This window comes from Acidithiobacillus thiooxidans ATCC 19377 (assembly GCF_009662475.1).
GTDB classification, from domain to species: Bacteria; Pseudomonadota; Gammaproteobacteria; order Acidithiobacillales; family Acidithiobacillaceae; genus Acidithiobacillus; species Acidithiobacillus thiooxidans.
The window spans coordinates 2,992,573-3,220,865 of the sequence record NZ_CP045571.1 but is presented as its reverse complement, the minus strand read 5'-3'; the positions used below and the strand labels follow the sequence as shown (position 1 = coordinate 3,220,865).

Below are 228,293 nucleotides of genomic sequence, written 5' to 3'. Positions count from 1 at the left end.
CTTCCACACCAATATCCAGGCTGACCAGGTCGGGTATGCTGATCACAGCCACGGCACCGGCGATGATGATGGCGGTATAGATTCCGTAAAACCAGGGCGCGTCTTTGGGGTGGTGTTCGAGGGAGTGGCGGAATCCGGTGACTTCTCCCCAGCCCCAGGCTCCGGCCAGTGAGGCAACAATGGCTGCGACCATGCCGGCCCCCAGAATACCCAGGGAAAACACCAGGCGTCCCCAGGTGTCTCCCAGGTACGGGGTGATGGCCTCGGAGAGTTGATGGACGGTATTCAGGGGCGCGTTGGGATTGAGGCGGCCGATAGTGGCCGCTGTGGCAATAAGCACGGCGGCCATGATGGCCTGGGTAAGGACGGCACCAATGGCTGTATCCCAACGGGCATGCCGATAGTTCTCAGGATGGAGCCCCTTATCGGCAACGGCGGACTGCTGATAAAATACCATCCAGGGCATGATGACAGCACCGATGTTGGCGGCTACCAGCATCATGTAATTCTTATCAGTAATGGGTGCATGGGTCAGGCCGTGGAGAATATCCTGAAGATCGGGGTGAGAGACCCAGGCGATCCCGAAAAAGACCAGTTCAAACAGGCCCATGATCAGGGCAATGCGCTCTACGCGCCGGTAGGAGCCGGTCCAGACAATGGTCAGCAAGGTGGCTGCGGCGAGAATGACACCCACGGCACGCGGTAATCCATATAGATGACTCACCCCTGCAACCCCCGAAAACTCGGTCAGCAGAGCACCGGTAGTGGCGATGCTCAGTCCGGCTACCGACAAATAAGCCCAGCCGGTGCCAAAGGTTTCACGAATCAGTTCACCGTGCCCCTTGCCGGTGAAAATTCCCAGGCGTACGGTGAGTTCCTGCACGATGTAGAGAATCGGCATGAGAATAAATTGCAGCAGCAGCAGTTTGAAGCCCCACTGCGCGCCACTTTGGGCGGCGGTGATAATGCTGCCGACATCAGTATCGGCGAGCATGACGACCAGGCCGGGGCCAAGTACAATCAGAAAAACAGACCAGCGGGAGTGGCGCTGAGGCATTGTGGAGTTGTTTGCAGTCATTATTAAGAATAATCCGTATTTACGTTTTTGATTTGCGAATGATTCCTGTTTAACGGGTACTTGTCAAGTCCTGAGAGGCGCAATGACTGGAAATTGTAGTCTGACCATCAGCCCTCCCTCTGCGGCATTCTCAAAATGTATGGTCCCGCCGTGCAAGTCAATGATGCGCTTGCAGATGCGTATTCCAATACCCGCACCGTGGCCGGTTTGGCGCGGAAGTGTGCCCTGATTCATGGCCAGGAGATGCGCTGCAGAAACTCCGGGGCCGTAATCCCGCAGTTGTATTTCCGTGTGCCCGGGATGACTGAGAACCCGAATCTGCAGGCTGCCGTCGCCGTAACGGCGCGTATTGTCGAAAATAATCCGAAACACCCGCTCCAGTGCCAAGGGGCGGCATTGAAAAGAGTTTGCGGTATCAGCAGAATGATTTTTCGCAACGCTGATGTCCAGTCCATAACGTTCCCTGGCAATTTCCTGCATTTCCTCCAGCCAGTCCCGCACGTTGACGGTTATGGCTTTTTCCTGATCCCCGCTGCGCACGAGAGTCAGAAACTTGTCGATGGTTTCGTCCATCTCGTTGACATCCACACACATGGCGGATTTCTGTTCCAGAAAATCTGAATCGGGCAAGTGCAGGGTCAAAAGCAGTCGGGACAGCGGCGTCCGAAGCTCGTGGGAAATGCCCGTGAGCAGCAGGGTGCGCTCTTCATGAAGACGATGCAGATCATTGGCCATACCGGTAATGGCCTGAGTCAGGTGCTGTACTTCCAGGGGACCACCGATGGGTTGCAGGGTGTCGGGGGTATCACCAAGGCCAATGCGTGGAGCTTCGGCGGCCAGGCGGGCCAGGGGGCGGTTAATCTGGCGGACAATCAGCCAGGCCCCCAGCAAGGTCACCAGCGCAATGACTCCAAGACGCATGAACATGAATCCCTGCCCACCAAAGTTCATAGGCGATACCGGCATGCCCAGCCAGGGCTGGTGAGGGCCGCCGCGTATCCACATCCAGGTAGTAGTACCCTCATCCAAACCTACGCGGAGTCTGGCCCCCGGTACCTGCTGCTCGACATAGTGAGCGGTCTTGTCCATGAAGTACTTATCTGGAATTTTGCCCGGTTTGGCACTGGCAGGTCGCCATTGCAGGTTTCCGTTGGGGGCATATTGTGCCCCGCTACTGATCAGTGCGTGGTCGGTTTGCAGCAGAAACTCGGCAAAGCGTTCGGCGGCTGGATTCATCACATACTGATGAAAAAGAACGTAAACAGCGGCTTGGGTGCCAAGCAGCAGCAGGCCGAGTAGCAGCAGGGTCCGCCCCAGTGTACTGCGGGGCCAAAATGTACGGATGTTCAGGGTTCGGCCACGAAGAGGTAGCCGTGTCCCCAGACCGTACGAATGTGCCGGGGGCGACCAGGGCCTTTGTCGAGCAGGCGGCGGAGCCGCGATATCTGCATATCGATACTGCGGTCATCGGCTTCCAGCTGGCGGCCACGTGTCAACCACATCAGTTTTTCACGGGTCAGTGCCTGTCCTTCATGCTGAATGAGGGTGGCCAGGGTTAAAAATTCGGCGCTGGTCAGGGAGATGAGCTGGTCATGAAGATGAATTTCCTGACGACTCATGTCCACCCGAAACGGACCCTTTTCAAAACTGGCGGTGACCCCTGAGGTTCTGGGCGCACTGCCCCGGACCCGGCGCAAAATGGCCTGGATGCGGGCAACCAGCTCACGGGGATGAAAGGGTTTGGCCAGATAATCGTCGGCACCCATTTCCAGGCCTAAAATCCGGTCGACTTCGTCACCCCGAGCGGTGAGCATGAGAATCGGCACGTCGTGCTGCTGGCGCAGGCGTCGGCATATCTGCAGGCCATCTTCATGGGGAAGACCCAGGTCGAGAATAATGAGATCTACCGGGTTTTCTGCAAGGCTGGCTTCAATCTGGCGACCATCACCCATGCCCTGAACCATAAAACCATAGCCCTTAAGATGCGATTCCACCAGGCTGCGCAGTCGCAAGTCATCATCTATCACTAAAATTCGCGCTTTGTTTTCCATGCATTGTACTGTACTCCCCGGATGCGGATAGACCAAACGTAAATGTAACAAGCAGGGTACTCCGGAAATAAACAGACACTTTGTTACATATTGGAGCGGTGTCTGCGCACGATTGTTACAGGCCACCCCGTTATGCTTTTCCTGAACTTCCATTGGACCTGAACAAGGATAATGCATGGCACAGGAAAATGCGGCAGCCCGGCGCTGGCCGGGACCCCGAAGACACAGGCGGGGCATCGCCATATTGTTGGGCTCGGGTTTGATGATCGGTTTGGCGGGTTGTGCGGTGGGCCCCCATTGGTCCGTACCGAAGATGCGTACGCCGCCATCTTATAATGCCCGTCCCGCTGCTTTGCCGGCAGACGAGCAAAAAGTCCAGTGGACGCAGCAGCAGGCGCGTTCCTGGTGGTTGTTGTTTCACTCAAAACCGCTCAACAACTATATCCAGCAGGCCATGCAGGCTAATCCGGATTTGCAGGCAGCCCATGCGGCTTTGGCAAGGCAGCAGGCGCTGATGGTGGCTGCGCAGGGGGGCTTGGCTCCACAGGTTTCGGCAAACGCGGGAATCAGTCGCGCGCGGGCCTTGCGGACAGGTGCCGACGGCGGACAAAGTTACCGTATTCCGGGCAATCTCTACAGCCTTTTTCTGGGCACCATTGACGTCAGCTATAACCCGGATGTGTTTGGCCGGCAGAAAGATCTGGTCCATGCAGCCCGGGCACAGGCGGCGGTGACCAAGGCCAATCTGCATCAGAGTGAAGTGTTTCTCGCCGCAGACGTCAGTCGGGCTGTCATCAGTGGTGCCGCCGCCCGCGCCCAGTTGCATGCAGCCCGGCAGATTGCCACAGCGGATGCTCATTTGCTGAAACTGTTGCAGCAGGAATATAAGCTGGGTGATCAGAATCTGCAGAATGTAGAACAGCAGGCGGCCATGACGGCCGCTGCGCGTGCCCGCATTGCCCCTCTTGCGGCAGATCTGGCGGCCGCCCGCCACGCCCTGGCGGCGTTGCTGGGGCAAACGCCAAATGTGGCCCTCAGCATTCCCGCTCTGCAAAGCCTGCATTTACCAGCCCGCTTGCCCACGACCATTCCCTCGGCACTGGCTGAAAATCGTCCGGATATCCAGGCGGCCACAGCGGAGATCAAGGTTGCTGCTGCCCAGGCGGATGTGGCGACAGCCAATTTATATCCCCAATTCAACATTTCTGCGGAGATTGGCAAGGCAGCCATGACCGGTGGCCTGTTTTTCAACCCGGTTTCCACCCTCTGGTCACTGGGCGCTGGCTTGGCAGCGCCCATTTATAATGGTGGCAGCCTGCATGCAGAGCGGCGTGCGGCGTTGGATCAGTATCAGGTAGCCAGTGACCAGTATCGCAGCACGGTATTGAATGCCTTTAAACAGGTGGCAGATGCCTTGCGCACCCTGCAGGGTGCTGATACGGCTTACATTCAGCAAAAACAGGCACAGCAAGCTTCTGCCAGGGCCCTGCACCTGGCCGAGGCCCGATATCGGGATGGTGCTACGGACTATGCCACCGTATTGAATGCCGAAATTGCCTATCAACAGGATTCTGTCGCCGCTATTCAAGGCCGCAGTCAGCGCTATCTGGATAGCGTCGCGCTGTTTGTGGCGCTGGGTGATGGCTGGCAACCGGATCAACCAGCACCCAAAGCGCATTCTGTGCCCTCTGAAACCCCCATGGTAAACACTGCAGGAGCCCCCGCATGAAAAAGGCGTTTCTTCTATTAGGATTGGTTGTTGTGCTGCTTTTTGGAGCCGTGTATGGCTGGTATGCATGGCGGCAGCAACGCCTGCATACCCAATTGCTTGCTGCTGCCAATCCGGCGGTGACGGTTTCTGCTGTAAAAGTCAAAACCCGCAATATAGCGGGTGAATTGACCGCCGTTGGCGAGGTGGTGGCGCAGCAGGGCGCCGCCCTTGGCCCGCAAGTCGGTGGGGTTATTCAGAAACTGTATTTTCACTCGGGACAAACGGTGCGCAAGGGGCAGTTGCTCCTCGCCCTGGATCCGGGTGCCTTGCCGGGGCAGTTGCAGGCAGCTCAGGCTCATGCCCGGCTGGCTTTGGTGGATTATCGACGCGCCCAAAAGGTTTATGCCATTCACGGTATATCTACCGCCGCACTGGACAAGGCGCAATACGATGCCGAGGCCGCTCAGGGAGAAGTTTCAGCATTGCAGGAGTCGCTGGCCGACACTCAACTCCGCGCGCCATTTTCGGGAGTGCTCAGTCTGCGCACCGTCAATACCGGTGAATTTATTCATGCGGGAACCGCTGTGGTGCATCTGGAGAATCTGCAACATTTGTATGTTGATTTCACCGTTCCGCAACGCGATGCCCAGATCCTGCACAAAGGTGCGCCGGTGCAGGTAGATATTCACAATGGCGACGCAGTTCGGCACTATAGCGCTTCTGTACAGGCGATTTCCAGTCATGTGCATGCGGATAATCGTGCCCTCAGTGTAAGAGCCTTGCTCCAGACCGAACCGGGGTTGAAGCCGGGTATGTTTGTGCGTGTGATTCTGGAGAAAGAGGCGCCCAAAGCAGCGCTGCTGATTCCCACTGTTGCGGTGAGCTTCAATACCTATGGTGATTTTGTTTATGTGCTGAGTCCCGGGCCGGACCATCGGCTGATCGCCCGCGAACAAAAAGTGCTCACCGGCATGCAGAAGGGCCAGGATACGGTGATTCGTTCCGGACTCAAAGTCGGGGATACGGTGGTCACCGCCGGGCAGGTGAAGCTGCACAGTGGCGACTCCGTGCAGATCAATAATGCTGTGCATCTATAGGGACGAAGACCAACATGCATTTTACCGAACCATTTATCCGTCGCCCGATTTTGGCCATTTCCCTGAGCCTGGTACTGTTTTTCTTTGGCCTGCGCTCCCTGGGGCTGATGCCCATCACCGAATATCCGCCTACTGATAGTTCGATGATCACGGTCACGACCCACTATTTCGGGGCCACCCCCAAAACCGTCAACGCCTTTATCACCGCCCCTCTGGAAAAGGCGGTGGGTCAGGCCCCGGGCATAAACTATATGACGGCGGTCAGTGAAGACGGTATTTCCATTCTGACCCTGTATATGCGGATGGGGGAAAACCCCAATGCCGCCCTGTCGCAGGTGCAAAGCAAGGTCAATACGGTCCTGAATCAGCTGCCCAAGGGGGTCATGCAACCGGTGGTTCAGGAAATGTCTGGTTCAGGGGCTTATCTGATGCTGTTGAGTTACCACGGTAAGGGCTTTAATCAGCAGCAGATTACCGATTATCTGACCCGCGTCGTGCAGCCCGCCATTCAATCGGTTCCAGGCGTGGGTCTGACTGCCATTCTGCCTCCGGGTACCGGGCCTAACGGTAATACTTACGCCATGCGGGTCTGGCTGAATCCGCAGGAAATGGCGGTATTGGGAGTGACCCCGGCGCAGGTCAGCGATGCGCTCAAGAAAAATGACTTTGTCGCGGCGGTAGGGCGGTTGCGCGGCGAATATACGGCAGTATCCCTCAGTGCCAATACCGCCCTGCATAGTGCGGCAGAATTCCGCAATCTGGTAGCGGCGACGGTGCACGGCGTACCCATCCATCTGGAGCAGGTCGCCAAGGTCTCTTTGGGCGCTCAGACTTATGATTCATCCGTCATGGTGGATGGACAGCCGGCTGTCAATATCGGTATTCAGCAGGCCCCCGGCAGTAACGCCCTGCAGGTCGCCCAGGGTATTCACAAAGTCATGACCCAGTTGAAGGCGACCATGCCTCCGGGAATGCAGGGGTACACCATTTATAATGGGGCCCAGTTTGTCAAAAGCTCCCTGCAGGAAGTAGAAATCAATATTGGCCTGGCACTACTGGTGGTCATTCTGGTCATCTATTTGTTCATGGGTTCCTGGCGCGCGCTGATTGTTCCGGCACTGGCGATTCCTGTGGCCATGGTGGGAGCCCTCACCATACTGCATGCTCTGGGATATACCCTTAATTTGCTGACCCTGTTGGCGATGGTGCTGGCTATTGGGCTGGTGGTGGACGACGCGATTATTGTGGTGGAAAACGTCCATCGTCATATTGAACATGGGGCAACCCCTTTACATGCGGCACTGCTCAGTGCCAAAGAACTGGCCAGCCCGATTCTGGTGATGGCCACGACGCTGGTGGCGGTATTTGCCCCCATGGCCTTTATTGGCGGGTTGGTGGGCCACTTATTCAGCGAATTTGCTTTTACCATTGTGGCCACGGTGCTGTTGTCCATGATTGCCGCGCTGACCCTGGCACCCATGTTGGCTTCACGAGTTTTGAAAGCGGGACAGGAGGGCCGGGTCGCCCATTTGGTGGATCATGTATTTGGACGCTTGAAGGCCTTTTACGGACGCCTTCTTTTCGCGAGTTTGCGGGTTTGGCCGGCCACCGTGGCTTTGGCGCTGGTATTGACGGGAGGCATCTATTTTCTTTTCAGCATCAGCCAGAGTGAGCTGGCACCGCCGGCGAATCAGGGCATTGTTTATGTGAACGGCGTTGCCCAGCCCACGGCGACGCTGGAATACATGAATGCTTATGATCACTATCTGACGAATACGGTTTTCGACAAAATTGCCAGCCGCAGTCATAGCTTTGCGGTCAACGGGGTGGGTATTGGCGGCATGCTGTTAAATAATGAAGTGATGGCGGGTGTGGTTCTGAAGCCCGAGCGCGGCACTGTGACTACGCAACAGGTCAAAACCAAGGTGCAGAAGCTGGCCGAGCAGGTACCCGGTATGAAACTGTCCGCTTTTGGCTTGCCGCCACTCCCCGGGGCAGCGGTCGGCTTGCCGGTGCAGTTCGTATTGACCAGTACGGGAGGCTCCTATCATCAACTGGATGGCATTTCTGCCAAACTGGTTCAGGAAGCCAAAGCCAGCGGCCTTTTTTCTTTTGTCTGCAAAAATCTGAAGTACAACAATCAGATTCAGCAGGTAGTCATCAATCGGCAAATGGCTGCATCGTTTGGGCTCAGCATGGCCGATATCGGACAAAATCTGGAGACACTATTGGGTGGCAACTACGTCAACTACTTCGATATGGACGGTTTGAGCTATCGGGTAGTGCCACAAGTACCACCTGCGTTGCGGGCCAACCCCGATTTTCTCAAGGCCTATACCATTAAAACGCCTTCCGGCGCCGAGATTCCTCTATCCACTTTTGTGTCCCTGAAGTCGGAATCGGCACCGACTTTTTTACCGCAGTTTCAGCAGTTGCCGGCGGTATTTATTCAGGCCAACCCGGCCCCCGGCGTGTCATTGGGACAAGCGCTGCAGTTTTTGCAATCTCATGCGCAAAAAATTCTTCCCGGTGGTGATCAGATCCATTATGCCGGTGTATCCCGCCAGTATGTGCATCAGGGTAATGCGCTGGCGATCACTTTTGCCTTTGCCCTGCTGATGGTGCTGCTCCTGCTCGCGGCACAGTTCAACAGTTTCCGGGATGCTCTGGTGGTGCTCACGGCTGTTCCGGTGGCTCTGTTTGGGGCGTTATTGCCCATCAGTCTCGGCGCTTCCAGTGTCAATATTTACTCGGAAGTAGGAATGGTCATGCTGATTGGTCTGATTGCCAAGCAGGGGATTCTGATTGTGCAATTTGCCCGGGTCATGCAGGAAGAAAAGCAACTGGACAAACGCCATGCCGTCGTGGAAGCAGCCACTTTACGGCTACGTCCCATTTTGATGACGGTGGCCGCCATGATTGCCGGAGCCGTGCCCCTGCTTTTTGCCAGTGGGGGTAATGCCGATGCCCGATTCTCCATGGGTCTGGTCATTGTCAGTGGTCTGGGCTTTGGGTCCCTGGTGTCCCTGTTTGTGATTCCGGCCTTTTATCTGTGGTTTGGGCGATCGGTGCATCACCATGCGTTAAAGGCGGGGTCTTGAGTCATGGCAGTCGTCAACCCAGCACCAATGAAATGGCTATTGTCCGGTTTCAGGGGCAGCACGTAGCGGCTATTACAGCCAAGTTAATACTTGAAACGTCTGTAATTAACTGCCAGGTCATGAATGGGCAAATTCAAGCAATATTTTTTGGCGTAATTTTCTGGCTGTCATGGGTGTTACGAGATTGCTTTTGTGATTTTCGTAATGTCCCATGACCGAAACAATATCCCCATAGTGTAACAGGGAGTAAACCTTGCGTGCGTTTTTGTAGGGCTCCTCCACGCAACCCGCACTTTGAGGCCAGTCGTAGCCTTTGCGCGGATAAAAGTGAATGGCGCGGCCATCGTAAAAGTAATTTACGAAATGCACATTGGGCGCGGTATAGTGTTGCCAGCGGACGTGATATCCATGATAAATACTTCGGTCTGAGGCAGGGATTAAATGGTATTCCTGGGGGCTGACCGCAATAGGGAATTTACCGGTCATGGTAGTTTTGGCAAGGCGCTGATAAATTGGCCAGCTACCATCCGGGGTGGAGTGCATGACCCCGGTGTTGACGACTGTCCGGTAAATCCATTGTCCTTTTCCCTGGGGTTCGGGTGGCACCTGCCAGATCTGCAAGTGCTCCGGGTGCGTGCTCTTGTCCACCTTAATCCATTGAAATGGAAAACGATTTTTTGGGATTGGCGCGCGCAGGGCTGAGAGGACTTCCGGAGTGACCCGCCCGCGTGAAATGCCCCGGCGATTGAGCAAGTGATCTGCGCGTTCAAACTGGATCAGGCCGCTACGAAAAGCGGGATTATAGGGCGAATAACCCCAGTTGTTGGAAATTTTTTGCAGGGCCCGGGGCACGGGAATATTCCATGCGGCGACTGTATGCATGCCCCCATAACGACCCATATACGTGCCATAAACCAGGTGTACGTATCCAGTTAGGGCGAGAATTTGCCAGACTTGTTGCCAATCTTGCGGGTTTTGTGTGCGGATAATGGTGTTGGTGCTGGAATCAAAAGTGTTGGCGAAGGCCGGTACATTTACTGTTAATGCGCCTGTTATGCTGGCGGCAGTTAGGATAACCCCTATTTTTGCAATAAGAAGCCGGGAACGTGATTTTTGATGGTGATGGCGTATTTTCATATGGATATTCGACACGTCTGGATGATTTTAGTTCTCTGACTCCGGTTCAAGCATGGTATTTTTGATGATTTTTAATAACTTTTGGCAACGATTAATTTCGGCATCCATAATGGCAATTTGATCGTCCACTTCCGTGCGTGTACGAATATTGATGGAGTGGAGCACTTCCGCACATTGCTCTTCGACAATATCCAGCCGCTTTTCCAGTATATTCAGTACATCAAGCAGTGTGGGGTGATAATCTTTTTCTGACTTCCCACGGGTTCTTAAAGGTCTATGTTGAAACCGTTTAATCAAAATATGCTCGTGTCATAATAAGTGAACCAAACCAATGTCTTGTCTGCTAATCGCTAGCTTTTTTACTGAAGAGAAGTAGTGTTTGTAACGCATGATCTCGACAGAGAGCTCAAAGCATTGGTCCGCTATGGTTTCGACATTTTCCGACGGCATGGATTTGCGGACTTCGCCGAGGCGGTCTGCAAGCCGTCCATAACGGGACTCAATATTTTCAATAATATCCAGCGCCGTACTTAAAGAATTTTCATCATATTCCGTAGACATTTTTCACCCCGTTTGAAAAAGGCGATGTTCTGTTTCAGAACATCGCCGATACGCTTTTAGTGCGCTCCGTAGGCCATCTTTTTACTGAAGCGGCCACGGAACACCCAAATCTGATACCAGTTGTACATGATCATGATGGGGAAGAAGCCCGTCATGAACAGGGTGAATACGGCAATGGAATCTGCCGGATTGGCCGCCTGCACAATGGTCCAGGTATCGGGTACCACGTAGGGGAAAATGGTCGCCCACATGGCCGCCCACAACAAGGCAACCACGCCAATACCCCACATCATTGCGCTGAAGTCCTTGCGTACGGAGTGATTGGTGGAGGACTTGAAGGCGAAAACGAGCACGATAATGAACCAGATCAACCAGATCCACCAATCCGAACCGGTCCACTTGGCTGCTGCCCAGGGGAAGAGTGCGTAAGACCAGACCAGTGTAATGACAATAGCAGCCAGAGCCAGTAAGGAAACAACATTCGTCCATTTACGAGCCCGTTCATGAATGGGATCACCGGGAATGAAGCGGGCACACAAATACAGCCCTCCGGCAAGACTGGCGGCAATGACTGCACCAACCCCCGTCCAGATGGAAAAAGGCGTCAAAAAGTCGAGGATGCCACCCGAAAAATGCATGATAGGGGTGGTATAATCTTGCATAGCAACACCATGGGCCGTTAACGCACCTTGCATTGCCAAACCGGACTTCATGGGAAAGCCCTGCAATGTAGCGCCCAGGGCAACACCCGCAAAGAAGGTGGGAAACAAACTGCCGACAGCAAAGGCCCAACCCCAAAAGCGTTTGCTTTTCTTGGCATGAATATGAAATTCAAAGGCCACTGCCCGGGCAATAATGCCCCAGAGCGCAAACATCAAAGGAATCATCAGGTAGTTGAAAGCCGAACCGTAAACCAGTGGAAAGGCGCCGAAAAGCACGCCACCCGCCACGACCAGCCAACTTTCATTGCCGTCCCACATGCCGGCCATGGATGCCATAATGGCGCCACGTTCTTCTTCGTCTTTTGAAAACAGAGCGAAAATGCCAGAACCAAGGTCCGTACCGTCCGTGGCAATGTACAGAAAAAAAGCGAGAGAAAGGAGCAGCCACCACCAGGTCGTCAATGTCCCGGCGATGCGTCCTATTGATAAAAGATCCATAAATGACTCCAGTAGCTTGTGCGGGGAGCTCTGCTCCCCGTCATGATTTTGAGAACGTCAGAAAGCGCTGATCAGCGATCCGAACGCAACATGGGCTTGCTGGCGAAGGTCGGTGTCACATGGCCACCACCGGCTTTAACATCCGTAGCATCCGCATGATCATGATCAAACAGCGTGCTGGAGTCTGGGATCCCGTCCACCCCTTTTTTGATAACGCGGGTAAAGAAGTACCAGGAACCTGCCCACACAGTGAGTTCGAAAATGATGTAACCCACCCACCAGATGATTTCCATGGCGACCGGCATATGGCTGGTTCCCTGATAAGTCCGCATCAGACCGTTTACTACCCAGGGTTGCCGACCGACTTCACGCGTCCACCAACCACACCAAATGGCCAGATAAGGCAGGAATGCAGAAAACACCAGAGCCCGCAGAAACCACGGACGCTTCCGCAATTCTGTAGCGTTGAGCTTGCCACGCAGGCGCAACCAGTTACCCCAGATGGCGACAAAGAAGAGGAAGAAGCCGATGGCTACCATGACCCGGAATGAGTAGAACGGTACCCAGACATCGGGGCGATCTTTGGCCGGGAAGCTGTCCATGCCGGTAACCTTACCATTCAAGGTGTGCGTTTCGAGCAGACTCAGTACATGCGGGATAGTGATGGCAAAGACGTTGCCGTCATTTTTGGCGTTGGGAATGACAATCAGATGCCAGCCGGTGTTTACCTTGCCGTTGGGCAAATAGGTGTGATAGTGGCCTTCCATAGCCGCCAATGAGGTCGGCTGTGTTTGTGCGACTACACGACCCACGCTGTCACCAATGAATATCTGCAAAGGCGTCACAATGATCAGCGCCAACAGTGCGGGTTTGAGCAGTTTGGTAAACAGGTCCGCATTACGGTTTTTCAGGATGAAAAATCCGCTGAGTCCAACCAGTACAAATAATGCCAATTCCACAGTGGCCACCCACATGTGAGGAAAGCCCCACTGGAAATTGTCATTGAGAATGGCATTCCACCAGTTGGTCACCTGGAACAGTCCATTTTTCAGGACAACACCGTTAGGTGTCTGCATCCAGGAGTTGGCCACCAGAATCCACATAGCCGACAAGCTGGAAGAAAGGCCCACATTGAAGGTTGAAAACAAATGCATACCTTTGCTGACTTTGCCCCAACCAAACACCATCAGGCCGATGAAGCCGGCCTCATACATAAAGGCGGTAATGGTTTCAAAGCCAAGGATGTTCCCGAAGAAGGGGCCGACGGCCTGAGAGAAAGGGCCATAAAGAATACCAAAGGCCATTTCCATGGTAACGCCGGTGGCGACACCGGCGCCGAAATTGATGATGAAGATTTTTTCGACAAAGCGATTGAGTTTGTACCACCGCTCATTGCCGGTACGAAGCCAGGCGACTTCCATGATGAAGAGCAGCCAGGACATGCCGATCGTCAGAGGCGTCCAGAGAATATGCATGGAAGTAATCCAGGCGAAATCCAGACGGCTGAGCAAGATCGGGAGAGAGTTTTCAATGATCATAACTTCCGTCCCCCATAAATTTTGTGAATAAGAAAGGTTTTGTTGCACCTCTACTCTTGCAAGGCTTATGCCAATATTACTAATTACTGTAATGCTTTGATTTGTTTTCGGCCGGTCGAATGTTTGCAGCATTTGCGGTTGATATGCACCGCTATAAAGTGGTTTAAAACCACCAGTGGTGAAAATTAAATAAAACAAAAAAGTGTTAATACTTGTTTATATTATATATTTAGTCTATCAGGAGAGTCTGATAAATGGCTTTCCGCAGAATCAGGCAGCGCATGTGCTATATTCTGTGTTTTGAATGGTTCTGAAGACAGGTGCGTTGGCATGATGAATGTCACTGAAGAAAAGCAGCATCGGGATTTTGCTACAGAGGTGTTGAGCGCGCTGTTAGCCACAGACCCAACCGAAAAAGTGACACAGGTTCGGGCGCTGCACTGTACGGGTGCAGTCCGGGCGGCACTGTTGCCTTGTCCCGGTGTCCCGGGGCGACCTGCCCGTCCTGAGCTGGTCGCGCCCAAACAATTACCCAGACGCCGGGCGCTGAGCACCCAGGCCGGTCGTTTTGCCCTGCTCCATGCCTTGGCTCACATTGAATTTAATGCCATTAACCTGGCTTTGGATGCGCTGTGCCGTTTTGTCGATCTGCCCGTAGCCTATTATCACGATTGGCTGCAGGTTGCCCAGGAAGAGGCGGAACATTTTGTTCTGCTGCGCGGACTGCTTCAGGCTATGGGCGGTGATTACGGTGATCTACCTGCCCACGATGGTCTCTGGGAAATGGCTATGGATACAGCGACTGATCCTCTGGAACGTATGGCGCTGGTACCGCGTGTGCTTGAAGCGCGAGGTCTGGATGTGACCCCGGCTATCCGCGAGCGATTGCAGGAAGTCGGGGATAGCGCCGCCGCCGCTGTGCTGGAACGCATTGAAACGGATGAGCGTGGTCATGTGGCCATTGGTAGTCACTGGTTTCGTTATTTGTGTGAACAGCGTGGATTGGATGCAGAGCAGACTTTTCGTCAATTGCTGCAGGAACGCTACCGGGGCCGTATTCAGGGTCCGTTAGCCCTGGAAGCGCGCCGCGCCGGAGGTTTTTCCGAACAGGAGTTGCTGTGGTTACAAAAATGCGTCGTCCAAAATCAGCACCCGGTGATGGGTTCTGCGGCTGAGGAGAAAGCGGCGCATGTCTGAATCGGTCGCCACCCGTATTCTGGGTATTGAAAGCTCCTGTGATGAGACCGGCCTGGCTGTGTATGACAGCCGCCAAGGCTTGTTGGGTGAAGTCCTGTTCAGTCAGATTGCTCTGCATGCGCCTTACGGCGGGGTGGTTCCAGAGCTGGCCTCCCGGGATCATGTGCGCCGGTTACCGCTGCTGCTGGAACAACTCATGCTGCAAACCGGGGGGCAACGCCCCGATGCCGTAGCCGTCACGGCGGGGCCGGGACTGATTGGCGCCTTGCTGGTGGGTGTGAATTTTGCTAGGGCCCTGGCCTTTGCCTGGGATATTCCGGTTATTCCCGTTCATCATCTGGAAGGACATCTGCTTGCCCCCCTGCTCAATGGCGTGGCACCCTTTCCGGCGGTGGCTTTGCTGGTTTCCGGTGGGCATACCATGCTCATTGAAGTGCGGGGGCTGGGTGATTATGTATTGCTGGGTGAAACCCTGGATGACGCAGCCGGTGAGGCTTTCGATAAAGCGGCTAAAATGCTGGGACTGGGCTACCCCGGGGGGCCGGCTTTGGCGGCTCTAGCAGAAGGTGGTGACCCCGAGGCCTTTCGTTTGCCAAGACCGCTTTTGGATCGCCCCGGCATGGACTTCAGCTTCAGCGGATTGAAAACAGCCTTTCGTCTCGCTTCCATGAAAGTTCCTGAAGAGGATATGACCCAGAGAAAAAATCTGGCTGCCAGTTTTCAGCAGGCGGTAGTCGACACCCTGTTTCGAAAATGCCAGCGTGCCTTGCAACACACCGGTCTGAAGCGTTTGATTGTGGCGGGTGGGGTGGGTGCCAATCGCGCCTTGCGCAGTGCCTTGCAAACCCTGGCTGCAGAGGGCGTAGAATTATGTATCGCCGATTTGGCCCATTGTACGGATAATGCTGCAATGATTGCCCTGGCGGGTGCCCTGCATCCTGAAATGGCCCAGTCTGCCAGTGCTGAGTTCCCGGTACGGGCGCGTTGGTCGCTGGTCAAGGAGGAAGCATGACGAGTGAATCTTTTTCTCTGGATACGGTGGTTGAAGAACGGGCCGCCGTCGATCCGGATTTCCAGCAAGGCCTGGATTGGCAGCAGACCGGTCATCCCGAAGAAGCAGCAGAAGCCTTCAGGCGATCACTGGATGCGGATCCTGGCAGCGCATTGATCTGGACGTTTTATGCCTGGGCACTGGCAGCATCGGGTGACAGTCATGGTGCAATTGCCGCCTGCCGACGGGCCATCGCCTGTGACGCCGAGTGGGGGCAGGCCTGGAATGATCTTGGCGAATACCTCATGGATACCGGACGGGAAAATGAAGCCCTTTTTGTGATTCGGCGGGCGCTCAAATCCCGGCATTTTGATGCGCCGCATCTGGCGCAAATGAATCTGGCGCGCTATTACCTGCATCAGGGCAGCATGCGCCGTGCCCTGGCCGCTGCCCAGGAAGCACAGCATTTGGCGCCCGGATTTCGTCCTGCCGAAAAGCTCGCGCAATGGATAGACGAACGCATGCAGGAATGGAATATCCGCGATTAGGATTTTTTGAAGGGTGTTTCGCGGCCATCGAGCAGGCGCTGAATATTACTGCGATGTCGCCAGAGGATCAGGATGACCAGCACGATAATCAGGGCACGCAGACTGCTGCTGGCAGACAAAGCAAAAACAAGGGGTATCGCGCTGGTGGCGGCCAGCAGCGCGGCGAGGGAGGACACCCGCATGACGGCAAAAACCACTATCCAGACACCCAGCACCGATAATCCCAGTAACGGCATCAGCGCCAGCAGGATACCCATGGCCGTAGCCACTCCCTTACCCCCCCGAAATCCAAAATAAACGGGATACAAATGGCCGAGAAAAGTCGCCAGTGCGACGGCGGCCAGGATCCAGCCTTCCGCACCCAGCCATCGGGCGACCACAACGGGAATGACGCCTTTGATCAGATCGCCGCAAAGCGTCAGGGCTGCGGCCTTTTTGCCGCCGATGCGCAGAATGTTGGTTGCCCCCGGATTCCCAGATCCGGATTGCCGGGGATCACCCAGGCCCATGGCGCGACCTACCAGAATGGCGGTCGCGACAGAGCCGATCAGGTAGGCACCCACTATGAAAACAATATCAATAATGACAGACATGCAGTGCGTTGGCCCGGAAAAGCGCTATTATAGGCCCAGACGCGACGCCTTGTCGCATTTTTCGGGATGCCTATGGATATTCTTTTTGTGCGGGAGCTGAAAGTAGATACCCGCATCGGTATTTATGACTGGGAACGGCAGGTTAAGCAGACCGTTTTGATTGATCTGGAAATTGCCGCCGACACCCATGCTGCCGCCCAATCGGACAAGGTGGAGCAAACCATTAATTATCAGACGGTCTGTCAACGCCTGGTCAGTCACATCAGTGCTTCTGAAGTGGAGTTGGTGGAAACCCTGGCCGAGCAGATTGCGGATATTATCCGGGGTGAATTTGCTGCGCGTTGGGTACAGGTGACGGTGCATAAACCGGCGGCGGTGCGGGGCACCCGGGATGTGGGGGTGCGTATAGAAAGAGGCAAGGATTAACCCAGACTGAAACAGTCTGCGTACAGGTCGTGGTCGTCCGCCCGAGTGATCTGCACGGCCAGGCGGTCACCGACCTTGAGGCCGCCGGCATTACTCAGGTGGACCACACCGTCTATTTCCGGCGCATCGCTGACCGAGCGGGCTATGGCCCGGCCCCCGCGTTCCAGGGCATCTACCAGCACCTCACGACGCTGACCCACATGCCGCTGGAGCCGTGCACGGCTGATGCTTTCCTGCACCCGCATGAATTCGGCGCGACGTTCTTCCCTGACTGCTTCCGGAACGGCACCGGGCAAGGCGTTGGCGGGTGCGCCTTCGACTGGAGAGTAGGCAAAACAGCCCACCCGGTCCAGTTCGGCAACGCGCAGAAAATCCAGCAGTTCTGAAAATTCGGCTTCGGTTTCTCCGGGAAAGCCGACAATAAAAGTGCTGCGGATGGTCAAATCGGGCACTTGTTGCCGCCAATGGGCAATACGCTCCAGCGTTTTTTCGGCAGCAGCAGGGCGGCGCATGGCCTTGAGAATCCGGGGGCTACCATGCTGCAGGGGCGCATCCAGATAAGGCAGGATTTTTCCCTCTGCCATGAGCGGCAGCAATTCATCAATATGGGGGTAGGGATACACATAGTGCAAACGCACCCAGACACCCAAAGCTCCCAACGCCGCACAAAGATCAGTGATCCGGGTTTTGATGGGGCGCCCATCGTGAAAGGCCGTGCGATATTTGCGATCGACGCCATAAGCTCCGGTGTCCTGGGAGATCACCAGCAATTCCTGGACGCCTCCAGAAACCAGGGCTTCGGCTTCCCGCAAAATATCACCGGGTTCGCGACTGACCAGTTTGCCACGCATGCTGGGAATAATGCAGAAGCTGCAGGTCTGGTTGCAGCCTTCGGAAATTTTCAGGTAAGCGTAGTGCGCCGGAGTCAGGCGCAGACCCTGGGGGGGAACCAGATCGGTATAGGGGTCATGGAGGGGCGGCAGTGCGCTGTGTATGGCCTCCAGTACCGCGCCAGACTGCTGGGGACCCGTAACGGCCAGCACCTTGGGGTGCACATTGCGGATAAAGTCCCCGTTATCCTTGGCCCCCAGACAACCGGTGACGACCACCTTGCCATTTTCATCGAGGGCTTCGCCAATGGCTTCCAGCGATTCTGTCACCGCTGCGTCAATAAAACCGCAGGTGTTGACTACCACCACATCGGCATCGGCGTAATCGCCTACCAGCAGGTAGCCCTCAGCCCGCAACCGGGTAAGGATACGCTCGCTGTCCACAGTGGCTTTGGGACAGCCCAGACTGACGAAGCCGACTTTCGGGGTTTTGCTGGGAGGATTGTTCAAAAGGTATTACTCACGCTGACGACTCCGGGGACGGCACCGACAATGCGTTCCACCACCTGTTTGAGATCTATGACCGCGTTGGGACAGCCCGCGCAGGCGCCCTTCATGCGCACCCGGACATCGCGCTGGATAATGTCTACCAGTTCAATATCGCCGCCGTCGCGCATGAGAATGCGGCGCACGGTGTGCACGGCTTCGGCGACCGCCTCGGGGTCGGGCAGGGGATCATCCGGACCATAACGCTTCTGACGGTCCAGTCCACGGGCGGCCATGGCCTGGGCATGGGCAATTTTGGCTGCGGTCAGTGGGTCCTGCTCTTCCAGAGCATCCAGTTCTTCTTCGCTGTAAAAGCGGATGGGGGCTTTGCTGTTCATGGAATCAATATAACATGCGCCCGCCATCGACGACGAGGTTATGGCCGGTGGTATATTGGGCGTCAAAAAGCAGATAAGCCACCGCCGAGGCAATATCCTGAGGATTCCCGACCCGCTTCAGGGCGTTGCGCTCCAGCAGTGCCTGTTTATCTCCATCCGGAGGATCCTGATTTTCTGCCCAGAGCACTACGCCTGGAGAAACACTGTTGACGCGAATATCCGGACCGAGTTCTTTGGCAAGGGAGCGGGTCAGCGCCAGTAGACCCGCTTTAGTGACGCTGTAAGGCAAATAAGATCGCAGGGGAATCTCGCCATGAATGTCACCGATGTTGACTACGGCTCCGTGACTGCGGCGTAAATGGGGGGCTGCTGCCTGGGTCAGGAACAGGGGCGCACGCAAATGAATGGCCTCCATTCTCTGCCAGTCCTCAGGCGTGATTTGCGCAAAAGAGCTGGACTGATAAATGGAGGCGTTATTGACGAGGCCATCCAGGCGGCCGAAATGCGCCATGCTGGCGGCAATGAGCTGGGCGGGGAAATTCACGGCGGCCAGATCCCCGGCGATCAGCAGACACTCTGTACGGTATTGATGGCGCAGTTCGGCGGCCAGGGCTTCGGCATCACTGCGGGATCGCCTATAATGCAGGACCAACTGGCAGCCTTCGGCGGCCAGATGTCGGGCGATGGCGGCCCCCACCCTGCGGGCGGCGCCAGTGATCAGAACAACTTTTTCGGTAGCTTTCAAGAGGATTCCATGCGCCCAGAGCGTCCCGATTTTTTAACCCATTCCCAAGGAGGGCGCAAGGCCAGCCTGCCGGTTCCGGATGCTGCCGCGCAAGCCCATTCGGCGCTTTTGCTGGAGCGGATTCGTGCCGAAATCCAGGCGGCTGGGGGCGTCATTTCCTTTCGCCGCTACATGGAGATGGCTTTATATACTCCGAGTTTGGGATATTACATGGCGGGGCAAAACCGTCTGGGTGCCGACGGCGATTTTGTGACCGCTCCGGAGATGGGTTCGCTGCTGGGCAGGGTGTTGGCACGGGTGCTGGCCCCGTTGCTACAAACGGATGCGCGCAGTGACGGTATCCTTGAATTTGGCGCAGGCCGTGGCTTTCTGGCGCAACAAATTCAGCAATGCCTGCCGATGATTCCTTACACGGTGCTGGAACTCAGCCCCGATCTGCAGGCACAGCAACGGGCAATGCTTCCCTCAGTCAATCATGTGCAGCAGCTACCCGTGCACTGGCGCGGCGTCATGCTGGCCAATGAGGTGCTGGATGCCATGCCGGTAGTGGTCGTCGAAACAGATGATCAGGATGTGTTGCGGGAACGCGCGGTGCGCTGGAATGGAGAAGGGCTGGAATGGGCCTGGATGCCGGAGCCTTATGGCATTGGGGCACTCGACCCCGGCCTGCTGCCGCTGATGGCGCAGTGGCCTGAACATTACCGTACTGAATTACACCCTCTGGCCACCGCCTGGATGCGGGAAGTGGCGGATTCCCTGCAGTCCGGGGCGTTGATCCTGATTGATTACGGCCATGAGGCGGGCGAGTATTATCATCCTCAACGTCAGACGGGCAGTTTGCGCGCCTATTATCGCCAACACTGGCTGGATGACCCGTTTTATTGGCCGGGATTATGCGATCTGACGGCCCATGTGAATTTCAGCGCACTGTTACGTGCTGCGCCAAGGCTCGGTCTGGAAGTGGATTTTTATGGAAATCTCGCCCGTTTTCTGGTGGAGCATGGTCTCGCTGACGTTTATGCAGAGATGGCCGCTGGGCAGGAGGTCGCAGCCCTTTTTGCATTGAATAATGAAATCAAACGCCTGACCATGCCCCAGGAAATGGGTGAAAGCTTCAAGGTGTTGATTCTGAAAAAGAGAGAAAAAATATGACGATAAGCATTTACGGTATTCGCAATTGCGATACGATGAAAAAAGCTTTTGCCTGGTTGAACGCGCAAGGCTTGCCTTACGATTTTCATGATTACAAAAAAGCCGGAGTGGCCCTGACAGACCTGCAGCATTGGGCGACGCTGTGGGGCTGGGAAGCGCTGATGAATCGCAAGGGAACGACCTGGCGGCGTTTACCCGAAGCCGCGCGTGACTGCCAGGATGCAGACACGGCTTTTGCCTTGATGATGGCGCATCCCAGCCTGATCCGTCGCCCCATTCTCATCAGCGGTGATCAGGGCGTGTTGGGCTTTGATCCGGAACGCTGGCTTCAGATCACCCGAGAGTAACGGACCGACTTTTGTGGCAGGTACGCATCAAAAACCATACAGACATGACGGATCAGGAGGCGGCCTTGGGGCGTTACCTGCAACTTTTCTGCATCCATCTGAATCAGTCCGTCCTCTTCCAGTTGCTTCAGGGCGGGCAGACAATCGCTAAAATGGGCCCTGAAATAGATGCCGTATTGCTGCTGTAATGCCGCAAAATCCAGGCGAAAATCGCAGGTCAGCCGGTTGATGATATGCCGGCGCAGCAGGTCTTCTTCATTCAGGCGTATGCCCTTTTCCACGGGAAGATGACCATGATCCAGCCGCTCTCCCCAGGCATCCAGCTCTTTGATGTTCTGGCTGTAATTGGGGCCGACCATGGCAATGGCACTCATGCCGAAGGCGAGCAGGTCACTTCCCGCATGGGTGGAATAACCCTGGAAATTGCGATAGAGGCTTCCTTCTTTTTGGGCCAGGGTCAGCTCGTCGTCGGGTAAGGCGAAATGATCCATGCCAATGTATACATATCCGGCTTGCTGCAGTGTTGAGATACTTTCCGCGAGAATGCGCAGCTTGTTTTCGGGAGAGGGAATATCCGTTTCCAGGATGCGCCGCTGTGCCGGAAAGCGTTCGGGGAGATGGGCGTAATTGAATACCGATAATCGATTGGGGCGGAGGGTAATCACTGCTTCCAGGGTGCGGGCAAAACTTTCCGGAGTTTGTAACGGCAAGCCATAAATCAAATCCAGACTGATGGAGCGAAAACCCAGGGACCTTGCCTCAGCCATCACTTCAGCTAACAGTTCCAGACTTTGTTCCCGATGTACGGCTTTTTGCACGGCAACATCCAGATCCTGCACGCCAATACTGATGCGGTTAAATCCGAATTCCCGGAGGCGCTTGAGGGTGCCCGGTTCCAGAGCGCGGGGATCAATTTCAATACCATATTCTCCCTGATCATCGGGGAGGAGCTGAAAATGCCGATGAATACTGTTCAGCAGAGTGGTCAGGTCATTCTGACGCAAAAAGGTGGGGGTGCCACCGCCAAAATGCAGCTGTTCTACCGGACGGCTGGCATCCAGATGCTTGAGATACAACGCCATTTCTTTTTCCAGGCGCGCGACATAAGGGCCGCCCCATTCGTGATGGCGGGTGACTACCTTGGTGCAGGCGCAATAAAAACAGAGGTGTTCACAAAAGGGAATATGAAAATACAGGGACAGTGGCCGAGCTTGATGGTTGGACGTCTGTAGCGCGCTGATCAGGTCGGTCTCGTCAAAATCGGTGTGAAAGTGCGGCGCTGTCGGATAAGAGGTATAGCGCGGCCCCGCCTGATCGTAACGCCGGATGAGATCGGAATCGACAATCACGCTTTGTTCGGAATCAATGTGCACGGGGACGACCTCTGTCAGACAGGGAATTAGCTCAGATCATACGCCCTGAATATCTTTTACTCCAAGTAGATTTGCAGCCACACTGGCTCGGATTTCATCCAGAAAGGCGCGCATGTGCTCTTGTTCCGACTGCTCAGCCGTGGTGGCTGCCTGCAAAGTCTGCCAAAGACCTTGGGAACCCAGTGGCAGGGCGCGCACATAACCCTTTTCACCGTAGCTCCCCACCGCCCAGGAAGGGAGGGCGGCAATACCCTGACCGGAGGCGACCAGTTGCAGGATGATGACCGTCAGTTCGGCGTGACGCCGGCGCCAGGGCTGGATACCAGCGGGTTGCAGAAACTCCCGGAATAAATCCAGACGTCGGTCTTCTACCGGATAGGTGATGAGGGTTTCCTCCAGAAAATCGGCGGGCTCCAGATAAGGCTTGCTGGCCAGGGTGTGGCGAGGATTGACCAGAGCGACCACTTCGTAGGCAAACAGGGGATGCAGGACAATGTCCGCAGCCATGGCATCAGGAGCAGTCAGTACGGTCAGATCAGCCTGATGACTTTGCAGGAGGGGCAGAGGGTCCTGTTGAAAACCGGACACCAGGTCCATCTCGACGTCCGGCCAGTTTTCCCGGAAACGATCCATGGCCGGGGTCAGCCAGTCAAAGCAGGTATGACATTCCACGGCAATACGCAGACGTCCACTGTTGCCCAGTGCCCGGCGTTTAAGTTCTTCCTGCAACTGCCGCACGCGGGGCAGAACTTCCCGCGCCGCCGCCAGCAATTCTTCGCCGGCAGGGCTGAGGCGTAGTTGGCTGCCCCGTTCGCGGTCCAGAATATTGACACCAAATTCCGCTTCCAGACCCCGGAGCTGATGGGACAGGGCGGACTGGGTCAGATGCAGGCGCTGGGCTGCGGCAGCCAGACTTCCAAACTGGGCGACAGCTTCGATGGTGCGCAGGTGGCGGATTTCAATGGGCATGGCAGACTCGAATCAGGAGGTTTCCAGAATGCATTGTCCCACGATCATCGCGTCCTGCAACATGCTTTAATCCTCGAAACGGCAGTCGGAGCGGGCCAAAGTCGCTACAAAGCCCCAGGCCCACCGCCGTTTTTAGAATGATGGATTCCTCTTTCAACCTGTTTCTGTCATAATCGTTATATTTATATGGAAATAACGTCACAAAAGGTTCATAAAACTGTCATCATCTTGTCACATAGCCTCGTTATTATGCCCACAGTGTTGCAAAGAACCCTAAATCGAGGAGGTCACATGTTGAAGAAAAACCGCGTTGCTGTTGCACTGTTTGCTGCCCTGAGCGGATTTGCTGCCGTCGCTCATGCCGACAGCAGTTCCACAGGAAATACCCTGGCTGACTTTTTTATGCACAGCAAGGTAGATGGACAGATTCGTTCTTACTACTTTGATCGCTTTTTTGGAAAGAATGCCACAAATCTCAGCGCCTTCTCGCTGGGTGGCTACATTAACGTGCATACTCCTTCTGCGGCGGGTTTCAGTGCTGACGTAGGTTTTTATACAGCCAACAGTCTGGGCGCCAATCGCGTTAATCCTGATGTGACCTTGATGGGCAAGGCCGATTCCATCAATGCCTTGGGTCAGGCTTATCTGCAATATGCCATTCCCGATGTGGTGATGATTCGTGCCGGTAACCAGGAAGTGAACACGCCTTTTGTCAACGGTTCTGATTCCCGCATGATTCCGGCTACCTATCAGGGTATTTTTGCGCAGGTGACCCCTTACTGCGGCTGGAATATTTACGGCATGCGGATGTTCCGCTGGAAGAGTCGCACCTCCGGTGACTATTACCGCGATAACCTGTATTACAACACCGGTTTCGACGGTGACCCCATTTATGGTGGCGCCGCTGACCTGCCCGCAACTACGCCAGCTTCTAATGGTATTTTGGCGTTTGGTACAAGTTACAAGAGGTACGGTATCAACGCTCAGGCCTGGTATTACAACTTCTATAATTTTACCAATATGTTTTACGGTGATGCCAGCTATACCCTGAAAACTGGCATGGGGCTGGATCCATTCCTGGGCGGTCAGGTGGTACGCGAGTGGGATGCCAATAGTCGTCTTAATGGTGCCTACGGAGCAGGTAAAGTAGATGGTTTCCAGGGCAACGGCGTCAACAGCACTGCCTGGGGTATAAAAGGTGGTGTCAAATATAACCTGGATAACGCTATTTTCGGCAAAGGGGCACTGACAGCCGCTTACAACGAAATCGAATATCATCCTGGAGCCATCGGTGGTGGTGCCATTGTTTCGCCCTATACCGTCGGTTATGCGACAGATCCCCTCTATACCACTTCCATGATTCGTGGTCTGGTGGAAATGGGTCCCGGTCATGGCTTTAAAATTGGCCTGAGCCAGCATTTTCTTAACAACAGCTTTTTGTTCCAGACGGCTTACGCCCAGTACCATCTCCAGGCGGCAGGTTATGCCAACGATATCTATGGTGATCTGACTTACTTCCCCAAGGGCTTCCTCAAGGGTTTGTCCATTCGTGACCGGGTGGAAGTGGCCCATGGTGATCTTTCGACCGGCTACTTCATCTACAACCGCGTGATGTTGACCTACGCATTCTAAGCTGACGCATACTGCGAACCTCAGGGAGAACAATGATGATTGCCAAAAAACATGTATTACTCGCGGTAATGGTGATGGCGGCGGCGGGTTGTGCGGAAGCCCCCTTTCAGGGCTGTCCTGCCAACAAGGCACCGGTAGCGGCACCTGTGCCGGCCCCGGCTCCTGCGCCCGTTCCTGTTCCGGCCCCCATTGCACCGGTGCAGCGTAAGGTTCTGCAGAGCAAACCCATTACCATCACGGGTATCAACTTCAAGCTGAATTCTGCCAAGCTTATGAGTCATGACATCCAGGTTCTGGATCAAGTGGCGGATTTTGCCCAAAAGCACAGCAGCGCGGTACTGGATGTCAATGGTTACTGCAGTAAGGTAGGCAGCTACGCCTACAACCAGCGTTTGTCAGAACAGCGCGCTGACAGTGTTGCTCGGTATCTGGAAGCGCACGGTGTGTCCCGTTCGCGGATGGTGCTGAAGGGCCATTCCTATAATGATCCGGTCGCCAGCAATGCAACGCCGCAGGGTCGTTTTGCCAACCAGCGGGTGGAAATCAATTCGACCATTCAGGTGGAAAAAACCGTCAACTAACGGTCAAGGTATCGCCTGAACATGTAACGATTTTACCTCTGCAATGCTCATGGCATTGCTCCTCCTCTCCTCGCCCCGCTCTGCGGGGCTTTTTTATTCCGGGTATTTCGGATTATCGAGAGGAGAGCTGCTGGAGAACCTGTTCGGGAAGCAGATCTTCCATGCAGCGGTGGTGCTTGAGAGGGCATTCTCTTTTGCCGCAGGGGCTGCAGGAAAGTCCCAGACGCAGGGCCACGGCGCCGGGTGATAAGGGCGGAGTCATTTGCAGGGGGGTTGATCCATAGAGGGCTATGACCCGGCTGCCGACGGCCCCGGCAATATGCATCAGACCCGAGTCATTACTGACGGTGATTTCTGCCAGAGAGAGCAGGTCGATGACTTCTGTGAGGCTGGTACGCCCACCCAGATCAAGCACTGTCGGGACAGCTTGCGCGATGGCCTGGGTGATTTCGGTGTCTTTCGGACTGCCGAAAAGCCACACCGGTCGTCCTGCCTGAGTCAGTTGCCGGGCCAGACTGATCCAATGGCGTACAGGCCAGCGTTTGGCCGGGCCATATTCTGCCCCGGGTGCGAGTGCCACCAGTCCTGCACCGGGATTTTGGATATTCAGACGTTGCAGCGTGACGGCAAGTGCAGCATGATCCACCATCAGACGCGGTGCGGGTAAATGCTTGGGTTGCGGCAAACGTCGTGGTAACCCCAGGGCCACAAAACGATCTACTGTCCGTGGCAGGCGTTTTTTATCCAGGTGGTGGCGGTCATTGAGCAGCATTTTTCGGGCATTGCCGCCAAAGCCGCTGCGGTTGGGAATCTGGGCCCAGTAAGGAACCAGTGCGGATTTCAGGCTGTTGGGCAAACAGATAGACCAGTCATAATCTTCTTTCTGGAGGGTTTCGGCGATACGGCGGCGTTCTTTCCAGCCCAGTTTGCCGTGGGGAATATCCAGAGGAATGCCGCGCCGCACTTCTGCTATGCGCGAGGCAACCGGCAGGCTGGCCAGCGGGGCAAGGACATCAATCTGCAGCTTGGGCCAGCGCCGGCGCATGACCTGCAATAATACTTGCGCCATGACCATGTCGCCTACCCAGGCAGGACCCACCAGCAGCAGGCGGGCCGGATCATAAGCCCGGGCCAGGCGGGTATTATGGGCGGCAAAGGCGTCTTCTTCGGCGTAAGGCGGTTCGATGGTTTCCGGTAAAGCCTCTGACATGTTCATTTGCCCAGAAGCATGATCAGCGCTTCCGCCGTAATCAGGATGATGATGATCCATTCCAGAACGGTCTCACGATTATGGCGACTGGCAACAATCATGATTTCCAGTCCTTCATGAATGGCATCGAGTTTTTCATCCAGGGCGCGGAAACGGCTGGTGAGTTCCAGATCGGCGGAAAGCTCCCGGGAGAGTATTTCCAGCCCTGGTGTTTCCCAGACAATGTCCGGATTATCCAGCACCGCAAGACGCGACAGGATTTCGGTGCGGGTCGCCGAGGTGGAGGCCAGAAAACGCAGATGACTACCCCGGCGTCCCGGAAGGCGACCGGTACGGGTGACCTCGGAGAGTAAGTTCAAGGTGGTTTCCAGAAGAGTTTCGACGGCTTCCTCGTGGAGTTCGAGGGCGAGGCTTTGGGCCAGGCGCAAAGCCACCAGGAGGATGCGCTCTTCATCCAGATGCTTGAGGGTTACGCCATCCCGGCCGACGGCATCCCGCTCACCGGTTTTGATGAATAATTCTTCGACTTTCGGATTGCTGATGGCGGTGAACTGAGCCTGGACGCTGGCAATAATCCGCGCCTGCAGGGCCGGTCCTGCCCCAAAAAAACAAAGCACCCCGGAACGGAACATGGCTACCCAGGCATCTCCGTCGCGGAGCAGGCGGTGGGCGGGATTATTATCTACCAGATCCATGTCGAAGGTTTCGTCCCAGTTTTTCAGGGCAATATGGCGCACGGGTTGAATGGCGTGAAGAATACTACTCATACATTTATCCTTCGGGGAGTAATTTGCCAGGATTCAAAATGCCATCTGGATCAAACAGTTTTTTGATGGCACGCTGAATACTGAGATTTTCGGGGCTGAGTTCCAGCGGTAAAAATTCCCGTTTGGTAGAGCCGATGCCGTGCTCGCCGGAAAGCGTGCCGCCCAGGCGGAGGACCGTCTGAAAGAGTTTTTGCAGACCCTGACGGGCATGGCGCATTTCCTCATGGTTTTCGGGGTGCACCAGAAAATTGACATGAAGATTGCCGTTCCCGGCATGGCCAAAGCTGACAATGTGCAGGGATTGTTCTTGGGCAATGGCTTCAATGGCTTCCAGTAAATCGCGCAGACGACTGACCGGGACGACCACATCTTCGTTGATTTTCAGAGGGGCCATGGCTTTGGTGGCTGGAGACAGGGATTTGCGCGCCGCCCAGAGTGCTGCCGTGGCCTGGGCATCTGTGGCCTCCAGGATTTCCAGATTACCGTCTCCAGCAAGGGCCTGGCGCACGGCTTCCAACTGGGCGGGGATGGTTTCGCTTTCGCCGTCGACTTCGACCATCAACAGCGCCTGACTGGCAGCGGGCAGGTCTGTTGCGGCGCCCATACTGCGTACGGCCGCCAGGGCATGAGGATCCATGAGTTCCAGGGCGCTGGGTGTACGTCTTTGTGCCATGACCCGCTGGACCGCCGCGCAGGCGCTGGCGGTATTGGCATAGGCCGCGCGAAGCGTGGCTTTGGCCATGGGCAGGGGCAGCAGGCGCAGGGTGACTTCGGTAATCAACGCCAGCGTACCTTCACTCCCCACCAGTAAACGGGTCAGATCATAACCGACCACGCCTTTGCTGGTACGCACTCCACAGCAGAGGGTTTCCCCGCAGCCGGTGACGGCGCGCAAACCGAGCACATAATCCCGGGTCACCCCGTATTTGACAGCATGCGGCCCCCCGGCATTCATGGCGAGATTACCACCAATCCGGCAATAGGGACTGCTGCCCGGATCAGGAGGATAAAAAAGCCCGTCCTGAACAACATGGTCATTGATGGCGGCGGTAATCATGCCTGCTTCTACCGTGATGGTCCGGTCTGCCGGGCTGTAATCACAAACTTCCTGCATGCACTCAAAACTGATGACGGCGCTGCCGGGTACCGGTTGCGCGCCGCCGACATTGCCCGACCCGGCCCCTCTGGGGATCAGCGGTAAATGATGGCGACGGGCGATGTGGACAATAGCCTGCACTTCTTCATGACTCCGGGGAAAAAGCACCAGGGCTGGGAGACAGCTTCCCGGGGTGTCATCACGGCTGTAAATGGACAGGGTATCGCTGTCATCCCGAACTCTCTCGGTGTCGAGAGCTGCACGCAGTGCCGGAAGAATGACGGCGATGCTCATGGTCGGGAATTCCGGATTTTCTGTAAGAGGGCGGAGGTGCTGCGTTCGTGCCGGAAAGGAATGCTGAGCACGCGACCGCCGCGCGCCTGGACCTCGCGGGCACCGACGATGCGTTCCACCGGCCAGTCGCCGCCCTTGATCAGGACGTCAGGCTGCAGTTTTTCGATGAGTTGCAAGGGGGTGTCTTCATCAAAAGTGGTGACGAAATCCACAGACTGCAGGGCCGCGAGTACCGCCATCCGATCGTCTTCCGGATTGATCGGGCGATCAGCACCCTTGCCGAGTCGACGCACGGAGGCATCACTGTTCACGGCGACAACCAGACAGGCGCCTTCCGCGCGGGCTTCGGCGAGATATTGGACATGACCACGATGCAGGACATCAAAAACCCCATTGGTGAACACCAGTGGACGACGATAATTGCAGGCCTGCCTGAGCAGCTCCCGGTCGTGCAGAATCCGTCCGGAAAATGACGCGACGCTATGGGGCGGAATTGGATTTTCGGCAAAGGCTGCGTCCACATCGCTGCAAAGGGCATGAATGATGACCAGATGGACTTCCTGGATGCGCGCTGTACTGGTTTCGGGGACGCGCAGTTCAATATCCGCCGCCCCCAGCAGGCCGGCAAGTTGTCCGCCATCCTTGCCGGTCATGGCCAAGGTCCACATGCCCCGAGCCCGGGCTGTACGGATGGCCTGCAGAACATTTTCGGAATTGCCGGAGGTACTGAAAGCTACCAGACAATCGCCGGGTCGGCCCAGGGCCTCCACCTGACGGGCGAATACCTGTGGGTAGGCAGAATCATTGGCAATGGCGGTCAAGACGCTGCTATCCGTGCTGAGGGCAACGGCGGGAAGGGCCATGCGATTACTTTCAAAGCGGTTGACCAGTTCGGAGGCCAGATGCTGGGCATCTCCCGATGAACCACCGTTGCCGCAACTTAATACCTGGCCGCCGTTCTGCAGTGTGGCTATCAGTCTTGCACTGGCGTTGGCGAAAGGTGCGGCGAGACTCTGTGCAGCATGTTCCTTGGTGGCGATGCTGGCGCGCAAGGCGGTATTTATCCGGTTAGGCATGGTCATGGGCTGGGCACTCTGAAAGCATCGCGAATCCACTCCGGCGCTGCGTCACCGTCAATGGCAATCACGTCAAACCGGCAAGGACGCAGACCATGCCGGGGATTACGCAATAAAAAATATTCGGCAGCGCGAATCAAACGCTGCTGCTTCCGATGGTTGACGCTGGCGGCGGCAGATCCTTGCCGATTATGGGTGCGCTGGCGCACTTCCACGAACACCAGCGCCTCATTATCGAGTACGATCAGGTCGATTTCCCCGGAACGGCAACGAAAATTGCGCAACAGCAATTTTAGTCCGGCCCTCAGCAGCAAAGCTAAAGCGCGATCCTCACCTTGCTGACCGAAATTTTGGCGCGGCGAAGGCATGCGTTAATTTAGCTGCCGGGTTTGGGAATGGCTGGTAAAGGCACAATAGCGCCATTCTCTACTTCCATCCATTCCATGTCACGCACGATGCGGCCCTCTTTACCAAAATGTAAGGTTCCGGTGGCGCCTTTGAGAGGCTGGCTAAATTGTTTGGCGAGGATTTTATCGGCAAGCTGGTAGGCATCCAGACCAAAAGCGGCCATCCGCCACTGCGCATCACTGGCATTGGGCAGGCTCGTGTGGAGGAGCGCGGCGGCCTGTGGCTTGGTCGTAGCCGGTTGAATAACCCAGGGCATATCCACGGACTCGATTCCGGAGAGATTTTGCGCATCGCTCGGGAGGGTGGCCCCATGTAAAAGCGCCGGACTGAAAATCGGGATATGACTGTTGATGGAACGGATAGCAGAGACCGCAGCGTTGGCATTTTTGCTGTCTGCGACCAGGAAAACAAAATCATGCGTTGAGCTGGTCCCGCTTAGCAGTTGCTGCGCCTGACCATTCAGAGAATGACCAGGTAGATAGGTGGCGACTCCTGCGACACTGCCACCCAGTTTTTTCCAGGTATCAATAAAATCGGCCTGAATGGCAGCGCCACTGGAATCCTGCGGATACAACACGTAGACCCGTCGATAGCCTGCTGCATAGCCCTGATTGGCAATTTGACGCGCCGCAACATCCCGACTCAGACTGAAAGTATATAACCCCGGTTGTTGTACCCCGGCATCGGAACCCAGAGCAATAACCGGAGGATCTGAAGGTTTGCGTACACTGGCCACGGCATTGATGTCCTGCGGTAACAATGGCCCGACAAATATCTGGCAACCTTCCTTGACTCCGCGCTCAAAGAGTACGGCGGTATAACTGGGATTCCCGGTACTTTGCAGCAGCTTGACGGCCGGCCCGGAGGTCAGCTGTGCCGCCGTTTCCATGCCGGCACTGAGGGCCTGGGAAAGTCTCGCATAACTACCGGTGGAGGGCAGCAGTGCACAAATACTGCCCTCCTGACTGCTGGTAGTGTCGGCGACGTTCAGTTCGTCATGGCTGGTAAAATTGATGGGTGGGTGGCCAGGATGCGCGGCCATCCAGGCATTGATAGCGGCTTTGCGTTGATCCGGATCAGGATTATGGCGACTGATCAGGGCAATGGCGAGCCATTCCTGTACCAAAGGATTACCACTGCGTCCCTGCCAGTTTTGAATGCGCGCCGAGGAAACAGAGTCCAGAAGAGCATGAATACGCTGATGGTTTTTGTGGATGGCAGCGCCGCTGAGCAGGCTGTCCCGTTCTATCAGAAAATTCAGGGCAGTCAGTTCATGCCCCTCTTGCGTGTATAACGTGGCAAGGGTTCCCATGGCCTCGGCCCGCACGTTCTGCGGCGTGCTGGCGATGGTCAGAAGTTCTTCGAGATTGCCTTTGGCCCTGGGTGTCTGTCCCTGATCCATCAATCCCTGGGCGCGGACCCACAAGGCTTGTCCACGTAAACCGTTATCGTCATGTTCCAGGCGCAGGACTTCATCGGCGAGGAGTACCGCTACTGGAGCCCTGTTGCCCTGCAGGGAGGCTTGTGCAGCCTTCAGCAAATACTGGAGTTGTGTCTTGCCTTGAACGGCCGCCGCCGCCTTAATGTAGTCTTTGGCGGCTTCCAGGTCATGCCCCTCTGCGAGTAACGCATCTGCCTGCCGGGCACTTGCCGCTTCAGGAGGATTTGCCGCAGTGGCTACAGGAGCCGGAGCGGTACTGAGCACGGGCGCAGGCTTATGTGGCATACTCGCGCAGGCGCTCAAGGCGGCGGCGACAGCCAGGGTGGCGGTCAAACGTGGCAAATGGAATAAACTGGTCGGCAGTTTCATGAGCAGAGTGTATGGAGAATGGAGCAGTGGTTCAATGACTGAAATGCATTCCGGGCTGTTGACGATTATCGCCACCCCCATCGGCAATCTGGAGGATCTTTCGCCACGGGCCGGGCAGGCCATTGCGGGTGCCAGCCTGATCCTGGTGGAAGATCGCCGTCATGCCCAGCGCTTGTTCCAGCATCTTGGTGTACAGCCCAAAACTATGGCCCTGCACGAACATAACGAGCGGGCACTGGCCCCGCAAATTGCCCAGCGCATAGCCGCCGGTGAGCAGATTGCCCTGCTTTCTGATGCCGGGATGCCGTTAATTTCCGATCCTGGTTTTCCATTACTGGCGTTGCTGCGCGAACAGCAGTTACCGGTCACCATTATCCCCGGACCCAATGCTGCTGTAGCGGCGTTATCCTTGTCCGGCTTGCCGAGTGATCGCTTCAGTTTTGAAGGATTCTTACCCGCCAAAGCGGGCGCCCGTCGGGCGCGTCTTGCGGTGTTGCAGTCGGAATCACGAACCATGATTTTTTATGAGGCCCCCCATCGCATTGTGGCAACCATAACGGACATGGCCGAACTTTGGGGCCGGAATCGACCTGCAGCGCTTTGCCGGGAGCTGACCAAAATCTACGAAGAATGTTTGCGCGACTCTCTGGGCGGGCTGCTGGAGCAACTGTCTCAGCACCCCGATAAGGTGCGCGGCGAAATGACCCTGATACTCGGCGGGGCACCTGAACAAGACCCCGGTGAACAGGAAGCAGATCGCTGGCTCGCCCCTTTGCTCGATGAGTTGCCACTGACTCAGGCGGTGCGAATTGCTGAAGCGCAAAGCGGAATGGCCCACCGTCTTTTATATCGTCGCGCCCTGGCCTTGACTTCCGGGCGTGAGCCCGCTTAAATACGCGCTCTTGGCCCAGGTAGCTCAGTCGGTAGAGCAGAGGACTGAAAATCCTCGTGTCGGCGGTTCGATTCCGTCCCTGGGCACCATATAAATCAAACGATTAGCGATAACTGGTTCGACTACATCTAATCTACGGCTGTATCTTTTGATGGAAGCGATTCCGGCGAATGTGATCCTGGAGATGGTGCTTACACGCCACCCTGCTATAACCATCATAGCCCTCTGTACATAAGCTACATGCTAGTGCCCATCTGGCTTGGGCATGTCTTGGGCAATGCGCCATTTTCCCAGGATTTTCCCATGTGGGACCCTTGTGTTTACTGGCTTATAAATTGACAGAAAATCGGTTTGTCAATCTGGGGGGGGCTGTTAAATAACCGTTACCGTAACAATTTCATGGTGTTTTTCGCGTCTGCTGAGTCCCCACGTTACACTGAAAGCCAATCCTTGGGTTCATCCTAACAAAGGTACCAAAAGTCCCAGGGTTTAGCCCCCCCCCAGTTAAGCTTCTGCTGAACGCTCATTCCTGAGCGCCTTTCCGGATCTGTTGGAAAATGGCGTTAGAAGGCCGTCCTGCCGATCCCCTGTTGGTCAATCACGTCACCAATGAAATGAGATCTGTTTTCTATATCTTTATGTTCTTTAATGGGTTTGACGAAAACGTAAGGGGTTTTAAGTTTCGGGACAAGGAAAACGGATATTCTTTGGCACCCATACGCCCATTTGGGGGAGTGGCACGACGCATTCTCAAAACGACCGTTTTAAGAACATACAGAGTGTTTCCCCGAAACCCATGGTCCGAGACAGGAGAAATCACGGGGGATGCCAGAATGCTTGTGGCCCTTGTGAATTCAGGCTATTGCAGAGTTTCTTGTGGGACCTTTTGTACCTTTGTTGGGATCCACCCTCTGTTATGGCTAACGAGTTAAAAGCGTACCTGTGCGATCAGTCAGCAAAATTCTTTTCCTTCTTCACCCAGAACCTCGCTTATCCAGAAGTAAAACGGGACTATCCATAAGATCATCACAAGAGACTAACCATTCGAATGCGGGTGGGCCGTAATATTGGGGCAGTGATATCTGCAAGCTAAACCATATGACAACTGCCCGTATGCCAATGTAAAACGAATAAGGTAAGAATTAATCAAATATAAGATATAACGGTACGTCAAATCGCTCTCTAATTTTTTCAATTAATGATGGCTCTTTTACGTCACCCAGTATACGCTCTAAACGCATACGCGAAAGTTCAGCACGTTGAGCTTCATTAAATTCACACTCGTCTATTTCAAACGGGTCGATCCCGGCGAATTCATTTGATTCGGTAGTTTTATTAATTTCTTTCTTTTTCCAAAATATTCCCTTCATTTAAGTATCCTAGTCGACCATATCAGCTTATGATACAACTGCCTCAACTACAGTTAAAGGGGGCTGAAGTTAAAATGGAACGAAAACGTAATTTAAAGTACGTTAAGGTCGCTGCATAGCCTATATTTGCTAGTTTTTGCATGTCCCATCACCAGATGAATCGGTTACAGGGACCTCGGTCCACATATTGCAGATTTCAGGATGATCAAAACCGATGTGCGAATTTCAGCGCATGTCCATCATGCTTTTTATATTGCTTTTGTACACAAGATTAGCTTTTATCCGAAACTGATCTTTTTTGGACAGATTCACACAGAACTAGGCTCCAGATGCTTAACGTGCTTTAAATTCAGAGTTCTGAAGGGCCCCCAATTACACCGGAAAGCGACGAACAAGTTCCTCCTCGATTCCCTTGGAGAATTGTTGGATAACGTCGCGTACGCGAGACAAATTGTTAAAGCTGCTCTGGATTTCGTCATCAGGGTCGTATGGACCACCCCAGACAAATACATATTCTTTGCCTTCGCCGTCCCATGGCGTTTCGTTCGCAGGGTCCTCGTAGCGATCAAGAAACCACCGCCGCATAGCAGCGATTTGAAGTTCCTTTGGGGCAGAAGCGATCCAATCATCATCCGGCTCAAAGAGACCACTATTGAAGCCGCCTGCTTCGGGTGGTAGCTGTGTCATGGTTTACGTATCTTATGAATGTGCATCGCGGACGGGATTGGGACGTCTAACGTAAATTCGACTGCACTGTCAGTGCAGTAAAAAACTGAATGACCTCCTTGCGGACTTACCGGACATAATGCACCGTTCTGTCTCGTGGGCCAAAAATCCTGAAGGGCAGATCGCCCGGTTTTTGCTCGGTTCTTCTGCTACCCAGAAGTGCCAATTATGGGACATTACGCTGAGCCTATTCATTTTGTCACTCCAAAATGGCCTGTATCCTGGTTATCACTTCGTTGACTATGGACTCTGGGACCATCTCGACAAACTTGCCGTCCCTTGCCATAAGATCAACGGTGCGAGATTGGTTGCTCATCACTATCCCCTGTGTTTTTGTTCCAGACCCCATCAAAGAGACTGCAAATCCCGCGAATCTAGCTTGATTGCCACCTTGAGTGATGGGGCAGACCCAAACCAGGCCAGAGCGATTGAAGGCTTCTCTCGATACGATTAGCACGGGACGATGACCTTGCTGTTCACGGCCTGATGTCGGGCTGAGGTTTGCCTGCCAAATCTCCCCTCGCCGTGGCCACCGCATCAAATTTCTTCGATTCCTGCTGACGGCGCATCTATCCACTCACGCTCTTCGGCGCTTATGGGCTGAGTAAAGTCACACTGCGATAGTAATTCGTCCAAGGTGTAACGCTTTTGTGCTGGTCGTGCTACCAGTGCGCCGTTTTCGATCTCCAATGAGACTGCTTGACCTTCGCCGACGCCCCAACTCCGTATGGTCGTGGCAGGTATGCGTAGGGCCATGCTGTGCCCCCACTTCTGAATTTTGGTCTGATTCATGCGCATCCCCTGTGCTTGACGAATAAACATTGTAGATTCAAATTAACCATTGCGCAATCTAAGGGAGGCCACTTGAAGGGGGTTGAACCACAAACCGCCGAAATTTCCGTCACTCCATATCCAGTCCATTGCAGGTTTAGTCTCGCAATAGCAGTGAGATGGTAATGTGTTTCGGCTTCCTGACGAAATGAGGGATAGCCGTGAAGAGCACTGTGCATGATTCTTTAAGTGTCGCTTGTCTGCATCCCCTGCAGGGTTTCGACCAGTAACTGATCCGCCGAGTCGACACGGATGAAGCCGAGGCGTGGATATTCCAGATCACGAATCACGAAAATGGTGACGGTCAGCGCGGCGGAAAAAATGATGACCTGTAGCCAGGGGATGCGCTTGTGTTCGGTCATGCCATAGCCTGCCAGCAGGGCAGAAATCCAGGATAGTGCGAAAAGCAGGAAGTCAATAATCTTTGGTGGATGACTTCGGGTGGCGGCAATGCGGGTGGTGGTAATATCAAACATGGCATTCAGTGCACGACTGACCAGGCTTAATATGGCTGTATTGCCGGTGTGTTGGGCCGCGAGGATCGCTTCTGTCCAGATTTGGTGCTGTAATTGAACGCTACGTTGATAGGCGTCCAGAGCTGCAGGGGTGTTGTTACCTATATGCTGATATGTTTCCAGGCGGGCTTGTAGGTATTTTTGCATTTTTTGGCGGAGAGCCATCTGTTGTGCTGCTGGCAATAAATCCAGCCGCAGATAGGCGGTGCCGACCGCATTGGCTTCTTCGGTAATCAAATCGCGGCGGTGTTGAAAGCGTTCGGCGGCACCTGAAAAGGAAAACGCCAACAGTAATCCCAAAAGCCCGAATACGGCTCCGTTCAGTGCCCCGGAACCCCCGTCGGCCCGACTACTTTTGCCGAGTTGGAAGCCTACAAAAACACATAAAATCAAACCAATAAACAATGCTGCAGAGTACACCCAGGGATTAAAAGTTGACGGATTCATAAAGTCCTTTGGAAACATATGGAGAGGCCTGATTAACTTGGGAATAGTTTGCCCCATGCGGTGCTTTTTCGCTAGAATCCAGACAGCAAAAATGAACAGTTGGTCCGAAAGCTCCGAAAGGTTACTTGTTCAATAAACGCATTATCTGACAGAGGCAGGCAATTCATGAAAATTCTGGTAGTGGGTGGTGCGGGTTATATTGGCAGCCATATGGTAAAACGCCTGCTTCAGAGTGGGGCAGAGGTGGTGACTCTGGATAATCTTTCCGGTGGTTATCGTGATGCAGTTTGTGGTGGCGTTTTTGTTTATGGAGATATTGCGGATACCCGGTTGCTGAATCGGATTTTCTCAACGCATTCATTTGCTGCAGTCATGCACTTTGCTTCTCATATTCAGGTGGGAGAATCCGTGCAGGAGCCTTCCAAATATTATCAGAACAATGTCAGTAATACACTGAATCTTCTGGATGTGATGGTTGCATTTGATGTCAAAAAATTTATTTTTTCTTCTACAGCAGCGATTTTTGGTGAACCTCAATATACGCCCATTGATGAAAATCATCCCAAAGATCCCATCAATCCCTATGGACGGAGTAAGTGGATGGTGGAGCAGGCGCTGTCTGACTACGATCGCGCTTATGGCCTCAAAGCTGCTTGTTTGCGCTATTTCAATGCGGCAGGGGCGGACCCTGATGGGGAGCTGGGTGAGCGCCATGATCCGGAGACGCATCTGATTCCGCTGGTATTACAGGCCGCTTCCGGGCGACGGACCCAGATCCGCGTGTTCGGGCGTGATTATGAGACACCCGATGGGACCTGTATTCGTGACTATATTCATGTGACTGATCTGGCTGAAGCACATTGGCTGGCACTGGAACATCTTCTCGCCGGAGGCGATAGTTGCGCTTTTAATCTTGGCAATGGTAATGGTTTTTCGGTTCAGGAAGTCATTGATGTTGCCCGGCAGGTGACGGGCAAGCCCATTGCTTGTGAAGATGAAGCTCGACGTGCAGGGGACCCCGCCCGCCTGGTGGCGGACTCACGCAAAATCCGTGAACAGTTGGGGTGGCAGCCCCGCTATGCGGATCTGGCCACCATCATCGCCGATGCCTGGCGTTGGGAGACCCGCTAAGGGTTCGTTCCGTGCCAAGGCAATCAGGCGCGAGGCACTCATGTGCATGGCACTCAGGCAGCAGGGATGCAGCCTCGGGCGCCGACACTGCCCGCCAGTTTTTGGATGAACTCCGGCGTGTGGTGCACGTCAATTCCGTGCTTCATCTCCATTTCCAGCCCTTTGGCCGTTTTAATGCAGTACAACAGGGCGGGGGTGGCCGTTTCTCCGGTCTGATGCAGCAGTTGGGTATTGGTCTTGACCGCCGCCTCGTCGACCGCAGGAATATGACTCAGGGGTTTGGTGCTGCCTTCTTCGGTATGCAAATCAAAGCCTTTTTCGTTATTGGCCCAGGCTTCGGCAGGATTTTTTGCAGCGAGAATGGTTGCCGCCTTGGCCGGGCTGGAAGGCTTGAGGAAGCCGACAGGAACCACTTTTACCCGGACTTTGCCTTCGGCTACCGGTTGTTGCAGCGATTCCCAGAGCAGATGACAGAAAATACAGTTGGGATCCATGAACACGACCATCAGCGGTCCCGAATGTCCTATGGTAAAACCCGGTGCTGCCAAGGCTGCGGGCGCAATTTTTTCGGCAGGTACTTTGGCGGGTTGAGGCAGGTACTTGTCTGCATAATGTCCGGTGATGTTTTCCTGCTGGGCATTTACTACCGGACCCAATAACAGATATTTGTCGGACAGCATCCATAGTATGCCCTGTTGGTGCTGGTCAGTTTCAACGACAATACCCGTCAGGCTGTGGACGGGGCCGGGAAAGACTTTGGTGACATGGATTTTATCGTGGAAATTTTGCTGGACCAGGTGTTCCGCCGGTTTCAGATTGGAGGTGTTGACGCTGGCGCAGCCTGCAAGCAAAAAGCCTCCTGTGAGTAATGCCAGGTTGCGAAACTGTCTGTTTAACGTCATTTCTTATCATCCTCAGGCTGATTTGTTGAACATAATGTCACCATCCTAGCAAATACCCTTATCTGTCGCATCCCGATCCGTCAGAACTGATCAATCAGCGTTACTAAGGCAGAGTGCGTTGTTGCAGGGTATGAAATGGCTACCGGGGACCGGATCAAAATAAAAAAATGGCACTCATCCACAGACCAATGCCTCCGGCAGCACTGATCCCTGCTATGGCAAACAACCACTTACGTCTGGTCAGCGCGGTTATGGAAGCCAATGATATGGCAATTTGCAGAAAAATCATGGCAATTTCCAGATCATTATGGGGGCGGTTGAGATGCGCCGACTCCCGGTTGGCCGCTTCAGATTTTTGCTCCATTTCCGTGGCGCTTTGCTGAATGCTGACTTTCTGTTGTTCATATTTTGCAATTTTTTCTTTAAAGCCGACGGCTTTGTCAGGGGCAAGAATAATGGCCAGCTCCATCATGTGCAGCTTGGTGCTGACGGCCTGATAGTAATTCCACTGGTCAGCAGCCTTGGCCTTTTCCAAAACGGCTTCATTTTTTTGGAGTAGTACTTCATTCATCAAGTGGGTCCCCTGATAACTGACAATGGCGCCAAATGCCGCGAGGATAGCGGTAAATATGGCGACCCACTGACTCAGGCTGTGGCGTTCTCCGCCATGGCCTCCGGCAGCATGATGAACCATTTCTTCGTGGGGTGGGTGGCTATGCAGTCCATGTCCGCTCATGACGTCTCCAGCTTGGTCAATCGTTGATTTGCGGCTATGCTCATGAGATTGCCGGTTTAGGTCAAGTGCTTTGTGGTCTTTCCCGAATACGAATCCAGGAGGTTAGTGATGGTCATGCAAATACCAGCTCCCCAGGGAGAGCAACCAGACGCCACTACGCCCGGAATGGCCGTGCTTGCAGGTGGTTGTTTCTGGTGTACCGAAGCTGTTTATCTTGCTCTGGAAGGCGTCACCCGGGTGGTTTCGGGTTATACCGGAGGAGCCCGGGAAACAGCCAATTATCGGGCGGTCTGTAGTGGTACAAGCGGTCATGCCGAGGCGGTGCAGATTCATTTTGATCCGGCGCGCCTGTCATTCGGCCGCCTGTTGCAGGTCTTTTTCGCCGTGGCCCATGATCCCACCCAACGCAATCGTCAGGGGAATGATGTGGGGACACAATACCGCTCGGCTATTTTTGCCGTAAATGCTGCACAACGGCAGATGGCTAACGATTATATTGCAGAACTCAATGCGACGGGAATGTTCGGACAACCCATAGTGACTGAAGTATCCCTTCTGGAAAACTTTTATTCTGCGGAGGACTATCATCAGGATTATGCTCGCCGTAATCCTGATCAACCTTATATCTGCGCGGTTGCTTTGCCCAAGGTGGAAAAATTGCGGCATACTTTTCCACAGTATTTACAGACCAAGGAGTCTTAGGAAATGCCCACTTCATCTGCAGGATATGACTTGACCCCCATTGATGCCAATACTCGCGCCGAAATGGCTAAAGATTTACCCGCAGAGGTGCGCCACGTATTATTTGAGCATGGTACGGAACCGCCGTTTTGTGGAGGCCTGCTCCATGAAAAGGAGGCCGGTAACTACGTGTGTGCGCTTTGTAGTCTGCCCTTGTTTCGCTCGGCCAACAAATTTGAGTCAGGAACCGGCTGGCCCAGCTTTTGGGAGCCTTTCGCCCCAGATCATATCCGTGAATTGACTGACACCAGCTATGGCCGGGTGCGTACGGAAATCCGCTGCGCCCGCTGCGACAGCCATCTGGGGCATGTGTTTCCGGATGGGCCTGAACCCACTGGCCTGCGTTATTGCCTCAATTCCGCTGCCCTCCGGTTCGAACCCGAGGCAGGATGAGTCCGAGAACAACAGGCAAGGGATATTGGAGCAAAAAGCTTCCTGTCTAACTGTCGTTTTCAGGATGAATGAGTGCCTGGTTTTCGGGAAGTTTGTCGTGCGTGGCCGCAAAGTTGTCGGCCATTTTCTTTCTGAGTCGGGTGATTTCTTCGGGGCTATGTTCGCGAGAAATGCAGGCATGGTAGGCGTGATGTGCCGTTGCGAGCGCGGAGTCCGCGAGACCGTGGGTATCCAGATATTTTCCCAAACGGCAACGATGAGAATCATCCAGGCTGGGAAGCTGACCAAGAATCGCGGGCGCAATCTGATATAAGCTGTCGAATTGCAAATGCGAGGCGTAAGCACCCAACAGGGTTTTAGGCTGATTGTTTTGTGGCTCTGGCGTCCAGGCCTGAAGCCAGGGTAGCAATGATTCTTCGGGCATGGGCCGCGCAATGGCGTAGCCCTGAACGCAGTCCACACCGAGAACGGCCAGAGCGTCCAGGGTTTCCGGCGTTTCCGCCCCCTCGACCACATAACGCGAACCCATGGACAAGGCCAATGCGGCAACACTGCCGACAAAAATCAGATCTCCGGGTTGCTCGGGAATCCCCCGGACCAGACACTGGTCGAGTTTGACTTCATCAACGGCAATTTCTTTCAGGCGCAACAGCGAGGCGTAGGCGCTACCCACATCATCCAGGGCAACACGAACCCCCAGTGAACGAATGGTGGCGATTTTTTCCTGAGCCAGTTGCAGGGACAGAAAATCGCCATTTTCGAGAATCTCCAGGGTTAATTGTTCCGGTGCCAGCGTACAGTCGGCCAGAACCGCCTGTAGTTCTGGCAGAAAATTGTCTGCAAAGAGGGCGTCCGGAGGGATGTTAACGGCTACTTCCAAAGGAAATCCGGCAATATGAAGCTGTTGTGCTGTCCGCGTGGCAATACGCAGTATTCTGCTGGTGAGCATTTGCGCTGCTCTGCTGTCCAGATGGGGAATAAACGTGTCGGGAAGAATAATCTCAGTGCCTTGCCGCAGGCGGGCGAGGGCTTCAATGCCAATGATGCGACCTGTTGCCAGATGCAGAATCGGTTGGTAATAGGCAATCAGGCCCTCATCCTGCTGAAGCAGCGTCAAATACGGCAGATTGCTTTCTCCAGAAAACACTTCTTCTCCCTGGAAACTGGCCCAAAAATGGCTACGTTCTGCTTTATTGGCTTTGGCGACATAAAGCGCCTGATCAGCATGACGCAGCAGTATTTCGCTATCGCCTTCATCAAAGGGAAAAATGGTGATGCCCAGGCTTCCGCCAATTTTGACGGTGATATTGCCGGGAAGAACATAGGGTCTTTCCAGGGCTTCAGAAATCCGGACCATCAGCTTTTCTACATCTTCCATGTTCTGGATGTTTTCCAGAACCAGGGCAAATTCATCGCCCCCCACTCGGGCCACAAAATCTGTCTGTCGAAGTGCCTGACCCAGCCGATTGGCGACTTTTTGCAATAATACATCGCCGGCGGCATGACCATGCTGATCGTTGACGGGCTTGAAATCATCCAGGTCGAGCATGCAGATGCCGAGTAATTTTTCTTCACGCCGGGTGCGCTGGATGGCCTCGGGAATTCTGTCTAAAAGGGCCACCCGATTGGGCAATCGGGTGAGCGCATCATGACGCGCCATCCAGCTCTGGGTGATGCGTTCCTGATCAATGCGTTTTTTGAGATCCATTTCATCGAGGCCATAACCAATCAGTTTGCCTACCCGGGCAAGCGTGCCGAGGATTTCCTGGTCAAAAATGTTCTTTTCGCTGCTGGTCACACCGAGAATCGCCCAGATTTGCCCGTTACGCCGAATCGGGATGATAGCAACGCTGGCCCAGTTTTGTTGTTCCATCAGATTATGTTGGGCACTGAAAGCCAGATCGTTGCGGTAATCATTACGGTATTGCAGGCGTTCAGATTGCCAGGTATCGCGCAAGAGGCTGGGACGATCTGAAAACAGCTGGATACCCAGATTACCGAGAATTCCGCTCCCGGTACCGGCACCAGCAAGGGCCTTGAAACAGTCATCCTGATCGGGCTTCATGACATAAGCGGTTTTGAAGAGGGTCCCTTCCACGATGTGCTGACAGGTTTTGCGGAGGATCTCAGTTTCGGAGCGGGCCCGGATCAGAATGTCGCCTTCGGCGAGAAAAGCCCGATAGAGGCTATTTAAGCGATCGATGCGTATTTGTTGTTGATGACGACCAATGGCGATGCCCAACATGATGGCAAGGTGTCGTATGAGGTTCTGGCGATTGGGGACACGAAAAAACCCTGGAATTTTGCTGTACAGACCAATAGTGGCATAAGGCTTGCCATTGACCTTGACGGGAATGGTCACATTGGAGCGCCAGCCATATTTTTGGGAGGGTTCCTGCCAGGGGGCTGTGATCGGATCGCTTAGCCAGTCGTCGACATACACAATTTCGCCGCTGCGCCAGGCTTTTCCGGCGGGTCCCTGGCCGTAAGGACTGTCGTCCAGACGAATCTCAACACTGTTCAGGTATTCCTCCAACGCTTCACCACTGACCTGATCGCGGAGCAGGTGAATGCCATCTTCAGAATGGCCGATCCATGCACCATCCAGCCCGGAAATGGTCATCAACTTGTTGATCATCTGCCGCACACTTTCTTCCGGAGTGACCTCGCTGATCAGCAATTGATCAATGTCCTCAAGAATTTTGCGCTCTTCCAGAGCTACGGTTTCCATGCCTTGTAATTGACGGGCCAGATCGGTGGCGAGTCTTTGCAGCAGATATCCGCGTAATTCGGGGGTGTCTTTAAAAAAGGGATTGAGCAGATCGAGCAGGCTGTCACTGTAAAGGGCCATGCTGTTGATCAGCCACTCACTTTGAATACCCATTAAGGCATGGATCTTGCCGATTTCCTGTGAGCGCAGCGCAAAATCATCATCATCGTCTGGTAACAGCAGCGACAAGGAATGTTTGCATTGCTCTGCTTTCAGTCGGGAGACTCGTTCATTACCCAGACGCTTTAGTACAATCTCCAATTCGGGGTATTCCGCTACTTTTGCATAAAACTGCTCTACCGCCTGGGCAATGGCAGCCGAAAAATCGGCCTGCCGGTTCTGAAGCAGTGAACTGAGTAACTTACGGGATTTAAGGGGGAATGGACTGGACATGCTTTCCTGTGGGTTTTTCTAGAGTGGGTAGTGGGCCATGAGCAGTCTGTGCGTATTTTAATTTGTTGTGTTAATTAGCTGAATTTTGCAAAGCTGACAAGAGGCCGCTCATCCGCAGGGTTCTGCGGGTGATGGCTTGTTCCAGGCCAGCCTTCGGGGCAAACAAGCTGAATTTCTCGCGAGCCCGGGTAATGGCTGTATATAACAGTTCCCGGCGGATCACCGCGCTATCCTGCGGCGGCAGAATCAGCGCCGTGTGCTGGAACTCTGAACCTTGGGATTTGTGTACAGTCATGGCCCAGGCGCTTTCGCTGTATTTGAGGCGGCTTGGGAGAATGGCGCGAGGCAGTGGGTCGTTGCCGGGAAAGTAAACCCGTAACTTGCCTTGAGGATCGGGGAGAGCAATACCGATGTCACCGTTGCTCAGCCCTAGCTGAGGATCATTGCGGGTAATCAGGGCGGGGCGTCCGGCATACCAGAGCCCTTGGGTTTTGAGGAGGCCGGTTTCCTGGAGATGGTTTTCGATGGCCTGGTTGATTCCGGCAACGCCCCAGGGCCCCTGACGCAGGGCGCACAGCAGGCGGAACGCGCCATATTGTTCGAGAATCTGCTGTACCCAAAGGGCGTGTTCCTCAATATTTTTGCCGCTCCCCCGGCGGATATTTTCCCAGAGTGGCCGGTAGCATGAGTGGCTGTCCGCCAGTTGTAGGATCTGCGCAATTTCCGGAGCTTCATACCATTGGAGCACTGCTTCCTGGTGGAGTGTCTGGATAGCAAGAGACGTTTGTCCCTGTTGCACGGCGTCAGCGAGCGCGCCAATTCCGGCGTTAAAGCGATGACTGCGTTGCAGTCGCACCACTCCGCTGGCAAGTGGATTGGTAGAGCGGCGGTCTGCATCCAGCGTGCAGTTGCAAGTCTCTTCCAGCCAGGTGCAGGTTGCACTGTCGTAGGACCCAGTATGATTGCAAAGATCGGCAAGTACCGCGCCCGCCTCGACGGAAGCCAACTGATCCTGATCTCCCAGCAAAATCAGTTGGGCATGTTCGGGTAGTGCACGCAACAGAGCGGCCATCATTTCCTGATGAATCATGGAGGCTTCATCGACGATCAGCACATCCAGATCCAGGGGGTGCTGACGGTCATGGCGAAACCGTCGGGTTCCGGGACGTGCGCCGAGCAGGTTGTGCAGGGTGCGTGCCGGACCGATGCGCGCAAAGGCGGTCGCCAGATCCTGTTGACCCAGTGGCGGCAACTGGGCAATAGCGTTGTGCAGGGATTCATTAATGCGTACAGCGGCCTTACCGGTAGGTGCGGCGAGCACGATCCGCAATGAACTACTGTTGTGCTGCGCCATGAGCAGGGCCATCAGGCGCGCTGCTGTGTAGGTTTTGCCCGTACCCGGGCCACCCGTGATGATGGTGAAGCGGCCACGCATGGCCAGCGCACAGGCAATTTTCTGCCAGGGAAGATTTTCCGGCGAACCTGAAGTGTCTGCGGGGAAAAGCTGTGCCAGCAGCGGTTTGAGTGTGTCTGCCGGGACGGGATTGAGCGCCCTGCGACTGACCTGTTCTGTTAGTGTCCGGGCGATGCACTGGGCATCGCGCCAGTAGCGCCGCAAATACAGACAGCCCTGATCCAGCACCAGGGGCGTTTCGCTGTCGTCGTCCTGAGGTTTTGGTTGAGTGCGGTCGATCTGCTCCACCACCCGGCAAGTGCTGAGAATATCCATCCATTGTTGCGGCTGGGACCATGCGGCGAGGATATGGCGAATTTCCGTGATCAGTTCTGGTGCTCCGCTGAGAAAGCGATCGGGCTCATGCAGAAAAAGTTCGAGCTGCAAACAGGTATGTCCTTCGCCTTCCAGGCGGGCGAGCAGGGCTGCCGCCAGCGGCAAGAGGGCCGGTGCCTGGGGTTCCAGGCTGAGCAGAAACCGCGCAAAACTCAGATCGAGGGCTCTCAACCATTGCGCTTCCGTCCAGTCTTGCAAAAGCTGGAGAATGGCTTCGGGATTGGTATGACAAGTAGCCTGACTCATGATGCGCGTTCTCCAGACGCAAACAACTGGTCCATCTCTTCAATCAGTGCCAGATTGGCGGGCAGATGAAGGATTCCGCGTTGCGGTCCTTCCAGTCCGCGCAAATAGAACAGGAGGGTACCCCCCAAATGTGCTTGCGGATCATAATTCCGGCCCAGACGCTGCTGCAGCAAACGGTGCAGGGCCAGTTGATAGAGACTGGCCTGCAGTTCATAACGATGTTGCAGGGTCTGCTGCTGCATGGCCTGCTCATGATAATCCCGGTCCTCGCTGCCGAGGACATTGGATTTGTAATCCATGACAAAATATTGACCGGCATCAGCAAATACCAGATCCATGAAGCCGCGCATCATCCCGTGCAGAACGCGATCCGGCAGACGCGGCCGCTGCATTCCGGGAAGCATCTGGTCGGTGCAGAGTTGGTCCAGTTCCCGGCTGCGCAGGGCGGCGCTGGGAAACCAGAAAGCCATTTCACTCTGATAGTGCTGCAGGTTTTCCAGGCTCAGGCCGGATGCCATGAGGGGCGTCCGGACGATGGCTTGCAGCCATTCCAGGGTGCCTTCTGCCCAGCCGGACAGACCCGCCTGTTCACAGGCCCGGGTGATGCGTGCTGCGCTGCCCTTTTGCAAAACAGTGGCGAACCCTTGCCCCGCGAGCGCTTGCAGTTGGTCATGGAGGAAAGTCCCCGCACGCATTCCCTGTGGGTATTGGTGCCAGATGGCCCCTTGGCGGGCACGTCGCGCACTGAGCGGGGCAGATGGGGACAGATCACGCACCAGCAGGGAAAAACTGCCTATTCCCCAGGTTTTATCGAAGTGACCATGATAATCGGGAATCCGGCTTTGCGTGTTGCTGGTGCTGGCGACCAAGGGGGTAACTGGGGTTTCTGTAGGCAGGGGTTGGATCTGAAGGTTTTCCCTGAGTGCGGCATTTTGCTGGAGGCGCTTGAGCAGCTCGGGCAAGGCCATATTATGGTGCTGATACCCCAACAGATAGGCGATGGCACTGTGGTCAAAAATGGGCGATTTAGCCGAGCTGGGTGCTGCCAGTCCCAGGAAGAGGGCATATTCCGCACGGGTCAGCGCCACGTACAGCAGGCGTAAATCTTCCTGCAGGCGGGCGCGTTCCGTCGCTTTTGAGTCGCCCCGCTCCCAAATAATGCGCGCTGCACCATCCTCTTCGACCTGGACCTGATAATCCTCAGCCTTGTCTTTCCGGTAAGTGGCAATAAATGGCAGAAAAACCAGAGGGTATTGCAAGCCTTTGGCGGCGTGGATGGTGACGACCCGAATCAGCTCGGCATCACTTTCCAGGCGGAGAATGTGGGCATCACTCTGATCATGGCCAGCGGCGATGGCCTCGCGCAGAAAATGAATCAGTGCCTCAGGTCCCTCACGGGTGGCGCTGGCGCTTTGCAGGAGTTCGCCAAGCTGAAGGAGATTGGTCAGGCGCCGTTCTCCATCAGGGTGGCGCAACAGCTTACGGGCTATGGCAAAGTGGTGGATGCTGTGATGCAACATGGCCAAAACACCCTGACGCCGCCATCTGCGCGACAAGTCCTGAAAACTGCCCCGTTGTTCTTCCCAGGCATTTCCATCCCGATTAAAGGCGTCCAGATCCTGATGGGACAAGTCGAGCAGCGGCAGGGCCAGAGCGACGCGCAGGCGTAGGGTGTTTTCCGGATCGGCAACGGCTTCCAGCCAGAGCAGCAGTTGTTGTGCTTCGGGACTGTCATATACAGATTGTTTTTCCGCGAGGAAAACACTGCGTACGTGCCGCCGTTGCAAGGCTTCACGGATACAGGCAGCCTCATGACGGTCACGCACGAGAATGGCGATGTCTCTCCCGCTTACCCGGCGTATTTGCTCAGCGTTTTCCTGGCGAAAACCGGTTTCAGGATCAGTGAGTATCTGGACAATGCATTCTGCTGCCTGTTCGGCGGCATGGTACAAATAATCCGCTTTGTTGAGGGTTTCTGCAGCGGCCCAGATGGTCAGGGCGGGTCCGGGTTGTTTGCCGAGTTGCCAATCGGCGTTTTTGCCATTGGCCCGGACGGGCCAGTAGGGCAAGGGATTGTCCGTACCCGCTTTGGCATAGGCAAATGCGCCTTCGGATAGTTCTGCTTCGGCTTCGTCATAGAGCGCATTGAGCGCAGCTACCAGTGGCTTGCTGGAGCGGAAATTGGTGTCGAGCTGATAGTGCCGGCCTGCGGTCAGGCGTCGTGCCTGCAGATAACTCTGGATGTCGGCGCCGCGAAATCGATAAATGGACTGCTTGGGATCGCCAATGAGCAGCAGGAGGCGCTCGGGGGTGTTGCTTGCTGTGGCGTAAATGGCGTCGAAAATCCGGTATTGCAGGCTGGAGGTATCCTGAAATTCATCGACCATGGCCACCGGATACTGATTTTGCAGACGGCTTTTGAGTTGTTCGGCCCGGGCCGGATCACCCAGCGCGTCGGCGAGGCGACGTTGATAATCGTGAAAGCTGACCTGATGATGCATGGCTTTGAGGGTTTCCAGGCGTTGCTGAATCCAGGCGGCAGCATGGCTTTGAATATCATGATGAATTTTTTGGAATTGCGCTTTGGGGGTCTCCAGTTCGTCAAGAACGGCTTCCAGTATCCGGGCCGAAGACGGTACTTCGATAGTTCGACCTTTGTTGCAGTTTTTCTGGAGGCTGCTGGCGCGGAGTAACTGACATTTCTCCAGATTGGCGGGCAGGATTTGTTCGGGGCTATCCAGCCAGTCCTGCAAGGCTTCGAAAACCGCTTCCATGGCTTCGGGTTTGTATTTTCCGCCATTGAGCGGGTTGTCTGCCTTCGGACCATTCAGAATCTGGAGGATGTAGCTACGCAAGTCTGCCTGCTGATCAGACCAACGTTGTTTTAACATTTTAATCTGCTGTTGCAGCGCCTTTATGGATTGCGACAGCAGTGCCTGCAGAGGCCGGGAAGGCTGGCCAAAAGTCGCACCATTACCAAGCAACGGAACGATTTTACTCTGGACCTGATCGGGATCAGCAAACACCGCCAGCACCGGCTCCAGCAGGTGTTCCGGGAGTGGATATATTTCCTGCCGCCAGAAGTCGCGGATGGCATCGGCGCGGAGATCATTGTCGTCCTGCAGCAGGCTTTCGCGCAGATCACTGCCGGTCAGAAAGGCGTGTTCGCGCAGGCTGCGTTGGCACCAGGCATCAATGGTGAAAATGGCACTTTGGTCCATGGCATCGGCGGCCAGAGACAGTCGCCAGGCGGCATGCTGACGTGCGGCTGGTTCTGCATAGTCCTCCAGCAATTTCTGCAAAAATGCATCAGCTGGCTGCTGCTCCGGCTCACGAAAATACGCGGCCGCTTCCTGCAGACGCTGGCGGATCCGTTCCTTCAGTTCCTGGGTGGCGGCCCGGGTGAAGGTCATCACCAGTATGTTTTCGGGGAGTAGCGGCATCAGCACGGGCTGGCCAGCCTGCCCATGACCGAGAATCAGGCGCAGGTACAATGCCGCAATGGTCCAGGTTTTTCCGGTGCCGGCACTGGCTTCGATGAGACGACTGCCCCAGAGTGGCATCTCCAGGGGATTCAGCGCCGTACTCATGCGTGTGGCTCCACTTCCAGTTTTTCCAGCCAGTCGGCAAAGGGCCGGTACAGGGCTTCGGCATATTCCTGAAAGCCCCACTGGCGAGGCCCGCAGCGCTGGCTGCTCAGGCGGGCAAAATCCGGATAGTCCCGAGCCAGACCGGGATAACGCTGTACTTCTCCGTCGCTATGCTGATTCCCTTCATAAATGACAGCGGGGTTGGCGTTGTGTAACGCGGCCACTGCTGTTTTCAGGGTGACAGGCAGGGGCTGGAGGAGGCCTTCTCCCCAGAAATCCAGCAGATCATTAAGCGTGTCGGAAGCATTTTCACAGGGCTGGGTGCTGTGGATCACGGCATCCTTGCCCAGCACAATGGCGCGGCTGGCAATACCCAAATCTGCGGCCAATAATTGCTGTATCCAAATATCCGCCATTTTGTCAGCCTGAATCTGGTTTTTATCATGGAGCAGGCGACTGGCACGGCACTGCAGAAAAGCCCGATGCTGGTCGGCATCTAGATACAAAGGCGGCAGCCAGTCATCCAGCAACACATGCCCAGCTTCATGACAAAGCGCATGGCGTTGATGCTCGGGCTGCCAGCTTTGCATCAGGGTTTGCCAGACGCTGAGAATAGGCGCGGCGCTGCTACGCAAGGTTTCCGCCTGCCGCTGTCCCAGAATCCCGAAGGCATAATGACCGCTGCGCAATTGTGCGGCAATTTTTTGCGCAATAACATGCGGATGTTGGGTGTTTTCTGTTCCTGCCTCCAGGATGGCGTTGAGCAGGCCATATTGATCCAGACCATTCAGGACAAAAGTTTCATTATCTGTGCTGCCGGAGGGGTCATCCTGAAAAAATGTATCCAGACGTTGCCGATAAAACGCCCGTGAGGGACAGCGGAAAAACTCAATCAAATCTTTCAGCCTTCTGCTGACTGTTTCGGGAATCACCAGTGCCTGTTCGGGTGGGGGATTTTCTTCCGGATCAGGGAACCATTCGCGCGCCCAGGTATGGTGTTTTTGTGGATGCTCCAGATAACTGCTGCTGAACGCCTGCAGCGGGTGTTCTAGGGTGATGCGGCGGAGCAGTTGGTTTTTTTCGGGCGCGGGGTCGTCGATGGGATATTTATCCGGCCAGCCCCTGGCGATGGCATCGCGTAACTGGCTGATCATTAAGGCCGGTTGACGCGGCTGATTATTGCGCGGGTCCCGACCCGTCCAGCTGATATACAGGATTTGCCGTGCCGCCAGCAGGGCTTCCAGCATCAGGTAATGATCATCATCCCGGCGTGAGCGGTCACCCGGACGACTCATGCCCGCCAGGGCCATCAAATCATAATCCGGGCGCGGATTGCGACGCGGATAGTCTTCCTCGTTCATGCCCAACAGGCAGATCATGGCGTAGGGAACCGCCCGCATGGGTAGCAAGGTGCAGAAGGTGACTCCACCACCGAGAAAATGGCGATGTAATTCCGGCAGGTTGAGCATGTCCAGCCAGTTGGCGCGAAATACTGCCAGGGGCAGGTCTTCGGCAAAATCCGCCAGGGCACAATCTTCCAGCCACTGCTGCAGGGCGGCGTCCAGTTGTTGCATGATTTCAGTGTCATCTGCGTCTTCGGCACTGAAAAAATCGGCGAGCAACTGCCGGGCCGCTTCAGCCCAGGCCTGCGGACTCCGCGCCGTGCTCAGAGCGTGTTGCCAGTTTTCCAGACTTTCCAGCATCTGATTGAGAGGACCCAGCAGTGCTGCGTCGAGCCCCCCGGCCTCGCCGTAGGCCTCGATATGGGCGAAGTGACTGTCATGGCCATTGGCATAACCGAGATTCAGCCGCTGCAGGGCAAAAGCACCAGTATTTTGCGCGCCGCAGTAGGACATACCCAATGCGTGGCGATGTTCTGCCGATAAACCCCAGCGCCATCCCGATTCTTCCAGCCAGGATTCGAGCAGGGGCAGGTCCTCGGTTTCCATGCCGAAGCGTCGACGGAAGGCCGGGCAATGCAGCAGATCACGGATTTCACTTTGCTGACAGCGCTGTTCCGGTAATTGCAGCAACCAGTCCAGTGCCTGCAGCAGGGGAGATTCTTCGCGCGCCTGCAAATCCACAATATGGTAGGGAATATAGCGTGCATCTTCGCGGTCGTACTGATCAAAAGTGGCGCGAATCAGCGGCGCAAAGCGGCTGATTTCCGGGACCATCACAATGATATCCCGAGGCTGCATGGAACCGGTGGCGAGATGGTCCAGTAGCTGGTCATGGAGAACCTGCAACTCGCGCAGGGCGCTGTGGGCGACGTGAAAAACAATGGAACGGTCGGTTTCGCAGACTGGCTGACAGTGTTCCGGAGTAATGACTTCCTGCTCGCGGATCAGTACCTGCAGTTGTCTGAGCAGGGTCTCGCCCCAGTCTTCGCTAAACAGGTCAATACGCGGGATGGCCAGCGCGCTTTGTCTGGCCTGGGTATCATCCCATTGCTCCAGCATGTTCAGAAAATCCCGACCCTGGCGACCCCATTGGGCGAGTAACACATTACATTCACTATGCAGGTTTTCGGGAGCTATTTGGCTCAGGTCCCGATCCTGGCGCAGGGGCTGGCGACGGCGTTCGCGGCGGAGCAGTTCCCGCCCTAAAATGATGTCTCCCCAATAAAAACGGCAGGGATTGGGTACTGCGAGAATTACCTGCATGCTTTTCCCCAGTGCCGCCAGAGCGCTCAGGCTCTGTTCGGGCAGGGTGGCCGCCCCGAACAGGATGACCCGGCGGGGCAGGGCCGGACGCGGTGTTACTCCGTTTGTCATGACCTTTATGAAAGCCTGGTGCACTTCGGCCCGGCCCATGACGGCGCTTTGATTCTGTAGCAGCAGATCCTGCTGGACAGCCTGCCAGAGTCGAGACTGCCAACGCTGATCTGCCGGTATGCTGGCGGTTTGTCCCTGCGCGCTGCGCAACGTATCCCGGCCCTCCGCCCAGTCCTGCAGCCAGTCACTGCGATAAACCTGATATTGATCGAAAAGATCGGCAATTTGCGCGGCCATCTGCCAGCGGCGTTCCATGGCAGTGCTGCCGTTGCCGTTGAGATAATGCTGCAGGGGGGCAAAATCATGGGTGGATAGCAGCTGCGGAAGCAGCCGTATCAGTCGCCAGGTAAGTGCCTGCTTATCAAGAGGAGAACGACTGGCGACCTGCTCCCGGCCCAGTACCCTGGCGTAACTGTCCCAGAGAAAACGTCCCGGCAGCATGACCTTGACGGCTGCACAAATCCCTTCGTGCTCTGCCAGGGTCCACTGCAGCCATTCGGCAATGCCGTTACTCTGGACCAGAAAAATTTCTTCTTCGAGAGGCTGCAGCGGGTGATTGCGCAGCCATTCGAGGACGGCATCACGAAGCCATTCCAGGCGGTCGCCCTGGAGGACAATAAAACCGGGCTCCAGGGAGCCGGCCAATGTTTCAGTCATGTAAGGTCCGGCAGTCATTGCTGTTCACAAAGTCTATCATCTGCAGATCCAGCATCTGGCGCAGGAGCCCCTGCATTTGCTCGGCAACTGTTTGGGCATTCCCGTCAATCTTCCCGTGGTCTTGCCAATGCTGGAAGATGGCGCTTCCAGATTGCGGGTCTGCATCCAGACTGACCAGTATTTGCAGGCTCAAGGCATCAGGCTCAAGCATCTGGACAGCGTCGTCCCGATCCCGATAAAGGTACAGGGAAACCGGATTCGGGTCGAGAACGGGGGCTGCGGAGAATGTTGGCCGCAATATCAGTTGCTGTACAGGATAGGCATACTGAACCAGCGCATGAACCGCGTTCAGCCGTAGCGGGGTGGTCCAGGGATCCTGCGCTTCTGATCCGCTGTGCTCGGGGAGTGTGTCGGTCTGGGCAACACCCAGAGCCAGTTCCAGCCATTCCAGGTGCGCCAGTTCCAGAGCATAAGGCAGATCCTGCTGAAGACGTTGCGGATTTTGGCTCAGATAGGCCATAAACTCATCGGGAATCTGGCGAAAAAACGGACTGCGACAGGCATGTTCAGCAATGAACTCATCTCGCCAGAGCAGATATCGGGCTTCACCCAGGCAGCGAATCCACAGAGGAAAACAGGCACGCAGGGCGGCATCAAAATTACCCACCAGCAGTTCCCGGTAAAGATCTACCGCCTGGGCATCCATAAATCCTGGACAGGGTTGCTGGACCGGGTTGCGCAGATGGGCAGTCAGTATCCTGAGCCGGTCCTGTTCATTGGGCGTATCAGAAATCTGCATGAGCTGCTGTTTGCGGTGCAATTTTTCGGGCCTCGCGCAATAAATCCTCAAGGGGTGGGATTTGGTTATCCCATTCCAGCAGAGTGGGCTTGGGGCCAAATTGCTCCCGACTGTGTTGCAGCAGTTTCCATACGGCAGGGTCCACAGCAGCATCGTGGGTATCAATCAGCCAGCCGTTCACATGCTGCTGGTGTCCGGCGATGTGTTGATAAACGATGCGTTCTGCGGGCAAAAACTGCATAAATTCCAAAGCATCGTAGTGATGATTGCAACTGTTCACATACAGGTTGTTGAGGTCCAATAACAGCTTGCAGCCAGATTTTGCCAGCAGCCCCAAAAGAAAGTCCTGCTCGCTCATGGTGCTGTGTGCATAATCACCATAGTAGGCCGTGTTTTCGATAATCAAGGGCATTTTCAGGAAATCCTGGACCTGCATCACCCGCTGCGCGACATATTCCAGCATTTCTTCCGTCAGCGGCAGGGGCAATAAATCGTAAAGTTGACCCCGGTCGGAGCAAAAAGCCAGATGCTCGCTGTAGTGCTGAATGCCGTGCTCTTGCATGAAGTCGCCCACGGCTTCCAGGAGATTCATGTCAAGCGGTTCCGGCCCGCCGATGGATAGGGAAAGACCATGACAAATAAAAGGATAGATATCCGTCAACTGACGGAGCTGCTGTTCCGGGCGGCCACCAAAGCCAATCCAGTTTTCCGGAGCCAGTTCAAAAAAATGGATATCACTCTGGGTATGGGCCAGTAAGTCGTCCAGAAACTCCCTGCGCAGGCCAAGGCCAATGGCATTTTCAGGCAGGTTGGCGGCGGCATGTGCTCCCGTCATTTATGCGGCTTCAGGCAGCGCTGAGTGGGCTGACGTGGGCTTCATAAACGACGGAGGCACTACAATCAGGAATGCGTGATCGGCATGTGCATTTTTTCCATTGTTTTTTTGCCGCATTTTCCGTCATGGGCCTTGATAGCAGATTTGCTGACGCAATTTGCCTCCTTCGCCTTGGCGTTATTTGCAGTTTTGGGGGCCATCTTGTTCATATATTTTGAGCAATTGCCTTCCTGTTGACCCTTGCCCATCATCTGCGAGCAATTTCCTTCATTTTTGGCGCTACTGCCCATCATGGCAACTGGCTGCAGAGTTGCCGTGCCCGTGGTAGCGGCAATGGCGGTTGCCGGCAATGCCGCCATGGACAAAGCAAAAGCGGAACCGAGCGCAACAGAAACATAGGTTTTTTTCATGACAAATCCTCAGCAAAGTGGGTTTTCAGGGAGCAGGCCATGATGACGCCCGCCCCCCAGCTTGAATAAGAGCAATCTCTCACAGCACATGAAATCCTGCAACTTTATGGTGAATAAAGGTAATCTGAATCAGAACCTGCTGGCCGTTAGCCATGGTCAGGCGCCATATTCCGCTCCGGTATTTTTCTTCGTTCAGGGTGGTCACATAATTCGCCGTCCAGTGTTTTTGCAGGTCCAATTTTTCATCAAGCCGGGCCGCCATTTCCTTAAAGCTTTGTGCTGAGGCTGCTGTCGTGAACTGGGTATCTGCATTTTCTGTCCAAAGGTTGAAATCCTTGTGAACCAGGGCTGTCATCAGACGATCAAATTGTTTCTGGCTATGGTCCGGCGCTGAAATGCTGCAGTCGCCGGAGCTGGCCGCCCATGCACTTTGAAAGATAAACGGCGAGCTGCTGCACAACACTATCAGTAAAGCTCTTTTCAGCATCCTGTTTTCCTTTATGTTACAAAGAAGAGGCTTACCAGCGACCCCGAGGCCAATATCCCCAACCGGGTCCGTACCAACCAGGAAAGAAACCAAAGCCGGTGCCGACAAAAACCTGTTGCTCCACCTGTGCACGGGGCGGTTCTATAGGCCACAAATACACGGTATTCGCTGCCAGTTTGGGATAAGTATAACTGAACTGACCTACATCATGGTGCTCAGTGCCGGTAATCATTCCGATAAAAGTGACCTCACGGTCGGGACGATAAAGCATGGGATCATAAAAACCGGGTGCGCAGGCCACAAAGCGACCAATATGCGCCTCACCTTCTTCCGACCGGGGTCTGCCATCATTGCGCAGGGGTTCACCCAGTACGGTAAAGCAGGTTTGCTGCGTTTCGGGTCGGGTTTCAATGATTTTGCCACCCCAGCGAACTTGATGACCATTGAAATTGCCGCTTTGTGCGGCGACAGGGGTGATGTTTGGGAAAGTACCGCTGACCGGGGTGACCGTGGCGCAACCGGAAAGGCAGGCGGCACTGATCAGGGTGGTCCAGAAAGCCAGGCGTTGTTTCGTCATGATTTTGCTCCGCAAAAATGAGACTGACCCGCATATTGACCGAAATAAGCTCGGACTGGTTCCAAGCCTGCCCAAGCTCTTGAATTTTAGCTTAACGGGAAGTTCCCGGTCTACCGCCGGTGCTTTTGCTTCGACTCCCCCAGTAGCTCACAACAAACAGAATGACGGCCATGACCAGTTCCTGCGCAGCCGGGATCAGCCAACCTCTGGGCCAGGACTGAAACAAAACCATGGCAATGGTCAGCACACCGAGGAGAATCATGACTCCGGCAAGTCGTGACAACACCATAAACACATTTTTAGCGGTGAATACGCCGATGCCGCGATGAACGCCGATTCCGCGCAGAAAGCCGTCCAGTTTTTGCGGTGAAATCAGATAAACCAGTGCCAGGATCAGAAAGGCAAGGATGCCCAGTGCAATGATGACCCCAATGATACTCATGATATTGACCATGGGCATGACAACACCTCCATGTGGATTGTTCCTGAACAGTATAAACCATCTGACCATATCCCGAGCCAAAAGTTGGCTCCAATTGCAATGGCGTCGACTAAAAATGTGGACTGTCTTCCTGCAGTTCGGCAAAACGCGCTGCGAGAAAATCTATCAGGGCGCGTACGGCAGGGAGCAGCCCCCGTCGCGAAGGAAATACGGCGTGGATAAGCTCCGGATGTGGGGCCCACGCAGGCAATATGCGCATCAAAGTGCCTGTAGTCAAAGCTTCGCGCACCATCAGTAGCGGCAGCTGGACAACTCCCACCCCGGCTATGGCTGCATCCCGCAGGGCAATCATGTCTGTAGTGACGAAGCGGGGCTGATGCGTCCGGATGACGACGGCATTTTGCGGTCCGAACAACTCCCAATGATGATTTTGCTGGAGGCTTCCCAGACCCATGCTCGGTAATTTTACCAGATCGTCGGGTTGCTGGATGCGTCTTGCCTGAAGCCCCAGGGTGGGGCTGACCACCAGGCATTGACTGCGCTCGGCCAGAATACGTTGGATGAGTTCACTATCAGGCAATGGCGGTGGCCTGACCCGGATGGCGACATCCACACCTTCACCCAGTAAATCTACCCGCCGGTTGCTGGCTTCGAGCAGTAAGGTGACCCGAGGATACTGCGCCATGAAATCCGCGAGCATGGTGCTGACCTGCAAATGCAGCAGGGCTACCGGACAGGTGAGCCGCAATACGCCGGCGGGTTCCGCCTTGACGGAATCAATGGCCTCTTGAGCCCCTTCGGCTTCCACCAGCATGGCCTTACAGTGGGTATAGTAGATTTGCCCGATTTCCGTCACGGTGAAATGGCGCGTAGAGCGTTGGATCAGGCGCACACCCAGGCGCTCTTCCAGCCCGGCGACGCGACGGCTGAGTTTGGATTTCGGCAGGTTGATGGCACGTGCCGCCGGAGCGAAACCCCCATGCTCTACTGCCTGGACGTAATAATAGAGGTCGTTCAGGTCTTCCATGGATGCATTGTCCTATATATGAGACTCTGATAAGCGAATTTAGCCACTACTCATGTTTTGGGTCAATATCTATATTAATAGCGTAGCCAGTATGGACGCTTTTCGAGGAGATCAGCATGAAAAAAATATTGGGTATTTATGATGCACCGCCTTCCCATTGGGTCGGAGATGGCTTTCCGGTCAGTTCGCTGCTTTCTTATCATCAACACGGCAAAATGTTGAGTCCTTTTCTGCTGCTGGATCATGCCGGGCCTATGCATTTTACTCCCAGTAAACAGCCGCGTGGCGTAGGTACCCATCCCCATCGGGGTTTTGAGACGGTCACCATTGTGTATAAGGGCGAGGTCGCCCACAAGGATTCAACCGGTCGTGGTGGAATAATTGGCCCCGGCGATGTGCAATGGATGACTGCTGGCTCAGGAATTTTGCATGAGGAGTTCCATTCGCCAGCATTCACGGCAGCCGGGGGCGAACTGGAGATGGTGCAGCTCTGGGTGAATCTTCCGGCGCGAAACAAAATGACGACGCCTGCTTATCAGGCCATTATGGATGGAGATATTCCCCAAGTGCGTTTGCCGGAACAGGCTGGATCATTACGGGTGATTGCGGGTGAATATGCCGGAGAAAAAGGCCCGGCCCATACTTTTTCGCCGCTACAGGTCTGGGATATTCGTCTGCAGGCCGGGGGGCGCAGTCAATGGACGCTGCCCGAAGGATGGAATGTGGCGCTGGTGCTGTTGCAAGGAGAATTGACGGTGAACGGTGAAAATGTGCTACGGGCCGCGCAGATGCTGGTGCTGGATGCTGCGGCTCAGGATTTTTCCATCGAAGCCCACAGTGATGCGGTACTTTTACTGCTCAGTGGCGAACCGCTTGATGAGCCTATTGTCGGATATGGCCCGTTTGTCATGAACACGGAAGCGGAAATTCAACAGGCCATTGCAGATTTCAGAAGTGGCCGTTTCGGGCAGATGGAACAATGATGATCATTCTTTGCTATCGATAAGCAGGCTTTCGATGCGGCGATCTGGAATCAACCATAAAAAAGCGAGTCCCAGATAAATAAGTTTGGCGCCTGTGGGTGACCATTGAGCGGAAATAATGCCTATGAAATAGAAGATGGGCGAGACCTTTCCTTTCCAGTCCCGACCAATGGCACGCCGCAGGGTCGGTGCTCCGGGTGCGATAATGCGCTGCTGAAGGATGAAATAGGCAATGGCAGCCATGAAAAGGACCACGCCGTATAATTCTGTAGGTGCTGTGGCGAAATGGTTTTCACCCATCCAACTGGTGACGAAGGGAAAAAGTGATAACCAGAACAGCAGATGCAAATTGGCCCAGAGAATGCTGCCGGTGATTTTCCCACTGGCTTGCAGCATGTTGTGATGGTTGTTCCAGTAAATACCGACGTAAATAAAGCTCATTATGTAGCTGAGAAATACGGGCAGCACGGGTAACAGTGCTGCCATATTTTCCCCGTGAGGGACCTTCATTTCGATGACCATGATGGTGATGATGATGGCAATGACACCATCACTGAAGGCTTCCAAACGGTTTCTGCCCATGCTTCCTCCCTGACTGCCTGTAGTTAATCAGGGCATGTTAAGCATGATTATTCTGTCAGGGAATATTTCGGGCTTACAAATCCCCCCAATCCGGTTCAGCCAGACGGTATTGATCATTTTCATATTGATAGCGCCGTTCCCAGGGGCGCGGAGTGAGTTCCTCCCCGGTCTGCTTGATAGCCAGCACCTGATGCAATGCCGACCAGTTGCGCCAGAAGGCATAAGCGCAACCTGCCATATAAATGGCCCAGATCCGATAGCGCTTGTCTCCGACCATGTTCATAGCTTCGTCCTTATGGGCTTCCAGGCGGTCCACCCAATGAATCAAAGTCTGGGCATAGTGTGGACGCAGGTTTTCGACATCAATCACCTCAAGATTCTGTCCGGCCATATCCCGGACGACGCGCCAGAGGTGAGGAATTTCACCATCGGGAAACACGTATTTATCCATGAAATCGCTGCCGGAATGATGCCCCGCCTCATCGTCCTGCTGGCTGGCGGTAATGCCATGATTCATGACCCAACCGCCTTCCTTGAGTACCCGGTTGATGACCTCAAAATACTCGGGTAACTTGGCCCGACCCACGTGCTCGAACATGCCCACGGATGACACCTTGTCAAAATAATCGCGTTCGGGAATATCGCGGTAGTCCTGCAGGCGAATTTCTACCCGATCGGCGAGGCCTTCCCTTTCAATGCGCTCTTTGGCAAAGGCAAACTGTTCTTCACTGAGGGTAACGCCCACCCCCTGAATGCCATAGTGTTTGGCGGCCCAGGTCAGCAGGCCGCCCCAGCCACAGCCAATATCCAGGAGTTTTTCACCTGGCTGCAGATGGAGTTTGCGGCAGATGTGATCCAGTTTCTGCTCCTGGGCAACATCAATATCTTCTTTGCCGGTTTTGAAATAGCCACAGGAGTACACCATGTTGCGATCCAGCCAAAGCTTGTAGAAGTCGTTGGAAACATCGTAATGATAGTGAATGGCTTCCCTGTCCTTGGCTTTGCTGTGTAAGGCCTTGTGGAGAATGCCGGTTTTGGGTTTTTTGGCCGGAAATGCGTCGCTGAGACCTTCGGCAACAGCAAGAATGTCCTGGTAGCGTCCTTCAATGCCGATAGTGCCTTCCACATAGCCTTCGCCCAGTACATCCAGAGCGCTGCCGGTGAGGATCTGGGTAATGACGCTCGCTGATTTGAGCTGCATGGTGACCAGTGTGGGTTCATCGAAAGCATATTCGTGACCATCCCAAAAAATGACCCGTAAGGGCAGCGCCTTGCCATTGAGGCCTTTTTTGACATGGTCCAGAAAGTTACTTCGTAAGTCTTTCACGTGAATTTTCCTCCCGTATCTGGAGATGAATGATGACGATCAATGTGGCTGTATACACAACCCTCAACCATTTCTTGATTGTAGAACAAATTCCTCTGTTCTGATTTTGGAGATGAATCCAAACCCTTGGTGCTGACTGCTGTGTTATTGTTATGCAAGGCGCAATGATGTTGATGTATTCAACGCTTCTTCTGCGGCGACCCTGACGGCATGTGCTGCGTGATGGCTTAATCCCTGCAGCGCGGAAACTTTTTCCGGGCTATCCGGGACATTTTTTATGGCGCGGATGACGGCCAGCCCCTGGATAACATCTACGGGATAAGACATTGCGCATTCAGCAAGAGGGCCTGCCGCTTCCGCATGGTTCTGATTGGCGAGACTGAGTATGGCTCCCATTCTTACTTCCGAATGGGGATTTTTGAGTGCCCAGATCAAACGATCATAATAAGGGGTTTGCCGTTCCCAGGCCTCAATGTTGCGCCCACAAGCCGGACAATTCTCTACTCCGATCGGAATTTCAGCGAAGCAGAGCGGGCAGTAATGATGATTCATGCGCAGCCGCAGTCAGCTTCCCAGCGCAGAATATGATTGCCGGGTACCAGTTCGAGCAGGTGGGGCATGACCGCATCGACGGTCTCCGGTTCGTCGAAGAACTCCAGTACCAGGGGTAGATGCACGTTCAGGCGCAATACATCATCGGCGTGAACCACGCCCTTGCTGCCAAAGCCGGCAATACCCCGGAAGGCGGTGACCCCATGCACTTTGTACTGATCGTGGAGCATACGAAATATCTCCTCCATCAAATTGTGGCCATCGTGTTTATCGCCTTCTTTGATGTAAATACGGACTACGGAAACGCTGGTCATGATTTTCACCTCTCTTAAATACTGCGGGATACCCAGGCACCGGCAAATGCCGCTGCCACACACAGGAACAGTGAAGAAAACATATAGAGCAAACCTTTCAGTGCTTCGCCGTTTTCAAAAAGAACGAGAGTCTCCAGGGAGAAGGTCGAGAAGGTGGTGTAAGCGCCAAGGCCCCCGGTAAGCATGCCTGTACGTAATTCCGGACTGAGAGAAATACGTTCGAGAGTTTCAAAAAAAAGAAAACCCATGATGAAACAGCCCATGACGTTGATACTCAGGGTTGCCCAGGGAAAACCCCGCCCGAATACCGTTTGGACCAGCAGACTCTGTCCGTATCGTGCCCAGGCACCCAAAACGGCAAATATGGCGATGAAGCCGAAAGTGGCAAACATTTTTACTCCTTGACTGAATTAAATATAAAAAACACTCGCAAAAATAATGATGAGCAGTACTCCGATATAGGCCAGATAGGCATTCAGCGAACCATTTTGCAAGGCTAGTCCTAGGCGATCACTCATGATTTGCACAAAGCGCACTACAGGACGGAATAACCAGGGACCGAATACCGGGGCCTGACTGTAATCAAAATGCAGTTCACGAACGAAATAACTTCTTTCACTGTGGCTTTTCCGGGTATTGGTGCTGGGGCGGTAGACAAAGCTATAGAATTCACGCAAAGCATTGGAAAAAGCCAAAGCCGTGACCGCATTATTGGCCGGTATCTGGCGTAATCCGTGACCCCAGACCGGCACCCGTTTGCGCCCCTGACGAAGATGACTCCAGCCCAGCATGGCTAATGGAATCAGGGATAGTAGCAGTCCCATCAGCAGCAGCAGCGGAGGTGAAATAAACGCAAAATGAAAACGCAGAGGGATCAGGATTGGTCCTTTCACCATGCTGGCCAGGGCGGCGGGAACAGCGGGCCAGTTATCGTCGGCGAGAAAGCCGAGGGTCCAGGGCAGTGCTGCAGCATACCCCAGAACCAGCAGGCCTAAAGCGAGAATGGGCCAGCGTCCGGTAATGCTGTGTTGATTTTCCTCGCGACCCAGTAAACCCAGACCGAAGACCTTGATCATGGTGGCCAGGGCGATGGCGGCGGTCAGTGCCAATCCCGCTCCACCCAAAGCCAGGGTGACTCTGGCGGCAGAGCTGGTCAGATGAAAATCCTGAAAGACCGTCTGAAATAAATACCATTCGCCCGCAAACCCGGCAGTAGGCGGCATCGCAGCCAGACTCATTGCGCCCAGCAGTGCGCCGATGCCAAGGGTCCAGGGCGCGAGTGCCAGCACCCGGCTCTGGGCTATGTTGTAATCGCCGCGCACACTGGCGACCCGGTCGGCACTCAGCATCATGCTGCCTTTGGCCAGGCTGTGACCGCCCAGATGAATGAGACCTACGGTCCAGGCCAGGGTACTGAGCATATTCAGACCGTCAGCCCGGAACAGGGAGGCGGCACCCAGCGCGACGACCGCTAATCCGGCGTTTTCAGCCGTGGAAAAAGCCAGCAGACGGCGCCAGTCTTCCTGCTGAAAGGCATATAAAATGGCCAGAATAGCGGTGATGGTGCCCAATGCAACCAGTAAAATACCGGTGCCGGTAGCGCTACTCCGGGGTAACCAGTCAAGCATGGCCCGGCCCAGGGCAAAATAGGCCACATTGAGGATGATGCCGGATAATAATGCCCCCGATGCGCCACTGCCACTACTGTAGGCACCGGGATACCACTCGTAAAAGGGCAAAATACCCAGCTTGGCACCGAAGCCAATGATGAACAGAATGGCAATGCCAAAGGCCGCTGATCCATAAGTTGCCCAGGACCCCGCCCAGGCAGTAAATTCAGTATTCTCGGCTCCCAGTAAGAGCAGGCACAGCAACAAAGCGACGGCGCCAATCTCGAGCAGAGCCAGCATATACAAATTGGATTGACCGCTTTTTTCACGATTCTGCAGCCCATCGGCAAGCAGCATGACGGCACCGCCAAAACTCAAAAATTCCCAGGCAATCAGAAAGGCGATCCCTTCCTGTAAACCGGCAACGCCGAGACTTCCCAGTAAAGCCAGCCCTGCCCCGGACATCCAGATGCCGGGATTTTTGGCGCGGCTGGGGGAAAGGAAGGCGGCCAACGCGGCGAGCCCGCCCCAGAAGACCAGCCAGGCGGCAGCCGCCTGCAGGTGCCAGGTCACGGGAATGCTGCCCAGGGACCAAAGCTGTCCAGTGTCAGGGCCAGATCCTGCTAGCAGACTGAGGACGCTGCCCACCAGTATCGCCACGGTGCCGAAAATGAGGGCAATCCGTGCGCCGGAACTCAGACGCAGCAGACCGAGAATAATGGCGAGAACAAAAAGCAGTGCGCCCAGCAGGAAACTATTGAGCATATTGGCCTCCTGTTACTTTTTGCGGCATGCGTTCTACCAGAAGCAGCAGGGCATGAATGAGTGCTGCCGGATTGGGTGGACAGCCCGGCAGCCAGATGTCCACCGGGAGAATGCCTTCCAGTCCGGATCCACCGGCATAACCCTCATCCATGGGCGCGCCTGAGACGGCACAGGTGCCGGTAGCCATGACACTACGTGGTTCGGGCATGGCTTCCCAGGTGGCCAGCAGTACGTCGTGCATGGGTGCGGTTACGGGTCCCGTGACCATCAGCAGGTCGGCAAAACGCGGTGAGGGCGTAAAGAAAATGCCCAGTCGGTGCAAATTATAAAAGGGATTGTCCAGCGCACTGATTTCGGACTCGCAGGCATTACAGGAACCGGCGTCCACATGGCGAATGTGCAGACTGCGGCGCTGGCTGGCCGCAATGCGTTTGCGAAGGTCTGCGGCCTCAGCACTTTCCAGTGCCGCTGACCAGATGAGATCACTGCGCTGACGCACGCCAAAAGCCCAGTCGTAGGAACTTTGCATGGCCCCCTCCGGGCATTTCTCCACGCAACGCTGGCAGACAATACAACGCCCGTAATCGATCACCGGTTCGCCATCCACCTGATGAATAGCCTGAGTGGGGCAGCTCTCCACACAAAGATCACAACCGCTGCGGCAGGCCGCGATATCCAGGCGCGGCATTCCCAATACCCCTTCCTGACCATCGGGTCCACTTTGGGGCCAGCGGGTAGCGGCTTTACCGGCTTTAAGTCCTGTCCAGGTCCATAATGGCATAATTTTCTCCTAGCGGTCGCAACCGGCAATGGTGAGGCCGAAGCTCGCTTCGTTAATGGCGTAATCCATCATGTTGGTACCGTGTACCGTCAGTGGAAACACCCGCCAGTTGGAAAACGAGGGTGATTTGATCTTGACTCGTTGCAGGCGTCCATCCTCAATGCTGACGGCGTAAATCAGCGTGCCTCGCGGGGTTTCGGCCCAGCCCAGGCCCTGCTGTGCTCCGCCTGGCACGTCGAATTCCGCATGCACAGGACCGGCTTTGAGACGACCCGAAGCCTGTACCAGCAGGGCAATGGCTTCCCGCAGAGCTTCCCCACGAACATCACTGCGGGCCATGGCATCACCTTTCTGGCGCACTGGTACGTTGAAACGTAATTTGTGGTAAGCCGCATAAGGATGGTCCCGGCGCAAATCACGATCGAGCCCGGAAGCGCGGGCGACGGGACCGGTAGCCCCCTGATCAAAAGCGGCACTTTGCGAAAGTACGCCGGTGCCCATCAGACGATCCAGGTGGGTCGCCGTTTGCTGCAACCGATTCAGATAAGCCTCGCCTTCATCAATGATGGGCTCCAGAGCATGGGCCAAATGCTCGGCCTGCAAGTCCCGGCGGAGCCCACCTACCCGCAGCAGGCTACGTAAATAGCGGGAACCCGTTAATTCTCCGGCCAGTTGTTTGACTTTTTCTTCCATCAGGAAGCCGGTGGCGGCGCCGACTTTGAGGGTCGTGGTTTTGGAAAGCTGGCCAAAATAGTGGAAATGGTTATAGAGACGCTCCAGTTCCACGATTATCACCCGCAGCAGTTGCGCCCGGGGCGGGACTTCAATGCCCCAGGCATTTTCTACGGCCTGACAATAGGCAAGAGCATGGCAGGCACTGCCCACTCCGGAAACCCGCTCGGCCAGGTAAACACTGCGCTGCGCGTCCTGGCCGGCAAAACGGGCTTCCATGCCCCGGTGCTTGAAAAACAAGCGCGGATGGTAGTGAAGAATGGCCTCACCAATATAGGAATAGTGAAATTCAGCGGTTTCCACCACATCAGCACGCACCGGCCCCCAGTACAAATCCTGCACCTGATCCCCCTGCACTTCGGGCATGGTGGGGGGCTGGTAAAGGCCGCTCAGGTGACCTGAACGGCCGTTTATGCCGAGTGGCGGCTGGGAGATGCTGAAACCTTCGTGAATAATCAGGGGGAAGGGTTCGGGGTGCCCGGTAAAATGCAGACCGCCCAGGTCCTGCATTTCCCGCTCATACCAGCCCAGGAGCGGAACAAGCGCCGCGAGCGAAGGAATGGTATCCGTGCCGCGTAATTCCAGCAGGACAAATTCGGGATTGTCCTTCTGGCTCAACAAATAACGCACGACGCATTGCTGCCCTTCCCAGTCATGCCAGGCCATGAGGAAACGCATCTGCTGATCCAGGCATTCCTGAGCTACTGCTGCAAGCTGCCCCGCAGTGACAGAGCGAATGCTGCAATTATTCATGGGACTTTGCATATTCATGGCTGCACCATAAAGGCCTGTTGGAAAAATCCCCACAAGCCACTGGGCCACCAAAGTCCCAGTACCAGCACAGGAATCAGGGCCAGCCACATGGGTAGGCTATTCCACAGGGATAACTTGAGCGTGGGCACTTCATCGGGTTCCGGTTCCGGGCCCCAGATCATGCGCCGAAAATGATTCATGAAGGCAATAAATATGAGAATGAGCAGAATGGCCATCACCCAGACTGCCCAAGGGTTGGGGCTGAGAATGCCACCCCGCAAAATGGTCAGCTCCGATAAAAACAAGCCGAAGGGCGGGGCTCCGGTAATAGCCACAGCACCCAGTAACCAGAGGGCGCCCGTCACCGGATAGTAGCGCAGTACCTGACGCATTTTACTCATGGACTTGGTGCCGTAAGCACGCATCATGTTGCCCGCCCCGAAAAACATCAGGGATTTATTCATGGAGTGGTTGATCATGTGATACATGGCCCCGGCAAAGGCAATGGGGCCACCAAAGCCGAAACCAATGGCCAGTACCCCCATATGTTCCAGGGAGGAATAGGCCAGCATGCGCTTGGCGCCATCCTGACGAACGATAAACAGGCCTGCCACAAAAAGGGATATTACGCCCAGTACCAGTAGTGCAGTGTGCCCCATGAGGCTGTAACCGCCACTGTCGACAATGGATAAAAACCGATAAATCCCCAGCAGGGCAATGTTGAGCAAAGCACCGGAAAGCATGGCGGACACCGGGGCCGGGCCTTCGCTATGGGCATCAGGTAGCCAGGTATGCATGGGGGCGAGACCCACCTTGGTGCCAAAACCCACTAGAGTCAGGAGAAAAGCCAAAAACAAAAGGGTTTCGGGAACCTTGGGGGCGACTTCACGGAGATTGGCCCAGGTCAGCGCATAAGTCGGGCCAAGCACGAAGGTGCCACCCCAGTAAAAAAGGATAATACCCAACAGGGCCAGGGCCAGCCCCGCAGAAACGACGATCAGATACTTCCAGGCCGCTTCGATGCATTCGGCTTCTTTCTCGAAACCCACCAGAAAAGCGCTGACAATGGTCGTGAAATCAATGGCAATCCAGAAAATGCCGGGATTGTTCATCAACGGCGCAATGAGCATGGTCAAGGCAAAACCCGCCTGCAGGGCATAGTATTTGTGCAGTCGGGGTTTTTCTTCGGGCAGCAGGCGCATGTAGCCAATGGCGTAAATGGACGCCAGCAGATAAACCAGGCCCACGCAAAACAGCACCCAGGCCCCCAGAGGGGTCAATAAAATGTATTGCTCTCCGGTGACCAGAGCCTTATCGGGAACGGCCACGAGAATTGCTAGAGTCAGGCCGAAAACTGCTATGGAAGTCAGCAGGTTGAGATATTCGGCCAGATGCGGCCGACGCAGGGCGAGCATCAGAATGATGGCGACGGCGGGGATGATCCAGAGTGCGGCAATCAGTGCATCAAAATTCACCATGGCTTAACCCACCAGCTTTTGCAGGCCACGACTGCTGGTTGTACCGGCATGGGTCTGGAGGAATCGGACCAGCATGCCGAAGGCCATGACGATTGTCAGCAAATCAAAGATGATCACCAGCTCAAGCAGGGCGGGCATACCCGGAACCAGAATCTGTGAGCCCAGAAATATTCCGTTTTCGATGACCAGCAGGCCAAGAATGTGGCTGATAGCCTCCGAACGCAAAATCATCATCAAAAAGCCGATGAGTTTCAGGCTGAACATGCAGGTCAGGGCCAGCACGGCAATATTGTCAGTCAGATGCAGGGCAACACCGAGTTGCCGGGATACCTCATAGGAAAAAATCACCAGTGCGGCACCGAGAATCATGCTGGAAGAAGGCTTCAGCAGGGGGGTGAATTCGCGCTGAATATCCAGTCGTTTGACCAGTCGGAGGACCAGATAGGGTAAAAAGGTGCCCCGAAACAAGGCCGTCAATGCCGCAATAATATACAGCTCGGGATAATGTCCATAGTAGCCAATGGATGCAGAAATGGCCGCAATGGTCCAGGATTCCGCCGCAAAAGCATAAACATGATTTTTCAGCCAGTGTGAAGCGAGCATGACAAAAGATAAAACCAGCGCGAGGATCGCCAGCAGGCTGAATAATGAGGTGGCCAGCGGACCGAGATGAAATATCAGCATGGGTCGCTCCTATAGTTGGTCGGCAACAATGGCCAATACGGCAAAAAGAAAAGACAGCGCCAGGGGCTCCTGATAGCGATAAAAGCGCAGACGGGACTGCATGGTATCGACGCCCACCATAAGCAGGCCGATCACGCCGTATTTGGCCAGGATGATCAGCAGGGCCAGGAGGACTGACGGAAAGCTGCCAGTGGTGGACAAACCCCAGGGAAACAGAAATACATTGAGAAAAATCGTGTAAAAAATGAACTGTTTCATCCAGCTTGCCCATTTCAGCAGAGCCAGCAGGGGGCCGGAATATTCCAGGATGCGCGCCTCATCAATCATGTAGATTTCATAGGGGATCGTGGAATGAATGGGCAAGCGGTCAGTTTCTACGGTAAGTAGAATGAAAAAAGCCAGAATCAGGAAAATATGGGCGGGACTCCAGTAGGCTACCGGATTTTTGGCCAATAGATGATTGGCGACAAAAGGCAGCATGGAATGGTCCAGAAAAGTGATGCCTACAAATACCAGGATCAGCGTCGGTTCGGCGAGAATGCCGAGCATGACGGCGCGGCTGGAACCTAAACCACCGAAGGGTTGGCCGGTATCCAGGCCGGCCAGCAGGATAAAAAAGCTGCCCAGGGTCAGAATCAGCCCGCCACCCAGTATGTCGCCCATGTCCGAAAGCGGCAGGGGAAAGTTGGTCAGCACCGGAATGAGCATCGGCACGATGAGCATGGCGGTGAACGCAACTACGGGTGCCCAGAAGAAAACCCAGGTGGCAGATTCGGGTACCAGCAACGACTTGTTGAACAGTTTCCAGAGATCGCGATAGGGCTGGAAAATGGAAGGCCCTTGACCGCGCTGAACACGCTCCTCCACGGTGGTGATGAAGCCATGCAACAGTGGTGCTAGAAACATCACGGTGAGAACTTGCCCACACTGCAGGACGATGTCGTCGAGCATACCTTCCCCTTATAAGTTTGACTTATGACCTAAAGACCCGACTTTTCAGTCGGGATCAGTAGGAGTCATTAGCCTATAAAGGCGGTTATTGGGCGGAATCCATCGCCATAATTTGTGTTGATGATAAGCAGAGACTGAAATCGGGTCAAGAGCATTTTATCCTAAAAACGGCAGTTGCCGTGGGTGCTTTTTGCTGTTCCTTGCCTGTTGTTCTAACGTCCATTGCGACTCGCGCCACCCCGGAGAATGAAAGAGAATGGGAGCGGGTGGCGGCGGATTGAGATCGCACGAAATTTTGGTGACTTGATCCCGTTTCTAACGTGACCCGCCGGGCCGACTCGTACCCCGGATTGCCTCCATGAGAGCGCACATTAATAGGACCGCCTGTGGCTTGCTGCAGGCAGGTTGATTCGGCATCGGCATCCGTCGCCCCCCACGTTTTCAGTATAGATGGAGAGGAAAGCCAATGGAACTGAAACCCATTTTTCAACGTGTGATTGGCCTGGATATTCATCAGGCACAAGTGACTGTTAAACAGCATGCACTGGCGTTGCTGCAGACCTTGCCGGGGGTGGATACTACAGGTGCTGCCTTATTGCTGGTGGAAATCGGGGACGATATGAAGGTCTTCGGGAGTGCCGATCGCCTGGCGTCGTGGGCCGGTCTGTGCCCGGGCAACAACGAATCGGCCGGTAAGCGCAAAAGTGGTCGCACCCGGAAAGGGAATCCTTACGTGCGCCGCGTCTTGTGCGAATGCGCCCATGCCGCCAGTCGCACCCAATGCGCTCTGCCCACCAAATTCCAGAACCTGGTCGTGCGCCGAGGTCATAAACGATCCATTATCGCCTTGGCCCACAAAATGCTGCGCATCATCTACTTCATGCTCTCTCGCGGCACATATTACCGGGACGCCGCCACCGATTATGAAGCCTTGAGCGTACAACGTAATGCCGCACGCTGGATTAAAAAGCTGATCAAGTTCGGATTCCTGCCCGATCCGGCATAACCGCTTTCAGATCCCGTCAAATGGTCCTCACAGGCCAGGGACTTCTGTGCCCGTAATCCCATCTCTTTCACATTAAGGCTCATCCTGCTGTCAGGAAAGAACTCGCCCTACGGGCTCAGACAGCTTTCCTGACGGGCGCTGGATTTCGCCAAGAACAACAACGGCTCGAAACAAAAGTCGCTGCAAAGCACCCACGGCAACTGCCGTTTTTAGATTTATGCAAGACGCCATCATTCAGGGCTGTCCGTCGGACTGATAAATGGCATGAGGACTGATGAAGCGGCTCAGGCGCTGTGCGAGACTGGCGGCAAGCGGGACGCCCTTATCCAGCGCCTCGGAGTTCAACAGGATAACAATGGTATCTTTAGTTTTGGGAGCGTAGATGGCTATGGATTCGAATCCGGCCTGATAACTGGCATTGCCAACCCAACCATGATTGACAAACGATCCCCAGCGATACTCTACGGAAGTCGTTGTTTGGCCAGATGCCGGGGACTGCGGATACGCTGCCAGTATGTGATTATATTCAGTCAGGTTCGCATTGATTCTTGCCCAGTCGCGCAGATCAGAGGCGGTTGCGGTCATTGCCCCGGCTGCCCAGAACTGCGAAGGATTCCAGGCGACGGGTTGCAGGTTTTGGGTAGTACTATTGCGGGCATATCCACGAACCTGCAGAAAAGGATCTGCGAAGCTGGTGGAAAAAGTCGTGCTGTTTAAGCGGTTAGGCTGCAGGACTTGTTCGGTGATGACCCGGGACAAGGGCTTGCCGGTGACCTTCTCAATAATCAGACCCAATAAAATCGTGTTGGTGCTGGAATAGTCAAAACGACTACCCGGCTTGAACAACAGTGGATGGGTGAAGCTGTAATGCAGGAGCTGATCGGGCAGCAGGCGGGCTTCCGGATTTTTCTGAATGGCGTCCAGATAGGCGGCCTGTTTGCTGAAATCCACCAGGCCGCTGCGCATTTGGGCAAGGTCTGCGACAGTCATGTGCTCGCCATCAGGGACACCACTTACGTATCGGGAAACGGGCGCGCTGAGTTGAATTTTATCGGCCTTGGCAAGATCCAGAACCGCTCTCACTGTGAAGGCAGTGCTGAGTTGACCAATAGGCATATTCATGCGTACGCTCATAGCAGTTTTTTCGGCTGAATTTGCTGTCCCGAAAGCTTGCAGATAGGCAGGTCGCCCTGATTGCCAGATGCCGACGATAGCACCCGGAACTTCTGCCTTTTGGAGATGTTCGGCGATAAATTAGGTATACATGCTGGCGGTGTTGTGAAAACCGGAAACACCGGATAAACCGGAAAGCGCTGAAGCCTGAGCCGAAACACCAGCTGCCACACAGGAAAGTACAAGGGTAGACAAGAGAATGTGCTTTGGAGAAATCATGCTGTTCTGGTCCTTATGCAAGATGAATTGCCATTTCCATGCCTGCTGGTGAAAGCTGCAGTTTCATGGGGCAAGGCGCGGGCTTAGGATAACGCTCCCGGATATTTCAAACAAATCCTGACTCCAGATGAGCATTAAGAACTGAACCTGCTATTATCACGGTAAAATCTTGGGTTCTTCAGGTTGTTGAGAACAGATTAAATGACACATTCAGTTATAAAAAGGTGGAAATGATGAAGCTAAAGAGACAATGGGTCCTGTTGGGTGTGGTCGCGGCGGTATTTGCGGCGGGTTCTGCAGATGCCTGCACCCGGGTGGTTTATCACGGCAAGGATGGTCTGGTTATCACCGGACGGACCATGGATTGGAAAGATCCCATGCATTCGCGCTTGTGGATTTTTCCAAAGGGTCTTGAACATGAAGGCGGTGCAGGACGCAATTCTGTGCATTGGGTATCGCGTTATGGCAGCGTGGTGGTGACTTCATTGAATGCCGCAGTCAGCGATGGCATGAACCAGAAGGGTCTGGTTGCCAATATGCTCTGGTTGGCGGGCAGCAAGTATCCTGATGATTGCGGCAAGGAACCCCGTTTGAGTATTGCCGCCTGGGCCCAGTATTTCCTGGATAATTTTTCTTCGGTCAAGGAAGCTGTGGCCTCCATCAAGGCACATCCTCTGTGTGTGGTATCTGACAAGATTCCCGGCACAGATCGTTATACAACCTTGCACCTGTCTATTTCCGATGCCAATGGGAACAGTGCCATTTTTGAGTATATCGACGGTAAGCTGGTGATTCATGAAGGCCGTGAATACCAGGTCATGACCAATGATCCCGAATATTCCCAGCAATTGGCTATTGAAAAGTACTGGAACCAGATTGGCGGAACCACTTTCCTGCCGGGAACCAATCGTGCCGCTGATCGTTTTGCACGGGCAGCATTTTACATTCATGCCATTCCCAAAACGGCGAACCAGTCCGTGGGCGCGGCTGAAGTGATGAGTGTTTTGCAGAATGTATCTGTGCCCATGGGTATTTCAACACCCGGACAACCCAATATTTCCTCAACGCGCTGGCGGGTGGTCGCGGATCAGACGGGCCTCAAATATTACTATAACTCCGTCAGCAGCATGGATACCTTCTGGGTTAATCTGCATCAGGCTGATCTCAAAAAGGGCGCTCCCATTTTGCAGTTGCCCATGGGCCAAGGCCAGGTTTATTCCGGAGATGTCACAGCGGATTTCAAGCCGGTCGGCAAACCTTTTGAATTTGTGACGGTATCCCCGGAAAAAACGCAACCATGATACCTTGCAACAACGGATAAAACCGGATTTAGAATGCCCAGTGCCCGGAAATGAAAAAGGCTGCCTGCAAGACAAGGGCAGCCATTTCCGCGCCCAGAAACGGAAGCACCCAGGTTTTACGGACGGAGCTTTGATATATCCAGCCAGCCGCCAGAAACAAGGGCAGATTGACATAAAGCAGGCGGTAAGTGGAAACCGGTCCCTGTGCCGCTCCCTGAAACCATAAGTAAGCAAAAACCAGAGGAATGCTGATGACGAGTAAGGCCCATTGACGTTTCCACCATAAAATCCCCAGAGCAAAAAAATTACCCAGCAAGATCAGAGCATTCATGAAAAAGTATACACTGCGGGCAGGGTTCAGCACTGTCGGTTCTAGCAGTAATGCATGGACTAGCGGCGTATAGTCTCCTCCCCACAAGGGAAATAGTTCGACAATATTTCTCAGTTTGTCCAGAGGCGATAAATGGCCAATATAGGGACCATGGGCCACTACAAAAGCAAAAGGGGTCTGGAATAAATACCATTGGTAGGCCATGAATACACCCAGCCCGCTGCAGGCGATTATTCCCAGGCTTAACCCCTTGAATAGGGAGATGAGCACAAGGTTTTGCCTGTCCGCCCAAACGCGCCCCAGTAAAACCAGCCATATTCCGAAAGCGAAAAAAACCATCAAAGGTCCGGAAGCCGTGCCGATTCCCGCCCAGAAAGCGGCCTGAAATGGACGTTGTTGACGAAGCGCAATCAGTGTGGCGATGGCCAGACAATTCATCAAGGATGTCGGATAGGCGCTGATAAAAAAAGCGGCAGCAGGATACAGTGCGTAACTCAGCGTGGCAAAAGCGGCGCTATCGGGTTCCAGCCAGTCCTTGGCAAGGCGCTGAAATAACAGCACCGAGAGTAGTCCAAAAAAGATGGCCAGCCCTATGCCAATGGCGGGAATAGGGAAAGGCAGGATGAAACTGAGGCCTTTGCAGAGAGCCGGATATAAGGGGAAAAAGATGATGTTTTGACCAAAATCGGCATGCGGTATGTAGCTGTACCCGTGCGTGGCAATGTCCACATACCATTTGGCATCCCAGTTGATCAAAGCCTTGGCAATGGTCCCGGAAACGGGATCCAGACCACGGCTGAACAAATAATAACCCAACCAGGTTCCGCCATAGATGGCCAGGGCACTGAGAAAAATGCTGCGGAGCAGCCAGAGCCTGTGCTTATCGGTCTTGTGTGCAGAAGGGGATGATTCCGGCATACGCTTTATTCTGTTTTTACAGGATCAGGCAGCAGGGGATCAGGCCGGGTGCCCTTGGCGTGCGGGAGGTGTTTGATTTGTAACAGGCTGATATTTTCGTGACTATATATTTCATAAGCGGTTGTGAGGTTTTGTGCTTGATAACCCTTTGGAATAGCGGCCGTTACGGCAGAAACATCGCGAGAGGGACAAACCAGATAAAGCGGGTTTTCACCCAGAACAGTCCGTAGTTCTGTTAATGACGACAGATGACGAATGGGCATGTCTCCGCGCCCGGCATAAAACAGGAAGCTCGGCTGAAACCAGTCCCAGGAGCCCAGATGATAAGGATGCTTGCCCTGAATGGCAGCAATTTCCTGTCCCATTGCTCTGGAGGGTTTGAGCGCATTGATCGGTGGAAGAATGACAAATACCAGAAGACCACTGAGGACAATACTGCCCACTCCCAGACTAGCCCATGCGGCTGACCAATGCTTTTTCCAAATCAGGAGCATGGCGAAAACTGCTGCAAGCATGTAGGGAAACCCGACTTCAACCATTCCAGGAAGATGCGGTTCGCGCAGGGGTAAAACCCAGGCAGCAAAAATGCTCAGCGCGAGCCCTACCAGAAACAATGTTCCGAAGGATAGAGCCAACCCCCGGGTTTGCGGTAACCGGGACTGGGCGCGGATTTTTTCAAACCAGAAGGCAAGAAGGATAAATAAAGGTGGATAGGCCTCCCAGACATAATTGGGAAGTTTGGTCGCAGAGAGGGTAAAAAAGGCGATCCAGGTGCCTGCCCATATCAGTAGAAACAGTGGTATGGCCTGGTTTTGCAAAAAGTGGCGTCGCTTCAGCCAAAGATCATGCAGCACTTGCGGTAAAAATATGGACCAGGGCAGCATGCCCAGAAAAGTACTGATGAGATAATAAAACCAGGGACCCCGGTGGCCTTGCATACTGTCATCAAAGCGCCCGATATTCTGCTCAAAAATAAAAAGGCGATCCCAATTCCAGTGGGTTTCAATACCTACCGCCAGATACCAGGGCAGCATGATTATCAAAAAAAGTGGAATGCCGGTTGTCAGTCGCCCCTCTTTCCATAGTAGGGGTAACTGCTGACGCAATAACAGAAACAAGACAATAATGAGTCCCGGCAATAGAAACCCGACGGGTCCTTTATCCAGGGTGGCCAGGGCCATGGCGGCATAGGCCCAATGGAATTCGCGGGTACGAATTTCTGGATAAATATATCCACGCAGATAACTCAATAACGCAATGGTGACCAATAATATCAGCAGTGGATCGGGGGTGGCACTGCGAAAAATAATGGTACTGTGCAGTGCGGTGGCAGTCAGTAACCCACTGAGCAGGGCGATGGACTCCCCGTAGAGGCGGCGCAGGGCGATAATCAAATACAGAACCAATAACGCCCCGACCAGGGCTGAGCCAATCCGTAATCCCCAGGAATTCATACCCAGTAAACGGACTCCCGACCACATCAACCAGTAATTCAGGGCAGGCTTGTCCGGCATCAAGCGGTCATTATAAGTCGGGACGACGAGGTTGTCGGCGGCAATCTGATCTTTCAGACTTTGCGCGTAAATGGGTTCATCAATATCCCAGAGGCTGGTGTTGCCAGTACCCCAGGCAAAAAAGAGGAACGCCAGGAAGAAAAGAGCGATGGCCTTGATCCTGAAGCCGCGCTGAAGATTCTGCTGCGCTGCAGTCATCTCGATTTTCTGCCGGGACAGTGCCCGGTCAAAGCGTTTGCAATCAAGGAAAGAAGTTCCGGAAGGGACAATCCCCGATTATACCCTCAGCATCGGGGTAAACCAAAGTGAACAACCAATGATTTTCAGGAGGCGTCCAACAGATCGGGCGCGCAATGACGCAGGGTTTCCTTGAGCATGACAAAATAGCGCTGGTAGCGCGTGAGTTCATGATCCATCAGCAGCATCTGATCCATCATGGCATCGGGCCTTTCTTCAGGCAGGCGCTGCATGATTTCCTGCCATTGACTGTTGATGAACTGGTGGCGCTCCTCCAGAGCATTCAGTAAATCATCCAGATCAGGATTTTTTACGGAATGCGTGGAGGGATGAAGTTCGGCGGCGAGTCCGAGTAATTGCGTTGATTTTATGGGGACTGTTCTCAAGGAGCGTGCTTTCATGAGGTTGACCTTGTTGAATTAAAATTTTTTCGTTTAACTGCAGCTTTTAAGACTGTTGTAGAGCGGAAAAAGTTGCGCTTGGTTACAAAAAAACCGGCCGCGCCGAAGCAGCGACCGGTTTTTCAGCAAGCCACTATCAGTGGGCGCCGTAGACGCTTTTTTTAGTGAAGCGACCCCGGAAGACCCAGATTTGATACCAGTTGTACATGATCATGACCGGCACAAAACCGGTCATGAACAAGGTAAACACCGCCATAGAATTGGCGGGGTTGGAGGCCGCCTGTACAGTCCATGTACCCGGGACAATATAGGGAAACATGGTTGCCCACATGGCCGCCCAGAGTAGAACTACCACCCCTTCGCCCCAAAGCAGGGCAATAAAATCATGTTGCATGGAGTGGTTGGTCATGGATTTGAAAGCGAAGAACAGGACGATGACAAACCAGATGGCCCAGATCCACCAATTGGGACCGGTCCACTTGGCAGCGGCCCAAGGGAAAATGGCATAAGACCAAACCAGGGTGATAACAATCGCTATTAACGCCAGATAGGAGAACAGGTTGGTCCAGGACTTGGCGCGTTCATGAATCACGTCGCCCGGTAAAAAGCGGGCACAGAGAAACAATCCTCCCGCCAGACCGGCGGCAATTACCGCACCAAAACCCGTCCAGATGGAGAATGGGGTCAGGAAGTCCATGGCCCCTCCCGCATAGTGCATCACGGGGGTTGTGAAACCCCGATCAGCGATGCCACTCATGGCAATGCCGGATTTCATGGGGAAACCCTGTAATACGGCACCTAGCGAGACACCAGCGAAAAATGGCGCGACCAGGCTGCCGATGGCGAAAGCCCAGCCCCACAAACGTTTGCTACTGCGGGCATGAATGTGAAATTCAAAAGCCACAGCGCGGGAGATGATACCCCACAGTGCCAACATCAGGGGAATCATCAAGAAGTTGAAGGCGGACCCGTAAACCAGAGGGAAAGCACCAAACAAGACACCGCCAGCGACTACCAGCCAGGTCTCGTTGCCATCCCAGAAGCCCGCCATGGATGCCATGATGGCGCCACGCTCTTCTTCGTCCTTGGAGAACAAGGCAAAAATACCGGCGCCGAGATCAGCCCCGTCCAAAGCGATATACAGCAAAAACATCAGCCCAAGTATCATCCACCACCAGGTGGAGAGGGCAGATACGATACGAACAATATCTGAACTAAGTTCCATACTCATTACTCCGGTGACTTAATTAATTGAGGAGGGAGGAATAGATTCCTCCCTCTGATCCGGGTCTGTTAACGATCCGAGTGCATCATGGGCTTGTGGGCGAAAGTCGGTGCAACATGCCCGCCCCCCGCTTGCGCAGCATCATGATCTTCACTGTGATGCTGAAACAAGGTATCTGAGTGTGGAATGTCATTGACACCCTTCTGGATGACGCGTGTGAAGAAGTACCAAGCGCCGGACCAGACCACCAGCTCAAAAATGATATAACCGACAAACCAGACGATTTCCTGAGTAACACCCATGTTGCTGACCCCTTCGTAAGTCCGCATCATGCCGAATACCACCCAGGGCTGGCGACCGATTTCCCGAACCCACCAACCACCCCAAATAGCGAGGAAAGGCAGGAATCCAGAGAAAACCACTGCACGCAAGAACCACGGATGTTTGCGTAATTCAGAGGCATTCATTTTGCCCCGCATGCGCAACCAGTTACCCCAAATAGCGACGAAGAACAAAGCGAAACCAATGGCTACCATCACCCGGAAGGCATAGAAGGGTACCCAAACATCAGGGCGCTCATTTACCGGATATTGGTCCATACCCTTAACAACACCATTCCAAGTATGAGTTTCCAGCAAGCTGAGAACGTGTGGAATCTGAATGGAGAACAGATTTTTACCCGCTTCTACATCAGGAATTGCAATAAGATTCCATGAGGTATTTGGCTTGCCATCGGGCAGGTAAGTGTGAAAATGTCCCTCCATAGCCGCCAGGGAAGTAGGTTGGGTATCCGCTACGTCTTTACCGGCACTGTCCCCGATGTAAATCTGCAGAGGAGCCACAATCAACAGAGCCAATAAAGTAGGTTTCAAAAGTTTAATGAAGAGGTCCGCATTACGATTCTTGAGGACGAACCATGCACTCACCGATGCGAATACAAACAACGCCAACTCTACAGTGGCCACCCACATGTGAGGAAAACCCCAGACGAAGTTGTCATTGATAATGGCGTGCCACCAGTTGGTCACCTGGAACAATCCATCTTTCAGTACAACGCCATCCGGTGTCTGCATCCATGAGTTGGCTACCAGAATCCACATAGCAGACAAGCTGGAAGAAATGCCGACGTTGAAAGTGGCAAACAAATGCATGCCCTTGCTGATTTTACCCCAGCCAAACACCATCAGGCCGATGAAGCCAGCTTCATACATGAAGGCAGTGATGGTTTCGAAGCCAAGGATATTGCCGAAGAAGGGTCCGACGGCCTGAGAGAACGGGCCATAAAGAATACCAAAGGCCATTTCCATGGTGACGCCGGTAGCGACCCCTGCGCCAAAATTGATGATGAAGATTTTTTCAAAAAAACGATTAAGCTTGTACCAACGCTCGTCACCGCTTTTCAGCCAGGCAAGCTCCATGAAAAAGAGCAGCCAGGACATGCCGATGGTCATCGGCGTCCAGAGAATGTGCATGGAGGTGATCCAGGCAAAATCCAGACGGCTCAAAAGCACCGGTAATGAATTTTCGATAATCATGATGATACTCCCTTAGCTTTTTATGCTATTGCTGACTACTGGTTCATCATGAGCAAATGACGTGCCATGCTTCAGGTATCTATGAACACCAGCTTTATCAGCGTCTTGTAATATAGCGGATGACCATTGTGTGCATAACAACCATAACTGGGTGGTTTAAATGAACCGAGTGCTATAAAATAACCCGGTATAAAAATACCTGCTTAAATTATTATTGCGGGAAATTACTGGCATGACCTAATCTTTAAGCGGATATATTCGATCGGTTTATCCTGTTTGCTTTGACCAAGGAGTCGCCTCATGTCTGCAGCCCCTCTGACCGCTTCACCCGCATGGCAACATTTACAGGCACACCGCAAGAGCTGGGAAGATGTCACCCTGCGTCAACTTTTTCGGGAAGACCCTCATCGCGCCGGGCATTTTTCGGCAGAAGCCTGCGGGATTTATCTGGATTACTCCAAACATTTGCTGCGTCGGGAAACCTTGAATCTGCTTTTTGATCTTGCCCGCAGTCGTGATCTGGAAGCGCGCCGAGACGCCATGTTTGCCGGGGAAAAAATCAACCATACCGAGGGTAGGGCCGCATTTCATGCTGCTTTGCGGGCACCCAGGGGTACGATCATGCGCACCGGGGGGGTGGACGTTGTCCCTGAAGTGCATCAGGTGCTGGAGCATATGGCCCGTTTTACCCGGGCCATTCATGAACAGTCCTGGCGGGGGGCCACTGGCCAGCCGATTCGGCAGATTGTGAATATTGGCATTGGCGGTTCTTACCTGGGCCCGGAAATGGCCTGGAAAGCCCTGCGTGCCTACCGGCATCCCGATGTTCATCTGCATTTTGTGGCTAACGTGGATGGCGCGACGCTCAGCGATGTGACGGCGCATCTGGATCCTGCAGAAACTCTGTTCATTATTTCATCCAAGACGTTTACCACGCTGGAAACCATGACCAATGCCCATGCCGCCCGGCACTGGATTACCTCTGCTTTGGGCGAAGACGCAGTTTCCCGGCATTTTGTGGCGGTTTCCACCAATGCGGAAGCCGTCAAGGCCTTTGGTATGGATACTGAACATATGTTCGGCTTCTGGGACTGGGTGGGGGGCCGCTATTCCATGGATTCGGCTATTGGCTTGTCCACCATGCTCGGCGTGGGGGTGCAGCATTTTCAGGAAATGCTCGCCGGTTTTCATGCCATGGATACGCATTTCCGGAATGCGCCGCTGGAACAGAATCTGCCGGTGTTACTGGGCCTTATGTCCATCTGGTACAACAATTTCTGGGGAGCGCAAACCCAGGCTATTTTACCCTATGCTTATGATCTGGCGCGTTTTCCGGCCTATTTACAGCAGCTACAAATGGAAAGTAATGGTAAAAGTGTCGATGAAGCCGGGCAACTGCTGTCCGTAGATAGTGGTCCCATTATCTGGGGCGAGCCGGGAACCGATGGACAACATTCTTTTTATCAGCTGATTCATCAGGGTACGCGATTGATTCCCTGCGATTTCATTGGTTTTTGTCATCCCCTCAGTGCTTCAGCAGAACCGCATGAATTGTTGATGGCGAATCTGATTGCCCAGGCAGAGGCTTTGGCTTTTGGCAAAACGGCGGAGGAATTGCGTGCTGAGGGTATTTCCGAAGCGCAAGTTCCCTTCCGCACGTTTGCCGGAAACCGTCCGAGTAGTGTGCTTCTCGTGGATGCCCTGAGTCCGTATAGTCTGGGTACACTGGTTGCTTTGTATGAACACAGCGTATTCACTCAGGGGATCATCTGGGGCATTGACTCTTTTGATCAGTGGGGTGTGGAATTGGGTAAGGTGCTGGCTCAGCGCATTGTTTCTGATATGCAGGGTAAAACCCAACATCCCCATGATGGGTCCACATCGACCCTGCTGGAACGCTATTTGCGGCGACGTGGCCACTAGATTTTTCGGGAATGACCGGGTCCCGTGCAACGGGGCGGGAACTTTTACCCGGCTATGGTTTTCCAATGAGGAATTATTAGCCGGATTGAAGAGCCGCCCAACAACATGAAACTGCCCATTGTTCTGGCCATTACGGCCGTATTTTCCTGGGGGAGCGTCGCCTGTGCGGCTGTTCCGCCTCTACCTCCCATGCCTACTTTGCCGCCGCCACCACCCATGCCGGCGCCCCAATTGACGGGGATTCAGTCTGCCGTTTTGCTGGACATCAACAGTGGTCAGATTCTGATGGCCGAAAATGATGAAAAGCCGGTTAATCCTTCGGGCCTGGTCAAGCTGATGACCGCCTACCTGATGTATCAGGCGGAAAAGCAGGGTTTGGTCCAGCCCGGCGAAAATGTGCACGTGTCCAATGACGCCTGGCATGCCCAGGGTTCCCGCATGTTTATTCAACCGGGAATGCCAGTGACCATGACGCAGCTCACCCATGGACTCCTGATTGACGGCGGCAATGATGCCGCCATTGCCATTGCCGAGACGGTGGCCGGCAGTGTTGGTGGTTTTGTGGATTTGATGAACCATGACGCAGCGGCCATGGGATTGCAGCACACCCATTTCACCAATCCAGATGGTCTTCCACAGCCGGGACAAACCAGCACCGCGCTGGATCTTGCCCGCTTGTCAGCGCGTTTGATTCAAAGTTATCCGCAAGTGATGCAGGTTGCCGGTAAGGTTTCCTATACCTATAACCACATCACCCAGTACAACTATAATCCCTTGGCCGGGCAGAATGGTGTGAATGGCCTGGGAGTGGGTTTGGCGGGTAAAAACAGCTGGAATCTGGCGGTCAGCGCAACTCGGAATGGTCGTACATTGGTGGCCGTGGTTTTGGGTGCGCCTTCGCGCAGTGCTGCGGGCAGTGATGCCAGCGCCTTGCTCCACTATGGCTGGAACGGTTGGCAGAATGTGTCTCTCTACAAGGCGGGGGCAACCGTTGCCCAAATCCATAACGGCGACTGGAGCCCGGCAACAGTGCAGGGGGTGACGGCAGGACCGGTCGTGGTTTCCGAACCCAAGCAGCAGAAAACCCGGTTGCAAACCCGCTTCGTACCGACTCCCAACCTGAAGACCCCTCTCGCAGCGGGGGCTGAAATTGGTACCCTGCAAATTTCCTGGCACGGTCATGTCCTGAAAACGGTTCCTGTTCAAACCCGAAGTGCGGTGAAGCCGGCGGGCTGGTTTACCCGCCTGATTCACGAGGGCGAGTCATGGTTATGACTGGTAACAAGAGCACCTGCTTTATAGCCCTTCGGATCTGGGGCTGATTTTGGCTGCGCGTGGAATTTCTTCCCGGCGCCGCTGGGTGTTCTGGACGCTTGTCGTGCTCCTGCTGGTTGCCCTGAATATTGTGGTGGGGATCGGGGTTTGGACCTGGCGGATATGGCAGGAATTACCACCCGTCGTGCAACTCGAAAACTGGCACCCTCAGGAGCCGTTACGTATTTATGCGGACAATGACCACCTGCTGCAGGTGGTCGGGCCGCAACTGCGCTATGCCCTGCCTCTGAAGCAAATTCCCAAGACGCTGCAAGATGCTTTTATTTCTGCCGAAAATTCAAAATTCTATAGTCATAATCCGATTTATTATCCGGTCAGCTTTCCGGGCATTATCCGCGCGGCATTTGTGGATCTGGTGCATATGGCTCCCGTGCAGGGGGCCAGCACCATCACCGAACAGGTGGCCCGCAACTTTTATTTGACCCCCAAAAAAACCATTACCCGTAAGGTCGCGGAAATTCTGCTGGCTTATAAACTGGGCGCGCGTCTGCATCGTCCGCAAATTCTGGATTTGTACCTCAACAAGATTTATCTGGGCGAGGGGGCCTACGGGGTACAGGCAGCGGCGAAAACTTACTACGGCAAAACCGTCAATCAGCTGACTGTTGGCGAGATGGCGACCCTGGCGGGCCTGCCGGCGGCACCCTCGGATTTCAATCCGATTGCCTCACCCGCTTCGGCAAAAACCCGTCGCGATTATGTATTGCGGCATATGGCGCATTACGGATATATCACCAAGGCACAGGAAGAAGCGGCTCTGGCAGAACCCATCAAAGCCCGTTATCACGCTCCGGCCAGCAACATAGCTCCCTATGCCACCGACTGGATTCGTAACTGGCTGGAAAAACATTTTGGGGCTGATTTTACCTACCGCACCGGTCTGCGGGTTTACACCAGCATCAACCCCACTGACCAGCGTGCTGCTGATCGGGATATTGCCGTGGGTCTGGAAAACTACGGGATGGGTCTGGACAGCATGGACCCCAAGGCCTGGCATGGTCCAATTGCCCAGTTATCGACGGCAGCCATGGAAGCCGCGCTACAGGGACAGCGGCCCAGCCAGTTACCCAACCATAATCCGGCCAATTTGCACTGGGGAGTCGTAGTCAAATCTACGCCGGAAATGGCGACGGTTTCCTTCGAAGGCCGTCATCTGGTACATCTGAGCTTGCGCGACGTCGCCTGGGCACGGTCTGCTCCCAAGGGTAATCCCCCCACCGCCGTCAATCAGGTGCTGCAACCCGGTGATTTGATCTGGCTGCGGCGTTATGTGGTCGCCGCCACTTCAGGAACAGGCAATCCGGTCTGGGGCACCAAGGTTTGGCACAATATTCCTCACAGTGGTTGGCAGTTGGCGCAGATTCCCCATGTGCAGGGTGCCCTGGTGTCGCTTGCCAGCCGCTCAGGGGCCATCCTGGCTTTATCGGGGGGCTTTAGCTATGAACTCAGCCATTTTGACCGGGCTCTATACGCCTTCCGGCAGCCGGGATCGGGGTTCAAACCTTTTGTGTATTCTTCGGCCATGGACGCGCCGACCTATCTGGCCAGCGGGCGCAAACATTATCTTACCCCGGTTTCCCTCATTGCCGACACGCCGCTGGTGATTCATCTCGGTAACGGACAGGTTTATGCGCCGACCAACTACAGTCGGACTTTTTCGAATATTCCCTTTCCTGTTTGGGAAGATCTGGCGGACTCTCATAATGTGCCGAGTGTTCGCCTGTTGATGCATGTCGGCATTCCTTACGCCAAGCGCTATGTGGAGCGTTTTGGTATTCCGGCAAAACAGATACCCGCTTCCCCATCCATGGTATTGGGGTCCGGAGACTTTACCCCCCTGCAAATCGCGCGCGGCTATGCCGTGTTTTCCAGCGGCGGTTTTCTGCCGCATCCCTATTTGATTCGGAAAATTGTCACTGCGCACGGCACCACGGTTTCACTGATGGATTGTCCCCTGGGGTATCGTCCGCCACCCAAACAGACGGTCATTCCGCCGGGGGTGGCTTTTCTGATGACGCGAATGATGGAGCGGGTTATCCGGGTCGGTACAGGGGTCGCCGCGCAGATCTTGCACCGTCATGATCTCGCCGGGAAAACCGGTACCACCAATCATGAGGATAATGCCTGGTTCAATGGCTTTAATCCCGATATTACGACATCCGTTTGGGTGGGCTATGACAATAATCAGTCCATGGGGACCTGGGCGGCGGGGGCTCGCGAAGCCTTGCCTATCTGGATTCGCTATATGCATACGGCGCTGACGCAGTATCCGGATGTGGGTTTCTTCCAACCACCGGATGTTGTGACGGCACGTTATAACCCCAAAACGGGTGACCTTGCGCCTCAGGGCGATCCAGGGCATCAGTATCCCATGGGATATTTTTTGTCCGGTTACCTGCCACCCAAGCCCAAACCCAAGATCAGTGCGGAAACCCGGAGTTTTATTCACGCATTGATGCATATTTTCTAGGAGACGGAGAATGAAGCAGTGGTTGGCCCTGATAATTATCGCCCTGTGTTTCTGGGGAGCTTTTGAAGTCAGTCACCACTGGCTGGTGCAGCATCCCGACCATCCTGACCAGCGCACCTTAAAGGTCATTTCTCATTAGGTAAAGGCTGTTACGCAGAGGTGTTTTTAATATCGTAGCCACGCATATTTGTGTTACATTTCTGGCCGTCCAGAAAATTTTTTGAGTCTGCAGATATTATCAAGGGAAGCCTTATGCGCCGTTTAGGAATCGCCATTTTATTACTGGCTGGAGCCAGTTCCGTTTCTGCCTTGGCTGCCGATGCGCCCATGCAGCCGGGGCTCTGGATGATGCATGTTTCTGGTACAACGAAAGTCTCTTCGCCGCCAGTCAGTACGCCCATGGAACGCAGTATGCAAATTTGTGTGAAAGCCCATCAAAAACCGGAATCCGTTTTTCTGCCTGCGGGAAGTGATCGCTGTACCGGCAGTCATAAAGTTTTGCCCGATGGCAAAACCCAATGGACTTTTCACTGTCAGGCACCGGGGGCCTCCATGACCCAGGTAGGTTGGTTTCAGACCAGCGCCCGTCATCTGAATTCGCACTGGGTCATTACTGCTATTGTGCATAGCGAGGCTCATTACGAAACAGTGACTGATATGCAAATGCAGGGCACTTACCTCAGTGCCCACTGTGGAAAAGTCAAATAAGTCGCTAGTTAAACAGAAGGCTGGCGCAGCAACTCCAGAAAAGCTCTGCTGCTGTGGCTGGCTTCCTTGCGATATAGCACCGAGAGGCGATGACGAATTTGCGGTTCCGTATTCAGGGTGATCAGCCCCGGACGCTGCCCACCACTGTCATTCAGTGCTGAAACAAAACTTACCCCCAAACCGCAACGTACAGCATCACGAATAGCCGCGAGACCACTCAACTCATAACGGATTTCCGGATAAATTCCGGCATCTTTGAGGGCTTGCAGAGCATGCTCGCGAATGCCTGACCCTTCTTCTCTCCATACCAGTGCGGTGGACCCCAATTCCTGCAAAGGTAATGGTTTTTGCGCCATCTGCAGCCAGTGCGGGTTTTCCGGTGCCAGCAGGACAATAGTGGTTTCCCGGAGGGTTTCCTGAACCCACTCGCTCTGTGCAGGCGAGGCCAGATCATCTTCTACAAAAACCAGATCAGCCTGATCGCGCATGGCCCTGGCGGCGCGGCTGTTGGTGGCTATGAGGCGCAGAGACACCCCTGGATATTGTTGCTGGAACCGGGCAATGGCTTGAGGTAGCAGGGTTTCCGCATTGCTGTGGCTGGCGAGAATGGATAGCGAGCCACGCAGCATTTTTTCGGTGTCCTGACAGAGATGGCGGGCGTCTTCCAGGGCATTTTCGATTTGTTCGGCAATGCGTAACAGCGCCATCCCCATGGCCGTAGGGGTGATACCGTGGCGATTTCGCTGATAGAGCGGTTCTCCGACAATTTCCTGGAGGTTTTTGAGACGGTGAGAGACTGCGGGCTGGGTCATGAACAGACTTTCTGCCGCCGCATGGAGATTGCCATGGCGCGCCGCCTGGGCCCAGACCAGCAACAAAACAGGATCAATACGCTGATGCAGCATAAAAGGGCTCCAGTATTTTAGAAATTACCTGTGATTATTATAACTATGAAAAATTAGCATTAGATGAATATCCTGTCCAGGTGCAAGCTAGCTACAAATTCATTGCATCGGAAAAATCGTCATGAAAATCCTTGCTGAAGTTCCAGGAAATGATCCCAGGGAAATCATCCGTCATTTCACACCCAACTGGTTCGCCGCCAATATGGGTACGGGCATTTTGGCGCTCATGATCGCCGAGTTTCCTTATGGCGACTGGGGTCAGAAAATCTTTGCACAGGGTTTATGGACCATTAACGTATTATTTTTCGCACTGTTTGCCCTGCTGTTTCTTGGGCGGGCGGCGTTTTATCCCGCCAGCTTTCGCCGCCTCTTTCATCATCCGGTGCAGTCCCTTTTCATTGGTGCCATCCCCATGGGTTTCGCCACCATCGTCAATGGCATGCTGATTATCTGGCCGGTCACGGCGTTGTCCCTGCAAATCACCAATGTCATGTGGTGGGTGGATGTGGCTTTGGCGCTGTTTTCGGTGCTCCTGGTGCCGTACTTCATGTTTACCGCCCAGGAACACAGCGTTGAAAAAATGACGGCTGCCTGGCTGTTGCCCATTGTTCCCCCGGAAGTCGCAGCGGCCAGTGGCGGGTTATTGGCGCAGCATTTGTCCCCCGCGTTGGGAAGCACCGTCATTTATGTGAGTTATCTGCTCTGGGCCGTTTCGGTGCTGCTGGCCATGGGGATTCTAGCTATCCTGCTTTTACGCCTGACCCTGCACAAGCTCCCCCATCAGGACATGGCGGTGTCCGCCTGGCTGCCTTTGGGACCCTTGGGAACCGGTGCCATGGCGATGATTACTCTGGGTTTGGCCGATCAGAAAGTCTTTGCGGGAACGACCCTTGCGGGAATGGGTGATTTTGGTTTCATGGCAGGCCTCTTTGTCGCCCTGATTCTCTGGGGATTCGGGCTGTGGTGGATGCTGATGGCGGTATTTTTTACCCTGCGTTATCTGGGCGAAGGTCTGCCTTTCAATATGGGCTGGTGGGGTTTTACCTTTCCCCTGGGCGTCTTTAACGCAGCCACCTACCTGCTCGCCAGGGAGACCAACTGGAGCGTGTTTTTACCCTTGGGAGCGCTGTTCACCATTGCTTTGGCCTTTTTCTGGGTCATTGTGACCCAACGCAGCTTTAAGGGCATGTGGAGTGGGCGCCTGTTTCGTGCGCCCTGCCTTTCCGCCGAAACAGGATTGCCGGAAGCCTGTGCTATCCAAAGTACGCCGCTTCTGACGGAAAACGACCTCAGTGAAATGAGGGATTAGAAGGATCTGAAAAAATCATTCAGAACTTTGTCGTAATAAAAGGAGATATCAATCATGAAATATCCAATGATCGCTGCTGCTGTAGGCGCTTTGCTCATGGGACCTCTAGTGGCCCAGGCCGATACTATGCCCCATGCGGAGCATTACCAGACGATTCAACAGTTTCTGGAAGCCGGCAAGGTCACCGGGAATATCCGTTCCTACTACTTCAATCAGCTTTATGGCGGCAGCCCATTACCCAATAAGTATGCCTATTCACTGGGCGGCATGTTGAAAGTGCAAACGGCGCCGCTCTATGGCTTGAGCGCCGGTGTGGCTTTTTATACGGCCAATAGTCTGGGTGCCAATGATCTGAATGCTCCCGGTTATACCCATCTGGATGCGCTCTTGATGGGGGAAAAAGACAGTCTGAATGTGCTGGGACAAGCCTATTTGCAGTATCAGGATCGCTGGTTGAAAGTGAAAGCCGGAGACCTATTGCTACATACCCCCTGGATGAATCCGTCGGATGCTTTCATGATTCCAAGCACCTTCCAGGCGGTCACCGTGCAGGCCAATACTATTCACAACCTGCAACTGATCGGGATTCGCGAGTTTCGCTTCAAAAACCGGATACAGGAAAATTACTACCGAGAAACCCTGCTGAATCAAAATCCCATTTATCCCGACATGCCGGATCATATGGATGGCACACTGGCTTTCGGGGTGAAGGCGCATTGGCAGGGCTTGAAATCCAGCGCCTGGTTCTACAAGTTTTATGATTTGGCGAATCTGTTTTACGGTACTGTCCATTATGGAGTGTCCGGCTTGCCCTATGGCTTGAAGCCCTTCGCCGACTTTCAGTATGCGCGGGAATGGGCGGACGGCGCGCAATACGCGGGTCCCGTCAACGCGACCGTGTTTGGTGGCATGGTAGGTCTGCAAACGCCTTTGGGCCAGGTTTTTGCGGCTTATGATGATATTCCCGGTCGCAGTCCGTTTTCCATGGGTGGCCGGACTTTGTATAACGGCGGATTTGTTTCTCCCTATACCCAACAGTACAGTGCCGATCCACTGTACACCAGCATCATGGATTATGGGCTGGTCTCATCTTCTGCGGCGGGACATGCCTGGAAGTTTGGCTTTTTGATCCATCCCCTACGGCAATTGCGGATCAAGTATTCCTACAGCATGTATTGTACCCATCCCTACCTGCCGAACGTAGACGCCAACTATCTGGATGTGACCTATACCCCGGGAGGATTCTGGAAGGGATTATCTCTGCGTAACCGTCTGGCTGTAGATCATAGCAATCCCTATGCGAACTATCACGGAACCTTTATTGATGATCGTTTGATGTTGCAGTACGCCTTTTAAGGGCGTTTAAGCAAAGTGATGTGGTATTGATTTGCGGTGGTAAGGCGACCTCCTCCGTCTTAAACTCAAAGAGGGTGACGAAGTTTTCGCTGCTATCAAAGCCAGTGAAGTCAGTATCGAAAAACCCTGAAGCGACCTTTCCTGGCGATCCACCGTAACGCAGAGCAGGGCGTGTCGCTGTTCGATTACCCTGCAACTGCTGCCACGGATTCTCGGCAATGGCGAGTGTTTTACTCACTGCTATTGCCTTGGTCATTCCCAAGCGGTGACTATATCGCCGTTAAAATTTATAGGTAAACATCACCCGATTATAAACGAAGGAGTGCTGAGGGGAGCCGGGGAATAAGCCCTGCACGCCGCCATTGCCGACCTCCACCTGATCCCGCAAGCACAGCCCTTTGAACATGCCCTGCGGAAAATAGCTGACGTTGAAGTGGGTCCAGTTGCTGTTGCCGGAAAAGTAAGTGGTGAACTGCGAATAGCCGGCGGTGAGTTGTACCTCTTTGGGCAAAACCCAGTAAGCGGCGCGGACCCGCCAGCCATGTCCGGGGCCGACACCCACCAGACCCTGAATCATGCTGTCCACATACAGTGGGTCCGCCGTATAGCCGACGGTGTAGGGAGAGATAATGGCTCCACCACCGAGGGCGTGAGCGTGTAATTCGGTAGCATCATAGCCCCACCATAAACTTCCGTGGGGAAAGCTGACGCCGGTTTTGATTCCCCAGTTGGTACTGTTGACGCCTTGTCCGGATTGACCAAACAGAGTGGTTCCAGTGCTGGCAAAGGCTTCTCCGGCACCCCATTCCCGTGTGAACTGGGCGTCTACAAAGGGTTTGAGGACGAAGGATGTCGGCAGGGCGTAGTGGCCGCTCCAGTAGAACATGTTGGCAAATTGATCAAACTGATAAAACCAGGCATCAGTTTTGGCTGTGAGCCAGTGGTATCCGGCACCAAAGGCGAGTACCCCGTTGCTGGCCGGAGTGTCGGCGGGCAGGACGTTGGGTCCACCATAGAGAGAGTCACCATCATAGTGGCCAGGGTAATAGAGATTGTCCCGGTAGAACTGGTCAGTAGTACGGTCCTTCCAGCGGAAAATCCGCAGGGCGCTCAGGGTCAGCCCACTGACGGGATGAGCCTCCAGGGTAACACCCTGATAGGTGACGGGAATGACGCGGCCACCCACCCGATTCAGCCAGGGAGTATCGACCAGTTGATTGCCGACCTTGGCGGTGATCCAGTGATCCTGATATTCCAGGTAGGCTTGTCCAAGCGCGTTGACGGAGGGACTATCGCCCATCAGGGTCTTATCGACCCGGTCAGGATTGCTGGCGAGGGTACCCATGGCGTTGGCCGTATAAAAACTGACTCCTACCCGGAATCCCGATAAAAAAGGAGCGGTTAAAACATTGATGCGTCCTGCCAGAGAGTAAGCATAGGCGTTGGGCGTATCCGCTGTGCCGTACAGACGGCTGAAGTAGTAAGAGCGAATTTGTCCGTCGATTTTGCTTTTTGCAAAAAACTGGCCCAGGGTTTCAGCCTGAGCATGGACGCAGCTCAGTATGCTGGCGGCAGTCATGGCCGTTACGAGCATTTTTTTCATGAAAGAACTCCAAATAGAACGATGGTTAAATGCGATAGGTTTTTTGATATATAGCGAATGGCACTCAAGAGCAGCGAAAGCGGTGACGAAACAGACAATCAATCCATGAGCTGTTGGTAATGCAGCAAGCCGGACATGAACTATGTCCGGCCCGCATCAGGAAACGAACAGGCGCAGAAAAAACTTACTTCAGGACGGGGCCTTTGGGTTCGCTGTATCCGGTTTCCTTGAACATGGCCTGGCCCTGGGGGCTGGTCATGAAATGGATGAACGCCATGCCCAGTTTGGGATCAGGTGCGTCGCTGGGCACTGCCGCATAAAACACCAGCGGCTGGGTGTGGACGGTTTTGGTTTTGCCATCCACATTCAGGGTGAAATGGACCTTGCTGTACCAGTCCTTGGACATGGCCGGATCGCTGAGATTGATTTGATCGGGCAGGGTAATGTAGGGCAGATGCAGGGATTTTACGGCGCTTAAGTAACCCGAAGAAGCCGCCATCTGACCACTTTTGAGTCGCGCCAGCAGGGAGGCTTCGGTGAAAATCTGCTGCTGGTTCTCGACCGGGCCGAGAATGTTTTTGACCAGATCCGGCTGGTGATAATACTTTTCTGCCAGCATGAAGGTGAAAACAATGTTCTGTCCCTGCGGGTCGGTTTTGGGGTCGGTACGGCCAAAACGCACGCCCGGCATTTGCAATACCTTGTACCAGGGCATTTTACCCGCAGCCGCCTTTTCAAAATCCTTGGCATAGGGGCTGTTGGGACTATATGCAATGCACATGGCGGTGCTGGCTACGGGATAGGCTTCCTTGACCAGACCGGCTCTCATGAGGACTTCAATGGGTCCGGGAGTGATGGAGACAAACACATCGGTGCGCAGTTTGTGTCCGGCGATGAGATGTGCCAGACCATAGGCCCCTTGTCCTTCTCCTTGATAATTGACCTTGTGCGCTTTGGCAAAGGCCGGCCCCAGGTGCAAATCCATGACGGCACCCATGGAGCCGGCATAGGCGACGCGAAAGTCCTGAGCACTGGCGATGACCGGCAGGGTCATCAGGGTAGTGGCAGCGATGAGGTAAACAGCGGTGTTGCGTGGTTTCATTGTGGGTGTTCTCCTTTTTGGATATATACGATCATATATAACGATACCCAAGACATCGGTCAAGTACTTCATCAAAAATTCCTCCGCCGCGCTTTCTGCTGCAGGTACAGGGACTTTTCGAGATCCGAAAGTTTGTTGGTTTGCTGGCAGTCAGCCTGCGCTGCTACGCGGGTCCCGTGTGCTGCCGTCCGGGACTCTGAACGTGCTGATCAATCCGCAGCATTACGAAGCGGCGCAGTGCGTGATTACTGCCATCTACCATTGGCCTCTGGAACCGCGCGTGAAGCCGCAGGGGCTCAGCGCGGAGCCCAGGCCGGTTCATTAGTCTGCCCGGCAATAGGCAAAAAATGCAGGCCTTTGCCGTTGATGGCTACTTCACCCAATACCTTCTGACCACCACGATGGGTGGCAAAAACAATCATGCGACCATCACGGGCAAAGCTGGGATGCTCGCAGTTGCCACCGTCATACAGCATCTGCACGCCACTGCCATCGGGCCGCATTTCCGCCAGGGAAAGCACGCCACGATAGGCATGCACAAAAGCAATCCAACGACCATCCGGGGCGTAAGAGGGCGAGACATTGTAGCCTCCGGAATAGCTCAGGCGCTGAATGTGGCTGCCATTCGTCCGCATCTGATAAATCTGGGCGCTGCCCTGACGGTTGGACACAAAAACCAGATGATGGCCACCGGGTGACCAGCTGGGGCTGGTGTTGACGGTTCCGGTGCGGGTCAGTACCTGTTCATGACCAGTTTGCAGATTTTCCCGCACCAATTCGGTGCGGCCGCGCTCCCAGACCTTGGCGAAGGCCAGATACTGACCATTGGGCGAAAAGGCCGGGGCGCTGAGCGCCGTGCCCTGATCGGGAACCTGATGACGCTGACCACTGGCGAGATTCTGAATGTAGATCACCGAGTGCCGATGCCGGTAGGTCACATAGGCCAGTTGTCGACCCCGGGGGGACCATGCCGGAGAAATAATCGGAATTTTACCCCGTAAAATGCTGTGCGGATTCCAGCCATCGGACTGGGCAACGTCCAGATCGTAGTGGCTTCCCTGCTGATTCACATAGGCAATATGGCTGGCAAAAGGACCTGGTTCACCGGTGATCTGCTGATAAAGCAGATCGGCTACTTCCTGACCGACCATGTGATAGCCTTCTGCATCACTGACGTAGCGCCGTCCGGCCAACATTTTGTGGGTGATCAGACTGACGGCATCTGCATCGACCACATAGCCGCTGCTGGTTGGATGCACTTTACCGACTACCATGGCCAATGCCCCGGTTTTTTCCCATTGGGCGACGTTGATGGTGGCGGCGGAATGCGGGTCGTCCGGATAAAGCGCGGGGTTGATGACCGAAAAATAGCCACTGTGTTGCAAGTCGTAGCGCACAATGCTGGCAATATCCGGCTGACCTGCTGGTCCGGAACCAAAAGATGGAACCGCCACGGGCGCCGAACTGCTGACGGCCTTGCTGATGTTGACGGTGAGGGCGCTGGCGCTCAGTGGTAGGGCGCTTAGTGCCATGAGCAGGGCGATACGACGAATAGGCCATTGCATGGAAGGCTCCTGGTTTGTTCTATAAGGATTGTTTGACGCGGTTCCACAAACTGCCAAAGGTGCCTGCCGGTTTGGCGGCATCGGCCGCAACCAGATCGGTTTTTCCCAGGACTTTGCCGTTCAATGACACGGTCATCTCACCAAGCTTCTGGCCTTTGGCAATACCCATGCTGCCAATTTTCTGGTAAGTCACCTGGGTTTTCAGATCTTTTTCAGCACCGGTGGGAATCATGACGTTCAGGCTTCGGGCGACGGTGACGGGGAGTTTGTCGGGGTCGAGGCTGGTGTCACTGTAGGTGCCCACCATGCTTCCGGCTTTGGTCACGGTGTGATCGGTGGTGAAGCGGTAACCATAATCCAGCAGGGCTACGACATCGTTGACCCCGCTGGGCCAGTTGGGAGCGCCCATGACTACGGCAATCAGGCGACGGCCATTGCGTACTGCAGTGGTATCCATGCAGTGTCCGGCAGCGTTGGTGTGTCCGGTTTTCAGGCCGTCAATGTCGGGATGTCCGAAAAGGGCCGGATTCCAGCTGCGTTGCTTGATGTTGTTGTAGCGATAATATTTTATTTTGGAAATGTTGATGACCTGGGGGTATTTGGCAATCAGGTCCCGGGAAATCATCGCAATATCCAGGGCGGAAAGATGCAGATCCGGGGTCGGAAGCCCATCCACGTCACCATAATGTGCACCGGGTAAGCCCAGTTTGGTCGCCGTGGCATTCATTTCATCTACAAAACTGGCGCGACTGCCTGCCACGGCCTGGGCCAGTGCCACCGCCGCGTCGTTGCCGGAGTCAATAATCAGTCCGTGCATCAGTTGATCAACGGTAACGGGGAGGTTGGGCTGAATGAACATGCTCGACCCGCCCGTGTGCCAGGCTACCCGGCTGACATGAATGCGCTGATGCCAGTGCAGGGTTCCGTTGGCCAGAGCGCCGTAAGTCAGATAAGCCGTCATCAATTTGGTCAGGCTGGCGGGGGGTAACTGCAGGTTGGCATCTTTTTCCGCAATAATCTGGCCTGTTTGGAAATCCATCAGCACATAGCTTTTGGCATCTGGTATGGGTGGTGGGGGGGGCATCAACAGGTTGGTACCCGCAAAGGCGGTGCCACCCGTCATCAGGGTGGCGAAGGCAGCAAGCAAAATGAAACGGGATTTGTGCTGCAGGTACTTTTTGTGGCGCATGCGACTTCCTTATACGATGGTTAATTTTTAGTGTGCAGGGAGTGTGATCACCACGTAGAGGCTTTGATGACCCTGGCGAACCAGCAATGGAATCGGGGTGTGAGCCGGCAATTTCCGGACAATTTGCTGCAGTTGTTCCGGGCTGTTCACTTCCTGCTGGTCAATTTGCTGAATGACCATCCCATCGGTCAATCCCATTTGCGCGGCGGGGCCGGGATAAATGCTTTCAATTTCCACTCCGTGATGAATGCCCAGACGCTTTTGTGCGGCCTGACCGAGGGTGGTGACGCGCAGCCCGAGACGGCGGATATCTGCCGTTTTTTCGGCTTCAACATGGCGCATTTTGGCGGGCATGGTGCCAATGGTAACCTGCAGGGTTTCCGGTTTACCGTTATGCAAAATACCCATGGGTACCGTGGTTCCCGGAGGGGTGTCACCGACGAGGGGGGGCAGTTGTCCGACGCTATAAACGGCCTCGTGGTTGTAGGTCACAATAACGTCACCCGGCTTCAGGCCTGCCCTGGCGGCTGCTTCATGGGGGCTGACCGAGGCAACCAGTGCCCCGACCGGTTCTTTCAGATGGAGGGCCTTGGCCATTTGCGGATTCACTTCCTGAACGTCCACTCCAAGCCAGCCAAAGCGAAGCTTTTTGTGTTCTTCGAAAGCATGTACTGCACGCATCGCCGTATTGATGGGAATGCTGAAGGAAAGACCCATGTAGCCACCATCGTTGGTATATATCTGATCATTAATACCGACGACCTGGCCTTCCATGTTGAAAATAGGCCCACCCGAGTTGCCGGGGTTGATGGGCACATCACTCTGAATGAAAGGAATATATTCATCATCATGGGGCAGCGGGCGATTCAAGGCACTGACTACACCCTGGGTGACCGTATTGTAAAAGCCAAAAGGCATGCCAATCGCCAGCAACCACTGGCCTACTTTAAGGTTACGGGAATTGCCCAGTTCTACCGTGGGCAGGTTGTGGGCATTGATTTTCAGCAGCGCCGTATCATAGCGAACGGATAAACCCACCACCTTGGCCGGGTAAGCATGATGGTTGGTCAATGTCACAATAATATGATGCATACCTCGCACCACATGCCCTGCCGTCACAATATAACCATTGTGGGAAATAATAAATCCTGAGCCGAGGGCCTCCATTTTTTCTTTCTGGGGCGGGTTGGCTCCGGAAAAGCCTTGGAAGAACTGGTAGAAAGGCGAGTTTCTGGGGAACGGATCGGTAGCATTTCCTGCCCCTCCCCGAACGATTTTAGTGTCGGAGTCATCAATTTTAACGATGGCATTCCCATATTTATTGACAATGGGTGTGAAATCGGGAAGATCCACCAGTTTTTGCGGCATGGTGTTTGTTGTTGCCGGGGCAGGTTTAGCCATTGTGGCGGGTGAGCTAGTCTGACTATCTGCAGCAAAAGCCCATCCTGCCGCACCGAGTCCAAAACCCGCCGTTGCGGCTATTACGGCGACAAGTATCTGTCGTGGCTGAAAACTGAATGAACGTAAAGGCATAAACGTAGGCTCCTAATTTTTTTCAGGATGATTTTTGTCCCAATGACGCAATATCTTCTCCACCAGAATGCTGGCTGGATAAGTGAAGAGGGCGATGCCTGCCAAAATAAGCAGTATTTCCAGGACGTCAGTCATCAGCATGGAACAGAGCTGAGTTCCAACGAACAACTACAGGAATGATTACGGGTCATTAGCGGCATCTTCAAGTCATGGTCACGGTGCTGTACACGCGTCTTAAGACGTCTGCTTTTCGCGGGAAGTTCCCGGCAGCTCAACAGTAATGTGTGAGGCTTGGGGAACTTTACCCGCTATCATGACCTCTCAGCATAGCCATAAACTTTGTTAGCAGAGGCCTTTACGCCGTTGTTGTTCCCTCATTTCATAGTTATTACAGGCAGGTTTTTATGAGTCCGAACGCCGTAAGAGCCGGTCGCTTCCGGGGTCGTTTGGCTTTGGCTATTACCTTGCTGCTGCTGGCGTTTGTGTATCTGGTCTGGCGTCTGGTCGATCTGGAGGTGCTGCATTATCAACGCTTCCGGCAAATGGCTCAGGCCAATCATACGGCCATTGTCCCGGTTGCTCCGGCGCGAGGACTGATTCTTGCCAGTCATGGCCAGATTTTAGCTGCCAATCATCCGCGTTATGTGCTGGAAATTATTCCGGACGAAACAGAACATCTGCATGCGACCCTGAAGCACATTGATCAACTGCTTCCTGTTCCGAAAAAAAATATTGCGCATTTACTGCGGACCCTGGATGACAAACCACCTTATATCCCCAGAATTCTTCTGCACCGCATGAATGCCCAACAAATAGCTGCATTTTCGGTGCGCGATATGCAGTTTCCAGGGGTGCAAGTGGCCGCACAGTGGCACCGCTATTATCCCTACAAAACCCTGTTTACCTCGGTAGTCGGTTATGTCGGACCGGTCAGTGCCCGAAATCTGAAAGGTTTTGATCCGCAAAAATACATTTATCGCCGGTTTATTGGAGAAAACGGTCTGGAGTATGCGTTTGAACGTGAATTGCGTGGAAAATTCGGATATCAGATCAAGGATGTAAATGCTTTGGGCGTACCTGTGGCCAATTTGCGGAATATTGCGCCGACGCCGGGTGATAATCTCCTGACCAGTTTGCGCCTGCGGGTGCAGCGTGCCGTCGCAAGGGTAATGCGCCGCAATCATTTTCGTGGTGCGCTGGTGGCCGTTAATCCCAATAATGGTGCAGTGATCGCCAGCTACAGTAATCCCAGCTTCAATGCCAACTGGTTTGTAAATGGCATCAGCGAGGTCCACTGGCAGAGTCTGCTGCAGGACAAGGGGCGCCCCCTGTTGAATCGGGTAGCGCAAGGGCTTTATCCTCCTGGCTCCTGCATCAAGCCCTTTTATTCCATTGAGGCGCTGCAGGATCATGTTATTTCGCCCCATTTCCACACCTACTGCCCCGGTTATATCCGTCTGGGTGGTCATGTTTACTGGGACTGGTATCGCTCGGGCTTCGGTGAAACCGGTTTGACCAAGGCGCTGGCCTGGTCGGTAGACGTATTTTTTTATAAGCTGGCTATCAAAATGGGTATTCAGCGTCAGGATGCGGCTCTCTGGCGTTTTGGCTTTGGTCACCCTGCGCCCATTGATACTCCCGGTAGCGCCAACGGTTTTGTGCCGACGCCACGTTGGAAAGAAGCGCATTTTCATCAGCCCTGGTACACCGGTGATTCGGTGATTCTGGGTATTGGACAAGGCTACTTGCTGGTGACGCCACTGCAATTGGTGCGTGCCGTGTCAGCCATCGCCAATGGCGGATATTTACCCTCTTTGCATGTGGTGAGCGCACTCATTAATCCGGAAACCGGAGTGCGGCAGCCTTTAGCGACACCGCCCGCCAAGAATCTGCATATTCCTGCCTTTGCTCTACGGGCCGTGCGCAAGGGGGTGGCAGCCTGTGTAACCCGGGGAACCTGCAAAAGTATGGCAACACCGGGTTTGTCCATGGCCGGTAAAACCGGAACAGCCGAAGTGCCCATCGGTTATCACGAGGGCCGCACGATTTATAATGATGACTCACTTTTCATCGGTTGGGCGCCGCTCCATCATCCGCAAATTGCGGTGGCAGCAGTGGTAGAAGACGGTGGGAACAATGCCTGGCAGGCGCTGCCGGTAGCCAAGGCGGCTATTTTGAGTGACTTGCGTCCCAAAATGAAATTGCGGGATTTCACCAATATTGTCGTGAACCCCGCCCAGACCTTTGGTTGATCTCTTTGAACTGTTCCCGATGATTACGGTCTACTGATATACTTGACTACCAGCTTATCCAAGAAGGAATCACTATCATGTTTTATGCTACTTTTATTGTTCTGGGCGCTTTGTGGGTTGTTGCCATGTATGCGGGTATGCGGACTACTTTTGGCCCAGCTGATCCAGATGAAAACGAGCACAGTGCCTGATCAAGCAATATTTGCGGCTTTGCGTCACCCTGTGCGTAAAGCCGGTTCAACGCCTCATCTATTCGTTCACTAATTAAAGACCTGTCGGGCTTTTTATTGCGTTGATTATGTCTGTAGGGTTAGTGTTGCTGCAACGCCATTAACTGAATAAGTAAGAATAGAGCCTGAGGAACTGCCATGATTCGAATTCCTGATGTAATGCGCCTGTCTTTGCGCCAGAGGTTATTTCGATTTGCGGCCAAGGCGCGTGCGGTTTTATATCTGGATCACTGGTTTCCCCATATTCCCATGGCATTGGCTGTGGGTTTGCTGGGGGCTCTCGCTATTCTCAACGCGCTTCCCGATATGCTGCACATTTTCCCGGAGCTTGCTGAATTAGCACCTTCTACCAGCCTGACTCAGGCTCCTTTGCTTTCAGCGCTTGGCACCGTGCCCGAAGCCGTACTCGGCATCGTCCTCTTGTTAATGGCTTTTGGTTTGCTGTTCCGCTCACGTTTTTCCTGGGCGATTACGCTGATATTGGCGGGGGCCATGTTGGCCATGCTGCTCCACCATTACGGGTTGGATTGGAGCGGATTCACCATTTTCAATGCCGTCATTCTCATTGCTTTGCTGTTGTTCCGCCGACATTTTGCACACTCCAGTGTGGCGGCAGGTACACTTTTCGCAGTCATCTCCATCTTGTTGTTGATGAGTTATGCGGTATTGGGCAGTTATGTTCTTGGTGCCGGTTTTTCACCACCCATTACCAATCTGATCAGTGCCCTGTATTTTGCCGTGGTCACCATGTCGACAGTGGGTTATGGCGATATTGTTCCCAAAAGTACTGATGCCCGCTTTTTTGTAATTTCCATTATCATTCTGGGTATTACGGTTTTTGCCACCTCTATATCTGCAGTGATTGTGCCGTTACTTAATGGTCGGATGCAGCGCCTGCTCATGGGTGGTGAGAAACGCCATTATCGTAATCATTATTTGATTATTGGCGACAATATGCTTGCTCAAAATACCTATCGGGCGTTGCGCGCCCGCCATTTACGGACGCTGGTTCTGGTCCCTGCTCCCCCTGAAAACCAATGGATGGCCAATGAAGATTTAATGGTGGGTGATGCGACAGATCTGGAGGTTTTGCGGCGGGCGGGTGCTGAGTGTGCCCTGGGTATTCTGGCCCTGCGGGTGATTGATAGTGAAAATGCTTTTATCATTCTGGCCGCCAAGGAATTGAATGCTCCCGGAAAAACCGTTGCGGCTGTTCAGGATGCCAAAAATCTTGAACGATTACGTCAGATTGGTGCAGATCTGATTATTTCGCCCGATGTGCTGGGCGGAGAACTGCTGGCCATGACCTTAAGTGGCGAGGAAATGCAGGGAGACATCATTATCAACAAATTGTTTGCCGCGAAAACGGAAGGAGCAGAAGCATGAGCGCATTTCTGGGTATCGGCATTGTGCTGCTGGCGCTGATTGGTCTGGGCATCGCCGCCTTGTTTATTCATTTTGTGGTCTGGTTACTGGCGGCGGTTCTCGGTTTGCTGATTTACTTCGTGCCGAGCGTAATTGCCGCTGCTCGTCATCATGAGCATTTCCTCTGGGTGTTGGTCCTCAATATCGTCTTGGGCTGGTCCGGCATTGCCTGGGTGGTACTGATCGTTTGGGCTATTCTGGGGGAGCGCCGCTTGCCGCCCCTGAACCGGGTACGGGCTGACGCCTCTAACCCGCCTGTTCGCTGACCACAAAAGTGCCTAGCCGCAAGCGCTCCAGGCTGGATGCGTAATCTTCGGGAGCAGCTGTCGGTGCCATGGGTCCGATTTTGATTTTGTAAAGACCGGCTGGGCTGCTGGATGCTGCGCGGACCAGCTTGGCGGTGCTGATGCCAAAGTCCTGAAGTTTGCTGCGCTCACGTAGTGCACTTTGCATACCCATCGCCTGGGCCGTTTCCAGATATACCTGCTCGACTTGCGGGCTTCTGTGCCAGCTGCGCAGAACATGGGCCGTCGGCGGCGCAGAGGGCAGTGGCGCAGACTGCGCTGGCATTGGCGGTACTACCTGCGTGGGCATTGTCTGGACTGCCGGGTTGTTGCTGGCGAAAGCCTGATTGACGACTGCCGTCAGATTTTTCCGGGCATTTGCGGGAGGCGTGTAAGCGGGCAAGGGTATAGCCTGGGGAGTAGCCCGAGGAATCACCCGTTCTGGCGCTACAGATTGTGGTACTGGAGCTTGCGGCGTTGGCCTTTGCGCGACCTGGACAATCTGCGGGGTCGGGACATTGGGACTGAGAGCGCTGGGGACTACCTGGATATGTACCCGGGAAGTCCCCTGATTGAGCATTCCCAGAGCATTGGCGGCACCCGCCGACAAATCCATAATACGACTGTCTACGAAGGGTCCTCGATCATCTACCAGTACCACGATGCTGCGACCATTTTCAAGATTGGTCACCCGCACGCAGGAAGGCAGGGGTAAGGTGCGACTCGCGGCGGACAGTTGCCGGGCATGGAAGGCCGTGCCCATGGCGGTTGTGTCGCTGGAAGATTGACGATCATACCAAGAGGCGACACCGTTTTCAGAAAATCCCGAGGCGTTGTGCATCGGGTGATACCACTGTCCGTCAATTTCATAGGGCTGATTATAGGCAGCATTCAGGTCAGGAGACGGAGCGTAACAGGACTGCCCGGTTGAATAGGCGGAACTGGCCAAGGCGGATCCATAGCCGTTGCCTGAAGAAGCATGCATCTGGCCGGGCATGCTGGCACAGCCAGCCAGGGCCGCAACAGCTAGGGTAAAAGTCCCCAATCGGAAAAACGGGAATGCCTGTTTCAAGCGCATGAAAATGCATGACCTCAATAGTGTCGTTTCCGCCATTCTAGGGCAGAGTCTTCAGAAAGTTCAAGTTTGGCATTGGGTTGCCAAGCTTTTCTCATGTTCATATAGAACAGTATTTCAAATCCTGCCGTATTCCCGGAACTTTTTATCGGTACCGCCGTCTGATTCATGTTAAAACTCCATCAGAGTTCACTATGAATACTTTTACCAGCAGACAGTGCCCCGGTCATGGCTGAGACTTCCGTTAAAATATTACCCTCTGGTCGGGCGCGCTGGTTGATTATTATTCTTCTGCTCGGTTTTGCAGCCGTACTTGCCCGGGATTTGCGTTTGCAGCTATTGGAGCACCAAACCTTAAGATCTCAGGGGCGCATGCGTTATTTGCGGACCTTACCGCTGCCCAGTGAGCGTGGCGTAATCACCGCCCGAAATGGTGAACCGTTAGCGGTCAATGTCAAAGCCGTCACCATCTGGGCTGACCCGGCCATTCTGGATAAACATCAAAACCATTGGGGCGCCATTGCTCAGGTATTACATCTGAGTCCTGCCAGTTTTGCCGAAAGGGTTGCCGGGGGTGGGGCAGATTATGCCTATATTCTCCGGCAGATTCCCCCCGCATTGGGAAAAAAGCTGGATGCACTGCAGGTTCCGGGTATTTATGTGCAAAACACCAGCCGCAGTTATTATCCGCTGGGTGCCGTCACTGCCCCCCTGTTAGGTATGGTCAACCTCCAGCATCAGGGAGGGACCGGACTGGAGCTGGGCTACAATCAGTGGTTGGCGGCTTACCCCGGCAAAGAAAAGGTTCTGGAAGATGGTCACGGACAGATTGTCCATGTCGATAAAATTTTGCGCCTTCCTCGCGCCGGACATGCCCTGCAGCTCACCATCAATCCACAAATCCAGTATTGGGCCTATATGACTTTGCTGGCTGCCCAGCGTCATTTCGGGGCAAGTAACGGTTCGGCGGTAGTCATGGATGTGCGTACCGGACAGGTGCTCGCGATGGCCAGTGTTCCCAGTTGCAATCCCAATAATATCGGGAGTTGCAGCAATCCCATGGATTATGTGGATAACGCCGTCCATCAGGCTTTTGAGCCGGGATCGGTCATTAAACCTTTTGCCATTGCCGCCGCACTGGCTACGCATAGTGTGCGCCCAACGGCCCGTTTCAACGTGTCTCATCCCCTCTGGGTGGGGGGGTATCCGATTACCGATGACGTTACCCATCACATTTTGAATATTGAGCACATTCTCAAGTATTCCAGTTGTATTGGCACCGCCAAAATAGCCCTGAAGACGCCGCGTCGAGATATATATGCCATGTATCGGGCGGTGGGTTTTGGCGATGTTCCCCAAGTCGCTTTACCAGGGACGACTTCAGGCGTTTTGCCCGCCTGGGAAGGTTGGGGAAAAGCACGTCACGCGACAATTTCCATTGGTTATGGAATATCTGTGACTACCCTGCAATTGGCAGATGCTTATGCGGCCATCGCCAACGGGGGCTATCATATTCGTCCCGTGCTGGTAAAAGGGGAGCCGTTAGTCAAACGTCGGGTCATGCCTTTTTGGGTAGCCAACGACTTGCGACGCTGGTTACGCAGTGTGGCAGAGCCCAATGGCACTGGTATTCTTGCGGCGATTCCCGGTTATGCAGTAGCAGGCAAAACCGGTACGGCAGATTTAGCCAACGGCAAGGATGGTTTTTTTCATCATCGCACCAACGCGACTTTTGTGGGCTTTGCCCCGGGACGTGATCCGCAACTGGTGATGGCGGTAACTCTGCGCGACAGCGATAAATTCTGGAATTTCGGGGGGGTCGAGGCGGCCCCGGTATTCCGGGTAACCATGGAGCATGCGTTGGAACAACTGGATATTGGTCCGGAATGGTGCGGCAAATCGGTGTGCCGTCTGCGGGCGCCGGATATTACCACAGCACAGGCGGAAATCTGGTCGGAGGGCGGTGGAAACTAAGTGCCCTGCTCTTTGGCTAGCTTATGTAATTCGTCCACCCAGTTTTGCAATTTACGTAAATCGTTTCTGATCAGAATTCCCATGATCAGACAGGAAAATATCAGGACCCCCAACGCTGTCCACCATAAAAATGTGGGCATCCCAAAAATCAGGTTGACCAGAAACACTCCGGCAACTGGACCAAAAAGAAATACCGAAAGTAGCCATTCGCGCTGCAATACTTCGCGAATGGCCGATTTCCGCAAAATTTCCGGATGCAAGGCAATATTGGCATCAGCCAGACGTACCGCCACAATGTGTCCCTGCCGGACCAGCAAATCTGCATCGGTTCCGCTCGGTAGCGGCTCCATGCTTTGGCAAATGAGTGGCGTGACAGGAACGCCCTCTTCCTGCGGATGAAACTGATAACTGCGAATGCTGCCCTCGCCCGAACTGAGAATGATGCCCGGCAGGGCGAGAGGGTACTTGTCGAGGGTTTTTCCACCCTCAAGATGCCCGCCGATATGTTCTATGGCGGGCATTGCGGACGGATTATTCATCGGTGCTACAGACATAAGTCTAGCGCGGTGTGCAGGTGTAACCCGCTGGGCAGGCCGGAGGCTGTTGATACTGGGGTGCTGTTGGATTGCACACATAACCTGCCGGACAGGGGACACTGCCCTGGGGAGCTGCGTAATACCCGGGTTGCGGGGCCGGGGCTTGTTCCTGCTGCTTGGAAAGGCCATAACCTGCCAATCCCCCCAGACCTGCGCCGATCGCAGCACCCGCCAGAGGTGAACCGGTCTGGTTGCCAATGACCGCGCCAGCTACGGCACCGAGCAGGGAACCACCGGCTGTATTGGCCGTCGTACCATTGCTGGCATAAGGATTATTTGCACAGCCCGCCAGTATCAACGGGAAAGCAGCAGCTATCAACCATTTAGCAGTTTTCATGAGTGTTCAGCTCCTCTAAGCGTTTAATCATAATAGGCCAAGCCAGCATTATGGGACAAAATTACAGGGTTATGCCACTGTAGCCAAGTGCCTACAGCAGAAGTGTGGTGAAAAGCGAGGCATGGCAGATAGAGCATTGTTCCCCGGAAATTTCGGGTATATTGTACATCAAACGATCATTCTGATTAATGTCTGCTGTTTTTGGAGGAAATTTATGTCTTTTTCGTCACGCCTTGCGACGGTGTCTGTGGTCTTGGCTCTGGGGCTGAGCGGTTGTACGGCCAATTGGGCCCCGCAAGTCAATCCGGTGCCTTATTATACGTATTATCCGGCTTCACTGGCGGTGGTCACGGCGGCTGCAGAAAAGGCCTTGCCCCAGGCAGGCATGCAATTTACCGGAGCTAAACAAATCAGCCCGACCACCGTGGAAGTCCATGGCTATGATTCTGAGGGTAATGCTGTTCTTATTAATCTCACATCCAAGGGTGCTGCAGTGACCAAATTTTCAGCACGCATTGGCCTCTATGGGCATCTTCAGGAAGTTCAGCAAATAGAACACTGGATGGGGCGTTATGTAGGGCAGGCTATTAGCAAGCCATAATATACGGTTAACGGACAAATTTACCGAGATAAAGCAGGTAAAAAGCAAAGTTGCCACTAAGGCGCTGATTAACGCCAGGCCTTGGTAGGCTATACGAATGATTATGCTTGTAGTATATTGCAAAAAAATTAGTTTTAACTGATTGATGTCGCGAATGGAATCATGAATTTATGAATGACGCTCCCATAGAAAAAAAGGTTATTATTGCGGGGCATGTTGGTTCTGGTAAAACGACCGCCCTACAATCCATTTTCGGTGAAAACATGCTGAGTACGGATGCCAAGTACTCAGATGCGCTGCCTTCGGAAAAGAAAAAAACTACCACGGTGGCTATGGATTATGGGGTGATTACCTGCCCAAAAACTGATTATCGCTTGCATATATACGCCATTCCCGGGCAGGAACGGTTTCAGTTTATGTGGGAAATTCTAGGCAAAAATACCGACGGGCTGGTTGTCCTGGTGGACGCCAAACGTCCTAATCCCATCGCTGTAATTCACCTCTATCTGGACAAGATCCTGCCTTATCTGAATCGGGCCGTTGTCGTCGTAGCCCTTAATAAGCTGTCTTTGGATGAGCGAGACATTCTTAAAATGCCGCCCTACTTGCGACATGGTGATCTTCGCTTGCGCCTGACGACTACGGATGCGCAAGACCCTGATGAGGTTTTTGCACTTTTGCGTATGCTGCTGGATGAAATGGTGTTGGCAGCCACCCGAGCTATAGTCAAATCTGGTGTATGAGCATTTTCTGACATAGATCAGGCGGCGGTCTGTTGATCATCCGGCAGGGTGAGGTTAGCCGGTAAGCCATCGATAAATTTCACCCCTGCAAAAAGCTGCAGGACTTTCTCTGGAGCATAAATCCCAATCCAGCGTTTTTCAGCCTGCTGCAGCATCTTGAAACCCAATCCCAGAAAGCTGCTGCGTGATACACAGTTCTTCGTCCGGGTAGTCCGGTGGCGTACCGTAGCGAAGGTGGACTCAATGGCATTGGTGGTCCGGATATGCCGCCAGTGTTCGGCTGGAAAATCATAGAAAGCGAGCAATTCAGCCCGATCTTTTTCCAGTTTAGCCACGGCCTTGGGATACTTTGCCTGGTAATTGCGCACAAACACGTCCAGTGCTTTTTCCGCAGCCTGGCGATTGGCGGCCATCCAGATTTCCTGCAACGCTGCCTTGGCTTTGCTCTGTTGGGCTTTGGGAAGTTCGTTGAGAATGTTGGCGGTCTTATGCACCCAGCAGCGTTGCTGACCAGTTTCGGGATAGGCTTCATCCAGTGCGGCCCAAAACCCCATGGCACCATCCCCAATGGCGAGCAAAGGGGCCGCCTCCAGACCGCGCGCCTGCAGGTCACGCAGAATCTCCAGCCAGGAAGCTTTGGATTCGCGCAGGCCGTCACTGACACTGACCAGCTCTTTCTTGCCCTCTGCCGTCACGCCGATAATCACCAGCAGGCAGATACGCGGATCCTCCTCCGCACGGAGGTTCGTATAAATACCGTCTACCCACCAGTAAGCATAGCGCTTTCCCTGTAGGGAGCGGTGTTGCCAATGGGCATACTCTTGCGCCCACTCCGCCTTGAGACGTCCCAACACCGCAGGTGAAAGTCCCTTGGCCTCATCACCCAGCAAAATGGAAAGGGCTTCCTGCATGTGGCCGGAAGACACCCCATGCAGATAGAGCCAAGGTACTGTAGCGGCTACTGTTCGTGATTTGCGTACATACGGAGGCGCCAGTACCGAATTGAATTTGATCCCCGATCCTGAGCGGTCCCGCACCTTGGGTACTTTGACGGGTACCGGACCCAGAGCGGTCATGATCTCGCGCTCCGGCAGATGCCCATTACGCACGACCGCCTGACGCCCATCAACCATCCGCACCGTCGCAAATTCTTCCAGCAATACCGCCACCTCTGCCTCTATGGCCTGCTCAATCAGAGAGCGTGCCGCGCGTCGAAGTATCCCTTCAATGCCCAGACCCAACTCTCCCATCCCACCTGCTATTACGGTATTCTTTTCCACGGCGTACTCCTTATGTTGCTCTTTGAGTCGGAAACCCTTTGTAGCAACAGTACGCCACCTCATTCAAGCCAGTTGTAACGCGCCCGTACACCACTTTCGAGCATAGCTCCAGCCACCCTGCAAAGCTGAATTTTTATAGTCCGTTATTCTACTTTTGTATATAAGCGACCGTTTCCTGTGCAGGCATTGGTCGGGCAATGTGGTAACCCTGACCACGATCCGCTCCGCTGGTCTGCAAAAGTTGCAGGGTGATTTCATCTTCAATCCCCTCGGCGGTCACGGAAACACCCAAGGCATGCGCCATTTGTATCATGGCGCGGACCATATCCTGATGACGCTGGCTGCGTGTCATGGGAATAACAAAAGTATGGTCAATCTTGATCTGGTTACATCCAAGTTCAAGCAGATATTGCAGGGCCGCAGGACCAGTCCCGAAGTCGTCCAGTGCAAATCTCACCCCCAGGCTCTGACAGTCCTGGATTAATCGTGAGGTTTTGCCAATGTCCCGTAAGGCAATTCTTTCGACGAGTTCCAGGCAGACCCGTTCTGGAAGTAGTGCCGGGCACGTGTTCAGATTCGCGCGCAGTTCTTCGCAAAGTCGATGATTCTCAATCTGGCGGGCGGACAGGTTGATTTGAATGTCGAGCAGGAAACCCTGTTCTGCCCATTGATTTCCCTGTCGGCAAGCTTCCTGAGTGACCCAGGCACCAATCCGCTGCATGGCCGGAGAGTTTTCGGCAATATCCATGAAACTGGCGGGCAGTAGCAGGCCCCTTTCGGGATGCTGCCAACGAATCAGTGCTTCTGCAGCGACACACTGACCCGTATGCAAGTCGATGATGGGTTGCCAGTATAAAACAAACTCTTTCTGTTTTAATGCGCGCTCCAGCTCGCCGCGCAAGCGTTGTGCGCTGCGGCGGCGTTCGTCATCGTCATGATCATAATAAACCCAGCAGTTGCCTCCCTGGCTCTTGGCTCGGTAGACCGCCTGATCGGCGTGATGAATAAGCTCCAGGACGGGAACTTCATCATGTGGATAAGTAGTGACTCCGGCACTGGCAGTGATGCGGATCTGCTGGTGATCAACACCCATACGAATATTCAGGGCAATCAGCACGCGTTGTAAAATATCTTCCAGATCCCGACGACTATGCAGATTTTCGAGGAGTAATAGAAATTCATCCCCGGCCAGGCGAACAATAGTGTCACTGGCGCGCAATACGTCTTGAAGACGCGTCACGATTTCGCGCAAGAGCCGGTCTCCAGCCTGGTGCCCCAGGTTGTCATTAACTTCCTTGAAGCCGTCAATATCCAGCAGGACCAGGGCCAAAGTGCGCTGGTCACGTTGTGCACGGGCACAGGCGGTTTGGAGTCTTTCCTCCAGTTGATAGCGGTTGGGGACGCCCGTGAGCGCATCCCGAGTGGCAATATGCTCCAGGTGCAGCTCCATGCCCATGCGGTACCATGCTGCGCCAAGCATGTCGGCAAGCAGTTGGGCGAGCTGCAACTGCGCTTCGGTGATTACTGGAATATTGGCGGTAAACCAGGAAATGGCAAGAATGCCATTGCTTCCTTCGGGACCATGCACCGGGATGACCAGACTGGCTTTTAATCCAGTAGCGATATATTCAGGCATGGCCGAGGAGTCTGCAGGATAATTGTCTACAAATACTGCCTGATCCAGTTGAATGGCCCGGCCACTGATGCCCTGATTATCGGGAAAAACATGGCTGGCTAACTCCGCATAAGCGGACGGCAAGCCATGAAAAAATAAATAACGTAAATTATTTCCTTCACGAACAATGAAGGCGGCCCCTTCGGCCTGCAATTGTTCCGCAGCCAGTGCTGCAGTTTCTTCAAAGAAAGCGCCGAAATCGTAAATCCGCGTGAGATGTTGCAGGCGACTGATGATAGATTCCTGATTCATGGCGTCCGTTTTAAGGCTGTTCATTTGGATAATCTCACTTAATTTAATTAGTCTAATTTTGTTTTTTTGCATGAGCACAAAAAAACGGCGGTTTCCCGCCGTATAGTACTTATTCCTAAAGTTTTACCAGATAGCTTCAGTCACCCGTCACCGGACGCCGTTCACCATCACCATAGAAAGCATAGGCTTCTTCACCATGAATGGCATCATCACCAATCATCAGCTCTTCTTCAGACATGCGCAGCGGTACCACCAGGCTGATCAGCTTCAGAAGAATATAAGTGACGACGATATTCAGGGCGATGATAAATGCTGCGCCAATAATCTGCAGCCAGACCTGATGCCAGTTACCGTCAGTAAGGGCACCTCCTGGGTTGCTGAGTCCGTATGCTTTACAGCCTTCCTTGGTGGCGAGCAAGCCCACCATAATGCCGCCCAGTACCCCGGCTACAGCGTGGGTGTGGAATACGCCGAGCGTGTCATCCACTTTACGGAACAGTGCGGTTTTACCGACAATATTCATACTGATCCAGGGGATAATGCCGGAAGCGATGCCAATGGCAATAGCACCATATCCGTCTACCACACCAGCGGCCGGGGTAATTGCGACCAGTCCGGTAATCATCCCTTGAACGGCGCCAATTACTGCTGGTTTTTTGAAGTAAAAAATATCCATGACCGTCCATGTCAACACACTCATGGCAGTAGCTACGTTGGTATTGAGGACGGCAGCACCGGCATCGCGGCTGGCAGCATAAGGATCGCCGCCGTTAAAGCCGTTCCAGCCGAGCCAGAGAATACCGGCACCAACCAGCATCAACAGCACGTTGTTGGGCTGGAAGTTTTCACGATCCCGGGCAAGACGGGGACCAATCACTGCCGCACCGACAAATCCGGCAATACCTGCAGACAAATGGATGACGTATCCACCGGAATAGTCGATAACACCCATCGTTGAGAGGAAGCCGCCACCCCAAAGACTGAAGGCGCCAACCGTGTAGGAGAAAGTCAGCCACAGGGGCACAAAAATCATCCAGGCCTTGAAACTCATGCGGCCCAAAAAGGCCCCCGCCATGATGACCAAGGTAATTGCAGCGAAGACAAACTGAAAATACACCATCGTCGCCATCGGCATGGCCGCAGTAGAGCCGCTGGTCGGGAAGACCGTTTGCATGAGTTCATCATTCATACTGGCTATGGGCCCCGGAATACCGACAAACGAGAACCATTGGTGGCCGAAGGCCATATTGTAGCCCCAGAGGAGCCAGGCGATCATTACCGCAGCAAAAGCATAAAAGGCCATGAAAGCAGAGTTGACAGCCCATTTCTTTTTGACAATGCCCGCGTAAAGTACCACGAGCCCCGGAACACTTTGCATTCCGACGATAGTTGCGGCAGTGAGCTGCCACGCATTATCGCCCGTATTCAGCCAAGCTACTGACATGAGGTGATTCCCCCTTTTAACAATTTAAGAGCGGTTGTAGGACGGTTTAAATTTAAAGTGCGTCGTTACCGGTTTCACCGGTACGGATACGGATGGCATCCAGAACTTCCGAAACAAAGATTTTGCCGTCACCGATTTTTCCGGTTCGGGCGCCTTTTTCGATGGCTTCGATGGCCTGATCGACGGCATCATCACTGATGACCGTTTCGATTTTGACCTTGGGAAGAAAATCCACGACGTATTCAGCACCACGGTAGAGTTCAGTGTGACCTTTCTGGCGCCCGAAGCCTTTGACTTCGGTGACGGTCAGGCCCTGAATCCCCACCGCCGATAAGGCCTCGCGGACATCATCGAGTTTGAAGGGTTTAACAATGGCAGTAATCAATTTCATGACGTTACCTCTTGCACAGGGTTGGAACATCCTGGGGGGTAATCCCCCCCCAGGGGTTAGAACATAAAGCCGGTCTCGACCATGCCACGGATCTGGCTTTTGGCGAGCCCGGAGGTACCCGCGAAACCAGTACCGCTGGCCATGCTGGCCTTGACATAAGAAAGTTCAGCGCGGGCAAAAAAGCCGCCATCCTGATAGGTGGGTGTGGCCGTCAGAGACCAGGCGTGAGATCCTGCCCCAAAGCCTGTCAGATTGGCCGATCCATCCGTGGCGCTTCCCGAGTTGCTGATATATTCGACGCGACCAGCCAGGGAAATTTTGTCCGTCAGGCTGTAGTTTGCGAGGATGGCGCCCCCCAGGGTGCTGGTGGTTTTGCTGCCTGCACCCAAGGCCTGGATGGCACTGGCAGGAACGCTGGTGTATTGCATATACGGGGTAACGACAAGATTACCTCCGCTGTAGGTGTATCCGGCATCAACAATGGCCTCATTATTTTGCAAAGGCGTGGTGGCAATGCTGGAGTAGGCGTAATCCGTATGGCCCAGATTCCCGCCACCCTGGACGAAGAGCGTGTTCTGCTTGTCCAGCGCCCAGCTGACCATGCCGCTCATCCAGTTGAAACGATTGGAGTAGAATCCGTCATTCCAGGAAACGGCAGCGGTAATGGGTCCCGCACTATAGTTGAGTTGAATACCCTTATTGACGGCATTTTCCTGGCCCCAGAGCAGGCCCCGCGCAATATTCCAGTTCTGATAGCTGAAGGTATATTCCGCACCAATCAAGGTGAAAAGTTTGCCGATTTGGACGTTAAAATGATCATTCGGGGCAATTTCAATATAACCCGTGGGCAGAGCGCCAAAAGTATCCTGGGTAAACGTCCCGGTAGAAGCATAATTGGCACCAAGGGTCATGACGTTATAGGCGCCGGCCTGGACGGCAAATTGCACGAGGCCGGAATTTTTGGAGATCATGACCATACCATTGCTGATATCGGCAGAGGCGGATTTGCTGCCCGGATTACTGGAACTGGGAAACTTGTTGTCCTGCCATACCCCATAGCCACTGGCTACACCTTGAACATTCAGGGTACCCAAAGGACCGGCATTGAAGGTCAGCGGGCTGGGCAGAGCCAGGGGGTCTGCCTCGGCGTTGTCCATGGCGAAGGGCGAAACAGCCAGCATCGCCAGGAAAATGGGGTGATATCGACTGCTTAATGTTTTTTTGCTGTTTTTCATTGAAGTAACGCTCCCTGTCAGTGTAGTTGCAGAAAGCGTTTAGCAAATTCAATGCCATGAAAAAAACATTTAAAAAACAAATAGATTATTAAATTTAACGACGGAGTAAGTTGTCATGCGCACCAATATGGTGCGCATTGCATCAAAATGATGCGCTACGGTTCGTCATCCGGTCGGGGTTGTGGCACCGTCAAGGTCTGATCTTCAATATCCAGATGGACGTCATAACCCCAAAGCTCCTGTATATATCCCAGAGTCTTTTGGGCTTCTTCAAGATCCAGGGCTTGCTGGTCCATTTGTTTCAGACGTAACTGCCGATCTCCCCAGCGGTCTACAGAGATGACCTGAATGTCCGGAGGGCGGCTACTGTCGGCAATTTGCTGGGCGAGTGCTTCGCGCAGGTGTTGGTAGCCCGCATCATCATGGATGGCGCTGACCCGGTAGGTCGCTTCATCTACCGCATTGTGCAGGGAGAACAGATGTAAATCCCGCATTACCTTGGGAGAAAGGTATTGCAGAACAAAGCTCTCATCCCGAAATTCGCGCATGGCAAAGTGAATGTGTTTCAGCCAGTCCGGGTCGCCGGCAAAACTGAACCAGCGCCGATCTTCCTCTGTAGGCGCCACGCAGATCCGTTTGATGTCCTGAAATATGGCAAAACCCAGCGCATAGGGATTAAGACCACTATAACGGCGGTCATCAAAATCGGGCTGCATGACTACCGCCGTATGGCTGGCGTAAAATTCCAGCAGCGTGCCATCCGTCAGTAACCCTTTGGCGTGGAGGCTGTGCATGATGTGATAGTGGACAAAGCAGGCAAAGCCCTCATTCATGATTTTGGTCTGGCCCTGCGGGTAAAGATACTGGGTGATTTTGCGGACAATGCGCAAAATTTCCCGTTTCCAGCCTTCCAGATGCGGTGCATTTTTTTCAATGAAATAGAGCAGGTTTTCTTGTGGTTCAGAGGGGAAAATGTCCGGGGAATGGGTGCTGGGAGTGTGTGCAGGGGGCAGGGTTCGCCATATTTCCAGAACCTGCTGCTCCAGATAACGTTCGCGTTCCTGCCAGCGCTGTTCTTCTTCCCGCGCCGAAAGCTGTCGCGGGCGGCGCGCCCGGTCAATGCCGTTGCGACTGATGGCATGGGCAGCGTCGAGGACATCGGTCACCGCATCCATCCCGAAGCGTTCTTCGCATTGGGCAATATAGCGTTGGGCGAAAGCCAGATAATCGATAATCCCTTCGGCGTCTGTCCATTGCCGGAAAAAGGCATTGTTTTTGAAAAAGGCGTTATGTCCAAAAGCGGCATGGGCAATGACCAGAGTCTGCATGGTCATGGTGTTTTCTTCCATGAGATAACTGATGCAGGGATCACTGTTGATGACCAGTTCATAGGCCAGACCCATTTCACCGCGCCGGTACTGACCCGACTCAATGGCGCGCTGTTTGCCAAAAGACCAGTGCGCGTAATAGACCGGCAGGCCGATGGAGGCGTAGGCATCGAGCATCTGCTCGGCGCTGATGACTTCCAACTGATTGGGATAGGTGTCCAGATGGAGTTCTTCTGCAGCTATGACGGCAATGGCTTCCGTGACCGCATCCAGGCGTGGAAAAGTCCAATCATTATCCGTAAACAGGAACTTAGACATGGCTGGGGATCTCCTCGCTGGAAAACAGGGTGCGGAAGAGGGGGTAAATATCTTCCCGGGCGCTGGCTCTGGCGGTAATCAGCTCGGGATAATCTTCCGCAATGCCATCATAAAGTTGCAAAAGATCACTTTCGTTTTCGCGGTTGACCTCCAGGTAAAAGAGATTGCGCAGGCGCGGTAAAAGCTGATGCAGGTGTTCAGCCACGACCGTATTATCGGCAAAATAGTTGTCACCATCGGAAACCTGCGCGACGTAGACATTCCAGCGGTCAGGCGGAAAACGTTTGGTCATGATGTCTTCAGTGAGCATAATGGCCGGAGAAACCAGGGTGCCACCACCCTCACGGGCACCAAAAAAGGCCTGTTCAGTACATTCTGTTGCCGTACTGTGATGTTTGATGAAAACAATTTGTACGGCCTGATAATGGCGATGCAGAAAAAGGTAGAGCAGCAGGAAAAAACGCTTGGCCAGATCTTTTTCCTTTTCTCCCATACTGCCCGAAACATCCATGACACAAAACATGACCGCATTGGTGATGGGATGGGGTTGCTGGTCAATATGGGCAAAGCGCAGGTCGGCTTCATCGATAAAAGGAATCGCCTTGATTTTGCGCGCCAGGATGGAAATCTGCTCGTCCAGAATTTTCAGACGTTCCTGCTCCAGGGAAACATCTTCCTTGCGGGCAATGCGTGTGCTGATTTCCTCCTGCAGTTTGCTGCGGGCTTCTTCAAGCTCCTGAAGCTCGCGGCGTTTGCCAGCCCGCAGAGCCAGACGGCGTGCCCGGGCAGCGCGCATGGTGCGACCGACATGCATGCGTGAGGGGCTGCCGTCCTTGATAAATCCGGCACGACGCCATTGTTCCGCCTGGACATCGCCCTGCGCGGTTTTGCGTAAATTGGGTAAAGCCAGCCCATCAAAAAGCAAATCCAGAAACTCATCGGCGGACAGGACGATGGCGACTTCGTCATCGCCCAGACCATCGGGAGAACCTTCACGGCCCTGACCGGCACCACCGCCTTCGGGTTTGTTGATTTCGTCGCCACGCTGATATTCCTTGTTACCAGGCAAGACTCTTTCCCAGGAGGAATCGCTGAAATCCCGGCGGAAGTTGGGTTCGTGCAAATCGCGGGTAGGGATGGAAATGGGTTGATCGGCATTTGCCAGATCTTCAATGGAGCCGGAGCGCGCCATTTTTTCCACAGCGCTCTTCAGGCGGGCGCGCACTCTTCTCTGGAGGCGCTCCTGATTACTGGTGGATCGGGTTCCGGAACTACGCCGGTCGATAATCGTACTCATGGCAGGCTCCTCGGAAAACCAGGTCTTTTCCGGATGATGACGCAAGAGAATGATTGCGGGATGCTCCCGTTACAGGTTGAGCAGAGCACGCTCGATGTTTCCAGTTTACGCGCGTAGGTCGTTCTGGAAAACAGGCAGCAGCCTGCAAATCGTGTTCTGATCAGCCCGCCCGGGGACCTGCTCCGGGCCTTGCAGCGGCCCGACACAGGTCCATTTTCGGGTTACTCGTAAACCTGTTCACCATGCTGGGTGATGTCCAGCCCTTCCCTTTCCTGCTCTTCTTTCACGCGCAAGCCGAGGGTCCAGTCGATGGCTTTCAGAATGATGAAGCTGACGATGGCGTCATAGACAATTGTGACGCCCACTCCGGTAGCCTGGATCAGCAACTGTCCGGTATTGCCTTCCAGCACGCCCGCAGTGCCGCCGATAGCTTTGACGGCAAACACCCCGGTGAGCAGCGCGCCGACAATACCACCCATAGCGTGGACCCCGAAGGCATCCAGGGAGTCATCGTAACCCATCCAGTTTTTCAGGTAGACAGAGGCCCAGAAACAAATGACGCCCGCCGCAATACCTATCCACAATGCGCCCATGGGACCCACAAAACCCGAAGCCGGGGTAATGGCTACCAGCCCTGCGACAGCTCCCGAAGTCATGCCCAATACCGTAGGTTTACCCCGTGCCACCCACTCTGCAAACATCCAGGCCAGAGCTGCGACCGCAGTAGCAATCTGTGTAACCGCCAGCGCCATGCCTGCCCGATCACTGGCCGCGACCGCAGACCCGGCATTGAATCCAAACCAGCCTACCCAAAGCAATGAAGCACCTATCAGGGTGTACATGAGATTATTGGGGTGCATAGCATCATGCTTGTAGCCGACCCGCTTGCCCATGACCAGCGCCGCTACGAGGCCCGCTACCCCGGCATTGATGTGCACCACGGTACCGCCCGCGTAGTCGAGGACGCCATCGGCGCCCAGCCAGCCGCCGGGTCCCCAGACCATGTGGGCGATGGGTGCATAGACCAGCAGGGACCACAGACCGGTAAACCAGAGCAGAGCCGAAAATTTCATGCGCTCTGCGAAAGCTCCCACAATCAGTGCCGGGGTGATGATGGCAAAAGTCATCTGGAAGGTCATGTACACCGATTCCGGAATGGTGGGCGCCAGACTGCTTACCGAATCCAGCCCCAGGCCATTGAGGAACAAGCGACTCATGCCCCCCATAAAGGCATTACCGGTGGTGAAAGACAGGCTGTATCCCAGCATCATCCACAATACCGAAATTAGCGCCGTGACCGCGAAACTCTGGGCAGCTGTGGCCAGCACATTTTTTTTGCGGACCATGCCTGCATAAAACAACGCCAGACCCGGCACGGTCATGAGCAGCACCAGTGCCGTAGAGGTCAGCATCCAGGCAGTATCCCCACTATTGAAACTGGGCGTGCTGGTGCCTGCCTCTGCCAGCGGACTCCCCAGGAGGGTGAGGGCACCCATCCATGCCGTTCCTCGAAATACGTATTGCCTTGCTCCCTTCTTCATCATATCGCTCCTTGTTTTCCATCGTTTCTGAGGCTGAATGCCCCGTGTGTGCAATTTGGTTTAGCAAAAACCATGCAAGCCATTAAAAACAACGAATAGAGGTATTTTGAGCCGGGAGAGAGAGCGAATCATCGAAACCATGCACCAATATGGTGCATAGTTTTCAGGGTAAAATAATGCCCGCATACGCGGGCAAAGATCAGAACTGGATAGAACCCGAATTTCAGTGGTGTTTACGATAGCGCATATACCAGTCCACCAGCAGGCGGACCTGTTTTTCCGTGTAGCCTTTTCGGGTCATGCGCGCGACAAAATCCTGATGTTTCCGCTCGTCTTCGGAAGAACTTTTTTTACCGAAGGAAATCACCGGCAAGAGGTCTTCGGTATTGGCAAACATTTTCTTCTCGATAACCGCACGCAGTTTTTCATAGCTGGTCCAGGAGGGGCTGATCCCATCATTGGAAGCCTTTACCCGCAGGACAAAATTGACCACTTCATTGCGGAAGTCCTTGGGATTGGCAATACCCGCCGGTTTCTCGATTTTTTCCAGTTCTTCATTCAGAAGGCCGCGATCCATGAGTTGGCCGGTGTCGGGATCACGGAATTCGGTATCCTGGAGCCAGAAGTCAGCATATTGAATGTAACGGTCAAAAAGATTCTGACCGTAATCCCCATAACTTTCGAGATAGGCTTTCTGGATTTCCAGACCCAGAAACTCGGCATAGCGGGGCGCCAGTTCGGTTTTCAGAAAAGCCAGATAATGGGATTCGGTGTCCGCCGGGAACTGTTCGGCACGAATCTGTGTTTCCAGCACGTGCAGCAGATGTACAGGATTGGCAGCCACTTCATCACTGTCAAAATTGAAGGTGCGCGACATGATTTTGTAGGCAAAACGGGTAGAAATGCCATCCATGCCTTCATCCACGCCGGCAGCATCCCGGTATTCCTGCAGGCTTTTGGCCTTGGGATCCTTGTCTTTCAAGGATTTGCCGTCGTAGATTTCCATTTTGGACCAGAGACTGCTGTTGCCCGGCTCCTTGAGACGGCTGAGCACTGAAAAACGCGCCAGCATGTCCATGGTGTCGGGTGCGCAAGGCGCGTCACTGAGGGCGCTGCTTTCCAGCAGTTTATGGTAGATGCGGGTTTCTTCCGTGACTCGCAGACAGTAGGGCACCTTGACAATATATACCCGGTCGAGAAAGGCCTCATTCCGCTTGTTGTTGCGGAAAGCGGACCATTCCGATTCGTTGCTGTGGGCCAGGATGATACCCTGAAAAGGCATGGCACCAAATCCCTCGGTACCATTATAGGTGCCCTCCTGGGTGGCCGTCAGCAGCGGATGCAGCATCTTGATCGGTGCCTTGAACATTTCCACGAATTCGAGAACACCCTGGGTGGCGACATTCAGGCCACCCGCGTAGGAGTAGGCATCGGGATCATCCTGGGAAAAATCTTCCAGTTTGCGAATGTCCACTTTGCCCACCAGGCTGGATATATCCTGATTATTCTCGTCACCGGGCTCCACCTTGGTAATGCCGATTTGATGCAACTGCGATGGCATCAGGCGCTGCACCTTGAATTTACGGATGTCTCCGCCAAATTCGCGCAAGCGTTTGGCCGCCCAGGGGGACATCACGCCATTCAGGGCACGACGGGGAATACCAAAACGATCCTCCAGTATGGGGCCATCTTCATCACGATCAAACAAACCCAAAGGCGATTCGAAAAGCGGCGAAACTTTGCCGTTGGCGGCCAGACAGTAAATGGGATGCTGCTCCATCAGGGTCTTCAAACGCTCGGCCAAAGAAGATTTGGCAGCCCCAACCGGACCCAGCAGGTAGAGAATCTGCTTGCGTTCTTCCAGTCCCTGCGCGGCATGACGGAAATAGGCCACCAGATTTTCGACGACATCTTCAATGCCGTAAAAATCCTTGAAAGCCGGGTAGGTGAGCAACTTTCGATTCATGAATATCCGCGACAGTCGGGGATCAGCCTGAGTATCAATCATCTGCGGCTCGCCGATGGCGGCCAGCATCCGTTCTGCAGCGCTGGCATAGGCTATGGGTTCACGGGCACAAAGATCCAGATAAGCATCCAAGGAAAGGGTGACTTCCTGCTGTTGCAGAAAACGCTCCTGATAACGGTCGAATAACGCCATTTGCCACTCCTTGCGGCAAAGCCGCGATTGTTTACAGCCTGAATCTTTTGGACATGGACGCAGCCCTGGGGTTCAGGTGTTGAAGAATGTTTTTTATTAAGCATTTCCTGTGCCAACATGCGGATAGTTCTGGTCTTTCCCCCCGATGAGGCCTGCTGTGTATTCCTGCACTGTGTACTAACAAATTGTTCGTAGGTGGTGCGCTCTGTGCACGATTATGGTGCATGGCGGCGGGTTGCGCCAGTCCGCATCCCGACCAGAAAATTTCTGTCCAGAAATGCTTCACAAAATATTAACTAGCTGTTTATCAGTGGATTATATGGATATTTGGCGATGAACCTAGGCTTTGAATAAAAAAAAGGGCGGGAGGACCGCCCTAGAAGCCACTTGAGGAGGAGTGATCAGATGACCATGATCAGGATATGTTAAGCAGGAAGCGTGCCATCTTTTTTGCGAAATGCCGATCCCCGCTTTTAGGTGAGTAGATTCTTTGAACAATAAAAGGTGTTGAGGCTATGGCACGCCCCTTGCTGCACTATCCATAGGTCATGATCTAATCAATTTGCACACAAACGCCACGAGCGACCTGTTGGGGGTGAGTCATGAATCGCTTCGAGCATTTTCGCGAGGTACGCAAGGATCTTGCCGCACTGCTTGGGGGCGTCGTTGACGCTCTCGCCAGTCCGGCATTGTTGCAGCAGCATGCGGATGAACAACGAAAAAAGCTGACTTGCCTCATTAACCGCCACCCTTTTCTGGATTTGTGCTATCTCCTGGATGCGGAGGGTCGGCAAATTGGGGATAATGTGGCTGCTTCCCGGCGCCGTACCGCTGGTAAAGAAGATGGAGATGGCGTGGATCGCAGCCATAGACCTTATTACCGTCTGGCCCTCAATGCCTTGTCTCCAATCCTGACCGAACCCTATTTATCTTCGGCCAATGGTCATATTTGTGTGACGGCTGCAGCACCTATTCGTGATGAAAAGGGGCGACTGCTGGGCATGCTTGTGGCGGATAGCGAGCTGGATAGAGCCCTCGCCCTGCTTGAAGAAGATGATATCCGGCGGGGCTTCGAACCCTATTTCAAGGCCATTTATACCCTGTTTTCGACTGGCCTGCTGGCGGTCAGCGCCGCTCTGGGTTTTCATGCAGTTGTCACCCTGAAACAGGTCTGGTCTGCGGTGGCCGCGCCAGAAGATTTTGCGGCACCTTTTCAGGCAACTATTTTGTTCACCCTGGCGCTGGCCGTATTTGATCTGTCCAAAACCATTTTTGAAGAGGAAGTCCTGCTGCGCAAAGACATTCGTCGTCATAGTACTACGCGACGCACTTTGACCCGATTTATTGCGGCCATCCTGATTGCGGTGTCCATCGAAGGCCTGATGCTGGTGTTCAAATTTGCTCTGGATGCCCCCCAGAATCTCTGGTTGGCCGTACTGCTGCTGGTCGCCGCTGCATTGCTGCTGGTGGCCCTGGGCGTATATGTATATTTGGGCGGCCAGGCAGAAGTGCTCCTGTCACAGCATCGTGACCAGCGCCACGATGCAGGTTAGGACCTTGGTTTTGGGGATCTGGCCATGCGCAGATCCAGGGTATGTGGATAATCCGGTTGTTCTTCATCATAAGGTGCTTGCCAGGGGTATTCACCGCTGCCTCTGGCAACGAAACGCCCCTCACCCGGAGCTACCGGAACCCCGATGATGGAGGGGGGTGTAGGAGGGGTTGATTCGGGTTGGCTGTGACCGGTCGTGGTAAAGCGGGATTGGCGCCGCGCCTCGGCTTCCCAGGCGTTGACGGGGAATACTTCCGAATTGCGTCCACCCGGATGCATGACATGGTAGGTACAGCCGCCGATGCTACGTCCATTCCAGGTGTCGATCAGATCAAATGTCAGTGGGGAATGCACCGGAATGGTCGGGTGCAGGGCAGATGGCGGCTGCCAGGCACGATAACGCACCCCTGCCACCTGGGTATCCGGGGCTCGGGTTGTCTGCAGCGGGACACGCCGCCCATTACAGGCCAGTATATGTCGTCCGGGAGTCATGCCCGTGACCTTGACCTGCAGGCGTTCAATGGACGAATCCACGTAGCGGGCGGTGCCACTTCCGGTGACTTCCTCACCGAGAACATGCCAGGGCTCAATGGCGGCACGCAGTTCTATTTGTACATCACCAATCTGCACATGACCATGCTCTGGAAAGCGAAATTCTGAAAAGGGTGTCAGCCATTCCAGTTGAAAGAGGATCCCGTGGTTTTGCAGGTCCGTACAGACCTCGCGCAAATCTTCCCAAACATAGTGGGGCAGCATGAAGCGATCATGAAGCGTCGTTCCCCAACGAATCAGAGCATGACGATAAGGATCTTCCCAAAAGCGTAAAATCAGACTGCGGACCAGCAACTGCTGGACCAGGCTCATGCGCGCATGAGGCGGCATTTCAAAGGCACGCAGTTCTACCAGTCCTTGGCGTCCGGCGGAACCGGTCGGTGAGTAGAGTTTGTCAATGCAGATTTCTGCGCGATGAGTATTTCCGGTAATGTCGACCAGAAGATTACGAAACAGGCGATCTACCAGCCAGGGTTGCACGACATTGCCTGGAGGTACCTGGGTAAAGGCAATTTCCAGTTCATAAAGTGCTTCATGACGGGCTTCGTCCACCCGGGGTGACTGGCTGGTCGGGCCAATAAACATCCCGCTGAAAAAATAGGAAAGAGCCGGATGATGCTGCCAATAGGTAATGAGACTTTGCAACAAATCCGGACGGCGCAGGAAAGGGCTGTCGCCGGGGGTAGCGCCGCCCAGCGTCATGTGATTGCCTCCGCCGGTGCCGGTGTGGCGGCCATCCAGCATGAATTTTTCGGCGGTCAGGCGGCAGGCATGGGCTTCTTCGTAAAGCAGGGTGGTTTTTTCGACCATTTCCGGCCAGCTCGAAGAAGGGTGAATGTTCACCTCAATAACGCCGGGGTCCGGTGTGACCAGCAGTTTTTCCAGGCGCGGATCACTGGGCGGCGGGTAACCTTCAATGACGACCGGCATTTTCAGGGCAGCCGCAGTGGCTTCAATGGCGCTGAGTAGTCGCAGATAATGTTCAGTCACCTGCAGGGGTGGGAAAAAGCAATACAGACAGCCTTGGCGAATTTCCAGGGTGACTGCTGTGTGGGGAATTTCCTCCCAGCTGGGGGCTTTGTTGCTGGCTGGGCTTTTCGCTGTTTGGGATTTAGCGGTGCTCCCCGGCGTCGGCTTGGCATGCATATCTGGTAAGGGCGGTAAGGGCGCAAAGGGGTCCGTTTCCGGTTGCCATTTTTTGTGCGGGTCGACCATCCACGGCAGGCTATCGAGGGGCAGACGCATCCCCAGAGCTGAGTCGCCGGGAATAAGAATCAGGCGTCCGCTGCGAAATACCCAGGTCGCGGAGTACCAGCATTGTTGATTCCATTCCCAGGCCAAAGGCAGAACCCAACCCACGGGGTGGTCCAGACCGGCCTGAAGCTTTTCGATGAGGGCCTGCCGCTCCAGAGGGTCATCAAGGCGATGGGTACTGAGGTCAATGTTGACTGGAACCCGGCCCTCTTGATGAAGGACATGCCAGGCATCTTCGTAGGCAGGAATGAGCCGGGTGCTGTCTACCTGCAATTGTTCGCAGAGCTGACAGGCGAAATGATGGAGATCTTCCGGTTTCCAGCTGTAATCCTTAAGTGGATCCGCCAGCAATGCCGGATTTTGCCACACCGGCAGGCCATCTTTGCGCCAGTATAAGCCTAAGGCCCATCTGGGCAGGGGTTCGCCCGGATACCATTTGCCTTCACCCGTATGCCGTAAAGCCCCTTGTGCAAAATGCTTGCGCAGGCGTTCCGAAAGGATTTCAGCACGTTCGCGTTTGTGTTTGCCCAGTGCCTCCAGATTCCATTGTGGATCATCCACAGCTTCCGTAGCCACAAAAGTGGGCTCCCCGCCCATGGTCAGGCGGACATCTGCTGCCTGCAGGCGGTCATCGACAATCTGTCCAAGCACCATGACTTCTTCCCACTGGCTCTCGGTATAGGGTTTGGTGACCCGGGGTGTTTCCGGCAAGCGGGTGACCTGATTGGAAAAATGAAAGGTAACCTCACATTTTCCGGTGGCACCGCTGATCGGCGCGGCACTTTGGTAGTGCGGCGTACAGGCCAGGGGGATATGCCCTTCACTGGCAAACAGACCGGAAGTTGGATCCATACCAATCCAGCCTGCTCCGGGGATGTACACTTCCACCCAGGCGTGCAGGTCAGTGAAATCCTGGGCGGGGCCGGAGGGACCTTCGAGGGGCGCCTGATCGGCCACCAACTGAACCAGATATCCGGAAACAAAGCGGGCAGCCAGACCCAGATGTCGTAAAAGCTGTACCAGCAGCCAGGCGCTGTCCCGACAGGAACCGCTGGCTTTTTTCAGGGTTTCTTCAGGAGTCTGGACGCCGACTTCCATGCGCAGGTTGTAAGCGATGGCAGTTTGTAACTGCTGATTGATGCCGACTAGAAAATCAATGGTCCGCTGTTTGCGTTTCATGATACCCAGCAACATTTGTTGCAGTAGGCGTCCGGCTTTTTCTTTTTCCAGGAAGGGAGCCAGCTCTTTATATAATGCCGGTTCGTAACGGAACGGCCAGCGTTCTGCCTGCTCTTCAATAAAAAAATCGAAAGGGTCAATCACGCTCAGATCGGCGATGACTTCGATGCTGAATTTGAGGGACTTGGCGCGTTCAGGAAAAACCAGACGGGCCTGATAATTCCCGAAGGGATCCTGCTGCCAGTTGAGGAAATGTTTTTCGGGGCTGACTTCCAGTGAATACGCAAGAATCGGAGTACGACAGTGCGGCGCCGGCCGCAGACGCAGTACGTGAGGATGGATTTCCACCAAACGATCAAAGTCATACTCGGTCTGATGACGCAGAACGACATGAATACCCATAAATTATCCTCGGTGGTGAAATGCTGTGGGACTTAAGCTTGAGCAACCTGCAAGTGGAGTCCATTCAGAGCATTTTCCGAACCACTATCTTCCCTGGCGAAATAAGTACCCTGAATGGTCCGATGGACCATGGCGAGATCTCTCTGGGCCTGATCCAGATATTCATGGAGCAGGTCCGGGCGGAGGTCACTCAATTTCAGTTGATCGAGGCGCCGTCGGGCCCTACGAACGGCTTCTGCAGGGGTTCCGGCATTGGGCAGATAGGCTAATGCCACTTCCATTTCTCCCAGGCAATATTTCATGCTGCGCGGGAACTTGCCGTCCTTGAGCAGATAGTCTACTACCTGATTGCTGCGCACTTGCACGGAAATATGGCGACGATACATTTCAAAGGCACTGAGTGATTTCAGAACCCCAATCCACAAGCTGCTGCCCGCTGTTTTCTGCAGGCCCTGATCCTGGGGTAAAATCACAGCGCTGGTGACATCGACAATGCGCGTGGTCATATCCGCCCGTTCCATATTGCGTCCCAGCTTGATGAACTGGTAAACGTTATCCTGACTCATGCTGCTGATCAGCAAACCTACCAGGGCGTGGCGTCGGGCAATGACTTCGTTGAGAAAAGCGTAACGGGCATGGCGGCTATCTGCTCCGGAAACGGCCTGATCGCGGACGTACAGAAACAGAGTGTTGAGGCGCTCCCAGAACTCGCCAGGCAGCAAGTCACGAAATGTCCGGCAGTTTTCCCGAGCCTGATGAATGGCAGCCATGACCGAATTCGGATTGCGCTCGTCGGCAATCAAAAAACGCATGATGCGGTTTTCTTCGGGGGCACCATAAAGCTCTGTATAAAGCGTGGCATCACCGGTGACCTGCAACAGGATATCCCAGCCAAAATAAGCTCCAGGGGGCAGATCCAGCAGCATCAGGGTGGTGGCATTAATCAGACGGGCTACGTCTTCCGTGCGCTCCAGGTAGCGCGCCATCCAGTACAGATTTTCAGCTACTCGGGAAAGCATGGTGCCTCCTCATCAACAATCCAGGTGTCTTTGCTGCCGCCACCCTGGGAGCTATTCACTACCAGTGATCCGGGCTGCATCGCCACCCGGGTCAATCCCCCAGTGGTTACATACAATTTATCCGCCTGCAAAATAAAGGGACGCAGGTCGAGGTGCCGTGCCTCCAGATGATCATCTACCAGTGTGGGTGCGGTGGAAATATTCAGGGTTGGCTGGGCAATGTAGTTGCGCGGGTTGGCTTGGATCAGTTCGGCAAAACGGTCGCGTTCAGCCTGACTGGCGCGGGGGCCGATCAGCATGCCATAACCACCGGACTCATTGGCCGGTTTAACCACCAGTTCGGCAAGATGGCTGAGGACATAATCCCGATCTGCATCGCGCATGCACAAATAAGTCGGAACATTGGGAATAATGGGTTCGGCATCCAGATAGTAGCGAATGATTTCCGGAACAAAGGCGTAGACGACCTTGTCATCGGCTACCCCGGCACCGGGTGCGTTGGCAATGGCCACATTCCCGCGTCGCCAGGCGCGGAGTAGTCCGGGGATGCCAAGTACGGAATCCGGAAAAAATACTTCCGGGTCCAGGTAATCATCATCAATGCGGCGGTAAATGACATCGACCCGTTGTAATCCGGAAATGGTGCGTAAATAAACAATATCTTCCTTGCTGACATAAAAATCCGGCCCTTCAGCAAGATAAGCGCCCATCTGCTGGGCTAAATAACTATGTTCGAAATAAGCGGAATTGTAGATGCCGGGGGTAAGTACAGCGAGCACGGGCTTTTCTTCCGGGCGCGGAGACAAGGCCGCCAGGGTCTCGTACAGGCGATTGGGGTAGTCGTCCACGGGTCGGATAATGGATGATTTGAATAATTCCGGGAAAAGCCGCTTCATGATCTGGCGGTTTTCGAGCATGTAAGAGACGCCGGAGGGCACGCGAAGATTATCTTCGAGCACATAAATGGTCCCGTCGGCATCGCGCACTAGATCACTTCCGCAGATGTGTGCCCAGACCCCGAAGGGGGGATGAACGCCCCGACAAGCATCCCGAAAATTGCGCGAACCCTCCAGTACTTCGGCCGGAAAAACGCCATCAGCGACAATACGTTGATCATTGTAAAGGTCATCAATGAACAGGTTGAGGGCCTGCAGGCGCTGTTTGAGTCCCTCTTCAATGCGCGTCCATTCACTGCTGGAAAGGATTCTCGGGATAATGTCAAAGGGCCAGGCACGATCAATATTGCCAGCTTCACTATATACGGTAAAAGTGATTCCCATGGCGAGAATGGAGGCATCTGCAGCCTGACGACGCGCCTGCAACTCGCTGCTGTCCAGAGTGTTCAGATAATTGAACAGGGGGGCAGCCGCCCGGCGCGGTCGGGCATTTTCATCCACCAGTTCGTCATGGGTAATCTGCTGTTGATAATGGGTTCTGAGCCAGTCCATCTGCTTTGTCTCCTCGTCGCAAGATTCTCGCCCATGCTTCTGTGTTGAAGCTGCTTGGGTATTATCGCGTTCAACTCAAATAACGAAGCAAAGCTCGTGCCAGTCAGGTTGATTACCTATATGAAAGATGAGTGGAATTTGCTCCAGTAGCTTGGTTGCACGAAGGCTTTATCTAAAGCGGCTTGCCAAAATGTCGGTGAACCGATTGTACCATATTGGTGCGATATGCACCAATATGGTGCGTTACGACTGGCTTTTCCTTCATAGCGGCGGCAGAGCCGTCGGAGTTTCCCAGTCAAAAGGTGGAAGACCGTCCAATGCCTGCAAGAGTCCCTGACTCCAGCGTTCACCAAGATTCCGATAAAAACGATCTTCTTCGGTCAGCGAAAGATAGCGGCCCATCTGCAGTGAATTGGTTTCATAGATGAGTAACTCAACCGGCGGGCCGACCGTAACATTGCTACGCATGGTGGAATTCATAGAAACCAGCGCGCAGCGGGCGGTGGCTTCCAGGGACAGTTCCGGTTTGATCACGCGGTCGAGTATGGGTTTGCCATATTTGATTTCGCCGATTTGTAAAAAGGGGTGATCAGCTGATTCGTGAATGTAGTTTCCCTGAGGATAAATCATGTAGGTGACAGGCACTTCGCTGCCGATCTGACCACCCAAAATGAAAGTGGCTTCAAAATTGGTGTTGGCCGTATCACGACAGACCTGATTACGCTGGATTTCGGCGTTAATCAGGCCAATGTAATCTGCAGCTTCTGCCATGCTGGAAAGGTTCAGCAGATGGATTTCGGCATTTTGGTCCATATCCTGCTGCAGGCGTTTGACGACTCCCTGAGTGGTGGCCAGATTGCCGGCTGAAAGCAGACAGAGAAAGCGATCACCGGGCCAGCAAAAATTATGCATTTTTGAGTAAATACTGACATTGTCCGTGCCTGCATTGGTGCGAGAATCAGAACAGAAAACCAGCCCCCCGGAAACGTGGGCAGTGAGGCAGTAAGTCATGAATTATCCCTGTAGGCATGCAGCATTGTGTAGTTATAGTCGCTGATATTTTGGTGTTTTGGAAGCCTGTTCACCATGAGCATGATTTACCGGCGTTGTGGTGGTCAGAGGTTGTGCACTATTATGGTGCGGTCGTTGCACTATCCGGGTTGCGTCCGTTGCTCTGGATGATGTGCGGTCATTTTGATTGAAGACTTCGCTGTTACTGACTAGAGCTGGTACCCATCTGAAGGGTTGTATGCGTACGCAGGGCAATTTCCAGGCTGCCAGAGACTGGTTTGGTGTGCTTTTTGCTTGGTTAAATTTATGAAGGCGCCTCCAGAGGCGGTTACCCACTTGGAGCTTGCATGGTGCAGCGCAAAATCACAAAAACAGCATTGACGGAATACGCAGTACTGGATGCCCTGGAGTCAGCGGTAATGACTCTGGACGCCCAAAGCAAGCTGCGTTTCATGAATCCGGCGGCAGAAAATCTCCTGCGCATCAGTCAGCATCAGGCACGCGGCCAAACCGTTGCAGCCTTATGCAGTATTGTCGGAGAAGATCGTTTTGCGGCGCTGTTTGCCGATGCCACCGATTTGAATGGGACCATACTGCGTCGCGCCTTGCCATTGCAGCTCCATGATGGCAGCCATGCGGTGGTGGATCTGGTGGTGACGCCTTTGGCCGATGGTCATTTGATTATCGAAATGCGACCGATGGAACTACCCGCACGGCATGCAGAAGAAGAAATGCAGGATCGGATTTACGGAGCAGCTCAGGAAATGTTGCGCGGCCTGGCTCATGAAATCAAAAATCCTCTGGGGGGATTGCGCGGCGCCACCCAACTTCTTGAGAGAGAATTGCAACGTCCTGAATTGAAGGATTATACCCGGGTCATACTCCATGAAGTTGACCGTCTGCATCATCTGGTGGATCGTTTACAGGGACCACGCAGTCGCCCGATTTTTGCCAGCGTAAATATTCATCAGGTGCTGGAGCATGTGCGACGTCTCCTCCAGACTGAGCTGCCCACAGGTATTGCGTTGCGTTTCGATTATGACCTTTCCATTCCGGAAGTTTACGCGGATCAGGAGCAGCTGGTACAGGTTTTCCTCAATTTGCTGCGTAATGCCCAGCAGGCGCTGGATCGCCATGGCACCATCCTGATTCGGACCCGGGTGGATCGCTATGTCACCTTGCTCCATCAGAAATTTCGTCTCGCCCTGCGGGTAGATGTTGTCGATAGCGGCCCCGGGATTCCTGAGGACCTTTTGCCCCGCATTTTTCTGCCGCTGGTGACCAGTCGTGCGGCAGGCATGGGTATGGGTCTGGCTATTGCCCAGGGTCTGGTGCGCGGACATGGTGGCGTTGTGCACTGTCATTCCCGACCGGGGGAAACTATTTTTTCGGTCTCCCTGCCTCTTGGCCAACATCGTGAGGAGCCGCAATGAAACAGGTCTGGATTATTGACGATGATCCGTCTATTCGCTGGGTACTGGAAAAAGCTCTGGCCCAGGCGGAAATTCCTTCCCGGAGTTTTGCCGATGCAGATAGTGCCTTGCGGGCGCTTGGCCGTGATCAACCCAATGCCATTGTCACGGACTTACGCATGCCCGGTCTGGACGGTCTGGCTTTTCTGAGGGAAGTGCAGGCGCGTTGGCCCAAGCTCCCGGTTATTGTCATGACTGCCCATTCGGACCTCGATAATGCCGTTTCGGCTTTCCAAAGTGGGGCTTTTGAGTATTTACCCAAACCTTTTGATATGGACGAGGCCATCAATCTGGTTCGCCGTGCTTTGGGCAGTCAGGAAGAACCGACAGCCAGTAGCCAGACGGAGGATGCGGACCCGGCGGAAATGATTGGTGAAGCGCCAGCGATGCAGGAGGTGTTTCGAGCGATCGGACGCTTGTCCCGATCACAGATCAATGTGCTTATTACCGGTGAATCAGGAGCCGGTAAAGAGCTGGTGGCCAGCGCCCTGCATCGTCACAGTCCACGAGCCAGAGGGCCTTTTATTGCTATTAATACCGCCGCTATTCCCGCCGAACTGCTTGAATCCGAACTGTTCGGGCATGAAAAGGGCGCATTTACCGGAGCGGTACAAACCCGCCAGGGGCGTTTTGAGCAAGCCTCCGGGGGTACCCTGTTTCTGGATGAAATAGGAGATATGCCGGCTGCTTTGCAAACCCGCCTGCTGCGGGTACTCTCGGACGGTACTTTTTACCGGGTGGGGGGGCATGCCCCTTTGCGTGCTGATGTGCGGGTGCTTGCAGCCACCCACCAGAATCTGGAAGCCAAGGTCCGCGACGGCAGTTTTCGCGAAGATCTCTACCATCGTCTGAATGTCATCCATATTCACTTGCCGCCGCTGCGCGAGCGCCGCGAAGATATTCCGAGGCTGGCGCGGCATTTCCTGCGTCGCAGTGCAGATCAGCTGGATGTCGAGCGCAAGCTGCTGAGCCCGGCTGCCGAAATGGCTTTCACCGAATGGCACTGGCCGGGCAATGTCCGGCAACTTGAGAATGTTTGTCGCTGGGTTACGGTCATGGCTCCTACCAGTGAGGTGCAGATCACTGATTTGCCTCCGGAGATGAGCGTAGCGGCGCCGCTAGCGGAACTGACAGAGGCACCGATCCTCCAGGATTGGCGGCTGCAACTGGGGACACTGGTGCGCCAACGCCTGGCCAGCGGAGAAGAATCCCTGCTCGATAAAATTCAGCCCCAGTTTGAGCGTTGTATGCTGGAAGCAGCACTCCAGCATACCCGTGGTCACAAGCAGGATGCCGCCCAGAAATTGGGTTGGGGACGTAATACCCTGACCCGCAAGCTGAAAGAACTGGGTATTGAAGATCACTAAAAATATTCTTGCAAATTCTGGCCGTTAGACTAATTGCACTGGAACATGCGGGGTAAGAGCATGTTTGAAAGCACGGTCGTGGGGTTGAGGTGTTTATGCAAGGCTTGATGATATTCCTGGAAGTGGTTGTTGTACTGCTATTGTTGGTAGAAGTGTTTATTCGCTTGCGCGCCCGGCGGCGACGTTTGCAGAATCGCGCTGCGACGGCTTCGCCAGATCTTTCCAGGGATTCCTCTGCTCTACCAGTCAAGACTGTTCCCGCTCCCCCGCGTGAAGTCACAGCCATTCCTGAAGCTGAAAAAGTGACAGCGACCACGCAGGAAGCGCTCAGCATCGATGACTTACTCAATGAGGCGAATATTTATCTGGAATACGGGCATCATGCGCAGGCGGCAACGGTATTACGTTGGTATGTCGATCTGAATCCTCATGAATCCCGGGTGATTAATCAGCTACTGGACACCTATATTGCCATGGCTGATATGGACAGTTATGCGGATTTGCTGGAAAGTCTGGGCGAAAAATCTGCCAAGGTTCCCATGGATGAAACCTGGTGGCGGGAGCGGGTGGAACACGGCTTGCAGCAGGATCCCGGCAATCTCGAACTTCTGGTGCTGGCCGAAAAGGTGGGAATGACTGTTCCCATGCCGCAGGAACAAGGCGGTGAGGCCGCGATGACCGCAGAAATGGCCCTTGCGCTGGTTGCCCGCAATCGTGACCCGCATTATGGCATGGCCATATTGTGGCGAGCGATTGCCCATGAGCCACTGCGTTTGCCGCTCTATGCCGAGTTACTGCGTATTACCCACCAGCAGCATCTTCTTGAGGAATACATCAACGCTTTGATTTTGCTCTTCCTGACGGTAGGTAGTGGCGGGAAAACGCTGCGAGAACGGATGTTGCGGGCGGGTCAGGATCTTGGACCGCACCCCTTATGGGATGTGCTGGCAGAGTGGGAGGGTGATCCTGAAGAATTGCGACAGCTGGCCCGTTCCCGACAGCTGGAAATTCCCAAGTCTCTCCCGGATGCCTGAGCCGTTGGGCAGGAATCGTGCTTGACAAGCCATTGTCGCCCTCACCACAATCCCCTGCGGCCGCAAGCTTGGCACTTTCTGGTGTAAAGTGGTGCCGATGCCAATAAACAGGGAGCAGCAAGGTATGGATCTGGAGTCGGTTAACCAACTGGTGCGGTCGGATATGTTGGCTGTAAATCAGGTGATTCAGGAGCAACTGCGTTCCGGAGTGCCGACCATCCCCGCGATGGGCACCTATTTGATTAACGCTGGTGGAAAACGACTGCGTCCTATCGTCCTGCTCCTGGCCGCGCGCATGGGTGGAGAACACAGCGCGCGACCAATTCCCCTGGCGGCAGTGGTGGAATTTATTCATACGGCGACGCTCTTGCATGATGACGTGGTGGATGGATCTGAGTTGCGCCGCAATAATGCCACTGCCAATCAGCTGTGGGGCAATGCGGCGGCGGTTTTGGTGGGTGATTTTCTCTATGCCCGCTCCTTTGAAATGATGGTGGCAGACGGAGATATGCGTATTTTGGCGACCATGGCCGAGGCAACCAGTGTCATTGCCCAGGGAGAAGTAGCACAACTGGAAAACGCTCACGACCCGGATTTGAGTGTAGCGTCTTATTTTTCGGTCATTGAAGCCAAAACCGCCAAATTGTTTGAGGCTGCCATGCGTATTGGTGCCTTGATCAACCATCTGGATCAGCAGGCTGAAACAGCACTGGCAAAATACGGTTCGTTACTCGGGATTGCTTTTCAGTTGATGGATGATGCCCTGGATTATTCCACCTCTGCCGAAAAAATGGGTAAAAACCGGGGAGATGATCTGGCTGATGGCAAGGCGACCTTACCCTACATTCACGCCATGCAGCATGCTACTCCGTCTGAGCAGGCCATTTTACGTGCGGCTTTGGATGGCGAAAACCCGGCCGATTTTGCAGCGGTCTGGGAAATCATTGCCAGAACAGAAGCTATTGATTACACTTTGCGCGTCGCGGCAGAAAAGGCTGAACAAGCCATTGCTTGTTTATCCAGCTTTCCCGATGGTCCGGAAAAGTCAGCTTTGACATTTCTGGCCGGGTTCGCGGTGCAGCGTGACTTTTAGGTAGTAGCATCGGGGCGTGGCTCAGCCTGGTAGAGCGCCGCCTTCGGGAGGCGGATGTCGGAGGTTCGAATCCTCTCGCCCCGACCAAATTGTGGAAAAGGCCCGCTTCGTCGGGCCTTTTTGGTGTTTTTATGGCGTTCCAAAAAATTGCGGCTCGAAGCAGGCAGGGATTTTGTGGATGTTTAAATGGTTGTTACTGGCAGGGTTTCTGGGTCTGTTGTTTTATTTCTGGCGACAAAAACAGCGAATACCCAAAAAACATCCTGAAGTGGAGTCCCTGGTTCGCTGCTCCGTTTGCGGCCGCCATATATCCGTCCACTCCGCCATGATAAGTGCTAAAGGCCATTATCGTTGTACCCTACATGCGGGAGATCCGGATTGACTATCAGCAGTTATTCCTCGGGGACGAAAACCTCCGGGCAAGTGATTTCATTCCGGGCGGGTTTATACGCCGTTTTGGCCTTGGTGATTTACGGCCTTTCCTGGTATTACAACGGTCAGCTGATTCCGTTGCTCGCTGCTGGAAGTATTGTTTTGATGATCTGGGGGGCTATCGTCTGGTGGCCATGCCTGCGCGTCGGCTTGATCTGGCCACGCGGTTTTCTGCCCATATTCATGTTGTTATGGTTTGTCTGGTTTGGTTTGACCTTGTTCTGGAGCGGATCTCCCTACAGCAGCTGGTTTTACTTTTGGGTGCTGGGTGCGCTGCCGTTGACCTTTATGGTAGCCATCATGATCCCGGAGCCAGTGGCTGAACAATTCTGGGTCTGGTTCTGGCGCGGGATTTTAATCAGCGCCTGGATTTTGAGTGCCATGGCACTCTGGCAATATTATCAGGGGATGGCCACCAATATTATTCTGGCCAATTTACGGCCTTTTGGCCCCTTGCTGGATACTAACAGTTTTGCAGCCTGGCTGAATTTGCTTTTTTTCCCTGTTCTTGCCTTGTATTTTGTCAAAGATGGCCGACGCCAGGTGTCCTTTCTGCGCGGTGGTGTTCATCTGGAGGCTTTTTTCTATCTTTTGACCTTGGCGGTATTGCTCCTGGCATTTTTCTCGACCAGCAGTCGGGGAGGGCTTCTGGCCTGGGTCTGCACCATGCCTTTTGCGGTCTGGGGATTATGGCGTCAGCCTGCAGCACGGTCGCGTTTTCTTGTCGTTGCGGCTTTAGTCATCATAGCCTTTTTACTGATGGACTACGCGCATGGTTATGATCTGATCGGGCACCTTTCCCCCGGATACATTACCAGCAATATTACTACGGTATCGCGCAAGCTAATGTGGATTGCGACCTGGCATATGTATCTCAGTCATCCCTGGTTGGGTACCGGGATCGGCAGCTACTTTTTGAATTATCCGGCTTACCGGCTGCCAGGCGAACTGGCATCAGCAGGTACTTATGCACACAACGACTATCTGGAGTATCTGGCCGAGGGTGGACTGATCAATCTGGGCTTCCTGCTGAGTTTTGCCGGGATTTTGATGTACGCCATGTATCGTCTTTTATATCGGGCGGGGAAAGCCCTGCAGATTAGTGATGAACAGCGTCTGACAGCGCTCGGCTTGGTGTTGGGTGTGTTTGCCATCACCGGTCACGCTTTGGGGAATTTCATTTTTTATAATCTGCCTCTGAGTGTACTGGCAGGGCTTTTCATGGCGCGTGCCTGGCGGATTTATGGCACTTCCGAAAATACCCAACCCTTGCTGCCAAAAATTGGCATCAATCATGGGTTCATAGCTCAGATTGTTTTGTTACTGGGCATAGTCGTCGCCTCCTGGAATTTACTGGCAGATGCGGCGACTTATGCTTTTCTCAGTGATAATACCTGGCTGAATTCTGTTATCAAAAATCCCCGGCAACGCACTACGTTACTGTTGAAGGTCGCAGACACGTTGACTTCATTGCGTCCCTTGGCAACCCAACCCCACGTTTACCTTGCCAATACTTATCTGACATTGGCGGAACGCGATACCCGGATGAACAGCGCAAGTCGTCGTTCTTTGGTCCAGGCGGCATTGCATCAATATCAACAAAGCCTGATAGGAATTCCCCAACAATCCGGCGTGCTCAATTCTATTGGAACACTCTATCTTACTCAGGGGAAATTACTGGGTCTGGATGCCACACAAAGACAACGCCAGACGCTGCTGGCCTGGCGTCGAGGCCTAGCTATTGATCCTGAAAGCATCAGTCTCCGTAACCAGATTGCCCAACTGGCTTATGCCGATCAGGGCGATGTAAAAGGCGGTTTGACCTTTTTGCGGGCAGGATTAGCGCGACCGCTTTTCCCTTATCCCCGTTCGGAACTTTTGCTGGATATTGCGCTGATGCAATGGCGTGCAGATGAAAAAACGGGTGCGGAAAAAACTCTGCTGCGTCTTTTGCATGAAAACCCGGCTTATGAGCCTGCCGTTTCGTGGTTGCAGTCCATTCATCGTCAGGCCGAACTGCATTCCGGGGATAGATGACTGCAGAACGCCCAAAGTCGAATCGCATTTTGCCCCGTTGGCGGGCTGTACTCATTCTGGCGATCATCCTCGTCGGTTTTGTCGTTGTGCTGACCCGGGACACGGATTTGCAATGGTGGCAGGATCACACCCTGCGTGATCAGGGGCGCATGCGTTATATGCAGGATCGTCCTCTTCCTGCTGATCGCGGCGTGATTTATGCCGGTAATGGTACGGCACTGGCAGTCAATGTCCCTGCTGTCACCATCTGGACAGACCCGCGAATTTTTAATCAATACCGGAAGGATTGGGATAAGGTCGCTGCTGCCTTGAATTTAAGCCCACAGGTGTTAGCGGAACGTGTGCAATCCGGTGGTTCCGGGTTTGCCTATATTTTGCGTCAGGGCGAGCCGCAGATGGGCAAGGCTTTGAACGCCCTCCATGTACCGGGAATTTACGTGCAGGCAACCAGTCGCACTTACTATCCACTAGGCGCTGTAACTACGCCGCTGCTGGGCTTGGTACATCTGGATCACCATGGTGCTGCCGGTCTGGAAAGGGGCTATGACCAATGGCTGGCGGGCCATTCCGGCACGGAAAAAGTATTGGTTGACGGGCAAGGTGAAGTACTGCGGGTGCTGGGTGCCCGTCATGCACCCATACCCGGTCATGATCTGCATTTGACCATTAATCCCCAGATTCAGTACTGGGCATACATGACCCTGCTGGCTGCCCAGAAGCACTTTGGGGCAACAGAAGGCTCTGCAGTGGTCATGAACGTCGAAAATGGACAGATTCTAGCCATGGCCAGCGTACCCTCCTGCAACCCCAACTCCCGAAGTGGTTGCGGCAATCCTGCCGATTACGTCAACAACGCCGTGCATCAGGCTTTTGAACCGGGTTCTGTGATGAAACCCTTTATGGTGGCAGCAGCACTGAAAACCGGCAGTATCCAGCCGGACCAAAGCTTTAATGTTTCGCACTGTTTGCCGGTCGGTGGGTTTTGCATTCGTGATGATGTGGTGCATCATGAATTGAATGTGGCACATATTCTTAAATATTCCAGTGACATCGGGGCGGCTAAAATTGCGCTGCGGACGCCTGCCCAAGCCATTTATGACATGTATCGGGCTGCGGGTTTCGGGAAGGAACCGGATCTGGGCTTTGCCGGCGCTACTGGCGGCGTCCTACCACAGCCTCAGACCTGGGATAAAGCCCGCCATGCCACCATTGCGCTGGGTTATGGCGTTTCGGTGACGACCCTGCAGCTCGCCGAAGGTTATGCCGCCATTGCCAACGGTGGTTATCATGTGGCACCGACCCTGATAGCGGGCCAGCCGGTGCAAAAACAGCGCATCATGCCGGCAAATATTGCCGCACATTTGCGCCACTGGCTTGAGGGTGTGTGTGCAGCCAACGGGACCGGCATTTTGGCTGCCATTCCCGGTTATGCGGTGGCTGGCAAAACCGGAACCGCCAATATGGCCAATGGTAAGGACGGGTTTCAAAAAAACAAGACCAATGCGACCTTCGTGGGATTTGCCCCCGGCTTTGCTCCAAAACTGGTCATGGCCGTGACCATGCGCGGCAGCACGCGGTACTGGAACTTCGGCGGCGTTGAATCGGCACCGGTGTTTCGGGTTACCATGCGCCATGCGCTGCAAGAATTGAATATTTCTCCACGCTGGTGTGGTGGCAAGGCTTGTGCTTCCAAGAATAAAGGCATTACTGCTACCCAGGCGGAAATCTGGGCAGAAGGAGGCGGAAATTGAGTCGAACCGATAAATGGGTGGCCAGCATTTTGGCGCTGGGTATTGCAGGCTTGTTGCTGGGTGTTCTCGCCTTGGCCGCTGTTTCGCGCATCCCGGTAGCCCATATTTATGTGAATGCCGCCGGTGCCCGAAATATTATTGTGGCCGGACACCGAGCCGTAGCCGCACCGGATTGGCCGGGCGCCTATCGAGTAACCCCGCGTTTTACCAATCCTGCTTTCTGGTCTGATGCGACCCTCTACTTTCGGCAGGGCACGGTGGTGACTATCCCGCGTCAGGACATCAAACTCTGGGTGTACCGTGGTTAAAGCAGACCCCATGACTGCGGCTCTGAAGGCCCTGCTGCAAGGCGCTATCGCCGTTGTTCTGGTGCTTCTGGCAGTTTTGTTGTTGCTGGCACTGGATGGTCTTTTATTGATTCCCGGATTGATGTTGGCTTACACATTGATGGGTCTTCCCTGGCACTGGCCCGGTATTTTGCCGGACCCCCTGAATCCCCCCGGCCCCTGGATCAGTATGACCGTCGGGGTGATTGCTACCCTGATCCCGGCTGTCGTGGATGGAATCGTCCTGCACTTTTTTCTGCGCAAATGAAATCATTTCCAGTTAACCTGAAAACGGCAGTTGCCGTGGATGCTTTTTGCTCCATTGTTCCTTGCCTGTTGTTCTAAGGCTCATCCTGCTGTCAGGAGAGAACTCGCCCTACGGGCTCAAACAGCTCTCCTGACGGGCGCAGGACTTCGCCAAGAACAACAACGGCTCGAAACAAAAGTCGCTGCAAAGCACCCACGGCAACTGCCGTTTTAGGGTTAAGCGTTGCTGCTGGCAGCGGCTTTGGCTTCCAGGTGCTCCCAGCGTGAATAAGTCTGCTGCAACTTTTTTGCGAGTTGCTCTGACTGCAGTTGGAGCGCTTTCAGTTTTTCCGGGTTCTGGTAGGTTCCCGGTAAAGCCAGAGTCGCTGCCACGTTTTCCTGTTCCTGCTCCATAGCTTCTATTTGGGCAGGTAAAGCAACCAACTCCTGACTTTCCTTGTAACTGAGCGTAGTTTTTTTGCTGTTTTCCCGCTTGCCGGATGTTTTGCCCGTAGAGCTTTCGGCATTCTTGCTGGCAGCTCGCTGGATTTCTGTCTGCCAGCGTAACCAGTCTTCATAGCCGCCGGCATTCTGGGTAAGCTGGCCGTTTTCACCGAAGGCAATGACCTGGGTGACTACGTTGTCAAGAAAGTCCCGGTCATGAGAAACCAGAAACAGGGTGCCCGTATAATTCTGGAGACGCTCTTCCAGCACTTCAAGGGTTTCCAGATCCAGGTCATTGGTCGGTTCGTCGAGCACCAGAATATTGGCGGGGCGGGCAAACAAGCGGGCCAGTAGCAGGCGCGCCCGTTCGCCGCCCGACAGCGCCTTGATCAGTCCCCGGGCGCGACTGGGCGGGAACAGGAAGTCCTGCAAATATCCCAGAACGTGGCGCCGCTCCCCATTGATCTCAATGAAATCGTTACCATCTGCAATGGCATCCACTACCCGGCTTTCCGGATCAAGCGTCGCCCGCATCTGATCAAAATAGGCGACTTCCTGTTTGGTACCGCGCCGGATCTGGCCTTGCTGGGCTTCCAGTTCACCGAGAATCAGGCGCAACAAAGTGGTTTTACCGGCTCCGTTGGGGCCGATAATACCGACCCGGTCGCCCCGCTCAATGCGTGTTGAAAAATTCCGGATGATGGGGCGCTCTTCATAGTGGAAGGACACCTGATCCAGTTCCGCAATCAAGGCCCCGGAGCGTTCCGCCGTGCTGATCTGCAGGCTCGCCTGCCCCTGCTGCTGACGACGGCTGGCGCGCTCCTCGCGCAGGCTTTCCAGACGACGCAACCGGCCCTGGTTGCGTTTGGCGCGCGCCTTTACCCCCTGACGCAACCAGGCTTCTTCCTCGGCGAGTTGCCCTTCCAGACGATTATCTGCCGCAGCCTCGGCCGCCAGTACTTCCGCTTTGCGTGCCTGATATTCGGCAAAGCTGCCCGGAAAGCTGCGTAAAATGCCGCGATCCAGTTCGACAATACGGGTAGCCAGGCGGTCCAGAAAGCGCCGGTCATGGGTGATGAATACCAGGGTGCCGCGATAGCGCAGCAGGGACTGTTCTAGGGCAAGAATGGCCGGTAAATCAAGGTGGTTGGTGGGCTCGTCAAAAAACAGAATATCCGGTTCGGAAACCAGTGCAGCAGCAATGGCTACGCGCTTGCGCTGCCCGCCGGACAAAGCAGAAACCACACCTTCCGCTGGCAGGCCCAGGCTATCGCGCAGGGCTTCCGCTTTATAGTCGATTTGCCAGGCATCATGATGGTCCGCCAGGGCATGGGCCTGCGCGTCTCCCGCCTCGGCATTTTGCAGCTGCCGCCAGGCGGGGTGTCCGGATTTGATAGCGGTGAGCAGATCGTGATCTGCGGCCAGTTCGGGCTCCTGGGCCAGATAACTACGGCTAAGTCCCGGCGCTACCCAAAGATTTCCGGCATCCAGCCTGCAATGACCGGCAAGTGCTTGCAGCAGGGTCGATTTACCTTCGCCATTACGGCCAATCAGACCAATGCGTTCACCGGCTTCAAGATTCAGATCCGCATGGTCCAGTAAGGCGCGGCCTCCCCACTCCACCTGCCCCGCTTCCAGCCGCAGAATAGACATAGCCCCAATCTCCCATGTGTTTTCATTCAGAAGGAAGATAGGGTACGGGGCGGGCTCTGGCGGCGCAAGCCGTCATTGCGGAAGGATGTTGGTTTAGCTCAGCAGACGCAGGGTCAGGGGATAACGGTAGCCTTCACCTCTACTCGATTTCAGGGCAGCGATAATGCAAAAAACCAGATTGAAGAGAAAAACCAGGGGAAAAATGAAAATCCCGATGAGTAAGGCGCTGAGCACGCTGGCGACAATATATGCGAGGAGAATGGTGATCTGAAAATTCAGGGCTTCTTTGCTCTCGGTGATGAGCCATTGATTGTCGCCATCCTTCTTGATCAGGTACACAATCAGCGCCGGTAAAAAACCGAATAAAATACCCCCGGCCTGGATTAATGCCATGATGTTGCGATCTTCCTTGTTGCTGCTGGTTACCAGACTGCTTGTTTCCATAATAACGCTCCCTTGCAAAATGAGTGGTCCAGCGATTAGAGGATGATTTTATGCCGCTGGTTTTATTATCATACTGATTATCATCATGAAGTGGAATATGCCCGCATGATATGGGCCAGCCATTGTATTTGCCAGCACAGCGTCCGACCCTTAGCATAAGCTCATGTCAGAGATTTTTAATGCAGAGCAGCGGCGGTTTCTGAAACTCCTGGGTTTGGCGGTGCCAGGGGAGAGCCCTGTTCTGCCCCTGGCAAAGAATCAAGCAGCATCTGCCCCGGTGCAAGCAGAGACCAAAGCAGAAATCCCGGAATCCACAGCAAGCTCTCTGAAGGCCCCGGAGGGTATCCGTACCTTGCGCGCAGCTGCAGGCATTCTCAGTGCCCCACCCACAGTAGCAGGCGTACCGCAGCCAGTAGCCCCGGAACTGCAGCCAAAAATCCCGGCTGAACCGGAAGCGGCGGCGACATTGTCTGATCTGCCTGCACCCGCCGAATCTGCCGAACCGCAAAGACTGCAGCAGATCAGCGCGAGTGACTGGCGTGATTTGCAAATCATGGTGCATAACTGTCGGGCTTGTTCGTTGGGCGAAACCCGCCAGCATGCGGTTTTCGGAGCCGGTAACCCCAGAGGTTCCTGGCTTTTTGTAGGAGAAGCACCGGGTGCCGAAGAAGACCGGCGCGGCGAAGCTTTTGTCGGTCGCGGCGGGCAGTTGCTGGATAACATGCTGAAAGCCATGGGCCTGACCCGGCAGCAGGATGTCTATATTGCCAATGTGCTCAAATGCCGCCCCCCCAACAATCGTGATCCTCTGGGTCCAGAGGTACAGTCCTGCCTGCCTTTTTTGCAGCGTCAGATTGCCCTGCTCCAGCCCCGAATCATCGTTGCCCTGGGGCGCTTTGCTGCCCAGAGTCTGCTGCAGGTCACCACACCTATCGGCCAGTTACGCGGGCAAACCCATCGTTACCAGAATATTCCATTGATTGTTACCTACCACCCGGCCTATTTACTCCGCAGTCCTCTGGAAAAGCGCAAGGCCTGGGAGGATTTGCAGATGGCGGTGCAGGTGTACTCAGCGCAATCATTGCCTGAATTATTCCAGTGAAACTATAGTGGCTCCAGATTTGAGACAGTAGTGTTGGGTCAAACACCGATAACAGTAAGAAATAATCGCGTGCCATGGAAGGCAATCCCGTGCTAACCAACTTGCCAAAATAAACCAACTTGGTTAGAGTTCTTTCATGGAGAAACAAGTTCCTCATTGCAAGCTTTCGGTCGTCAAAGCCTTGGCAAAGACCGGCAGAGTACGCACTACGCATGCAGCGCGTACTGGCGCAAATGAGTTGGGGTTGGTCTTCTCCGATATGCTGGACGTATTGATGACACTAACGCCGACGGATTTTTACAAGAGCATGACCACCCATGCCGATCATACGGTATGGCAGGATGTGTACCGCCCAGGCACACAGGTGGGCGACGTGTACCTGAAGCTGACGGTCATTGATGACGTACTGATCGTGTCTTTTAAGGAGCTATGACCATGAAATGTCCTGTTTGCGGCGCGGCTGAACTGATCCATGACACCCGCGACCTGCCTTATACCTACAAAGGTGAAACCACCGTCATTGCAACGGTAACGGGCGACTTCTGCCCGGCCTGCGCCGAGTCGGTTTTGGACGCAGCAGAATCGAACCGCGTCATGCGCGAGATGCGTGCCTTCTCCAAGCAGGTGAACGCGGCCATCGTCGATCCGGGCTTCATCGCGGATGTGCGCAAGAAACTCGATCTTGATCAGCGTGAAGCTGCTGAAATCTTCGGCGGCGGCATCAATGCCTTCTCGCGCTACGAAAATGGCAAAACCAAGCCGCCGCTGGCCCTGGTCAAACTATTCAAGCTGTTGGATCGTCATCCCGATCTGCTCAACGAGGTCAGGACTGCCTGACAGGCCTGAAACAGTATCGTTGTGATCCCACAGCTCAAGCCGGTGATTGAGGAAAAAGTGGGGAAATCTATGGCACTGTCCACAATTTATCGCATACTGGCCCGTCATGGCTGGCAGAAGCTGGCCCCGGATACTTATCATCCACAAGGCGACAAGGAACGTCGGGAAGTCTGGAAAAAAACTGCCCGAAGCCATAGCCGAAGCCTTCACGATGTTTCCGACTGCCCGCCCTCAGCGCGTCATGTACCAGGACGAAGCGCGCTTTAGGCAGATCAGCGATACCCGCTATTGTTGGGCCAAAAAACCCTTGCGTCCCGAAGTCAAAGCGATGCTGATCTACCAATACACGTATGCCTATGCGGCCGTACCCCCTCAGGACGAACGTATGGATTCGCTGGTGTTGCCCGAAGAGAGCAGCAAATGCATGCAGATTTTCCTCAATGAGGTGGCCTACGTTATCCCGATGAAAATATCCCCATGATTATGGATGGAGCTGGTTGGCACAAAAGTCACCATCTCCAGTTAGCAGAGAATCTGCGTTTACTTTTTTTGCCGCCCTATTCGCCAGAGCTGAATCCCCAAGAGCACCTCTGGGACGATCTCCGCGAAAAGTATTTTCACAACCGGGCCTTTGACAGTCTGGAGGCACTGGAAGACCATAACCGCGTGAAATCCATCGCGGGATGGAAATTTATAATTAACTCTATCTCTGCTGCAAATTAGAATCAGGGGTCAAGCTATGCTTCTTCTTATTTAATAAGCCTAAAATTATGAATATTTTCTCTTTGATAATCAGGTAAGTAATCTTCTACTCAGCCCCCGCTTTCACTGACGGAAAGAAAGGATGTGGAGTACTGGCTCGCTCAAGCATCTACTGTGATTATGCAGGTTACTGTGAAAGAGATGGGATTACGGGCACAGAAGTCCCTGGCCTGTGAGGACCATTTGACGGGATCTGAAAGCGGTTATGCCGGATCGGGCAGGAATCCGAACTTGATCAGCTTTTTAATCCAGCGTGCGGCATTACGTTGTACGCTCAAGGCTTCATAATCGGTGGCGGCGTCCCGGTAATATGTGCCGCGAGAGAGCATGAAGTAGATGATGCGCAGCATTTTGTGGGCCAAGGCGATAATGGATCGTTTATGACCTCGGCGCACGACCAGGTTCTGGAATTTGGTGGGCAGAGCGCATTGGGTGCGACTGGCGGCATGGGCGCATTCGCACAAGACGCGGCGCACGTAAGGATTCCCTTTCCGGGTGCGACCACTTTTGCGCTTACCGGCCGATTCGTTGTTGCCCGGGCACAGACCGGCCCACGACGCCAGGCGATCGGCACTCCCGAAGACCTTCATATCGTCCCCGATTTCCACCAGCAATAAGGCAGCACCTGTAGTATCCACCCCCGGCAAGGTCTGCAGCAACGCCAGTGCATGCTGTTTAACAGTCACTTGTGCCTGATGAATATCCAGGCCAATCACACGTTGAAAAATGGGTTTCAGTTCCATTGGCTTTCCTCTCCATCTATACTGAAAACGTGGGGGGCGACGGATGCCGATGCCGAATCAACCTGCCTGCAGCAAGCCACAGGCGGTCCTATTAATGTGCGCTCTCATGGAGGCAATCCGGGGTACGAGTCGGCCCGGCGGGTCACGTTAGAAACGGGATCAAGTCACCAAAATTTCGTGCGATCTCAATCCGCCGCCACCCGCTCCCATTCTCTTTCATTCTCCGGGGTGGCGCGAGTCGCAATGGACGTTAGAAGTAGGCAGGACTGTAGGCATTTTTGAACAAACCTAATGGATTGACTCAACATGATTTTTCTGTGAATTACGCGTGGCATCAGGTACCTGCATTACAAATGTGATCGGACATCGGCGCTTTATCGTCAGAAATAGTGGCGAGATCGTTGGGAGAAGTAGGAAGTGGCTCCATGTTCGAAGCAGGTGGGGTGGAACCGGGTACACTTTCCGCCGCTGGGTGTTGCACAAGCTGGTTTTGACTAGATAGCCCCGCCACAAGTACAGGGCTTTGCATGCGCATCACAGTGTCTGTCTGCAAAGGGATTCCCCAGCCCATTTGGCCATTAATACCCATTACCGGACTTAACTTCAGACCAAAAATGCTGGGTAAGCCCATTTCTTGTTTCAAGGCATAGAGGCCACGCCCAACTTGATCTATGAAGGGTATAACGAGCGGCTGTACAGTAGTAATTTGTACTTTCAGAAGAGTCGCATCCTGTATGGACATTTTGCTGTTGACGCCGATGCGTGTCTGCCGGTAAGCAAGATGATCTACAGGAATCGCATGAACCGGAGTCCCGGACCCGTCACGGGTCAGTTCAGCAAAATCGTCAAAGGCTTCTCGAGTGGGGCTGAGTATTTGGATATTGGCTTGTGCTGCAGCGGTTTTGGCGGCGGCGTAGCCTCTAGCCAGCGCTTCCAGATTTTGACCGTGGGTATACAGAGGTGTCAGACCACGGGCCAGGGCTTCACGGATTGCTTCAGTGTTCGCACCGTGCAGCGTTCCTGCGCGCACAGCCTCCTGACTGGCCACTTCAAATTGCGCGCGAGCCTGATAAAGAAGGGCTCCTTGAAAAGTGCCGAGCAGGGCCAGCAGTAGAGTTGGCAGGGTGATGGCAAACTCTACGGCACTGACCCCACTTTCGCTAAGGGGTATAGCGACAATCTGCTCGACTACTGTGGGACCCGTCCGATCAAACAAATAAAAACTAGGCAACATAATGTTCTGCTCCCAATCCACGTTGTGGTTCAGGTGTCTGGAAAATTCCGAGATCAATAGGTAATCCCCGCTCGCGCATTACTTCATAAAATTCTGGTATAGCTCCTGTCGCCCTGAATGCACCACGCACTCTGCCTTCACTGTCGTAACCCTGTTGTTTGAAAGTGAATAACTCTTGCAGCTGGATGGTTCCGCTCTCGGTCCCGGTTACCTCGCAGATGCTGGTGACCTTGCGAGAGCCGCAGGAGAAACGGGTGATTTGTAGGATGACATCTACTGCTGAAGCAATTTGTTCCCGGATAGCGGTGAGTGGTAGATCCATGCCTGCCATCAGTACCATGACTTCCAGACGGGAGAGCATATCGCGGGGGCTGTTGGCGTGAGCCGTAGTAAGAGAGCCATCATGCCCTGTATTCATGGCTTGCAGCATGTCCAGTGCTTCACCACCGCGACATTCACCGACAACGATTCGATCGGGCCGCATACGCAAGGCATTACGTACCAGTTCCCGAATTGGTATTTGTCCTTTTCCTTCCATATTGGCAGGTCGGGCTTCAAGAGAAACGAGGTTTGGCTGGTAGAGACGCAATTCTGCAGCATCTTCAATAGTGACAATGCGCTCGTGCTCGGGAATATAGTTGGAAAGTACGTTCAGCAGGGTGGTTTTACCCGATCCTGTTCCTCCGGAAATAATCATGTTCTTACGCTGCTGGACACAAACCTGAACAAATTGCGCCATATCGGGTGCGATGGATTCATAAGCCATTATGTTCTCCATCTGCAGACGTTTTTTGGAAAATTTGCGGATGGTGATGCAGGCACCTTTGAGGGATAAAGGCGGGATAACAGCATTGACACGGGAGCCATCGGCAAGGCGCGCGTCCACTAACGGTGAGCTTTCATCAATGCGTCTACCGATAGGCGCAACAATTCGATCAATAATATGACGAACGGCTATTTCACTACTGAACAGGGCAGGCGCTGCCAGTAGCTTTCCTTGCCGTTCAATAAATATTTCGTCAAAGCGGTTTACCATGATTTCAGTAATGCTTTCATCAGCGAGAAAGTCTTCCAGTGGGCCCAGGCCAATGGCTTCATCCAGCACTTCTTTGGCAAGTCGTTGTCGATCAATGTCCGCTGATAGATTCATGCGCCAGACGATTTCGCGCACTAGTTCACCCACCATGCGGCGCAGTTCTTCAGTAGAAAGCGTGCTGAGATCAATGCGTCGTAAATCCATCTGACTACGGACTGATTCATGTACTTCCCGAACCATGCTGAGCCAGTGAGCGTCGTATACAGGGCGAGCTATCTGATCATTTTTGGAAATGTCCAATGCCATGGTTGTTAATTGTCGAGGAGTAAGAAGTGAGTCAGCATCGGATGGAATATCAATGGAACAAGGTATTTTATTACTTAAAAGAGCCGTTGCGGAATTGGCTTTGTCGACTTCTAAGATTTCGTCGTCAAAGCGGGGCAAGATCTGCAGACAGTATCCGGCGATAACAACTTCGTCTTGTGCACCCACTGGCCCATAGGCGCGCATGCGTTCACCATTGACCATGATCGTGGCGAAATTGCTGAGCCCTTCAACATATACTCCGCCGTGCTCGAAGTAAGCGCGTGCATGTTCTTTGCCAATGTTCCAGCCTTCCAGACGTAATTGAGCATACTCAGCCTTTCCCATGAGACATACCCCATCGCTGGGTGCAATAATTTGGGTTCCTGTTTTGGGATGTGATGCGCGGATCAGAAACATGATCTTCTCTCCTAACGAATAAGTCCTTTATCTGATCTGTGTTGGTACATATTTTCGAGATATTTTGCCTGAGAATCAGCATCAATATTCTCGCGTGAATCTGCTGTGATCACGGTGGGGGTAATTAGAAAAACTAATTCGGATTCGTTATCCCTGAAATCATCGGACTTAAAAAGGTAACCAATAATTGGTATGTTTCCAAATCCGGGAATTTTGCTACTATTTTTGGCAAGATTATGATCAACCAATCCTGACATTACCAGTGTTTCACCATCTTTCAGGTTGATTTCTGTTTGACTGCGATTGGTAAAAAATCCTGGCACGCCGCCAACCGTCAGTGAAGGGTCAATGTTGCTCACTTCCGTAAATATTTTGAGACCCACATTATGGCGATCATCGGCAACGGGTGAAAATTTCAGTCGAATTCCGAAGTCCTTAAAGATAACTGAGGTCTGACCAAAGCCTATGGCCAGTGGGATGGGTATTTGTCCGCCAGCAAGAAATTCAGCGGGTTCCTTGCTGCCGCTTTTGGCGCTTAATTTTGGATTGGCAATCTCATAAGCTTCACCATTTTGAAGCGCATAATTGATGCGTGAAGCCACGGAAGCTATGATGCCAAAGTTACTTGCAAATGGGGCCACTTTTAGCGGTAAATCAGTGATTCCGGAATTAGGAAATGAGAAGTTCGCTAAAGGCCCACCTGTACCATTACTGGTTGGAACTCCCATGCGGAAATAGGGATTAGAAGTAAAATCACCCACAATTCCAGCTTGTGGTCCGGCTATGGATTGATTCCAATTAACCCCGAGACTGCGGAAAAAATCTGTTTTCATCTTAAGTATCCGCACATCCAGAAGAACAACTTTTTCCATTCGCAGGGGTTCTTTTTCGGCGAGATTTACCACGTTTGGGTAAACTGCTTTGAGTTTTTCAATGCGAGACAGAGTTTCTTCAGAAAGGTTTTTTCCATCTATGATGATTTTGTCGCCGACAATCCTGACCTGAGTGTTGGGGCTGGCGGTCAGCAAGCTTGAAATTTCGTCCGCAGCATGTCCAATATCTTTGGGAGCGATTACTACCCGAGCAGCACTTTCTGTTCCGTTTTTGTACCATAAATGCAAATTGGTTTCTCCAGTACCCTCTGCAAGGAGTAATAATTCCTTGTTATCTACAAGTGTCACGCTCAATATTTTACCGTTACCAACCGCGACTCTTCTGATCGTGCTGGTCGGAATGATTTTGACCTGACCAGAATACATCGAAATGTTTTCTGATCGATTAAGAAGAGGATCTGCTGTGGCTACGGATAATGTTGATATATATAAGATGGCCGCAGTGAAAATATTGGTAACGGGTTTCATCAGAGGCTATTTCCTGTCAGGACTGAGGTAAAGGAGGAATATAGGAAAACGGTAAATATTGGATTTTTTGTTCAGCAGGGGAGACACTGTGCTCCTGATCGTGGTGCTCTTCGAAAGACGGGTTAGATTCAATCGTTCCATCATTTTTCTGTCCAGAAGTGGATATTTTAGTGATGTCAGCTGGGCCGTTCGAGGTTGTTCCACCCGCTATATATTCCACTCCTGCAGGAGGAATAGGTGGATAACCAATGATGTCATGCAAGGAAACACTACGCTTTGGCCATGTTGAATTTTTTTCATTACCACGTAAATCCATTCTGATTTCCCCGCTTTTTTGAGCAACCAAAATTTCTTGTGCTTGTAAAGGAGTCACTTCAAGGGTAATGGTGTTGTATCCCTGTGAAGAATTGTCAATATTGTTTTGGGAAAGTTCTCTCCCAGTGGCAATTATTTTTAAATTCTGCCCTAAAAATCGCACTAGAAAGCCCTCTGATGTGGAACTTATTGTTTGTAGGCTATTCAGGGCGGCGTTATGAGAGATGTTTGATGAAGTGATCCACAATAAATCGATGCGATCCCCTGGACGCAGCATTTTATCCAGAGAATTTTCGGAATTTACTGAAATGGTCAATGCAACGTGTTGATCGTCAAGAACGTCCGCTGGACTCTCTGTCGCGTTAATCATCGACAGTGTAATTGGCTTTCCTTTTTCTGCCTGAAAGAGCAGCCTTTTCAAGGCGATCTTATCGAAATCTGTATCCAGAACTGCGCCTGCAGGAGCGTTGTCGGCCGGGATAAAGCGACGTGCTACCTTGGCTAAGGTAAGGACAGTACCAGCGGGTAGATTTTCTATTGGGACAACTACTGATACGGTACTTTCCTTCTTGGGAGTTAATTCACTTAGAAGGCGTTTTTTCAGCGCAGTTTCCTGAGCATCCAGTGTGTGAATAGCAAGCACTGCTGCGGCAAAACCCGCTGTGATGGCAAATGCCAAAATGATCCAGCCACTTAGGGCACGCTTTTTCTTTTGCAGTAATGGGGGGGTGGCGGATGGTTCAGGGATGTTTTGAGTCGACACGAGTTATCCTCAAAAAGGCAGAGTGGCGATAGCTGCAGCCCAGCCAAAATCGCTGGAAAATTTCCGCAATGCATCCATCAGTTGCACGATGGGACTGGGTGCACCCACAAACAGTAAGCCGAGCGCAAATATGGCGACGATGGCATACTCAATGCTGGACTGACCTTTTTCATTCATCGGCGGTCTCTACCGTTGATCCAGCACAACAATGACACGACTTTCACCAACTCCATCGGCACCAATAACCATATCGAGGTGGCGGTTGTCCTTATTCATGGAAATAACGGATATCTGCCCCTGCATTGCCGGGCTTCCACGCCATTGTCGTGCCAGAAGTGCTTTTTCCAGGAGCGTACGTAAATCAGATGCAGGTATGTTCACATGTATATGCAAAACTCGTCCGTGTATCCCATGATCGTGACTATCAATGTCCTGCAATATCTCGGCATTCGCAGGGAGAGGCAAATCATCTGGCAGAGGATCACGCTCTGTCCTCTGGTCCATGCGTAGGCTGGAGAGTGTCCCGTAGGCAGTATTCCCTTCCATATGCCACTGGCTAGTGAGCGAATATGGGGGAGTTATACAACCCTGAATATGCTCACCACGAAGATTATTTTCGGTATATGATCCTCTTAGTTGGGCGCAGGCTTCGACAAAATGGGAACGCAGCCGCTCTTCCTCCGCATTGACATGAAATTGTGTAGCATGAATATCCACGCCATTGATTTTGAGGCGGCCCGCTAAAGGCTCTGTCACAGTATTTTCAGGTGTTGGTAGTAAGAGGGGATTTTCTCCCGCCCAAACGCCTGTGTTACCCAGGCAGAACATACAGAGAAGAAGAAGTTGATTTTTTCTCATGACCTTCCATCTCCAGGATAAGGTTGCAGGCGATCTCCATACTGAACTTCTGGATCTACATGCCCGTAGCCCAGCTGGTTGAGTTCAGGAAACAGTACGCCTCCCATAGTCTTTACAGTGTTGATCAGACCATTGTCGAGATAGGCGCTGGGCAGGAGAGTTTTAACGATTCTGATTTCTTCTTCAGGACCATTAGCTGTCCATGCGTCCGTCAAAACCGCTGCTTGTGCGTTAAATCGCATACCATCTGAGAAGGTGCTGCCTGGCAGGTAGACGTAAGAGGGTAAACCGGTTCCTCGTCATTTCAAGTGGGTAGCCTGAGATCCAGCTTACCCAAGATCAGGTAGGCCATATTGATAAAGTTCTTGTGGGTACGGTAACCCCGAGCTTTCGCCTTGGCGGATTGAATGAGGCTGTTAAAACCTTCCAGAATTCCATTGGTGATCTGGCTCTCAAACCAGTGGAGCACACCATCCCAATGATTCATGATGGTGTAGGCAACCTTGACGATAGGCGGCAGATCGCTGGTCTTGGCGTTTTCCAACCAGGCTTTCAAGAGGGTAGCACCCTGATGGCGATTCTTGATCGTGAAGATGTCCTGAAAGGTCAGGCGGAATTGGTAGGCCTGCGCCGTCTTGAGGTTCTGGTCTTTGAGTAATGCCTGCAGCTTTTCTTTCTGCTTCACCTTGAGTTTCCGTTCATTCTTGAGCCAGAGCCAGCGGGTCTTTTTGAGGTCTGGCTGGGTAAATGCTTCGCTCCTGCGTACCGCGTCCACGGCCTCGTTGACGAGCTTCATGAGGTGGAAACGATCAAAGGTCACCTGGGCGTTGGGAAGATGCTCTTTAGCCCCTTTCTGGAAGGCGGGAGACAAGTCCATGCTGACGTCCGTGACAGCTTCTGCGCTGCCCCCATGGGCTTCAAGGTCTGTGGCAAATCGCGCAAAAGTGGAGACGTCCTTACCGGGGGTGGCAAACAGCAGTCGCCTAGCTTCCAGATCTACGAAGAGCGTGATGTAGTCATGGCCGCGCCGACTGCTGGTTTCATCGACGCCGACGGCATGGACATGGGCCATATCCACTCTGGTACGGGCTTCGGGCACATAGTGGTCAATCACCCGCCACAGGAGCGTGTCGGTCTCGCCGATCAGGCGGGCTACTGTCAATACCGGCATCTCCCGCACCAGGGTCATGATCAGCGCTTCAAAGAGCAGGGTGAAACGCGAGCCTTCCCGCGCCCAGGGAACAGGGATCTGATGCACCCCATGTTCCGGGCACATCACACGGGGTACGCGGGCGTGGAGATAGGCTTCATGCTGAAAGAAATCCATGTGCCGCCAAGTATGTTCACGGGTGTCATGTACCGGACACTCCTCACCACAGACGGGGCAAGCAAAGCGACTGCCCTTGGGAAAGTTGATGTGCAGATCCAGGCGCTTCTCCTCCACTTGGAAGGTCACATCGTCCACCAACCACGGCGGTACCAACCCTAACGCGAGAGAAAACAGCTCTTCTGGGACCATCAGCTAACTCCTATTCGGGACACAACTGCTCCGCTGCATTGTAAACCCTACCCACTCGATCTGACGAAGAGCCGGTAAACCTCTTACTGGCACACTGATGTTTGCCACTGTGGGCCCAGTCATCTGCAATGGGATTTTGGAGATTTTCATGAGCGTTCCCAAAAATTTCATAGACACTCCATCGGCGATATTTTCTTCATGTGTCGAAATGCTTATGTCTGCCAAATTACGGAGTAGTGGCTGGCCATCATGTCGGGTTAGTATTGGGTTTACGGTATTACTATTGCCGGAGTTGATAGATGCGAGCCCTATGCCGTGAGGACCAAAAAAACGTATTGCGGCCTCGTTTCGTAGCTCGCTGTCATTTTTGATGGCGGACCATTCCCGCCCTGGAGGAGGAGACTTTCTCCACACTATTCTCTCCCAAGCTACATAACGCGCCGCCTCGATACTTCGCAATTGTGTAAAACTCCATTTGCCAGTGTAAATGGCAAGGAAAAATAGAGGAATTATTGCAAAAGCCGCAAGCACGACGAATTCGGTGAGTGACTGCCCATGTTCTGCACTATGCGAGCTATCCCCAAATAATTTTTTTTTAACAGGAATTTTTTTCAGCATGAGAAGCATCATGTTTATTGCAAGCCAAGCAAAGTCGCATACAGCGATCTTTCGCGTGCATTCAAATCCACTAGTCGGGCTTCCCAGAACGGGCTAAAAAGATTGGCGCGCTCGTCATAGGCATCAGCGCGTTGCCATAATGATGCAGGCCGTCGGAAAAATGCTTGAGCTTTGGCCATGGAGCGTATGTGCTTGCCTGGATTGTCCTGTGCCAGTGAAATGTTTGTTTTATCCTGAGCGGACTGCTTGATGCCCAAAGCGTTGCTGGCATCCCGTACGTTTTGGCGATCATGCTCCACAACTACAACATAAGAAGGCATTACATCAGCTGGATCTCCATTCGCGTCCTTAAGTTGTGGGCTATTCCGATTAAAATCCCAGTAGCGACTGATTCCACCAGCAGAAAAACGTGTTGCATCGCCGCCGACCGAGCGCATGGATGCCCCCGTGCTATCTTGCTCTCCGGGATTTTTGAAAGCAGCAATATTGGACCCTTGAGCATTTTGCGAACGGGAATCCTGATAGGCTGGTAAGTTGACTGTACGTACTGTAGATGGAAAAACTGTTTGGGGAGTAGAACTTTTTTCCAGATATTGACCAGGATAGGAGAAATTACTACCATTACCGGTTTGTGATGCTCCATAACCTAATGGGATTTCAATCCATTTTTTGCCACCCAAAATTATTCCTTTTCTGGCCCAAACATGTAATGACAATGTGTCCATACCGGACCAGACAAACTTTCCTTCTGAAGTTTTGGCTATCTCCGAGCCTCCAGCGCGACGAAATTCCCAGCCGGTAACATACAGATTTCCCGATTTAACAGGGAGAAGAGGTGTAGGCAGATTATTCCGGGTGGATGTAAAACCATCTCGTGAGGCATTGATCATAGAGGCCATGCGGTTTTGAGCCTGCTCTTTGTCACCGCCCCAACGCTGAAGGAGATTCCCACGATTTTTGAAATAACTACTTAGGTTGGTGGCCATAATAATTGTGTTTAATTGACCGTTGGCATCATTCAGTTTAACCACCTGTTCAGCAACTGCTGTCATTGCTCCACCGGGATGATTGTTGCCTCCTCCTGGATCGAAAACACCGTTAGCAAGATGATAGGCTTCTTGCGAACCACTCAAAGCCGAATCGGCTAAATCCAATGCGGGTAGTAAGACGTTGCTTGCAGTTTCGATGCTTTGATTCAGCACGTTGGTGCTTTGTGCAATGGCATTGGTAATGGTGGCTATGATTGAGCCTACACCTGGAATGATCTGGGCAAAATTTCCAACATTCCGGATATTAACACCCAGACTATTTATGTATCTTCCCCAGGAAACAAGACTGATTGTCTGACCAATAGCTACTTGATTTGCCACCATAGCACGATTGGTGTAAGCAATAAAATTTAGTTCGCGCGCTTCCATTTGCATGGCTGAAAATGCTGCCGCGTCAGCCGCATTCTGGGTTTTAAGTTTGACAGCTGTTTGCTGTCCGGTATTAAAAACAAACAACACTGCTAACAGTATGACTGGAATTAAAGCAACAGAAAATAACGCTGCCTGTCCGGATTCTGCGATTTTTTTCGCAGTAAATATCATATTTATAGACGTTGAACGCATGATAAATTCCATATTTATATGAAGTTGATGATCCGGATAGGTGCGTGTGAAATTATTTGTCAATTGGAATGAATAAAAATTATAAATTAAGAAAAGTTATTTTCCTAAGTCAGATTTGTAATCGCTCATATTTTTCTGAATGGCGGCATTGCCTGTTGCTTGCCCCGCAGTGCCTTGCGCTGCAGTGATTTCGGTTCCTCCACTTTTACCCGATAGTTCCTGGGAAATACCCGCCATTTGATGGCGTAACGTCTGCCCAAAATAGGAAAATACTGCAATTCCAGTTATGGCTATGAGGGCAACGATGATAAGATATTCTGTCATTCCTTGACCGCACTCTTTTTGCTGGTTTGACGTGGATAAATAATGTTTCATGAATCCTCCATAATGGCCGGTTAATTGATTGGTGTTGTATTATTTAAGCACACTATAAAAACATGGACAATATGGTCAATAGTCACGCATTTTATTTTTTAATTATTTGTAAATATTGAATAAATATTTTTTTGTAATTATGGTTTATGATTTAATTTTTTTAACAATTATTACTTTTTATAGTATAAATATTATTTTATAGTTTTTTTCTGATGTTTTGTATTAAATTTATGACAAATAACGTTATTGTATAGTTTAAATATGGTAACTTTTGTTGTTGAGTTATAGTGTGACGTGTGGCAGATTGATACTCGTTTTTGTTACAATGGTGTATCAGTTTATTTATGGACGCAGCTGCAACTGCGGCTAACCATGTGCTCGCAGATTTTTATCACATAGTAGTGGGCGAGGATATGTGTGGAAGAAATTTCAGGGTGCTGGATCGCTCGGTTTAAGTGAAGCTAAATTTTGCAGCAAATACTTCTGAGCTGCTGGAGTAATAGCATGAGTGCAACTTAAGAGTCGGTTTGCAAACTTACATCCTCTGGATGTGGTTGATGGCTGAGAACGAAATAAGGATTCCCGGCTTGTGAAAGGATCCTGCTCGGTACGATAGAATCAAGTTACGATTATGCCATTTTAATAATTTCTACGCGTCTGTTGATGGCTCTATTTGCCTCAGTATCGTTGCTAACTAAGGGTCTGCTTGATCCATAGCCTGTTGTTTCAAGGCGCCGGGGATCAATGCCTTCGGCAATTAAGGCGTTTTTAACAGCTACCGCCCGAGTGACAGATAACTTTTGATTGTAGCTTTCTGCACCTGCCTGATCTGTGTGTCCCTCAATTCGTACATGTAACTGTGGATGCTTCTTTAGCAGATCACTCAATGCCTTCAAGGAGGGTTGGGCATCTGTCCTGAGGGTTGAGCGATTGAAGTCAAAAGGTAAATGCAAAGAAAATTGCCCTTTATTATTCAGTTCATAGAGCATGTTCTCGCTAGTCAGAGGGTCAGACGAACTGGACACCATCCCGTTTTGCATAGGCTGCGTCTGTATTGCATATGCTGAAGCATCCTGGGAGTGACCGAACAGGGTGTTGTCGTTGATGAAAACTAAAGTACGTACTCCATCAGCAGCTCGATGTTCTGCTGTTAACATGCGCCCGTCATCAAAAAGAAAATTTTCCACGCCTCCTGTATAGCCTGTCGGCGCGTTTCGCCAGAGAGATGTATTAATGGATGCATCTCCATTGGTTCTGCAATTATGATTGGCGCACTGCCATAAAATGTGGAACCCTGCATGCTGCAAAGCTTGTTGATAGTTGCGAATCACTTCTAATGGCGAGCGATCTCTGGGAACCTGATATTTGATATAGGTGATTTGGCCCTCCAGTGTTTCAGAACGGGTTAGAGCATTTTTACCTAATGGTCCCAGTGGAATTGTTATTTCATCGTAATGAGCACTGCGATAATTATCCACTACGCTTCCGGGGTATCGCCCCAGAAAGGGGAGATCTTGACCATTTTCTGCAAGGATAGATGTTGATCCTGCTAAAGATAATGTCAGAAAGAAGAAAATATTAAATCTGTGACGCATGCTGTTCACTCCAGTCAGAAGTGGCCCCGAAAGGCAACGTGGCGATTTGTTTTTTACTGCCAATGGTCCTTAGGAGGCGCGCGAGGAGCATGCGCCTGTTTGGCACCCCATGGCGTCGGCATAGTGCGGCTATCCGGGAACGTATGGTGCTTTCACTCTGTCCAAGTTGCAGTGCAATTTGGCTTTGACCAATACCATTAACCAGTAATTGTGCAATACGTAAATCTGTTGGGTTTAGTTCAGGATGAAAAGGGTATTCTATTTCTAATCTGCTGTGCAGGAAGGTTAGCCCTGCCTGAATTTTTTGCATTTCTACAGCAGTTAGTATTCTTTGTGTGTCGAGATGAAACAGTATGATCTGCATGGGAGTGTCATTGCAGACGAAGCTTGACGCGATTTCCAGTGAGGTCATGACTGTGTGCGGAGTTGGGGTGTTCCCCGTGGCTTCCCTTTGCGCCCGAACGATCAGTTCCCGTGGTGGGGTGGGCCAGCGCCCCGCAGGGTAGCGCCACCAGCAATGTGTTTGCCAGCTCTTGCTTTGTCGATGAATACGGTAGGTTTTTATCTGTCGCAGCCAGCCTAGATCACGCCAATGTTGGGCCATCTGTGTCGGGGATAGCTGTAAATTGTTGTTCAAAAGCGTTGCATCTGTGCCCTGAAGTTTTGTCTGGGCCAATAGTTTTAACCACATCGTTCGCTCCCTCCATTACGGAAGTTGATACATCTATAATATTTTCAAAAATAATACTGTTATTTTTCATAATGTCAATATCATATATCAAATGGATAAAGACCTCTTTCATGGTTTTATAATTTTTGTTTATCAGTTTATATATAGATAAAAAACATGTAGTTATAATATATTTATTATGATTATTGAACATCTTTTTAGAATTTTTAGCTTATGATTAAATGATTCTGTAAAGCAGCTGTGTGTTATGGCTGAAAATGTAATGCTGATTACAATGTTTATTGTTTTACGATTTGTCTGAGCTTCTTTTTTGAGTGGGAGAGACGTGTTGCGACATGAAGCATTTGCTTTTCTAGTCTTTATGGCCGTTCTGGGCCTGACTCTGCTGCTATCATTTGCTGCCCGTCAGCTTCTGTATAGAGGACAAAACCGCTTCGCTCGGGACAGTCAAATGGGGTTGAAAAGTCTTTTCATTTTTGCGGACCCCGTGTTGCTCTGGAAATTGAATCTTATGTTGCTGGCTGTTCTGCCTGTTCTGACGTGGTGGGCATCGGGGTCAGTTGTGGTCGCTGCCGGGGCTGCCTTTTTGATCCTGCTTCTGCCGCGCCTGATTATGCGTTGGCTGCAGAAGCGACGCTTGGACCGACTGCATGCGCAGTTGCCAGATGCGCTGATGATGTTGGCCAGTGGACTGCGTTCTGGTGCTAATTTGCAACAGGCTATGGAGGGGCTATCTCGTGATCTCAGTCCGCCCATCAGTCAGGAGTTGGGTTTGGTGGTGCGAGAACAGCGTCTTGGAGCTGCTTTTGAAGATGCGATTGATCATCTGGCGGAACGTATACCTAGTCCAGATGTACAACTGGTCGCTTCCGCATTGCGAATTAGTCGGGAAGTCGGAGGCAGCCTTGCAGATACAGTGGCACGACTGGGAGAAACTATTCGCAAGCGACTGATGATGGAACAGAAAATAAAAGCATTGACTGCGCAGGGCCGTCTTCAGGGGATCGTCATGACGGCGCTTCCTGCATTGATTATTTTGGCCCTCTTGCAAATCGAGCCGCAAGCTATGGGTGCATTATTTAGTACGACCCAGGGATGGGCAGTATTGGCCGTTGCCATTCTTTGTGAGTTTTTGGGTTATTTTTGGATACGGAAAATTGTGAGTATTGAAGTATGACAAAGCTAACAATATGGTTAATTGCCGTACTGATAGGGTTGTCTATTGCTGTTGCAATTTATGGCTTGGGTTATCTGGCACGCCAGATGGAGCCCTCGCCCAGGGACTACATGGATCCTTTACCCAAAGGGTTGAGGCTGCTTTGGCCCATAGTTCAATTTGTTCGTTCAACATTGGTTATTTTCATTCCCGATCGTTTGCTGTTACCGGTACATCAACGGTTACAAAGAGCGGGTATGCACTACTTGCTGAGTTCCAGAGAGTTTGTTGCACTGAAAGTTCTGAGTACGACGGTACCCTTGATTTTTTGTGTGTTGTTATATCGGGTTTCAGGGTTGTTCAATGTTTGGCTGTTATTTTTGACTATGTTGTTTGCGAGCTTTTATCCTGACATCTGGTTGGTTGAACAGGCCAAGCGGCGTGGGCGTCTTATTCTAAAAGAGTTACCGGTTTACCTGGATTTCATCACCCTTATGATTGAGGGAGGGCTTAATTTAACCAGTGCGATGCAGGTGGCTGTTGATAAGGGGCCTGCAGGCCCGCTGCACAACGAGTTCGCGATCATGATTCGGGAGTTGCGATCCGGTACGGCAAAAATGGATGTGTTTCGACGCTTTGGAGAGCGCGTATCGTTGACGGAAGTACGCAGTCTGGTCAGTGCGTTGGTTCAATCAGAGGAGCGTGGCGGAGATCTGGGACCAGTATTGCGTGCTCAAGCAGAACAGCGACGGGAAGAGCGTTTTTTGCGGGCAGAAAAATTGGCTCTTGAAGCACCAGTCAAGCTTTTGGCGCCGCTGGTGGTTTTTATTTTTCCGATTACCTTCCTGATGCTGGCTTTTGTGATTTACATGAAATTTTTACAGGAGGGCGGATATTGATGTCAGTAGGCTGTATCTCTCGGGGAGAAGACATTTTATGGACAGAAGTGTCTTGCGCCAGTCATTTTGGAGATCGTCTGCGTGGGCTGTTAGGGAAAAGTCATCTCAATGCTGACGCAGGACTGCTATTGATGCACGTAGGCAGTATTCACAGCATAGGCATGGTTTTCCCCATGGACGTGATTTTTCTGGACCAGAACAGGCGGGTTACTGCTTGTCATAGCGATTTGCCCCCCTGGCGTTGGCGATTTTGCCGTGCTGCAGTAATGACCCTGGAAGTAGCCGCTGGCGGCATTAGGTTTTATGGCGTTGAACCCGGCCAGCGGCTGGAATGGCGTCCGCCATTGCACGACTGAGCCATACAGTCCAAAATCCACCCCTGATATGAGGGGGACCCATGTTTGACAATCTGACCCAAAAACTCACCCAGACTTTTAAAAACCTGCGTGGCCAGGGGCGTTTGAGCGAAGACAATATTCGTGACGCCCTGCGTGAAGTGCGTTTGGCCTTGCTGGAAGCCGATGTGGCGCTGCCGGTGGTGAAAGACTTCATCAACAAGGTGCGCGAATCGGCGCTGGGGGAGGAAGTGGTGAAAAGCCTGTCGCCGGGGCAGGTGTTTATCAAGATTGTCAATGATGAGCTGGTCAAGCTCATGGGCGAGCACAATGACCGGCTGGATTTGAGTGCCCGACCTCCAGCAGTGATTCTTTTGGCCGGGTTGCAGGGTTCCGGTAAAACCACGACCAGTGCCAAGCTCGCTTTGTGGCTCAAGGAAAAAGAAAAAAAGCGGGTCATGATGGTGAGTACCGACGTCTATCGGCCTGCTGCCATGGAGCAGTTGGCGCATCTGGGCAAGGATATTGAAGTTGAAGTATTTCCGTCCCGTCCAGAACAGCAGCCGGTGCAGATTGCCAAAGATGCTTTAGAGGCAGCGCAGCGCGGGGTATTTGACGTGTTGATTGTCGATACCGCCGGACGCCTGCATGTGGATGACGCCATGATGGCGGAAGCTCAGGCTTTGACCGCTGCCGTCCAGCCGGTGGAGTTGCTGTTTGTGGTGGACGCCATGACAGGTCAGGATGCGGTCAACACGGCCAAGGCTTTTAATGATGCCTTGCCGCTGACCGGTGTCATTTTGACCAAGGCTGACGGTGACGCGCGTGGTGGGGCCGCCTTGTCGGTGCGGGCCATTACCGGCAAGCCCATCAAGTTTATGGGTATTGGCGAAAAAATCCGCAAGGGTCTGGAACCTTTTTATCCGGATCGACTGGCTTCGCGTATTTTGGGCATGGGCGATATTGTCAGCTTGGTTGAGCAGGTTCAACAGGATGTCGATGTTGAGCAAGCGCAGAAAATGACCGAGAAGCTGCGCAGCGGGAAAGGTTTTGATCTGGAGGATTTTCGTCAGCAACTCCGGCAGCTGGAAAAAATGGGTGGCATGTCGAGCATTATGGATAAATTGCCGGGTATGGGTGAGCTCCCCGCCGAGGCACAGGCGGCCATGCAGGACGGTAAACCCATGCGTCGTCTGGAGGCCATTATCAATTCCATGACGCCCGGCGAACGTCGGCATCCGGAAATCATCAAGGCTTCGCGCCGTCGCCGCATCGCTGCAGGCGCTGGAACCACCGTAACGGAGGTCAACAAGCTGCTCAAGCAGTTTGAGATGATGCAGAAAATGTTCAAAAAAATGGGAAAAGGGGGACGTGGACTCAGCCGTTTATTGGGGATGAATCCCAAATCGATGTTAAAGGGCGGTTTACCCTTCCGTTAGAGCTTGTTTTTAGTTACGATACGCGCCTTTCTCCCGTCCAGTGGGAGAGGACATGGTTAAGGAGAACACATGGTAGTTATTCGTATGGCCCGGGGCGGCGCCAAAAAGCGGCCTTTTTATCACATCGTGGTGACGGATAGTCGTAACCGGCGCGATGGCCGTTTCATTGAGCGCCTGGGTTTTTACAATCCCATTGGCGCTACGGCCGAATTGCGCATCGACAAAGAGCGCGCCGCTTACTGGCTCAGCCAGGGTGCGCAGCCTTCCGATACAGTAGCCGGCTTTTTCAAGAAAGAAGGCGTGAGTAAGACGGGTGTCGCTGCCGCCTGAGTCTGAAGAATGGGTGGTGCTGGGAAAAATTTCCGGCATCTACGGTGTGCGTGGAATGGTAAAAGTGTTCTCTTTTACGGATCTGCGTGATGCCATTCTCGACTACTCACCCTGGTTTTTGGGTTCTGAACTACGGCCTTATGTGTTGGAAGAGGGACGTATGCAGGGTGAGGGTGTGGTTGCCAAGCTGGCGGAAGTCAGTGACCGGGAACAGGCCCGTGCCCTCATTGGTCTGGAGATCAGAATTGCGCGGAAGTTTTTACCGGATCTGGAGCCCGGTGAATATTACTGGCGTGACTTGATTGGCATGCGGGTGCTGAATCAGGAAGGCCTGCTTTTGGGAAAAGTGACGGCTTTTCTCGAAACCGGTGCGAATGACGTTATGGTACTGGACGATGAAAAAGGCGGGGAATTGCTGATTCCCTGGTCAGATACAAGTGCAGCTGGGGTGGACCAGAGTGCCGGACTGATTACCGTGGACTGGCAAGCGGACTGGTGATGCGTTTTGATGTCATCACTATTTTTCCAGAGCTGATTCACGGTTATCTGCGCGAGGGGGTACTGGGGCGGGCCCAGGCGCGTGGGCTGATCCAGATACATGCCTGGAACCCTCGCGATTTTAGCGATAATGCGTATCGCCGCGTGGATGACCGACCTTTTGGTGGTGGTCCGGGAATGTTGATGATGGCGCCCCCGTTGTTGGCAGCCATTGCTGCGGCACGCGAAGCAAACCCTGGGGCGCCGGTGATTTACCTGTCCCCCCAGGGGCAGCGTCTGCAGCAGGGAGCCGTGCAGGGCTTTGCCGGTGCAGACGGATTGATTTTGCTGGCAGGCCGCTATGAAGGCATTGACGAGCGGGTGCTGGCGGCGGTGGATGCAGAATGGTCCATTGGCGATTATGTACTGGCAGGTGGGGAGTTGCCTGCCTTGGTATTGATTGAAGCGGTGGCCCGGCAGTTACCGGGTTTGTTGGGACATGCGGACTCGGCAGCCGAAGATAGTTTTGCGGATAACGGCTTGCTGGACTGTCCACATTTTACGCGCCCGGAAGTGGTGGGGGACGTAAGGGTTCCGGAAGTTTTGCTTTCGGGAGATCATGCCCGGATTCGTAGTTGGCGCCTGCAACAGTCATTGGGGCGTACGGCTGAGCGGCGTCCGGATTTGTTGGCGCAGCGCGTTTTGAGTGCGCGTGAGCAGAAGTTATTGGATGATTATCGCCGTCAGGACGGCGAAGTGCAGTAATACTAGGCGAAGGAGCAGGGCTGTGAACATCATTGATGAAATCAACAAAGAACAGGTTCAGTCGGAACTTCCGGCTTTTGGCGCAGGCGATACGGTTGCCGTGCATGTCAAGGTGAAGGAAGGCGACCGCGAACGTATCCAGATTTTTGAAGGAATCTGCATTGCCCGTCGCAATCGTGGCCTGCATTCTGCCTTCACGGTGCGGAAAATCTCTAATGGTGAGGGTGTGGAACGTGTTTTCCCCTCTTATTCACCGCTGGTCACCAAGGTGGAAGTCAAGCGTCGCGGTGATGTGCGTCGTGCCAAGCTTTACTACCTGCGTAACCTGTCTGGTAAGGCTGCCCGCATCAAAGAAAAACTGGGCTGATGATTTCTGCTGCGCTTCCTGGCGAAGGCCGGGTTCGCTTTGGATAATCTGATCATGACGCCGGCGTCCAGGGAAATCCTGGAACGCTGGCGTTCTGCGTCTGTTGATGGGCGGGCCGCCCTGTGGGCCGACCCGGCTCAGCAGTTGTTGCTTCATTCGGCCTGGCAGGAGGATATCCTGCCGTACTGGTGGAGTGCAGCGGACAATACGGAGGGCTTGCAGGTGGTGGTGGATAGTCAGTCCATCTGGGCCGCTGCTGGGCAGCTTCCTGTCGAGATATTGGCCGCTGCGGTAGGTATCCAGGAAGAGAAACGCGCGTTATTGACTGCCGCTCCTTTGCCGGATTTGCTCAAGCTGGAAGCCAGTGCACCCATGCCGCTGGATATGGAAGTCGATCTTCTGTCCAAAGCGGTGGAAGAAGCTGATCTGGAGCATCTGGTGCCTTTGCTGCAGAGCATGGCCGATGACGAAAATGCCCGGCGTGTGGTGCTAAATCGGCTGGCCCAGCGGCTGGCGGATGACAGCCATGCGCAAGGCCTTCGTAGTATTCTGTTTGGGGAATGGCATGACGCGGCAGCCGGGCTGCCTGCCCGGTCTTTTGCTTTGGGGGCTTTGGCTTTGCTGCATAGCCATTGGCAGCAGGCTCCCGGTGTTGCGGTGGTCGTGCCGGAAGGGCGGGCGAGCCGCGATCCTGAAGTGGATAAGCCCTTGCTGCATGCCCTGCGCGAGCGTGATCTGCCCGCCTTCATGGGGCGGATCCGGGCTTTGGGCGACCAGCCTCTGGATGCCATTCGGCAGTTGTTTCTGACGGTAACCCTGATGATTATTGAGGGGGATCATCGTCATGATCCCCAGGCGCTGATGCGTTTATACGTCTGGCTGGGAACTCTGCTGACCTTGCCCCATCGCAGTTTGCGCCAGGCTCGTAAGGTGTTGTTCAGTGCTGCCGCCTGCACTTTTGGCTTTGCCGGTTGGCAGCGCCGTGAGGATTGGCCGGATTTCAGTACTCTCGCTGCTTATCGGGATAGGGCGTTGTCCGAACCTGTCCCTGCGCATTTTACCTGGCAGGGAGCACTTTATGCCGCCGCTTCCGGAACGTCTGCTGATTGGTGGCTACAATTGGCCGAACGGGCGGTAGCCCAAGGGAATCCCACGGGTTTCTGGCCGATCTGGCGAACCGCGCAGCGCGCCGGACAGGTCACAGGAGGACCATTGGCATGGATTCACCCTTTGGTCGTATTGCGTTTTTATTTCGATTAAGTAAACCGCCTCATGACGATGGCATCACCCCCGTCTGAGGATCGTCAGCGTATTGATGTCTTTCTGGATGCGCTCTGGCTCGAAAAAAATCTGGGCGAAAACACCCTGGCTGCCTATCGGCAGGATCTGCTCCAGCTTTGCTCAGCACTGGCAGAGCAGGACGCGGATTTATTGAGTGCAGATGCCGGGATGCTGGCGCGTATTCTTGGACAAAAGCTGCAATCCGGCGCAGCAATGCGTTCGGTAGCCAGGATGCTGTCCAGCATCCGCCGTTTTTATGGTTATGCGCTGCGTGAGAGTTGGGTAACCCACAACCCCAGCCAGAATTTGCAAAGTCCTCGTCTTGCCCGCTATTTGCCCCATGTGTTGAGTGAAACACAAATTGAAGCCCTCCTGGCCGCGCCCGATCAGACCCGGCCGCTGGGGTTGCGCGACGCGGCGATGCTGGAGTTGATATATGCCTGCGGCTTGCGGGTTTCCGAGCTGGTCAATCTGGAAATGCGGCAACTGGATCTAAGTGCGGATCTGGTGATGGTTTTTGGCAAAGGCCGCAAGGAACGGCTGGTGCCCATGGGGGAAATGGCGGCTGAGCGAATAGCGGCTTATTTGCAAAATGCCCGCCCCCGGATTCTGGGTGAGCGTATTTCTGCAGCCGTATTTGTGACAGCTCGCGGGGCGGCGATGACGCGGCAGCGTTTCTGGCAGAATATAGAAGCTTATGCAAAGGTCGCCGGTATTGAACAGTCGGTTTCACCCCATAGTTTGCGCCATGCTTTTGCCACCCATCTGCTCAATCATGGTGCTGATTTGCGCAGCGTTCAGTTGATGCTGGGGCATGCGAATCTGGGTACTACCGAAATTTACACCCATGTCGCCCAGGCACGTCTCAAAGCCTTGCACGAAAAGCATCATCCCCGCGCATAGGATTATTTTTCGCTAATTTGGACTTGCAGCCTGGCGCGTTTCGACTATCTGTAAAGTCAGGCTTACGACCATCGAGCGTGGCAGAATATGATGCAGCTTCCTTCCATCCGTCCCCAGCGTGACCCCAACACCGGCATAGTCACCATTGATAATGAGCCGGTGATTTTTCACTGTAATCATTACAATCGCTTTTTGCAGTTGGTGGTCGAAGATTGTCACTACATTCAGCGTGATCCTATTCTCAAGCAATCGGCGGCTGAGGTCAGCTTCCGGCAACTGCAGCAACATTTTAAATCCTGTCCGGACTGGTCAGTGGAAGATCGGCTGGCGTATGCAGAAGCTGTTTACCGATTTTGTGGATTCGGTGATTTGCCTCTGGCCTCTTTTCACTTGCCTGAAAATCCCGAAAATGCTTTTCAGATTATCGAAAAAAATTCCCATTACGGTTTTGCCCTGCGTCTGAATTATGGGAAAAGACGCTGGGCAGGAGAACATTTTGACCTGGGATTTGCTATTGGTGCCTTATCTGCAGTTTATGAGGCACCATTTGCCGGTCATTTGGGAAATCGTCTTGGTGATCAGTCTCTCAGCCGTGGGGACGAACAAACAGAACTATGGATGAGTCAAATCCATATTGCCAATCCGGACGGAAATATTGTGGGTACGCAGGCCATTGCGGAGGTACGATTACCTTCAGAAGCGGCGGATATCCCTGAACGCACGGTTGGTCTGCATGTGGATGAAGCGGATATTATCGCGGCAGTCAGCGGTATGCCGCTTCAGGGCGATGAACATGGACTGATACGGGAATTTGGCGTTTGTCTGACACGTCATTATGCGGACTATTACAATTTGGTGTCTTTTCGCTTTGAAACGGCGCTGGTTAATGCCCTGGCGACGCATCCTCTTCTCGATGAAATGCTCTGGTATGAATATCCCGCCCTGTTTTATTACAAGGAAAAATTTGCGGGATTACAGGGTATGGATCTCGCTGATACCCTGCTTATTGAAGCCGGTCATATCTGTGGTTTCAATACGATGGGTGGCATTATGCGCTCGGATCCCTGGTATCAACTGGTGGTCCCGCAATTACGCTGTCGTGAGGATTGGCTGGCGGGTATTGTCGCCTGTATTAATGCTCTCGGCTGGGGTGTCTGGCGAATTCATGAACTGGTGCCCAACGAACGTCTGGTGCTGAGGGCCTGGTATCCCTATGAATCTCTGGGTTATCTGCGGAGTTTTGGCAGGGCAGATCATCCCGTGGATTATTTGCTGACGGGTATCGGCGCTTCCTTGATGAACCTGCTGTACAGTGCCGATATTACCGCCAAACCCGATCTGAGCCTGGAATTTTATTATCAGGTGAATCGTTCAAAGGCTGGTTTCTGGGGACGACAAAGCGCCTGCGTGGCAATGGGGGATCCCTATTCAGAAGTGATTGTCGAGCGCAACGTCCTGTAGCGCTCGAACAGATTATTTTTTCGACAGGGTAATGACCACATAGATGCTCGCTTTACCCTGACGGACCAACATGGGAATGGGTTGGTCTTTTGGTAACCCGGCGACAATGTGCGCCAGCTCGCTGACATTTTGGACATCCTGCTGATTGATCTGCTGAATGATCATTCCGGGCATCAGGCCTGCTTCGGCGGCAGGGCCTTCACTGACACCTACCACCACCACACCATGGTGGACATCCAGTTGTTTTTCAATATCTGGAGTCAGATTTTGAACATGAATATCCATCCGGCTGATTTTCACAGTCTTTGCAGGCGCTGCCGGTTGGGTACTGCTGGACTGCTCGTCCATGTTTTTCGGCAGGGCGGTGACCAGGACATTTTTGGTTTCCGCGACACCATGATGGAGGATACCTACGCTGGCATGGGTGCCGGGAACCGTGTTGCCGACCATGGGCGGCAGTTGCCCGACGTTGTAAACCGGTTTGCTGTCATAAGTCACAATGACATCACCGGGCTGAATGCCGGCCTTGGCAGCGGGGCTGCCCGGCATCACCGAAGCCACGAGGGCGCCTACCGGTTCCTGAAGATGCAGGGCCTGGGCCATTTGCGGGGTGACATCCTGCACTTCGACACCCAGATACCCGAACTGAATGGGTTTATGATCCTTGAAGTCCTGCACCACACGCATGACGGTATTGATGGGGATGGAGAATGACAATCCCATATATCCGCCGCTGTTGGTGTATATCTGATCATTGATGCCGATTACCTGGCCCTTCATGTTAAAGAGCGGACCACCGGAGTTGCCGGGATTAATGGGCACGTCGCTCTGGATGAAAGGGATGTATTCGTCATCAGGCAACGGCCGGTTCATGGCGCTGACCACCCCCTGGGTGACGGTATTGTAAAAACCGAAGGGCGCACCTACAGCCAGCAACCACTGTCCGACTTTCAGATGATCAGAATTGCCGATAGGGACAGTGGGAAGATCCTTGGCATCAATTTTCAGCAGGGCGGTGTCGTAGCGTACTGAAAGTCCGATCAGTTTGGCGGGATAGGCATGATGATTGGTCAGCGTGACGACAATATGATTGGCACCCCGTACTACGTGACCGGCGGTGACAATGTAACCATCCGGGCTGATGATAAATCCAGACCCCAGAGATTGGATTTTTTCGTGCTGCTGATGGCTGGGACCGGCTTGTCCGGGTGCGCCGAAGTGCTGAAAAAACTGGTAAAAAGGAGAATTTGGCGGAAACGGGTTGTGCTGTTGGTGGATGACTTTGTTGGTGGTGCTGCTGATGTTCACCACTGCCGGACCATAGCGATCAATAATGGGGGTAAAGTCCGGGAGGGCAACCAGCGCCTGTTGGGGTGCGGTGTTGGTGTGGATGGATAAGGCGGGCGACGTAGGGGTGGCATCGGCCTGTGCCCATTCGGTGGCGCCCAGGGTAAAACCAAAGCACGCAGCGACAACAGCAGTAATCAGTAGTTTCGGGCGTTTCAACAGGGTTTTCGGGCGACTATTCGCCATAGGACTCTCCTTTGGAGTTTTGGTTCTGCAGCATTGACGCATTTGCGTTTAGACTCGGTAATAAAGCATCTAGTTCCTGCCTGATGTCTACCATAGCACTTAATACAAAGCGCGGGATAATTTGGTGCGGTATTGCTCAACCAGTGGCCCCTGATTGCTGTGCAGGGCAAAAATCTTCAGAATGGTTTTGCGGGCGAGTCCATCGTCGTAACTTTTGTGTCTTTCCACCATTTCAATCAGTTGATCCAAAGCGGCGGCTTCCTGGCCCTGCAAAAGCAGAACCAGCGCCCGCTGATACATGGCCAGAGCGCGTGCATCGCCTTTTTCATGGGCAATAGTTGTCTCCAGCGTGGTAATGGGGGGAGCTTTGCGCGCTGTATCCGTAAATTCCAGTAATGCTTTCAGGCCCTCGACCTCGATTTCCATCTGAAACAGAGGGGACATGGCATCAATTTGTGCCTGGGCATCCGCATGGCGTCCCTGTTGTATGGCAAGATGGGCCAGTGCCAAACGTGCCTGATCGTTTTGGGGATTCGTCTGCAGTGACTCTTCCAGAAGTGACTGGGCTTCATCGGTTTTGCCCTGGGCCATGGCGGCCATGGCCTCGGCGCGCAGATCATCGCCGGGCTTGGGTAAATGTTTTTCAAGAAACTGGCGGATGGCAGACTCCGGGAGAGCGCCGGTAAACTCGTCTACTACTTTACCGTTTTTGAAAGCCTTGACGGCGGGAATTCCGCGCACCTGATATTCCCGGGAAAGTTCCGGGTTTTCATCAGAATTGATTTTGGCCAGAACAAAAGCACCCTGCATTTCCTCCGCCAGCTTTTCGAGGACAGGACCCAGGGCGCGACATGGTCCACACCAGGGTGCCCAGAAATCCACGAGGACCAGGGCCTTTTGGGAAAGCTCAATAACGGCTTCCTGAAAATTACCTAAGTTGACTTCGAGGATGTGTTCACCAGTGGCCATGCAATACTCCTGAAAATAAAAAGACGTTGACTCGGGAAATAGGGGCGATAAAGCAACATTTCAAGCTTTTCGGGTGGAATGGACCTTATTGCAATTCGGCTTTGGCGAGTTCGTCCAGTACCCCCTGAAGCAGGCTGCGACCCAATGGTCCCATGCCTTTTTCCAGCTTGCGGCGATCATCCAAACCTCGGGACAAGGGGCCGAGAGCGGCCCCCATACGGGCCATGTCGCCCCCGGCTTTTTGCATTTGACTGGCCATTTGCCCCAACCAGGCGACGGCCTGGGGGTCGCCCCGGCGGGCGGCAAGGATGACACTGGCCAGCCCCGGGGCCGCCAGTCCCGGGTCGGCCTGCCCCGTACTTTTGGGAAGAGTTTCGGGATTTTGCAGACCCATCAAAATGGATTCGACGATGACACTGTCTTCTTCATCCAGTCCCTGCAGTAAACCCAGTTCACGCTTGCCAGCCATAATCTGTTGAATGACGGTTACCAGCTCTCCCCAACCATTCGCAGCGGCGACGCGCAGGTGGTCGTCGACAGCGCCGCGCAACCGGGGGTTCTGGCAGGCTGCAACTACCTGCAGGATCAGGGCGGCGTGGGCACTGCGGATTTGTTCACGGCGTTCGGGGAGAACGGACATATTCACGGCTCCAGGTCATGTTTACAGGACTATTGTGCAATTTATCGGGATAAATGTCGCGCCAGATAGTGACCGGTGTGTGAAACCGGATTGCGGGCGACTTCGTCAGGGCTGCCCGTGGCGATGATTTGCCCGCCTCCGGAGCCACCCTCGGGACCCAGGTCGATAATCCAGTCGGCGGTTTTGATGACATCCAGATTATGTTCAATGACCACAATGGTATTGCCCGCATCGGCGAGCTTCTGCAGGACCACCAGGAGCAGGGCGATATCATGAAAATGCAGGCCGGTGGTAGGTTCATCAAGAATGTATAGGGTGCGTCCGGTATCCCGTCGGGATAATTCCCGGGAGAGCTTTACCCGCTGGGCTTCGCCACCGGAAAGTGTGGTGGCGGACTGGCCGAGGCGCAGATAACCCAGCCCTACATCGAGCAGTGTTTGCAATTTACGGGCAATGGCTGGTACCGGATCAAAAAACTGGCGGGCATCTTCCACCGTCATTTCGAGAATTTCGTGAATATTTTTGCCCTTGTAATGCACATCCAGGGTTTCCCGCTTGTAGCGTTTTCCGGCACAAACGTCGCAGGATACGTAAATGTCCGGCAGAAAATGCATTTCAACGCGAATGACGCCGTCGCCCTCACAGGCTTCACAACGGCCGCCCTTGACGTTAAAACTGAAGCGCCCCGGATTGTAACCTCTGGCCCGGGCCTCGCTGGTGGCGGCAAAAAGCTCGCGAATCGGGGTGAACAGTCCGGTATAGGTGGCCGGATTACTCCGGGGGGTCCGGCCGATGGGACTTTGATCAATGGCTATGACCTTGTCCAGGGCTTCCAGGCCACGCAGTTGCTGATGCGCAGCCGGACTCTGCGTGCTGCCCATCAGAACCCGCGCGCAGGCGGGATACAAGGTGTCATTGATCAGCGTGGATTTGCCCGAGCCGCTGACGCCGGTGATGCAGGTAAACAGGCCGATGGGAATTTTTGCATCGACTGATTTCAGGTTGTTGCCTGTCGCACCGATGACTTCCAGCCAGCGTTGCTGGTCGTGACGGCGGCGTTCGGGAATGGCAATGCACAAATCACCAGTCAGGTAACGACCAGTGAGGGAGTCCGGATTGGCGCGAATCTCTTCGGGAGTACCCTGAGCGATGACTTCACCTCCGTGGGTACCGGCACCGGGGCCCATATCCACTACATGATCTGCAGCGCGGATGGCATCTTCGTCGTGCTCTACAACAATGACGGTATTCCCCAGGTCACGCAGATGTTTGAGGGTGCCGATCAAACGATCATTGTCACGCTGGTGCAAGCCGATGGAGGGTTCATCCAGAACATACATGACCCCCACCAGACCGGCACCAATCTGGGAGGCCAGGCGAATGCGCTGGGCTTCGCCACCGGAAAGGGTTTCTGCGGAACGATCCAGACTCAGATAGGCCAGACCCACATCTACCAGAAATTTCAGGCGGCTACTGATTTCCTTCAGGATTCTCTCGGCGATGATGGCTTCCTGGCCCTCCAGTTGCAAATGCGCAAAGTGTTGCAGGGATTCGCGAATGGGCAGCGCTGACACTTCCTGAAGGGCCAGAGGCCCCACCTTGACCATACGGGCTTCTTCACGCAGACGGCTGCCGTGACAGGACGGACAGCGCAGGCGGCCCATGTAACGCATGATTTCTTCCCGCGCCAGATTGGACTGGGATTCGCGCAGGCGCCGTTCCAGTCCGGGAATGACTCCCTCAAAATGAATCTGATGCGTCCGTGAACCTTGCTGCACGGTAATACGTTCGTCGGAACCGTGCAGAATTTGCTCACGCACCTCAAAAGGCAGGTCTTCCCAGGAAGACTCCAGGGAAAAGTGAAAATGAGCGGCCAGCGCCTTCAACAAGGGGGTGTAATGTTCCTTGTGGCGCTTGGTCCAGGCGGCGATGGCCCCGGCGCTGAGGCTGGCACCCGGATCAGGAATAATCAGGTCCGGATCAAAAAAGGTAATTTCTCCCAGGCCGTCACAACGTGGGCAGGCCCCTGCCGGATTGTTGAAAGAAAACAGCCGGGGTTCGAGGGCCGGAAAGGAACGTCCACAACTGGGACAGGCATGGTGGGCGGAGAACAGGCGTTCTTCCTGATGTTGAGGCCCCATCAACACGGCGATGGCCTGGTCATCGGCGAGGCTCAGGGCGGTTTCCAGGGATTCCGCCAGACGCGGCCCACTGTCCTCGCGCAACACCAGGCGGTCAATGACGGCCTCAACGCGATGTTTGCGTTTTTTGTCCAGGGTCGAAATTTCATCCAGTTCGAGCATTTCCCCATCTACCCGGGCACGAATCAGGCCTCTGGCCCGCAGCGCGCTGATCACCTCTTCATGACTGCCTTTGCGATCACGCACCATGGGGGCGAGAATCATCAGTTTTTCGCCTTCAGGCAGGGCCAGTAATTGATCTACCATCTGGCTGATGGTCTGGCTCTGAATGGGTGCTCCGCAACACCAGGGCGTGCCAGTGCGGGCATACAGCAGACGCAGATAGTCATGGATTTCCGTGATGGTGCCGACGGTAGAGCGGGGATTATGGGAAGTGGATTTCTGTTCAATGGAAATGGCGGGCGATAGCCCTTCAATGGCATCCACATCAGGCTTGCCCATCAGCGACAGAAACTGCCGGGCATAGGCCGAAAGACTCTCCACATAGCGGCGCTGACCTTCGGCATAGAGCGTGTCAAAAGCCAGTGAGGATTTGCCCGAACCGGATAAGCCGGTGATGACAATGAGGCGGTCCCTGGGCAGGGTCAATGAGATGTTTTTGAGATTATGGGTACGTGCGCCCCGGATCTGGATATGTTCCATGTAGCCGTAGCCTTTTTGGGTTCAGGAATGAGTTTTTCTCTGGATGGGTTAGTATAGAGCTTTCGGGGACGGCCGTCCCCTTGTACTCAAGGAGATCTGACAATGGCGGGAGTGAACAAGGTCATATTATTAGGACATCTGGGCCGGGACCCGGAGATGCGCTATCAGCCCAGTGGTGCTGCTATCGCCAATTTCAGTATTGCCACCTCTGAAAATTTCAAGGATCGCGAAGGGAATAAACAGGAACGCACCGAATGGCATCGTATCGTGCTATTTGGACGTACAGCCGAAATTGCTGGCGAATACCTGCGCAAGGGCAGTATGGCTTATGTGGAAGGCCGATTGCAGACCCGCAAGTGGACCGACAAGGAAGGTCAGGAGCGCTACACCACTGAAATTATCGGTGACCGGCTGCAATTGGTGGGTCCACGCGGGGGCGGTGGTGGTGCAGCCAGTTTTGACGAAGAAGATCATGGCGGCGGTCATTTGACGGGTGCTTCTTCAGCCCCGGCCAGCAGTGGGCGCAAACAGGATACCCCACCCCCGCCGATGGAAGATTTTGATGACGATATTCCTTTTTAGGATTCACCAAACATAAATTGTAAACATAATCCCGGAACGTCTTGTACTTTCTGGGATTTTTAATGTGCGCGAAGCGGGCTACACAATGCCAACCCGGTAGACAGATCTTATTCCGACTAAGCTTGACGTGTATATAAGAATGGGTTTTCCTATGCATATTTCTCGCGATGTGTATAGGTCGAGTTGTTTTTCTTTGCATGTTTCGCCATTCCATCTATTCGGGAGCAACCATGATACTTGAGCCGCTGCATCAGCTCGATCCGGTACGGTTCGAAACTGCTCCTATTCTGAAGAAGCTAGTGTAGTGTTGCATTCTGTTTGCTGCTTAAATGGCTGTTGGCGCGAATGACTTTTTGCAGGATGTCGCGGGCGGTTTTGGTCCAGATGAAAGGTTTGGGATGGGTGTTGTGGTGGTCGATGTACCCCTCAATGGCCTGGATGAGTTCAGGCACACTGGTGAACACCCCACGACGTAACCGCTGGGTCGTGATATCCCGAAAGAAACGCTCGACCATGTTGAGCCAGGATGCCGAAGTGGGCGTGAAGTGCATGTGAATACGCGGGTGCTTGTCGAGCCACGCCTGTACTACCGGGTGTTTATGGGTCGCATAGTTGTCGGCAATCAGATGCAGAGCCTTGTCCCTGGGCGTCTGCCGATCAATTTTCTTCAGGAACTTCAGCCATTCCACATGGGTATGGCGCTGTTGACACTGTCCGATGACCTGACCATCCAGCACGTTGAGGGCGGCAAACAAGGTCGTAGTGCCATTACGTTTGTAGTCGTGGGTCATCGTTTCTGCGCGGCCCTTTTTGAGGGGGAGTCCCGGTTGGGTCCGGTCCAGGGCCTGTACCTGACTTTTTTCATCCACGCAGAGCACCAAGGCATGCTCCGGGGGAGACATATACAACCCCACAATATCTTCCAGCTTTTCCACAAAATGCGGGTCACGTGACACCTTGAAACCACGCAGCAGATGAGGCTTGAGGCCATGCTTGCGCCAATGCCGTGACACACTGGCGGCACTGACACCCAGTTCTGCCGCCATCCTACGCGTACTCCAATGCGTCATCGCTTCCGGCTTACTCTGCGTGGTCAATTCTACCAGACGGGCCACATCCACTTTCACCGGAGGGGCGCCGCGCGGTAAATCGCGTTCAATGCCCGACAAGCGGTGTTCCAGATAACGCTTGCGCCAACGTGCGACTTGCAGGCGATCCACCCCCAGGCGCTCCGCAATTTCTTTGTTCTGCAAGCCCTCTGCCGCCAGCAATATCATCCGTGCCCGTAATGACAAGCGGACACTGCTTAATCGGGAGGCGACTATACGGGACAACTCGGACCGCTCTTCGCTGGTTAAAGTGACTGTGGGCGCAACTCGCAAGGCTCGACTCCATTCATACCCTCAACATGGAGCTATTTTATCATCATTAACCTTAAGGTTCACCAAGAATGCAACACTACACTAGCAGCCTGTCGGACTTTCGGTTTTGAAGAAACGTAACGCATTGATTACTGAGCGTTTAAATAAATTTCCAGAAAATGGCAGATGCAATAAAATCAGTGGGTTACGCGAATAATCCGACAGGCTGCTAGAGCGATTTATCAATGACGATGCTCTGTTCAACGTTGACCCGTTGATCAAGATGGCTCTGATTCATCATCAGTTCGAGAGTATCCACCCGTTTTACGATGGCAACGGTCGAACCGGGCGCGTCATCAACGTGCTTTATCTGGTCAAGGCTGAGTTGCTGGACATCCCGTTGCTTTATCTCAGCAACTACATCGTTCGGAACAAAGGGGAGTACTATCGCCTGCTTCAGACCGTTCGGGATGATGAAGCCTGGGAAGAATGGGTTATGTACATGCTGGATGCTGTGGAACAGACCGCAGAACAGGCCATCAAAATGATTAAAGCGATCAGCCTCGCCCTGATGGACTATAAGCAGCGAATCCGGAATCAGTTTCGCTTCTACAGCCAAGACTTGATCAATAGTCTGTTCCAGCATCCTTACACCAAGATTGCCTTTTTGGAGCGCGATCTTCAGGTTTCACGTCTGACTGCAACAAAATACCTCGACGATCTGGCCGAAGCGGGTTTTGTCGAAAAGGTCAAGGCAGGACGAAGCAACTACTACATCAATCTGGCATTGATCCGCGTCATTAAGGAAGACGAACGCTGACCGAATGCCAACTTGAGCAGGAAGTCTTATCTTGGTTAACCGATATCGGCTTAATAAGGGCCTTTAACGTCCCAGCGCTTTCTGGATTTTCTGATCGGTCTTGTACTGGCTTAAGGCGTAAACCGCCCAGATAGCCGCCGGTATCCAGCCCAGTACGGTGATTTGCAGAAGCAGGCAGATGATGCCTGCGAGAGGCCGGCCAATGGTGAAAAACACCAGAAAAGGTAAAAAAATCGCCAGAATAAGACGCATGATCCATACTCCCTGCCAATAGTTATGTTTGCATATTAAATGGCGATTTCTACAGAGTGCAAGTCTCCGTGCTAAACTCGCTCACATGATTGCCGATAATAATGAACCACCAAAAACACTTCTGAATCCCCGGCCAGGAGAACGCCTGCAAAAATTGCAGGTGATGCGCCGCTGGGCTTTGTTTTTACTGTTGCTGGCGTTGCTGTTGTTCTTATTTTCGGCCAGTCAGGGATTTTCGGGCGTCTGGGCCTGGACCGGGGCATTTTCCGAGGCCGCCATGGTGGGCGGGCTGGCGGACTGGTTTGCGGTGGTGGCCCTGTTTCGTCATCCGCTGGGTCTGCCCATTCCCCATACGGCCATTTTGCCGAGAAACAAGGCGCGTCTGGCGAAGCGTCTGGCCACGTTCATTCGTGATCATTTTCTGGAAAGCGAAGCCATTGTCCGCCTGCTGCGCCGCGCCGATCCCGCCACCTGGCTGGCGCAGTGGCTGATCCAGCCGGAAAGCAGTCATCTGCTGGCCCGGCAATTGACGACGTTGCTGCAAAAAGCCCTGGCGCTGACTGATGATCAGGAATTGCGTGTTGCCCTGAGAAGCGCGCTGGGTCGCCAGCTGCAGCGCGTGGATGGGGCGCGCTGGATGGGAAATATTCTGGCATTACTGACGGAAGACCACCGTCATCAGGCCCTTCTGGAAGATGGTATTCAGCGCCTGCGCGAGTGGCTGGATGGGGAAGAAACGCAGGGGCTGCTGGCTGAGCAAATAGCAGCCATTCTGAAACGCGCCTATCCCACCTTGTTCTCCTGGATGAGTGCGCTCATGGACCCTGCCACCCTGAGTGATAATCTCGCGCGAAATCTGGTAAAGGCCGCGCATCAACTTTTGCAGGAAATCGAGGACGATCCCGAGCATCCGCGCCGTCTGGCTTTTGATCGCTGGATGGCTGATGCGATTGTGCGGCTGCGGACAGACGCCGGGTTTCAGGAGCGTATCCGGCGTTGGCAAAATGGCCTGATTTCCCATCCGGCAGTGCAGGAGTATGCAGATGGTTTGTTGCGCGATCTGCGCGCCTGGCTGGACCATGATCTGGGCAGCCCTGATTCCCGCCTGCAAGAACAGATTCAGGTTTTGGCCGGACAGTTGGGGACATTTTTGGCGGAGCAGGCAGTCTTGCGGGAGGCCATCAATGATTATCTGGAAAACAGTGCCCGCCGTTTAGCCCCGGCCATGCGTGATGGTTTGGCGCAGCATATTGAAAAAACCATTCAGGATTGGCCCGAAAAAGACATGATCCGCCTGCTGGAAGAAGGAGTGGGGACCGATTTGCAATATATTCGGGTGAACGGAACCCTGGTCGGTGGTCTGGTGGGTGTCTTGATTCATGCCCTGGCGCTGGCTGTGCCTCTACTTATATAGAGGTGCTGCTGATGGAATCAAATGGTCCGGTATGGTCCGCATGGGCACTGGGTCTTCTGGCCCAAATTGGCCATTTCAACATGAGCAGATTGCCGGATTAATACTGAGGGATTTGTTTTTTCAGGTGGTTACTGGGAAGGAACAAATTTTGCTGGATTGCGGATTGGAGTAATGTCCGGTCGGTTGTTTCATTCTGAACAAGGTTTGTAGAGGGAGGTGCATTTATGAAGCGTGTATTGATGAGTGTGATGGCAGCAGGCACCCTGACGATGGCGGGTTTTGCGACGGCGGCGACGGTTACCGCTACAGACGCGCAGCAGGCGCTGGCGGCGGCCAAGACGGCCATGGCAAAAACTTCAGCCGTACATTATTTGTGGCTTTCCACTCCGAAAGTTTATAAGGAAGCCGAAGCGGCAGACAAAGCCGGTAAATATGATGAAGCCGTGGTTAAGGCCAAACATGCTGAGGAACTGGCTAATCTGGCTTATGCCCAGGGTGAGGCTCAGGCCAAAAAATATGGCGTGAAGTTGACGGATCATGGGGTCCAGATGGACTAGGTTTTGACCCCGTGAGCGCGCAGCAGGCGACGGGCAACTTGCGTCTTTTCAGCAGCGGCGGCGGTAAAATAAAAATCAATGGATGCTTCAGCGGGCAAGTCCGGTGGCGTGTCCGGGAGGCTCTGTATGTCGAGCCTGCGACATAATTGCCGCGCCACGCCATCATTTCCATCCAGGGTGGAAATATTCCGTCCGTTCAGTTCTGATGGCCAGTTGCTGATCCAGCAGTAATGGGTGCAGCCCAGCACAATGACTTGGGTGTCTGTCGAGTAAAAAGGCAGAACATGATTGTGCAGATACTCCTGGACTTGCTGCTGCCAGTCATTGCTCTGGGATTCAATGCGTTCTGCCAGACCCGGGCAAGCAAGAGGCTGCACGCGTTGTTCGGCATTTGGTAATTGCGTCAAGAGATTACGCAGTTTTTCACCAGTGACGGTCATGGCTGTGGCCAGAAGGAGAATCCTGCCTTCGGGATAAAGCATCAGCGCTTTTTTGATGGCGGGTTCAATACCAATGATGGGCACGTCCGCATATTCCCGCAGAGGTAGGGCTGCCGCGCTGGTAGCCGTGTTGCAAGCCAGTACCACGGCATCTACGCCCTGCCGGACAAACCAGGCGTAAGCATCTTCCGTCCATTGTTGTACTTCGCCGGCGGTTTTGTCGCCATAGGGACTATGAGCACTATCGCCATAAAACAAAAAATGGGCATTCGGCAAATAACGCAGGCAGGAGAGCAGGGTGCTGAGACCACCCAGTCCAGAATCAAAAACTCCGATACGCATTAGTTATTGGCTGAGTTCCTGATCGGCCAGCAGGGCGACCCCGCGCATTCCGGCGAGATCATCATCATTACCGCGTTTGACTTCCACCTCGCCGCGTAGCGCGGGAATCAGATCGGCGTCCAGGCGTTGCATGAGTGCTGGTGCAAAACAATCCCAGGCTGCACTAACCCCGCCACCCACCCGAATGACCCGGACATCGGCAACCTTCAAAATGCTGGCCAAGGCTTGTCCCAGATAATCACCGGCCATCTGAAAGGTTTGACTGGCTTCGGGGCGTCCATCGCAGGCCATCTGGGCAATAACGGCAGTATCCGGTGCTGTGCCGGTCAGTTCCACGTAACTGGACTGGATTCCGCGTGCCGAGGCATATTGTTCCAGGCAACCCTGATTACCACAGCCGCAGCGTCTTCCGCCGGGGACCACGATGAGGTGCCCTATCTCCATGGCGGTTCCATGTTCACCGCGCCAGGGGCGGTCGTCATGGACCCATCCACCACCGACGCCGGTACCCAGGCCGATATACAAGAGATCGCGCAATTCGGGATTTTCCTGTTTTTCTTCCCAGAATTCGCCATATCCGGCAGCATTAGCATCATTTTCGATGAGTACGGGTAGTTGGCAGGCGTTCTGAACGGCGCTTTGCAAATCAAAGTTGATGAGTTGCGGAATGTTGGGGGATTGCAGCAACACGCCTTTGGCATTCACAAATCCGGGCACAGCCACCCCGACTCGAACAATTTCCGGGTGTTGATGGCGAAGCTGGGCGATACCCGCTTCGAGCAAATCTGTAAACAGTTGGGCAGCGCTTTCTGAATCGGCTGCCGCAGCGCATTTGGCGTGCAGATCGACTTCATGGCGAATACTGTCCAGACAATCATTGCCCCGGAAAACCCCAAAACGTAAATTGGTGCCACCGACATCAACTCCAATGGTCAGCTGCTCAGTCATCGGCGATGATCTCCGTCAGTATCTCAATATGTTGCGTCTTGCCAGCCGTCAGGTCCCAGTAAAAATCCAGTTGCAGGGCCTGCATGATTTTTTCAAAGCCCGCTTCGGATTGGGAAACGGTCATATGGGGCGCAGCCTCCCAGCGCGCAGGCGGGTTGCAATGGAGGGTGATTTTACCGCCCATTACGGCATCTTCCAGCACTATTTGTCGGGTTTTTTCACCCTGGATGGGAAGTCCGAAGCCACCCTGGGATTGCTCATCCGCAAAAAACTGTCCCGCCGGCCCATCACAACTGGGCATGGCCAGAAATAGCCGAGTCTGAAAATGGTGAGACTCCACATTTTGTTGGGAAGCTGGTGATTCTATCCGGAAATGCACTATCAGTCCTTTATGGGTGAGGCTGTAGGCTTTACTGACTGCCCAGCTGTCAGCGACACCGCCCGTAAAGTGGGGAGTATCCTGAACGATGCTGTTTTCCGGATATGTGACTGCGACATTATCCAGCCACTCCTGAAAACTGTGACAGGGGGCGGTGTCGGCAAGCAGATCTTCTGCCGTAATTTCTGTTTTGAAGCTGATGCGGTCATGGGCGGAAGCAATGCCTTCACTGGGAGTCGCATGATCCACTGCCCCGTGACGAATTTTGTCGTAGTAGGCCTCGTCGCGTCGCGCCAGGGTATCCCCAAGATTGTGATGCAGTTTGTAACAATCCCACTCGGCCACGGCGCCGGAGGGCGTCGGGCGAATGATTAGCTGTTGATGGTCATTGTGATAATACAGCTCTTCATGACCATCCATATCCACGTCAATGAACTGTAAACCCGGACGTTCCTGGATTTTATCGAGCTGCGCTTCCAGTCGTACCATGGCCTGGTACACCGCCCGGCGCAGGTGCGGCAGATAAATGCCGCCAAACAGCCCGTGCCAATAGGCATCATTGGCTTGGGTTTCATGTAAATCCGCACGCATCTGCTTACTTTGCTGACGCTTGGGCAAAGCATGAAAGCGCTGGGATAATTGCAGCATGCGTTTTTGCATCCAGTTGGACTCGGGATAACGGGTCAGAAAGTTTTTCCATATCCCGCCACGGATGAGTGGCTTGCGTAAGTCCAGGCGGCCCGCAGCCTTTTCCTGTTCCAGAAAAGCCGCGTAGTTGCGGGCAGCATCCGGTGCCAGTGTCCATTCGTTCATTTCACTGTAGGACACCGTGGGCAGATAAATCATACCCTGTGGCCGATGCTGGTGCAGATAATCCTTGAAACGCATGGGTTGAATATGTGGAGAATTCAGGACGCCTTGCAGAAACTTTTCCAGCCAGCCTTTTTCATAAACCCAACTATAAGTCTCCGGCCAGACCCCGAATTTTTCGATGTCATCAAAATAAATCCCGGCGCTGCCAGGGTTATGCGCGGATATTTCTTCGATATAAGTGACTGCAGCAGCGGCTTCCGAGAAAGGCAGGCGATAACGCAAGGCTTCGGAAATAGGAAAAACATCAATAGCCTGACCATTTTCTTCGGTGCGATGAAAACTGCCGAGTTGGTCGGTAGAGGCCCCAGCGCAGAGAAAGTGATAATCATCCACCATCACATATTGAATTCCCGCCTCTTGCAGGGCGGGGACCACGCTGGGATCCCAAACGCGCTCGGTCAGCCAGGCACCCACCGGGCGCTGTCCGAAATTTTTGTCCAGTCGGTCGGCCATGGCTTCCAGTTGGGTGATGCGATCTGCATGGGGAATAGCCGCCAGCACCGGTTCGGTGTCCCCGGCGCCCACCAGCTCCGCCTGCTGGCGGGTGACCATTTCCTGCAGCAGTTTTATGGTGTTGGGGTGCTGTTGCACCATATATTGGAGTAACCAGCCGCTGATATGAATGGCAAAGGGAAATTCAGGAAAGCGATGCATGGCTTCAAGAAAGGGGTGATAACAGCGCAGTACGGCGTCATCAATCACCTGCGGAAAATTACCAACCGGCTGATGGGTGTGGACGCCCAGGAGGAGGGGGGTGCTGTGGGTCATTGCTTATCCTTCCATATGGGTGCGGCGCATGGTACCTCCAGATTCGGTGGGTCCCCCACCATGACTGATGGGTTCGTTGAGAGTTTCTGGAGGAGAAATTTGCATCAGGTTATAAAGTTTGCGCAGGTTCATCCTGAACAGGTGATCAAAATCCCTGACCGAATCGGCAGGATTGTAATCTCCGAACCACCAGAACCAGTCCGAGCCCTCACAACGACCTAATTGTTCAGTGATTTCTTCCTGCAGTTCGGGGGTGAGTCCGGCAAAATGCTGGTCAACATCCTGCTTGGCGGTGCAGAGCATATCCCAGGCCCGGTTTTTGGCTCCATCGCCAATCCAGGTGCTGAAATTGCCATAGACCCAACTCCCGGCGGCAAGATCCGGAATGCTTTTGATGGCTTCCGGATGGTCTTGGACATAGTCGCTGAAGGTACACATTTTGATATGGGGATGATTGGAAAGGGACCGGTAGAGCTCGGAAAGAAAATAGTAGCCATTGTAGGGGTAGTATTCCCAGGCATTTTCTCCATCAAGAATAATGCTGACAACGGGATGATCCTGATCTTCCGTCTGGCGCCAGATGGCTTCGAGCTTATGCACGAAATCGATGACTGCATCGTGGCCAAACCAGGTTTTATAGTCAAAACCGATGGTGTCAGAGAGCGCGTCATCCCGAAAAAACAGCGCCGGTCCCTGATTTTCGAGGCGATAAGCCTTGTATAAATATTCGGCCCGACCGCGTGGTGCCGAATCGTCATCGCTGCGCAACAGGCTATGCGTGAGTACGCCTTCTCCCGAAGCCGTCCAGGTCACTTGAGCCTCACCCAGCATTTTGACGAAGGCGGCAGACACCCCCCCCTCTGCTGGCCACATGCCCCGGGCGGCAATGCCGAAATGTTGCGGATGATAAGTCTGAGCGCGTTTAATATGCCAGCGCGCACGCTCGGCCCCGCCGGGGTACTCAGGGGATTCGGGCAATGGCGCGTCAGGGACGGCTTCCCGGGCGGCAGCAAAGTCCAGCATCAGGGGGCCAATGGGGTGGTAGTAGGGGGTGGTGGATATTTCGATACGTCCTGCTTCTGCCAGGGCGCGGTAACGGGGAATCAGTCCGCCGATCAGCTCACCGAGAAAGTGCAGTAAATCCTGCCGGTCTGCGAGCGTGAAACCGTGTCCCTTGTCCATCAACTTCTGAATGAGTGGGCTGCCGCGTCGCACCGTTTCACCAGTCCAGGCCAGGTGATACCAGACCAGCAGATCGGCCAGAAACTGAATGGACAAATAGTCAGAAAGTTCCGCCGGATCACTGTGCATGATGGTATAGATTTCATGCAGCCGGCGGTATCCGGGAAAGGGATTCAGCATATGTTCCGGATCCAGACGAAAACATTGCTCCATGAGGTGATGACGTTGCTCGTTGTTCAGGCTTTTTAGATCAGGGCTGGACAGGGCGATGAGTAGAGGGTCGCGAAAATGCCCGCTTTCAAATTGACTGGTGTAATCTTCAATTTGCTCAACCAGAATAGGCACGCAGTTGAACACACCCCGAGCCATGGGGTTTTCCTCATAATGCGCGATCATGTCTGCATAATCTTTGCAGGCGTGCAGGTAAGTCCAGGGCAATGCGTATTGCCCATCTGCATTGCGATAATCGGGCTGGTGCATATGCCAGCAGAAAATGACATGAAGTGCGCGTGCGGGGGGCATAAGGTCACCTCACAAAATGTAGTTGCTGACCTAGTAACTCCGGAGTAATCAAGGTGACGCCATTGGGCGTTCGATAAAAGCGGCGGGCGTCTTCGGCAGGATCTTCGCCCACCACCAGGCCGTCAGGGATGATAGTACCCTTGTCGACGACGACTTTACGCAGGCGAGCCCCTTCGCCCATGCGCACGTTGGGCAAAATCACCGAATCTTCGATGAGGGTGTGGCCATCATTGACCCGGACATTGGAAAACAGCAGAGAACGACGGACCGTAGCCCCACTGATGATACAACCCCCCGAGACAATACTGTCCAGGGCCATGCCACGTCTTCCTTCGTCGTCAAAGACAAATTTGGCAGGCGGGAGTTGTTCCTGATACGTCCAGATGGGCCAGCGGCTGTCGTATAAATCCAGATCCGGGGTTACATGCACCAGATCAATGTTGGCAGCCCAATAGGCGTCAACCGTACCGACATCCCGCCAGTAGCAACGACTGGCCTTGCCTTCATTGCTGGAAATACAGCTGTTACGGAAGCGGTGAGCCATGACCCGATAGCGTGACACCATGTAGGGGATCAGATCGTTGCCAAAATCATGGCTGGACTCGCGACTGTCCGCATCGCGGATGAGCTGTTCATACAAAAAATCCGTGTTGAAAACATAAATACCCATGCTCGCAAGCGCACGGTCGGGGTTGTTGGGTGTGGGTGTGGGATCGCTGGGTTTTTCGGTGAAACCGGTCACCCGATCTTCGTGGTTGACGGTCATGACCCCAAAACCTTTGGCTTCTTCCAAAGGGACCTCAATGCAGGCGACGCTCATATCTGCCTGACTTTGCACATGCTCGGCGAGCATCTGACCATAGTCCATTTTGTAAATATGGTCACCAGCGAGAACAATCACGTAACGCGGTCGATGGGCACGCAAAATGTCAATATTCTGAAAAATGGCGTCTGCGGTTCCCTTGTACCAGCCGGTATTCATGCGCTGTTGGGCAGGGAGGATTTCAATAAACTCGCTGAACTCGCCTCTCAGGAATCCCCAGCCCAGCTGAATGTGACGAATCAAGCTGTGCGCTTTGTACTGGGTCAGCACACCAATACGGCGAATGCCGGAGTTCATGCAGTTGGATAAACAAAAATCAACGATGCGGAATTTGCCCCCGAAAGGCACGGCGGGCTTGGCGCGCCAGTCGGTCAATGGTCCGAGGCGACTACCACGACCACCCGCCAGGACCAGGGCGAGGGTATTTTTGGTCAGGTTACTGACAAAGCGCGGGGAATTGCTGGGGCCACTCTGGTTTTCTTCGGACATGCTCTTCTCCTTGTCGGGCACTGGTATTACACCTGACCTGGAGTATAGACAGGATTCCCCCGTGCTTTCGGTTTAAAGGTACTGAACTTGGAGGATGTCGGCAAGCACTCAAAGGGGACAATGGTCTTTTCCGGCGATGTGTTATGCTCTTAGTGGGAGTGGCTCCTCAATCACAATGATGAAAAGGAGATTGTGGTGACGAAATTACCAAAAAAAAATCATGGCGAAGATTGGAATCATGATGAAATAGCCATTCGCGAGGCCCGTCATCACGATCCCTTCGCCTGGTTGGGGCAGCACCGGATCGGTAACGACAATCAAGCTGTGCAGCGCGTTTTTCTGCCAGGGGCCGCTCAGGTAGAGCTGCAAACCCCGCAGGGATGGGTGCTGATGACCATGCAGCATCCCGACGGGATTTTTATTCATACCGGAGATAGCCTGCCCACCCCCTATTGTTACCGCTGGCAGGATTCCCTGGGCACACACGAAGCTTATGATCCCTACGTGTTCAGTCCGGTACTGGGCGATCTGGAAGTTTATTTGTTCAGTGAAGGCCGATTATATGAAGCCTATCGACATCTGGGTGCCCATCGTCGTTATCATGAAGGTGTCGAAGGCGTTTTGTTTACCGTTTGGGCACCCAATGCGGAGCGGGTCAGTGTCGTTGGCGATTTTAATCACTGGGATGGTCGTTATCACCCGATGCGGGTCCGGGGAATGAGTGGCCTCTGGGAATTGTTCATTCCCGGACTGGAATTGGGTGAAATCTACAAGTTTGAGCTCCGCCACCGGGAGTCCGGCGCGGTTTTTGTGAAAACCGATCCTTATGCCAATGCTTTTGAAAGACGTCCAAGTACTGCAGCCCGGGTAGTGGATAGTCAGCATGTCTGGAAGGATCAGGACTGGATGACTGCGCGGACGCAGGCCGACTGGCAGCATGCCCCCATGAATATTTACGAAGTGCATTTAGGATCCTGGCAGCGCGACGAGAAAGGGGACTTTCTGGGCTATGCCGAGCTTGCCGAACGTCTGCTGCGCTATGTGCAGAACATGGGTTACACCCATATCGAACTGATGCCGGTGATGGAGCATCCTCTGGACGAATCCTGGGGGTATCAGGTCAGCGGTTATTATGCACCGACCAGCCGCTTCGGGAACCCGGATGGTTTTCGAGCCTTTATAGATGCTTTTCATCAGGCCGGTATTGGCGTGCTGCTGGATTGGGTGCCGGGGCATTTCCCCAAGGATGACTGGGGACTGGCTCGTTTTGATGGCACCGCTTTATATGAATATGCAGACCCCCGTGAAGGTGAACACCGTGACTGGGGAACTTATATTTTCAATTTTGGCCGCAACGAAGTGCGCAATTTTCTGTTGGCTAATGCCTGCTATTGGGCGGACAGTTTTCATATTGATGGCCTGCGGGTAGATGCGGTTGCTTCCCTGCTTTACCGGGATTATTCCCGAAACGAGGGGGAATGGATTCCCAACCAGTATGGAGGCAGGGAGAACCTTGAAGCCATTGATTTTCTCCGGGAAATGAATGTGGTGCTCAATGAGCGCTATCCGGGTATTTTGACCATTGCCGAAGAATCGACCTCCTGGCCCATGGTCTCCCGCCCTACCTATGTAGGCGGGTTGGGTTTTTCCATGAAATGGAATATGGGCTGGATGAATGACACCCTGTCCTACATGCAGCAGGATCCGGTTTATCGGCGTTTTCATCAGAATGATCTGACCTTCAGTCAGCTATATGCGTACGCAGAAAATTTTGTACTGCCCCTCTCTCATGACGAGGTGGTGCATGGAAAATACTCTTTGCTGGATAAAATGCCTGGCGACACCTGGCAGCGTTTTGCTAATTTACGTCTGCTGCTCAGTTATCAGTGTGCTCATCCGGGTAAAAAACTGAATTTCATGGGCAATGAATTTGCTCAGGGAACGGAGTGGAATTGTGGGCAGGCCCTGGACTGGGATTTGCTGCAAATACCCTGGCATCAGGGGATACAGTGGCTGAGTCGGGATCTCGGGCACCTGTACCGCGACCTGCCAGCTTTTTATGACCTGGATTTTGCCCCGGAGGGTTTTGCCTGGGTGGATTGTCATGACGCAGACCAGTCTATACTCAGCTTTCTGCGCCGCGATCGCAACGGTGCTTTTATTCTGGCCGTGTTCAATTTTACCCCGGTACTGCGCAAAAATTATCGTATCGGCGTTCCAGAGTCCGGGCGTTACCGGGAAATTTTCAATAGTGATGCAGCGGCGTATCAGGGCAGTAATGTGGGTAACCTTCCGCTGTTTGCCGAAGCGCGGAGCTGGATGGGATTACCCTGTTCACTGGAATTGACTCTGCCGCCCCTGGCAGCACTGTTTTTGCAAATGGACTGAGGAGAATGACTCCCGGCGTGGGTGATTAGCATGCTTTATATTTATGTCATTATTGCTTTCGCAGCGGGAATATTCGAATTGTTCACCGGAACTTTTTATCTGGCGGCGGTGGCTCTAGCCGCCTTGTTTACCGCCATTACCGGGTTGGTGCTGCCTGGCGCGGTTTTGCACTGGGTGTTTCTGGGCTTCTGTCTGGTGTTGTTGCCTGCCGGAATGTGGCTGCGCCACCGCCTCGCCGGAAAATCTCAGGGACTGACGGATTTTGATTTGGGTCAGGGCGTGGATGTGATTCGTGGTCCTGACCAGAATGAACATTATACGGTGCGTTACCGGGGCAGCGAATGGATGGCGGTGGTAGATGATGGCCCGGCCCCCTGTGCCGGTGATCGCGCCGTGATCGTGGGCAAGACCGATAACCTGCTACATTTAGGGGTGCTACCCCGGCAACCCTCCGACAAGGAGTCTTTATGTCCTCCCTCATCATCATCCTGATTGTTATAGTCGCGGCTTTTCTGATTTTACGCACCACCATCCGGGTGGTTCCCCAGCAGCGTGCCTGGGTGGTTGAAAGACTTGGTAAATATCACGCAGTTCTGGAGCCTGGCCTGAATTTTATTATTCCTTTTCTGGACCGTGTGGCCTTTCGTTTTGATATGCGCGAAGTACCCATGGAAGTGCCGGCGCAGGCCTGTATTTCCTTTGATAACACCACCATGACGGTAGACGGGATTCTCTATTTGCAAATTACGGATTCCGTCAAGGCGGCTTATGGTTCGAGCAACCCCTTTACTGCCGTCATCCAGTTGGCACAAACCACCATGCGTTCAGAAATCGGCAAGTTGCATCTGGATGCAGCCCTGTCTTCCCGGCAGCTGCTCAATACGGCGGTGGCGGCTTCGGTGGATGAAGCGGCCCTGAACTGGGGCGTCAAGGTGCTCCGCTACGAAATACGGGACATCACCCCACCCCAGGAAATCATCCGCGCCATGGAACTGCAGATTACCGCAGAGCGGGAAAAGCGCGCCCTGATTGCTAAATCCGAAGGTCAAAGACAACAGCAAATCAACACTTCTGAAGGTCAGCGGCAACAGGACATCAATGTGGCAGATGGCCGCAAACAGGCGGAAGTATTGCGTGCTGAAGGTGAAGCCAAGGCCATTCAACTGGTTGCCGAGGCTACCGCCGAAGCCATCCGGGTTATTGGTTCGGCTGCTCGTGAACCCGGAGGCTACGAAGCCCTGCAAATGCAGCTCGCCAAGGACTACATCGAAAAGTGGGGATATTTGGCCAAGAGCAGTACCAGCCTGGTGATTCCTTCCGATCTCGGCAATATTGGCGCTTTGGTGGGTACGGCGCTTTCTATGGTTAAGCAGTCGCAGAAAACGGCTGCGGCGGATTGACCACGCCTATAGTGAGGTTCGTATAGAGTAAACTACTTGGGCAGACTTTCCGGCCACGCAGCCTTATCCAGCCAAACATCAGCGCCACGACCCACCACCGCTGCAGGAATGTTTTCACCGCGTAACCAGGAAGCGATGGCGTCCTGCTTTCCTGAGCCGCAGGCCAGAAAAAACAGGGCGTGCGTGTGGCGCAGTCGCCAGGCGCTGAGGCTGACTCTCTGCGGGGGGGCTTTAGCAGCATCCAGAATACTGAGGGTGGGAGAACTGCTTTTTTCCTGTCCCCAGTCATGTCCGGGAAACAAACTGGCCGTATGTCCATCCTCCCCCAAACCCAAAAGAACCAAATCAAAACGTTGTGCGGGCAGAATGGCAGCATAGCGGCGGGCCGCTTCACTGGCTCCCGCTTCGGCGGGTATGGTATGAATCTGGGCGCCTGGAATGGGTACCTGGGACAACCAGGTTTGTGCAAGCATCAGACTATTACGTTCGGGATCTTCGGGTGGCAGGCAGCGCTCATCGCCATGATAAATATGCCAGCGTTGCCAGTCGCGGCCCATGGACGGCAGCCGGGCATAAGTGGCACGTGGCGTATTGCCTCCCGCTACCACCAAGTGAAAAGCACCGCGCAGGGCGATGGCCTCGGCCGCCATGCGGGTGATGGCCGCCGCAAGATGGGTACTGATCTGTTCCTGGTCTGGATAAATATGCCATCTTGGTAGTGAGTTTTCTTCCAGCATGCTGAATACCTCCGAAAAATAGTCCTAGCCGATAGCCTGACCGAGAAGGTGACCGATCAGTGCCGTAAAGGCGAGTGCGACTGTGCCCCAAAACAGGATTCTCAAGGCACCCTTCAAAGGGTTTGATCCACCCAGTTTGGCAGAGATGACCCCCAGTATGACTAAAAGAATCAATGTGCTTACAAAGAGCATGGGTAGCGCATAGGCGTGCGGGACAAAAGCGCCGATCAGAACCGGCGGTACCGCGCCGCTCACAAAAGAAACAGCGGAGGCTAATGCCGCCTGAACAGGGCGCGCTTCAGCGACTTCAGTCAGGCCCAACTCTTCCCGCGCATGCGCTTCAAGAGGATCACGCTGCATCAATTGAAAAGAAACTTGCCGTGCCAGAGCTTCATCCAGGCCCCGGTCCATATAAATTCGACAAAGTTCGAGTTGTTCCAGTTCAGGATTTTGCTTTATCTCATGGGCTTCCTGCCGCAGCTGCGCTTTCTGGCTGTCGCGCTGAGAGCTGACGGAAACATATTCACCGGCAGCCATGGACAGCGCTCCGGATAACAAGGCGGCAACTCCGGCCAGCAGAATCTGATCATGATTGGCCTGACCCGCAATGACTCCACTGAGCAGTCCTGCAGTAGAAAGGAGACCATCGTTTGCACCCAGCACGCCAGCACGCAGCCAACCCGTGTTTTTCTCGTGACTTTCTGTGTGGTTGTTTTCCATTCCAAGGATTCCAATCCCGACTTGAAGGGGGTTCAGGATAGCCCCGGTTTAGGGCTTGGGTCTATGATGGCGTCATGTTCAGGCAAGGAGAAGCATATGGGCGGATTGGAAGATTGGGTGGGGAATACCCCGCTTTGCGAATTCAGGAGTTTGACACCCAGAGCGGGTGTCCATATTTTTGGCAAGCTGGAGGGGAATAATCCGGCAGGTTCCGTCAAGGACCGCCCAGCCATGAACATGATCCGGCGGGCTCTGGAGCGCGGCACCATCACGACTTCCACCCGATTGATTGAACCCACCAGCGGCAATACCGGCATTGCTCTGGCCATGGCGGCTTCGGTGCGGAAGATCCCGATGACCCTGATTATGCCGGAAAACATGAGCATCGAGCGGCGTCAGGTGATGCGGGCCTATGGCGCTGAGGTCATTTTGACGCCAGCTGAACGCAGTATTGAAGGGTCTATTGATTTGGCCCGGCAAATGGTGGCCGCCGGAGAAGGCTTCATGCTTGACCAGTTTTCCAATCCCGATAACCCGGAAGCCCATTATCTCAGTACAGGGCCGGAAATCTGGCGGGATACACGCGGCAGCATCACCCATTTTGTATCCTCCATGGGTACCACCGGGACGATCATGGGTACCTCCCGCTACTTGCGGATGGTCTCTCCGGATATTCAGATTGTCGGCGTACAACCTGCTGAAGGAGCTAAAATTCCTGGTATTCGCCGTTGGCCGGAAGCCTATTTGCCAAAAATCTACCATCGGGAGATGGTCAGCCAGATAGAAGACGTGACCCAGGAGGAAGCCGAGGACATGACCCGGCGTCTGGCGCGCGATGAAGGGGTACTGGCCGGAATATCTTCTGGAGGCGCGGTGGCCGCCGCGCTGCGTGTTGCTCAAACCCTGGAGTCTGGGGTCTTGGTGGCGATTATCTGCGATCGCGGTGATCGCTACCTGAGTACAGGCGTTTTTCCGGCCTGAGTGCTTATGCAGGATTCTAAGCCCTTGCGCCTGCCAAAGACCACCGGGTTCAGACTCAGGTATTGGCTTATATTTTTTTGTGCGGGATTTTTGCTATCCGGTCCGGCATGGGCGCAAACGCTGGAAATCACGGCGGCACGGGTTCAGGGCGCCGCCTGGCAAGCGCAGCATCTGAAGGTCGTGCTGCGGGCGCATGCGCGGAAAAATGCCAGTCTGGAATTCCTGGCCGGAACCTTGCAGATTGGCAAACAACGTCCCTGGCAAGCCATACAGGGTAACTGTGTCCTGCAGACCCAGCAGGGTTGGTCGTGTTCAGCCTTGCACCTGGCGATTTCGGGAAGTCCCTGGGGAGCTTTGCAAGGTACCGGACGTTTTCAGGTGCTGCGTTCCGGGGGGCTGGGCAGTCTGCACTTTCTACTGGAGGGGGCAAAATTGGGCAAGCTGACCCTGCTTGCGCGCAGTGCGGCTTCAGGTCGCTGGCAATTACAGACCCAGGGAGAAGTCGCTTTAAGCGATTGGGTTTCCGCCCTGCATCTGCTCCCGGCCCACTGGCAAAGTGGCGGAGAACTCGCTTGGCAGATGCATTCTTCGGGTGCTAGTTGGTCACATATTTCTGCAGTTCATTTCAGGGCGCAACTGCACAAAGGGCAGTTCAGTAGTCCCGATGGGTTGCAGGCAGCCCAGAATGTCGCCGCACAATTGTCGGGTGATGGGCATCTGCAAGGACACTGGCAGGGACACGTTCAGCTGCGTTGGGACGAGGGGGGCATTTTATGGAGTCCCTGGTACTGGGCGGCGCCGGTGCGACCGGTCGTCATGGAGAGTCGCTGGCGCCAGTCGGCAAAAAGCTGGCATCTGGAGCGGGGTCAGATAAATTGGCCGAATCTGGGAACTGCAAAATTTGCCGTCAGTGAACCCGTTCAGGGGAGTAAGCTGGACTGGCATTTGCAGGATGCAGATGTCGCCTTGGCACCCCTTTTTACGACCTGGATTAAACCGTTATTGCCAGCCAGCAGTTTTGCAGCACAGGCTTTGCTGGCGGGTCATTTGCATTTTTCGGTGGCGGGAAACCCGGCTTTGCGTTCTGTGCATTGGGATTTACAGCACGGTGATTTTTCTACTCAACAAACGAGCCTGGCAGGCGTCTTCAGTCATGGCGCCTGGGATGCCAATGTACCTGTGGAAAAGGCGGTTTTTAAATGGCAAAGTGCCACTTTATACCATATTCCTCTGGGTCCGCTGGCCGTGCGAGTGGCGTTGCATCCTGGAGGATTTGCCCTGCAACAACCGGTGGATCTCCACCTTCTAGGTGGGGTGTTGCATTTTCAGGAGCTTTCCGGTCATTGGAGGGGACCCCATTCCGGTTTTTCAATGCAGGGTAACTTGCAGGGGGTGAGCATGAAATCCCTGACGCAGATTATGCACTGGCCGCCCTTCACCGGCACGATTGAGGCTTCCATTCCGCGCTTGACGTATCACGCCGGGACAATACAGACCAGCGGAGAGTTAAGTGCAGGTATTTTTGGCGGCAAGCTGCGGGTAAGTGACCTGCAGGTGCAGAATTTCCTGGGCGTGATGCCGTTGTTGCGGGCTAACGTGTCCGTTCAGGGCTTGCAATTGAAGCCGCTCACGGACGCTTTTCATTTTGGGTATATCAGCGGGGTTTTGGATGGAAATCTCCGCAATCTGTACTTGTTGAACTGGTCTCCAGAAGCTTTTCAGGGACATTTTGAAACCGTCAAGACGCCTGGGGTTCCCCAAAAAATCAGTTATCAGGCGGTTCAGAGTATTACCAAACTGGGCGGGGGAGACGGGATCAGCGGCTTCTTCCAGGGCATGTTTTTGCGGATGTTCAATACCTTCAGTTACAGTCATCTGGGGATGGGCGTTGATCTATCTAATGGCGTGGCAGAACTTTCCGGCGTCCATCCGGAAAATGGTGGCTTTGTCATTTTGCAGGGACAAGGACTGCCCAGGGTGGATATAGTGGGGTACAATCGCCGGGTGAGTTGGGATGAGTTGCTGGCAAGACTGAAAACGGCCATGGAAACCGGGCCGCAGATGCACACAGGAGAATAGACAGAATGATGAAGCAAGCTTTGCTGAAAAACCGAACCTGGCAGGCACTGCTGATGCTGGGCATGCTGATGGGGCTTTCGGCTTGCGTCACGGTAAATATTTATTTTCCGGCAGCTGCTGCCAAACGTCTTGCTGATCAGGTGGTGGGTGAAGTGTACAAGGCAGCAGCCCATGGCGCCGTTTCGACGCCCACAGCGCCCACTCTTTCGGCGCCTGCTCAGGTGGCTCCTGCTGCGCCCGCCGCTGCACCAGCCCCCAGTGCTTTTGAGCGTCTGACACCGGCTCATGTGGCCGGTTATCTTCTGGCGACGAGCTTTTCAGCATTGAGTACACCAGCCGAGGCGGCAGCCGATCTGAATGCTTCCAGTCCCGGGGTGCAGGCCGCACGGGCCCAGCTGGAATCTATTGCCGCGCAGATGCGCCCCTATTTTGACAGCGGTGCCGTCGGCTGGACGGCCAACGGGTTGGTTGCCATCCATGATGCTTCGGCAGTGCCTTTGCAGGCCCGCGCCGGCCTCAGTGGCCTGGTTAGTAGTAATAACAGTGCCTTGCAGAATCTTTACCAACAAATCGCCAATGCCAATGGTCATCCTGATTGGGAAGGGCAAATTCAACAGACTTTTGCCCAGACCTGGATCAGCAAGGCCCCTGCAGGATACTGGTATCAGAACGCCAGCGGTCAGTGGCAGAAGAAATAAACACCATTTTGCAGAATATTCTGGTTTTTGATATCGAAACGATTCCGGATATTTCCGGAGGTCGGCGCCTGCATGGTATTGATCTTGCCGATGATGCAGGAGTGGCCGAATTGCTGCAGCATCAACGCCGAATTGAAACTCAGGGTGCCAGCGAGTTTTTACGCCCTTATCTGCATCAGGTGGTCGCCATTTCTGCGCTTTGGTGGCAGGGCGATCAGGTTAAACTCAGCAGCTTTGGCGCAATTGAAGATCCGGAAGCGACGCTAGTGCATGCTTTTTTTCAGATGATTCAGCGTCACGCTCCACAGTTGGTGTCCTGGAATGGTGCAGCCTTTGATTTACCGGTGTTGCACTATCGGGCTTTTTTGCACGGCATTCCGGCAACGCGGTACTGGGAACAGGGGCAAAACGAACCCAACTATCGCTGGAATAATTACACCAGTCGTTATCATGAGCGCCATTTGGATCTTATGGATGTGCTTTCTGCTTACCAGGCGCGTAATGTTGCGCGCTTGCAGGACATGGCTCTGTTGCTGGGGCTGCCGGGCAAACTCGGCATGAGCGGTGCGGAGGTCCTGAATCATTATCAGCAGGGCGAAAAACAAGCCATTCGCCAGTACTGCGAAGTGGACGTTCTGAATACTGCGCTGCTGCATTTGCGCTTTGAGTTGACCCGGGGGCATCTGGACAAGTTGGCTTATGAGACGTGTCAGAACCAGTTGCGCAGCTATTTACAGGGCCGTGATGAAGCCCATATCCGCGAGTTTCTGGACTTGTGGCCGGAGAACCTGCATGTCGCGTCCTAAGCCTATTCGTGATGCAGTGCCTGAGCGGGTACACATTGAAAGCCTGGATGCAGAAGGACGGGGTGTTGCCCGGGTGGACGGCAAGGTGCTTTTTGTCGATGGCGCTCTGCCGGGCGAAGAGGTCATGGCCCGGCGCACTGAAAATCACAAAACTTTTGAACGGGCCGAAACGGTCACGCTCCTGAAAACTTCTTCATTGCGGGTAACACCCCCCTGTCCTCATTTTGGATTGTGCGGCGGTTGCAGTTTGCAGCATCTGGATGTGAGCGCGCAGGTAGCCATCAAGCAGCGGCAGTTGGAGGACAATCTCTGGCGCATTGGAAAAGTGCGTCCGCAGAGAATTCTCCCGCCCATTTTTGGTCCGGGTTTGGCTTATCGAAGCAAGGCCCGCCTTTCGGTGCGGACCCCCAAAACCCGTGGTGCTCTTGTGGGTTTTCGAGAACGCAGTAGCAATTACGTGGTCGATATGAATCAGTGTCTGGTGCTCGACCCCCGCGTTGGCCAGCGTATTCCGGAACTGCGGGCCCTGATTGGCAAAATGCAGTCTCCCCAGGATTTTCCCCAGATTGAAGTAGCTTGTACCCCCGACGCTGTAGCTTTGGTGTTTCGGCATATGCGTCCTCTGGCGGACAGTGACCTCATGCATTTACGTCAATTCGGGCGGGATCACGACCTGCAAATCTGGTTGCAGCCGCGCGGTCCCGATACTTTGCATCCGCTGATCCCCGAACAACCGTCCGCCCTGCATTATGAACTGCCGGATTATCAACTGCGGATGCGTTTTGATCCGTTGGTATTTACTCAGGTGAATCAGTCTGTCAATCAGGTAACCGTGCGTCGTGCCATGGCTCTGCTCCGTCCTCAGGCCGGTGATCATATTCTTGATCTGTTTTGTGGTTTAGGGAACTTCACCTTGCCCATGGCGCGTTTGGGCGCGAATGTGCTGGGCGTTGAAGGCGATGCACGGTTGGTGGCACTGGCTTCGGAAAATGCTGCTTCCAATGGGCTCTCGGCGCAAGCCCGATATCAGGTGGCTGATCTGACCCAGGCGCGGATGAGTGACTTTCAGATGGCAGGAACTATCGACAAAATGCTGATTGATCCGCCCCGAAGTGGCGCCATGGAAGTGTTACAAAGCCTGACTCCCGGGGTGTCGCGTCTGGTCTATGTTTCCTGTAATCCGGCGACTCTGGCTCGGGATGCCGAATATCTGGTGCACGAGCGTGGTTATCACTTGAAAGCAGCAGGTGTCATTAATATGTTTCCACATACTGCCCATGTCGAATCCATTGCCCTTTTTGAAAAATGAAACGCCAGTAAACTGGTTTTGGGTGGATGTTTCCACTCAGAACCTGCGGGTTATGAAAGCCGCGCACGAAACAGTGCGATATCCCATTTCAACGGCCTTTAACGGACTTGGAGAAAGGCGTAACAGCGCCTGTACGCCACGCGGTTGGCATCAAGTCAGGGCAAGAATTGGCGCGGGATTGCCAGCTAATGCCATTCTGCGCGGACGCCGCTGGACGGGAGACTGCTATGATGCCAGTAAGGATCCAGACGAAAACGGCCATCAGGACTGGATACTGGGGCGGATTCTCTGGCTTTCCGGTATGGAATCCGGGGTTAATCGCGGCGGGTATTGCGACACATTCCGGCGCTACATTTATATTCATGGCACCGCCGATACCGCTCGACTCGGTCAGTCCGTCTCGGCAGGCTGTATTCGCATGAGCCCGGAGGATGTATGCATTCTTTTCCCTGAAACTACTCCAGGGCTCCCTGTTTTTATTGGGCTACAGCCCCCTGTTGATTTCCCCCGTTGAGGAGGTTCTGAATGGCCTGGATTCGCTTACCCCGATTTCGTCGTGCCGTAAACGTATTCAACCCGAAACTGTTTGAAAGCTTGTCTCTGGCTGCCTTTCTGGCCTGGGTAGGTCTTGGCTCAGATGCTTTGACTTCATCCGCCTATGGCCCGCCGGAAATTTATTATGCCTTGAAGGGGCATGAGTATCTCGCGGTTTTCCTGGCCATTGGTATTCCGGTTTCAGTGTTCATCATCTCGGCGGGTTATAAGCAGGTCATTGCCTTATTCCCGGATGGTGGCGGTGGTTATCATACGGCTTCCACGCTGCTCGGTCCGATAGCCGGTCTGGTCAGCGGTTCCGCCCTGATCGTGGATTACATTCTGACCGCAGCCGTTTCCGTGGCCTCCGGTACCGAAACATTACTCAGCAGTTTGCCCGCCTCCTGGTACAGTGAGCGCATCCTGATTGATGTAGCCGTACTCCTCTTTTTGATTTTAAGCAATTTGCGGGGCATGAAAGAGTCCATCAAGATTCTCCTGCCCATTTTTATGGCTTTTATCATTACGCATATCATCGTGCTGGGTTTTGGTCTGGTCAGTCATGTCGGCGATTTTCCGAGTATTGCCCACAAAACGGTAGTTGGGGCCCAACATGATAACCAGTTGTATGGCTGGATATTCATTGCTGCACTGATCATGCGTGCCTTCAGTCTGGGTGGTGGAACCTATACGGGTCTGGAGGCCGTGGCCAACGGGGTCCATATCATGCGCGAACCGCGCATCCAGACTGGTCAGCGGACTATGACCCTGCTGGCCACCTCCCTGTCACTGGTGGCTGGAAGCCTGATATTTCTCTATCTCATGTATCATGTGCATGAACATCAGGGGCAGACCCTCAATGCCGTCCTTTACACGGCCATCACCAACGACTGGACTATTGGCGGCATTCATTTCGGTCCTACGGCGACGATAATTACGCTAATTTCGGAAGGAATGTTGCTATTTGTTGCGGCTAATAACGGTATTATCACCGCCCCCATTGTCATGGCCAATATGGCGGTAGACCGCTGGCTTCCAGAACGCTTTTCCTATTTGTCGGATCGCTTTGTATCACGAAATGGCATAATGCTGGTCGGTTTTGCGGCGGTGGCCATTTTACTGGCTACCGGCGGACATGTGAGTGTTCTGGTGGTGCTTTACAGTATCAACGTGTTTATTACCTTCACGCTGACCATGGCAGGGCTGAGTCGTCACTGGTTTACCCAGCGTCACCATGAACCGCGCTGGAAGGGCCGGCTTGCAATGAGCATTATCGGTTTTATAGTCACTGCATCCATTCTGGCGATTACCATTTTCGAAAAATTCGATGCTGGTGGCTGGTTTACCCTGCTGGTCACGGCGATTTTAGTGGGGCTTGGATACCTGATTTATCGGCACTACAAAAGTATCCGCAAAATTACTGCTGAGCTGGATGAGACCATGCTGGACGTGGTGCCGGAACATCTGGAACCGGGTCCCAATTTGCCCCTGGACCCCCGGGGAGCAACAGCAGTCTTTTTTGTGAGCCGCTTTGATGGCCTGGGTTTGCATACCTTGCTGACGGCACATCGTATGGTCGGTGGCTTTGTCAAAAATTACGTGTTTTTGCTGGCCGGTATTGTCGGGCAGGGTGAGTTCAAAGGCATCAAGGCGCTTGAAGACCTGAAGGTTTATGTGGAAGCAGAAGCCAATCAGTATATGGCCTTCTGTCGTAATGAAGGGATGGCTGCCACCTGGTTTGCTACCTACTCCACCGACCGCATTCTGGCCATGGAAGAACTGGCGGATGTGGCTATTCGCTACTTTCCACAAAGTATCTTTTTTGCGGGACGGGTGATTGACAATCGGAGTAAGGGGCCTTTCCATGGTCTACTCCATGACGAAGTCAGTTTCATCGTGCAGGACCGCCTCCAGCATGACGGTTTCAGTATGATGATTGTTCCAGTCCATGTGCACGGTATTCCCAGTCAGCCTCCGCGTATTGAGTTACCGATTTCCATGTCGCCGGATATGGAATTGGTCCAGCAGGAGGAGGTGGATAAGGAGGGGGGTAAGGCAGCGGCTCAGGCCTCCTCTGCAGCAAAAGCCGATTCGATCGTGGATACCGGCCCGGATGCCCCACTCCGCTGAACCGCGCTTGCTCATGCGTGGTCCCTTGATGGTGGATATTGCTGGTCTTTGGCCAACACCTGAAGAGTGTGAGCGGCTTCGCCAGCCGGCGGTGGGTGGCGTCATCCTGTTCGCCCGTAACTGCGAAGATGCGCAACAGGTTCAGGCACTTTGCCGGGAAATTCATGCGCTGCGCAGTCCCCCACTCCTGATTGGCATCGACCAGGAAGGTGGCCGGGTGCAACGTCTCCAAAAGGGCGTGACACGCTTTCCACCCATGGCCAGGCTGGGCCAAAAGGCGGAAGTTCTGGGTCTGGAGGCGGCGCAATCTTTGGCTTATGACTGGGGGCGTCTGCTGGCCACTGAATTGCGGGAAATTGGCGTGGATTTCAGTTTTACGCCTTGTGTGGATCTGGATCGCGGGATTTCCCGGGTGATCGGTGATCGCGCCATTCACCGTAACCCGGATTGGGTGGGTGCCATTGCAGCGCGTCTTTGGCAGGGGATGTCTGATTCCGGTCTGCAGGGGGTGGCCAAACATTTTCCGGGTCATGGTGCTGTGGCGGCCGATTCGCATCTGGCTTTGCCTCGCGATGATCGACCACTTGCCGCTATTGAGGAAGACTTGCAGCCTTTCCGTTCTATGATTCAGGCAGCCATTCCGGCGATCATGCCAGCCCATTGCCTGTATCCGCAAATAGACCCCGAGCAGCCCGCCGGGTTTTCCTCGCGTTGGCTTAACGGCGTGTTGCGTGGAGCAATGGGTTTCACAGGTGTTATTGTCAGTGACGATTTGAGTATGGTGGGTGCCCATGTGGCGGGAGACATGGCTGCACGGGTAGATGCGGCACAGGCTGCGGGCGCGGATTTGCTCCTGGTTTGCAATGATCCCAATGGTGCCTATGCAGCCATTGAGCACCTGCAAAATCAAGGAATGCAGACCGGGACCAACACGCTTGCCGCTCTTGCTGGAGCCGCCGGAATTCCCCTGTCGGCCCCTGAGCGTGCCCGCTGTATGCGCGAAATCACCGAATTATCCTGATAAGCTCTTGTTTTTCCCGCGTCGCGTATTAGAATACGCCCTCACCATTTTTTACTCCTTGTTCGGGCGATGGGCGTCCGGACTCCGCAGTGAACCATAAGGAGCAACGTTTGCGTCATTATGAAATCGTGTTTCTGGTCCATCCTGATCAGAGTGAACAAGTCCCCCAGATGATTGAACGCTATCGCGGCATGATCGAAGGCGATGGCGGTCATTTCCATCGCCTGGAGGACTGGGGTCGTCGGCAACTGGCTTATCCTATCAAAAAGGCCCATAAGGCTCATTATGTGCTGATGAATGTGGAATGCAGCGGTGCTGCCCTGGCTGAAGTGGAAGATGCTTTCCGCTTTAATGATGCGGTATTGCGGCATCTGATTCTGGTGCGTGAAGAGGCCGTAACCGAAGCGTCTTTTCTGGCCCGTGACGAAAATGATCGTCGGGAACGCGTCGAAACCGACAGCGAAGAAGGCGAAAGCGAATCCATTCACAGTGATAATGAAGCCGTTGAGACGGCCTGATTCAAGGAGCGGACAAGATGGCATTTAATCGGGATAGAGATCGGGACGGTGACGGTGATAAACGTGGCGGTGGAAATTTTACCCGGCGTCGCAAGTTCTGTCGTTTCAAGGCAGAAGGCGTCAAGGAAATTGACTACAAGGATCTGAAAACCCTGCAGGCTTATGTGGGCGAGACCGGTAAAATTGTCCCCAGCCGGATCACAGGCACCAGTAATTTGTATCAGCGGCAGTTGACCACAGCTATCAAGCGTGCGCGCTTTCTGGCCCTGTTACCTTACGTCGTTCGCTAAGGCACTGACGGAGCGGTGACGGCGCAGCCACAGGGCGGAGTTCTGCGCTGGTTTCTCAGCGGACGCTGGCAAGCCGGTTTAAGTATTGCTGTCCTGTTCAGTCTGGCCGGGTTGGTACCCTTTCTGGCGGCGCCCCTCTTCTTGAACTGTGTGGCTTTGGTGGCACTGGTCACTATACAGGCAGGACGCAAGGAAAGTCTGGAAGTGCTGGTCATCGCCGGCATCGCCAGTATGCTCTTTACCTTTAACCCCTGGTTTGGGGTGATATTTGCACTGGTGGCCTGGTTGCCGGGGCGACTGTTGGGTGAGGGGCTGCATTGGGATACGCAGTGGAGTGGTGTGGTCTGGGTGCTGATTGGCTTGTCTCTGCTGATTCTGGTACTGATGTTGTGGGTAGTCCCGCTGGGGGCCGGGCCAGATTTCTGGCAGACCCAGATGACGCAGATGCTGAAACCCCTGACCAAGGAGATCAGTAAAGTACAGATGGCGGCAGTTTTGCGCATGGCACCCTTGTTGCCGGGCATCATGGCAGCGGGTTTGGTTTTGCTATGGACCCTTGCGGCATTGCTGGCCAGTCGTTGGTACGAGCGTTATCAAGGTCTGGATCGACCGCAACGCGTTTATGGCAGTCTGGAATTGCCGGGTATGCTGATCTGGCTGGTGGTGGCAACTCTGCTGGGCATTAGTCTGCTCCACGGTGCATTGGCCTGGCCACTGCAAAATCTGGCGCTGCTGGTCGGGACCTGGTACCTCCTGCAGGGCTTGAGCTTTGTGCATTTGTGGTTTGCTGCCAAAGGCTGGCCCACCATAGCCTTGTTAGGACTATATATTGCCCTGATTTTGTTGTCACAGTTGCTGCTGGTACTGAGTGTGCTGGGAATTCTGGACAGGGTGTTTCACCTGCGGCAAAGACTATTGAGACCACGTTCCTGAGGAACGTTTTGCAAGGATTTTTGGGAGGAATTGAACATGAAAGTGATTTTGCTGGAACGTATTAACAAACTGGGTCGCCTGGGTGATGTTGTCGAAGTCAAACCCGGTTATGGCCGTAACTTTTTGGTGCCCCAGGGCAAGGCAGTAGTGGCCAATCAACGGAATCTGGAAGAATTTGCCGAGCGCAAGGCGGCTTTGGAGCAGGTTGAAATGGAACGCCTGCAGGCCGCCCAGCAGCGTGCAGCCGCTCTGGCTGATGCCGTCGTGAAAATTGCCCTGCAGGCGGGTGAAGACGGTCGTCTGTTCGGTTCTGTGGGTTTGCACGATATCAGTGCTGCTCTCAAGTCACAGGGTCATGAAGTGGCGCATACCGAAATTCGTCTGGTAGATGGTCCCATCAAGCGGATTGGTGAATTCCCCGCCCGTATCCATCTGCACCCTGAAGTCGAGCTGGATGTCATGGTTTTTGTCGAGCGGGCCTGATTACCGGGCACGCTGAGACGCGACCTTGTACGAAGAGGATGACTACGGCGGCGGGGTGAAAGCTCCGCCGCATTCCATTGAGGCCGAACAATCGGTGATCGGTGCGTTACTGATTGACCCGGAATCTGCGGATCAGGTCATGGAAGCGGTCGCCGCAGAAGATTTTTATGAGCGTCGGCATCGCCTGATATTTCAGACGATCAGTAACATGCTCAATGCCGGTCGCGTCGTGGATGCGGTCACGGTGTCAGAAACCTTGCAGGATCATGAGCATCTCGCTGATGCCGGCGGTGTACAGTATTTGCTCTTGCTGGCCAATGAAACGCCCTCTGCGGCCAATGTGCTGGCTTATGCCCGCATTGTGCGTGAGCGGGCCACCCTGCGCCAATTGATTCGTGTCGGCCGGGAAATTGCCGAGTTGGCTTACCGGCCTGATGGGCGCGAAGCGCGTATGCTTCTGGATGAAGCCGAAAGTCGGGTTTTCCAACTGGCAGAAGGGCAACAGCGGGCAGGTAAAGGTTTTGTGCAGCTGAAAGAAGCCTTGCCCGCCGTAATTGATCGTATTGAGGCGGTCGCCCGTGACAAAAAAGGGGTTACCGGTCTGGCTACGGGTTTTGCTGATCTGGATGAAAAAACTTCGGGTTTGCATCCGGGCCAACTGGTAATTGTGGCAGGTCGTCCCAGTATGGGAAAAACGTCTTTTGCCATGAATGTGGCCGAGCACGTCGCCTGCGTTGAAGGCAAAAATGTGCTGGTGTTCAGCATGGAAATGCCTACAGACGAAATTGTTTTGCGGGCCTTGTCGTCGCGGGGGCGAGTAGATCAGCACCGTCTGCGTAACGGCACTTTGGGAAATGACGATTGGCCAAGACTGGCCCATGCCATTGGCGAATTGGGCACCGCCCCGCTTTTTGCCGATGATTCTGCTGCCCTGTCTCCTGCCGACCTGCGCTCCCGGGCACGCCGTCTGAAGCGCGAGCAGGGCCTGGATTTGATTGTGGTCGATTATCTGCAGCTCATGCAGGTTCCGGGTAGAGGCGATAACCGGGTGGCCGAAATTTCCGAAATCAGCCGTTCATTGAAAGCCCTTGCCAAGGAGTTGTCCATTCCTGTCATCGCCTTGTCCCAGCTCAATCGCAGTCTGGAAAACCGCACTGAAAAGCGTCCACAAATGTCGGACTTGCGCGAGTCCGGGGCCATCGAGCAGGACGCCGATCTGATCCTGTTTTTGTATCGGGACGAGGTGTACAACAAGGATAATGAAGAGGTAAAAGGCATCGCCGAAGTCATTATCGGCAAGCAGCGCAATGGACCCATCGGAACCGTGCGGATGAGCTTTTTCGGTGAATATACCCGCTTCGAAAATTATGCGCCAACGGGCGGCGAATATAGTCACTGATTTTCTCCGGTTGCGTGCACAGCCGTAATCCTAAAAACGGCAGTTGCCGTGGGTGCTTTGCAGCGACTTTTGTTTTGAGCCGTTGTTGTTCTTGGCGAAATCCTGCGCCCGTCAGGAGAGCTGTTTGAGCCCGCAGGGCGAGTTCTCTCCTGACAGCAGGATGAGCCCTAGAACAACAGGTGAGGAACAACGGAGCAAAAAAGCACCCACGGCAACTGCCGTTTTTAGGATAATCATGAACATCACAGCCGCTGTAATGCTTCCCTCCGCCTGTCGTTTTCAGATTTAACGGCGCTTGGATTATCATAGCCCCATGACCCGCCCCATCATCGCCGAAATTTCCTCTTCAGCCTTGCGCCATAATCTTCAGGTGGCTCGTAATCATGCGCCTCAGGCCAGAATCATGGCGGCGGTCAAGGCCAATGCCTATGGTCATGATGTGCGTGTTTGTGCTCCGGTTCTGACTGCAGCCGGTGTGGATGCTTTTGCCGTGGCCTCTCTGGAAGAAGCCGAAACGCTGCAAGCTTTGGCATTGAACAAGCCCATTTGTCTGTTGGGCGGTCCTTTTACAGCGGAAGAAGTACTGCTCGCCACCGAACGCGCTTACTGGCTGGTCATTCATGAAGATCGCCAACTGGCCTGGCTCGAAAGCCAGATCCCGCATCGTGCCCTGCAAATCTTCATCAAGGTGGATACGGGCATGCACCGTCTGGGCTTTGCGCCGGAACGATTGGGGGAGGTTTTTGCAAAACTGCAGTCCTATCCGCACTGGCAGGTGCTGGGCCTGATGAGCCATCTGGCGCGTTCTGATTGCCCGCAAGATCCATTCAATGATCAACAGATAGCGGTATTTGAGCGCATGGTCAAAGCATATTCAGGTCGCACGCTGGGCCAGCATAGTCTGGCCAACTCCGGGGCTGTTCTGAGTCTGCCTTCGACCCATCAATACTGGGTACGGCCGGGTTTGATGATGTACGGATTATCGCCCTTCACCGGTAAAAATGGTGTGGATCTGGGCCTGCAACCGGTGCTTTCCTGGCAAAGTGAAATTGTCGCGACGCGCCATCTTCAGGCGGGCGACTGGCTGGGTTACGGCGCCACCTGGCAGGCAGCAGAGGCCTGTCGGGTGGGGGTTGTCGCAGCAGGCTATGGCGATGGATATCCGCGTCAGCTAGGATCAGGTGCTGCCATCAGGGTGGCCGGTCAGGAAACCCGTACTCTGGCGCGGGTCAGTATGGATATGCTGTTTGTGGATATTACCCATATTCAGGCAGACATCGGCAGCAAGGTGACGCTGATGGGTGGCGAAGGACCTACTCTGGAGTCTCTCGCTCAGCAGCTGGATACCATCCCTTATGAAATGGGTTGCCGCATCCAGATGCGCGTACCCAGGAGTCTGCGGGCATGAGTCGCGATAAAAATGTATTCGTGTGCCAGGATTGCGGCAGCAGCAGCAGCAAATGGCTGGGCCGCTGTCCGGATTGCGGGGCCTGGAACAGCTTTGTGGAACAGCGTGTCGAAAAAAGCAGTCCGCGCTCGCAGACCGCTTTTGCCAATGCGAGCCCGCCCCAGTTTCTCCATGCGGTACCTTTGGAAGATGCTGGCCGAAGAACGACCGGATTGTCAGAGCTGGATCGGGTACTGGGAGGTGGGCAAGTCCCCGGTGCGGCTATTTTGCTGGGAGGCGAGCCGGGAATCGGTAAATCGACCCTGCTTCTCCAGACGGCCCATCATCTCAGTCTGCGTAGCAAAGTGCTCTATGTGACGGGTGAAGAATCGGCAGCTCAGGTGGCCATGCGCGCCCAGCGATTAAGCCTCGGGAAAAGTCCGGTGCGGGTTTTGGCTGAAAACCATCTGGAAGCCATCGAAGCACTACTGCAGGCTGAAAAACCCGATTTGTTGCTGATTGATTCCATACAGACCTTATATACCGATAGCCTGCAGTCGGCACCCGGATCTGTAGCCCAGGTGCGTGAATGTGCCGCCCGTCTGGTGCGTTTTGCCAAGGCCAGTACAACCACCGTCTGGCTGGTTGGGCATGTGACCAAGGAAGGCGCAATTGCCGGTCCGCGTGTTCTCGAACACATGGTTGATACGGTGCTGTACTTTGAAGGCGAAGCTGGCAGCCCCTACCGGATTGTGCGCGCCATCAAAAATCGTTTTGGTGCAGCCAATGAGTTGGGCGTATTCCAGATGCAGGAAGCTGGACTGAGTGAAGTGGCCAATCCCTCGCAGTTGTTTCTCTCCCAGCATGAAAAACCGGTGCCCGGCAGTGTGGTACTGGCAACCCAGGAGGGTACACGCCCGCTGCTCGTCGAGGTGCAGGCACTGGTGACCCCCAGTCCATTGGCTAATCCCCGCCGCGTCGCCATTGGCTTGGATCCCAATCGCTTGTCTTTACTGTTGGCTATCTTGCACCGGCATGGGGACAGCATGTTTTTTGATCAGGACGTTTTTGTGAATATAGCCGGGGGGATTCGGGTCAATGAACCCGCCGCCGATCTGGCTGTGGCCTTGGCCTTGTTGAGCAGTTTTCGTAACAAGGCCTTGACGGGAAGACGGGTGGTGTTTGGAGAACTGGGTCTGGCCGGAGAGGTGCGACCCGTAGCCGATGCCCAGGGGCGTATTCGCGAAGCGGTCAAACTGGGCTTTAAGGGCGCGATTACTCCGCGTGGAGATCAGTTGCAGGCTCCCGGCACTTTTAAAATCTCTCCGGCATTGCGCCTGGGTGATGCTATGGATGATGCTTTTTCAGAATGTTAGGAAGATTTTTCCAGATACACTTTCATGGCTTGCAAAACCTCCTGGGAGTCGTTAGGGTATCGACTGTGTAGTTAGTAATTTGTCACGTAATATACTGATATATGTGGTTTATTTTTGCTTTTACGAGAGGAGGAACACCATGCAGAAATCGTCGAGTCATTCCCTTAAATTCGGATTGGTCGTGTTGGCGCTGGGCGGGTTGGGACTAGGCAGCAATGTGGCTTTTGCCAGTGATGCCATGGCCGCAAGCCCGGCCCAGATTAAGGATTTTGCCCATGCTGTTGCGCAGATCAAACCCCTGAACGCGCAGGCTCATGCTGAAATCAGTCAGAAAGGCGTGAGTAAAGCCAAGCAGGACGCGGTCAAAAAATCCTATGTGGAAAAGTTGGACAAAGTGCTGGCGACCAACCATCTGAGCGCTGAACAATATTCCAGCATGCTCAAGCAAACCCAGACTGACCCAGCCTTTCTCAAACAGGTTGAAGCGGCGATGCACTAAAATCCAGATTGGTGCTGCAAAGCCTTCAGGCCAACTGTCGTTTTCAGGGTTATTTGTGTGATAATAGGGGCATAGGAGGCCTGCCTTATGCCCATACTTGATTTACCTACTTCCGATTATCCATTCCGACGCCGTCAGCTGATGCAGAAAATGCATGACTCTGCCGTTGCCATTATTCCTACGGCTGTCCCCAAACAGCGTAATAGTGATGTGCAATATCCGTTTCGCGGCGACAGCGACTTTTTATATCTCACCGGATTTGAGGAGCCTGAGGCCGTCCTCGTCCTGATTCCTGGACATTCTGAGGGGGAGCAAATTCTGTTCTGTCGTCCTCGTGATCCGGCTCGGGAAACCTGGGATGGGCGCAGGGCGGGCCTGGAGGGGGCGCTGGCCCAATGCCAGGTGGATCGCTGTTATTCCATTCATGACTTGAATGAGCAAATACCGGCGCTTCTGGAAGGCCGGGAGCTTCTGTTTTATCCCATGGGGCAAAACAGTGATTTTGACGCCAGAGTCATGCATTGGCGAAATCTGGCGAAAAGCAAGATTCGTCAGGGTATTCGTTATCCGCAGGAAGTAGTGGATGTCGGCGGTCTGGTTCATGAAATGCGCCTTTTTAAGGATCCTGCCGAGCTGGAGTGCATGCGGGCCGCCGTGGGCATCAGTGGTGCCGGACATCGTCATGCCATGCGCCAGTGTCAGCCGGGAATGATGGAATATGCCCTGTGTTCGGAAATTGAACATGTTTTTCGGCGCCTGGGTTCACCGAGCGTGGCCTATCCCAGTATTGTCGGCGGCGGTGAAAATGCCTGTATTCTTCACTACACGGAAAATAATGCGGAATTACGCGACGGAGATCTGGTTCTGATTGATGCCGGGGCAGAAGTTGCCGGATATGCGGGGGATATCACCCGTACTTTCCCGGTGAATGGTGTGTATAGTCCTGCCCAGCGGGAAATCTACGAAATTGTGCTGGCTGCTCAGGAGGCTGGAATTGCTGCGGTGCAGGCCGGGAGGCCGGTTTCTGATTATCACGATGAGGCGGTCAAGGTTTTGGTAGATGGCCTGCGTGATCTGAAAATCCTCTCAGGCAGTCGTGATGCCCTGATTGAACAGGGAGCGTATAAAGCTTTTTATATGCATGGTACCGGTCACTGGTTGGGCCTGGATGTGCACGATGTGGGACATTATCGCAATAAAGACAAGACCTCACGGAAACTGGAATCCGGAATGGTGTTGACGGTAGAGCCGGGTCTGTACTTTGCTCCGGCGAATCTTGCGGTACCGGAAAGGTGGCGGGGAATCGGAATCCGGATTGAAGATGATGTAGTGGTAACAGCGGCAGATCCCGAGATTCTTTCGCAAAATGTCCCTAAAAAGGTGGCAGACATTGAGGCCATGATGGCTGCGGGGCCGGCCTGAGCTGAAGTGTTCAGACGCCGCTGGTAGCGGGTTTGCTGGAATGCACAAAACGCAAGCGGGCTTTTCGAACACCAAAATCCATGGCTTGCTGGACGCTGCCCATAAGAATATCTGCGGCCATGTGGTAACGGGGATTCATGGTGTCCCATACGATGCCATGAATGATTTTTCCCGAAGAGAGAACGATGTTGATTTTTTCTCCACAGCGATTGCTGCCATTGCTGCGAAAGAAAAGATCAGGTGACAGGGCGATCTGGTCAGGCCGGGTGGGTCCGCAGGCTGAGATGCCAGGATTGCTGTTGGTTTGGCTGGGTAAAGCGTTATATGCCGTAACCCGGCGCAAATAAAAAACTTGATGGTGGATGATGAGAGCGCTATCCCCTTGTGCAGCAGTGGATTCATTGCGGGTGTTACTATCTTGATCGCTGGTTTTTTCCAGGGAACCAGATTGAGAAGGGTTCATGACGATGGCTGTTTTCGGAGTGAGTTGAGTGAGCATCCCGGCTGGTAATCCGGAAGAATTAAGTGCCAGCGCATTCGGTAATAATAAAGCCATCAGGGCAACGCCCATTCCTGCAGACAGACTTTTAATCATAGGGTTCTCCCACTTTGAGCTGGCATTCTGGAGCCGGTTTCCAGTCGAAACACAGACGGGTATTGTTCTCAAATCATGAAAAGGAACGATATTTTATAAAAAATGTGGAAAAAATCAAGGAGATAAATTAATTTTATTAAAAACAATTGGTTGCGATTGTGTACCGGCTTGTGCGTGGTGTTGCGCTGCCTTTTTTTGCAAGATGGATTCAAAAAACTAGTATCCATAGTGACGCTAAGACTAGCGTATAGTTATTTTTTTAGTTATGATCCCTCTGCTCGTTTTCCAACCCAACAAAGGAGACTGCTATGAGCAAGTTTACCACAGCTTTGAAAGTAACTGCGCTGATTTTGCCCTTGGGCCTGGCCGGTTGCGCTACCAGTTCTGACCTCGCTAAGGTTTCTGCCAAGGCTGATGCCGCGCAGTCCACCGCCAACGAGGCTCTTGCCAAGGCTAATGCCGCACAGAGCACTGCAACTGACGCTTTGAGCAAGGCTAATGCCGCACAGAGCACGGCTGATCAGGCCATGAGCACTGCCAATTCTGCCAACCAGAAGGCTGAAGAAGCCAATGAGAAGGTAGAGCGCATGTTCAAAAAGGCGATGATGAAGTAATTTTATCGTCGTACTGGATGTGCAAAGGCCCCGCCGGTTTCCGGCGGGGCCTTTGGTTTTTTGTACTTACATGAGGCTATAGAAAGTTTGGTGTGGTCTTGATTAACCCGCCTTGCGAAAATGCAAATCCACATGAATATCCACAAAAGGACACAGTACGCCCCCACTGGCTGACGCTCAATCAATCCGAGCTCCGTGAGTACCACCACATCATCATGTACGCGGCGCACATCTCGACCTATCTGCCGGGCCAGCTCGCGGATGGAGACATCCCCTAACCGCATAATCTGGCGTAGTAACGACCAGCGTAATGCCGTTAGTCGGCCAAGAAATACATCCGCCGATTCAAAATTCAGGGTTTCTCCCTGGTAGGTTTCAGACTGAGCAGCCTTGCCCGCACTGCGTAGAGCAGCCTGCCAGTCCGGTTGTACGGTAATGGTCAGTGTTCGCGCTTCCATCGTTCCACCTCTGCAATAAAATCCTCAATCAATTGATCCACACTGATAAATGCGTAAGCCGTTTCCTCATCGGAAAAGTGAACATGGTCGCCTTTGCCACGCTCATTATCATAACCAATAACCCCTCACCTTGACGAAATAAGGTATCAACATAATAATCAATATGAATCTGGATTGGGATGAAGAAAAAAGGCGGTCTACCCTCGCTCATCGGGAACTGGACTTTGCAGATTGCGTAGAAGTGTTTGCCGATGTCACCTTTGAGTTTCCTGATAAGCGCAAGGACTATGGTGAAGCGCGTACCGTTTGCATCGGATTCCTTAAAAATCGCATGGTTGCAGTGGTGTACACGCAACGTGGGGATACCCGGCGGATTATTTCAATGAGGAAATGTAATGAGCGTGAAATCAAAATCTACCTCGAACGTCTGGCTGGATGAAGACGACGCAGAGGAATTAACCGGTAAAGAACTGGATCACCCGGAAGGCCGCTGGCTGCAAGACGGTCAGCCCATAGAAACCAGAAAAGGCCAAGCTGCCTTTCGTGCCCGCTTACGAAAAAAGCAGGTTAATATGCTGATTGATCCGGACATTCTCGACTACTTTCGCCAAAAAGCGGGGCAACGTGGGTATCAGACGCTGATCAACCGCACCTTGCGGGAATCCATGGAGCGGGAATCCTTGCTGGATGCCGTGCGCAAAGTGGTTCGGGAAGAATTGCACCATACGGACTAAAGCGGCTAGTGGTCTGTCCGCGAGGTCATTTAAGGGGGCATCATGAGCGTAGACCGTGATCGTGGGGTGGCGATTGTCAACGAGGCTGTAGACCCTCTGGATGGATACCGTGTTTGGGCAGCGATGGGGTAGTGGCGAACGCATCCGCATAACGCCCAAGGAATTGAATGCCCTGATGGAAGGCAAAATCATTGCCGTGGATGTCGAGGGTGAGTATGTGGTGTACCTTCAACTGGATGATGAATCCGAGGATTGAGCCTTGCTACCAACCATTGAAGTGGAAATTGATGCACAGGGACAGGTTCATCCCGTGGGGTTGGGCAAGCAGCTTCCGGCGTGCCGTGCCTTGTTGGCCTTGCTGACGCCGCTTGCCAACGAGGAATCGCTGCTTTCAGAATCCGTGCTGGCTGAAGACTGGTTGAAACCCTCAGAGGATGAGGCATGGGCCTACTTGCAGCCGGTCAGGTAATACGGGGGAAACCATGATCAGCGAACTGGATACCGTCATTCTGGTGAAGGATCGACTCCATGAAGGTCTGGTGAAAGGTGATGTAGGGACCGTGGTATTCATCCACGAAGGCGGAAAAGCCTTTGAGGTTGAGTTTACCACTTTGGCCGGTGATCCATTGGGGGTACTGACCTTGGCAGAAGATGAAATTCGGCCTATTTCCGCAAGGGATGTGCCGCATGTGAGGGTGGTGTGATGAAGTTTGGTTTTTTCAAGGGTAAGGGCAGAAGAAAAATCTGTGTTTGTTGTGGGGCATAGTCAATGAAACTTGCAGAAACCCAAAGGGCTTTCACCGAGTCCATGCGATCAAAGTATCCGAACCTGTTCCCTGAACCGGAAAATGAGGACTACGCTATTAATCGATATGGAATAGAGGTCTATCAAGGCTGGTTTCCCATCGTTGGGCACATGATTGATCGAATCGCGATCTACGCAGAACACCATGAGATTGACGATTTCTTGCGGATCACCCAGATCAAAACGGATTACTGTCTGTTGCGCTGCAATACAACGCTGCAGAACGATGAACTGAACCAGATCATCAACGCACATAACGAACAGGCTACTCACACCTGTGAACAATGCGGGAACCCGGGCGAAATTCGCGTGGAACGCCGTTGGAAGACTGTGCTTTGCGACATGTGCAATAGTAAAAAATGAAGACGTAGATCACTGATGCATTAAAAACAGGGCGCACTGGCGACCAATGATTCTGCCGTACAGGCCATGGGCGGCGAAGCCCTGAAAATGATTGCCAAGGAAGTAGCCGATACCGTGCGCCAGAACACCCGCATCGACTGGTCCATCCGTGAACAGGCACGGGCGCATCTACGGCGCATGGTGAAACGGGTTTTACGGAAACATGGTTATCCGCCCGATATGCAGGAAGGGGCGGTGAATATGGTTATTGAACAGGCTGAGGGGTTGGTGGCATAACCAAAGCCCGTTATACCAGCACGGCAATCTTGGCGTAACTTTGGAACCAGTCATCCTGAAAGACCGGCAAACCCGGTCCGTTCAGGCGGATACACCAGACGGCACCGTGCAGGTCCCATACAGCATGGCACAGACTTCGGGATGGTGCACAGAAGCCCCCACACTCAAAGAAGTTTCTCGCTGTTTGGCATCCAGTCCTGCCAGTAGCGGCACAACAGGGGATAATTCCACCGGCATTATAGTGCTTCCACCACCACCGCCGTCCCATAGGCCGTGACCTCATTCATGGCCTGCCCCTGTCCTGCATCAAACTCACCGGAATCAAAGCGCATCCCCAATACCGCGTTGGCCCCAAGGGAGCGGGCATGTTCCGCCAGTTGTTCCAGAGCATCATCACGGGTCTGAGCAATCATTTTTAAGTAGCCAGACTGTTTTCCGCCAAAAACGGCACGGATACCGCCCAGAAGATTGCCGACGATATTGCGGGACCGGACACCCGTACCATAGACCGGCCCAAGGACCCGAACCACCCGCATACCGGGGCAGTCGTTGATGGTGAGTATCAGGATATTATTTTCCATCACCATCCCCTTCATCGTCCATCACAGGTCCAGCACCCTTAGTAATTACAAATCCCCGCCACGGAAAGGCGGTCCCGGACTGCATCAATGACACGCCGGCGATCCGGCATGGCCAGACGGCCTATGCGTTCCGCCATGTCCATCTCTACAGTGGCGATTTTTGCTGTGCGCACCACCGATGCCACCGGCAGGCCGACACCTGCGAGATCGGCAATCTCAACATCTCCGGGCCACCCCCTGTTTTCCGCGCTGGTGACCATGAGTACCCACAGCAGACGTAGAGACCCTGTACCGTTGTTGATAGCAAGGACCAGAGCGGGGCGGTACTGATGAACAGGTCGGTTGGTATAGGGGAACGGTAGCCTTACGACATCCCAAACTTCACAACTGCCCATAGGCCCGTCGATCTGCTTCGCTGTCCCATTCGGAAAATAGCACGAAGGGGTCTTCCTCAGCTTCTTGAGTCGCTTTACTCAGAATGACCCGGCCATCCTCAATGCGGTAGGCGATCGCATCCCCCTCACGAAGATGCAATGCAATCCGCACCGGCTGCGGAATGGTGGTTTGGGCTTTGCTGGTCAATTTGCTGGTAATCATGGCGATTATTCCTGCAGGTTCCGAGGCGACTCATGGTAAGGATATTCCTTGCTATCTGCAAGCCTTGATAAAAACTAAGACGCAGAAAAACACTTAGCAAACATCGCTAAGTGATTGTCTTATATGGGGTGGCTGACGGGGCTCGAACCCGCGACAACCGGAATCACAATCCGGGACTCTACCGACTGAGCTACAGCCACCATATTGGAGAAAACGCATGATACAACGGCCAAAGTCTGGCCGCAAGGCGACAGGCAGGAGTTAATTCTCAGTCCATGAATAATGAGCTGACAGAGTCTTCTTCAGCAATGCGACGAATGGTTTCCGCCATGAGTTCGGCGACCGACAGTACGCGAATTTTCGGGCTCTCCTGCGCTTCTTTACTGAGCGGAATGGTATCCGTAACCACCAGTTCATCCAGTTCAGAGCGCGCTATCCGTTCCATGGCCGGTCCGGAGAGAACCGGGTGAGTACAATAGGCGCAGACCTTGACTGCCCCTTGGGCTTTGAGGGCATGAGCAGCCTCACAAAGGGTATTGGCGGTATCTACCATATCATCTACCAATACGCAGGTGCGTCCTTCGACGTCACCAATAATGTTCATGACCACGGACTCATTGGGGCGGGGACGGCGTTTATCGATGATGGCCAGATCCACTTCCAGCCGTTTGGCAATAGCGCGGGCACGAACTACACCCCCTACGTCAGGAGAAACGACAATGAGTTCCGGGTAGCTTTTCCGCCAGATGTCACCCAGTAAAATGGGGGAGGCGTAAATATTATCCACAGGAACATCAAAAAACCCTTGAATTTGATCTGCATGCAGATCCATGGTTAAAACCCGATTGGCCCCGGCGCTGGTGATGAGGTCCGCCACCAGCTTGGCCGTAATAGCCGTGCGCGAGCGGGATTTCCGGTCCTGGCGTGCATAACCGAAATAAGGCATGGCAGCAGTAATCCGGTTGGCCGAAGCGCGTTTCAGGGCGTCAATCATGGTGAGTAATTCCATGAGATGATCATTGGTAGGTGCGCAGGTGGGCTGAAGGACGAATACATCGCGCCCCCGGACGTTTTCGAGGATTTCGACAAACACTTCGCCGTCACTGAAAGAACTGACCTCGGCGCGACCAAGGGGGATTTGCAGAAAACGGGCTACTTGCGCAGCAAGAACAGGATTGGCGTTTCCACTGAACACCATAAGATTGCCGTGGGCCATGTGATGTCATTCTCTCTGTGCAGGTGGCAAAACAGTCCGAGGACAATTGGCTGGGGCGCCAGGGATCGAACCTGGGAATGCCGGAATCAAAATCCGGTGCCTTACCGCTTGGCTACGCCCCAATAACTCATTGCTCGGCAGGATCAAATAGAGGATGCCGATTACATCCTTTGACTGCCCAGGATCGCCATGGCAAAGGTACTTGTCCAGCGATGATCCGGGCGCTACTTGCATCTTCTGCAACCCCGAAAACACAGGCACCGCTCCCCGTTAAACGAACATTGCGCAAACCATGACTTTTCAGCCATTGGGTAGCGGATTCGACCTCCGGGTAGCGTGCACATACTGTGCTTTGCAGGGTGTTTTCCATGACCCCGCCGAGAAACGCGCCTATTGTGCTGGGCGGGTGCTGTCGTGTCAATTCTGGAGCGGTAAAAATTTCCCGGGTACTGACAGCAATGCCGGGATGTACGAGTACATAATGAGATTCTGGGACTTCAGCCAGAGCGGATAGCTGTTCACCGATTCCTTCTGCCCAGGCGCTCTGTCCAAAAATGAACACGGGAACATCCGCACCCAGTTGGGTGCCGAGGGCCATCAGCTCCTGGCGGGTAAAACCGGTTCGCCAGAGTCGGTTGAGAACGATCAGGGTGCTGGCGGCATCCGAAGAGCCACCGCCAATCCCGCCGCCCAGCGGCAGAACCTTGTCGATGTGAATATGGACCCCTTCCTGGATGCCAGCGTTTTCCATCAGCAGGCGGGCTGCACGGATGCTGAGATCATCTGCCTCAGCGACGGTTGCGGCTCCGCCACTTCGGGAGAATTGGCCGGCGGGTCGCGAACTGAATTGTAGCTGATCGGCAAAATCAATAAATTGAAAAACGGTCTGTAGTTCATGGTAGCCGTCGGGCCGTTGTCCGACGACCCGGAGCATCAGGTTCAGTTTTGCCGGGGCAGGGTAGGAAATGCTCATGTTTATTCTGCTTGACCCATTTGCCACTGAGTAATGGCCATCCGCAGGGCAATGCCATCCGGACCATTTGCCTGCAATAATTTGGGCATGGTCAGTCCGCCGACGGGGGTATATTGCAAATAGTGGACCTGCCAGGGGCCACTGCGGAGAATGTTCGGCAATCCTGAAGCGTTGTTGCTGATGGTGCTGGTGTTACCGCGCAAGCCGAGCATCCAGTCCGGCAGCTCCGCAGCCGGCAGTTCGACATGCAGGACCATGCTCAGTAGCGTGGACAGATTGCGAGCTTGCCGATGTTCTCCGGTGATGGTTTCCAGATGAGCCCCGGAAGCCTCTACCGTGATGCGTGCCACGGTTCTGCCCAGAGGGTCATAAATGGAAAGTTCCTGCAGCTGGGGCGACTGTTTCCAGCGAAAGCCAAAGTTTTCATTCTGTTTGGGTGTGCTGAGGACGGCTTCGCCACTGGCACGCCAGTATTTCAAGCTGGAAATTACCTGATTACGTTCCACTGTGGGGAGAACGCGGGATGTGTTGGGATGCACGGGAGTCATCGTCGCGCAGGCCGAGAGTGTCAACGCGAGAATGGCCCCGGCACCGAGTTGCAGTGCCCGGTTCAGCCTCATAAAAAGAAAAATTTTGCGAAAAGAAGGAGTCATGGCTGGCGGGTCAGTTCCTGGCGGAGAGGAGTGTCGTTGGGATTTTTGTCCAGCGCCTGTTGCCAGACGTTACGGGCTTCCTGATGTTTGCCGAGAGCCCAGAGGATACGTCCCAGATGCATGCTGAGTTCGGGATCATCAGGAAGGGCCTGGTGGGCTTTTTGCAAGTATTCCAGGGCTTTCTGGTTGTCGCCCTGACGATGATGGAGCCAGCCGATACTGTCCAGAATCTCCGGGTTTTCGGGTTCTAGTTCAATCGCTTGGTGTAATAGCGTGCTGGCTTCGGAGAGGTTCTGATTTCTTTCCACAAGGCTGTAGCCCAGAAAATTATAGGCCTGGGCATTATCAGGGGCGAGCTGAATGACCTGATGCATGGATTTCTCCATGGCTGGAAAATCATGGAGTTGTTCCTGGACGGCACCTTGGGCATACCAGAGCTCCGCATTTTCCGGAAGACGTTCGAGAGCTTGCTGAAGTATTTGCAGGGCCTGCTGCAGGTGGCCGCTGCCTTGTAACAAATCGGCCTGGAGCAGGGGAATCTGCGCCTCTTTGGGGTGAGCGGTTGCCAGAGTTTGCAGACGGGTCAGGGCTTTTTTATGGTCACCCAGCTGATACTCAACGCGTGCACTGTGCAGCTCCACTTCTGCATACAGGGGACCGGAGTGAATGCGCTGGTACCATTGCAGAGACTCCGCCCAGTGACCCTGGGCTTCATACAATCGGCCCAAATAGTAAATGGGTGCGGGGGATTGGGGCGCGAGATCACGGGCGCGCTGCAGATTACTTTGGGCTGCAGGCCAGTTGTGGCGTTCAATGTCCATGATCCCTAAGGACAAGGCGATTTCAGGATTATCCGGGTGTTGCCGCGCCATTCCCTGATAAATCCGGTAGGCCTGGGTCGTGCCCCCCATTTTCAGATAAAGCGCGGCCAAGTACTGGTGGGCTTTTGTCGCGTCTGGATGATGCGCTGTAAAAGACTGAATACTGTGCAGGGCCACGGTCGGCCCTTGGGTGGTTTGCAGGGCCTCGGCCAGTTGAATGGCAGCTTCCTGCCAGTCAGGTCGCAGGCTGAGCGCTTTTTCCAGCCAGGTGATAGCATGATCGGGATGGTTCTCGATCAGATCAATCCGACCCAAGGTGTAATAAGCACTGGCAGAGTTTGGATTTTTGCTGGCCAAAGCAGTTAATAGTCGCTTCGCTTCGCCACTTTGGCCGTGGGCAATCAGTAATTCCGAGAGTTGCAGGGTGATTTTGGGATCATCCGGAAAACGCGCCAGAGTTGCCTGGAGCAGGTTGATGGCTTGCTGTTCTTGACCTTTGGTCAGCAGCAGTGCTGCCTCAAACTGGTCGGCCTTGGCGCTGTTAGGTGCCAGTTCCCGCCATTTTCTGGCCAGGGTCAGGGCGTCATCAAAATCCCCGAAGCGGGCGGTAGCCTGGGTGGCGCGCTCCAGAACATTTGCCTCGGGTGCCAGTTTGGCTGCTTCCGCCCATGCCGGTATGGCGAGCTTCGGCTCCTGCTGCAAGGTCGCAAATTCGGCAACCAGGAGGTAATACAACTGTTCTCCAGTCATCCCGGCAGGCTTGGTATCGGCCACAGCATTCCCAGCGATAAGGCTGAGCAGTATTCCTGCCACCATGCCGCTCAGCTTGCTTCTCATACCATCTGCTCCGGATTGATCATTCAGCGAGCACAATAACTGCTGGCGCAGCGGCTTGCAATCCTGTGCGCGGTCAGCGACAATTCAGCCCCTCCATCGTCGCTCTGCAGGGACGGTCGCTGCTATTTTCTGCTTTGGTCTAAGTCATCATACTGCCCCGATTGCGGTTCGGGAAAAGGTCGCCTTTTCTCCGGAATCGCTGGCTGCGGCTTACCGCGATCTGCTTGATCAGGGACTCGTCAAGGAAGCTCTGATTGTATCTACCTGCAACCGCACCGAAATTTACGTGCATGGCGGTCATGGGTCGAATCGTCAGGCCTTGCAGAACTGGCTCTGTGCGTTTCATCAGATTGATCCCCGTTCTCTGGATGGACACATTTATTACTCCAGCGACGCAGAGGCTGTCCGCCATCTGTTTCGGGTAGCCTGCGGTCTCGATTCCATGATTATTGGTGAACCCCAGATTTTGGGACAGGTGAAAGATGCCTATCAGGCAGCTGCCGACAGTGGTGCAGCCGGTCCAGTCTTGAATCGCCTGCTGCACTGGACGTTTCGGGTTGCCAAACGGGTGCGTTCGGAAACCGCCATTGGCTCTGCCCCGGTGAGCGTGGCCTATGCAGCGGTCAGTCTTGCCAAACAGTTGCTCGGGGGTCTGGAAGGTCGCTCGGTATTACTGATCGGGGCTGGAGATACCATAGAACTGGTGGCTACCCATTTGCGGGAGCACGGCGTAAGCACTTTTGCTGTGGCCAATCGCAGCTCCGAACGTGGTGAGCAACTGGCCGCAAAGTTTGCGGGGAATGCCCATACCCTGGAAATGATCCCCAGTCTTCTGCATGACGCTGATGTGGTGGTGAGCTGCACGGCCAGCACCCAGCCCATTGTCAGCCGTGAGGCGGTGTCTGCCGTCATGGCGCAGCGCGAACGTGGTGATCTGATGCTGGTGGATCTGGCCGTACCCCGGGATATTGCCCCCGAAGTGGAAAGCATTGAGCAGTGTTATTTGTACACGCTGGACGATCTGAATGATATTGCCCAGGCAGGAATGCGGGCGCGACGTGAAGCCGCTGCAGCTGCCGAGTTGATCATTGCCGATGAAGTGGGCCAATTTCAGCAGTGGCGCGAAAGTCTGGATGTGGTGCCGGCTATCCGCCGCCTGCGCGATCACGTGGAAGAACGGCGTCAGGAGGAAGTGCGGCGTTTTCAGCATTATCTGGATCAGGGCCAGGATCCGCACGCGGTTCTGGATGCTTTTTCCAAGGCGCTGATCAATAAAGTGCTGCATGATCCCATTGCGACCTTGCGCCAGCCCTGCCAGGAAGCCACCAATGAGAGTCTGGTCGCGGCTTTGGACATTCTTTTTCATCTCAGTGATGCTGAAGGATGAGCCTCAGTCCGCGTTTGCAGGGCCAGCTGGAACAATTGGCCTTTCGCTTTGAAGAGCTGAGCCAGATGTTGACCAGCCCTGAGTTGGTCAATGATACCCAGCGCTTTCAGAGCCTTTCCAGGGAGTTGGGTGAAATCAGTCCCATACTGGATTTGTTACGCCGTCACGAACAGCGCCAACGCGATCATGACGAGGCGGAAAAAATGCTGCTTGAAGAGCGCGATCCCGATTTGCGGGAAATGGCCCATGACGAGCTGGCGAGCGCCAATAAAGATCTGGAGGAACTGGAAGAGTCCTTGCGCTTGCGCTTGTTGCCCAAAGACCCCAATGATGAGCGCAACGTTTTCGTGGAAGTACGTGCGGGGACCGGGGGAGAAGAAGCCGCTCTGTTTGCCGGCGACCTGGTGCGCATGTATACCCGTTATGCCGAGAGTCAGGGTTTTACAGTGCTGTTGTTGTCCGCATCGGAGTCGGAGCGGGGCGGCTACAAGGAGGCCGTGCTGGAAATCAGCGGGCGCGGTGCTTATTCCCGACTCAAGTTTGAATCGGGCGGCCATCGGGTTCAGCGCGTCCCGGAAACTGAAGCCCAGGGGCGTATCCATACCTCCGCCTGTACGGTGGCGGTATTGCCGGAGGTGGATACGGTCAGCGAGATCAATATCAATCCTGCGGATCTGCGAATTGATACCTTTCGAGCCAGTGGCGCCGGTGGTCAGCACATCAACAAGACCGATTCGGCTATCCGGATTACCCATATTCCTTCGGGTCTGGTGGTAGCCTGTCAGGAAGATCGCTCACAGCACAAAAACCGCGCCAAGGCGATGGCCTTGTTACAGGCCCGACTGCTGGAAACAGAGCAGGAAAAACAGCAGAGCAGTGCTGCACAAACCCGGCGGCTTTTGATTGGTTCCGGTGATCGCTCCGAACGCATTCGTACTTATAATTTTCCGCAAGGACGCCTGACGGATCATCGGATCAATCTGACCTTGTACCGGCTGGAAGCTATTCTGGCGGGAGATCTGGATGCCGTGATTGAGCCGCTGATCAAGGAATATCAGGCCGATTTGCTGCAAAATCTGGGTGATGATTAGTCTTCAGGATTGGCAGCGCCATCTGGGTGCACAGTTGGCGGCAGTCAGTGACCAGCCTATCCAGGAAGCGCGCTGGTTGATGACCCATGGTCTCGGTCTCCGTTCCACGGAACTTTTGATAAACCCGCAAAAGGTTTTGACTCCCACTGAAAGAGCACAATTACAGACACTTCTGGACCAGCGACTCAGCGGTGTGCCTCTGGCTTACTGTCTGGGTGAATGGTCCTTTTATGGACTGGATCTGACAGTCACTGCTGCAGTATTAATTCCTCGTCCCGATAGTGAATTGCTGGTCAGTCTGGCGCTTATGGAGAGTCAGGTAGAGGATGACCTGCAACTGCTTGATCTGGGCACAGGGTCCGGAGCACTGGCCCTGGTGCTGGCCCGTGAACGGCCGCAAGCCAGCGTTTTTGCGGTGGAGCAAAGCCCGGAAGCCTTGGCCGTCGCCCGGCTGAATGGGGATCGAATCGGGGTGAAAAACATCCAGTGGTTGCAAGGTGATTGGTATACTCCCCTGGATCCGAACCTGCGTTTTGATCAAATTATTTCCAACCCGCCTTATCTCGCCAGTAATGACCCCCATCTGCCGGACTTACAGCATGAGCCCAGGACTGCGCTGGTGGCTGGTGCAACGGGTCTGGAATGTCTGGAACCTATTATTATCGGTGCCCGTTCGCGCTTGCGCCCGGGGGGACGTATTTTGCTGGAGCATGGTTGCGAGCAAGCTGCTGCAGTGCACACACTCCTGCATGACCATGGTTTTCAGCAGGTACACACGCATTGTGATCTGGCGGGCAGAGAACGTGTAAGTAGTGCCAGGAGTCCTGATCATGCCTGAGTTACCGGAAGTGGAAGTGACCCGTCTGGGAATCAGTCCGCATCTTTTGGGAAAAAATCTGCAGGGCGCGATCGTGCGTGAATCACGTTTGCGCCTGGCTGTGAATGCGGACTTGAGCGCGCAGGTTGCCGGTCAGAAACTGGAGCAAATAAGACGGCGCGGCAAATATCTGCTGCTGGATTTGCAACGGGGCAGCATTCTGATTCATTTGGGGATGAGTGGACACTTGCGGGTACTCCCGCAGGACACTCCGGTGGAGAAGCATGATCATGTGGACCTGCTTTTTGCTCAGGATACGTGTTTGCGTTTCCATGATCCCCGCCGTTTTGGCGTACTTTGCTGGCTGAAAGAAGCGGATACGCACCCATTGATTGCCCGCCTTGGTCCCGAACCTCTGGGCGAGGATTTTTCCGGAGCCTATCTCCATGCTCAGAGTCGTCAGCGCCAGATTCCGGTAAAAGCCTTTCTGATGGATGCGCATCAAGTGGTGGGTGTGGGAAATATTTACGCCAATGAGGCCCTTTTTGCCGCAGGCATTGATCCGCGTCGCCCGGCCGGACGCATCTCTCTGGCTCGCTACACCCTCCTGGCCGCAGCCGTGCGTGTCGTGCTGGAAGCTGCTATTCAGCAGGGGGGGACGACTCTGCGCGACTTTACCCGACCAGATGGCAGAAATGGATATTTTCGACTATCTCTGGCGGTATACGGACGAGAAGGACAAGCCTGTATCCGCTGTGGAAAAGCTTTGCAGGGAATACGCATCGGCGGGCGGGCGACCACTTATTGTTCCCATTGTCAGCACTGACCTGTCGGGAGTACCCATGAGCCTTGAGCAGTCGATTACCCGGTCACCGATTTTGGAGGGCCTGTCTGCATTGAACCGCTGGCGCCAGGATCTGGTTAGTGGCCTGCACGAAATGGCAGCACTCACTGCCGACCTCGGCCTGCTGCCCAGCGGAACTATGCTGCAGCTGGAGACCCTAGCTTATGATACAGAGCAGGACAGTCTGCGCATTGCTTTTGTCGGGGAGTTTTCCCGGGGTAAAACCGAACTGATCAATGCCTTGTTTTTTTCGGATATGGGCCAGAGACTTCTGCCTTCCAGCTCCGGGCAGACCACCATGTGTCCCGTGGAAATTCGCGGTGCGCCGCAAGGACGTCCCGGTCTGCAGCTACTGCCCATCGCCAGCCGCAGCCTCGATGTCAGCATTGAAAAGCTTAAGAAGGCGGGAAGCGCCTGGCGCAAGTTCCCCTTGTCTGTGGCAGACAAAAAGGAGCGATCAGAGTCATTAGCGCACTTGACCGAAACGGTTTGTGTGGCCGTAGAAGATGCCCGGCGTATTGGTCTTTGCCCGCCGCTGAACCGTACCCCCAAAAATCGCGAACGCACGGTTTGCCCTTCTTGCGGATTGGGTAAGGTGCTGATTCCGCGCTGGCGGCACGCCATATTATATCTGGCACACCCGGTATTGGATGCAGGCTTGACAGTGCTGGATACCCCGGGCCTCAATGCCATTGGTGCCGAGCCGGAACTGACCTTCAGCATGCTCGCAGATGCGGACGCTATTGTATTTCTGCTGGGTGCAGACACCGGAGTAACGCAAAGTGATCTGATGATCTGGGACCAATACCTGATGCGCAATGCCCATCAAAAGCAAATTGTACTCTTGAATAAAATTGACACCCTTTGGGACGAATTGCGGGAAGAGGATGATATTCAACAGGAAATTACCCAGCAGGTGGCTAATACAGCAACCCGCTTACGTATCAGCCCTGATCAGGTCATTCCGGTTTCCGGTCAAAAAGGCCTGGTTGCCCGAATCCGTCAGGATGCGGAGCTGCTGGAGCGCAGTGGCTTGGCCGCGCTGGAACGCTCCATAGCGGAAGTACTTCTGCCAGCGCGTCATGAAACCATCAAGGAAAAATGCCGAATGCTCATAGAGCGGGCGGTGCTGGATCAAAAAAATATGTTGCAGGATCAGCGCCATCGTCTTTTAGCCCAAATGGATAGCGTACAAAGTCTCAAGGACCGTACGGCTGAAAAAATCCCCAAACTGGTTGCACAGCACCAAATCCTGCTCAAAAATTTTGAGCAGGATCGACAGGCTTTTGAAGAGAAAAAAGCCCGGTTTCGCCAGGCAGTGGAAGAGTTGTTGCTGATTCCTCTGGCTCCCAATACCTTTGATCTGGTGATCAGCAATGCCAAGGCGGAAATGCTCTCAGCCTGGACAACTGCAGGAATTGTCGAGCGTTTCCGGCAGTTTTTCAGTGAAGCCGTCGCCCACTTTGATCGGGCACTGGAGGGCGCACAACAAGTGTCTGCCATGGTCGCGGAAGAATATCAGGCCTTGCAGAAGCGTTACCGCCTGCCCCCCTTGCGGGCCGTGCCCTACGCCATGATGCCCAGACGTGCGGAATTAATGGATATGTCTGAAAGCTACGAGCGTTTTGGAATGATGCTGGAAATTGCGGTAAACACCCAAAGTAGCGTGGTGCGCAAGGCATTTTTGACGGTAGCGGGTCGTACCCGGGATTTTGTCGTCGAAACCCGTCGGGAGGCGGAAAACTGGGTGGATGAAATCATGGCCGTCATGAACCAGCAACTCCAGCTATTTCATCAAAATGCCGAGGAAGAGCTGAATTCACTACAAAGTATTGCCACGACTATGGGTAATATTGATACCAGAGTACAGCAGCTGGAACAGAGTCTTGCCGAGATTCAGGAGCAGAGTGACCGGCTTGATCGCCAATCCGCTCCACTCCTGAGTCTGCTGCGAGCGCCTTTCAGGCCTGTCCGGTAAGTTGCCGGAATTTGCTTTGCAGTTGTTCAGCAGATTCTGCATGGTCAGGATCTTTGCTGATACAATCCACCGGACAGACTTCCATGCACTGGGGCGTGTCGTAATGACCAACGCACTCGGTGCAGAGATTGGGGTCAATGACATAGATATTCGGCCCCATGCTGATGGCGCTGTTGGGACATTCGGGTTCACAGACATCACAGTTGATGCAGTTGTCATCAATAAGCAGAGACATTTATTTCTCCTTGGATCAATAGCATATTCTACTTTTCTGAATGGCTTAGGTCCACTCCGTTAAGAAAATGTCTTTTCAGGGCGCTGGCTACCGCAGGATGGACAAAAGCGCTGACATCTCCGCCCAGGCGACTGATTTCCCGAACCAGGCTGGAGGAAAGAAAAGTATGCTGATCAGAAGTCATCAAAAACAGGGTCTCAATTTGCGCATCCATGCGGCGATTGATGGAGGCCAATTGAAATTCATGCTCAAAATCAGAAATGGCGCGCAACCCGCGCAAAATCAGATGGGTTTTTTCTTCCTGCAAGAGGTGGATCAATAATCCGGAAAAAGCGCGTACCCGGACTCCCGGAATGCCTGTGAGGGTTTCCGTGGCCAGGGCGACTCTTTCAGTTAGAGGAAATATGGGATTTTTGGGAGTTTCCGAGGCGATGGCCACCACGACCTCGTCAAAAAGCTGGGCAGCGCGGCGGACCAGGTCTTCATGCCCATGGGTGATTGGATCAAAAGTGCCGGGATATATAATCCGTCTGGGCTGAGGTTTTGTGCGCATGTGCTCCTACTGCTTGCTAAACAGGGTGTAAAAAGCATCACCACAATGTCCGTGGCGATAAGACTGCCAACCTTGAGGAATATCTGCGGCCTGCCATTGTTCCGCAGCCGAGCTTTCCAGGTAAAGCCAGCAGGGTTTTTCCGATGTTGCGCAGGCAGCAAAACAAGACGCCAGACGCTGCGGCCAGCCCTGATCAAAGGGCGGATCAGCAAACACTATATCAAAGGAAGGCGCATTCTGCTGTAGATAGTGCAGAGCATTCTTGCCGGCAAGCTGGCTTTCCGGAATCCCACAAGCCTTGAGATTCTGTAACAACAGGGCGCGATGCCGGGGATTTTTTTCGACAAAAACCACTTCCTTGGCATCTCTTGACCAGGCTTCCAGCCCCAAAGCGCCACTTCCGGCGAAAAGGTCCAGAACCCGCGCGCCTGCAACCACCCCGCCCAACCAGTTAAACAGTCGTTCACGGACTACCCCGGGCGTAGGGCGAACGCCTGAATCTGAGGGGGTCAACAGCCGGCGACCTCGATGCCGTCCAGCAATGATGCTGACGGTCATGGATTTTTACCCCAAATTGCCGGTGACAGATAGTCATCAGCGATGGGCGCATTGTTCGCTGCGCTGCTTCGGTGGATAATGCAACTATTCATAATGTCTGAGGTTCTGCCCGTTCAATGGTTTTTAACTGGTTCAAGCGTAACAAAAGCCCTTCTCAGGAGGAAATGACAGAAGCCGCTGACGCAACTGTCCAGCCTGAGCCTGCTGAGGAAAAACCTGAGACTGTTCTGCCTGCACATGTTGAGGCAGTACCAGAAGCCGCATCTGAAGATGAGACCACCCCGCCACCCGCACAGCTATTGGAAGAGCCGGAAGATCAGCCAGCGGAGTCTCCCGATATGGCGTTGCCTGCTGCCGAACCTGCCGCTGGTTCCGTGCAAAAAGGGCTTTTTGCACGACTACGAGAGGGTCTGAACCGGAGTCGGGAGCAATTTACCGAAGGCGTCGGCCGACTGGTCCTGGGTAAAAAAGTCATTGATGACGAATTGCTGGAAGATCTGGAAGCGTTATTGTTACAAGCGGATCTGGGTTCTGCAGCGACTCGGGAAATCATGGCCTCGGTGACGGAAAAAGTGCGTCGTAAGGAACTGACAGATCCTGCCATCCTGAAAAAAGCCCTGCGCGATGCGTTGCTCGATATTTTGCGGCCGCGTGCGGAACTCTGGGTGCCGGAAAAGGGACGGACGCAGGTATTGATGATGGTAGGCATCAATGGTGCCGGGAAAACGACGACTACGGGCAAGCTCGCCGCACGCTGGAAGGCCGATGGGTTTTCCATGGTGCTGGCGGCCGGAGACACTTTTCGGGCGGCTGCGGTTGAACAGTTGCAGGGCTGGGGACAACGGGTGCAGGTTCCGGTAGTTGCGCAGGGAACCGGTGCGGATAGTGCCTCGGTAGTTTTTGATGCGTTTGCGGCGGCGCGGGCCCGATCTGCCGATCTGCTCATTGCCGATACGGCAGGACGCCTGCATACCCAGGACCATTTGATGGAAGAACTGAAAAAAGTCAAAAGAGTACTGGCAAAGAAGGATCCCGAAGCGCCCCATCAGGTCTGGTTGGTGCTGGATGCAGGAACCGGACAAAATGCCCTGAATCAGGCCCAGCAGTTTCATGAGGCTATTGGTCTGACGGGTATCTGTATTACCAAACTGGATGGCACCGCCAAGGGCGGGGTGGTGGCGGCTATTGCCAAGGCTCTGCCGATTCCGATTCGTTACATTGGTGTAGGCGAACAGGTGGCTGACTTGCGTCCCTTTGATCCAGAATCTTTTGTTGATGCCCTCTTCGCGGAGCCGAAGTCATGATTGAATTTATCAATGTCACCAAACATTATCCCGGCCGCCATCATGTGCTGCGTGAACTGAATCTTAAATTGCCGACCGGGCAGATGGCTTTATTGACTGGGCCTTCGGGGGCAGGCAAAAGCACGCTTCTGAAATTGTTGTTGCGTCTGGAGGACGTCAGTCATGGCACGCTGATGGTCAATGGCGTGGATGTTTCGACCCTGAAAAAACGCCATATCCCCGCCTATCGTCGGCGCATTGGGGTGGTTTTTCAGGATCACAAATTATTGATGGATCGTGACGTGTTCAATAATGTCGCCCTGACTTTGCAGGTCAGTGGGGTATCTGGAAAGCAGATTCAGAGCCGGGTAAGGGCAGCGCTGGAAAAAGTCGGATTGGGTAACCGGATTCATAATTTGCCGGCCACTCTGTCGGGCGGCGAACAGCAGCGGGTGGGGATTGCCCGGGCCATTGTGCATACCCCGGAAATTTTGCTCGCCGATGAGCCGACCGGTAATCTCGATGGTTCGTTGAGCACGGAAATTCTGGATCTGTTCCGGGACTTTCATCAGCACGGTACCACGGTTCTGGTGGCTACCCATGACCAGTCCCAGGTAGAACGTTTGGGGCTCCCCGTCTTTCATCTGGAGCAAGGGATGCTACAAAATTCCAAGGAGAAATCCGCGTGAGTGCCTTACATATTCGTCGGGAAGCCGCCCAAAATGCCTTGAACACCCTGCTGAAGCAGCCGTTAGCAACGCTAATGACCATTTTTGCCCTGGCTATTGTGCTGGCGCTACCTGTGGGCCTTTTTGCGGCGCTCAATAATCTCCAGCAATTGTTTGGGCAATGGCGAGATCAAGCCCAGATTTCACTTTTTCTCCATCAGGATGCTACAGAGCAAGACATACAGCAGCTGCAGAAGCAGTTACAGGGCAGCACCGGAGTCGTCAATGTGCGCTATGTCGGTAAGGAAGCCGCATTGAAAACGTTTGAAAAAAACGCCGGAATGACGGCTGCCATCAAAATTCTCGGAGAAAACCCACTCCCGGCTTCGTTTATTGTTGAACTGAATCCATTATCTGAAAGTCCGGCGGCCTTGCAGGCGCAAGTTCAGGAGTGGGCGCGTCAACCCGGAGTTGCCAGTGCCCAATCCGATTTGCATTGGGTGGCACGTCTGCAGGCCATTCTGGCCCTGGGCAAAAGGGCTGTCTGGATTTTGGCCATTATGTTGGCCGTGGGTGCAATTCTGGTTATGGGTAATACCATTCGCCTGCATATTGCCCAGCGCCGCGATGAAATTGATATTGCCAGTCTGGTGGGGGCAACGCGGGCCTTCATCCGCCGGCCGTTTTTGTATCAGGGACTGATTCAGGGGGCCATTGCCGGAATACTGGCCTGGATTATTATTGCGATTACCATCGCGATTTTGCAGGAACCGGTTGATCGTCTGGCGACTTTGTATGGTACCCGGTTTCAGCTTTTAGGCCTGACGGGTCTGGAAGGACTGATCCTGATTATTATCAGCGCTATTCTTGGTTGGCTGGGTTCACGCCTTGCAGTGGGTCAACACCTCGACCATACTTTTTCATAATGGATGAGCTGCCCTTGAAAATATTGTTCGGGATCTCCATCTAATCCTTATGCTCTATATGTATTGAGAGGCTCGGCTCAGTTTTTGGAATTAAGGAACCAGCTGCAGATCTTGAGAGTCCAATGTATGTTGATTGTTGCGAGGACTAACTATGAATGAACTTGCTATAGCCAGTAGGGATTTGGTCAGTGCAGACGGGCTGACGGCTTACCTGCGTTTTGTCAATGCCCAGCCCATGCTGGAGCCTGAAGAAGAGCGGGATCTGGCCCTGCGTCTGCGCGATCATGACGATGTCGAAGCGGCAAAATCCCTGGTGCTCAGTCATTTGCGCTTTGTGGTGCGGATTGCCCGGGGTTATCGGGGCTACGGCCTGCAGGAAGCCGACCTGATTCAGGAAGGGAATATCGGTCTGATGAAAGCCGTCAAGCGCTATGATCCTGATCATGGCGTACGCCTGGTCTCTTTTGCCGTACATTGGGTCAAAGCGGAAATTCATGAATTCATTTTGCGCAACTGGCGTATTGTCAAAGTGGCTACCACCAAGGCCCAGCGCAAGCTGTTCTTTAATCTGCGTTCCAGCCGAACCCACACGGGCTGGTTGAGTGGTGAGGAAAGTGCGGCCATTGCTGAAGATCTTGGCGTTACCCGGGAGCAGGTGCTGGAAATGGAAGGCCGGATGACTGGTCATGACTATTCCCTGAATATGGAGCCCGATGAGGAAAGTGGTCATTCGCGGGTCATGGAACTGGCTGATCCTGCGGAGTCCACTGTGGATCAACTCCTGGATAGGGATTGGGACGAGCACCAGCATACCGTATTGCAGAGTGCCTTGTCGGCCCTGCCTCAGCGTGATCGCTACATCATTGAAAACCGTTGGCTCAGCGAAGATCCCAAGACCCTACAAGTGCTGGGTGATGAGCTGGGAGTTTCGGCAGAGCGTATCCGCCAGCTGGAAAAAAGCAGCATGGGCAAGCTGCGTCAGAAAATGCTGGCACTCAGTCCGGCGGCCTGAAACGATGCTGTTGTTTCATATTGATGATGCAGGGCGCTGGCCGAATTTGTTGGCCAATGTGCGCAATGCAGCGGCGGCGGATCCCGAACAGGCGCTGCGCGTTATTGCCAATGGTCAGTCCCCGGTATCATTGTGGGCGCATGGTCACTGGCGGCGGGAAATCGAAGAGCGGATCAGCGCCGGTTTATGTGTGGATTTTTGTGAAAACAGTCTGCGCAACATGGGCCTTGATCCAGCCGCCCGGCCTGCTGGCAGTCATCTGGTTCTGTCTGGTGTCATTGCCATTGCCCAAGCCCAGGCGGCCGGAGCGTTTTATCTCAAGCCGTGAGCTACATTTCGGTAACACAACCCAATTTATAAAATATAGCGGGACAGGTCTTCGTCCTGGGCGAGGTCCTGCAAGCGTCCATCCACATAGGCTGCGTTGACTTCCACGCTGGGCTGACTCAGGTCTGGCGCTGAAAAAGCCACTTCTTCCAGCAGGCGTTCCATGATGGTATGCAGGCGGCGGGCGCCAATGTTCTCGACCCGTTCGTTGACCTGTTGCGCGATTTCGGCAATGCGCTGTACGCCATCATCAGTAAATTGCAGTGTGACCCCATCACTGGCGAGCAGGGCGCTGTACTGACGAACCAGGGCGTTTTCTGGCTCCTGCAGAATACGGACCAGGTCTGCCGCACTCAGGGCATCCAACTCTACGCGAATGGGGAGTCGTCCCTGCAGTTCCGGGATCAGGTCCGAAGGTTTGCTGAGATGAAATGCCCCGGAGGCAATGAACAGGATATGGTCGGTTTTCACCACGCCATAACGGGTGCTGACGTTGGATCCTTCCACTAGCGGCAACAAATCCCGCTGCACCCCTTCCCGGGAAATGTCGGTACCCTGCTGACTACCGGAGCGCACGGCGACTTTGTCGATTTCATCAATGAAAACAATGCCGCCAGATTGCACCCTTTCCAGGGCCAGAGCCCGTACTTCTTCTTCATTGACCAGCTTGGCAGCTTCGTCTTCCGTCAGCAGACGCCGGGCTTCTGCCACCGGCACCTTGCGGGTGCTGGTTTTACCCTGGGACATATTGGAGAACATATCCCGCAGCTGGTTGGTCATTTCTTCCATACCCGCTGGTGCCATGATTTCCACACCCGCTTTGGGAGCCGCAACCTCAATTTCGATTTCCTGCTGATCCAGCTTGCCCTCGCGGAGCATTTTGCGGAATTTCTGGCGGGTCCCTTCATCGCTGCGTGGCACCGTGCTGTCCCGGGGGCCGGGAATCAACGCATCGAGAATGCGTTCTTCGGCCATTTCTTCAGCGCGCTGGCGCATGGCCGTTTGGCGTTCACTACGAATCATGTCTACGGCCGTTTCGGTCAAGTCCCGGATAATGGATTCCACATCCTTGCCGACGTAACCCACTTCTGTGAATTTGGTGGCTTCGACCTTGATGAAAGGGGCGTTGGCCAATTGCGCCAGACGGCGGGCAATTTCGGTTTTGCCGACGCCGGTAGGCCCAATCATCAGGATGTTTTTGGGGGTGATTTCCTGATGCAGGGGGGCAGGCACCTGGCCGCGCCGCCAGCGGTTGCGCAGGGCAATTGCCACTGCACGCTTGGCGTCAGACTGGCCGATGATGTACTTGTCCAGTTCC

222 protein-coding genes, 4 tRNA genes, 4 pseudogenes and 1 riboswitch (2 of these 231 only partly in view) are annotated in these 228,293 nt (G+C 53.8%); of the genes and pseudogenes, 101 read left to right on the top strand and 129 right to left on the bottom strand.

The features are described from left to right. The 3 genes from GCD22_RS16850 to GCD22_RS16840 all read right to left on the bottom strand — a co-directional run. Window positions 1–1,078, bottom strand: the 5' portion of a protein-coding gene (locus GCD22_RS16850) for an NRAMP family divalent metal transporter (protein WP_024894581.1). The gene continues 176 nt to the left of window position 1, outside the view; only the first 1,078 of its 1,254 coding nucleotides appear in the window; the start codon lies at window positions 1,076–1,078; the stop codon falls past the left edge of the window. A gap of 63 nt (window positions 1,079–1,141) precedes the next feature. Beyond that, on the bottom strand, window positions 1,142–2,314 hold the full coding sequence (locus GCD22_RS16845; protein WP_226852422.1) for an ATP-binding protein: 1,173 nt from the start codon (window positions 2,312–2,314) through the stop codon (window positions 1,142–1,144). A gap of 110 nt (window positions 2,315–2,424) precedes the next feature. Further along, window positions 2,425–3,180: a response regulator gene (locus tag GCD22_RS16840; protein ID WP_237747423.1), complete on the bottom strand. Its 756-nt coding sequence runs from the start codon at window positions 3,178–3,180 to the stop codon at window positions 2,425–2,427. 124 nt (window positions 3,181–3,304) lie between these two features. On the opposite strand from GCD22_RS16840, the gene GCD22_RS16835 reads away from it, so the two are divergent. Genes GCD22_RS16835 through GCD22_RS16825 form a run of 3 tightly spaced genes read left to right on the top strand, consistent with a single transcriptional unit; the run spans window position 3,305 to window position 9,038 of the window. Continuing rightward, a complete protein-coding gene (locus tag GCD22_RS16835) occupies window positions 3,305–4,858 on the top strand; it encodes an efflux transporter outer membrane subunit (RefSeq protein WP_031571482.1) in 1,554 nt (517 codons plus the stop codon). Beyond that, window positions 4,855–5,937 (top strand): efflux RND transporter periplasmic adaptor subunit, encoded by a 1,083-nt coding sequence (locus tag GCD22_RS16830; protein WP_031571486.1) that lies wholly within the window; start codon window positions 4,855–4,857, stop codon window positions 5,935–5,937. The genes GCD22_RS16835 and GCD22_RS16830 overlap by 4 nt, the downstream gene beginning before the upstream one ends. Window positions 5,938–5,951: 14 nt before the next feature. Next, on the top strand, window positions 5,952–9,038 hold the full coding sequence (locus GCD22_RS16825; protein WP_031571488.1) for an efflux RND transporter permease subunit: 3,087 nt from the start codon (window positions 5,952–5,954) through the stop codon (window positions 9,036–9,038). A 117-nt stretch (window positions 9,039–9,155) separates the two neighbouring features. Here the strand turns inward: GCD22_RS16825 and GCD22_RS16820 are convergent, their stop codons facing one another. From GCD22_RS16820 to GCD22_RS16800, 5 genes are all read right to left on the bottom strand, one after another. After that, window positions 9,156–10,175, bottom strand: coding sequence for a L,D-transpeptidase family protein (locus GCD22_RS16820; RefSeq protein ID WP_153940869.1), 1,020 nt, complete (start codon window positions 10,173–10,175; stop codon window positions 9,156–9,158). 27 nt (window positions 10,176–10,202) lie between these two features. Further along, a complete protein-coding gene (locus GCD22_RS16815) occupies window positions 10,203–10,472 on the bottom strand; it encodes a hypothetical protein (RefSeq protein ID WP_024894574.1) in 270 nt (89 codons plus the stop codon). A gap of 12 nt (window positions 10,473–10,484) precedes the next feature. Beyond that, window positions 10,485–10,736, bottom strand: coding sequence for a hypothetical protein (locus GCD22_RS16810; RefSeq protein ID WP_024894573.1), 252 nt, complete (start codon window positions 10,734–10,736; stop codon window positions 10,485–10,487). Window positions 10,737–10,792: 56 nt separating this feature from the next. Continuing rightward, window positions 10,793–11,896, bottom strand: a complete 1,104-nt coding sequence (gene cydB / locus GCD22_RS16805) for a cytochrome d ubiquinol oxidase subunit II (RefSeq protein ID WP_031571495.1) — start codon at window positions 11,894–11,896, stop codon at window positions 10,793–10,795. A gap of 71 nt (window positions 11,897–11,967) precedes the next feature. Beyond that, complete coding sequence (locus tag GCD22_RS16800) at window positions 11,968–13,434, bottom strand: cytochrome ubiquinol oxidase subunit I (RefSeq protein WP_031571498.1); 1,467 nt, start codon at window positions 13,432–13,434, stop codon at window positions 11,968–11,970. Between the two features lie 330 nt (window positions 13,435–13,764). On the opposite strand from GCD22_RS16800, the gene GCD22_RS16795 reads away from it, so the two are divergent. The 3 genes from GCD22_RS16795 to GCD22_RS16785 are packed head-to-tail and all read left to right on the top strand — an operon-like array spanning window position 13,765 to window position 16,170. Then, window positions 13,765–14,631 carry a ferritin-like domain-containing protein gene (locus tag GCD22_RS16795; protein ID WP_031571500.1) on the top strand — a complete coding sequence of 289 codons (867 nt, stop codon included), beginning with the start codon at window positions 13,765–13,767 and terminating at the stop codon, window positions 14,629–14,631. Beyond that, window positions 14,624–15,643, top strand: a complete 1,020-nt coding sequence (tsaD, locus tag GCD22_RS16790) for a tRNA (adenosine(37)-N6)-threonylcarbamoyltransferase complex transferase subunit TsaD (RefSeq protein ID WP_031571503.1) — start codon at window positions 14,624–14,626, stop codon at window positions 15,641–15,643. Before GCD22_RS16795 ends, tsaD begins: the two co-directional genes overlap by 8 nt. After that, a complete protein-coding gene (locus tag GCD22_RS16785) occupies window positions 15,640–16,170 on the top strand; it encodes a tetratricopeptide repeat protein (protein ID WP_031571506.1) in 531 nt (176 codons plus the stop codon). The genes tsaD and GCD22_RS16785 overlap by 4 nt, the downstream gene beginning before the upstream one ends. Here GCD22_RS16785 and plsY read toward each other — a convergent pair. Then, window positions 16,167–16,763 (bottom strand): glycerol-3-phosphate 1-O-acyltransferase PlsY, encoded by a 597-nt coding sequence (gene plsY / locus GCD22_RS16780; RefSeq protein ID WP_010642373.1) that lies wholly within the window; start codon window positions 16,761–16,763, stop codon window positions 16,167–16,169. The two genes, GCD22_RS16785 and plsY, sit on opposite strands and share 4 nt — an antisense overlap. A 66-nt stretch (window positions 16,764–16,829) precedes the next feature. Between plsY and folB the strand changes: the two genes are divergently transcribed. After that, the gene (folB, locus tag GCD22_RS16775) at window positions 16,830–17,189 is read left to right on the top strand and encodes a dihydroneopterin aldolase (protein ID WP_244947544.1); all 360 of its coding nucleotides are present in this window, start codon (window positions 16,830–16,832) and stop codon (window positions 17,187–17,189) included. Here the strand turns inward: folB and rimO are convergent. From rimO to GCD22_RS16760, 3 genes are read right to left on the bottom strand one after another with little or no spacing between them, the layout of a single operon-like run. Further along, entirely contained in the window at window positions 17,186–18,529 is a 1,344-nt protein-coding gene (gene rimO, locus GCD22_RS16770; protein ID WP_031571508.1) for a 30S ribosomal protein S12 methylthiotransferase RimO, read from the bottom strand. The genes folB and rimO overlap by 4 nt on opposite strands. Next, window positions 18,526–18,903 carry a NifU family protein gene (locus tag GCD22_RS16765; protein ID WP_031571511.1) on the bottom strand — a complete coding sequence of 126 codons (378 nt, stop codon included), beginning with the start codon at window positions 18,901–18,903 and terminating at the stop codon, window positions 18,526–18,528. The genes rimO and GCD22_RS16765 overlap by 4 nt, the downstream gene beginning before the upstream one ends. Window positions 18,904–18,907: 4 nt before the next feature. Then, the gene (locus GCD22_RS16760) at window positions 18,908–19,648 is read right to left on the bottom strand and encodes a pteridine reductase (protein ID WP_031571514.1); all 741 of its coding nucleotides are present in this window, start codon (window positions 19,646–19,648) and stop codon (window positions 18,908–18,910) included. 9 nt (window positions 19,649–19,657) lie between these two features. Here GCD22_RS16760 and GCD22_RS16755 point away from each other — a divergent pair, with 9 nt between their 5' ends. Continuing rightward, entirely contained in the window at window positions 19,658–20,800 is a 1,143-nt protein-coding gene (locus GCD22_RS16755; protein ID WP_031571516.1) for a class I SAM-dependent methyltransferase, read from the top strand. Then, window positions 20,797–21,147 carry an arsenate reductase gene (locus tag GCD22_RS16750; RefSeq protein ID WP_010642362.1) on the top strand — a complete coding sequence of 117 codons (351 nt, stop codon included), beginning with the start codon at window positions 20,797–20,799 and terminating at the stop codon, window positions 21,145–21,147. Before GCD22_RS16755 ends, GCD22_RS16750 begins: the two co-directional genes overlap by 4 nt. On the opposite strand, the gene hemN is transcribed toward GCD22_RS16750, so the two are convergent. Then, complete coding sequence (gene hemN, locus GCD22_RS16745) at window positions 21,129–22,520, bottom strand: oxygen-independent coproporphyrinogen III oxidase (protein ID WP_031571519.1); 1,392 nt, start codon at window positions 22,518–22,520, stop codon at window positions 21,129–21,131. The two genes, GCD22_RS16750 and hemN, sit on opposite strands and share 19 nt — an antisense overlap. Window positions 22,521–22,556: 36 nt before the next feature. Further along, entirely contained in the window at window positions 22,557–23,489 is a 933-nt protein-coding gene (locus GCD22_RS16740) for a LysR family transcriptional regulator (RefSeq protein WP_031571521.1), read from the bottom strand. 291 nt (window positions 23,490–23,780) lie between these two features. On the opposite strand from GCD22_RS16740, the gene GCD22_RS16735 reads away from it, so the two are divergent. Both GCD22_RS16735 and GCD22_RS16730 read left to right on the top strand, forming a co-directional pair. Continuing rightward, window positions 23,781–25,121: an OprD family outer membrane porin gene (locus tag GCD22_RS16735; RefSeq protein ID WP_031571524.1), complete on the top strand. Its 1,341-nt coding sequence runs from the start codon at window positions 23,781–23,783 to the stop codon at window positions 25,119–25,121. Window positions 25,122–25,156: 35 nt separating this feature from the next. Continuing rightward, complete coding sequence (locus GCD22_RS16730; RefSeq protein ID WP_031571526.1) at window positions 25,157–25,702, top strand: OmpA family protein; 546 nt, start codon at window positions 25,157–25,159, stop codon at window positions 25,700–25,702. Window positions 25,703–25,814: 112 nt separating this feature from the next. Here the strand turns inward: GCD22_RS16730 and waaF are convergent, their stop codons facing one another. Genes waaF through GCD22_RS16700 form a run of 6 tightly spaced genes read right to left on the bottom strand, consistent with a single transcriptional unit; the run spans window position 25,815 to window position 32,363 of the window. Continuing rightward, window positions 25,815–26,912, bottom strand: a complete 1,098-nt coding sequence (waaF, locus tag GCD22_RS16725) for a lipopolysaccharide heptosyltransferase II (protein ID WP_226831543.1) — start codon at window positions 26,910–26,912, stop codon at window positions 25,815–25,817. A gap of 2 nt (window positions 26,913–26,914) precedes the next feature. After that, a complete protein-coding gene (locus GCD22_RS16720) occupies window positions 26,915–27,679 on the bottom strand; it encodes an RMD1 family protein (RefSeq protein ID WP_031571531.1) in 765 nt (254 codons plus the stop codon). Between the two features lie 4 nt (window positions 27,680–27,683). After that, on the bottom strand, window positions 27,684–29,069 hold the full coding sequence (locus tag GCD22_RS16715) for an FAD-binding oxidoreductase (protein ID WP_031571535.1): 1,386 nt from the start codon (window positions 29,067–29,069) through the stop codon (window positions 27,684–27,686). Beyond that, window positions 29,066–30,151 carry a D-glycero-beta-D-manno-heptose 1-phosphate adenylyltransferase gene (rfaE2, locus tag GCD22_RS16710; RefSeq protein ID WP_031571537.1) on the bottom strand — a complete coding sequence of 362 codons (1,086 nt, stop codon included), beginning with the start codon at window positions 30,149–30,151 and terminating at the stop codon, window positions 29,066–29,068. Before rfaE2 ends, GCD22_RS16715 begins: the two co-directional genes overlap by 4 nt. Beyond that, window positions 30,148–30,513 carry a YraN family protein gene (locus tag GCD22_RS16705; RefSeq protein ID WP_024893315.1) on the bottom strand — a complete coding sequence of 122 codons (366 nt, stop codon included), beginning with the start codon at window positions 30,511–30,513 and terminating at the stop codon, window positions 30,148–30,150. Before GCD22_RS16705 ends, rfaE2 begins: the two co-directional genes overlap by 4 nt. A gap of 8 nt (window positions 30,514–30,521) precedes the next feature. After that, window positions 30,522–32,363: a penicillin-binding protein activator gene (locus tag GCD22_RS16700; protein ID WP_031571541.1), complete on the bottom strand. Its 1,842-nt coding sequence runs from the start codon at window positions 32,361–32,363 to the stop codon at window positions 30,522–30,524. 34 nt (window positions 32,364–32,397) lie between these two features. Here GCD22_RS16700 and rsmI point away from each other — a divergent pair, with 34 nt between their 5' ends. Together rsmI and GCD22_RS16690 are read left to right on the top strand one after the other, a co-directional pair. After that, window positions 32,398–33,255 (top strand): 16S rRNA (cytidine(1402)-2'-O)-methyltransferase, encoded by an 858-nt coding sequence (gene rsmI / locus GCD22_RS16695; protein ID WP_031571544.1) that lies wholly within the window; start codon window positions 32,398–32,400, stop codon window positions 33,253–33,255. Window positions 33,256–33,268: 13 nt separating this feature from the next. Beyond that, window positions 33,269–33,344 (top strand) — tRNA-Phe (locus tag GCD22_RS16690). A 1,053-nt stretch (window positions 33,345–34,397) separates the two neighbouring features. On the opposite strand, the gene GCD22_RS16685 is transcribed toward GCD22_RS16690, so the two are convergent. The 5 genes from GCD22_RS16685 to GCD22_RS16665 form a co-directional block, all read right to left on the bottom strand. Beyond that, window positions 34,398–34,625, bottom strand: coding sequence for a hypothetical protein (locus GCD22_RS16685; protein ID WP_031571547.1), 228 nt, complete (start codon window positions 34,623–34,625; stop codon window positions 34,398–34,400). A 372-nt stretch (window positions 34,626–34,997) separates the two neighbouring features. Next, window positions 34,998–35,312: a hypothetical protein gene (locus GCD22_RS16680; RefSeq protein ID WP_140391137.1), complete on the bottom strand. Its 315-nt coding sequence runs from the start codon at window positions 35,310–35,312 to the stop codon at window positions 34,998–35,000. A gap of 238 nt (window positions 35,313–35,550) precedes the next feature. Then, window positions 35,551–35,889: a type II toxin-antitoxin system ChpB family toxin gene (locus GCD22_RS16675; protein WP_031571551.1), complete on the bottom strand. Its 339-nt coding sequence runs from the start codon at window positions 35,887–35,889 to the stop codon at window positions 35,551–35,553. Then, on the bottom strand, window positions 35,889–36,143 hold the full coding sequence (locus tag GCD22_RS16670) for an AbrB/MazE/SpoVT family DNA-binding domain-containing protein (RefSeq protein ID WP_010639395.1): 255 nt from the start codon (window positions 36,141–36,143) through the stop codon (window positions 35,889–35,891). Before GCD22_RS16670 ends, GCD22_RS16675 begins: the two co-directional genes overlap by 1 nt. 224 nt (window positions 36,144–36,367) lie before the next feature. Next, window positions 36,368–37,144 (bottom strand): bestrophin-like domain, encoded by a 777-nt coding sequence (locus GCD22_RS16665; RefSeq protein ID WP_035210251.1) that lies wholly within the window; start codon window positions 37,142–37,144, stop codon window positions 36,368–36,370. A 165-nt stretch (window positions 37,145–37,309) separates the two neighbouring features. Between GCD22_RS16665 and galE the strand changes: the two genes are divergently transcribed. After that, window positions 37,310–38,275, top strand: coding sequence for a UDP-glucose 4-epimerase GalE (gene galE / locus GCD22_RS16660; protein WP_031571557.1), 966 nt, complete (start codon window positions 37,310–37,312; stop codon window positions 38,273–38,275). Between the two features lie 53 nt (window positions 38,276–38,328). On the opposite strand, the gene GCD22_RS16655 is transcribed toward galE, so the two are convergent. Then, on the bottom strand, window positions 38,329–39,177 hold the full coding sequence (locus tag GCD22_RS16655; protein ID WP_226852421.1) for a thioredoxin fold domain-containing protein: 849 nt from the start codon (window positions 39,175–39,177) through the stop codon (window positions 38,329–38,331). A gap of 154 nt (window positions 39,178–39,331) precedes the next feature. After that, window positions 39,332–39,913 carry a DUF4337 domain-containing protein gene (locus GCD22_RS16650; protein WP_031571563.1) on the bottom strand — a complete coding sequence of 194 codons (582 nt, stop codon included), beginning with the start codon at window positions 39,911–39,913 and terminating at the stop codon, window positions 39,332–39,334. Window positions 39,914–40,021: 108 nt separating this feature from the next. On the opposite strand from GCD22_RS16650, the gene msrA reads away from it, so the two are divergent. Both msrA and msrB read left to right on the top strand, forming a co-directional pair. Then, a complete protein-coding gene (gene msrA, locus GCD22_RS16645) occupies window positions 40,022–40,615 on the top strand; it encodes a peptide-methionine (S)-S-oxide reductase MsrA (protein ID WP_031571565.1) in 594 nt (197 codons plus the stop codon). Between the two features lie 3 nt (window positions 40,616–40,618). Then, window positions 40,619–41,047 (top strand): peptide-methionine (R)-S-oxide reductase MsrB, encoded by a 429-nt coding sequence (msrB, locus tag GCD22_RS16640; protein ID WP_010639384.1) that lies wholly within the window; start codon window positions 40,619–40,621, stop codon window positions 41,045–41,047. A 46-nt stretch (window positions 41,048–41,093) separates the two neighbouring features. On the opposite strand, the gene GCD22_RS16635 is transcribed toward msrB, so the two are convergent. From GCD22_RS16635 to GCD22_RS16585, 11 genes are all read right to left on the bottom strand, one after another. Next, the gene (locus GCD22_RS16635; RefSeq protein ID WP_051690545.1) at window positions 41,094–44,210 is read right to left on the bottom strand and encodes an EAL domain-containing protein; all 3,117 of its coding nucleotides are present in this window, start codon (window positions 44,208–44,210) and stop codon (window positions 41,094–41,096) included. A gap of 70 nt (window positions 44,211–44,280) precedes the next feature. Continuing rightward, a complete protein-coding gene (gene recD / locus GCD22_RS16630; RefSeq protein WP_031571568.1) occupies window positions 44,281–46,245 on the bottom strand; it encodes an exodeoxyribonuclease V subunit alpha in 1,965 nt (654 codons plus the stop codon). Continuing rightward, on the bottom strand, window positions 46,242–49,835 hold the full coding sequence (gene recB / locus GCD22_RS16625; RefSeq protein ID WP_031571570.1) for an exodeoxyribonuclease V subunit beta: 3,594 nt from the start codon (window positions 49,833–49,835) through the stop codon (window positions 46,242–46,244). Before recB ends, recD begins: the two co-directional genes overlap by 4 nt. Further along, entirely contained in the window at window positions 49,832–53,269 is a 3,438-nt protein-coding gene (recC, locus tag GCD22_RS16620) for an exodeoxyribonuclease V subunit gamma (RefSeq protein WP_031571572.1), read from the bottom strand. Before recC ends, recB begins: the two co-directional genes overlap by 4 nt. Further along, the gene (locus GCD22_RS16615; RefSeq protein WP_031571574.1) at window positions 53,262–54,068 is read right to left on the bottom strand and encodes an HvfC family RiPP maturation protein; all 807 of its coding nucleotides are present in this window, start codon (window positions 54,066–54,068) and stop codon (window positions 53,262–53,264) included. Before GCD22_RS16615 ends, recC begins: the two co-directional genes overlap by 8 nt. Next, a complete protein-coding gene (locus GCD22_RS16610) occupies window positions 54,055–54,903 on the bottom strand; it encodes an MbnB/TglH/ChrH family RiPP precursor modification enzyme (RefSeq protein ID WP_035210262.1) in 849 nt (282 codons plus the stop codon). The genes GCD22_RS16615 and GCD22_RS16610 overlap by 14 nt, the downstream gene beginning before the upstream one ends. A gap of 65 nt (window positions 54,904–54,968) precedes the next feature. After that, window positions 54,969–55,313, bottom strand: coding sequence for a hypothetical protein (locus GCD22_RS16605; RefSeq protein ID WP_024893067.1), 345 nt, complete (start codon window positions 55,311–55,313; stop codon window positions 54,969–54,971). A 79-nt stretch (window positions 55,314–55,392) separates the two neighbouring features. Further along, complete coding sequence (locus GCD22_RS16600; protein ID WP_031571578.1) at window positions 55,393–55,800, bottom strand: hypothetical protein; 408 nt, start codon at window positions 55,798–55,800, stop codon at window positions 55,393–55,395. A gap of 31 nt (window positions 55,801–55,831) precedes the next feature. Next, on the bottom strand, window positions 55,832–56,377 hold the full coding sequence (locus GCD22_RS16595) for a Slp family lipoprotein (RefSeq protein WP_024893069.1): 546 nt from the start codon (window positions 56,375–56,377) through the stop codon (window positions 55,832–55,834). A gap of 91 nt (window positions 56,378–56,468) precedes the next feature. Further along, the gene (locus tag GCD22_RS16590) at window positions 56,469–56,837 is read right to left on the bottom strand and encodes a hypothetical protein (RefSeq protein ID WP_031571580.1); all 369 of its coding nucleotides are present in this window, start codon (window positions 56,835–56,837) and stop codon (window positions 56,469–56,471) included. Window positions 56,838–56,928: 91 nt separating this feature from the next. Beyond that, window positions 56,929–57,846, bottom strand: coding sequence for a LysR family transcriptional regulator (locus GCD22_RS16585; protein WP_024893071.1), 918 nt, complete (start codon window positions 57,844–57,846; stop codon window positions 56,929–56,931). 116 nt (window positions 57,847–57,962) lie between these two features. Here GCD22_RS16585 and GCD22_RS16580 point away from each other — a divergent pair, with 116 nt between their 5' ends. Continuing rightward, entirely contained in the window at window positions 57,963–58,829 is an 867-nt protein-coding gene (locus GCD22_RS16580) for a pirin family protein (protein WP_031571582.1), read from the top strand. 3 nt (window positions 58,830–58,832) lie between these two features. On the opposite strand, the gene GCD22_RS16575 is transcribed toward GCD22_RS16580, so the two are convergent. From GCD22_RS16575 to GCD22_RS16525, 11 genes are all read right to left on the bottom strand, one after another. Next, complete coding sequence (locus GCD22_RS16575) at window positions 58,833–59,411, bottom strand: TMEM175 family protein (protein WP_153940868.1); 579 nt, start codon at window positions 59,409–59,411, stop codon at window positions 58,833–58,835. 73 nt (window positions 59,412–59,484) lie between these two features. After that, window positions 59,485–60,738 carry a class I SAM-dependent methyltransferase gene (locus tag GCD22_RS16570; protein WP_031571585.1) on the bottom strand — a complete coding sequence of 418 codons (1,254 nt, stop codon included), beginning with the start codon at window positions 60,736–60,738 and terminating at the stop codon, window positions 59,485–59,487. 150 nt (window positions 60,739–60,888) lie between these two features. Continuing rightward, entirely contained in the window at window positions 60,889–61,290 is a 402-nt protein-coding gene (locus GCD22_RS16565) for a HEAT repeat domain-containing protein (RefSeq protein WP_035210265.1), read from the bottom strand. Then, the gene (locus tag GCD22_RS16560; protein ID WP_031571589.1) at window positions 61,287–61,604 is read right to left on the bottom strand and encodes a DUF190 domain-containing protein; all 318 of its coding nucleotides are present in this window, start codon (window positions 61,602–61,604) and stop codon (window positions 61,287–61,289) included. The genes GCD22_RS16565 and GCD22_RS16560 overlap by 4 nt, the downstream gene beginning before the upstream one ends. 14 nt (window positions 61,605–61,618) lie before the next feature. Then, on the bottom strand, window positions 61,619–61,996 hold the full coding sequence (gene crcB / locus GCD22_RS16555) for a fluoride efflux transporter CrcB (RefSeq protein WP_031571590.1): 378 nt from the start codon (window positions 61,994–61,996) through the stop codon (window positions 61,619–61,621). Between the two features lie 18 nt (window positions 61,997–62,014). After that, window positions 62,015–63,979, bottom strand: a complete 1,965-nt coding sequence (locus tag GCD22_RS16550) for a proton-conducting transporter transmembrane domain-containing protein (RefSeq protein ID WP_031571592.1) — start codon at window positions 63,977–63,979, stop codon at window positions 62,015–62,017. Next, window positions 63,969–64,760: an NADH-quinone oxidoreductase subunit B family protein gene (locus GCD22_RS16545; RefSeq protein ID WP_031571594.1), complete on the bottom strand. Its 792-nt coding sequence runs from the start codon at window positions 64,758–64,760 to the stop codon at window positions 63,969–63,971. Before GCD22_RS16545 ends, GCD22_RS16550 begins: the two co-directional genes overlap by 11 nt. 9 nt (window positions 64,761–64,769) lie before the next feature. Beyond that, window positions 64,770–66,263, bottom strand: coding sequence for a hydrogenase large subunit (locus tag GCD22_RS16540; protein WP_031571596.1), 1,494 nt, complete (start codon window positions 66,261–66,263; stop codon window positions 64,770–64,772). Then, a complete protein-coding gene (locus GCD22_RS16535) occupies window positions 66,260–67,723 on the bottom strand; it encodes a proton-conducting transporter transmembrane domain-containing protein (RefSeq protein ID WP_010639333.1) in 1,464 nt (487 codons plus the stop codon). The genes GCD22_RS16540 and GCD22_RS16535 overlap by 4 nt, the downstream gene beginning before the upstream one ends. Window positions 67,724–67,726: 3 nt before the next feature. Continuing rightward, complete coding sequence (locus tag GCD22_RS16530; RefSeq protein ID WP_024893084.1) at window positions 67,727–68,407, bottom strand: hydrogenase; 681 nt, start codon at window positions 68,405–68,407, stop codon at window positions 67,727–67,729. A 9-nt stretch (window positions 68,408–68,416) separates the two neighbouring features. After that, window positions 68,417–69,358, bottom strand: coding sequence for a respiratory chain complex I subunit 1 family protein (locus GCD22_RS16525; protein WP_010639329.1), 942 nt, complete (start codon window positions 69,356–69,358; stop codon window positions 68,417–68,419). Between the two features lie 52 nt (window positions 69,359–69,410). Next, a riboswitch (Fluoride riboswitch) is annotated at window positions 69,411–69,474 on the bottom strand. Window positions 69,475–69,890: 416 nt separating this feature from the next. Here GCD22_RS16525 and GCD22_RS16520 point away from each other — a divergent pair. Next, window positions 69,891–70,364 (top strand): annotated as a pseudogene (locus GCD22_RS16520) (transposase); the annotation flags it as partial. A gap of 234 nt (window positions 70,365–70,598) precedes the next feature. Here the strand turns inward: GCD22_RS16520 and GCD22_RS16515 are convergent. Then, window positions 70,599–71,615 carry a serine hydrolase domain-containing protein gene (locus tag GCD22_RS16515; protein ID WP_080707879.1) on the bottom strand — a complete coding sequence of 339 codons (1,017 nt, stop codon included), beginning with the start codon at window positions 71,613–71,615 and terminating at the stop codon, window positions 70,599–70,601. 3 nt (window positions 71,616–71,618) lie between these two features. Further along, entirely contained in the window at window positions 71,619–71,756 is a 138-nt protein-coding gene (locus GCD22_RS18275; protein WP_155270570.1) for a hypothetical protein, read from the bottom strand. A 230-nt stretch (window positions 71,757–71,986) separates the two neighbouring features. On the opposite strand from GCD22_RS18275, the gene GCD22_RS16510 reads away from it, so the two are divergent. Continuing rightward, window positions 71,987–73,057, top strand: a complete 1,071-nt coding sequence (locus GCD22_RS16510; RefSeq protein WP_226831536.1) for a linear amide C-N hydrolase — start codon at window positions 71,987–71,989, stop codon at window positions 73,055–73,057. A gap of 28 nt (window positions 73,058–73,085) precedes the next feature. Here the strand turns inward: GCD22_RS16510 and GCD22_RS16505 are convergent, their stop codons facing one another. The 5 genes from GCD22_RS16505 to GCD22_RS16485 all read right to left on the bottom strand — a co-directional run bounded on the left by GCD22_RS16505 (window position 73,086) and on the right by GCD22_RS16485 (window position 79,218). Then, complete coding sequence (locus tag GCD22_RS16505; RefSeq protein ID WP_081577635.1) at window positions 73,086–74,306, bottom strand: mannosyltransferase family protein; 1,221 nt, start codon at window positions 74,304–74,306, stop codon at window positions 73,086–73,088. A gap of 5 nt (window positions 74,307–74,311) precedes the next feature. Then, a complete protein-coding gene (locus GCD22_RS16500; protein ID WP_031575988.1) occupies window positions 74,312–76,018 on the bottom strand; it encodes an ArnT family glycosyltransferase in 1,707 nt (568 codons plus the stop codon). A gap of 125 nt (window positions 76,019–76,143) precedes the next feature. Further along, entirely contained in the window at window positions 76,144–76,458 is a 315-nt protein-coding gene (locus tag GCD22_RS16495) for a hypothetical protein (RefSeq protein WP_031575991.1), read from the bottom strand. 136 nt (window positions 76,459–76,594) lie between these two features. After that, window positions 76,595–77,683, bottom strand: a complete 1,089-nt coding sequence (gene cydB / locus GCD22_RS16490; RefSeq protein WP_031575993.1) for a cytochrome d ubiquinol oxidase subunit II — start codon at window positions 77,681–77,683, stop codon at window positions 76,595–76,597. A 68-nt stretch (window positions 77,684–77,751) separates the two neighbouring features. Then, entirely contained in the window at window positions 77,752–79,218 is a 1,467-nt protein-coding gene (locus GCD22_RS16485) for a cytochrome ubiquinol oxidase subunit I (protein ID WP_010637564.1), read from the bottom strand. Between the two features lie 300 nt (window positions 79,219–79,518). Here GCD22_RS16485 and pgi point away from each other — a divergent pair, with 300 nt between their 5' ends. From pgi to GCD22_RS16465, 5 genes are all read left to right on the top strand, one after another. After that, window positions 79,519–81,141, top strand: a complete 1,623-nt coding sequence (gene pgi / locus GCD22_RS16480; RefSeq protein ID WP_031575995.1) for a glucose-6-phosphate isomerase — start codon at window positions 79,519–79,521, stop codon at window positions 81,139–81,141. Between the two features lie 105 nt (window positions 81,142–81,246). Continuing rightward, a complete protein-coding gene (locus tag GCD22_RS16475; protein ID WP_010637560.1) occupies window positions 81,247–82,416 on the top strand; it encodes a D-alanyl-D-alanine carboxypeptidase family protein in 1,170 nt (389 codons plus the stop codon). A 49-nt stretch (window positions 82,417–82,465) separates the two neighbouring features. Continuing rightward, window positions 82,466–84,946: a penicillin-binding protein 1A gene (locus tag GCD22_RS16470; RefSeq protein ID WP_031575997.1), complete on the top strand. Its 2,481-nt coding sequence runs from the start codon at window positions 82,466–82,468 to the stop codon at window positions 84,944–84,946. A 10-nt stretch (window positions 84,947–84,956) separates the two neighbouring features. Then, entirely contained in the window at window positions 84,957–85,085 is a 129-nt protein-coding gene (locus GCD22_RS18805; RefSeq protein WP_254892803.1) for a hypothetical protein, read from the top strand. Between the two features lie 113 nt (window positions 85,086–85,198). Further along, window positions 85,199–85,654, top strand: coding sequence for a DUF3617 domain-containing protein (locus tag GCD22_RS16465; protein ID WP_010637556.1), 456 nt, complete (start codon window positions 85,199–85,201; stop codon window positions 85,652–85,654). Window positions 85,655–85,662: 8 nt separating this feature from the next. Here GCD22_RS16465 and GCD22_RS16460 read toward each other — a convergent pair whose 3' ends face one another. Next, window positions 85,663–86,559, bottom strand: a complete 897-nt coding sequence (locus tag GCD22_RS16460) for a LysR substrate-binding domain-containing protein (RefSeq protein ID WP_024893094.1) — start codon at window positions 86,557–86,559, stop codon at window positions 85,663–85,665. Window positions 86,560–86,680: 121 nt separating this feature from the next. Here GCD22_RS16460 and GCD22_RS16455 point away from each other — a divergent pair, with 121 nt between their 5' ends. Together GCD22_RS16455 and GCD22_RS16450 are read left to right on the top strand one after the other, a co-directional pair. Further along, entirely contained in the window at window positions 86,681–87,868 is a 1,188-nt protein-coding gene (locus tag GCD22_RS16455) for a TDT family transporter (protein ID WP_031575999.1), read from the top strand. Window positions 87,869–87,922: 54 nt separating this feature from the next. Then, the gene (locus GCD22_RS16450) at window positions 87,923–89,224 is read left to right on the top strand and encodes an OprD family outer membrane porin (RefSeq protein WP_153940867.1); all 1,302 of its coding nucleotides are present in this window, start codon (window positions 87,923–87,925) and stop codon (window positions 89,222–89,224) included. Here the strand turns inward: GCD22_RS16450 and GCD22_RS19060 are convergent. The 7 genes from GCD22_RS19060 to GCD22_RS18800 form a co-directional block, all read right to left on the bottom strand. Beyond that, window positions 89,187–89,462: a hypothetical protein gene (locus GCD22_RS19060; RefSeq protein ID WP_176212074.1), complete on the bottom strand. Its 276-nt coding sequence runs from the start codon at window positions 89,460–89,462 to the stop codon at window positions 89,187–89,189. The two genes, GCD22_RS16450 and GCD22_RS19060, sit on opposite strands and share 38 nt — an antisense overlap. Before the next feature lie 42 nt (window positions 89,463–89,504). Next, window positions 89,505–90,827: an OprD family outer membrane porin gene (locus tag GCD22_RS16440; protein WP_031576005.1), complete on the bottom strand. Its 1,323-nt coding sequence runs from the start codon at window positions 90,825–90,827 to the stop codon at window positions 89,505–89,507. A gap of 184 nt (window positions 90,828–91,011) precedes the next feature. Next, window positions 91,012–91,929, bottom strand: coding sequence for an extracellular solute-binding protein (locus GCD22_RS16435; protein ID WP_031576007.1), 918 nt, complete (start codon window positions 91,927–91,929; stop codon window positions 91,012–91,014). 296 nt (window positions 91,930–92,225) lie between these two features. Beyond that, complete coding sequence (gene tolB / locus GCD22_RS16430; protein ID WP_031576011.1) at window positions 92,226–93,494, bottom strand: Tol-Pal system beta propeller repeat protein TolB; 1,269 nt, start codon at window positions 93,492–93,494, stop codon at window positions 92,226–92,228. A 19-nt stretch (window positions 93,495–93,513) separates the two neighbouring features. Beyond that, window positions 93,514–94,683: a D-alanyl-D-alanine carboxypeptidase family protein gene (locus tag GCD22_RS16425; protein WP_081577634.1), complete on the bottom strand. Its 1,170-nt coding sequence runs from the start codon at window positions 94,681–94,683 to the stop codon at window positions 93,514–93,516. Between the two features lie 27 nt (window positions 94,684–94,710). Continuing rightward, window positions 94,711–96,216 carry a Do family serine endopeptidase gene (locus GCD22_RS16420; protein ID WP_031576023.1) on the bottom strand — a complete coding sequence of 502 codons (1,506 nt, stop codon included), beginning with the start codon at window positions 96,214–96,216 and terminating at the stop codon, window positions 94,711–94,713. A 12-nt stretch (window positions 96,217–96,228) separates the two neighbouring features. Beyond that, complete coding sequence (locus GCD22_RS18800; protein WP_254892802.1) at window positions 96,229–96,357, bottom strand: hypothetical protein; 129 nt, start codon at window positions 96,355–96,357, stop codon at window positions 96,229–96,231. A 263-nt stretch (window positions 96,358–96,620) separates the two neighbouring features. Between GCD22_RS18800 and mrdA the strand changes: the two genes are divergently transcribed. From mrdA to GCD22_RS16405, 3 genes are all read left to right on the top strand, one after another. After that, window positions 96,621–98,468: a penicillin-binding protein 2 gene (mrdA, locus tag GCD22_RS16415; protein ID WP_153940866.1), complete on the top strand. Its 1,848-nt coding sequence runs from the start codon at window positions 96,621–96,623 to the stop codon at window positions 98,466–98,468. Between the two features lie 368 nt (window positions 98,469–98,836). Then, window positions 98,837–100,084, top strand: coding sequence for a voltage-gated potassium channel protein (gene kch / locus GCD22_RS16410; protein WP_031576029.1), 1,248 nt, complete (start codon window positions 98,837–98,839; stop codon window positions 100,082–100,084). Further along, window positions 100,081–100,389, top strand: coding sequence for a superinfection immunity protein (locus GCD22_RS16405; protein ID WP_024893103.1), 309 nt, complete (start codon window positions 100,081–100,083; stop codon window positions 100,387–100,389). Before kch ends, GCD22_RS16405 begins: the two co-directional genes overlap by 4 nt. On the opposite strand, the gene GCD22_RS16400 is transcribed toward GCD22_RS16405, so the two are convergent. Beyond that, the gene (locus tag GCD22_RS16400; RefSeq protein WP_031576031.1) at window positions 100,370–101,485 is read right to left on the bottom strand and encodes a septal ring lytic transglycosylase RlpA family protein; all 1,116 of its coding nucleotides are present in this window, start codon (window positions 101,483–101,485) and stop codon (window positions 100,370–100,372) included. The two genes, GCD22_RS16405 and GCD22_RS16400, sit on opposite strands and share 20 nt — an antisense overlap. A 225-nt stretch (window positions 101,486–101,710) precedes the next feature. Between GCD22_RS16400 and GCD22_RS16395 the strand changes: the two genes are divergently transcribed. Next, complete coding sequence (locus tag GCD22_RS16395) at window positions 101,711–103,456, top strand: peptidoglycan D,D-transpeptidase FtsI family protein (protein ID WP_024893105.1); 1,746 nt, start codon at window positions 101,711–101,713, stop codon at window positions 103,454–103,456. Here GCD22_RS16395 and GCD22_RS16390 read toward each other — a convergent pair. Further along, window positions 103,453–103,995, bottom strand: coding sequence for a hypothetical protein (locus GCD22_RS16390; RefSeq protein ID WP_153940865.1), 543 nt, complete (start codon window positions 103,993–103,995; stop codon window positions 103,453–103,455). The two genes, GCD22_RS16395 and GCD22_RS16390, sit on opposite strands and share 4 nt — an antisense overlap. A gap of 19 nt (window positions 103,996–104,014) precedes the next feature. Further along, a complete protein-coding gene (locus tag GCD22_RS16385; RefSeq protein ID WP_010639269.1) occupies window positions 104,015–104,389 on the bottom strand; it encodes a YMGG-like glycine zipper-containing protein in 375 nt (124 codons plus the stop codon). Window positions 104,390–104,603: 214 nt separating this feature from the next. On the opposite strand from GCD22_RS16385, the gene GCD22_RS16380 reads away from it, so the two are divergent. Together GCD22_RS16380 and GCD22_RS16375 are read left to right on the top strand one after the other, a co-directional pair. Beyond that, window positions 104,604–104,990 carry a hypothetical protein gene (locus GCD22_RS16380; protein ID WP_031576036.1) on the top strand — a complete coding sequence of 129 codons (387 nt, stop codon included), beginning with the start codon at window positions 104,604–104,606 and terminating at the stop codon, window positions 104,988–104,990. 170 nt (window positions 104,991–105,160) lie between these two features. Next, window positions 105,161–105,733: a GTP-binding protein gene (locus GCD22_RS16375; RefSeq protein WP_031576039.1), complete on the top strand. Its 573-nt coding sequence runs from the start codon at window positions 105,161–105,163 to the stop codon at window positions 105,731–105,733. Window positions 105,734–105,750: 17 nt separating this feature from the next. Here GCD22_RS16375 and GCD22_RS16370 read toward each other — a convergent pair whose 3' ends face one another. The 9 genes from GCD22_RS16370 to GCD22_RS16330 form a co-directional block, all read right to left on the bottom strand. Next, window positions 105,751–106,983 (bottom strand): IS256 family transposase, encoded by a 1,233-nt coding sequence (locus GCD22_RS16370; protein WP_306670500.1) that lies wholly within the window; start codon window positions 106,981–106,983, stop codon window positions 105,751–105,753. Window positions 106,984–107,161: 178 nt separating this feature from the next. Next, window positions 107,162–108,964 (bottom strand): putative bifunctional diguanylate cyclase/phosphodiesterase, encoded by a 1,803-nt coding sequence (locus GCD22_RS16365; protein ID WP_031571636.1) that lies wholly within the window; start codon window positions 108,962–108,964, stop codon window positions 107,162–107,164. 112 nt (window positions 108,965–109,076) lie between these two features. Further along, complete coding sequence (locus GCD22_RS16360; RefSeq protein WP_010639277.1) at window positions 109,077–110,384, bottom strand: ammonium transporter; 1,308 nt, start codon at window positions 110,382–110,384, stop codon at window positions 109,077–109,079. Window positions 110,385–110,436: 52 nt separating this feature from the next. Then, window positions 110,437–110,775 carry a P-II family nitrogen regulator gene (gene glnK, locus GCD22_RS16355; protein WP_010639279.1) on the bottom strand — a complete coding sequence of 113 codons (339 nt, stop codon included), beginning with the start codon at window positions 110,773–110,775 and terminating at the stop codon, window positions 110,437–110,439. 56 nt (window positions 110,776–110,831) lie between these two features. Further along, window positions 110,832–112,010, bottom strand: coding sequence for an outer membrane beta-barrel protein (locus tag GCD22_RS16350; protein WP_010639280.1), 1,179 nt, complete (start codon window positions 112,008–112,010; stop codon window positions 110,832–110,834). 155 nt (window positions 112,011–112,165) lie between these two features. Continuing rightward, window positions 112,166–113,656 carry a SpoVR family protein gene (locus tag GCD22_RS16345; protein ID WP_024893110.1) on the bottom strand — a complete coding sequence of 497 codons (1,491 nt, stop codon included), beginning with the start codon at window positions 113,654–113,656 and terminating at the stop codon, window positions 112,166–112,168. Continuing rightward, complete coding sequence (locus tag GCD22_RS16340) at window positions 113,649–114,953, bottom strand: YeaH/YhbH family protein (RefSeq protein ID WP_031571633.1); 1,305 nt, start codon at window positions 114,951–114,953, stop codon at window positions 113,649–113,651. Before GCD22_RS16340 ends, GCD22_RS16345 begins: the two co-directional genes overlap by 8 nt. A gap of 221 nt (window positions 114,954–115,174) precedes the next feature. Next, a complete protein-coding gene (locus GCD22_RS16335; RefSeq protein ID WP_226831352.1) occupies window positions 115,175–116,497 on the bottom strand; it encodes an ammonium transporter in 1,323 nt (440 codons plus the stop codon). Between the two features lie 220 nt (window positions 116,498–116,717). Beyond that, window positions 116,718–118,652 carry a PrkA family serine protein kinase gene (locus GCD22_RS16330; protein ID WP_024893113.1) on the bottom strand — a complete coding sequence of 645 codons (1,935 nt, stop codon included), beginning with the start codon at window positions 118,650–118,652 and terminating at the stop codon, window positions 116,718–116,720. 602 nt (window positions 118,653–119,254) lie between these two features. Between GCD22_RS16330 and GCD22_RS16325 the strand changes: the two genes are divergently transcribed. After that, entirely contained in the window at window positions 119,255–120,205 is a 951-nt protein-coding gene (locus GCD22_RS16325) for a PDC sensor domain-containing protein (RefSeq protein WP_031571629.1), read from the top strand. On the opposite strand, the gene GCD22_RS16320 is transcribed toward GCD22_RS16325, so the two are convergent. From GCD22_RS16320 to GCD22_RS16305, 4 genes are all read right to left on the bottom strand, one after another. Continuing rightward, window positions 120,202–123,591: a transglutaminase family protein gene (locus GCD22_RS16320; protein WP_142087841.1), complete on the bottom strand. Its 3,390-nt coding sequence runs from the start codon at window positions 123,589–123,591 to the stop codon at window positions 120,202–120,204. The two genes, GCD22_RS16325 and GCD22_RS16320, sit on opposite strands and share 4 nt — an antisense overlap. A gap of 32 nt (window positions 123,592–123,623) precedes the next feature. After that, window positions 123,624–124,610 (bottom strand): alpha-E domain-containing protein, encoded by a 987-nt coding sequence (locus GCD22_RS16315; protein WP_031571626.1) that lies wholly within the window; start codon window positions 124,608–124,610, stop codon window positions 123,624–123,626. Further along, the gene (locus GCD22_RS16310) at window positions 124,595–126,058 is read right to left on the bottom strand and encodes a circularly permuted type 2 ATP-grasp protein (protein ID WP_051690546.1); all 1,464 of its coding nucleotides are present in this window, start codon (window positions 126,056–126,058) and stop codon (window positions 124,595–124,597) included. The genes GCD22_RS16315 and GCD22_RS16310 overlap by 16 nt, the downstream gene beginning before the upstream one ends. A gap of 261 nt (window positions 126,059–126,319) precedes the next feature. Then, complete coding sequence (locus GCD22_RS16305) at window positions 126,320–127,069, bottom strand: proteasome-type protease (RefSeq protein ID WP_010639297.1); 750 nt, start codon at window positions 127,067–127,069, stop codon at window positions 126,320–126,322. Between the two features lie 347 nt (window positions 127,070–127,416). Between GCD22_RS16305 and glnL the strand changes: the two genes are divergently transcribed. The 9 genes from glnL to GCD22_RS16260 all read left to right on the top strand — a co-directional run bounded on the left by glnL (window position 127,417) and on the right by GCD22_RS16260 (window position 136,849). Beyond that, on the top strand, window positions 127,417–128,502 hold the full coding sequence (gene glnL, locus GCD22_RS16300) for a nitrogen regulation protein NR(II) (protein ID WP_031571622.1): 1,086 nt from the start codon (window positions 127,417–127,419) through the stop codon (window positions 128,500–128,502). Beyond that, window positions 128,499–129,908: a nitrogen regulation protein NR(I) gene (ntrC, locus tag GCD22_RS16295; RefSeq protein ID WP_065974151.1), complete on the top strand. Its 1,410-nt coding sequence runs from the start codon at window positions 128,499–128,501 to the stop codon at window positions 129,906–129,908. The genes glnL and ntrC overlap by 4 nt, the downstream gene beginning before the upstream one ends. A gap of 95 nt (window positions 129,909–130,003) precedes the next feature. Next, complete coding sequence (locus tag GCD22_RS16290) at window positions 130,004–130,942, top strand: tetratricopeptide repeat protein (protein WP_031571620.1); 939 nt, start codon at window positions 130,004–130,006, stop codon at window positions 130,940–130,942. A 163-nt stretch (window positions 130,943–131,105) separates the two neighbouring features. Then, window positions 131,106–132,035, top strand: coding sequence for a polyprenyl synthetase family protein (locus tag GCD22_RS16285; protein WP_244947543.1), 930 nt, complete (start codon window positions 131,106–131,108; stop codon window positions 132,033–132,035). A 10-nt stretch (window positions 132,036–132,045) separates the two neighbouring features. Further along, window positions 132,046–132,122 (top strand) — tRNA-Pro (locus GCD22_RS16280). Between the two features lie 291 nt (window positions 132,123–132,413). Further along, window positions 132,414–134,504 (top strand): O-antigen ligase family protein, encoded by a 2,091-nt coding sequence (locus GCD22_RS16275; RefSeq protein WP_080707781.1) that lies wholly within the window; start codon window positions 132,414–132,416, stop codon window positions 134,502–134,504. Further along, a complete protein-coding gene (locus GCD22_RS16270; RefSeq protein WP_024893119.1) occupies window positions 134,501–136,255 on the top strand; it encodes a peptidoglycan D,D-transpeptidase FtsI family protein in 1,755 nt (584 codons plus the stop codon). Before GCD22_RS16275 ends, GCD22_RS16270 begins: the two co-directional genes overlap by 4 nt. Further along, window positions 136,252–136,563, top strand: a complete 312-nt coding sequence (locus tag GCD22_RS16265; RefSeq protein WP_031571616.1) for a hypothetical protein — start codon at window positions 136,252–136,254, stop codon at window positions 136,561–136,563. Before GCD22_RS16270 ends, GCD22_RS16265 begins: the two co-directional genes overlap by 4 nt. A gap of 10 nt (window positions 136,564–136,573) precedes the next feature. Next, entirely contained in the window at window positions 136,574–136,849 is a 276-nt protein-coding gene (locus GCD22_RS16260) for a hypothetical protein (RefSeq protein WP_031571614.1), read from the top strand. 215 nt (window positions 136,850–137,064) lie between these two features. Here GCD22_RS16260 and GCD22_RS19055 read toward each other — a convergent pair whose 3' ends face one another. The 4 genes and pseudogenes from GCD22_RS19055 to GCD22_RS16250 all read right to left on the bottom strand — a co-directional run bounded on the left by GCD22_RS19055 (window position 137,065) and on the right by GCD22_RS16250 (window position 139,368). Further along, on the bottom strand, window positions 137,065–137,541 hold the full coding sequence (locus GCD22_RS19055) for an ATP-binding cassette domain-containing protein (protein ID WP_413541255.1): 477 nt from the start codon (window positions 137,539–137,541) through the stop codon (window positions 137,065–137,067). Window positions 137,542–137,577: 36 nt separating this feature from the next. After that, window positions 137,578–138,054 (bottom strand): annotated as a pseudogene (locus tag GCD22_RS19050) (ATP-binding cassette domain-containing protein); the annotation flags it as partial. Window positions 138,055–138,084: 30 nt separating this feature from the next. Then, window positions 138,085–138,924 (bottom strand): annotated as a pseudogene (locus GCD22_RS19045) (ATP-binding cassette domain-containing protein); the annotation flags it as partial. Window positions 138,925–139,017: 93 nt separating this feature from the next. Then, window positions 139,018–139,368 (bottom strand): DUF4870 domain-containing protein, encoded by a 351-nt coding sequence (locus tag GCD22_RS16250; RefSeq protein ID WP_031571608.1) that lies wholly within the window; start codon window positions 139,366–139,368, stop codon window positions 139,018–139,020. Window positions 139,369–139,531: 163 nt separating this feature from the next. Here GCD22_RS16250 and GCD22_RS16245 point away from each other — a divergent pair, with 163 nt between their 5' ends. The 6 genes from GCD22_RS16245 (at window position 139,532) to GCD22_RS18260 (ending at window position 142,030) form a co-directional block, all read left to right on the top strand. Further along, window positions 139,532–140,470: a uracil-DNA glycosylase gene (locus GCD22_RS16245; RefSeq protein ID WP_031571606.1), complete on the top strand. Its 939-nt coding sequence runs from the start codon at window positions 139,532–139,534 to the stop codon at window positions 140,468–140,470. Between the two features lie 136 nt (window positions 140,471–140,606). Continuing rightward, window positions 140,607–140,903, top strand: a complete 297-nt coding sequence (locus GCD22_RS16240) for a type II toxin-antitoxin system MqsR family toxin (protein WP_031571604.1) — start codon at window positions 140,607–140,609, stop codon at window positions 140,901–140,903. A gap of 2 nt (window positions 140,904–140,905) precedes the next feature. Beyond that, on the top strand, window positions 140,906–141,307 hold the full coding sequence (locus GCD22_RS16235) for a type II toxin-antitoxin system MqsA family antitoxin (protein WP_010639323.1): 402 nt from the start codon (window positions 140,906–140,908) through the stop codon (window positions 141,305–141,307). A 69-nt stretch (window positions 141,308–141,376) separates the two neighbouring features. Next, on the top strand, window positions 141,377–141,574 hold the full coding sequence (locus GCD22_RS18640) for a winged helix-turn-helix domain-containing protein (RefSeq protein ID WP_226852487.1): 198 nt from the start codon (window positions 141,377–141,379) through the stop codon (window positions 141,572–141,574). Further along, window positions 141,549–141,788: a hypothetical protein gene (locus GCD22_RS18265; RefSeq protein ID WP_226842659.1), complete on the top strand. Its 240-nt coding sequence runs from the start codon at window positions 141,549–141,551 to the stop codon at window positions 141,786–141,788. Before GCD22_RS18640 ends, GCD22_RS18265 begins: the two co-directional genes overlap by 26 nt. Then, window positions 141,785–142,030: a transposase gene (locus GCD22_RS18260; protein ID WP_202806216.1), complete on the top strand. Its 246-nt coding sequence runs from the start codon at window positions 141,785–141,787 to the stop codon at window positions 142,028–142,030. Before GCD22_RS18265 ends, GCD22_RS18260 begins: the two co-directional genes overlap by 4 nt. Window positions 142,031–142,272: 242 nt before the next feature. Here the strand turns inward: GCD22_RS18260 and GCD22_RS16220 are convergent. From GCD22_RS16220 to GCD22_RS18065, 15 genes and pseudogenes are all read right to left on the bottom strand, one after another. Further along, window positions 142,273–142,746, bottom strand: a pseudogene (locus tag GCD22_RS16220) (transposase); the annotation flags it as partial. Between the two features lie 400 nt (window positions 142,747–143,146). Continuing rightward, window positions 143,147–144,046 (bottom strand): TadE/TadG family type IV pilus assembly protein, encoded by a 900-nt coding sequence (locus tag GCD22_RS16215; protein WP_010637573.1) that lies wholly within the window; start codon window positions 144,044–144,046, stop codon window positions 143,147–143,149. Continuing rightward, window positions 144,036–145,733 carry a TadA family conjugal transfer-associated ATPase gene (locus GCD22_RS16210; protein ID WP_244947542.1) on the bottom strand — a complete coding sequence of 566 codons (1,698 nt, stop codon included), beginning with the start codon at window positions 145,731–145,733 and terminating at the stop codon, window positions 144,036–144,038. The genes GCD22_RS16215 and GCD22_RS16210 overlap by 11 nt, the downstream gene beginning before the upstream one ends. 83 nt (window positions 145,734–145,816) lie before the next feature. Beyond that, complete coding sequence (locus GCD22_RS16205; protein ID WP_031568726.1) at window positions 145,817–147,166, bottom strand: type II and III secretion system protein family protein; 1,350 nt, start codon at window positions 147,164–147,166, stop codon at window positions 145,817–145,819. Between the two features lie 16 nt (window positions 147,167–147,182). Next, the gene (gene cpaB, locus GCD22_RS16200; RefSeq protein WP_031568724.1) at window positions 147,183–148,244 is read right to left on the bottom strand and encodes a Flp pilus assembly protein CpaB; all 1,062 of its coding nucleotides are present in this window, start codon (window positions 148,242–148,244) and stop codon (window positions 147,183–147,185) included. A 9-nt stretch (window positions 148,245–148,253) separates the two neighbouring features. Continuing rightward, complete coding sequence (locus GCD22_RS18070) at window positions 148,254–148,421, bottom strand: hypothetical protein (protein ID WP_170286756.1); 168 nt, start codon at window positions 148,419–148,421, stop codon at window positions 148,254–148,256. A 9-nt stretch (window positions 148,422–148,430) separates the two neighbouring features. Beyond that, a complete protein-coding gene (locus tag GCD22_RS16195) occupies window positions 148,431–149,000 on the bottom strand; it encodes a hypothetical protein (protein WP_244947541.1) in 570 nt (189 codons plus the stop codon). A gap of 98 nt (window positions 149,001–149,098) precedes the next feature. Continuing rightward, entirely contained in the window at window positions 149,099–149,317 is a 219-nt protein-coding gene (locus tag GCD22_RS16190; RefSeq protein ID WP_211371674.1) for a hypothetical protein, read from the bottom strand. 89 nt (window positions 149,318–149,406) lie between these two features. Continuing rightward, a complete protein-coding gene (locus GCD22_RS16185) occupies window positions 149,407–150,621 on the bottom strand; it encodes an ISL3 family transposase (protein ID WP_065973572.1) in 1,215 nt (404 codons plus the stop codon). A gap of 3 nt (window positions 150,622–150,624) precedes the next feature. Continuing rightward, window positions 150,625–151,239, bottom strand: coding sequence for a hypothetical protein (locus tag GCD22_RS16180; RefSeq protein WP_244947540.1), 615 nt, complete (start codon window positions 151,237–151,239; stop codon window positions 150,625–150,627). 14 nt (window positions 151,240–151,253) lie between these two features. Beyond that, a complete protein-coding gene (locus GCD22_RS16175; RefSeq protein WP_226852656.1) occupies window positions 151,254–152,852 on the bottom strand; it encodes a pilus assembly protein TadG-related protein in 1,599 nt (532 codons plus the stop codon). 96 nt (window positions 152,853–152,948) lie between these two features. Further along, window positions 152,949–153,227, bottom strand: coding sequence for a Flp family type IVb pilin (locus GCD22_RS16170; protein WP_010637584.1), 279 nt, complete (start codon window positions 153,225–153,227; stop codon window positions 152,949–152,951). A 629-nt stretch (window positions 153,228–153,856) separates the two neighbouring features. After that, window positions 153,857–154,822 carry an OmpA family protein gene (locus tag GCD22_RS16165; protein ID WP_031575845.1) on the bottom strand — a complete coding sequence of 322 codons (966 nt, stop codon included), beginning with the start codon at window positions 154,820–154,822 and terminating at the stop codon, window positions 153,857–153,859. Then, window positions 154,806–155,186, bottom strand: a complete 381-nt coding sequence (locus GCD22_RS18255) for a helix-turn-helix transcriptional regulator (protein ID WP_176212073.1) — start codon at window positions 155,184–155,186, stop codon at window positions 154,806–154,808. The genes GCD22_RS16165 and GCD22_RS18255 overlap by 17 nt, the downstream gene beginning before the upstream one ends. A 220-nt stretch (window positions 155,187–155,406) precedes the next feature. Beyond that, complete coding sequence (locus tag GCD22_RS18065; protein WP_176212072.1) at window positions 155,407–155,583, bottom strand: hypothetical protein; 177 nt, start codon at window positions 155,581–155,583, stop codon at window positions 155,407–155,409. 255 nt (window positions 155,584–155,838) lie between these two features. Between GCD22_RS18065 and GCD22_RS16155 the strand changes: the two genes are divergently transcribed. The 11 genes from GCD22_RS16155 to GCD22_RS16105 all read left to right on the top strand — a co-directional run bounded on the left by GCD22_RS16155 (window position 155,839) and on the right by GCD22_RS16105 (window position 164,926). Continuing rightward, the gene (locus GCD22_RS16155) at window positions 155,839–156,690 is read left to right on the top strand and encodes a type II secretion system F family protein (protein ID WP_237747475.1); all 852 of its coding nucleotides are present in this window, start codon (window positions 155,839–155,841) and stop codon (window positions 156,688–156,690) included. After that, window positions 156,687–157,568: a type II secretion system F family protein gene (locus GCD22_RS16150; protein ID WP_031573076.1), complete on the top strand. Its 882-nt coding sequence runs from the start codon at window positions 156,687–156,689 to the stop codon at window positions 157,566–157,568. Before GCD22_RS16155 ends, GCD22_RS16150 begins: the two co-directional genes overlap by 4 nt. Further along, complete coding sequence (locus tag GCD22_RS16145) at window positions 157,568–157,924, top strand: DUF192 domain-containing protein (RefSeq protein ID WP_035210725.1); 357 nt, start codon at window positions 157,568–157,570, stop codon at window positions 157,922–157,924. Before GCD22_RS16150 ends, GCD22_RS16145 begins: the two co-directional genes overlap by 1 nt. A gap of 41 nt (window positions 157,925–157,965) precedes the next feature. Next, window positions 157,966–159,342: a signal recognition particle protein gene (gene ffh / locus GCD22_RS16140; RefSeq protein ID WP_024895344.1), complete on the top strand. Its 1,377-nt coding sequence runs from the start codon at window positions 157,966–157,968 to the stop codon at window positions 159,340–159,342. 69 nt (window positions 159,343–159,411) lie between these two features. After that, a complete protein-coding gene (gene rpsP, locus GCD22_RS16135) occupies window positions 159,412–159,672 on the top strand; it encodes a 30S ribosomal protein S16 (RefSeq protein WP_010637598.1) in 261 nt (86 codons plus the stop codon). Continuing rightward, entirely contained in the window at window positions 159,656–160,171 is a 516-nt protein-coding gene (gene rimM, locus GCD22_RS16130; RefSeq protein ID WP_031573083.1) for a ribosome maturation factor RimM, read from the top strand. Before rpsP ends, rimM begins: the two co-directional genes overlap by 17 nt. Further along, window positions 160,171–160,914 carry a tRNA (guanosine(37)-N1)-methyltransferase TrmD gene (trmD, locus tag GCD22_RS16125; RefSeq protein WP_035210727.1) on the top strand — a complete coding sequence of 248 codons (744 nt, stop codon included), beginning with the start codon at window positions 160,171–160,173 and terminating at the stop codon, window positions 160,912–160,914. Before rimM ends, trmD begins: the two co-directional genes overlap by 1 nt. A gap of 22 nt (window positions 160,915–160,936) precedes the next feature. Then, window positions 160,937–161,281, top strand: a complete 345-nt coding sequence (gene rplS, locus GCD22_RS16120) for a 50S ribosomal protein L19 (protein ID WP_010637603.1) — start codon at window positions 160,937–160,939, stop codon at window positions 161,279–161,281. A 54-nt stretch (window positions 161,282–161,335) separates the two neighbouring features. Continuing rightward, window positions 161,336–162,541 (top strand): hypothetical protein, encoded by a 1,206-nt coding sequence (locus tag GCD22_RS16115; RefSeq protein WP_031573090.1) that lies wholly within the window; start codon window positions 161,336–161,338, stop codon window positions 162,539–162,541. 12 nt (window positions 162,542–162,553) lie between these two features. After that, on the top strand, window positions 162,554–163,465 hold the full coding sequence (gene xerD / locus GCD22_RS16110) for a site-specific tyrosine recombinase XerD (RefSeq protein WP_031573093.1): 912 nt from the start codon (window positions 162,554–162,556) through the stop codon (window positions 163,463–163,465). An 87-nt stretch (window positions 163,466–163,552) separates the two neighbouring features. Continuing rightward, a complete protein-coding gene (locus tag GCD22_RS16105; RefSeq protein ID WP_031573096.1) occupies window positions 163,553–164,926 on the top strand; it encodes a hypothetical protein in 1,374 nt (457 codons plus the stop codon). A gap of 12 nt (window positions 164,927–164,938) precedes the next feature. On the opposite strand, the gene GCD22_RS16100 is transcribed toward GCD22_RS16105, so the two are convergent. From GCD22_RS16100 to uvrA, 4 genes are all read right to left on the bottom strand, one after another. Then, window positions 164,939–166,459, bottom strand: coding sequence for a Do family serine endopeptidase (locus GCD22_RS16100; protein WP_153940864.1), 1,521 nt, complete (start codon window positions 166,457–166,459; stop codon window positions 164,939–164,941). A 99-nt stretch (window positions 166,460–166,558) separates the two neighbouring features. Then, the gene (gene trxA / locus GCD22_RS16095) at window positions 166,559–167,428 is read right to left on the bottom strand and encodes a thioredoxin (RefSeq protein ID WP_031571773.1); all 870 of its coding nucleotides are present in this window, start codon (window positions 167,426–167,428) and stop codon (window positions 166,559–166,561) included. A gap of 85 nt (window positions 167,429–167,513) precedes the next feature. After that, window positions 167,514–168,068 carry a hypothetical protein gene (locus GCD22_RS16090; protein WP_010637614.1) on the bottom strand — a complete coding sequence of 185 codons (555 nt, stop codon included), beginning with the start codon at window positions 168,066–168,068 and terminating at the stop codon, window positions 167,514–167,516. Window positions 168,069–168,109: 41 nt separating this feature from the next. Beyond that, window positions 168,110–170,911 (bottom strand): excinuclease ABC subunit UvrA, encoded by a 2,802-nt coding sequence (gene uvrA / locus GCD22_RS16085; protein WP_031571771.1) that lies wholly within the window; start codon window positions 170,909–170,911, stop codon window positions 168,110–168,112. 102 nt (window positions 170,912–171,013) lie between these two features. Here uvrA and GCD22_RS16080 point away from each other — a divergent pair, with 102 nt between their 5' ends. Beyond that, window positions 171,014–171,493 carry a single-stranded DNA-binding protein gene (locus GCD22_RS16080; protein ID WP_010637618.1) on the top strand — a complete coding sequence of 160 codons (480 nt, stop codon included), beginning with the start codon at window positions 171,014–171,016 and terminating at the stop codon, window positions 171,491–171,493. A gap of 296 nt (window positions 171,494–171,789) precedes the next feature. Here the strand turns inward: GCD22_RS16080 and GCD22_RS16075 are convergent, their stop codons facing one another. After that, the gene (locus tag GCD22_RS16075) at window positions 171,790–172,875 is read right to left on the bottom strand and encodes an IS630 family transposase (protein WP_065972780.1); all 1,086 of its coding nucleotides are present in this window, start codon (window positions 172,873–172,875) and stop codon (window positions 171,790–171,792) included. Between the two features lie 205 nt (window positions 172,876–173,080). Between GCD22_RS16075 and GCD22_RS16070 the strand changes: the two genes are divergently transcribed. Beyond that, window positions 173,081–173,674, top strand: a complete 594-nt coding sequence (locus GCD22_RS16070) for a Fic family protein (protein ID WP_153940863.1) — start codon at window positions 173,081–173,083, stop codon at window positions 173,672–173,674. 63 nt (window positions 173,675–173,737) lie between these two features. On the opposite strand, the gene GCD22_RS16065 is transcribed toward GCD22_RS16070, so the two are convergent. After that, complete coding sequence (locus GCD22_RS16065; protein ID WP_010637640.1) at window positions 173,738–173,926, bottom strand: YqaE/Pmp3 family membrane protein; 189 nt, start codon at window positions 173,924–173,926, stop codon at window positions 173,738–173,740. A gap of 85 nt (window positions 173,927–174,011) precedes the next feature. On the opposite strand from GCD22_RS16065, the gene GCD22_RS16060 reads away from it, so the two are divergent. Both GCD22_RS16060 and GCD22_RS16055 read left to right on the top strand, forming a co-directional pair. Further along, window positions 174,012–175,340 carry a DUF445 domain-containing protein gene (locus GCD22_RS16060; protein WP_080707787.1) on the top strand — a complete coding sequence of 443 codons (1,329 nt, stop codon included), beginning with the start codon at window positions 174,012–174,014 and terminating at the stop codon, window positions 175,338–175,340. Window positions 175,341–175,564: 224 nt separating this feature from the next. Continuing rightward, complete coding sequence (locus tag GCD22_RS16055) at window positions 175,565–175,897, top strand: hypothetical protein (protein WP_010637645.1); 333 nt, start codon at window positions 175,565–175,567, stop codon at window positions 175,895–175,897. Here the strand turns inward: GCD22_RS16055 and murI are convergent. The 5 genes from murI to glgC are packed head-to-tail and all read right to left on the bottom strand — an operon-like array spanning window position 175,894 to window position 182,663. Further along, complete coding sequence (murI, locus tag GCD22_RS16050; protein WP_081577624.1) at window positions 175,894–176,679, bottom strand: glutamate racemase; 786 nt, start codon at window positions 176,677–176,679, stop codon at window positions 175,894–175,896. The genes GCD22_RS16055 and murI overlap by 4 nt on opposite strands. Window positions 176,680–176,682: 3 nt before the next feature. Continuing rightward, entirely contained in the window at window positions 176,683–177,627 is a 945-nt protein-coding gene (locus GCD22_RS16045) for an ROK family protein (RefSeq protein ID WP_031571759.1), read from the bottom strand. After that, on the bottom strand, window positions 177,620–179,647 hold the full coding sequence (locus GCD22_RS16040) for an alpha-amylase/4-alpha-glucanotransferase domain-containing protein (RefSeq protein ID WP_031571756.1): 2,028 nt from the start codon (window positions 179,645–179,647) through the stop codon (window positions 177,620–177,622). The genes GCD22_RS16045 and GCD22_RS16040 overlap by 8 nt, the downstream gene beginning before the upstream one ends. A 3-nt stretch (window positions 179,648–179,650) precedes the next feature. Beyond that, window positions 179,651–181,351 carry a glycoside hydrolase family 57 protein gene (locus GCD22_RS16035; protein ID WP_031571754.1) on the bottom strand — a complete coding sequence of 567 codons (1,701 nt, stop codon included), beginning with the start codon at window positions 181,349–181,351 and terminating at the stop codon, window positions 179,651–179,653. 4 nt (window positions 181,352–181,355) lie between these two features. Next, complete coding sequence (gene glgC / locus GCD22_RS16030; RefSeq protein ID WP_031571752.1) at window positions 181,356–182,663, bottom strand: glucose-1-phosphate adenylyltransferase; 1,308 nt, start codon at window positions 182,661–182,663, stop codon at window positions 181,356–181,358. A 195-nt stretch (window positions 182,664–182,858) separates the two neighbouring features. Between glgC and glgB the strand changes: the two genes are divergently transcribed. Genes glgB through GCD22_RS16015 form a run of 3 tightly spaced genes read left to right on the top strand, consistent with a single transcriptional unit; the run spans window position 182,859 to window position 186,451 of the window. After that, complete coding sequence (glgB, locus tag GCD22_RS16025) at window positions 182,859–185,051, top strand: 1,4-alpha-glucan branching protein GlgB (protein ID WP_031571750.1); 2,193 nt, start codon at window positions 182,859–182,861, stop codon at window positions 185,049–185,051. 30 nt (window positions 185,052–185,081) lie between these two features. Beyond that, window positions 185,082–185,543, top strand: a complete 462-nt coding sequence (locus tag GCD22_RS16020; protein WP_031571749.1) for an NfeD family protein — start codon at window positions 185,082–185,084, stop codon at window positions 185,541–185,543. Further along, window positions 185,519–186,451: an SPFH domain-containing protein gene (locus GCD22_RS16015; RefSeq protein WP_010637659.1), complete on the top strand. Its 933-nt coding sequence runs from the start codon at window positions 185,519–185,521 to the stop codon at window positions 186,449–186,451. The genes GCD22_RS16020 and GCD22_RS16015 overlap by 25 nt, the downstream gene beginning before the upstream one ends. A 32-nt stretch (window positions 186,452–186,483) precedes the next feature. Here GCD22_RS16015 and pgl read toward each other — a convergent pair whose 3' ends face one another. Both pgl and GCD22_RS16005 read right to left on the bottom strand, forming a co-directional pair. Further along, window positions 186,484–187,188, bottom strand: a complete 705-nt coding sequence (gene pgl, locus GCD22_RS16010; protein ID WP_031571747.1) for a 6-phosphogluconolactonase — start codon at window positions 187,186–187,188, stop codon at window positions 186,484–186,486. Between the two features lie 24 nt (window positions 187,189–187,212). Beyond that, window positions 187,213–187,908, bottom strand: coding sequence for a VIT1/CCC1 transporter family protein (locus GCD22_RS16005; protein ID WP_010637662.1), 696 nt, complete (start codon window positions 187,906–187,908; stop codon window positions 187,213–187,215). Window positions 187,909–188,004: 96 nt separating this feature from the next. On the opposite strand from GCD22_RS16005, the gene cysM reads away from it, so the two are divergent. The 17 genes from cysM (at window position 188,005) to pepP (ending at window position 205,773) form a co-directional block, all read left to right on the top strand. Continuing rightward, window positions 188,005–188,889, top strand: coding sequence for a cysteine synthase CysM (cysM, locus tag GCD22_RS16000; protein WP_031571745.1), 885 nt, complete (start codon window positions 188,005–188,007; stop codon window positions 188,887–188,889). A gap of 90 nt (window positions 188,890–188,979) precedes the next feature. Further along, the gene (locus GCD22_RS15995) at window positions 188,980–190,968 is read left to right on the top strand and encodes a hypothetical protein (RefSeq protein WP_226852276.1); all 1,989 of its coding nucleotides are present in this window, start codon (window positions 188,980–188,982) and stop codon (window positions 190,966–190,968) included. 5 nt (window positions 190,969–190,973) lie between these two features. Then, window positions 190,974–191,666: a DUF1318 domain-containing protein gene (locus GCD22_RS15990; RefSeq protein ID WP_010637668.1), complete on the top strand. Its 693-nt coding sequence runs from the start codon at window positions 190,974–190,976 to the stop codon at window positions 191,664–191,666. Next, window positions 191,651–192,472: a 3'-5' exonuclease gene (locus GCD22_RS15985; protein ID WP_081577622.1), complete on the top strand. Its 822-nt coding sequence runs from the start codon at window positions 191,651–191,653 to the stop codon at window positions 192,470–192,472. The genes GCD22_RS15990 and GCD22_RS15985 overlap by 16 nt, the downstream gene beginning before the upstream one ends. Continuing rightward, window positions 192,459–193,781 (top strand): 23S rRNA (uracil(1939)-C(5))-methyltransferase RlmD, encoded by a 1,323-nt coding sequence (rlmD, locus tag GCD22_RS15980; RefSeq protein ID WP_031571737.1) that lies wholly within the window; start codon window positions 192,459–192,461, stop codon window positions 193,779–193,781. The genes GCD22_RS15985 and rlmD overlap by 14 nt, the downstream gene beginning before the upstream one ends. Continuing rightward, window positions 193,750–194,295, top strand: coding sequence for a L,D-transpeptidase (locus GCD22_RS15975; protein WP_031571735.1), 546 nt, complete (start codon window positions 193,750–193,752; stop codon window positions 194,293–194,295). The genes rlmD and GCD22_RS15975 overlap by 32 nt, the downstream gene beginning before the upstream one ends. Window positions 194,296–194,306: 11 nt before the next feature. Continuing rightward, window positions 194,307–196,445 (top strand): APC family permease, encoded by a 2,139-nt coding sequence (locus GCD22_RS15970; protein WP_031571734.1) that lies wholly within the window; start codon window positions 194,307–194,309, stop codon window positions 196,443–196,445. Next, entirely contained in the window at window positions 196,429–197,466 is a 1,038-nt protein-coding gene (gene nagZ, locus GCD22_RS15965; RefSeq protein ID WP_031571732.1) for a beta-N-acetylhexosaminidase, read from the top strand. Before GCD22_RS15970 ends, nagZ begins: the two co-directional genes overlap by 17 nt. A gap of 110 nt (window positions 197,467–197,576) precedes the next feature. Next, a complete protein-coding gene (rpsF, locus tag GCD22_RS15960) occupies window positions 197,577–197,984 on the top strand; it encodes a 30S ribosomal protein S6 (RefSeq protein ID WP_010637678.1) in 408 nt (135 codons plus the stop codon). A 17-nt stretch (window positions 197,985–198,001) separates the two neighbouring features. Then, on the top strand, window positions 198,002–198,274 hold the full coding sequence (gene rpsR / locus GCD22_RS15955) for a 30S ribosomal protein S18 (RefSeq protein ID WP_010637680.1): 273 nt from the start codon (window positions 198,002–198,004) through the stop codon (window positions 198,272–198,274). A 15-nt stretch (window positions 198,275–198,289) separates the two neighbouring features. After that, on the top strand, window positions 198,290–199,207 hold the full coding sequence (locus GCD22_RS15950; protein WP_031571729.1) for a DUF2232 domain-containing protein: 918 nt from the start codon (window positions 198,290–198,292) through the stop codon (window positions 199,205–199,207). Window positions 199,208–199,243: 36 nt separating this feature from the next. Continuing rightward, the gene (rplI, locus tag GCD22_RS15945; protein WP_010637682.1) at window positions 199,244–199,690 is read left to right on the top strand and encodes a 50S ribosomal protein L9; all 447 of its coding nucleotides are present in this window, start codon (window positions 199,244–199,246) and stop codon (window positions 199,688–199,690) included. A 25-nt stretch (window positions 199,691–199,715) separates the two neighbouring features. After that, window positions 199,716–201,089: a replicative DNA helicase gene (gene dnaB, locus GCD22_RS15940; RefSeq protein ID WP_010637683.1), complete on the top strand. Its 1,374-nt coding sequence runs from the start codon at window positions 199,716–199,718 to the stop codon at window positions 201,087–201,089. Window positions 201,090–201,402: 313 nt separating this feature from the next. Then, complete coding sequence (alr, locus tag GCD22_RS15935) at window positions 201,403–202,497, top strand: alanine racemase (protein ID WP_031569908.1); 1,095 nt, start codon at window positions 201,403–201,405, stop codon at window positions 202,495–202,497. Next, complete coding sequence (gene radA, locus GCD22_RS15930) at window positions 202,494–203,852, top strand: DNA repair protein RadA (RefSeq protein ID WP_031569910.1); 1,359 nt, start codon at window positions 202,494–202,496, stop codon at window positions 203,850–203,852. The genes alr and radA overlap by 4 nt, the downstream gene beginning before the upstream one ends. Window positions 203,853–203,991: 139 nt before the next feature. Beyond that, window positions 203,992–204,351, top strand: coding sequence for a DUF4168 domain-containing protein (locus GCD22_RS15925; RefSeq protein ID WP_031569912.1), 360 nt, complete (start codon window positions 203,992–203,994; stop codon window positions 204,349–204,351). Window positions 204,352–204,438: 87 nt separating this feature from the next. Then, window positions 204,439–205,773, top strand: coding sequence for a Xaa-Pro aminopeptidase (gene pepP, locus GCD22_RS15920; protein ID WP_031569914.1), 1,335 nt, complete (start codon window positions 204,439–204,441; stop codon window positions 205,771–205,773). A gap of 10 nt (window positions 205,774–205,783) precedes the next feature. On the opposite strand, the gene GCD22_RS15915 is transcribed toward pepP, so the two are convergent. Then, the gene (locus GCD22_RS15915; protein ID WP_031569916.1) at window positions 205,784–206,368 is read right to left on the bottom strand and encodes an RlpA-like double-psi beta-barrel domain-containing protein; all 585 of its coding nucleotides are present in this window, start codon (window positions 206,366–206,368) and stop codon (window positions 205,784–205,786) included. 308 nt (window positions 206,369–206,676) lie between these two features. Between GCD22_RS15915 and GCD22_RS15910 the strand changes: the two genes are divergently transcribed. Then, complete coding sequence (locus tag GCD22_RS15910) at window positions 206,677–206,982, top strand: Lpp/OprI family alanine-zipper lipoprotein (protein WP_024892891.1); 306 nt, start codon at window positions 206,677–206,679, stop codon at window positions 206,980–206,982. Between the two features lie 2 nt (window positions 206,983–206,984). On the opposite strand, the gene GCD22_RS15905 is transcribed toward GCD22_RS15910, so the two are convergent. Together GCD22_RS15905 and GCD22_RS18635 are read right to left on the bottom strand one after the other, a co-directional pair. After that, window positions 206,985–207,440 carry an HVO_A0114 family putative DNA-binding protein gene (locus GCD22_RS15905; RefSeq protein ID WP_226831517.1) on the bottom strand — a complete coding sequence of 152 codons (456 nt, stop codon included), beginning with the start codon at window positions 207,438–207,440 and terminating at the stop codon, window positions 206,985–206,987. After that, window positions 207,422–207,559 carry a toxin-antitoxin system TumE family protein gene (locus GCD22_RS18635; protein ID WP_237747392.1) on the bottom strand — a complete coding sequence of 46 codons (138 nt, stop codon included), beginning with the start codon at window positions 207,557–207,559 and terminating at the stop codon, window positions 207,422–207,424. Before GCD22_RS18635 ends, GCD22_RS15905 begins: the two co-directional genes overlap by 19 nt. A gap of 44 nt (window positions 207,560–207,603) precedes the next feature. Between GCD22_RS18635 and GCD22_RS15900 the strand changes: the two genes are divergently transcribed. The 7 genes from GCD22_RS15900 to GCD22_RS15875 all read left to right on the top strand — a co-directional run bounded on the left by GCD22_RS15900 (window position 207,604) and on the right by GCD22_RS15875 (window position 209,618). Then, the gene (locus tag GCD22_RS15900) at window positions 207,604–207,879 is read left to right on the top strand and encodes a BrnT family toxin (protein WP_080707742.1); all 276 of its coding nucleotides are present in this window, start codon (window positions 207,604–207,606) and stop codon (window positions 207,877–207,879) included. Next, window positions 207,842–208,174, top strand: a complete 333-nt coding sequence (locus tag GCD22_RS15895; protein ID WP_193640664.1) for a BrnA antitoxin family protein — start codon at window positions 207,842–207,844, stop codon at window positions 208,172–208,174. Before GCD22_RS15900 ends, GCD22_RS15895 begins: the two co-directional genes overlap by 38 nt. 109 nt (window positions 208,175–208,283) lie before the next feature. Beyond that, window positions 208,284–208,430, top strand: coding sequence for a hypothetical protein (locus GCD22_RS18060; RefSeq protein WP_162175875.1), 147 nt, complete (start codon window positions 208,284–208,286; stop codon window positions 208,428–208,430). Window positions 208,431–208,433: 3 nt separating this feature from the next. Next, window positions 208,434–208,643 carry a hypothetical protein gene (locus GCD22_RS15890; RefSeq protein WP_031569923.1) on the top strand — a complete coding sequence of 70 codons (210 nt, stop codon included), beginning with the start codon at window positions 208,434–208,436 and terminating at the stop codon, window positions 208,641–208,643. Window positions 208,644–208,656: 13 nt separating this feature from the next. After that, complete coding sequence (locus tag GCD22_RS15885) at window positions 208,657–208,878, top strand: DUF4926 domain-containing protein (protein ID WP_031569927.1); 222 nt, start codon at window positions 208,657–208,659, stop codon at window positions 208,876–208,878. A gap of 65 nt (window positions 208,879–208,943) precedes the next feature. Next, the gene (locus GCD22_RS15880; RefSeq protein WP_031569929.1) at window positions 208,944–209,342 is read left to right on the top strand and encodes a hypothetical protein; all 399 of its coding nucleotides are present in this window, start codon (window positions 208,944–208,946) and stop codon (window positions 209,340–209,342) included. Between the two features lie 36 nt (window positions 209,343–209,378). Beyond that, window positions 209,379–209,618, top strand: coding sequence for a type I restriction enzyme endonuclease domain-containing protein (locus GCD22_RS15875; RefSeq protein ID WP_280527725.1), 240 nt, complete (start codon window positions 209,379–209,381; stop codon window positions 209,616–209,618). An 81-nt stretch (window positions 209,619–209,699) separates the two neighbouring features. Here the strand turns inward: GCD22_RS15875 and GCD22_RS15870 are convergent, their stop codons facing one another. The 10 genes from GCD22_RS15870 to GCD22_RS15825 all read right to left on the bottom strand — a co-directional run bounded on the left by GCD22_RS15870 (window position 209,700) and on the right by GCD22_RS15825 (window position 215,296). After that, a complete protein-coding gene (locus tag GCD22_RS15870) occupies window positions 209,700–209,855 on the bottom strand; it encodes a hypothetical protein (RefSeq protein WP_153940862.1) in 156 nt (51 codons plus the stop codon). Continuing rightward, window positions 209,855–210,199, bottom strand: coding sequence for a YbjQ family protein (locus GCD22_RS15865; protein WP_010637719.1), 345 nt, complete (start codon window positions 210,197–210,199; stop codon window positions 209,855–209,857). Before GCD22_RS15865 ends, GCD22_RS15870 begins: the two co-directional genes overlap by 1 nt. A gap of 38 nt (window positions 210,200–210,237) precedes the next feature. Further along, the gene (locus GCD22_RS15860) at window positions 210,238–210,594 is read right to left on the bottom strand and encodes a type II toxin-antitoxin system PemK/MazF family toxin (protein ID WP_031569933.1); all 357 of its coding nucleotides are present in this window, start codon (window positions 210,592–210,594) and stop codon (window positions 210,238–210,240) included. Then, window positions 210,581–210,796: a type II toxin-antitoxin system PrlF family antitoxin gene (locus GCD22_RS15855; protein ID WP_024892906.1), complete on the bottom strand. Its 216-nt coding sequence runs from the start codon at window positions 210,794–210,796 to the stop codon at window positions 210,581–210,583. Before GCD22_RS15855 ends, GCD22_RS15860 begins: the two co-directional genes overlap by 14 nt. A 124-nt stretch (window positions 210,797–210,920) precedes the next feature. Continuing rightward, a tRNA-His gene (locus GCD22_RS15850) sits at window positions 210,921–210,996 on the bottom strand. Window positions 210,997–211,064: 68 nt separating this feature from the next. Further along, window positions 211,065–212,012 (bottom strand): ribose-phosphate pyrophosphokinase, encoded by a 948-nt coding sequence (locus tag GCD22_RS15845; RefSeq protein WP_010637724.1) that lies wholly within the window; start codon window positions 212,010–212,012, stop codon window positions 211,065–211,067. A 47-nt stretch (window positions 212,013–212,059) separates the two neighbouring features. Further along, window positions 212,060–212,134 (bottom strand) — tRNA-Gln (locus GCD22_RS15840). 5 nt (window positions 212,135–212,139) lie between these two features. Continuing rightward, on the bottom strand, window positions 212,140–212,985 hold the full coding sequence (gene ispE / locus GCD22_RS15835) for a 4-(cytidine 5'-diphospho)-2-C-methyl-D-erythritol kinase (RefSeq protein ID WP_031569936.1): 846 nt from the start codon (window positions 212,983–212,985) through the stop codon (window positions 212,140–212,142). 2 nt (window positions 212,986–212,987) lie between these two features. Beyond that, entirely contained in the window at window positions 212,988–213,638 is a 651-nt protein-coding gene (gene lolB, locus GCD22_RS15830; protein ID WP_031569938.1) for a lipoprotein insertase outer membrane protein LolB, read from the bottom strand. Further along, the gene (locus GCD22_RS15825; protein WP_024892909.1) at window positions 213,635–215,296 is read right to left on the bottom strand and encodes a tetratricopeptide repeat protein; all 1,662 of its coding nucleotides are present in this window, start codon (window positions 215,294–215,296) and stop codon (window positions 213,635–213,637) included. Before GCD22_RS15825 ends, lolB begins: the two co-directional genes overlap by 4 nt. Window positions 215,297–215,351: 55 nt before the next feature. Between GCD22_RS15825 and hemA the strand changes: the two genes are divergently transcribed. Genes hemA through GCD22_RS15800 form a run of 5 tightly spaced genes read left to right on the top strand, consistent with a single transcriptional unit; the run spans window position 215,352 to window position 221,413 of the window. Continuing rightward, window positions 215,352–216,683 carry a glutamyl-tRNA reductase gene (hemA, locus tag GCD22_RS15820; protein WP_031569940.1) on the top strand — a complete coding sequence of 444 codons (1,332 nt, stop codon included), beginning with the start codon at window positions 215,352–215,354 and terminating at the stop codon, window positions 216,681–216,683. Then, the gene (gene prfA, locus GCD22_RS15815; RefSeq protein WP_010637733.1) at window positions 216,680–217,774 is read left to right on the top strand and encodes a peptide chain release factor 1; all 1,095 of its coding nucleotides are present in this window, start codon (window positions 216,680–216,682) and stop codon (window positions 217,772–217,774) included. Before hemA ends, prfA begins: the two co-directional genes overlap by 4 nt. Next, window positions 217,767–218,612, top strand: a complete 846-nt coding sequence (gene prmC / locus GCD22_RS15810; RefSeq protein ID WP_031569942.1) for a peptide chain release factor N(5)-glutamine methyltransferase — start codon at window positions 217,767–217,769, stop codon at window positions 218,610–218,612. The genes prfA and prmC overlap by 8 nt, the downstream gene beginning before the upstream one ends. Continuing rightward, window positions 218,605–219,417 carry a bifunctional DNA-formamidopyrimidine glycosylase/DNA-(apurinic or apyrimidinic site) lyase gene (mutM, locus tag GCD22_RS15805; RefSeq protein WP_031569944.1) on the top strand — a complete coding sequence of 271 codons (813 nt, stop codon included), beginning with the start codon at window positions 218,605–218,607 and terminating at the stop codon, window positions 219,415–219,417. The genes prmC and mutM overlap by 8 nt, the downstream gene beginning before the upstream one ends. Before the next feature lie 16 nt (window positions 219,418–219,433). After that, the gene (locus GCD22_RS15800; protein WP_031569947.1) at window positions 219,434–221,413 is read left to right on the top strand and encodes a dynamin family protein; all 1,980 of its coding nucleotides are present in this window, start codon (window positions 219,434–219,436) and stop codon (window positions 221,411–221,413) included. On the opposite strand, the gene GCD22_RS15795 is transcribed toward GCD22_RS15800, so the two are convergent. The 3 genes from GCD22_RS15795 to rsmD are packed head-to-tail and all read right to left on the bottom strand — an operon-like array spanning window position 221,397 to window position 222,759. Then, entirely contained in the window at window positions 221,397–221,648 is a 252-nt protein-coding gene (locus GCD22_RS15795) for a YfhL family 4Fe-4S dicluster ferredoxin (protein ID WP_010637741.1), read from the bottom strand. The two genes, GCD22_RS15800 and GCD22_RS15795, sit on opposite strands and share 17 nt — an antisense overlap. Before the next feature lie 28 nt (window positions 221,649–221,676). Beyond that, the gene (gene coaD, locus GCD22_RS15790) at window positions 221,677–222,201 is read right to left on the bottom strand and encodes a pantetheine-phosphate adenylyltransferase (RefSeq protein WP_031569948.1); all 525 of its coding nucleotides are present in this window, start codon (window positions 222,199–222,201) and stop codon (window positions 221,677–221,679) included. A 6-nt stretch (window positions 222,202–222,207) separates the two neighbouring features. After that, complete coding sequence (rsmD, locus tag GCD22_RS15785) at window positions 222,208–222,759, bottom strand: 16S rRNA (guanine(966)-N(2))-methyltransferase RsmD (RefSeq protein ID WP_031569950.1); 552 nt, start codon at window positions 222,757–222,759, stop codon at window positions 222,208–222,210. A gap of 164 nt (window positions 222,760–222,923) precedes the next feature. On the opposite strand from rsmD, the gene ftsY reads away from it, so the two are divergent. From ftsY to GCD22_RS15760, 5 genes are all read left to right on the top strand, one after another. Further along, on the top strand, window positions 222,924–224,063 hold the full coding sequence (ftsY, locus tag GCD22_RS15780; protein WP_226852277.1) for a signal recognition particle-docking protein FtsY: 1,140 nt from the start codon (window positions 222,924–222,926) through the stop codon (window positions 224,061–224,063). Further along, window positions 224,060–224,731 carry a cell division ATP-binding protein FtsE gene (ftsE, locus tag GCD22_RS15775; protein WP_010637749.1) on the top strand — a complete coding sequence of 224 codons (672 nt, stop codon included), beginning with the start codon at window positions 224,060–224,062 and terminating at the stop codon, window positions 224,729–224,731. Before ftsY ends, ftsE begins: the two co-directional genes overlap by 4 nt. Then, window positions 224,728–225,636 (top strand): permease-like cell division protein FtsX, encoded by a 909-nt coding sequence (ftsX, locus tag GCD22_RS15770; protein WP_031569957.1) that lies wholly within the window; start codon window positions 224,728–224,730, stop codon window positions 225,634–225,636. Before ftsE ends, ftsX begins: the two co-directional genes overlap by 4 nt. A gap of 151 nt (window positions 225,637–225,787) precedes the next feature. Further along, complete coding sequence (gene rpoH / locus GCD22_RS15765) at window positions 225,788–226,648, top strand: RNA polymerase sigma factor RpoH (RefSeq protein ID WP_031569959.1); 861 nt, start codon at window positions 225,788–225,790, stop codon at window positions 226,646–226,648. A 4-nt stretch (window positions 226,649–226,652) separates the two neighbouring features. Then, window positions 226,653–226,976, top strand: a complete 324-nt coding sequence (locus GCD22_RS15760) for a hypothetical protein (RefSeq protein ID WP_031569961.1) — start codon at window positions 226,653–226,655, stop codon at window positions 226,974–226,976. 26 nt (window positions 226,977–227,002) lie between these two features. Here GCD22_RS15760 and hslU read toward each other — a convergent pair whose 3' ends face one another. Further along, on the bottom strand, window positions 227,003–228,293 hold the 3' portion of the coding sequence (hslU, locus tag GCD22_RS15755) for an ATP-dependent protease ATPase subunit HslU (RefSeq protein ID WP_031569963.1). 32 nt of this gene lie beyond the right edge of the window; the window shows 1,291 of its 1,323 coding nt (coding positions 33–1,323); the start codon falls outside the window, past its right edge; it ends in the stop codon at window positions 227,003–227,005.

Bases quoted from the DNA above. Each gene is read 5' to 3' on its own strand.
- GCD22_RS15990 (WP_010637668.1), top strand. From the start codon at position 190,974: ATGATGAAGCAAGCTTTGCTGAAAAACCGAACCTGGCAGGCACTGCTG.
- GCD22_RS16740 (WP_031571521.1), bottom strand. From the start codon at position 23,489: ATGCCCATTGAAATCCGCCACCTGCGCACCATCGAAGCTGTCGCCCAG.
- GCD22_RS16685 (WP_031571547.1), bottom strand. From the start codon at position 34,625: ATGAAGGGAATATTTTGGAAAAAGAAAGAAATTAATAAAACTACCGAA.
- msrB (WP_010639384.1), top strand. From the start codon at position 40,619: ATGCCCACTTCATCTGCAGGATATGACTTGACCCCCATTGATGCCAAT.
- GCD22_RS15885 (WP_031569927.1), top strand. From the start codon at position 208,657: ATGATCAGCGAACTGGATACCGTCATTCTGGTGAAGGATCGACTCCAT.
- GCD22_RS16720 (WP_031571531.1), bottom strand. From the start codon at position 27,679: ATGAGTAGTATTCTTCACGCCATTCAACCCGTGCGCCATATTGCCCTG.
- cysM (WP_031571745.1), top strand. From the start codon at position 188,005: ATGGGCGGATTGGAAGATTGGGTGGGGAATACCCCGCTTTGCGAATTC.
- GCD22_RS15905 (WP_226831517.1), bottom strand. From the start codon at position 207,440: ATGGAAGCGCGAACACTGACCATTACCGTACAACCGGACTGGCAGGCT.
- GCD22_RS16460 (WP_024893094.1), bottom strand. From the start codon at position 86,559: ATGCTGCATCAGCGTATTGATCCTGTTTTGTTGCTGGTCTGGGCCCAG.
- GCD22_RS16045 (WP_031571759.1), bottom strand. From the start codon at position 177,627: ATGACTGAGCAGCTGACCATTGGAGTTGATGTCGGTGGCACCAATTTA.
- prmC (WP_031569942.1), top strand. From the start codon at position 217,767: ATGATTAGTCTTCAGGATTGGCAGCGCCATCTGGGTGCACAGTTGGCG.
- glgC (WP_031571752.1), bottom strand. From the start codon at position 182,663: ATGTCCGAAGAAAACCAGAGTGGCCCCAGCAATTCCCCGCGCTTTGTC.
- GCD22_RS16585 (WP_024893071.1), bottom strand. From the start codon at position 57,846: ATGGAAGACCTGAACGACCTCTATTATTACGTCCAGGCAGTAGAGCAT.
- GCD22_RS16420 (WP_031576023.1), bottom strand. From the start codon at position 96,216: ATGCCTTTACGTTCATTCAGTTTTCAGCCACGACAGATACTTGTCGCC.
- rpsP (WP_010637598.1), top strand. From the start codon at position 159,412: ATGGTAGTTATTCGTATGGCCCGGGGCGGCGCCAAAAAGCGGCCTTTT.
- GCD22_RS15865 (WP_010637719.1), bottom strand. From the start codon at position 210,199: ATGGAAAATAATATCCTGATACTCACCATCAACGACTGCCCCGGTATG.
- GCD22_RS16185 (WP_065973572.1), bottom strand. From the start codon at position 150,621: ATGGTCCCAGAAGAGCTGTTTTCTCTCGCGTTAGGGTTGGTACCGCCG.
- GCD22_RS16435 (WP_031576007.1), bottom strand. From the start codon at position 91,929: ATGAAACCACGCAACACCGCTGTTTACCTCATCGCTGCCACTACCCTG.
- GCD22_RS16510 (WP_226831536.1), top strand. From the start codon at position 71,987: ATGATGAAGCTAAAGAGACAATGGGTCCTGTTGGGTGTGGTCGCGGCG.
- GCD22_RS16825 (WP_031571488.1), top strand. From the start codon at position 5,952: ATGCATTTTACCGAACCATTTATCCGTCGCCCGATTTTGGCCATTTCC.
- GCD22_RS16165 (WP_031575845.1), bottom strand. From the start codon at position 154,822: ATGCGTCACAGATTTAATATTTTCTTCTTTCTGACATTATCTTTAGCA.
- kch (WP_031576029.1), top strand. From the start codon at position 98,837: ATGATTCGAATTCCTGATGTAATGCGCCTGTCTTTGCGCCAGAGGTTA.
- GCD22_RS16170 (WP_010637584.1), bottom strand. From the start codon at position 153,227: ATGAAACATTATTTATCCACGTCAAACCAGCAAAAAGAGTGCGGTCAA.
- GCD22_RS16260 (WP_031571614.1), top strand. From the start codon at position 136,574: ATGACTGCGGCTCTGAAGGCCCTGCTGCAAGGCGCTATCGCCGTTGTT.
- GCD22_RS16565 (WP_035210265.1), bottom strand. From the start codon at position 61,290: ATGAATCATCATTACTGCCCGCTCTGCTTCGCTGAAATTCCGATCGGA.
- GCD22_RS16595 (WP_024893069.1), bottom strand. From the start codon at position 56,377: ATGACGAAACAACGCCTGGCTTTCTGGACCACCCTGATCAGTGCCGCC.
- GCD22_RS16755 (WP_031571516.1), top strand. From the start codon at position 19,658: ATGCGCCCAGAGCGTCCCGATTTTTTAACCCATTCCCAAGGAGGGCGC.
- ffh (WP_024895344.1), top strand. From the start codon at position 157,966: ATGTTTGACAATCTGACCCAAAAACTCACCCAGACTTTTAAAAACCTG.
- rfaE2 (WP_031571537.1), bottom strand. From the start codon at position 30,151: ATGACCATGCCTAACCGGATAAATACCGCCTTGCGCGCCAGCATCGCC.
- crcB (WP_031571590.1), bottom strand. From the start codon at position 61,996: ATGTTTGCCACTTTCGGCTTCATCGCCATATTTGCCGTTTTGGGTGCC.
- GCD22_RS16320 (WP_142087841.1), bottom strand. From the start codon at position 123,591: ATGGGTATTCATGTCGTTCTGCGTCATCAGACCGAGTATGACTTTGAT.
- GCD22_RS16310 (WP_051690546.1), bottom strand. From the start codon at position 126,058: ATGGACTGGCTCAGAACCCATTATCAACAGCAGATTACCCATGACGAA.
- GCD22_RS16065 (WP_010637640.1), bottom strand. From the start codon at position 173,926: ATGCGTCTTATTCTGGCGATTTTTTTACCTTTTCTGGTGTTTTTCACC.
- GCD22_RS16210 (WP_244947542.1), bottom strand. From the start codon at position 145,733: ATGGGAAAGGCTGAGTATGCTCAATTACGTCTGGAAGGCTGGAACATT.
- GCD22_RS16400 (WP_031576031.1), bottom strand. From the start codon at position 101,485: ATGCGCTTGAAACAGGCATTCCCGTTTTTCCGATTGGGGACTTTTACC.
- GCD22_RS16670 (WP_010639395.1), bottom strand. From the start codon at position 36,143: ATGAATCAGACCAAAATTCAGAAGTGGGGGCACAGCATGGCCCTACGC.
- glnL (WP_031571622.1), top strand. From the start codon at position 127,417: ATGGTGCAGCGCAAAATCACAAAAACAGCATTGACGGAATACGCAGTA.
- GCD22_RS16650 (WP_031571563.1), bottom strand. From the start codon at position 39,913: ATGAGCGGACATGGACTGCATAGCCACCCACCCCACGAAGAAATGGTT.
- GCD22_RS16785 (WP_031571506.1), top strand. From the start codon at position 15,640: ATGACGAGTGAATCTTTTTCTCTGGATACGGTGGTTGAAGAACGGGCC.
- GCD22_RS15970 (WP_031571734.1), top strand. From the start codon at position 194,307: ATGGCCTGGATTCGCTTACCCCGATTTCGTCGTGCCGTAAACGTATTC.
- GCD22_RS16560 (WP_031571589.1), bottom strand. From the start codon at position 61,604: ATGACCAGCGTTTCCGTAGTCCGTATTTACATCAAAGAAGGCGATAAA.
- GCD22_RS16105 (WP_031573096.1), top strand. From the start codon at position 163,553: ATGATGCAGCTTCCTTCCATCCGTCCCCAGCGTGACCCCAACACCGGC.
- GCD22_RS18640 (WP_226852487.1), top strand. From the start codon at position 141,377: ATGGCACTGTCCACAATTTATCGCATACTGGCCCGTCATGGCTGGCAG.
- GCD22_RS16610 (WP_035210262.1), bottom strand. From the start codon at position 54,903: ATGACGGGAGCACATGCCGCCGCCAACCTGCCTGAAAATGCCATTGGC.
- GCD22_RS16665 (WP_035210251.1), bottom strand. From the start codon at position 37,144: ATGAATCCGTCAACTTTTAATCCCTGGGTGTACTCTGCAGCATTGTTT.
- GCD22_RS16370 (WP_306670500.1), bottom strand. From the start codon at position 106,983: ATGGGAGAGTTGGGTCTGGGCATTGAAGGGATACTTCGACGCGCGGCA.
- GCD22_RS18070 (WP_170286756.1), bottom strand. From the start codon at position 148,421: ATGAATGAAAAAGGTCAGTCCAGCATTGAGTATGCCATCGTCGCCATA.
- GCD22_RS15855 (WP_024892906.1), bottom strand. From the start codon at position 210,796: ATGATTACCAGCAAATTGACCAGCAAAGCCCAAACCACCATTCCGCAG.
- trxA (WP_031571773.1), bottom strand. From the start codon at position 167,428: ATGGCCACTGGTGAACACATCCTCGAAGTCAACTTAGGTAATTTTCAG.
- mrdA (WP_153940866.1), top strand. From the start codon at position 96,621: ATGAGTCCGAACGCCGTAAGAGCCGGTCGCTTCCGGGGTCGTTTGGCT.
- GCD22_RS18260 (WP_202806216.1), top strand. From the start codon at position 141,785: ATGATTATGGATGGAGCTGGTTGGCACAAAAGTCACCATCTCCAGTTA.
- ftsY (WP_226852277.1), top strand. From the start codon at position 222,924: ATGACAGAAGCCGCTGACGCAACTGTCCAGCCTGAGCCTGCTGAGGAA.
- GCD22_RS16675 (WP_031571551.1), bottom strand. From the start codon at position 35,889: ATGCGGTGGCCACGGCGAGGGGAGATTTGGCAGGCAAACCTCAGCCCG.
- GCD22_RS16285 (WP_244947543.1), top strand. From the start codon at position 131,106: ATGTTGGCTGTAAATCAGGTGATTCAGGAGCAACTGCGTTCCGGAGTG.
- GCD22_RS16545 (WP_031571594.1), bottom strand. From the start codon at position 64,760: ATGCCATTATGGACCTGGACAGGACTTAAAGCCGGTAAAGCCGCTACC.
- GCD22_RS16550 (WP_031571592.1), bottom strand. From the start codon at position 63,979: ATGCTCAATAGTTTCCTGCTGGGCGCACTGCTTTTTGTTCTCGCCATT.
- GCD22_RS16215 (WP_010637573.1), bottom strand. From the start codon at position 144,046: ATGTTGCCTAGTTTTTATTTGTTTGATCGGACGGGTCCCACAGTAGTC.
- GCD22_RS16530 (WP_024893084.1), bottom strand. From the start codon at position 68,407: ATGCTGATATTTCATCTCGGTCCGCTGGCCACCTCATTATTCAGCCTG.
- GCD22_RS16505 (WP_081577635.1), bottom strand. From the start codon at position 74,306: ATGCCGGAATCATCCCCTTCTGCACACAAGACCGATAAGCACAGGCTC.
- GCD22_RS16485 (WP_010637564.1), bottom strand. From the start codon at position 79,218: ATGATTATCGAAAATTCATTACCGGTGCTTTTGAGCCGTCTGGATTTT.
- GCD22_RS16305 (WP_010639297.1), bottom strand. From the start codon at position 127,069: ATGACTTACTGCCTCACTGCCCACGTTTCCGGGGGGCTGGTTTTCTGT.
- recD (WP_031571568.1), bottom strand. From the start codon at position 46,245: ATGAGTCAGGCTACTTGTCATACCAATCCCGAAGCCATTCTCCAGCTT.
- GCD22_RS15925 (WP_031569912.1), top strand. From the start codon at position 203,992: ATGCAGAAATCGTCGAGTCATTCCCTTAAATTCGGATTGGTCGTGTTG.
- folB (WP_244947544.1), top strand. From the start codon at position 16,830: ATGCCTATGGATATTCTTTTTGTGCGGGAGCTGAAAGTAGATACCCGC.
- GCD22_RS16495 (WP_031575991.1), bottom strand. From the start codon at position 76,458: ATGAAAGCACGCTCCTTGAGAACAGTCCCCATAAAATCAACGCAATTA.
- recC (WP_031571572.1), bottom strand. From the start codon at position 53,269: ATGACTGAAACATTGGCCGGCTCCCTGGAGCCCGGTTTTATTGTCCTC.
- GCD22_RS16535 (WP_010639333.1), bottom strand. From the start codon at position 67,723: ATGGTGAATTTTGATGCACTGATTGCCGCACTCTGGATCATCCCCGCC.
- GCD22_RS16575 (WP_153940868.1), bottom strand. From the start codon at position 59,411: ATGGGCAGAAACCGTTTGGAAGCCTTCAGTGATGGTGTCATTGCCATC.
- GCD22_RS16715 (WP_031571535.1), bottom strand. From the start codon at position 29,069: ATGAGCATCGCCGTCATTCTTCCGGCACTGCGTGCAGCTCTCGACACC.
- GCD22_RS18800 (WP_254892802.1), bottom strand. From the start codon at position 96,357: ATGCTGATGACTGACGTCCTGGAAATACTGCTTATTTTGGCAGGCATC.
- GCD22_RS16350 (WP_010639280.1), bottom strand. From the start codon at position 112,010: ATGAAAAACAGCAAAAAAACATTAAGCAGTCGATATCACCCCATTTTC.
- GCD22_RS16605 (WP_024893067.1), bottom strand. From the start codon at position 55,313: ATGAAAAAAACCTATGTTTCTGTTGCGCTCGGTTCCGCTTTTGCTTTG.
- GCD22_RS18275 (WP_155270570.1), bottom strand. From the start codon at position 71,756: ATGATTTCTCCAAAGCACATTCTCTTGTCTACCCTTGTACTTTCCTGT.
- GCD22_RS16315 (WP_031571626.1), bottom strand. From the start codon at position 124,610: ATGCTTTCCCGAGTAGCTGAAAATCTGTACTGGATGGCGCGCTACCTG.
- GCD22_RS15910 (WP_024892891.1), top strand. From the start codon at position 206,677: ATGAGCAAGTTTACCACAGCTTTGAAAGTAACTGCGCTGATTTTGCCC.
- GCD22_RS16100 (WP_153940864.1), bottom strand. From the start codon at position 166,459: ATGGCGAATAGTCGCCCGAAAACCCTGTTGAAACGCCCGAAACTACTG.
- GCD22_RS16015 (WP_010637659.1), top strand. From the start codon at position 185,519: ATGTCCTCCCTCATCATCATCCTGATTGTTATAGTCGCGGCTTTTCTG.
- GCD22_RS16835 (WP_031571482.1), top strand. From the start codon at position 3,305: ATGGCACAGGAAAATGCGGCAGCCCGGCGCTGGCCGGGACCCCGAAGA.
- GCD22_RS16020 (WP_031571749.1), top strand. From the start codon at position 185,082: ATGCTTTATATTTATGTCATTATTGCTTTCGCAGCGGGAATATTCGAA.
- GCD22_RS16325 (WP_031571629.1), top strand. From the start codon at position 119,255: ATGAATCGCTTCGAGCATTTTCGCGAGGTACGCAAGGATCTTGCCGCA.
- GCD22_RS16005 (WP_010637662.1), bottom strand. From the start codon at position 187,908: ATGGAAAACAACCACACAGAAAGTCACGAGAAAAACACGGGTTGGCTG.
- GCD22_RS16475 (WP_010637560.1), top strand. From the start codon at position 81,247: ATGAAACTGCCCATTGTTCTGGCCATTACGGCCGTATTTTCCTGGGGG.
- GCD22_RS16700 (WP_031571541.1), bottom strand. From the start codon at position 32,363: ATGAAACTGCCGACCAGTTTATTCCATTTGCCACGTTTGACCGCCACC.
- GCD22_RS16245 (WP_031571606.1), top strand. From the start codon at position 139,532: ATGTCAGAGATTTTTAATGCAGAGCAGCGGCGGTTTCTGAAACTCCTG.
- GCD22_RS16635 (WP_051690545.1), bottom strand. From the start codon at position 44,210: ATGTCCAGTCCATTCCCCCTTAAATCCCGTAAGTTACTCAGTTCACTG.
- GCD22_RS16680 (WP_140391137.1), bottom strand. From the start codon at position 35,312: ATGACACAGCTACCACCCGAAGCAGGCGGCTTCAATAGTGGTCTCTTT.
- GCD22_RS16465 (WP_010637556.1), top strand. From the start codon at position 85,199: ATGCGCCGTTTAGGAATCGCCATTTTATTACTGGCTGGAGCCAGTTCC.
- msrA (WP_031571565.1), top strand. From the start codon at position 40,022: ATGGTCATGCAAATACCAGCTCCCCAGGGAGAGCAACCAGACGCCACT.
- GCD22_RS16540 (WP_031571596.1), bottom strand. From the start codon at position 66,263: ATGAATATGCAAAGTCCCATGAATAATTGCAGCATTCGCTCTGTCACT.
- nagZ (WP_031571732.1), top strand. From the start codon at position 196,429: ATGCCCCACTCCGCTGAACCGCGCTTGCTCATGCGTGGTCCCTTGATG.
- GCD22_RS16395 (WP_024893105.1), top strand. From the start codon at position 101,711: ATGGCTGAGACTTCCGTTAAAATATTACCCTCTGGTCGGGCGCGCTGG.
- GCD22_RS16830 (WP_031571486.1), top strand. From the start codon at position 4,855: ATGAAAAAGGCGTTTCTTCTATTAGGATTGGTTGTTGTGCTGCTTTTT.
- GCD22_RS18805 (WP_254892803.1), top strand. From the start codon at position 84,957: ATGAAGCAGTGGTTGGCCCTGATAATTATCGCCCTGTGTTTCTGGGGA.
- GCD22_RS15860 (WP_031569933.1), bottom strand. From the start codon at position 210,594: ATGGGCAGTTGTGAAGTTTGGGATGTCGTAAGGCTACCGTTCCCCTAT.
- GCD22_RS16360 (WP_010639277.1), bottom strand. From the start codon at position 110,384: ATGTCAGTAGCTTGGCTGAATACGGGCGATAATGCGTGGCAGCTCACT.
- cydB (WP_031575993.1), bottom strand. From the start codon at position 77,683: ATGGAACTTAGTTCAGATATTGTTCGTATCGTATCTGCCCTCTCCACC.
- rpsR (WP_010637680.1), top strand. From the start codon at position 198,002: ATGGCATTTAATCGGGATAGAGATCGGGACGGTGACGGTGATAAACGT.
- tolB (WP_031576011.1), bottom strand. From the start codon at position 93,494: ATGCAATGGCCTATTCGTCGTATCGCCCTGCTCATGGCACTAAGCGCC.
- GCD22_RS16455 (WP_031575999.1), top strand. From the start codon at position 86,681: ATGAAAATCCTTGCTGAAGTTCCAGGAAATGATCCCAGGGAAATCATC.
- trmD (WP_035210727.1), top strand. From the start codon at position 160,171: ATGCGTTTTGATGTCATCACTATTTTTCCAGAGCTGATTCACGGTTAT.
- pgi (WP_031575995.1), top strand. From the start codon at position 79,519: ATGTCTGCAGCCCCTCTGACCGCTTCACCCGCATGGCAACATTTACAG.
- ispE (WP_031569936.1), bottom strand. From the start codon at position 212,985: ATGAGCATTTCCTACCCTGCCCCGGCAAAACTGAACCTGATGCTCCGG.
- GCD22_RS15870 (WP_153940862.1), bottom strand. From the start codon at position 209,855: ATGCCGGTGGAATTATCCCCTGTTGTGCCGCTACTGGCAGGACTGGAT.
- GCD22_RS16600 (WP_031571578.1), bottom strand. From the start codon at position 55,800: ATGCTGAAAAGAGCTTTACTGATAGTGTTGTGCAGCAGCTCGCCGTTT.
- ntrC (WP_065974151.1), top strand. From the start codon at position 128,499: ATGAAACAGGTCTGGATTATTGACGATGATCCGTCTATTCGCTGGGTA.
- xerD (WP_031573093.1), top strand. From the start codon at position 162,554: ATGACGATGGCATCACCCCCGTCTGAGGATCGTCAGCGTATTGATGTC.
- GCD22_RS16525 (WP_010639329.1), bottom strand. From the start codon at position 69,358: ATGCTCGACGACATCGTCCTGCAGTGTGGGCAAGTTCTCACCGTGATG.
- mutM (WP_031569944.1), top strand. From the start codon at position 218,605: ATGCCTGAGTTACCGGAAGTGGAAGTGACCCGTCTGGGAATCAGTCCG.
- GCD22_RS16150 (WP_031573076.1), top strand. From the start codon at position 156,687: ATGACAAAGCTAACAATATGGTTAATTGCCGTACTGATAGGGTTGTCT.
- GCD22_RS16250 (WP_031571608.1), bottom strand. From the start codon at position 139,368: ATGGAAACAAGCAGTCTGGTAACCAGCAGCAACAAGGAAGATCGCAAC.
- GCD22_RS18265 (WP_226842659.1), top strand. From the start codon at position 141,549: ATGTACCAGGACGAAGCGCGCTTTAGGCAGATCAGCGATACCCGCTAT.
- GCD22_RS16180 (WP_244947540.1), bottom strand. From the start codon at position 151,239: ATGCTGAAAAAAATTCCTGTTAAAAAAAAATTATTTGGGGATAGCTCG.
- GCD22_RS16055 (WP_010637645.1), top strand. From the start codon at position 175,565: ATGAAGCGTGTATTGATGAGTGTGATGGCAGCAGGCACCCTGACGATG.
- waaF (WP_226831543.1), bottom strand. From the start codon at position 26,912: ATGTCAGAGGCTTTACCGGAAACCATCGAACCGCCTTACGCCGAAGAA.
- rplI (WP_010637682.1), top strand. From the start codon at position 199,244: ATGAAAGTGATTTTGCTGGAACGTATTAACAAACTGGGTCGCCTGGGT.
- GCD22_RS16335 (WP_226831352.1), bottom strand. From the start codon at position 116,497: ATGATGAAGAAGGGAGCAAGGCAATACGTATTTCGAGGAACGGCATGG.
- GCD22_RS18255 (WP_176212073.1), bottom strand. From the start codon at position 155,186: ATGCAGATCATACTGTTTCATCTCGACACACAAAGAATACTAACTGCT.
- GCD22_RS16405 (WP_024893103.1), top strand. From the start codon at position 100,081: ATGAGCGCATTTCTGGGTATCGGCATTGTGCTGCTGGCGCTGATTGGT.
- GCD22_RS16235 (WP_010639323.1), top strand. From the start codon at position 140,906: ATGAAATGTCCTGTTTGCGGCGCGGCTGAACTGATCCATGACACCCGC.
- GCD22_RS16060 (WP_080707787.1), top strand. From the start codon at position 174,012: ATGATTGCCGATAATAATGAACCACCAAAAACACTTCTGAATCCCCGG.
- GCD22_RS16345 (WP_024893110.1), bottom strand. From the start codon at position 113,656: ATGTCTAAGTTCCTGTTTACGGATAATGATTGGACTTTTCCACGCCTG.
- GCD22_RS16115 (WP_031573090.1), top strand. From the start codon at position 161,336: ATGACGCCGGCGTCCAGGGAAATCCTGGAACGCTGGCGTTCTGCGTCT.
- GCD22_RS16290 (WP_031571620.1), top strand. From the start codon at position 130,004: ATGCAAGGCTTGATGATATTCCTGGAAGTGGTTGTTGTACTGCTATTG.
- GCD22_RS16080 (WP_010637618.1), top strand. From the start codon at position 171,014: ATGGCGGGAGTGAACAAGGTCATATTATTAGGACATCTGGGCCGGGAC.
- GCD22_RS16340 (WP_031571633.1), bottom strand. From the start codon at position 114,953: ATGAGTACGATTATCGACCGGCGTAGTTCCGGAACCCGATCCACCAGT.
- rpoH (WP_031569959.1), top strand. From the start codon at position 225,788: ATGAATGAACTTGCTATAGCCAGTAGGGATTTGGTCAGTGCAGACGGG.
- GCD22_RS16440 (WP_031576005.1), bottom strand. From the start codon at position 90,827: ATGAAAAAAATGCTCGTAACGGCCATGACTGCCGCCAGCATACTGAGC.
- GCD22_RS15975 (WP_031571735.1), top strand. From the start codon at position 193,750: ATGTCGAATCCATTGCCCTTTTTGAAAAATGAAACGCCAGTAAACTGG.
- GCD22_RS15880 (WP_031569929.1), top strand. From the start codon at position 208,944: ATGAAACTTGCAGAAACCCAAAGGGCTTTCACCGAGTCCATGCGATCA.
- GCD22_RS16800 (WP_031571498.1), bottom strand. From the start codon at position 13,434: ATGATCATTGAAAACTCTCTCCCGATCTTGCTCAGCCGTCTGGATTTC.
- GCD22_RS15795 (WP_010637741.1), bottom strand. From the start codon at position 221,648: ATGTCTCTGCTTATTGATGACAACTGCATCAACTGTGATGTCTGTGAA.
- GCD22_RS16845 (WP_226852422.1), bottom strand. From the start codon at position 2,314: ATGAATCCAGCCGCCGAACGCTTTGCCGAGTTTCTGCTGCAAACCGAC.
- GCD22_RS16590 (WP_031571580.1), bottom strand. From the start codon at position 56,837: ATGCCCATGGTCAATATCATGAGTATCATTGGGGTCATCATTGCACTG.
- galE (WP_031571557.1), top strand. From the start codon at position 37,310: ATGAAAATTCTGGTAGTGGGTGGTGCGGGTTATATTGGCAGCCATATG.
- lolB (WP_031569938.1), bottom strand. From the start codon at position 213,638: ATGACTCCTTCTTTTCGCAAAATTTTTCTTTTTATGAGGCTGAACCGG.
- pepP (WP_031569914.1), top strand. From the start codon at position 204,439: ATGCCCATACTTGATTTACCTACTTCCGATTATCCATTCCGACGCCGT.
- GCD22_RS16175 (WP_226852656.1), bottom strand. From the start codon at position 152,852: ATGCGTTCAACGTCTATAAATATGATATTTACTGCGAAAAAAATCGCA.
- GCD22_RS16390 (WP_153940865.1), bottom strand. From the start codon at position 103,995: ATGAATAATCCGTCCGCAATGCCCGCCATAGAACATATCGGCGGGCAT.
- GCD22_RS16500 (WP_031575988.1), bottom strand. From the start codon at position 76,018: ATGACTGCAGCGCAGCAGAATCTTCAGCGCGGCTTCAGGATCAAGGCC.
- prfA (WP_010637733.1), top strand. From the start codon at position 216,680: ATGAGCCTCAGTCCGCGTTTGCAGGGCCAGCTGGAACAATTGGCCTTT.
- GCD22_RS16795 (WP_031571500.1), top strand. From the start codon at position 13,765: ATGATGAATGTCACTGAAGAAAAGCAGCATCGGGATTTTGCTACAGAG.
- GCD22_RS16425 (WP_081577634.1), bottom strand. From the start codon at position 94,683: ATGCGCCACAAAAAGTACCTGCAGCACAAATCCCGTTTCATTTTGCTT.
- GCD22_RS16040 (WP_031571756.1), bottom strand. From the start codon at position 179,647: ATGACCCACAGCACCCCCCTCCTCCTGGGCGTCCACACCCATCAGCCG.
- GCD22_RS16385 (WP_010639269.1), bottom strand. From the start codon at position 104,389: ATGAAAACTGCTAAATGGTTGATAGCTGCTGCTTTCCCGTTGATACTG.
- GCD22_RS15825 (WP_024892909.1), bottom strand. From the start codon at position 215,296: ATGAGAAGCAAGCTGAGCGGCATGGTGGCAGGAATACTGCTCAGCCTT.
- rlmD (WP_031571737.1), top strand. From the start codon at position 192,459: ATGTCGCGTCCTAAGCCTATTCGTGATGCAGTGCCTGAGCGGGTACAC.
- GCD22_RS16240 (WP_031571604.1), top strand. From the start codon at position 140,607: ATGGAGAAACAAGTTCCTCATTGCAAGCTTTCGGTCGTCAAAGCCTTG.
- GCD22_RS15760 (WP_031569961.1), top strand. From the start codon at position 226,653: ATGCTGTTGTTTCATATTGATGATGCAGGGCGCTGGCCGAATTTGTTG.
- tsaD (WP_031571503.1), top strand. From the start codon at position 14,624: ATGTCTGAATCGGTCGCCACCCGTATTCTGGGTATTGAAAGCTCCTGT.
- glnK (WP_010639279.1), bottom strand. From the start codon at position 110,775: ATGAAATTGATTACTGCCATTGTTAAACCCTTCAAACTCGATGATGTC.
- recB (WP_031571570.1), bottom strand. From the start codon at position 49,835: ATGAGTACGGCGCTGAATCCCCTGGAGATGCCACTCTGGGGCAGTCGT.
- GCD22_RS16365 (WP_031571636.1), bottom strand. From the start codon at position 108,964: ATGAACAGCCTTAAAACGGACGCCATGAATCAGGAATCTATCATCAGT.
- GCD22_RS16450 (WP_153940867.1), top strand. From the start codon at position 87,923: ATGAAATATCCAATGATCGCTGCTGCTGTAGGCGCTTTGCTCATGGGA.
- GCD22_RS15845 (WP_010637724.1), bottom strand. From the start codon at position 212,012: ATGGCCCACGGCAATCTTATGGTGTTCAGTGGAAACGCCAATCCTGTT.
- GCD22_RS16765 (WP_031571511.1), bottom strand. From the start codon at position 18,903: ATGAACAGCAAAGCCCCCATCCGCTTTTACAGCGAAGAAGAACTGGAT.
- GCD22_RS16090 (WP_010637614.1), bottom strand. From the start codon at position 168,068: ATGTCCGTTCTCCCCGAACGCCGTGAACAAATCCGCAGTGCCCACGCC.
- GCD22_RS16810 (WP_024894573.1), bottom strand. From the start codon at position 10,736: ATGTCTACGGAATATGATGAAAATTCTTTAAGTACGGCGCTGGATATT.
- GCD22_RS16750 (WP_010642362.1), top strand. From the start codon at position 20,797: ATGACGATAAGCATTTACGGTATTCGCAATTGCGATACGATGAAAAAA.
- cydB (WP_031571495.1), bottom strand. From the start codon at position 11,896: ATGGATCTTTTATCAATAGGACGCATCGCCGGGACATTGACGACCTGG.
- ftsE (WP_010637749.1), top strand. From the start codon at position 224,060: ATGATTGAATTTATCAATGTCACCAAACATTATCCCGGCCGCCATCAT.
- GCD22_RS16205 (WP_031568726.1), bottom strand. From the start codon at position 147,166: ATGAAACCCGTTACCAATATTTTCACTGCGGCCATCTTATATATATCA.
- GCD22_RS16705 (WP_024893315.1), bottom strand. From the start codon at position 30,513: ATGCCTTCGCCGCGCCAAAATTTCGGTCAGCAAGGTGAGGATCGCGCT.
- GCD22_RS15915 (WP_031569916.1), bottom strand. From the start codon at position 206,368: ATGATTAAAAGTCTGTCTGCAGGAATGGGCGTTGCCCTGATGGCTTTA.
- plsY (WP_010642373.1), bottom strand. From the start codon at position 16,763: ATGTCTGTCATTATTGATATTGTTTTCATAGTGGGTGCCTACCTGATC.
- GCD22_RS16615 (WP_031571574.1), bottom strand. From the start codon at position 54,068: ATGCAGATTTCTGATACGCCCAATGAACAGGACCGGCTCAGGATACTG.
- GCD22_RS16145 (WP_035210725.1), top strand. From the start codon at position 157,568: ATGTCAGTAGGCTGTATCTCTCGGGGAGAAGACATTTTATGGACAGAA.
- GCD22_RS18065 (WP_176212072.1), bottom strand. From the start codon at position 155,583: ATGAAAAATAACAGTATTATTTTTGAAAATATTATAGATGTATCAACT.
- rsmI (WP_031571544.1), top strand. From the start codon at position 32,398: ATGACTGAAATGCATTCCGGGCTGTTGACGATTATCGCCACCCCCATC.
- GCD22_RS16380 (WP_031576036.1), top strand. From the start codon at position 104,604: ATGTCTTTTTCGTCACGCCTTGCGACGGTGTCTGTGGTCTTGGCTCTG.
- GCD22_RS16820 (WP_153940869.1), bottom strand. From the start codon at position 10,175: ATGAAAATACGCCATCACCATCAAAAATCACGTTCCCGGCTTCTTATT.
- GCD22_RS15800 (WP_031569947.1), top strand. From the start codon at position 219,434: ATGAGCCTTGAGCAGTCGATTACCCGGTCACCGATTTTGGAGGGCCTG.
- GCD22_RS16735 (WP_031571524.1), top strand. From the start codon at position 23,781: ATGTTGAAGAAAAACCGCGTTGCTGTTGCACTGTTTGCTGCCCTGAGC.
- GCD22_RS16730 (WP_031571526.1), top strand. From the start codon at position 25,157: ATGATTGCCAAAAAACATGTATTACTCGCGGTAATGGTGATGGCGGCG.
- murI (WP_081577624.1), bottom strand. From the start codon at position 176,679: ATGCGTATCGGAGTTTTTGATTCTGGACTGGGTGGTCTCAGCACCCTG.
- alr (WP_031569908.1), top strand. From the start codon at position 201,403: ATGACCCGCCCCATCATCGCCGAAATTTCCTCTTCAGCCTTGCGCCAT.
- GCD22_RS16035 (WP_031571754.1), bottom strand. From the start codon at position 181,351: ATGCCCCCCGCACGCGCACTTCATGTCATTTTCTGCTGGCATATGCAC.
- pgl (WP_031571747.1), bottom strand. From the start codon at position 187,188: ATGCTGGAAGAAAACTCACTACCAAGATGGCATATTTATCCAGACCAG.
- GCD22_RS16375 (WP_031576039.1), top strand. From the start codon at position 105,161: ATGAATGACGCTCCCATAGAAAAAAAGGTTATTATTGCGGGGCATGTT.
- GCD22_RS16655 (WP_226852421.1), bottom strand. From the start codon at position 39,177: ATGACGTTAAACAGACAGTTTCGCAACCTGGCATTACTCACAGGAGGC.
- GCD22_RS16580 (WP_031571582.1), top strand. From the start codon at position 57,963: ATGAAAAAAATATTGGGTATTTATGATGCACCGCCTTCCCATTGGGTC.
- rsmD (WP_031569950.1), bottom strand. From the start codon at position 222,759: ATGACCGTCAGCATCATTGCTGGACGGCATCGAGGTCGCCGGCTGTTG.
- GCD22_RS16330 (WP_024893113.1), bottom strand. From the start codon at position 118,652: ATGGCGTTATTCGACCGTTATCAGGAGCGTTTTCTGCAACAGCAGGAA.
- GCD22_RS15900 (WP_080707742.1), top strand. From the start codon at position 207,604: ATGAATCTGGATTGGGATGAAGAAAAAAGGCGGTCTACCCTCGCTCAT.
- coaD (WP_031569948.1), bottom strand. From the start codon at position 222,201: ATGCGCACAAAACCTCAGCCCAGACGGATTATATATCCCGGCACTTTT.
- GCD22_RS16270 (WP_024893119.1), top strand. From the start codon at position 134,501: ATGACTGCAGAACGCCCAAAGTCGAATCGCATTTTGCCCCGTTGGCGG.
- radA (WP_031569910.1), top strand. From the start codon at position 202,494: ATGAGTCGCGATAAAAATGTATTCGTGTGCCAGGATTGCGGCAGCAGC.
- uvrA (WP_031571771.1), bottom strand. From the start codon at position 170,911: ATGGAACATATCCAGATCCGGGGCGCACGTACCCATAATCTCAAAAAC.